Origin of the sequence: Streptomyces sp. NBC_00988, from assembly GCF_045162645.1 — a bacterium.
Lineage (GTDB): Bacteria > Actinomycetota > Actinomycetes > Streptomycetales > Streptomycetaceae > Streptomyces.
The window spans coordinates 10,525,205-10,754,465 of sequence record NZ_CP108730.1; the positions used below are offsets into that span (position 1 = coordinate 10,525,205).

The window sequence follows — 229,261 nt, forward strand, 5'->3', positions numbered from 1 at the left end:
CACCGAGGCGTGCCAGCAGGCTAGTCGGGTCGAAGCGGTCGTTCTCGCCGGGGGCGTCACCGCGCATGTGGAGGGTGCGGGAGCGGATCTCCCGTTCCAGGCGCCGCTGTTCGCGTTCCAGAGTTGGTACCGGGTGACCCTCCATGCGGGCCTCCTCCGCGCGGGCGGCGATCTCGCGGAACGCCGTCAAGTGGCTGAGCAGGGTCGGGTCGGCGGGGGGCCTGGTGGGTGGGGTGGAGAGGGCGGTGGCCCGCCAGCGTTCGCTCCAGACCAGGAGGCGTCGCGGGCCGCCCGAAGCGAGGCTCGCCCGCTGGGCCAGTGCCGCCAGTTCGGCGCCCTGCGCGGTCGCCCGCGCCCTCAACTCCGAGGCGCCCAGGGTCGTACGGTGATCGTCCAAGACGTCGAGCCCACGCCGGCACGCTTCCAGCACACCTCGTCCGGAGCCCGCGGCCTGCGCGCGCAGTGCCTGTGCCGCCCAGCCGGTCATCCGGGCCAGCGGCGGGCCGCCGCGTCTGCTGCGCGCGGCGACCGCCAAGTGCCGTTCCGCGTCCGCCGTCCAGCCGAGGGCGAGTGCGATGCGGCCCGCCAACAATGAGGCTTCCGGCGCGGACGGTGAGCCGAACGCGGCCAGCCGGTCGGCCACCGCGGCGGCGTCCGCCACCAGGCGACCCGACGCGCGCCCGGCCGCCAACCTGGCCTCGATCAGGACCAGTTGGGCGTGCGTCTCCCACCAGGTGCGCCGCTGCGCGGCGAACAGCCGTACCGCCACGGCCGCCCGCGCGATCGCCGTCTGCGGATCCTCGGCCAGCCGCGCGGCCCGGGCCGCCACGAGCAGCAACTCCGCCTTGCGGGTGGACTGTCCGCCGATGCCGTCGAGCAGCCCGACCGCCGTGTCCGCGTGCGCCAGCGCCTCCCCGGCCAGACCCGCGCTCATCAGCACCTCGCAGCGGCGGACGGTGAGCATGAAGCTCGGGGTGGCGAGCTTGGCGTACATCTCCTCTGCGGAGTCCAGGAGTTGGAGCGCCACCGGGATGTCACCCGACCGGAAAGCCGCAAGACCCCGGCTCTCCACCACGTCCGCCTTGTCGTGTTCCTGGCCGGTGGTCTCCCACAGCCGCTCGGCCGCCGTGAAGTCGGCGTCGGCCCGGTCCACCGCGCCCAGCGCGAGATGCACGGTCGCGCGCAGGGTGATCGCCCGCGCGATCCAGATCACGTCATCCGCCTGCCGCAGCACGGCGATTGCCCGCCGTACGTCCTCCAGCGCCTCGCGGTGCCGGCCCAGCACCCACCAGACGTACGCCCGCCGGTACAGCACCCGCGCCCGGGTCTGGCCCGTGCCGCGGGCGATGCCCCGCTCGAAGGCCTCCAGGCCCTGCCGGGTACGGCCCGCGTGCACCAACGCCACGCCGAGCGTGCCGAGTACGTCCGCCTCGCGGTCCGCCGAATCCGCGCGGGCCGCCAGGTCGCGGGCACGCCGCAGATGGTGCAGGGCGAGCCGTAGATCGCCGAAGTCCCGCTGCCACATGCCGATCGCGTGGTGCGCCACGGAGGCCCGGAACGGCGTCGGATCGCCGTCGAGAACCTCCCGCGCACCGGCCAGCGCCTCGTTCGGAGCCGCGAACACCATCGGCAGCAGTTCGAGAACCGAGTCGCTTCCCGCTGTCACTTCTCCCATGCTAGTGGTCCCAGGTGCAGACCACACAGGTTTGGAGCTGTATCAAGGAGCGGGCTGGCGGCTCTGATTGACGACCGCCGCCGCAGTGGGAGGAACACGCCATGGCACCACAGCGATTCCACGAGCAGTTCGACCAGATCCAGCGCTCGATGCCCGACGTCCCCCTGGCGATGGGGCCGGACGACTCCGCCGAGTTCTTCTACGAGAAGGGCGTCGTGCTCGCCCGCGACGGTGAGGAGGCCCGCGTCGTCGAGGACGCCGTACGCGCGCACTTCACCGCGGCCACCGGCCTCACCGAGGACTCCGTGCGCCGGGCGGGCCCCGAGACCAACCGGTCCGGCATCACCCGCATCCAGGTCGGCGACCCGGGCGTGGGCGACCAGCGCGGCGACCACGCCGTCGCGAACGCGTTGCGCGCACTGCGCGAGCCGGAGGGCCGCGCGGGACGCCGACTCGTCAGCCGCAACCACGTGGTGTCGATCGCGGTGAACGCCTGCCCCGGCGACGAACCCGTGCCCGCCCCGATCGCCGAAGGCTCCAACCCGGCGCCTGCGGAAGCCGGTTACGACGCCGACACCGCCGTGGGCGTCCTCGTCATCGACACCGGCCTCATGCACGACTACCGGTCGTACCCGCTGCTCGCCCACGTCCAGGGCGACGCGCAGATCAGGGAGACCGACGACGCCGGAGTGCTCCAACAGTACGTAGGGCACGGCACGTTCATCGCCGGGCTCGTCGCGGCCGTCTCGCCCAACACCGAGGTCACGGTCCGCAACACCCTCAACGACGCGGGCGCCATCCTCGAATCCGACTTCGGCGAGGCCCTGTTCGCCGCCGTCGACCAGAACGGCTGGCCCGACGTCATCAGCCTCTCCGCCGGCACCTCGAACGGGCGCACCGACGGACTCCTCGGCGTCGAGGGCTTCATGCAGGCCCTGCGCGGCCAGCGCACCCTCCTCGTCGCGGCCGCCGGCAACAACGCCAGCGCCACCCCGTTCTGGCCCGCCGCCTACGCCGACCTGCCCGACTACCAGGACGTCGTCCTCTCGGTCGGCGCGCTGCGCAGCGACGGCGAGTTCGGCGCCTGCTTCAGCAACCACGGCGCCTGGGTCAAGGCCTACGCCCCCGGCGAGCGGCTCATCGGCCCCCTCACCGGCTTCGGCGCACCCACGCCGTACGCCTACCAGCACACCACCTACGACGCCTGCCGCTTCGGCTTCACCTACTCCTGCACCTGCCAATCGCCCACCCACAAGGGTGTGTTGAGCCAGGCCGGGGACGCCGAGCCGGGCAGCCCGGACCAGGCGACGTTCGACGGGCTCGCGCGCTGGAGCGGGACCTCGTTCGCCGCGCCCGTCGCCGCCGGCATGGTCGCCGCCTTCATGACGGCCAACAAGGAGACCGACGCACGCGCCGCCCGTACCCAACTCCTCACGGGGAACACCGAGTACGCCGAAGTGCGCGGAGCGCACGTACCGGCGCTGCGCCCGCCCACCTGGCGCCCGGTCCCCGTCGTACCGCTCTCCCCTCCGGCATGAGGGCCGGAACCATCCCCTCCACGGCGTACGATGACATGCCGTACACGAGGGGTGGCACCGTGGAACGTGCAGAAGTCGGCGCGCTCGTCCAATCGGCCGTCGACGGCGACGCGGCGGCCTGGAAGGCGCTCGTGGAGGGGTTGAGCCCACTGGTCTGGTCAGTGGTGCGCGCCCACCGGCTCTCCGACGCCGACGGCCACGAGGTCTACCAGACCGTGTGGTTCCGCTTCGCCCAGCACCTGCGGCGCATCCGCGAACCCGAGAAGGCCGGCTCCTGGCTCGCGAGCACCGCGCGCAACGAGTGCCTGAAGGTGATCAAGTCGCTACGGCGGCTCATGCCGACGGACGATCCCCAACTCCTCGACCGCATCAGCGAGGAGCGCACGCCCGAGCAGTCGCTGATCGACTCGGAGGAGGCGGCCTCCGACGCCGAGCGCATCCGGCGGCTGTGGCAGGAGTTCGAGGAACTGGGCGAGCGCTGCAGGCAGTTGCTGCGGGTGCTGATGGCCTCGCCGCCGCCCAGTTATCAGGAGGTGTCCGCCGGTCTGGGGATCGCCGTCGGCAGCATCGGCCCGATGCGCCAGCGCTGCCTGCGCCGGCTGCGGGCCCGACTCGACGCCCGGGGGGCGGTGTGAACGGCATGCACGACGACGGTCTCGATGCGTTCGGCGCCTTCGGCCAGGAACCCTTCGACGACGAGGAGTTCGACGACCTGGACGTCGAACAGGGCGCCGACGGCGGGGAGTTCGACGACAGCCTCTTGGAGGAGGAGCTGCGGCAGGCCGCCGCCATCCTGGACCCGGTCCCCGCCGAGCTGCTTCAACTCGCCATGGACGCCTACGCGTTGTACGACATGGACGCCCGACTCGCGGAGCTGACCTTCGACTCCCTGGTCGACGCGATCCCGGTCAGAGGGGCCACGGTCGCGCCCCGCATGCTGACCTTCACCGCGGGCGACCTCAGCATCGACGTGGAGGTGACGAGCGAGGGCCTGATGGGCCAGGTGATGCCACCCCAGCCGGCCGGCATCGAGGTCCTGAACGGCCCCCAGGCCCTGCGCCCCACCACCCTCACGGCCGACGCCATGGGCCGCTTCAGCAGCGACGCACCCCCGACCGGCCCCTTCGCGCTACGGCTGCGGGCCGGCGGGGAGGTCGTCGTCACGGAGTGGCTGCGGGCGTGAACGCCGGCGCGCGGGGCGGGTGTTGAGGCTCAGGCACCCGTCCTCGCGCACGGCCGCCGCACGTGCTGCGGTCTACCAGGTGACCGGCAACGTCTGCGGCCCCCGGATCATCGTCTTCCGGCGCCAGACGATCTCCTCGGCGGGGACAGCGAGTCGGAGACCGGGGAGCCGGTCCAGCAGGGTGTCGACGAGGAGTTCGGTCTGGAGACGGGCCAGCACGGCGCCGGTGCAGTAGTGCGAGCCGTTGCCGAACGCCAGGTGCGGGTTGGGATCGCGGTCCACGTCGATGCGGCCCGGGTCCGGGAAGACGGCCGGGTCGTGGTTCGCGGCGAGGTAGGAGACGTAGACCGGGTCGCCCGCGCTGATGCGCAGGCCGTGCAACTCGACGTCCTCCAGGGCGATCCGGGCCAGACCGACCGAGGAGCGGTGCGGGATGTACCGGAGGAGTTCGTCCAACGCGGCCTCCCTGCACTCGGGTTGGGCGCGCAGGCGTTCCAGCAGTTCGGGGCGGGTGAGCATCAGGTACAGCATCTGGCCGCAGTTGTGGGTGACCGCCTCCCCGCCGATCTGCAGCGGGCCCGCCACACCGGACGCCTCCTCCTCGCTGATCTCGCCCCGGGCCACGGCGCCGCCGAGCAGCGAGTACACGTCCGTGCCGTCGCTCTCGGCGCGGGCACGGATCGTGTCCGTGATCCACGCGTACATGCCCTGCTTGGCGCGGTCGGCGGCCTCGGCGCCGCCGGACGTGGAGATGATCTGCCGCGTCCAGGCGTGCACCCGCTCCCGGTCCTCGTCGGGCACGCCCATGACCTCGCTGACCACGGCGATCGGGAAGGGTTCGAGGACCCGCTCGATCAGGTCGGCGGGCGGCCCGTCGGCTACGACCCCGTCGACCAGCGCGTCGAGCAGTGACTGCGCGCGGGGCCGCAGCCGCTTCATCGCGCCGACCGTGAACGCGCCCGCGACCGCCTTGCGCAGCCGGTTGTGGTCCGGCTGGTCGGCGAAGGCGAGGGAACCCGGGCGGGGCTTGAAGTGCGGGGCCATGCGCGTCACTTGACGTGTGGCGACCTCCGCGCGGCCGAACCGCGGATCGTTGGTGATCATCTTCACGTCGTCGTGGCGGGTGGCCAGCCACGCCCAGCCCTCGCCGTGCGGCAGCCGGATCCGGGTCAGCGGGCCCTCGCGCATCAGCTCCGCGAGGACCGGGTCGAACTCCGTCCCGGTCAGGTCGAGCGGGGGCCAGTCCCGGACGGGGGGCGGTGCCTGGCCGGTCAGCGTGGTGGTCTCCTCGGTCATGCGTCCACCCTCGTACGCCCCCGACCGCCTGTCCTGCGGGAGTGCTCCAGCCGGAGGGCCGGACGCTATCCGGATACGGCGTTCACCAGCGTCGTCAGCGCGGAGGCGAGCCGGGCGACCCCCGGGCCGTCGGCCGGACCACCGGGCTCCGTCATGTACGTGTCCCGGCGGATCTCCACCATCAGGGCGCTGACCGCCGGCTCCTTGCCGTAGAACTCCAGCGGCACGTACGTACCGATGAACGGGCTGTCGAGCCCGATCTCCCCGCACTCGGCGAACGCCTCGCGTGCCGCCGACAGCAGTGCGGGCGGGGTGTGGAGGGTGTCCGTGCCCAGGCAGACGGCGGGTCGTGGGTCGGTGCCGTGGAGTTCGTAGGGGAGCGGGTCGGTGGGATAGGAGTGCACGTCGATGACGACGGCCCGGCCGGTGGCGGCGAGGCGGTCGGCGACGGCTTCCGTCATCGCGCGGGCGTACGGGCGGAAGTAGCGGTCGATGAGCGGCTCGGGGTCGTGGTCGGCGGGCCGTAGGTCGGCGTGGTGCGTGGTGCGGGTGTAGACGGCCCCCATGCCGACGGCGAGCATCTCCTCGCGCTCGTCGGGGAAGCGCTCCGGATCGACGACCAGGCGCGACAGCCGGTTCACGAACTGCCACGGGGTGACGGCACACGCGCGTGCCGCCTCCGCGGCGATCCGCGCGGTGTGGCTGTCGGTGATGTGGTCGAGTTCGCGTTCCAACGCGGGGTCGTCCAGCAGGATGTCCGCGCGGACGTCGGCCGGTATCTCCCGCGCGGAGTGCGGCACATGAAGGATCACGGGCGAGCCGGCGGCGCCGGGCAGCAGCTCGAAGGACGGCTCGGAGGTCGGCGCGGTGGGGGACACGGGCGGCTCCCGGGGGCGTTGTCAGTGGCGTGGTGCAGGATCAAGGTATCCGCAACGACGATCACGGACCGGGGGAGCACCACCATGCCCGTCAGCAACCAGCAGATCACCGAGCACGCCTTCCTGCGGGCGCTCTACCGGGACGACTACTACCCCGACCACGTGGTGGACCTCGGCAAGGCGGTCCTCCTGCGCCTGTGCGAGCGCATCGAGACCGAACACCCCGCCGACCTGCCCGCGCTGTACGCCCTCACCGAGGCCGCCACCGAGGAGTTCAACGCCCTGCAGGCCGACTTCGAGGCGGCCGGCAGCGACATCGAGACCGTGGCCCGCGAGGAGATAGCCGAGGACTTCGGATTCGTGGCCGACGCGTACGGCTTCGCGGACGCGGACGTGGAGAAGCTGATCGCCGTACGGGACTGGTGAGCGGCCGGCTCCGCGGGCGAACGCAGCCGCCCCGGCCGGAGATCCCAGCCGGGGCGGAGTGACTCGGAGAGCGTGCGTCAGCTCAGGGAAGCCAGCGCGTCGTTCCACGTCGTCGACGGGCGCATGATCTTCGCGGCCTTGGCCGGGTCGGGCTGGTAGTAGCCGCCGATGTCGGCCGGGCTGCCCTGCACCGCGCCGAGCTCCTCGACGATCTGCTGCTGGGCGCCCGCGAGGGTCTCGGCCAGCGATGCGAACGCCTTCGCGAGGTCCGCGTCCTCGGTCTGCGCGGCCAGCTCCTGCGCCCAGTACAGGGACAGGAAGAAGTGGCTGCCGCGGTTGTCGATGCCGCCGACGCGACGGGTCGGGGACTTGTCCTCGTTGAGGAAGGTCGCCGTGGCGCGGTCGAGGGTGTCGGCGAGGACCTGCGCGCGGGCGTTGCCGGTGAACGTCGCGTACTGCTCCAGGGAGGGGACCAGCGCGAAGAACTCACCGAGCGAGTCCCAGCGCAGGTAGTTCTCCTTGACGAGCTGCTGCACGTGCTTCGGCGCGGAGCCGCCGGCGCCCGTCTCGAAGAGGCCGCCGCCCGCCATCAGCGGGACGACCGACAGCATCTTGGCGCTGGTGCCCAGCTCCAGGATGGGGAAGAGGTCGGTCAGGTAGTCACGCAGCACGTTGCCGGTCACCGAGATGGTGTCCTCGCCGCGGCGGATGCGCTCCACCGACAGCTGGGTCGCCTCGACCGGGGCGAGGATCCGGATGTCCAGGCCCTCGGTGTCGTGCTCCGGCAGGTACGCGTTGATCTTGGCGATCAGCTGCGCGTCGTGGGCGCGGGTCTCGTCGAGCCAGAACACCGCCGGGTTGCCGGTGGCGCGGGCGCGGGTGACGGCGAGCTTCACCCAGTCCTTGATCGGGGCGTCCTTGGTCTGGCAGGCGCGGAAGATGTCGCCCTTGGCGACCGCCTGCTCCAGGACGATGTTGCCGGCCTGGTCGACGAGGCGGACCGTACCGGCCGCCGGGACCTCGAAGGTCTTGTCGTGGGAGCCGTACTCCTCGGCCTTCTGCGCCATGAGGCCGACGTTCGGCACCGAGCCCATGGTGGACGGGTCGTAGGCGCCGTGGGCGCGGCAGTCGTCGAGGACGGCCTGGTAGACGCCGGAGTAGGAGGAGTCCGGGAGCACCGCGAGGGTGTCGGCCTCGGCACCGTCCGGGCCCCACATGTGGCCGGAGGTGCGGATCATGGCCGGCATCGAGGCGTCGACGATGACGTCGGACGGCACGTGCAGGTTGGTGATGCCCTTGTCGGAGTCGACCATCGCGAGCGCGGGGCCCTCGGCGATCTCCGCGTCGAAGGACGCCTTGATCGCGTCGCCCTCGGGCAGCGCGGCCAGGCCCTTGAGGATGCCGCCGAGACCGTCGTTCGGGGAGAGACCGGCCGCGGCGAGCGTGGCGCCGTACTGCTCGAAGGTCTTCGGGAAGAACGCGCGAACCACGTGGCCGAAGATGATCGGGTCGGAGACCTTCATCATCGTGGCCTTGAGGTGCACGGAGAACAGGATGTCCTCGGCCTTGGCGCGGGCGATCTGCGCGGTGAGGAAGGAGCGCAGCTCGGCGACGTGCAGCACGGAGGCGTCGACGACCTCGTCCTTGAGGACGGGTACGGACTCGCGCAGCACGGTGGTGGTGCCGTCCTCTGCGACCAGCTCGATCCTGAGCGAGCCGGCCTCGGCGATCGTCACGGACTTCTCGGTGGAGCGGAAGTCGTTCTCGCCCATCGTCGCGACATTGGTCTTCGAGTCCGCCGACCAGGCGCCCATGCGGTGCGGGTGGGTCTTCGCGTACTTCTTGACCGAGGCGGGGGCACGCCGGTCGGAGTTGCCCTCACGCAGGACCGGGTTGACCGCCGAGCCCTTGATCCTGTCGTAACGGGACTGGATGTCCCGCTCCTCGTCGCTCTTCGGGTCGTCCGGGTAGTTCGGCAGCGCGTAACCCTGCTCCTGCAGCTCGGCCACGGCGGCCTTGAGCTGCGGGATGGACGCCGAGATGTTCGGCAGCTTGATGATGTTGGCCTCGGGCGTCTTCGCCAGTTCGCCCAGCTCGTGCAGGGCGTCCGGGATCCGCTGGTCCTCGGTGAGGTACTCCGGGAACACGGCGATGATGCGCCCGGCCAGCGAGATGTCCCGCGTGGTCACGGCGACACCCGCCTGCGAGGCGTACGCCTGGACCACCGGCAGGAAGGAATACGTCGCCAGGGCCGGGGCCTCGTCAGTGTGCGTATAGATGATGGTCGAGTCAGTCACCGGTGCTCCGCTCCACGTCTGCAACATTGCTCGACATCAAGATATCTCCTCATCCGGTCCCACTCGACAGCGGTCCGTCCGCACCGCGCGAGCACGCGTGCGTGGATCAAGGGCAACCGACGGCGTGGTCCGGCAGTCAGTAAGGGATGGATCGCCATGACTGACCGACGGCCGGAGCTGACCACCCGGCCGCCCGAGCGAAAGCGGATCATGAGATATCGCAGCAGATTGACGGCCCCGGTGGCCGCCCTGATCGGTACGGCCACGGCACTGACCGTGGGTTCCCCGGCCTTCGCGGCCGGACGGGGGAACGGGGACGAGACGACCGGGGGGTACGGCGACGAGGGCGCCGAGACCCTTGGTGACCCGGTGTTCCCGGGCCTCGGCAACGACGGCTACCGCGTCCTGTCCTACGACCTCGACCTCGCCTACGACCCGACGACCAAGCTCGTCGACGGCACGGCGACGATAGAACTCCGCACGACCGAAGCCCTGACCCGATTCTCCCTGGACGCCCTCGGCCTCGACATCCGCACGGTCCGGGTCCAGGGCCGTAGAGCCGATGTCGAGCAGGCCGGCGAGAAGCTGCGGATCACGCCCGCCAGGACGCTTCCGGAGAGGTCCCGGGTCACCGTGTGCGTGGATTACTCCGTCGACCCGGGCCGCGCCGCCGCGCCCACCGGCGGCTGGGTCGTCACCCCCGACGGTTTCGCGGTGTGCGGCCAGCCGAACCTGGCGCACACCGTCTTCCCCTGCAACGACCACCCCAGCGACAAGGCCGACTTCACGTTCCGGATCACCGTCCCGGACGGGCTGCGCGGGGTCGCGAACGGCCAACTGGTGTGCACCGAGCGGCTGGACGGCGACCGGACCGCGTTCAGCTACCGCTCGCGCTCGCCGATGGCGACCGAGCTGGTGCAGATCACCGTCGGCGACTACGTGATCAAGGAACGGCGCGGCCCGCACGGACTGGCGCTGCGGGACGTCGTGCCGACCGCGCGCGCCGCCGCCCTCGAACCGGCGCTCGCGCTGACCCCCGGCCTCGTCGACTGGCTCGAACAGCGCCTGGGGGCCTACCCGTTCGAGACGTACGGACTGCTGCCCTGCAACTCGGACGCCCCGAACGCCTTTGATTTCACGGGACTTGAGACCCAGACCCTCACCTTGTACAAGCCGAACTTCCTGCTCCAGGCGGAGAGCAAGATCGGCTCGCACATGATGCACGAGCTGGTCCACTCCTGGTTCGGCAACAGCGTCAGCCCCGCCACCTGGGCCGACCTGTGGCTGAACGAGGGCCACGCCGACTTCTACGGACTGCTCTACCGCTACGAGCGCGGCTGGCCCGACTCCCTCGGCCTCACCACGATGGACGCCCGCATGAAGGACACCTACGCGCGCGGCGACCAGTGGCGCCACGACTCGGGCCCGGTCGCCGCCCCCAACGCGGTCAACCTCTTCGACGACCAGCGCTACCTGGGCGGCGTCCTGGTCCTGTACGCCCTGCGGGAGTTCATCGGCGAGGACACCTTCCACGCCGTCGAACGCGCCTTCCTCGCCCGGTACCGCGACTCCTTGGCGACGACCGAGGACTACATCGCCGTCGCCTCGAAGGTCTCCCGCCAGGACCTGTCCGGCTTCCTGCGGGACTGGCTCTACGGTACGGCGACGCCGCGCATGCCCGGTCATCCGGACTGGACGGTCACGCCGGTGAACCCGTCCCTCACCGTTCCGCACAGCCGGACCGGCGGGCACTTCCACGACAACTCCGCGACGCTCTGAGGGAGTTGACCGGTCAGGTCAGTCGAGCCGGGTGGAGGGGACTTCGCCCGGCTCGTCCTCCGGGACGCGCTGTTGCGGTATGGCGATCGCCCCCTGCTGGAGCGCTTCCTGCGGGACCGGCCCCTGCTGGAGCGCCACCGTACGGGTCGGTGCCGGGATGCGGATGCCCTCGGCGCGGTACCGCTTGTGCAGGCGCTTGATGAACTCGTGCTTGATGCGGAACTGGTCGCTGAACTCCCCGACCCCCAGGATCACCGTGAAGCCGATCCGGGAGTCGCCGAACGTGTGGAAGCGGATGGCCGGTTCGTGCTCCGGGAGCGCGCCGGTGATGTCGGTCATGACCTCGGCGATGACCTCCATGGTCACCTCCTCGACATGCTCCAGGTCGCTGTCGTAGCCGACGCCCACCTGGACCAGGATCGTCAACTCCTGCTCGGGACGCATGAAGTTGGTCATGTTCGTCTTGGCGAGCTGGCCGTTCGGTATCACGACGAGGTTGTTGGAGAGCGCCCGTACGGTCGTCTGACGCCAGTTGATGTCCTCGACGTACCCCTCCTCGCCGCTGCTCAGCCTGATGTAGTCGCCGGGCTGCACGGTCTTCGAGGCGAGGATGTGGATGCCCGCGAACAGGTTGGCGAGGGTGTCCTGAAGAGCGAGCGCCACGGCGAGACCGCCGACGCCCAGGGCGGTCAGCATCGGTGCTATCGAGATGCCCAGCGTCTGCAGCATCACCAGGAAGCCGATTGCCAGGACCAGTATCCGGGTGATGTTGACGAAGATCGTGGCCGAACCGGCCACCCCGGAGCGGGAGTTGGTGACCGCCCGGACCAGTCCCGCTATCACCCGGGCCGCCGACACCGTCACGGCCAGGATGATCAGCACCTTCAGGGTCTGGTTGACCTGGTGCTGGACCGTGTGCGTCAGCGGCAGCACCGCCCCGGCGACCGCCGCGCTGCCGATGACCGCCGACCACGGCAGGACGCTGCGCAGCGCGTCGACCATCACGTCGTCGCCGCTCCAGCGGGTGCGGTCGGCGTGCTTGCCGAGCCAGCGCAGCAGTATCCGCAGCAGGAACGCCGCCAGCAGGCCCGAGGCCAGCGCTATTCCGGCGAGCATGAAGTCGTCCAGGGTGGGCGTGCGGTTCACCGGTCGCCTCCGGGGAGAGAAACGGAGGCGAAGGGCGCCGCCGACGGCCGGATGTGAAGAGTCGTCACGTTGTCCACCTGCTCGATATCGCGGGCATTGCCGGAACTGCCGTCGCGCCGGCCGGAACGGTTCTCCGACCGGCGCGACCGCTCATCCTGCCGTATCCGGACGGGGAGTTCGTACCTCGTCCGGGGCTGTGAGCACGGCTTTCAGACGATTCCCTCGGCCAGTTCGGCCTGGTCGCGATCGGAGCCGTAGGCCGCGGTGGTCGGGGTGCCGTAGGAACGGCGGGCGACGTACCACCACACACTGGCCAGGATCAGGACGACGGCGAGGGCGATCGACGCGTAGTTCATCGAGTCGACCGTCAGCGGCGAGGACTGCGGCAGGCAGAACAGGACGGTGACGCAGGCCACCCAGATCACCGCGACCCAGCCGACCGGCCTGCTCCACCGGCCCAGGCTCCACGGACCCGGCTGAAAACGGTCGCCCGCGCGCAGGCGCAGGAACACGGGGATGGCGTACGCGGGTGTGATGCCGATGACGTTGATCGCGGTGACCGCGCCGTACGCCGTCGTCGAGTACAGGGACGGCAGCGCGAGCACTCCGGCGGCCACCACCGCCAGCCATACGGCGGCCACCGGGGTCTGCGTGCGGCCACTGACCCGGCGCCACAGGGCCGAGCCGGGCAGCGCCTTGTCCCGGCTGAACGCGAAGACCATGCGGCTGGCGGCGGCGACCTCGGCGTTGCCGCAGAACAGCTGAGCCACGATCACCACGAGGAGCAGGGCGCTCGCGCCGTCCGTGCCGAGGCCGTCGAGGAGGATCTGCGCGGGCGGCACCCCGGTGCCGCTGTTCTGGGTGCCCGCGTAGTCCTGGATCGCGAAGGTGAGGCCCGCGAGCAGCGCGAAGCCCGCTATCCAGGAGACCCAGATCGAGCGGACGATGCCGCGTGCCGCCGACACCGACGCGTTCGACGTCTCCTCGGACAGGTGCGCCGAGGCGTCGTAGCCGGAGAAGGTGTACTGAGCGAGGAGCAGGCCAATTGCCGCCACGTACACGGGGTTTGACCAGCCGGTGTCGTTCACGAACTTCGTGAACACGAAGGACGCCGACTGGTGGTGGTCCGGGACGACCGCGAGCGCGCCGACGATGGCCGCGACTCCGGCCAGGTGCCACCACACGCTGATCGAGTTGAGGACGCTGACCAGCCGGACGCCGAACAGGTTGAGTAACGCGTGCAGCAGCAGAATGCCGAGGAAGATCAGCATCGTCCTGCCGGGCGTAGGCTCGAAGCCCCACTGGATGCTGGCGAAGGCGCCGGTGAACAGGGCCGCGCCGTAGTCGATGCCGGCGATCGCGCCCAGCAGACCGAGCAGATTCAGCCAGCCCGTGTACCAGCCCCAGCGCCGGCCGCCGAGCCGGTCGGCCATGTAGTACAGGGCGCCGGACGTCGGATACGCGCTGGTGACCTCGGCCAGCGAGAGCCCCACGCAGAGCACGAACAGGCCCACGCCCGCCCAGCCCCACAGCATCACGGCGGGTCCGCCCGCGCCCATGCCGAAGCCGTACAGGGTCATGCAGCCGGACAGGATCGAGATCACCGAGAAGCTGATCGCGAAGTTGCCGAAACCGCCCATGCGGCGGGCGAGCACCGGCCGGTAGCCGAGTTCGCGCAGGCGCTGTTCCTCGTCGTGCTGCGGGTCATCATGGGGATCGAGGGTCGACAAGGCGGAGCCTCCAGGGGTAGGGGGAGCGGGGGTCTCAGGGGCGCCCACCGGGATCGCGGGCGGCCCGGCAGCGGGCGCGGGCCTGCACGAACACGTCCGCCGCCTGCGCCGGATCGCCCGGCTGCGGGGTGCGGTAGGCCCACGGCACGCCGGTGTAGTACGGGCCGAGCGCGTCGAACACCCGGGCCGCGTCCGGGAATTGGAGCGCGCCCCACAGCGCGTGCGCGAGATGGTTCAGGTCCAGCAGAGAGCGCTCGGCCATGTGCGTGTGCTCAAACCAGAGGTGCAGGGCCCGGCCCGCCTCACGGCCGGCGTCCTCCGCCACCCAGTGCAGATCCAGTGCGGCATCGTGCCCGCCGCCGCGCCGGTACCGCTCGACCCGCACGTACAACGGCAGGACGTGCAGCGCGGAACCCCGCGGCGCCGACTCCGCCGCCCACTGCGCGTAGCCGACCGCCTCCGCCAGCCGCCCCGTGGACCCACGCGCGTAGAGGAACTGCAGCATCCGGTGGTGGGCCTCGCGGTTGAACGGGTCACGCCGGTCGGCCTCGGCCAGCAGCCCCCACGGGCCCGTCGGCAGCATCGGCCCCGGGGGCTCGGCCCGGTGCTCTTCCCAGCGCTGGTCCCGGTCGATCTGGGCGAGCGCCAGCAGACACACCCACGGCACCGGATCGTGGGGCGCGATCTGCGTGGCGCTGTCGCTCGCGTCCCAGGCCTCGACCCACAGTTCGTGCGTACGGCGGTGCTTCTCCCGGTGCGCCCGCAGCGCGCGCTCCACGGCGACCCGGCCGCGCATCACCGCGGCCGGCACGCTGTCCGGTTCCTCCGTGAGCCAGGCCCGCACCACGTCGGTACCGGCCGCCGCGGCAGCGAGAACCTGGGTGCGCTGCGTCCACTGCCACCACTGAGTGGTGTCGGCGAGCACACCGCGCATCGCCATCCAGCGCCCGGTCCGCAGATCCTGCAGCGCCGCGCGCAGCGCCGCGTCATGACCGGCGGGATCGTAGGCGGGACGCGCCCCTTCCCGCGCCATCAGCCGCCCGCCGTACGACGGTTCAAGGGCATGACGGCAGGGTGGAGTAACAACAGCCCTCCTCCGGGCGGCGATCGAGGAGATCGCCTTGATCCGCGGTCACTATAGAGGCGCGCGTTCCGCTTCGCGGCAGGTTTCGCGGTCGTCCCCAACTCGTCAGATATATCTGGGAGTTGACTACAAATCAGCAATGCTTGACGCGGTGTGCGGACCGGCGGCAGGCTGTCGCGCAGTGATCTACGAGAGGGGTGGTATGACGGGTCCGGTACTCGCCGTCGACCAGGGAACATCCGGCACGAAGGCCCTGGTGATCTGTCCCGAACGCGGCGTGATCGGCACCGGGTTCGTCTCGGTGGGGACCCGCCGGCTGCCGGGCGGCCTGGTCGAGGCCGACCCCGAGGAACTGTACGACTCGGTCATCGTCGCCGGGCGCCGAGCGCTCGCCGAGGCCGACGAACCCGTGACGGCACTGGGCCTCGCCAACCAGGGCGAGACCGTCCTCGCCTGGGACCCCGACACCGGCATGCCGCTCACCGACGCGCTCGTCTGGCAGGACCGCCGCGCCGAGAGCGTCTGCGCCGAACTCGCCGAGCACGCCGACGAGTTGCGCCAGCTGACAGGCCTGCCGCTCGACCCGTACTTCGCCGCGCCCAAGATGGCCTGGATCCGCCGTCACCTCACCCGCGAGGGCATGGTCACCACCACCGACTCCTGGCTGATCCACCGCCTCACCGGCACCCACGTCACCGACGCGGCGACCGCGGGCCGCACCCAGCTCCTCGACCTCGACAAGGCCGCCTGGTCGCCTCGCACCCTCGACCTGTACGGCCTGTCCGGGGAACGCCTCCCGGGTGTCGTCGACTGCGCCGAACTCATCGGTACGACCACGGCGTTCGGCGCGGAGATACCCCTCACCGGCCTCGTCGTGGACCAGCAGGCGGCCCTGCTCGCCCAGCGCATCACCGCGCCCGGCGGCGCCAAGTGCACCTACGGCACAGGGGCGTTCCTCCTCGCGCACACCGGCGACACACCCCGGCGCGGCGACTCGGGACTGGTGAGCTGCGTGGCATGGCGGCTCGGCGGGCGGACCAGTTACTGCCTCGACGGTCAGGTCTACACGGCCGCATCCGCTGTGCGCTGGCTCGCCGACCTCGGCGTCATCACCGGCGCAGCGGACCTGGACCGCGTGGGCGGCGCCGTGTCCGACAGCGGAGGCGTCACCTTCGTACCGGCCCTCGCCGGGCTCGCCGCCCCCTGGTGGCGCGGCGACGTACGCGGCTCGCTCACCGGCCTCGGCCTCGACACCACCTCCGGACACCTGGTGCGCGCCCTGTGCGAGGGCCTCGCCGCGCAGGTCGTCGAACTCGCCGAAGCCGCCGCGACCGACCTCGGTACACCCCTCGATGTCCTGCGCGTCGACGGCGGCCTGACCCGCTCGGCGTTGCTCATGCAGACCCAGGCCGACCTCCTCCAACGCCCCGTCGAGGTGTCCGCGCTGCCCGACGCGACCGCCCTCGGCGTGGGCGCACTGGCCCAACTCGGCGCCGATCCCGGCCTGACGCTCGCCGACGCCCTGCCCGACTGGAAACCCGCCGCCGTCTACGAACCGCGCATCACCCCCGATTGCGCGGCCGAACGCCTCGCCGCCTTCCGCACCGAAGTGACGGCACTGCTCGACCGGACCCCTGTATGACGGTCACCGCCAACGGACCGCTGCCGTCGGTGAGTTACGACGTGGCGGTGGTCGGCGCGGGCGTGGTCGGCTGCGCGATCGCCCGCGAGTTGGCCCGCCACCCGCGCCTGCGCGTGGCCCTGGTCGAGGCCCAGGACGACGTGGGCCAGGGCACCTCGAAGGCGAACACCGCGATCCTGCACACCGGCTTCGACGCGGTACCGGGCTCCCTCGAAGCGCGCCTTGTCCGCGAGGGCGCACGCCAACTCGCCGTGTACGCCGCCGAGTCGGGCATCGCCGTCGAACCGGTGGGCGCGCTGCTCGTGGCATGGGACGAGGAACAGCTCGCCGCGCTACCGCACTTGGCGGAGAAGGCCGCCCGCAACGAATACGCCGACACCCGCCTGATCGCCCCCTCCGAACTCTACGAACGCGAACCGCACCTCGGCCCGGGAGCGCTCGGCGCCCTGCACGTCCCCGGCGAGAGCATCATCTGCCCCTGGACGACGACACTGGCGTACGCGACACAGGCGGTCCGGCACGGGGTCGACCTGCACCTGAACTCGCCCGTGAACGACATCAGTTGGCGAGAGGGAGCCCACCTCCTCACCACCACCCGGGGCACCCTCCGCGCCCGTCACCTCGTCAACGCGGCCGGACTGCACGCCGACACCCTCGACCGCCACCTGGGGCACCACGACTTCACAGTCACCCCGCGCCGGGGCCAACTCATCGTCTTCGACAGACTCGCCCGCGACCTGGTCCACCACATCCTCCTGCCCGTCCCCACGGCCCTCGGCAAGGGAGTCCTCGTCACCCCGACCGTCTACGGCAACCTGCTCCTCGGCCCCACCGCCGAGGACCTGCACGACAAGCGGGCGACCGGCTCCACGGCCGAAGGACTCGCCCTGCTGCGGGAGAAGGGCGCACGCATCCTCCCCGCGCTGCTCGACGAGGAGATCACCGCCGTCTACGCCGGTCTGCGCGCCGCCACCGAGCAGGACGACTACCGCATCACCGCCCACCCCGAGCAGGCCTACATCACGGTCGGCGGCATCCGCTCCACCGGTCTGACGGCGTCCATGGCCATCGCCGCGCACGTCACCGCGCTGCTGGCCGACACGGGGCTGGACCTCGGCCCGGCGCGGGACCTGGACCCGGTCCGCATGCCGAACCTCGGCGAGGCGCACCCGCGCCCGCACCAGAACGCCCAACTCGTCGCCACCGACCCGGAGTACGGCACCCTCGTCTGCCACTGCGAACGCGTCTCACGCGGCGAGATCCGGGACGCGCTCGCGAGTACGGTGCCGCCGCGCAACCTCGACGGACTGCGACGGCGTACGCGGGCACGGGCGGGGCGTTGCCAGGGTTTCTACTGCGGGGCGGCCGTGCGGGAGCTGTTCGAAGGGGCCGGGGCATGAGCCGTCCGACGCGCGAAGGTACCCGGCCATGACCCGCCCGGAACGCGAAGTCGATGTCCTCGTCGTCGGCGCCGGCCCCGCAGGACTCGCCGCCGCCGCGCGCCTCGCCGCCGCCGGAGTCGCCCGTGTCGAAGTCCTGGACCGGGAACAGCGCGCCGGGGGAGTGCCCCGGCACTGCCATCACGGCGGCTTCGGCACCTGGACGCATCCGCTCACCGGACCCGCGTACGCCCGCCTCGTCCTCACCGCCGCCGTACGTGCCGGTGCCGTCGTCCGTGCCGGGATCACGGCTCTCGACTGGGCGGGGCCGTCGGCCCTGAACACCGTTGGCCCGCAAGGCCCGGAGACCATCCACGCGACAGCCGTCGTTCTCGCCACCGGTGCCCGCGAACGGCCCCGCGCGGCCAGGCTGGTGCCGGGGACGCGTCCCAACGGGGTGTACACCACTGGGGAGTTGCAGCAGGCGGTGCATCTCCACGGGCAGCGGATCGGTACCCGGGTCGTCGTGGTCGGCGCTGAGGACGTTTCCTATGCCGCCGCCGACACCGTGCGGGCTGCTGGAGCCCAAGTCGTCGCCATGGTCACCGAATTGCCCATCTCCCAGACGACAGCCACCCGCACCCACAGCGCCCGCCTCCGTCACCGCATCCCCCTCCTCACCGACACCACGGTCACCGAACTCCTCGGCCACGGACGGCTGTCCGGCGTCCGCGTCCGGCACCGGGACGGTCGTAGCGTCCAACTGGCCTGTGACACCGTCGTGTTCACCGGTGACTTCGTGCCCGACCATGAACTCGCCCGGCGGGGGCGCCTGGATCTGGACCCCGGCACCCGGGGCCCCGCCGTCGACGGAGCCCTGCACACCTCCCGGCCCGGTGTGTTCGCGGCCGGTAGTCTCCTGCACCCCGTCGAGAGCGCGGCCACCGCCACCCGCGAGGGGGTCCGGGTCGCCGCCGCGGTTCTGGAGAGCCTCGCCGGTGCCGAATGGCCTTGCCACACCGTGCCGTTGCTCGTCGAGCCGCCCCTGCGCTGGATCGCCCCCCATCGTGTCGCCCCGGGTGACGGGCATCCGTATGTCCTGCGGACCTCGGCCCTGTTGAAGCGGCCGGTGCTGCAAGTCGTCCAGGACGGGCGGCTGTTGCATCAGGAGTGGTTGCGGGCGGCCGTACCGAATCGCACGCTGACCCTGGCGGCGGGGTGGACCCGGCTCGTCGACGTGCGCGGGGGGCCGGTGCGGGTGGTGCTCGGCGGGCGCTGAAGTTCGTACAGCTGGTCGCTCAACTTGCCGTAATAGGGGCCCACTTCGCGCATTCCGTGCTCGCCGCGCCCGCCCGTGTCCCGATACGACGATGACCGACGCAACCGCGACAACGACCGTCCCGGCCGTTCAGGTGCGTGACCGGGCCACCTGGGCGGAGCTCTTCTTCGATCTGGTCCTCGCGTTCGGCGTGGGCCAGGTCGCGCACCTGCTCGCCGGGCACCCCACCTGGCCCGTGCTGGGACAGTGTCTGCTCGTGCTCGTCCCGTTGTGGTGGGCCTGGGTGGACGTCGTCATGGCGATGAACGCCGTGCACGAGACCAGTCTGCAGCGGGTGTTCCTGATGCTGACCGCACTCGCCGTGTACGGCATGGCAGTTGCCGCACCTCAGGCCCTGAACGACCGGGAACAGGCCCTGCTGTACGCGGGCAGCTACCTCGCCCTGCGCCTGCTCATCGGCGAGGCCATCCGCAGGGAGTGCGCCCTCTACACCATCCACCCCTACCGGGCCGGACTCGCCTTCGCCCTGGTGCTGTTCGGCGCCGCCACCCTCCCCGCCCCCTGGCGCGAGGTGTGCTGGGCGGTCGCCGTGGTCGCCGAGCTGGCGGCGCCCGTGCTGCTCAGCGGCCATCTGCGGCGGCTGGCCTTCGGGGTCAACCATCTCCCGGAAAGGTTCGGGCTGTTCATCATCATCGCCCTCGGCGAGAACATCTTCTCCGTGGGCGCCGGAGTCGCCAAAGGACCGCTGGACCCGGTCAGTCTGACCGCGCTCGTCCTCGCCTTCCTCATCGGCTGCGCCCTGTGGTGGCTCTACTTCCACCTCGTCGCCTCGGCCGTCGCCCACGCCCTGCGCACCCACCCCACCCCCGCGATCGTCGTACGGGACGTCCTCAGTTACGGCCATCTCGTCCTGGTCGCCGGGCTGTTGCTGGTCTCCGTCGGCGCCGTGCGGACCGTCCACGACCCGCTGCGGATCCCGCACTCCGGTGCCGCGGGACTGCTGCCCGTCGGCGCGGCCCTGATCCTGCTCACGTTCTGTTACACGCGCCGCCGGATGTTCGGCGCCGCGTCCGCCACCCGTTTCTACTGCGGCCTCGTGCTGCTGGCCGCCGCCGCCGTGGCACCGCTCGTGCCGGCCCTCGCCGTGCTCGCGTTCACCGCCGTGCAGCTCCTGCTGGTCAACGTCGTGGAGCACTGGCTGATCAGCTCCGGCCGCAGCGTGCCGCTGGTGCTGCGCTCACGCGCTTTCGGCACGACCTGACGTAGTGCGGGGACGGACCTCGGGCAGTGCCGGGGCCCGTCTCGCGGCGCGCGCGAGGGTCCGCGGGCCGCTCCTACGGTCACCGTATGCACCTTTCCCGTTCGGAAGAGGAGGTGGCGTGATGCCGTCCCGCACCAGCGCCTTACCGGCCTTGCTGTCGCTGTCACTCGGCTACTTCAGCCTGGGGACGATCTCGCTGGCGGTCGTCGGCCTGAACGGTCCGATCGGGGACGACCTGCACGTCCAGCCCGCCTCGGTGGGCATCCTCGTCACCGTCTTCGCGCTGACCTTCGCGGTCTGCGCGCCCACGGCCCCCATCCTGCTGCGCCGTTGGGACCGCAAGCGGGTCCTCCTCGTCGGCATCGGGCTGCTCACCGTGGGCGCCGCGCTCGGAGCCGTAGCGCCCAACTACGGCTTCCTGACGGTCACTCGGGTCCTCGGCGCGATGGGTGCCGCCGTCTTCGGCCCCGGCGCCTCGGCGGCCGGTGCGCTCATCGTCCCGCCGGAGCGCCGACAGCGGGCACTGGCCACCGTCTTCGGCGGGATGACGGCCGCCGCCGTGCTCGGTGTACCGCTGGCCTCGTTCCTCGGCGGCAGCCTCGGCTGGCGTCCGGCGCTGCTCGGCGTGGCCGCGCTCTCCGCGATCTCCTTCGTGACGGTGTTCGTGTTCGTCCCCGAGATCCCGGCCGGCGAACCGCCCACCGTGCAGGCCTACCGGGGCGCGCTGCGCACCCCAGCCACCGTGGCGACGGTCTCGACGACCCTGCTGTTCATGGCCGCCCAGTTCACCGTCTACGGCATCGCGGGCGCCTACCTGAAGGACCGCTTCGACGCGTCGTCCGGACTGATCTCGGTGACCCTGCTCGCCTTCGGCGTGATCGGTGTCGCGGGCAACGCGTCCGCGCCGAGGATCGCCGAACGGCTGGGCGGCGAACGGACGGTGGGCCTCGCCGTCATCGGACTCGCCCTGGGCTTCGCCCTGTTGCTGGTCGCCCCGCACTCCACTTCAGGGCTCGTGTTCTTCGCCTTCTGGGCCTTCTTCAGCCAGCTCTACCAGGCGCCGCAACAGGCCCGGCTGGTCGAACTCGTGCCCCTGCAACCGGGGTTGATCCTCGCCCTGAACGCCGCCGCGCTCTACCTCGGGATGAGCCTCGGCAGCTTCATCGGCAGTTCCCTGCTGCCGGGCGTGGGTGCCGGTCCCATCCCGGCCGCCGCCCTGGGCGTCCTCGTCCTCGCCGCGCTGGCCCATCTGCTGTCCGTCCGGCAGGCGTCGGCGGCCAGGGTCGCCGAGCAGTCCGCCACACCTGTACACATCAGTTAGCCAAGGAGAACTCATGAGCAGCCACCAGGTGCACTTCGTGCGCGATTACCTGGAGACCGTCTGGAACCAGGGGCAGACCGACCTGGCCGACAAGTACCTGGCCGCGGACCTCATCCAGCACAACCCGAACCTGCCCGACGGTCGCAAGCCGCTGGTCGAGTTCATCGAGGGCTTCCGCAAGCAGCTCCCCGAGGCACGGTTCGAGATCAAGCGCGCGGCGGGCTCCGGTGACCTGGTCTTCGTGCACACCCACTTCCGCGCCACCTCGACGGACCGGGGCTCGGCCGTCGTGGAGATCTTCCGGCTCGAAAACGACCTGATCGCCGAGCACTGGGACGTCCGCGACGAGATCCCGGAGACCACGGTCAGCGGACACGACGTCGTCTGACGCCGGTCCGCCGGGGCTCACCCCCAACTCCTGCCGCCCAGAAGGCTCCCGGCCTCCTGGGCGGCAGTTTTTTCACGGAAGAAGGAGACAGCAGTGACACGACAGCAACCCGACTCGGCCCCGCCGCCGGCCTCACCCGGCGCGGACTCCTCGGCACCGCGACCGCCGTCGGCATCGGCGCGGCCGTCGCCCCCGGCCGCGCCCTGGCCGCCGACAGCACGGTCACGGACACCACCACCCCCGCCGCGGTGACCGTCGGCGCCTCGGACGCCCGCTATCTCGACCTCACGTCCCGCGGCTACAACGCGAGATTCACCGCCGCCCCCGACTCGATACGGCTCGTCCACACCACCGGCCAGGTGGTGTCCGTGGTCCAGGAGGCGGTCGACGCCGGCAAGCGCATCGGCGTACGCGGCGGCGGGCACTGCCTGGACTCGCTCGTCGACGACCCGGACGTACGGATACTCGTCGACATGTCCGAGATGGACGCGGTCCGCCACGACCCCGCCCGCCGCGCCTTCCTCGTCGAGGGCGGCGCCACCCTCGGCCACGTCTACCGCACCCTGTACCTGGAGTGGGGCGTGTCCCTGCCCGGCGGGACCTGCCCGACCGTCGGGGTCGGCGGACACGTCACCGGCGGTGGCTACGGCGCGATGTGCCGCCAGTACGGCGCCGTCGTCGACCACCTCTACGCCGTCGAGGTCGTCGTGGTCGACGCCTCCGGCACCGCCCGCGCCGTCGTCGCCACCCGTGAGGCCGACGACCCGCACCGCGACCTGTGGTGGGCCCACACGGGCGGCGGCGGAGGCACCTTCGGCATCGTCACCCGCTACTGGTTCCGCGCCCCCGACGCGACCGGTACCGACCCCTCCACCCTGCTGCCCAGACCGCCGAAGACGTTGCTGAAGTCGACGGTCGCCATCAAGTGGAGCGACCTCACGGAGGCGGCCTTCACGACTCTGATCGCGAACCACGGGGCCTGGCACGCCCGCAACAGCGTCGCAGGCTCCTCCTACGACAGCCTCCACAGCGTCCTGATCCTCTACAACCGCATCCAGGGCAGCCTCGTCCTCAACACCCAGATAGACGGCACCCGTTCGGACGCCTCGGCCCTCCTCGACGCCTACGTCGCCGCGGTCACCGGCGGCATCGGAGTGCCGTACACGGACGCCCGCTCCTCCTGGCCCTGGCTGAAGACCACCCTCAAAGACCCTTACGACACGGGCCTTTACAACCGCACGAAGTCCAAGGGCGCCTATCTGCGCCAGGGTTGGTCCGCCGCCCAGGCCAAGACGCTCTACGGCTACCTCTCCGACGCCGCCTACGACGGGCACGCCGGCATCCTGCTCTACTCCTACGGCGGCAAGGTCAACACCGTGTCGCCCACGGCCACCGCGCTGGCCCAGCGGGACTCGGTCCTCAAGGCCAACTTCACGACCTACTGGCCGGATCCGGCACAGGACGACCGGCACGTCGCCTGGATGCGCGCCCTGTACCGCGACCTCTACGCGGACACCGGCGGGGTGCCGGTGCCGGACGACACCAACGACGGTTCCTACATCAACTACCCCGACACCGACCTCACCGACCCGGCCTGGAACACCTCCGGCGTGCCCTGGCAGACCCTGTACTTCAAGGGCAACCTCGCCAAGTTGCGGCAGGTGAAGGCCACTTGGGACCCGGGCAACGTGTTCCACCACAAGCTGTCCGTCACCGCGAACTAGGGTCCGTCTTCAAAGACCATTGAGTGGTGGATCATGGTGGGGTGATACGCCGCCATGAACTCACCGACCTGGAGTGGGAGTTACTTGCTCCGCTCATACCGCGTGCCGCGACGGGACGACCGCGCGTGCCAGACCGGCAGGTCATCAACGGGATGGTCTACAAGATCCGGACCGGGGTCTCCTGGCGTGACCTGCCGGAACGTTACGGGCCGTGGCAGACGGTCTACACCCGCTTTCGCCGCTACGCGTTGGACGGCGTGTTCACCCGGGCCCTCCAGCAGATCCAGGCCGGCGCGGACGCTGTCGGCGACATCGACTGGCTCGTCCAGATCGACTCCACCATCGTCCGCGCCCACCAACACTCGGCCGCCACCGGCCGAAAAGGGGGATCAGCCGGCCGGACGAACCGGACGATCACGCCCTCGGCCGATCCCGAGGCGGACTGACCACCAAAATCCACCTTGCCTGCGACGGTCGCGGCAGGCCCCTGGCCGTCCTGCTGACACCCGGACAACGCCACGACAGCACCTGCGCGGGTCCCCTCCTGGAGCGCATTCGCGTCCCGCGTATGGGACTGGGCCGACCCCGTTGCAGACCCGACCAGGTCGTCGCCGACAAGGCTTACAGCTCTCGTGGTTTCCGCGCCTACCTGCGTAAACGCGGAATTGCATGCACCATCCCGGAAAAGACCGACCAGAAGCGTCACCGCCACAATCGCGGCAGTCGCGGCGGCCGGCCACCCGCTTTCGACCGCCAGCTCTACCGTCGGCGCAACGTCGTCGAGCGCTGCTTCAACCAGCTCAAGGGCTTCCGCGGCATCGCCACCAGATACGACAAGACCGCCACCTCCTACGAGGCAGCGGTCAATCTCGCGTCATTCCTACTCTGGGCAAGATCCGTTTGAAGACGAACCCTAGCACCCGCACACCACGAAGCCCCCGCCTCGCGTGCACGAGGCGGGGGCTCGGTGTTACACAGTGCGGGGTCAGACCAGTTCGGCCGGAAAGCTCACCCCGGTCAGCGACTCGCTCAGGGCGCGCAGCCGGGCGCGGTCGCGCTCGTCGTAGGCCTGGGCGCCCGCGCGGGAGCGCTGGGTGCGGTTGAAGTAGGCGCCCGTGACGTCGTCGAGGGAGGGGTCGGTGATCATGCGCAGGGTGCTGTGCACACCCTCCTCGACCGAGCTCTGCGGGGTGAACAGGTTCACCACCATCTTGGTCGGCATGTACGACGCCGGGTGCAGGGCGTTGGCCGTCACCCCGGTGCCGCGCAGCCGCTCGGCCAGGTCGAAAGTGAGGCTGATCTGGGCGAGCTTCGCCTGGCAGTAGGCCTGCACCCCGTCCCAGTGCCGCTCCAGCATCACGTCACGGAAGTCGATCGGCGCCTGGCCCGCGGAGCTGACGTTCACGATGCGGGCCGGGGCCGAGCGCACCAGCAGCGGCGCGAGCCGGCAGCTGAGCATGTAGGCCGCCAAGTAGTCGACCTGGAAGGTGAGTTCCAGGCCGTCCTGGCTCTCCTGGCGGGCCAGCTCGACCCCGATGCCGGCGTTGTTCACCAGCGCGTCGAGCCGGTCGTGGGTGGAGAGGATCCGGTCGGCGAGCTTGCGGATGTCCTCCAGCGAGGAGAAGTCGGCCAGCTCGTAGCTGAGCCTGTCGTTGCCGGTGGACGCGCGCAGTTCGGACAGCAGCTCCTGACCCTTGGTCGCGCTGCGGCCGTGCAGGATCAACGACGCCCCCTGCGCGGCGAGTTCACGGGCCAGCTCATGGCCCATGCCGTCGGTGGCGCCGGTGAGGAGGATGGTCTGGTCGGGGACGGGCCTCATGGTGGGGGACTCTCCTGTCAGGCGTACGTGGCCAGTTCGTCGGTGGACTGATCGGTGTATCCCTGGCTGACCTCCAGCACGATGCCGTCCGGGTCGGACACCCACACCGTCTTCCAGCCGGGGATGAAGTCGTCGAAGGTCAACGGGCCGAGCAGCGGCTCCAGTTCGCCCCCGGCGGCGGCGAGGAACGCGTCCACGTCGTCGACCTGGAACGCGAGATGGCGTGCCGTGCCGGGGTTGGCCGGGCCGTCCTTCGCCGTGGTGAACAGGGCGTCCGCGTCGGTCGCGAACAGCTCCAGATAGACGGGGCCGTTGCGCAGGAACACCACGCGGACCCCGTCGGCCTCCACCACCCGGGCCCGGGCGAACCCGAAGTGCCGGGTGTAGAAGTCCTCCGTGGCCTTCTGGTCACGGCAGTTGAGGCCGACGTGCGACCAGCGCAGGCCGGCCGGGGCAGCGGTCGTCATCGCCGTCACTTCCCGGTGACCGCGGCGAACGGCACACTGTCGTGGAAGTTCGCGAAGTAGGTGATGAGGCCGCCGGTGACGCGGAAGTAGTTGCACACCTTGGCCTCGACGGTGATGCCGTCGTGGGTGCGGCCGGTGATGTCGGAGACCACCGCGGCCTGCTCGCCGTCGACGACCACGTGCCGGGGGACGTTGGCGAAGGAGGCGTACATCTCCGGGAAGCCCTTCATCATCTCCCGGAGGGTCTCGCGGCCCTCGACATGTCCGGCCAGCTGCTCGTCCATGGTCTGGTCGGCGGCGAACAGGTCGCACCAGGCGTCCCACTCGCCGGAGTTGGCCAGCCGGTAGTACGTGTCGACCACTTCTCGGGTGTCCATGCGCCCGTCCTTTCCTGTGGCTGTTCTGGGGTGCGGGAACGATCAGGGGAGCGGGACGCCGACCTGGCGCATCAGGCCCGCGGTGTCGGCCTGCACCCAGCGCTCGACGACCTTGCCGTCCTCAAGGCGGTAGACCTCCAGGCTGGTCCAGGAGACCTCCTTGCCGGTCGGCTCCTGGCCGAAGAACGGCGCGATGTGCTTGCCGTGGAACGTGATGTGCATGATCACCTTGTCGGGCGAGGCCGGGTAGAGCGCGTCGAGGCCCACGGAGAAGTCGAGCCCGTCGTACGCGCCCTGGATGATCCCCTTCAGCTCTTCCAGGCTCTCGCAGCTCCACGCCGGGTTGTTGTCGTGGAACGTCGGCCCGAACAGGTCGTCGAGGTCGTCCAGGCGGCGCTGGTTGACGGCGTCGCTGACCTGCTGGACGACGGCCAGGTTCAGGGCGTCCGAGGAGATCTGCTCGCGCAGGCCGAGCATGTCGTCCTGCGCCCAGCGCTCCACGAACAGGCCGTCCTGGACCCGCCAGATCTCGGTGGTGGACCACTCCACCTTGCGGCCCGTGGCCGGGAGGCCGAGCAGCGGCGCGAGATGCGTGCCGGTCAGCTTGACCCGGGTCAGGACCCGGTCCTCGTCGAGCGCCGACAGCTCGTCCAACTCGCCTTTCAGATCAAGGGAGGTGTACGCCCCGCGCAGCGCCTCCAGGTAGGAGTCGATGCCGGTGATGTCGAACCCGGGGTGGTGGTCGGTGAACCCGGCGGCGATGACCCGGGGGATCTCCGCCAGGTCACCGGAGTTGAACGCGTCGAGGAAGCGCCGGTACAGCGCCAGGTTCTCCTGCTGGGTCTGGTCAAGGTCGGACATGCTGCATCCCCTAGCTCAAGTGGACGTCGGACAGGGACGGTCGGGAGAGAGACGGCACGGACTCCGAAGGAGCGGACCGGGACGGGACGGCGGCCTCGCGGACGAACGCCGCCGCACGCTCGCCGATCATGACGCTGGGCGCGTGCGTGTTGCCCGCGGTGATCGACGGCATCACCGACGCGTCCGCGATCCGCAGCCCCGCGATGCCGTGCACGCGCAGCTCCGGGTCCGTGACGGCGTCCGCGCCCGTGCCCATCCGGCAGGTGCCGGCCGGGTGCCACAGGGTGGTCGCGTTCGCGGCGACGTACCCGCGCAGCTCCTCGGGGCCTGTGATGTCCTTGCCGGGGCCCAGCTCGTCGCCGCGGAACGGGTCGAAGGCCCGGGTGGCGGCCAACTCGCGGGCCAGCCGCACCCCGTGGACCAGGACGTCGACGTCGGCCGTGGAGGTGAGGTAGCCGGCGCTGACGACGGCGTTGGACTCCGGGCTGCTGTCGCGCAGTCGTATCCGGCCCCGGCTCTGCGGGCGCAGCGCGATCGGCGCGAAGGTGAAGCCGGGCCCCTCCCACTGGTCGGCGGGGGCGTCGGCCGGCAGGAACTTGATGGGACCGAACGTGAACTGCAGGTCGGGGGAGTCCTCCGGGCCCGCCTCACGGGTGTGGGTGAACAGCCCCGCCTCGGACAGCAACGCCCCGTCCGGGTGCTCCCGCAGCGACTGGTAGCAGATCGGCACGAACAGGTGGTCCTGCAGTCCCGCGCCGACACCCGCCAGGTCCTGGACACACCGGATGCCGTGCTCCCGCAGATGCGCGGCCGGACCGATCCCGGACAGCATGAGCAGCTTCGGCGTCTCGAACGCCCCGGCGGACACGATGACTTCACCCTCGGCGCGCAACTGGCGCCGGGTGCCGTCCTGGACGTACTCGACGCCCGTGACCCGCGACCCGTCCAGCAGGAGCCGGGTGACCAGGGTGTCGGTGAGCACGGTCAGGTTGGAACGGTCCAGGGCCGGGCGCAGATAGGCGTCGGCGGTGCTGCACCGGTGGCCCGCGTCGTCGCGGAACGTCTGGTACAGGAAGCCGAAGCCCTCCTGCCGGGCGCCGTTGTAGTCGCCGTCGGTGTCCGTGGCGTAGCCGAGTTCACCGGCGCCTTCCACGAACGCCCGGGCGATCGGCGCGGGCCGGTCGAGCCGCCGGACCCGGACGGGACCGCCCGCGCCGTGGAACGCGTCGGCGCCGCCCGAGAAGTCCTCGGCCTGCCGGAAGAACGGCAGGACGTCGTCGTACGACCAGCCGGTGGCGCCCTCGGCGACCCAGCGGGTGTAGTCGTGTCGGCTGCCGCGCACCCACATCAGGGCGTTGACGGAACTGCACCCGCCGACGACCTTGCCACGGGCCACGGGGACACGGCGGCCCTCCATGCCCGCCTCGGACTCGGTGACGTAGCCCCAGTCGATCTCGCTCCGCCACTCGGCGGTGAGCAGCGAGAGGACCGAGGCCGCGTCGGCCCGATGGATCTCGGGGCGCTCGTCCCAGCCGCCCGCCTCCAGCAGGACCACGCTCACGGACGGGTCCTCGCTCAGCCGGGCCGCGACCGCGCAGCCGGCCGAGCCGGCGCCCACCACGATGTAATCGGCCCCTGAGGGCACCGACTTCGACGGCATGACAGCCTCCAAAAGGTGTCGGGGATCAGATGGCGGCCGGCTCGCCGACGCGGTAGTCGACGATCAGCGGACGGGCACCCGGCGTGGAACGTTCCAACTGCCACTTCTGGTTGATCCGGAAGGACGAAACGACGCCGTCCGCCGTCGACTTGGCGGTCCACACCACCGTGACGTCGAGGCCGATACGGGTGCCGTCCTCGTGCTGGGTCAGCTCCTCGACGGTGTGGCTCTGGTCGCTGAACGCGACGCCCACGGCCGCGTACCAGTCCACGAAGTCCGCGTGGCTGTACAGGGTCCGCTCCGGGAAGGCCATCACCAGGCCCTTGTCGGCGACGAAGGGCAGCAGCTCCTCGACCGGCGCGTGCTCGCTCAGCAGGTCGTACCAGCGCTGCACGAACTCGGCGATCTCCCGGTCGGAGCCGGTCTGTTCGCTCGGCATGAAAGTCTCCGCTCATCGGGGTTCCGCTCCCGGGGTCCGGAAGCGACACACGTCCGATGACCCCACAACCGCGCCCGCCCCGGCCGCTCGCGTACGCGGACCGGCCGCACTGTGCGAAGTCGCCGCGAGAGCTGCGGCAACTCCCTGCGGCAGCGCCCGAGTTCGCAGGTCGAAGATCGATGGCCAGGACATGCCGTAGTGCGTTCGGCCACTTGAGGATGTGCCGCGACCCGGGCCCCGCCGACGACCGGCGCGAACTCCGCGGACGTACACAGGAATCCGCCAGTCGGCACCGTCCCGCCGAACGGGAGGAACCCCATGAGCAAGCGCATTCTGGTCGTCCTGTCCGAATACGGTTACTGGGGTGAGGAGTTGATCGGCCCCCTGGAGACCTTCGACCAGGCCGGCTACCACCTCACCTTCGCCACCGCGACCGGCAAGCGCCCGCACGCGCTGCCGCCGAGCATGGACCCCGAGTACGTCGACCCGCCGCTCGGCCGCTCCGTCACCACGCCCGAGACGGCGGACAAGGTGCGGAAGGTCGAGGCCTCGGACCGGCTCGACAACCCCCTCGACCTGTCGTCCTGGCTGCCCGACCGGCCCTACCGGTCCAAGCCGTACTTCCTGCGCGACTGGGAGGCCTACAACACCCGCCTGGAGCAGGTGCGTTCACAGATCGCCGACCGCTACGACGCGCTGCTGATCGTCGGCGGCAGCGGACCGATCGTCGACCTCGCCAACAACTGGCGCGTCCACGACCTGATCCTCGCCTTCCACGCACTGGACCGGCCGATCGCCGCCGAGTGCTACGGCGTCGCCTGCCTCGCCTTCGCCCGCGACCAGGAGACCCGCGTCTCCCTCCTCCGCGGCAAGCACGTCACCGGCCACTGCATCGAGTACGACTACAAGGACGGCACCGGCTTCCTCGGCACCGACTTCGTGATGGGGCCGCCCCCGTACCCGCTGGAGTACATCCTGCGCGACGCCACCGCACCCGGCGGCGCCTACCACGGAAACTTCGGCAAGACGACCTCCGTCATCGTCGACTACCCGTTCATCACGGGCCGTTCGACGCCCGACTCCTATCTGACCGGTCAGAAGACCGTCGAGGTCCTCGAAGAGGGCCTGCGGCAGTGGGGGTTCACGGCGACCGACTGAGGCCGCCCGACACCCTTTGCTCCGACGAGAGGTGAGCACACGATGGACAGCAGGCCCGCGCGGATCGCGCTGCTCGAACAACTGCAGGCCGAAGGGGTCCGGTTCATGTTCGGCAACCCCGGCACGGTCGAGCAGGGGTTCCTCGACGAACTGCGCTCCTTCCCCTCGATCCAGTACATCCTGGCCCTGCAGGAGTGCACGGCCGTCGGCATGGCGGACGGCTACGCACGCGCCACCCGTACCCCGGCGGTCCTGCAACTCCACTCCGGAGTCGGGCTCGGCAACGGCATCGGCATGCTCTACCAGGCGATGCGCGGCCACGCCCCGATCGTCACCCTGGTCGGCGAGTCCGGACTGCGCTACGAGAGCATGGACGCGCAGATGGCCGCCGACCTGGTCGGCATGGCGAAGCCGGTGACCAAGTGGGCCACCCGCGTGGTCGATCCCGACTCCACGCTGCGCGTCCTGCGCCGCGCCTTCAAGGTCGCCGCGACCCCGCCCTACGGTCCGGTTCTGGTCGTGCTGCCCGCCGACGTGATGGACCACGAGACCGCCGAACCGGTGGTGCCGGTGTCCTACCCGGAGACCCGCAGCCTGCCCACCCCGGACACCGTGGCGAAGGCCGCCGCGCTGCTCGCCGACGCCCGCAAGCCGATCGTCGTCGCCGGTGACGGTGTCCACTTCGCGGGCGCCCAGGCCGAGTTGGGGCGGCTGGCCGAGGTGTGGGGCGCCGACGTGTACGGCGCGGACTGGGCCGAGGTCAACCTGTCCGTCGAACACCCCGCCTACGCGGGCCAGTTGGGCCACATGTTCGGCGAGCAGAGCCGGAAGATCACCGGTGCCGCCGACGGTGTCCTCATCGTGGGCACCTACGCACTGCCCGAGGTGTACCCGGCGCTCGACGGCGTCTTCGGGGCGGGCGTCCCGGTCGTGCACATCGACCTCGACTCCGGCGCGATCGCCAAGAACCACCCCGTCGACCTCGGCATCGTCGCCGACCCGAAGGCCACCCTGGGTCTCCTCACCGACGCACTGGGCCGGGAGATGGGCCTCGGGCGGCGGACCGCGGCGGTCGAGCGGCTGCGCCGGCACGCCGCGCAGCGCTCGGCCGCGCTCGCCAAGGCCGACGAGCGGGCCGAGGCCGCCGCCGAGGCCGCGGAACTGCCCACCATCGCCCTCGCCCAGGAGTTCGCCCGCCGGCTGCCGTCGGACGCGATCCTCTTCGACGAGGCCCTGACGGCGTCCCCGGAGATCTTCCGCCGGCTCGCGCCGACCGTGCCGGGCCAGTGGATGCAGACCCGCGGCGGCTCCCTCGGCGTCGGCATCCCCGGCGCGCTGGGTGCCCAACTCGCCCACCCCGACCGCACGGTGGTCGGCTTCACCGGCGACGGCGGCAGCATGTACACCTTCCAGGCACTGTGGACGGCGGCCCGCTACGGCCTCCCCGCCAAGTTCGTCATCTGCAACAACGGCAGCTACCAGCTCCTTGAGGACAACATCGAGGAGTACTGGCGGGAGCAGCACATCCCCGCCCACGAACAGCCCGAGATCTTCGACCTGAGCAGCCCGGCCGTCGACTTCGTCTCCCTCGCCGGCTCGCTCGGCGTGGCCGCCGTCCGGGTCGAGAAGCCCGGGCAGGCGGAGGAGGCGGTCGCGCAGGCGCTCGCGCACCGCGGGCCGTTCCTCATCGACCTGGTCACCGCGAAGGGGAAGGGGTAGCCGCCGTGCGACTGTCCGGTCACAAGATCGCCGTCCTGATGGAGAGCGACTTCTACGAGCCCGAGATCCTCTACTACCGCTACCGCTTCCCCGAGGAGGGAGCCGAGATCCACTTCCTGTCCCGGCTGTGGGGCAACGAGCAGATGACCTTCCAGGGCCATGAGCACCGCATGCCCTTCGAGGTCACCGAGTCCTTCGAGGACCTCGACGAGTTCGCGCTGAAGGAGTACTCGGCGGTGATCGTCCCCTCCGGGATGGTCGCCGACCGGCTGCGCTTCACCGAGGACCCCCAACTGCTGCCGCCCGCCTCGCAGTTCCTGCGCCGTGCGTTCGCCGACCCGGCGATCCTCAAGGGCATCATCTGCCACGGCATGTGGCTGGCCGCGCCCGTGCAGGGACTGATGCAGGGCAGGCGCGCGGTGGTGCACAACAACCTGCTGGGCGATCTGCGGAACATGGGCGGCGAGTACGTCGACCAGGACGTCGTCATCCACGACGACCTGGTCACCGGCCGCACCGGCAACCACTGCCACCTCTTCGCCCGGACCATCATCGACCTGCTCGCAGCCCGGACGCCGGCCCCGACCGGGCTCCGCTGACGGGATCCGAGCGGGGAGGAGTCGACCATGACACCGGTGACCGGGCGCATCCCCGTCCTCGACGTCCAACCACGCGTACGGGACGGGGAGTTGCCCGCCAAGGCCGTGACGGGAGAACACCTCGACATCACGGCCACCGTCTTCCGTGAGGGCCACGGCGCCGTCGCCGCGGACGTCGTCCTGCACGATCCCGCGGGGCGCCCCGCCCACCGGGTCCCGATGACCCTCGTCGACGAGGACGCCGACCGCTGGCGGGCCACCGTGGTGCCCGACACGGAGGGTCTGTGGACCTTCCGTGTCGAGGCCTGGGCCGACCCGCTGGAGAGCTGGCGGCACGACGCCACGCTGAAGGTCGAGGCGGACGTCGACACCGAACTCACCCTGGCCGAGGGCGCGTTGCTGCACGAACGGGCGGCCCTCGGCCTCACCGCATCGGACCGCCGGGAGGCGGTCTCCGCGGCCGTGGCCGCGCTCCGCGACACCCTGGGCCCCCCTCCGGCCCGGCTGTCCGCCGTCACCACCCCCCGGGTGACGGCCGCCCTGGGGCGCTACGCGCTGCGTGACCTCGTCACCGCCTCCCGGCCCCTGCCCCTGCGCGTCGAACGCCGGCGCGCCCTCGTCGGCTCCTGGTACGAGCTGTTCCCGCGCTCGGAGGGAGCGGTGGTCCAGGCGGGCAGCCGCCCGGTCGGCGGCACACTGCGGAGTGCCGCCGAGCGGCTGCCCGCCGTCGCCGCGATGGGCTTCGACGTCGTCTATCTCCCGCCCGTCCACCCGATCGGCACGACCCACCGCAAGGGCGCGAACAACACGCTCCACGCCGGCCCCGACGACGTCGGCTCGCCCTGGGCCATCGGCTCCCGGCACGGCGGCCACGACGCGATCCACCCCGACCTCGGCACCGAGGACGACTTCCGCCACTTCGTCGCCACGGCAAGGGAGTTGGGCCTCGAAGTGGCCCTGGATCTCGCCCTCCAGTGCTCACCGGACCACCCCTGGCTCACCGAGCACCCCGAGTGGTTCCATCACCGCGCCGACGGCTCCATCGCCTACGCCGAGAACCCGCCCAAGACGTACGAGGACATCCACCAACTCGATTTCGACGGCGACCCGGAGGGCCTGTACGCCGAGGCGCTGCGGATCGTGCGGCACTGGATGGACCTGGGTGTGCGGATCTTCCGCGTGGACAACCCGCACACCAAACCCGTGCAGTTCTGGGAGTGGTTGATCGCCGAGGTCGACGCCACCGACCCCGATGTGCTGTTCCTGGCCGAGGCGTTCACCCGGCGGGCGATGGTGCACGCGCTGGCGCAGGCCGGCTTCCAGCAGTCGTACACCTACTTCACCTGGAAGAACACCAAGGAGGAGTTGACCGACTACCTGCCCGAACTCGCCCTGGAAAGCGCCGGGTTCCTGCGGCCCAACCTCTTCGTCAACACCCCCGACATCCTGCACGCCTACCTCCAGCACGGCGGCAGACCCGCCTTCGAGGTCCGGGCCGTGCTCGCCGCGACCGCCGCGCCGAGCTGGGGCGTCTACGCCGGCTACGAACTCTGCGAGAACACCCCGCTGGCCGAGGGCACCGAGGACTACCTCGCCTCGGAGAAGTACCAACTCAGGTCCCGGGACTGGGCGTTGGCGGAGGCCGAGGGCCGCACCATCACCCCGTTGATCACCCTCCTCAACCGGCTCCGCCGACAGCACCCGGCCCTCCAGGAGCTGCGCAACCTGCGACTCCAGAGCACCGACTCCGACCAGATCCTCGCCTACACTAAGAGCGTCGAACTCCCGGACGGTGCCGCCGACTTGGTTCTCGTGATCGTCAACCTCGATCCGCACCACGCCCACGAGGCCACCGTCACCTGCGACCCGGTCGCCCTCGGGCTGCCCGCCGACGGCACGCTCAAGCTGCGCGACGAACTCACCGGGGCGACCTACGCCTGGGGCGAGTCCACCTACGTACGCCTCGATCCGGCCCACCAGGTCGCGCACGTGCTCACACCCGCGGAGGGATCATGAGCGACGGCATCCTCGAACCCCTGCTCCCGGCCCTCGGACCCTGGCTGGAGGGCCGCCGCTGGTTCGACGCCCGCTTCACCGGGGCCCGCCTCGAAGCCCGCGCGGCCTCCGCGCTCGGCGACGAACCACCCCTGCTGCTGCACGCCGTCGTCTCGGCCACCCGCCCCGACGGACAGACCCTGCACTACCAACTCCTCCTCGGCCTGCGGCCCGAGCTCCCCGCCCGCCTCGAACCCGCCGCGATCACCACCGTCCCGGCCGGCCCCTGGCAGGGCTGGCGGGTCTACGACGCGCTCGCCGACGGCGCCCTCCTCGGACTGCTGCTGCGCACACTGGCGGGCGGCGGCACGGGCCCCGGCCCCCGCCTGGAACGCACCGGCCGCTATCCGCTCCCCGTCGGCCTCGTGCCCCACCCGCTCGACGGCGAGATGAGCAACACGGCCGTGGCGTACGGCGGCCAGATCCTCCTCAAGATCTTCCGCCGCCCCGAACCCGGCCCGCACACCGAGGTCGAGGCCCTGCACGCCCTCACCCGGGAACACTGCGCCCGCACCCCCCGTCTCTACGGCGCCCTGCACAGCGACGCCCCCGGCGCCGAGGGCCTGGTGCTCGGCCTCGTCGAGGAGTTCCTGCCCGACGCCCGGGACGGCTGGGAGGAGGCGGTACGGCACGCGAGCGACTGCATGGACGACGCGGGCCGCGGCGTACCGACCGGCGGCGGATTCACCCCGCACGCGCACAGCCTGGGCCGGGCCGTCGCCGAGGTGCACGGCGCGCTGGACAAGGCGTTCGGCCGCAGCCGGCTCACCGCGCAGGACGTGGCCGAGGAGGCGGCGGGGATGAACATGCGGCTCAAGGAGGCCGCCGAGGAGGTCCCGGCACTGGCCCGCTACACCACCCGGATCGGCGCCCTCTTCGACGACTACGCCCGGGTCGCCGGGCGCGGCAACCCCGTCTTCGCCCAGCGCACCCACGGCGACCTGCACCTGGGCCAGGCGCTGCGCACCGCCGACGGCTGGCGCATCGTCGACTTCGAGGGCGAACCGGCCCGCACCGCCGCCGAACGCGCCCTCCCGCAACCGGTGTTGAGGGACGTCGCCGGCATGCTGCGCTCCTTCGACTATGCGGCCCGCACCGGCCTGGCCGACCTGGAGACCGCCGATCCCGAGGACGGCTCACCCGCCCGACGACTGCGCCGGCGACGGCGGGCGTCCGCGTGGGCGCTGCGCAACCGGCGCGCGTTCATCGAGGGCTACGCGGCGGCCGGACGGGAGGACCCGAACTGCCGGCCCGTGGTGCTGCGCGCCTTCGAGGCGGACAAGGCCGTATACGAGGCCGTGTACGAGTCCCGGCTCCGCCCCGACCGGCTGCCGATCCCGCTCGCGGCCGTGCACCGCCTGGCGAACACCTCCCGCTGACGGCCCCCGCCGCCGGGAATTCCCTTGCACCGACCGGGAATTGAGAACCCGGGCCGTATTCGGAATTCCCGTCGGCGGTACGCGGCAGGAATTCCCGCGCCAGGAAATGGGCGCCGTCCGGCGGCCTTGTTCCGGCGAACGGCGCGGTAATTCGGGGGAGTTCACCGGCTCGCCGCCGGCGTCCCGACCGGAAACACGACGAACCCCCCGGCCCGGACACTCTTCCAGGCGAGGGGTTCGGAGGGCTCCGGTCCGGCGGGAAACGGAACCGGGCGACCTGCTCCGCCGGTCTGTTCGATGTCGAATGGTCCATGCCTTTACCAGGCACGACGGCCAATGGTCCATGCCTTTGTGCGGCGCCGCCCGCGAGCCGAACTCCACCTGGACGGTAGGGAACTCGGCCGGATTCGGGAATACGGCCGGGGGCTCAGGAACGGTGGTGCTCGGTGAAGATCTGGCTGGGGTCGCGGTGCGGTGCCATGCCGGCCGCCGACAGGGCCCGGTCGTACGCCCTGAGGGCCTCGGCGGTGTTGCCCTGCCGCTTCCACAGGTCGCCCAGGTAACGCCAGTTGAGAGCCACCTGGTGGGACGGCCGGAACTGGCGCAACTGCCGGGTGGCGGCCTGGAGATACTGCGCGGCCTGGTCGAAGTTGCCGCGCATCAGCTGGATTTCGGCGAGCGTGCCCCGGGCACCGACGGCCTGGATGCGGGACTCGGTGCCGGTCAGCCCGAGCGCGCGCTCGGCGTGTGCCGCGGCCTCGTCCCACTGCCCGAGCATCGCGTCGGCGTCGGCGAGACCGATCTCGCACTGGGCCAGCTCCGGCGCGTTGCCCACCTCGGCGAGCAGTTGCTGTGCCTCCTCCAACAGCTGCTTGCCGCGCGCCGGTTCGGGCTCGTCGACCTGGAGCAGGAGCGAGCCGTAGTTCATCTTGAGCATGGCGAGATGGCGCAGGTTGTCGTCCTCGGACATCAGGGCGAGCGCCCGCTCCACCAGGGCCATGGCCTCGTTGAGCTGGCCGCGGGAGCGGGCCACCAGACCCGCGTTCCAGTACACGGCGCCCCGCGCGGCCCGCGCGCCCTGCTTCTCGGCGGCGTCGAGGAGCTTGCCGCCCATGAGCTGGGCCCGGGTCAGGTCACCGCGCATGTGGTACGACGCCATGAGTGTGGCGCCGAGCTGGACGTGGTCGACCGTCACGTCCAGGCCGAGGGCGTCCAGCCGGGACATGGCCCGCTCGCCGATCTCGATGCTGAGCGTGATGTCGCCGGCGTCGCGGTAGCAGCGGCACAGGGCGACCGCCGTCTGGCACCACTCGGTGGAACCCGGGGCCAGGTCGGGGTCGCGGTAGAGCTCTTCCAGCACCGCGATGGCGGCCTCGGTGCGGTCCAGCTTCTCCAGCGCGGAGGCCTGGCCCATGCGGGCGCGCCGGGTCATGGAGACGTCCAGGAGGCTCGGCCTGGTCAGCAGTTCGCTGAGGGTTTGCAGCGCCTCGCCGTTGCTGCCGTTGCGCAAAGCCATCTCACCGAAGGCCAGCCGCAGACGTGCCTCTTCCAGCTCGTGGTCGTCCCGGCCGCTGCGCAGGTACTCCGCGGAGCAGCCGAGGCGCTCCGCGAGCGCGGCGAGCACGGACTCCGAGGGGGCGCGCTTGCCGGATTCGATCAAGGAGATGTAGCTCGCCGATATCTCGCTGGACGCCAGATCCTGCTGCTTGAGGCCACGTTTGCCGCGCAGCAGCCGGATGCGCTCGCCCAGCCCTGTCGTCGTCGTGTTTTCGAGAGGGTCCATGTGGGCTCCTTGGAGGTGGCTATGACCACCGGGATGACAGATCAACGTTACCAGTAAGTCGCCGACGATCCAATGGAGACGGCATGATCGATTCGCTGACGCGAAGCGGTCTGGACAGGCATTTTCTGAATTGACGCCAATTCAGATTTCATATGGGCAAGGGCATTCCGCTTTTCGAGATCGTCTTTTGCGAGATTAATACTTGACTAATTGAGTAAGTTCTTGTTGACTCTTCTTGTCAACGCGTCATCCGTAAATGCTCGGAGAGGAGATTTTGATGAGCATCAAAGTATTCACGCTCATAGCAATCGTCGTCTTCGTCGGTGGACTTGTGACGAGCGGACTCTGGTTGAACGGTTCGGGTGCCACCACCCATCCCCTGCGCGAAGGCATCGCACAGTCCAGCGGTGCGAGCGGTGCCTGCTGCTGAGGCGACGCCCGTACGGACAACGCACTTCAGGCTCAGTGGACCGGTGGACGGTCCGGCGGTCAGTACGTCGGCCGGCCGGACGTCCCCCGGTCTGTCCGTATGTGCTGCCAGGGCATTCCGCCGTGCGGGAAATGACAGGCCACGGTGTGCGTGCCCGCCACGGTGACCTGAGTGGCCCGCGGAATCTCGTTCTCGCACCGCGTGCGCGGCCCCGGCGCGAGCAGCGCGGCGACCGGGCAGCGGGCCAGGAACCGGCACCCCGCCGTGACCGGCACACCGGACGGCGGATCGCCGGGCAGCACGATCCGGCGCCGGGCGCGCTCCGCGACCGGGTCCGGCAGCGGGACGGCCGACAGGAGGGCCCGCGCGTAGGGGTGCCGGGGCGCGTCGAACACCTCGGCCACGGGCCCCGTCTCCACGGTCCGCCCCGCGTACATCACGGCCACCCGGTCGGCGATCTGCCGCACCACCGCGAGGTCGTGCGACACCAGCAGATAGGCGGGCCCCAACTCCCGCTTGAGCCGCAGCAGCAGATCCAGGATCTGCGCCTGCACGGACACGTCCAGCGCGGACACGGGTTCGTCGAGCAGCAGCAACGCCGGCTCGACGGCGAGGGCCCGGGCGATGGCGACCCGCTGCCGCTGCCCCCCGGAGAACTGATGCGGATACCGCTCCGCGTCCCCCGCGTCCAGCCCCACCTGCCCGAGCAACCGCGGAACCCGCGCGGCTACGACGTCCCGAGGCACCCGGCGCGCGTACAGCGGCTCGGCGACGATGTCCCCCACGGGCATCCGCGGATCGAGACTCGACATGGGATCCTGCGGCACGATCTGCACGGCCCCACGCAGTAGCCGCGCCGTCCGCCGGGTCAGCCGTGAGACGTCCTGCCCGAGGATCTCCACAGTGCCGGACTCGGGTGCCGTGAGCGACACGATCTCCATGAGCGCCGTGGACTTGCCGGCCCCGGACTCGCCTACGAGCGCGAGGGTCTCACCGCGGCGGACCTCCAGGTCGACCTCTTCTACGGCGACGACCGCGCGCTCGCGACGGCGGCGGCCGCCGGTCGGGGTGTAGGACTTGGCCAGACCGGTGACGCGGAGGACGAGTTCGGGTGCAGGTGGGACGGGGGGAGCGGCCGAGGTCGGTCGGGGGAGCGAGGGCGCGGGATGCGGTGGACCTGGGAGGGGCGAAGAGGGGCGTGCCCGTGCCCCAGGGATTCCGGGGACGGGCGCGGACAGCGGGGTGCGTCTGGCCGGCTCCGGGCTTCCGGTGCCGGGCACGGGCCGTGCGGGAGGTCCCTGTGACTCCAGGTCTCCGTGGCCGGGTGCGAAGGGCGTGCCGTGTCCAAGCGGCGCCGGGTTCCCGTGGTCGGGTGTGGACGGTGTGGCCCCAGGGTTCTCGTTGCCGGGGGCAGGAGGCGTGCTCCGTCTCCATGGCCACAGGCTCCCGGTGCCGCGCGTGGACGGTGTGGTGCGTCTGTGCCGACTTGGGCCCCTGCCGCCGGGTGTGGACGGCGTGCCGCCTCCGAATGCCCCCGGGTTCCCGTGGCCGGGTGAGGGCGGAGCGGGGAGTCCCACTGTCCCTGGGTATCCGCCGCCCGCCACCGGAGGAGTGGTGCGTCCCCGCGTCTTCGGGATTCCGCCGCCCGGTGCCGACGGCAAGGCTCGGCTCCACGACTCAGGGTCCCCGTCGCCGGGGCTGAACAACGCCGGGCCCTCCACCCCTCCCTCACCCCGAGCACCCGCTCGCACCTCCCCGCTCGGCGGGAACAGTTCCACCGCCGTCCGCTGCGCCACGAGCCGGACCCGGCGGCAAGCCGCTTCGTGGGCGTCGATTCCCGCGAGGCCGGCTCTGGACGGGCTGTCCACGCCCAGGAGTCGGATGTCCGAGGTGACGCAGTCCGGTTCGGCGAGGGGGCAGCGTGGGGCGAAGGCGCAGCCGGGGCCCGCGGTGCCCGGAGTGGGGGCCGTACCCGGGATCGGGGTGAGGGGGGAGCGGGCGTCGGGGCGGGGCACCGAGCCGACCAGGCCGAGGGTGTACGGCATGCGGGGGCGGGTCAGGACCGCCTCCACCGGGCCCGTTTCCACGATGCGGCCCGCGTACAGTACGGCGACCCGGTCCGCCGTGCCCGCGACCACCCCCAGGTCGTGGGTGACCAGGAGCAGGGCCGCGCCCGTCTCGCGCCGGGCGGCGGCCAGGGCCTCCAACACCTGCGCCTGGACGGTCACATCGAGCGCGCTGGTGGGCTCGTCCGCGACCAGGACGTCGGGGTTGTTGGCCATCGCCATCGCGATCATCGCCCGTTGGCGCATGCCACCGGAGAGCTGATGGGGGTAGGCGCGCGCCGCCCACCCCGGCCTCGGCACCCCTACGAAGTCCAGCAGTTCCACCGCCCTCCGCTGCGCCGACTCCCGGCGCGGGCGCGGGCGTTGGTGGATGCGCAGGGCCTCCGCGATCTGGTCGCCGACCCGCTGCACCGGGGTGAACGCGTGCAGCGGGTCCTGGAAGACCATCGCGATGCGGCGGCCACGGATTCGCGCCAACTCCCGTACCGGCAGGCCCAGTAGCTCCTCGCCCAGCAGTCGTACCGAGCCGCCGACCTGAGCACCCGGCGGGGCCAGCCCCAGCAGAGCCAGCGCCGTGAGTGTCTTGCCGGTGCCCGACTCGCCCACCAGGCCCAGGACTTCACCGCGCCGGAGGGTGAGGTCGACACCGCGTACCACGGGCAGCGGGCCGACGGTGACCGTCAGATCGCGGACCTCCAGGACGGTGTTCACCTCGATGTCCGCAGCGCAGTGGTCCGGGACGGTGCGGCGGGCTCCACCGTCGTCGGATCGAGTGCGTCCCGCAGGGCCCCGCCGACGAGGTTGACCGCCAGTACGAACGCGATCAGCAAGCTCGTGGGGAAGAAGAACATCCACGGATACACCAGCGCCACATCCGTCGCGTCCGCGATCAGCGTGCCGAGGGAGACGTCGGGCGGCTGGACGCCCAGGCCGAAGTACGAAAGACCGGTCTCGCTGATCACCGCCCCGCCCACGGCGATCGTCGCGTCCGTGATCAGGAAGGACGCCGTGTGCGGCAGCACATGCCGCCAGATGATCCGCGTGGAGGAAACGCCCATCAGCCTTGCCACCACCACGAACTGACGCTCTTTCAGGGACAGCGTCATGCCGCGTACCGCCCGCGCCGTGACCATCCAGCCCAGCAGCGCCAGCAGCCCGACCAGTGCGATCCAGCCCCGGTCGCGCAGCTTCGGTGCGACCACGACCAGGACGAGCAGGCTGGGGAGGACGAGCATGAGGTCCACGACGAACATCAGCACCCGGTCCGCCCAGCCGCCGAAGTACCCGGCGCAGGCACCCACCGCTGCCGCCAGCACAGTGGAGAACAGGGCGACCAACAACCCGATCAGCAGCGACTTCTGCAGTCCCCGCACCACCTGGGCGAACACGTCCTGCCCGATGCGGTTCGTGCCCATCCAGTGCCGCGCGTCCGGCGGTTGCCGCAGCGCCGTGTAGTCGACGTCCGTGTGCGTCCACGGGCTGACGAACGGCCCCACGAAGGCCAGCGCGAACAGGATCAGCAGAACCCCGAGCCCGCACAGCGCCCCCGGCCGCCGCACCATCCGTCGCAGCACCGCCCGGCCCCGGCCTCCCCGACCGCCGACGCCCGTCACGGCTGCCGTACCCGGGGATCGAGGAGCGCGTGCACGACGTCGGCCAGCAGGCCGGCGAGCAGCACGACGGCCGCGGCGAACAGGTCGATCGCCACCACCGAGTTGACGTCGCCCTTCTGCACCGAGTCGACGAGCCAACTGCCCATGCCTGGCCAGCCGAAGATCTCCTCGGTGAACACGGCGCCGGTGAACAGGGTCAGCATCCCGAAGGAGAAGAACACCGACACCGGGACGAGCGAGATCCGCAGCCCGTGCCGCAGCAGCGCCCGCCCCGGGGTGAGCCCTTTGGCCTGGGCGGTGCGCAGATGGTCGGCGCCGAGCACGTCGAGGGTCGCGGCGCGCTGGTAGCGGCTGTACGAGGCGATCGCGGGGATGGCCACGCAGATCGCCGGGAGGAGCAAGTGGGCGGCTGTGTCGCGTAGTTGGGCCATCCAGTCGCCCTGCAGCGCCGGGGTGTGCTCTCCCGTGTACAGGATGACCGTGCTGCCCGCGGCCCGGTTGGCCGCCAGTGCCCCGGTCTTGAGCAGCAGCGCCAGCACGAACGTCGGCACGCACAGCACCGCGAACGAGAACACCGTGAGCGCCCGGTCGCCCAGCCCGCCGCGCCGGACCGCCGCCCACACCCCCGCCAGCACCCCGATCGCCGTACCGGCCACCGTCCCCACCAGCAGCAGCCGTACGGACACCCCGACCCGGCGGCCGAACTCGGCGTTCACGGACTCGCCGTCGATGGTCATGCCCAGGTCGCCGTGGACGACCGCCCGGTCCGCCCAGTGTGCGAAGCGCTCGGGCAGCGGGGCGCGGTCGTCCATGCCCAGCCGGGCCAGCTCGTCGTCGACGACCCGGCTGGGCGGGGGCGGCTGCCGGCCCTCGAAGTAGGCGCGCGGATCGAGCGCCGTGGAGGCGAGGGCGTAGGTGAGGACGACGGAGGAGAGGAAGAGGATCGTGCAGTGGACCAGGCGCCTGAGGATCAGGGAGAGCATGGAACTCGTTCCGCTTCATGTGGGTGACACATCGTGATGTTAAGCTCCGGCTCCGCAATTCGCGTGACAGTTCGGGCAGTTGACGGTTCGTCCGCACTGGGAGGGCCGTTAGGTGGAGCGATTACGGGTCTGGTCCGCGTGGGTGGTGGCCTGCGCACTCACCCTCCTCGTGGCCGGCTGTTCCGGCTCCTCGGCCCCCGACCGGCACCCGGCCCTGCCGACGTACGGCACGTACGACATCAACTCCCGGCCCACGGACGCCCTTCGCTCGGGCGGGACGCTGACCCTGCCGATCGCGCAGATGGTCACGCAGTTCAACTTCGACCACGTCGACGGCGCGTTGGACGACGTGTGGACCGTCGACAGCATGACCGAGCCCCGGCTCTTCGCCCGTGACGTCAAGGGCGTCCCGCACGCGGTGCCCGAGTACCTTCTCTCCGTGTCCGTCACCGGCACCTCGCCCCAGGTCGTCACCTACCGGCTCAACCCGAAGGCCCGCTGGTCCGACGGAACGGCCCTGGGCTGGCGGGACTTCGCCGCCCAGTGGCACGCGCTCTCCGGCTCCGACCAGCGTTACCTGGTCGCCGACACCAGCGGCTACGACCGCATCGCGGACGTCCGCCAGGGCGCCGGCCCGCACGAGGTCCGCGTCACCTTCAAGCAGCCGTACGCCGACTGGCGCAGGCTGTTCACCCCGCTCTTCCCGGCCGCCGGCTACGACACCCCGCAGCGCTTCAACTCCGGCTGGCAGGGTCAACTGCCCATCACCGCCGGGCCGTTCAAGCTGGAGGCGATCGACAAGACCGCGCAGACGCTCACCTTCGTGCCCAACCCCCGCTGGTGGGGCACCAAACCCCGGCTCGACCGGATCGTCTTCCGCGTCCTCGACGCCGACGCCGCCCTCCAGGCCTTCCTGAACGGCGAGGTCGACGCGGTCAACGCCGCCACCAGCGAGGCCTACGCCCAGTTGAAGAAGGCGTCCGACAGCGACATCCGTATCGGTTCCGCGTGGGACGAGGTGCACATCACCCTCAATGGCGCCGGCGGCCCCCTCGCCGACCGGACCGTGCGCAACGCGGTCCAACAGGCCGTGGACCGCACGGCGTTGGCCGATGTCGCCGCCGAGGGGCTCCCGGTGAAGGTGCCGCTGCTCGGCAACCACTTCTTCATGACCAACCAGCCCGGATACACCGACAACTCCCGCCCGTACGGGAGTTACGACCCCGAGGCCGCCGCGCGCGCCCTGGACGCGGCGGGCTGGAAGAGCCCGGGCAGCGGGAAGACCCGGGTCAAGAACGGCCGTAGCCTCACCCTCCGCTTCGTGCTGAGCGAGGGCACCAACCGGCTCGGCGAGGACCTCGCCCAGCTCGTCCAGCACATGCTCGCGCAGGTCGGCGTCCAGGTCGTCATCCAGCAGGTGCCCGCCTCCGCCTACGCACCGCAGTACCTGGAGAAGGGCAACTTCGACCTCGCCATCTTCCGCTTCACGGGCCTGACTTATCCGAGTTCCGCCTACGCCATCTACCGCCGCCCCGAGAAGGGGCAGGCCTTCCAGAACTACGGCGGGGTCGGCTCGGCCGAGGTGGACGAGCTCCTCGCCCAGGCCGTCGGCACCCTCGACGAACGGGCCGCCGAGAAGCTCTACGACCGGGCGGACGCCGAGATCTGGAAGCTCGGCCACGACATCGAGCTGTACCAGCGGCCCCAAATCCTCGCCGTGCGCAAGGGGTTGGCGAACTACGGGGTGCCCGGACTCGGCGACGTCGACTTCAGCCGGGTCGGCTGGCAGAAGTGAGCGTGCGTAGGCCCCGTACGGACGGATCCGTACGGGGCCTACGTGCCGCGCGAGTTCAGGCACGTGCGCGGGTCAGCGCTCTCTCGTCGGCCTGCTGGCGCACCATGTCGTAGCCGAACGCGGCCGAGGCCAGCGTCACATGGTGGTGCCAGCCGCGGAAGGACCGGCCTTCGAAGTCGCCGAGCCCGAACTCCTCGTGCATCCGGCCCAGCGCCTGGTCGGCGAACCTGCGCAGCTGCGCCAGCGGCACGATCTCCGCGAGCCGGCGGGCCGGGAGGTTCGTCAGCCAGTAGGCGCGCGGCCGGGGCCGGCCGTAGGGCCAGTCCGCGAGGAGCAGCCGCGGCCGGGGGACCGCACCGGCGGCCGGGTCCGCGCGGAGCAGGACCGGGCCCGTCACGAACTCCGAGTGCCGCATGCGTTCGGTCACCGGGTCGTGCCAGGTCACCGAGGTGCGCTCACCGTGCCGGGCCGCGTGCCCGGCGAGTTCGGCGAGCGTGCCGCGCACCCCGGGGGCGGTGGCCTGCCGCCGGGGCAGCAGCACCGGGGTGTGCGGCGCGGCCTGCACGAGATAGCCCAGGCCCCGCGCTTCCAGACCGCGGAGCAGTGGGTCGGGGTCGCTCTCGCAGCGCCAGTCGGCCAGCACCGGCAGCGGTTCCAGGGACCACTCGTCGAGCATCTCGTCGAGTGCCTCCAGGACATAGCTCCAGCGTGGCCGGCAGCGTTCCTGCACTGGCACGTGGGCCTGGCCGCGCAGCCGTTCGTCGCGGTCCCAGCGGGCCGGCAGCATCAGCCGCCAGTTCACCGGGACCCCGCCGGCCTGCCCCACCAGCGAGGCGGCGAGGGCCAGTTGGCAGTTCACCGTCCGCTCCTGGGAGGGCGCGTACTGCCGGGCCACGCCCACCGACCGGTCGCCGTTCTTGGCGAAGACGACCTCGTCGACGGACCAGGCCTCGGCCCGCGAGGCCCGCACCACCTGCCGGGCGAGCCGCCCCCGTACAGGGGCGGACGCCCACGGACTCTGGTTCACGAACTGCTGGATCTGCTGCACGGCCCGCCTGCCGAGCACCTGCTCGGAGATCCGGGCGGGCGTCTTGCGCCCGGGCACGTCCAGCAGCCCGCGCACATACACCTCGCCCCAGCGCCGCTGGTCGGCACGGGTGAAGTCGCCGAACAGGTCACGGCAGTAGGCGGGGAGACCGGCGGAGGTCCCCGGCGGTGCCCCCGGGGCGCGCATCGGGGGTAATGGGAGGGTGAAGGTCGCGAGTTCAGTCATGGTTGCACTCGTCACCCCCAGCCAGCAGGAAGGCGTCCGTCGCGAGCAACGCGTCCGCCACGTCCGGCAGCGCGCAGCCCACGATGACGAAGTCGACGTCCAGGCCCGCCTTGGTGCGCTGGAACAGCAGCTCGTTGATGGCCGGCCGGCACATGCCCCCGACCTCGCAGAGATGGAACTCCACCCGGCGCGGGGTCGCGGCCATGACCTCGGCCAATATGCGGCGGAACTTGCCCAGTTCGGCCGCGTCGATCACCCCGTGGCAGACGACGTGCGCGGTGCCGCCGTCGAACGTGGTGCGCATCCGCAGCCGCATTGCGGCCGGCTCCAGTTCGACGCGGACCCGGACGGGTTCGTCGCCGCGCGGCAGCCGGACGGTGAGGGCCTTGCCGTCGAAGTCCTGGTGCGGCTGGTCGTCGATCCACACCCGGGTCAGCTCCACGGTGCCCGCGGGCAGCAGGTCGGGCGCGACGCGCAGCACCCGGTCCGGGAGGTCCTCCGGGCGGGGCTTGAAGTGCAGGGTGATCGGGTCGTTGCTGAGCAGCAGCCCGGTGTAGGTGGCCGCGAGGTAGCACAGCTCCAGCGCGTGGTAGCCGGCCATGGCGTGGCTGCCCTTGAGCCGCTCGGTGCCCAGCAGGTACGGGATGCCGCTGGCGAGGACGTTGAAGTAGACGCCGCCGTCCTGGTAGTCGAGGAAGAAGGCGTTGTAGAACGCCGCCGCCTCGCGCCCCAGCCGCAGTTGCTCCGGGTCGCCGGTGGTGCCGGCCAGGATCAGATAGGCGAGGATCGCCTGCTCCTGCTGCCACCAGGCCTTGCGGTCGTGCCAGACCATGCGGTGGATGCCGCTGTCGGGGTCGGGCTGCCGCTCGACCACGTCCAGCCAGCCGCCGCGCAGCCCGTCGCTGCCCACCGCCGGCATGATCTCGGCGATGTGCTCGGCGGTCGTGGCGTACTCGGTCTTGTCGAACAGGGACTTGATGCGGGTCAGGTTCCAGGCGATCTTGAGGTTGTGGCCGACGACCGCCCGGTCCTGCTGCCAGCCCCAGGTCCGGTCCGGACTCCAGTCGGCGTGGAACCGCTCCTGGACGAACGGGCTGTTCGGCTCGTCGGGGAACCGCTCCACGATGGTGTCCGCCGTCTCCTCCAGCAGCGCCGCGAAGTCCGCGCGGCCCGTGGCGAGATAGGCGTTGATCAGGTACGCCGGGGCGTGGTCGCCCACCGAGTTCCAGTTCTTGCGGGCCCGGTTGCGGCCCAGCGAGTCGGCGTTCGGGTCCAGGGTGATCGGGTCGATGTGCGAGAAGAACCCGCCGCGCACGGGGTCGCGGAAGTACTTCTGGAACAGGGCGGACGTCCGGTCGATGTCCTCCAGGATCCGCGGGTCGCCGGTGATGCGGAACGTCTGGGTGGGGCCGGCGAGCGCGTAGATCTGCTCGTACATCGGGATCGCGTCGAAGTCGTCGCCGAACTCCGAGGCGAAGACCGGGCGGTGGCCGGACGAGGTGATGTCGATGCCGTGGTACCAGTAGGTGATGCCGTCGGCCACGTCGTCCACCCGCATGTGCTCGCGCAGGTACAGGGTGCCGGCCTCGGCCGCCTCCAGGAAGCGGTCCTTGCCGGTCAGCAGGTACGCCGTGGACAGGCCGTAGACGAGCCGGGAGATGGTGTCCGTCTCCTGGCGCACGTCCCCGCCGGCGAAGTCCGGCAGATGGGTGCCGCTGAGCGTGAGGTGGGTGCGGAACCCGCGCCAGTCGTACACCCCGTCGGGGAACTGGCCGCGCAGATAGAAGTCGGCGATGGCGGTGGCCTGTTGGACCCACCAGTTCGGGTGCTCGAAGACGTACTGGCCGCGCGTCTCCTCCGGGAAGGTGATCTCCTTCGCGTCGAACCGGGAGCCGCCCTCCCACTCGTAGAGGATGCCGTACGCGAAGACGAACCGGCCCTCGGCCAGCATGTCGACGGTGTCGGCGGTGGTGTCGCGGTAGTCGTCACCGAGGTTGCGGACGATGCGGGAGACGGCGTTGGACGCCAGGTGGACGGTGAACTCCCGTTCGTCGGAGGTGCGCAGGCCGAAACGGCGGCCGGTCGGGCTGTAGTACGTGACGTAGCCCGCGAGGGTGTCGGAGTGGATGCGTCGTTGGGCGGGTGTACTCATCTCAGGTGCCCTTCTCGTCGGGCAGGGCCGCCAGCAGGACGACGCTGCGGCCCTGGGCGTGGTGGGTGGGACCGTCGACCAGCTCCTCTTCTCCGGGCGGCGGGATGTCGTCGGGGCCGGGGCGGGCCGTGTCGAGCACGCGGTGCCAGCGGTGACCGGGGATCTCGGGCAGCTCGAAGTCGAGGCCCAGGTGGTACATGTTGAGGATCAGATGCAGATCCGGGTCTCCGTCGAAACCGCCGTACGTGCAGGCCAGCACCCGGGCGTTGGGGTCCTCCCAGCCGGGTTGGTCGAGCCGGGTGCCGTGCCACGTGATGTCGGGCAGGGAGCGGGAGTTGAGGCGTTCGGAGAAGAACTGCGGTTCGCGCAGGGTGCGATAGCGCTTGCGGAGCTGGATGACCCGCTGAGTGAAGCCGGTGGTCTCCTTCTCCTTCCTGGCCTGGTTCCAGTCGAGCCAGGAGACCGGACTGTCCTGGCAGTAGCCGTTGTTGTTGCCGCCCTGGCTGTTGCGGAACTCGTCGCCCGCCAGCAGCATCGGGACGCCTCGGCTGAGCATCAGCAGGGACAGCAGGTTCTTGATCTGCCGTACCCGCAGGCACTCGACGTCGGCGTCGTCGGTGGGGCCCTCGACACCGCAGTTCCAGCTGTAGTTCTCGTCGGCGCCGTCGGCGTTGGCCTCGCCGTTGGAGTGGTTGTGCTTGGCGTTGAAGCTGACCAGGTCGTTGAGGGTGAAGCCGTCGTGGCAGGTGATGAAGTTGATGCTGTTGGTGGGGAGTTCGCCCTGCGCGGCGAACAGGTCGGCGGAGCCGCCGAGCCGTGAGGCGACCTCGCCGACCATCCCCGCGTCACCGCGCACGAACCGCCGTACGTCGTCCCTGAATGGACCGTTCCACTGCGCCCAGCGCTTCCCCGGGAACCGGCCGACCTGATAGAGGCCGCCGCCGTCCCACGGCTCCGCGATGATCTTCGTCTCGGCCAGCACCTGCGACAGCTCGATCGCCCACAGGGCCGGCGGCACCGCCATCTCGTAGCCGAGCGGGCCGCGCGAGAGTTCGGAGGCGAGGTCGAAGCGGAAGCCGTCGATGTGGTGCTCGGTCACCCAGTACTCAAGGCTCTCCACGATGAACTTGGTGACCATCGGATGGTTGGCGTTGACGGCGTTGCCGCACCCGGTGAAGTCCATGTAGTGCGAGCGGTCCTGCGGCCACAGGTGGTAGTACGCCTCGTTGGCCGCGCCCCGGAAGCTGATCGTCGGCCCGAACTCGTTGCCCTCGCTGGTGTGGTTGAAGACCACGTCGAGGATGACCTCGATGCCCGCCTGGTGGAACGCCTTCACCATGTCGCGGAACTCGGTGATGTGCGTGGCGAGATGGGGGCTGGAGCAGTAGCCGGTGTGCGGGGCGAAGAAGCCGTAGGGGTCGTAGCCCCAGTAGTTGCGGCGCGGGGTGCCGTCGGGTCCGGTGCGCAGGACCTGGGTCTCGTCGAAGTCGAAGACCGGCAGCAACTCCACGGCGGTGACGCCGAGTTCGCGCAGGTGCGGGATCTTGTCGATGACGGCGGAGAAGGTGCCGGGACGCTCGGCGTCCGAGGTCGGCGACGCGGTCAGACCGCGCACGTGCATCTCGTAGACGACGGTCTCCGCCATCGGGGTGCGCAGCGGGGTGTCGCCCTCCCAGTCGTAGTCGTCGAGGTCGACCACCAGACTGCGCATGCAGCTCTCGACGTTGTCGCCGGGGCCGATCGCGTGGGTGCGCTCCCAGCGGCCGTTGATGTTGGCGCGCGCGTACGGGTCGAGCAGCACCTTGCGGTGGTCGAACCGGGTGCCCAACTCGCCGTTGTCACGCGGCCCGTCGATGCGGAACGCGTAGACCTGCCCTGCGCCGATCCCGCTGACGTGGCAGTGCCAGAAGTGGAAGCTGCGGTGGCGGTCGGGGAGCAGGGTGATGGTGCGGTACGGCTGCGGGCTGTCGCAGTGCTCGAAGAGCAACAGGTCGACCCGCGTGGCGTGTTCGGAGAAGAGCGAGAAGTTGACACCGTCGGCGTCGACGGTGGGGCCCAGCGGCTGTGGCCGCCCGGGGGTGACGTCGGAGGGACGGCCGCCGGGGGATCCGGTGGCCTCGTCGGGGCGTAAGGTCATCTGTTCTGTCATGGCATCGGTCGCAGAGTCCGTCGGGGTGTCGTACACATCGGTGGCCACCTCAGGTGAGTGCGGCCCGGGCCGCGGTCGGGGCGTCGGCGCGGAGGCCGCCGAAGAGTTCCTGCCAGGGCACGGGAGTGGCGCCCGGTCCCGTCTCGCTGCGCATCTCGAAGGTCACGCCCTGGGCGGCGGGGGAGTACAGCGCCTGCACACAGGCGTCGGCGACGAGCGGGCGGGCCACCCGGCCGTCCCCCAAGTCGCCCTGTTCCAGGTGCAGATGACCGTGGTCGGGCTCGTCGGTCAGCCAGCCCGGCCGGATCACGGTGTACGGCAGCCCGGAGGAGCGGACCGCGTTCTCGCCGGCCAGCCGCCAGTCCAGCATCCGGCCGTAGGCGTTCATGGGGTGGTCGCGGCGGGTCACATGGCGCTGGCTGACCAGCACGACGTGCGGGGCCGCGGCGGTGGAGCGCAGGGCGTCGAGGACATGGCGGACCCCGGTGTGCAGGGTGGTCTCGGGGCTGTCGGGTCCGGCGTCGTCGGTGCCCGGCTCCACGATGTAGACGACCGCGGAGCAGCCGTGCAGCGGGGTGCGGACGGAGTCGGGGGAGCGCACGTCGGCCGCGAAGAACTGGGCCTGCGGCGGCGTGTGGCGGCGGGCGCGCTGGGTGCTGCGGCCGATGACGCGGACGCTCTCGCTCCGGGCGAGCAGTTGACGGGCGACGAGCCGGCCTGTGCGGCCGGTTCCTCCTATGACGGCGATCGGGCTGTCCATCGAGATCTCCACGGGGGCTGCGGAAGAGCCGGAAAGTGCGGGGGAGTTGGGGGCGCTCAGATCCAGTGCAGGATGTCGTCGGAGCTGGTCAGATGGGTGCCGGTGGGCAGCCCGGTGAGGGCGGGCACCCGCAGCCGCGGATAGACGCTCACCCCGGACAGCCGGGTGCCGGGCCGCAGATCGGCGGCCTCGCCGATCGCGGAGTGGACGAGCCGGACCGGGTTGTCGCGCTCGGAGTGCACACGCGCCATCGGGCCGACGTACGAGTCGGTGATGCGGGCGTACGGCCCGACGACAGCGCTGTCGCCGATCGCCGTCCGGCTGAGCCGGGCGCCCTCGTCCACGTCGACACCGTCACCGATGTCGCTGAACCGCAGCTTCACACCCGGCCCGATCTCGGCGTTGCGCCCGATGCGCACGGCGGGCCCGATGACCACACTGCCCTCGGAGATCTTCTGCGCGAGGGTGGTGCCGGTCACGCTGTCCTTGGTGCGCAGGCTGGACTCGTGGATCCAGTACGGCGGGTCGGTGCTCGTCGGTTCGCCCATGGCCCGGGTCATCCACCGGTAGCGGCCGCCGAGCACGTCGCCGAGGGTGGCGAGGTAGTCGGCGATGCTGCCGAGGTCGCCGAGCCGGTCGATGGGCGCGGCGGCGACCGGCAGCCCGCGCCCGACCAGCCAGGGCAGCAGGTCGCCGCCCCAGTCGAGGCGCTGCTGGGCGAGCCGGATCATCTCGGGGTTGCGCGCGGCCAGCCGCAGCCGGCCGCAGTCCACCAGGTACATCCCGGCGTTGGTCGGCAGGGCGCGGACGGAGGAAGGCAGCGATGTCTCGGGAAAGATCCGGTGGACGCGGTCCAGGGTGGGCTTCTCCACGAACCCCGAGACCAGTCCGTCCGGGGAGGTCTGCATCACGCCGTACTTGCCGGCGATCTCCTCGGGGGTGCGGCCGACCGAGGCGACGGTCACGACGGCGTCGGCGGCGTCGTGCGCGTCGTTCAGCCTGTTCAGGTCGAACTCGAAGACGGAGTCCACCGGCAGCACCAGGGCGCGGCCCGTCAGGTCCCACTGTTCGAGGTTGTGCAGGGTGGCGGCGCCCGATCCGACGTTGTACCGGTCGAGGCGGGCACGGGAGTAGTGGATCTCCACGCCGAACCGTTCGCCGTGGCCGAGCACGAGCTTGATCTGGCTGTGGTTCTCGGCGCCCTGGGCGATCACGTAGAAGCGGCGGATGCCCTGGTCGCGGCAGGCCTCGACGAGCCATTCGACGACGGAGCGGCCGACGAACGGGATGAGGGCCTTGCTGCGGATGTAGTCGGCCGAGGCGAGGGTGAGCGGCTTGGCGCGTTCGCCCCTGCCTCCCGCCAGGATGATTCCTAACGTCTCGTCCCCCATGAAAGTCCTGCCTCCTCGGCTGACAAATCAACGCTCTTCAGTCAACTCGTGCTGTCATGTGGAGTCAAGTAAAAAGTAAAACAAGGTAGTTGGGGCGAACGCGAAGAAGCCCCGGCCGATGTCTCGACCAGGGCTGATGGTTCTTTACAAGAATGTTCGAGCGGACCCGGGAGTCAGATGACTCTCAGCCGGACCAGTGCGCCGAGCGTCAACGCGCCCGGAATGATGGGGATCCAGACGGTGATGATCCGGTACGCCAGCACCACCGCCGTGGCCACCGCGACCGGGCCGCCCGCCGCGACCAGCGCGATGATGAGCGCGGCCTCGACGGAGCCGATGCCGCCGGGCGTCGGTATCAGCGCGACGGCGACCGTCGCCGCGAGGTAGGCGACGACCATGGACGCGGGCGGCACGGGCAGCCCCAACGCCAGCCCCACCGCGACGAGTCCGGCCGCCTGGAGCGAGGGGAAGGCGAGGACACCGCCCCACAGGGCGAGCGCGCGGGAGGGCCGGGTGTGCACCGACCTGGCCTCGCCCAGCGCGGAGCGCACGAAGGCGATGACGGCGGTGCGGAGCCTGCGGGCGAGCAGCAGCACCAGCACCGCCGCGCACACCACCAGGCCGATGCCGAGCAGCAGTGGACCGACCGCCCCGTGCGGGAGCAGCGAGCCGATCTCCAGCGCGTCCGGGAAGGCGACCAGCAGCGCCAGCAACAGGCCCACACGGGCGACCGACTCGGCCAGCAGATAGAGCGCGACGGCGGCCGAGGAGCGTGCCAGCGGCACCCCGCACACGGCCATGAACCGCAGGTTGACCGCGCTCGCGCCGAGCCCCGTCGGCAGCAGGTGGTTGGCCGCGCCCGCCGCGAACTGCGTGGCCAGCAACCGGCGCACGGGCAGTCGCTCGACGAGCGCGCCCTGCCGTCCGGCGGACGCGGCGACCCAGGTGCCGCAGGTCGCGGCGGCCGCGGCCAGCAGCCACGGCCAGTCGGCATCCTTGAGGTGACCGAAGCCCTCGACGAGCACCGGCCAATGGCGCACGGCGATCCACAGCACGAGCGCGAGCGGGACCAGCATCAGGATCTGCCGGACGGGAAGACGCCTGAGGCCTCGGGGAATGCGTACGACCATCACATCCGGAGAGGGTCCCCAGGCCACGACAACTGCGGGTTGCGGCAGCGGGGACAGTTCCTTACGCGCGCCCCTACACGAGCCCCCGCACTCGTCCCCGCACGGCGATCCGGCGAATCCGTTGACCTCAACGACGCTTGAGGTCCTACCGTCTCTCCCATGAGCATGGAGAGCACGGCCTGGACCCAACTGCACACCGTCATGACCGCCGAACAGGAGCGCCGCCCGTTCGCCCGCGCCACGCTGCGCCGCATCGCGGAGTTCGCGCGACCGCACCGCCGCCCGATCGCCCGCTTCGTCCTGCTCGGGGTGGTGACCGCGCTGCTCGCCGTCGCGACCCCCGTCCTGGCCGGACATGTCGTCGACGCGATCGTGTCGGGCGGCGACGACGGGACCGTCGTACGCCTCGCCCTGCTCATCGCCCTGATCGCGGTAGCCGAGGCGGCCCTCGGGATCCTCGGCCGGCGGCTGTCCGCCGCGCTCGGGGAGGGGCTCATCCTCGATCTGCGGACGGCTGTGTTCGATCATGTGCAGCGCATGCCGGTCGCGTTCTTCACACGTACCCGTACGGGAGCACTCGTCTCCCGGCTCAACAACGACGTCATCGGCGCCCAACGCGCCTTCAGCAACACCCTGTCCGGAGTAGTGAGCAACTTCGTCACCCTGCTCCTCACTCTGGTCGTCATGCTCACCCTGTCCTGGCAGATCACCCTGCTCGCGCTCGTGCTGCTCCCGGTGTTCGTGATTCCGGCCCGCCGGATGGGCAGCCGGATGGCCGGCATGCAGCGCGAGGCGGCCACGCTCAACGCCGCGATGAGCACCCGCATGACCGAACGCTTCTCCGCGCCCGGCGCGACCCTCGTCAAACTCTTCGGCCGCCCCGACGAGGAGTCCGTGGAGTTCGCGGACCGTGCGAGCCGGGTCCGCGACATCGGCGTCCGCTCGGCCACCGCCCAGTCGGTGTTCATCACCTCCCTGACCCTCGTCTCCGCCCTGGCCCTCGCCCTCGTCTACGGACTCGGCGGCTGGTTCGCCCTGCACGGCACCCTGGAGCCGGGCGCGGTCGTCTCCCTCGCCCTCCTCCTGACCCGCCTCTACGCCCCGCTCACCGCCCTCGCCGGAGCCCGCGTCGAGGTGATGAGCGCCCTCGTCAGCTTCGAGCGCGTCTTCGAGGTCCTCGACCTCAAGCCCCTCATCGAGGACAAACCCGACGCCCGCGAGATCCCCGAGGGCCCGGTCGCGGTCGAGTTCGACGAGGTCCGCTTCGCCTACCCCTCCGCCGACAAGGTCTCCCTCGCCTCACTCGAAGAGGTCGCCTCCCTCGACACCCGCGGCGGCGCCGAGGTCCTGCACGGCATCTCCTTCCGCGCCGAACCCGGCCAGACCATCGCCCTCGTCGGCTCCTCCGGCGCCGGCAAGTCCACCGTCGCCCAACTCCTGCCCCGGCTCTACGACGTCGACGAAGGCGCCGTCCGCGTCGGAGGCGTCGACGTCCGCGACCTCACCGCCGCCTCCCTGCGGGCCACCCTCGGCATGGTCACCCAGGACGGCCACCTCTTCCACGACTCGGTCCGCGCCAACCTCCTGCTGGCCCAACCCGCCGCCACCGAGGACGAGTTGTGGGACGCGCTGCGCCGCTCGCGCCTCGACGATCTCGTACGGTCGCTGCCCGACGGCCTGGACACGGTCGTCGGCGAACGCGGCTACCGGCTCTCCGGCGGCGAGCGCCAACGCCTCACCATTGCCCGGCTGTTGCTGGCCGGCCAGCGCGTCGTCATCCTCGACGAGGCCACCGCCCACCTGGACAACACCTCGGAAGCGGCCGTCCAGGAGGCGCTCGCCGAGGCGCTGCAGGGCCGCACGGCGGTGGTGATCGCGCACCGGCTGTCCACCGTGCGCTCCGCCGACCAGATCCTCGTCGTCGAGGCGGGCCACATCGTGGAACGCGGCACGCACGACCAACTCCTCGCCACCGGTGGGCGGTACGCCGAGCTGTACCGCACGCAGTTCGAGAAGCAGCCGGAGATCGGACCGGTCCAGGAAGCGGTGGTGTGACGGCGGAGCGGCGTAACGGCCGTCAGGGCTCGCGGTGTTCGTGCGCCGCGTTCTCCAACTCCTCGGCCTCCGCCTCGGCCACCCGGATCTCGGCCTCCACGTCGATCGAGCGGCTCAGCCACCAGTACAGCAACCCGGCGACCGGCAGACCGACGAACAGGGAGAGGTCGGCGCCGTCCATGGCATGCGCGATCGGGCCGACGTAGAGGGTGCCGACGGAGAAGAACGGCACCATGACGCCGAAGCCCACCAGGTAGGAGATGATGCCGTGCCAGCCCCAACGGCCGTAGATGCCATGGGGGTTGAAGATCTCGGCGATCGCGTAGTGGCCGCGGCGCACCACGTAGTAGTCCATCAGGTTGACCGCGGTCCACGGGATGAACAGGTAGAGCACCAGCAGCAGGAAGTTGTTGAAGTTGGTGAGGAAGTTCGCGGTCGCGGCCATCGCGCCGGCCAGGGAGAGCGCGGCGGTCAGCCCGATCGTCAACGCCCTCACGGACACGGTGGGTTGGACCTTCTTGAACGAGTCGATCGCGCTGATCAGGGTCAGTGAGCCGCCGTACATGTTCAGCGCGGTCACGGAGACCAGGCCCAGGGTGGCGAAGAGGAGCACGATCGCGCCGAAGCCGCTGAACACCTTGTCGCCCGCCGCGTTGATCGAGCGGATCGTGTCGAAGTCCTTGCCCGCCCAGGCGGCGAGCAGCGCGCCGAGCGTCATCAGCCAGACCCCGCCGAGCGCCGACCCGAAGTAGGTCCAGTAGAAGGTCTTGCGGACGGTCACGTCCGGCGGGAGGTAGCGCGAGTAGTCCGAGACGTAGATCGCCCAGCTGATCTGGTAGCCCGCGACCACACCGAACTGCGCGAGGAACGGCGTCCAGGAGAAGCCGCCGAGGTCGAAGGAGCCGGCCGGGTAGTGCAGGGTCGCCAGCACGCCCACAGTGAAGATCCCGAAGACGACCAGGAAGGTGTACGTCAGGAACTGCTCCGCCTTGTGGATGACGTCGTAGCCCACCAGCGCGATCACGAAGCCGACCACGGTGACCACGGCCACCCACATCTTGGTGCCGCCGTGCACCGTGGTGTGCAGGGCCTCCCCGGCGAGGATCGTGTTGAAGACGTTGAAGCCCGCGTACTGCACATACGCGAACAGCCACACCAACAGGGCGCCCACATAACCGAATTGAGGCCGCGACTGGATCATCTGCGGCAGCCCCAGCTGCGGGCCCTGGGCCGAGTGGAAGGCCATGAAGAAGGTGCCGAGCAGGGTGCCCGCGACGATCGCGATGAGCGACCAGATGAGGTTGCCGCCCTCGGTGATGCTGATCAGGCCCACGGCGAGGGTGGCGATCTGCGCGTTCGACATGAACCACAGCGGGCCCAGATGCCACAGCTTGCCGTGGCGCTCGTTCAGGGGGACATAGTCGATGGAACGTATCTCCAGCCCCGACACCCGGGGCTCTGATGCGGTGGTCACGGTGCCTCCAGGGTGCCGATCAGGCCTGTGTGGCCACATTCATCCCCCGCACGGGTCCCGGCAACCGCAACTGAATCTGTGAACCACTCTCTTTACCTGGTCCATACATGGCGCCTGGGACTGTGATGGCGCGCGCCCCTCGTTGTAAATTAGGAGACCAGCCCTTGACCTGCATAAACGCAGGCAGGGAGCCTAGATTCGGGAGTGCCTCCATGCTGCGCACCATGTTCAAATCGAAGATCCACCGTGCCACCGTCACCCAGGCCGACCTGCACTACGTCGGCTCCGTCACCATCGACGCCGACCTGCTGGACGCCGCCGATCTGCTGCCCGGCGAGCTGGTCCACATCGTCGACATCACCAACGGCGCCCGCCTGGAGACGTACGTCATCGAGGGCGAACGGGGCACCGGTGTCATCGGGATCAACGGGGCCGCGGCCCACCTCGTGCATCCCGGAGACCTGGTGATCATCATCAGTTACGCTCAGGTGTCCGACGCCGAGGCGCGGGCGCTTCGGCCCCGGGTCGTGCACGTGGACTCCGCCAACCGGATCGTGGGCCTGGGCGCCGATCCGTCCGAGCCGGTGCCGGGTTCGGAGCAGGCGCGCAGCCCGCAGGCCGTCACGGCCTGACCATCGCACCAGGAGGAAGCCCATGAGCGAGACCGAGATCCGCGACGACCGGGCGGCGGGCCGCCTGGAGGCGCTCGGCGACGGCGGTGAAGTCCTGGGCCACATCGAGTACTTCGTCCTCGAATCCCCCGCGCGCGCCCTCGTCCCGGTCCACACGCTCGTGGAACCGGCCCACGAGGGAAAGGGCATCGCGGGTTCACTCGCCCGCGAGCTGTACGGCATCGCGGCCCGCGAGGGCATCGTCGTCGCCCCGCTGTGCCCGTACGTCGTCAAGTGGGCGGAACGGCATCCTGACGAGGCACCGGCCGCGGACCCGGCGTTGCTGCGGGCGGCGATGGAGTGGCTCAGGGCGCATCCGGGCCGGTTCTAGGACCGACGCCGATTTCGTCGTGACCGCCCCGAAGAAAGGCCCCGGCCACGTGCTCGCCCTCCTGCACACCTCACCCGCTCACGTCCCGGTCTTCGACGCCCTGCGCGACGAGGACCACCAGGGCCTGGAACTACGGCACTTCGTCGACGAGGAGCTGTTGGCGCGGGCCCGGTGCGAGGGGCCGCAAGCGGTGGCCGGGGCGGTGCGGGACGTACTGGACGCGGCCGTGGCCGAAGGGGCTCGGGCGGTGCTGTGCACCTGCTCGACCATCGGCGGGGTCGCGGAGACCGCCGGTGCGGGGGTCGGCGTACCGGTGTTGCGCGGCGACCGTCCGATGGCGGCGGCCGCGGTGGCCGCCGGTCCGCGCGTCGTCGTGGCGGCGACGCTGGAGAGCACGCTGGGGCCGACCGTGGCGCTGGTCGAGGAGGAGGGGAGGCGTTCTGGCCGCCCTGTCGGACTTCTCGACATCCGCACCCTGCTCGTCGACGGCGCCTGGGCCCGTTTCGAGGCCGGCGACGCCGAGGGCTGCGCCCGGCTGGTGGCGGACGCCGTGGACGCGGTCATCGACGCCGACGCGATCGTCCTCGCGCAGGGTTCCATGGCACCGGCCCAGCACCTGACGACCACGATGATCCCGGTGCTGTCCAGCCCCCGTCCGGGGCTGGCCGCCGGTGCCCGCGCGGCGCGGGCGGCTGAGCCCAGCCGGGTGAGTGGCGGCGCGGGTGACGGGTAGGCGGGGGAGTAGTCCAGAGCCGACGTAGCCACTGGCTGGAGGACACGATGACCGACCCGTATCCCGACCCCGTACCACCCGGTCCGACGCCGGGCCCGGCCCCCGAGCCCCCGGCACCACTGCCCACACCCCCGCCGAACCCCCGTCCCGTGCCGGGGCCACCGCCGAATCCCCGGCCCACCCCGGGGCCCCCGCCCTCTCCGATCCCGCCGGGCCCGGAGCCCGTGCCGAGCCCGGAGCCGGGACCACCGCTGACCTGAGACCGGCGCCCCGATCGCCGTCCTGGCAGGATGGCCGCATGGAACGTGTGCTGGGAATCGGCGGACACTTCATGCGGGCGGCCGACCCGGCGGCCCTGAGCGCCTGGTACCGCGACAGTCTCGGACTGGACACCGACGAGCACGGGCTGTGGGCTCAGGAGGCCGGGCCGACGGTGTTCGCGGCCTTCCCGGCCGACACCGACTACTTCGGGTCCCGCACCCAGCAGACCATGCTCAACTTCCGGGTCCGCGACCTCGACGCGATGCTCGCGCAGTTGCGGGCCAAGGGCGCGGACGTGGACGCCGAGACGCAGGACATGGACGGCGTCGGCCGCTTCGGCTGGGTCACCGACCCCGAGGGCAATCGCATCGAACTGTGGCAGCCCGCCTGACCGGATCCACGGCAGGCGGGCTCGGCACGGTCGGCGAGGTCAGCCGGAGACCTCCGAGCGGTCACCGCCCCAGAGGGTGTGGAAGGAGCCGTCCCGGTCCACCCGCCGGTAGGTGTGCGCCCCGAAGAAGTCCCGCTGTCCCTGGGTGAGCGCCGCGGGCAACCGCTCGGCGCGCAGCGCGTCGTAGTACGCGAGGGCCGCCGAGAAACCGGGCGTCGGGACGCCCTGGCGGGTCGCGGCGACGACGACCTCGCGCCAGTCGTCCTGCGCCGCCGCGATCTCCTGCGCGAACGTCTCGTCGGACAGCAGGCTCGGCAGGTCCGCGCGGGCGTCGTACGCGGCGCGGATGCGGTCGAGGAAGGCCGCGCGGATGATGCAACCGCCGCGCCAGATCGAGGAGATGGCGCCGAGGTCGACGTTCCAGTCGTACTCCTCGCTGCCCGCCGCGATCTCGTGGAAGCCCTGCGTGTACGACACGATCTTCGACGCGTACAGCGCCTGCTCGACCCGGTCCGCGAAGGCCGCCGCCTCCGCCTCGCCCAGTGGGGAAGCGGTGGGGCCGGCGAGACCCCGCGAGGCCTCGCGCAGCGCCGCGTGGCCGGAGAGGGAGCGGGCGAAGACCGCCTCCGCGATGCCCGAGACCGGGACGCCGAGGTCGAGGGCGATCTGGACCGTCCAGCGGCCCGTGCCCTTCTGTTCCGCCTGGTCGACGACCACGTCCACGAACGGCCTGCCGGTGGCCGCGTCCACGTGGGACAGCACCTCGGCGGTGATCTCGATCAGGTAGGAGTCCAGCCGGCCCGTGTTCCAGGTGCGGAAGATGTCCGCGATCTGCGCGGGGGAGTACCCGGCGACATCGCGCAGCAGCTGGTACGCCTCGCCGATCAGCTGCATGTCGGCGTACTCGATGCCGTTGTGGACCATCTTCACGAAGTGCCCGGCGCCGTCGGGACCCACATGGGTCACACAGGGCGCCCCGTCCTTCGCCTTCGCGGAGATCTTCTCCAGCATCGGACCGAGCGAGTCGTACGACTCCTTCGGGCCACCCGGCATGATGCTCGGTCCGTGCAGCGCGCCCTCCTCGCCGCCGGAGACGCCCATGCCGACGAAGTGGATGCCCTGTTCGCGCAGGTCGCGCTCCCGGCGCCGGGTGTCCGCGAAGTGCGCGTTGCCACCGTCGATGATCATGTCGCCCGGTTCGAGGAGCGGGGCGAACTCCTCGATCACCGCGTCCGTCGGGTCACCGGCCTTCACCATGACGACCAGGCGGCGCGGCCGCTCCAGCGCCGCCACGAAGTCCTTGGCGGTCTCCGCCGCGATGAAGTCGCCCTCGCCGCCGAACTCCGCCACCAGGTCGCGCGTGCGGGACGCGGTCCTGTTGTGCACGGCGACCGTGTAGCCGTTGCGCGCGAAGTTGCGGGCGAGGTTGCGGCCCATGACCGCGAGACCCGTGACGCCGATCTGCGCTGAAGTGCTCATTCGGTTGGCTCCTAAAGATCAGGAAGGTCCTGACATCGGTGGTACCGGTCGTGCTCGCCAGTATTGCCCCACTGACCATCCTGGCCCGCCGGTACCCCGACCGCACGTGCTGGCCGTGCGAAGTTGTCCGCCTTCGGTCGGTGTTCCTCCCGGGCTCCTTCCGCGGAAACGCAAGCCCAACCCCACCAGCCCCACCCGTTTCCCAACAGGCGGGGAATACCGGTCACTTGAGCCACAGGGAGGCCGGTTGCCGTCTTGTCATGGCCTGTTCGGGGCGCATATTTTTGGCCCTCCTGACGCATGTGGAGGGGGATTCCCCATGGCCGTACGCGGCCGGCACCGCCGGTATCAGCCGAGCAGGATCAACCGGGCCTCGCTGCTCACGGTCACGGCGGGCGGCGCGGGCATCGCGATCCCGCTCGCGGCCGTCGGCGCGGGCACCGCCCAGGCGGCCGATGTGAGCACCTGGAACAAGGTCGCCGCCTGCGAGTCCAGCGGCGACTGGAGCATCAACACCGGCAACGGGTACTACGGCGGGCTCCAGTTCACCCAGTCCACCTGGGAGGCCTACGGCGGCACGGCGTACGCGCACCGCGCGGATCTCGCCACCCGGGACCAGCAGATCGCCATAGCGGAGAAGGTGCTCAAGGGCCAGGGACCCGGCGCCTGGCCGGTGTGCTCGGTCCGCGCCGGACTCACCCGGGGCGGCGGCACCCCCGACATCCACGTCGGCGGCACCAAGAGCGAGAGCACCGCGGCGCACAAGGCCAAGGCCAAGGCCAAGGCCTCCAAGACGCAGACCGTCGTCAAGCGGTCCGTGAAGGACGTCCAGCCGCAGACCACACCGCAGTCCCGCGCGGGCACCGCCGAGATGTACACGGTCGTGCGCGGCGACACCCTCTCCGGGATCGCCGACACCGAGCGCGTGGACGGCGGCTGGCACGGGCTCTACGCCGCGAACCGCACCACCGTGGGGGACGATCCCGACCTGATCCTGCCGGGCCAGCGGCTCAGCCTGCACGGCAAGGCGGCCCCTGCGGCCCACACGACGACGAAACCGGCCACCAAGTCGTCGGCCACCAAGTCCCCGAAGAAGAAGGCCTCTTCGGAGACCGCCGAGAAGGTCACCCACAAGAAGACGACGAGCCATTCCCTCGTCGCCCCGGTGAACGCCCCCATCGGCACCGCGTACCACGCGACGGGCTCCTCCTGGTCGAAGGGCTACCACACCGGCGTCGACTTCCTCGTCCCCACCGGCACCTCGGTCAAGGCCATCGAGAACGGCACGGTCGTCAGCGCGGGGTGGGCGGGGTCGTACGGTTACCAAGTGGTGATCCGGCACGCCGACGGGCGGTACTCCCAGTACGCGCACCTGTCCGCGATCTCCGTGCGGGACGGCCAGTCGGTCGGCGAGGGGCAGCGCATCGGACGCTCCGGGTCCACCGGGAACACCACGGGCCCGCATCTGCACTTCGAGGTGCGGACGGGGCCCGGCTTCGGTACCGACATCGACCCGCTCGCCTATCTGCGGGCCGGCGGCGTCAGGATTTGACTCGGGTACGGCGCCGGTCGTGGACCGGCATCATCACGTACAGCCCGGCGTGGAACGGACCGAAGTAGCCGGCCGGTTCAGCGGCTCCGGCCGGCTCCAGGGTCTCGTAACCCTCGCCGGCCGGAATCGCCGCCTGGGCCGGGACGAGGATCCCGCCGCCCGGTGCGCCGGCCGTGATGTCCGCGGCCGGCACGTCGACGTTCGCGCTCACGCCGACGGGCTGTCCAGGGAGGGCGTCCAGCAACTCCTCGACGGGCGAGGGCACCACAGGAGGTGTGGTGGTGTCGGCCGGTACGCTCTCGCTGCCCAGCCGCTCCGTGGTCAGCAGGATCAGGCCGCCCGCGGCGACCACCCCGGCGGACAGGGCGAGGAGGGTGCCCGTCGTGCCGTAGCGGAAGGTCTCACCGAACATCGTGATGCCGACCGCGGCCGCCACCACCGGGTTCACGACCGTCAGCACCGCCAGCGGAGCCGCCAGGCCCGCGCCCCGGTAGGACGCCTGCGAAAGCATCAGACCGGCCACCGCGAACACCGCGATCACGCCGAGGAACGGGATGTCGGTCGCGGAGACCGCGCCGTTGTCCCAGTCGACCGTCACCGTCTTGGTGAACACTGAGGACATGCCGAAGGCTATGCCGGACGCGGTCGCCAGGAGCACGCTGCGCACCGCCGGGTGCCGGTGTGCCGCGCGGCCCGCGATCATCAGGGTCACGACCACCGCGCCGGTGAACACGGCCACGGACACCCGCTGGGCGGTGCTCAGCGACTGGCCCTCGGACGTACCCACCAGGGACAGCAGACCCGCGAGGCCGATCGTCGCCATGATGGCGCCGCGCCAGGCGGTGGAGCCGGCCTTGCGGCCGACGAACAGGGCCGCCATCGGCAGCGCGAACACGATCGTCAGCGCACCGAGCGGCTGCACCAGGCTCAGCGGGCCGTAGGCCAGCGCCACCACGTGCAGCAGACCGCCCGTACCGTTCAACGCGACCGCCGCCCACCAGCTCGGGCGGCGCAGCGGTGCGTACTCCTGGTCGGGGGAGGACACCGCGACGCGCTCCTGCACGATCGCTCCACCGGCGTAGGCCACGGCGGAGACGAGCGACAGCAGGATGGACAACGCGAGGGCGCTCATCGGCAGCTCCTCTGCGTCAGGCGGGCGCCTCTGGCACCACGCGGCGAACGGTCGGCTTTCATACAGAACACGATGCCGCTCGATGTTCTTCCCGTCGTCGTACCTGAGCACCGATTGGGTAGTACTGCCGATGGAGTACGAAAGGCCCCTTGTCCTCCCCAAGGTGGGTGACACCGGACGACACCCCCTGGGTGAAACCCCTAAGAGCCTTGGTACTACTGCTCTTCGTGGACCTCGACCCCGAACTCGCCGCGCTGCGCCCCCTCGGCGGCTTCTTCGTACTACGCACGGGCGGAGCCCCGCACGAGTCGTTGCCGACGCTCGCGCGGACCTACGAAAACCCGGCATCGGAGGTTTACGGAAATTCCCTGACTTTTCGTGTCCGAGTCGTCGCGGAACGTCTCCAGGCCCCTGAGCTGCGCATCGCCGCCTCGATCGCCCAGCAGGCGCTCGCGGCCCGGCTGTGGTCCGTGGCGCTCGGCTGCGCCGCCCTGTACGGCCGGATCCCCGACCTCGACCCCCGCCTGCTGCACTGGGACGCCGACCGCGGCGCACCGGACGACCTGTGGCTGGCCGAGGTCCGCCCGCTGCCCGGCGACGCCGTGACCCTCGCGGACACCGTCCTCCACGCCCACCTCGAACCGCTCGCCGCCGCCCTGGTCGCCCGCCACCGCATGTCCACCGGCCTCCTGTGGGGCAACGCGGCCTCAGCGCTCGCGGGCGCGGCCCGGGAGCTGGACCGCTGGGCACGCACGCGTGGCCGTACGGAGGTCGCCACGCGCGCGCGTGCCCTGACCGCGGAACTCTTCGCCCACCCGCTCCTCGCCGGAACCGGAACGTTCACCGGCAGCTCCTTCCGGCGCCGCAGCTGCTGCCTCTACTATCGGGTCCCTGGTGGCGGGGTGTGCGGGGACTGCTGCTTCACACAGCCGCCTGGCTCTTCCCGAAACGCCGCTTCTGGGTGACCATGAGGGCAATCAGCCGCCGAGAACAAGGGGTTTCGGGTGCGAGTGGGACTGCTGACCCGGGAGTACCCGCCGGATGTGTACGGCGGCGCGGGCGTCCATGTGGAGTTCCTCGCCCGGGAGTTGAGGCCCCTGGTCGACCTGGATGTGCACTGCTGGGGCGAGGGCCGCACCGAAGGCGTCGTACGCCACCGCTCCTGGCCCACCCTCGACGGCGCCAACGACGCCCTGCGCACCTTCTCCGTGGACCTCTCCATGGCCGCCGCCCTCGAAGGCCGTGAACTCGTCCACTCCCACACCTGGTACGCCAACCTCGCCGGCCACTTCGCCAAGCTGCTGTACGGCATCCCGCACGTGATGACCGCGCACTCGCTGGAGCCGCTGCGCCCCTGGAAGGCCGAGCAGCTCGGCGGCGGATACGCGCTCTCCAGCTGGGCCGAGCGCACCGCGATCGAGGCCGCGGACGGCGTGATCGCCGTATCGGGAGCCATGCGCGAGGACATCCTCACCTGCTACCCGACGCTGGACCCGGCCAAGGTGCAGGTCGTCCACAACGGCATCGACACCACGCTCTACCAGCCCGACCACGGCACCGACGTCCTCACCCGGCTCGGCATCGACCCCGACCGCCCCTACGTGCTGTTCGTCGGCCGGATCACCCGCCAGAAGGGCGTGCCCCATCTGCTGCGCGCCGTGCGGGACATCGACCCGGCCGCCCAGGTCGTGCTGTGCGCGGGCGCGCCGGACACCCCCGAGATCGACCGCGAATTCCGCGAGCTCTTCCAGGAGCTGAGCAGTGTCCGCGCGGGCGTCCACTGGATCCCGCAGATGCTGCCGCGCCCGGAAGTGATCCAGCTCCTCACCCACGCCACCGTGTTCGCCTGCCCCTCGGTGTACGAGCCCCTCGGGATCGTGAACCTGGAGGCGATGGCCTGCGGTACGGCCGTGGTCGCCTCGCGCGTCGGGGGCATCCCGGAGGTGGTGGCACATGGGGAGACGGGGCTGCTGGTGTCCGTCGACGACGACTTCGAGGCGAACCTGGCGCTGGCTCTCGACTCCGTGCTCGCCGACCCGGAGACTGCGAAACGGATGGGCGAGGCCGGGCGGGAGCGCGCGGTTGGCGAGTTCGGCTGGGACGCCGTGGCGCTGCGCACCGCGCGGCTCTACGGGGAGATCGCCAAACAGGCTTAGTGTGCGCTGCTCAGGGGCAGGCTGGGGTCAACCAGGGTGAGGGGAGCGGCCATGCGTCGTGGCGGACCTTCGGTGCTCGGGATCGTACTGGCGGGCGGTGAGGGCAAGCGGCTGATGCCCCTGACCGCCGACCGGGCCAAACCCGCGGTCACCTTCGGCGGCACGTACCGCCTCGTGGACTTCGTGCTGTCCAATCTCGTCAACGCCGACATCCTGCGCATCTGCGTCCTCACGCAGTACAAGTCGCACTCGCTGGACCGCCACATCACCACCACCTGGCGCATGTCCAGCCTGCTCGGCAACTACGTCACACCCGTCCCGGCCCAGCAGCGCCTCGGCCCGCGCTGGTACCTCGGCAGCGCGGACGCGATCCTGCAGTCGCTGAACCTGATCTACGACGAACGCCCCGAGTACGTCGCGGTGTTCGGCGCCGACCACGTGTACCGCATGGACCCGCGCCAGATGCTCGCCCAGCACATCGAGAGCGGTGCGGGTGTCACCGTGGCCGGTATCCGCGTCCCGCGCGCCGAGTCCTCGCAGTTCGGCGTGATCACCCCGGGCTCGGACGGCCAGATGGTGGAGAACTTCCTGGAGAAGCCCGCCGACCCGCCCGGTCTGGTGGACGACCCGGAGTGCGTCTACGCCTCGATGGGCAACTACATCTTCACCACCAAGGCGCTGATAGAGGCTCTCCAGCGCGACGCGGAGGACCTCGGCTCCGTGCACGACATGGGCGGTTCGATCCTCCCCGCGCTCACCGAGCGGGGCGAGGCCGCGCTCTACGACTTCAGCGCCAACCACGTCCCCGGCGAGACCACCCGCGACCAGGGCTACTGGCGGGACGTCGGCTCGCTCGACGCGTACTACGACGCCCACATGGACCTCATCGCAGAGCGCCCCGCCTTCAACCTCTACAACCGCAACTGGCCCATCTACACCCACTCCGGCCAGCTCTCCCCGGCCCGCTTCAACGCCGGCGGCATGGCCAGCGAGTCGATCATCAGCTCCGGGTGCCTCATCCGCGGCCAGGTCACGCGCTCGGTGCTCTCCCCGGGCGTGGTGGTCGACCCCGGAGCCGTCGTCCAGGGCTCGATCCTGCACGACAACGTCCACATCGGCCGGGGCGCGGTGGTCCGGGGCGCCGTCCTGGACAAGAACGTCGAGGTACCGCCGGGCGCGACGATCGGCGTCAACCCGGAGCGCGACGCCGACCTGTACACGGTCTCCAAGGGCGGGGTCATCGCACTAGGGAAGGGCCAACTGGTCACGTAACACCTCGTCTTGGCGATCTGAGGCCCCGGTGCTTTTCAGCCGCACCGGGGCTTTGCGCTGCCCGGGTGCCTGCCACGCCCCCGTCCCGTCCCCGCCCCACCCGCGCTTGTCATGTCCCTGGACGGAATCCGGAATCCGTGTTGTCATGCCAACTGCCGCCTATGACAACGTTGTTATGGAGGTTCCGTGCGCATCAGACGACTCAGAGACCGACTCGCGCTACTCCTCGTCCTGGCCCTCGGCATCGCCGGGCTGGCCGCCGTCCCCACCGCGAGCGCCACCGCCGCCGACGACCCCGTCGAGATCCACGGCCTGAAGGGCGAGTACTACACCCAGTCCGCCCCCGGCGCCTTCGACTTCGCCGACCTCAAGGCCACCGGCGTGGACCCGAACCTCGACTTCGACAACCTCGAACCCCGACTCGCCTTCACCACCGGCCGGTCCGACGACGTCAGCGTCCGCTGGACCGGCAAGCTCGTCCCGGCGAAGACCGGCCCCCACACCTTCTCGGTCATCGGCGACAACGGCTTCCGCCTCTGGATCGGCGGACAGCTCGTCATCGACCACTGGGTCGACGACTGGGACACCGAACAGACCTCCGCCCCCGTCGAGTTGACCGCCGGCACGGCCTACGACATCAAGGTCGAGTACTTCGAGCACTACGGCGGCTCCAACCTCCACGTGCGCTGGACCGAGCCCGTCGGCACCAAGGTGGCCATCCCGCAGTCGGCCTTCCGGCTCCCCGACGGCTACGACTACGACGGCGCCCTCGCCGCCACCGTCACCAGCACCGGCCGCACCCTGAAGCTCGACTTCGCCCAGCCCCTCGCCGCACCCCCGGCCGGCCTGACCGACCACCTCGAAGCGGTGATCGGCGGCGCCAAGTGGCCCCTGGGGGATGCCAAGTTGGACCCGGCGGACCCACGGACCCTGCTCATCCCGCTCACGGAACCCGTCGTAGGCAACAAGACGGGCACCGCATCCGGCACCGCGGACATCCGCTACGACGGCGAAGCCGGCCTCGCGTCAGCGGATGGCAACGTTATCAACGGCTTCTGGAGCACCGGCCCGAACCACTCCACCTACGAACTGCGCACCCAGTGGGCCGACCAGGTGGGCCCGCACAACGCCCTGCCCGAGTACCCGCGCCCCCAGCTCACCCGCACCGACTGGCGCAACCTGAACGGGAGTTGGCAGTTCGCCGCAGCCACCGCGGGGGAGCAGCCGCCGGTCGGCAGGAACCTCGCCGAGCGCATCCTCGTCCCGTACCCCGTCGAGTCCCAGCTCTCGGGCCTGGAACGGCACGAGGACCGCATGTGGTACCGCCGCACCTTCACCGTCCCCGCCGACTGGAGGATCGGCTCGGGCAAGCGGCTGATGCTCAACTTCGGCGCCGTCGACTGGCGGGCCGAGGTCTACGTCAACGGCACGAAGGTCACCGAACACCAGGGCGGCTACGACAAGTTCAGCGCCGACGTCACCGACGCACTGAAGCCCGGCCGCACCCAGGAGCTGATCGTCGGCGTCTACGACCCCACCGACGCGGCCAACGGCGAGAACCCGCCCGTCGGCAAGCAGCGCCTCGACCCGAGCGGCATCTGGTACACCCCGACCTCGGGCATCTGGCAGACGGTGTGGATGGAACCGGTCGCCCCCGACCACGTCGACTCCCTCAAGCTCACCCCCGACGTCGCCAAGAGCCAACTCACCGTCGAGGCAAAGGGAGTTCGGGACGGCGTACCGATCACGGCGACGGCGTACGACGGAAAGCGGCAGGTCGCCACCGTGCACGGCCGCACCGGCAGCCCACTCACCCTGACCGTCAAGAACCCCCGTCTCTGGTCACCCGACGACCCGTTCCTCTACGACCTGAAGGTCACCGTCGGCAAGGACCACGTCGGCAGCTACTTCGGGATGCGCTCGATCGCCGTGGAGAAGGTGAACGGCGTCCCGCGCACGGTCCTCAACGGCAAGCCGATCTTCATGATGGCCACCCTCGACCAGGGCTTCTGGCCCGACGGTCTCTACACCGCCCCGACCGACGAGGCGCTCGCCCATGACCTCAGGATCCACAAGGAGTTGGGCTTCAACGCCGTGCGCAAGCACATCAAGGTCGAGCCCGACCGCTGGTTCTACTGGGCCGACAGGCTGGGCCTCATGGTGTGGCAGGACATGCCCGCGATGACCGCCGGGGTGAACCCGTCGGCCGCCGCACGCGCCGAGTACGAGCGCGAGATGAAGCAGATGATCGACGAGCACATCAGCAGCCCGTCGGTCGTCATGTGGGTGACGTTCAACGAGGGTTGGGGCCAGTACGACGAGGCCCGGATCGCCGACCAGGCGAAGGCCTGGGACCCGACCCGGCTCGTCAACAGCATGTCCGGCATCAACCTCGGCGTCGACGGCGGCACCGGCGACATCATCGACGAACACGGCTATCCCAGCCCCGCCCTGCCACCGCATCCGGACGGTCAACGCGCCCTGGTCAGCGGGGAGTACGGCGGTCTCGGGCTCGCGGTGCCGGGCCACGCCTGGTCGGTCCAGCAGTCGTACGTCGACGTCGATCCGGCGGCCTACACCGACGACTACCTCGCCAAGCTCGCCGAGGTGCACGCCCTGACCTGCCAGGGCAGCAACGGGGCGGTCTACACCCAGATATCCGATGTCGAGGGCGAGTTGAACGGCCTGATGACCTACGACCGGCGGGTGCTCAAGCCCGACGTACAGCGGGTGAAGGCCGCTCAGCAGGCCCTGATCCGTGACGCCTCGCAGGCTACGCCCGCGAACTGCCCCACCGCCTGACCCCTTTCGTCAACTGGAGGCCCACCCGCATGAGATGGACCCGGCGCCTGCGCCTGTGCGTGGCGGGGGCGGTGGCAGCGTCCGCGCTGTTCGCCGTCCCCGGCACAGCCGAAGCCTCTGCTCTTGGTCAACTCACCGATCTGGTCAACCCATTCATCGGTACCGAGAACGACGGGAACACCTATCCCGGCGCCGCCGTGCCCTTCGGCATGGTGCAGTTCTCGCCGGACACCGGGCACAACACCGGATACGACTACTCTCAGAACCACATCCGCGGCTTCTCCCTCGTGCACCTCTCCGGCGTCGGCTGCGGCCTGGGCGGGGACCTGCCCGTACTGCCGACGACCGGTGACGTGACGCAGACGGACTACGCCCAGTACGCGGCCGAGTTCAGCCACGACGACGAGCACGCGAGCCCCGGCTACTACCAAGTCGGCCTGAAATCCGGCATCGAGGCCGAACTGACGGCGACCGCGCGCACCGGCGTCCAGCGCTACACCTTCCCGGCCACGGACAAGGCCAACGTCCTGCTGAACGCGGCCCAGTCGCTCCACTCCGGGGTCACCTCGAAGGTGGAGGTCCTCGACAACCGGACGGTTCGCACCTCCATCACCGGCCGCGGCTTCTGCCAGGACACCAAGCCGTACACCGTCTACACGGTCACCCACTTCGACCGGCCCTTCACCACGTACGGCACGTGGAACGGTCCAACGGTGACCGCCGGTTCGAGGACCGGCAGCGGCGGCGCGTACGTCCGCTTCGACACGAGCAAGGACCGTACGGTCGAGGCGACCACGGCCCTCTCGTACGTCGACGCGCACGGCGCGGCCGTCAACCTCCGTGCGGAGGGCGGGAGTTCGTTCGACGCGGTACGCCACCGCGCCCAACGGGCCTGGGAGGACCGGCTCGACGGCGTCCGCGCGCAGGGGGGTTCCGACAGCCTGCGCCGGACCTTCTACTCGTCCCTGTACCGGTCCTTCCTCGCGCCCAACATCGGCAGCGATGCCGACGGTCGCTACACCGGCTGGGACCAACAGGTCCACCGGGCAAGGGACTTTACGTACTACCAGAACTGGTCCCTGTGGGACACCTACCGCACGCAGTCCCAACTCCTCGCCCTGCTCGCACCCCGCGAGGCCCGCGACATGGCGATCTCGGTGATCAAGATCGACGAGGAGAGCGGCTGGCTGCCCAAGTGGGGCTATGGCACGGTCGAGACGAACATCATGACCGGCGACCCGGTCACCCCGTTCCTCACCAACGCCTACCAGCAAGGCCTGTTGAAGGGCTACGAGGAGCGCGCCTACCGGGCGTTGAAGCAGAACGCAGACGGCGTACCGCCCACCGATTCGGCGGCCGTGGGCCGGGAGGCGAACAAGGAGTACCTCGCGAACGGGTTCGCGCCGTACATCAAGGACCGCCCGCACGCGAAGCCCGGCGACTCCGACTACGACCACGGGGCCTCGGCCACCCTGGAGTACGCCCTCTCGGACGCGATGCTCGCGCAGATGGCCCGCGACCTCGGGCACGGCGCCGACGCCGCGCGCTATGCGGCCCGCGCCCAGAGCTACCGCAACATCTTCGACCCCTCGACCGGCTTCTTCCGCGCCCGTGACGCCTCCGGCGCCTTCGTCGGTCCTGCTGATCCTGCGCAGAGCGAGGGCTTCCACGAGGGCACGTCGTGGCAGTACCAGTGGCTGGTGCCACAGGACCTGCCCGGCATGGTCGACCTCATCGGCGGCCGGCAGGCGGCCAACGACCGGCTCGACTCCTTCTTCGCCTACGACCAGCTGCTGGCCGACCCGGCGAAGACCGCCCGCGAGGTGTGGGTCAACGGGCCGTACGACTACTACAACGCCGACAAGTACAACCCCCAGAACGAGCCCGACCTGATCGCCCCGTACACCTACCTCTCGACCGGCCAGCCGTGGAAGACCACCGACGTCGTCCATGCCGCGCTGACCCTCTTCACGGACGGCCCGACCGGCATGACCGGCAACGACGACCTCGGCACGATGTCCGCCTGGAACGTCCTGTCGTCGATCGGGATCTTCCCGGTCCAGCCCGGCTACGACACCTGGGGCCTGTCCACGCCCGTGTTCGACCGGGTCGACCTGACCCTGGACCGCCGCTACTACTCGCACGGAGCCCTGACCATCAAGGCGCCCGGCACCTCCGCCGCCGACCGCTACATCCAGGCGGCCCGGACGGACGGGACGTCGTACGAGCGGACGTACCTGACGACCGGCGATCTCCGCTCCGTACGGTCGCTCGACTTCACGGTCGGCCCGCACCCGTCGGAGTGGGGTACATCACCCCAGGCGGCGCCACCTGCACTGAAGTGATCCCGTGTGCCTCTAGAGTCCCACCCCTCCCAGAGGGGTGGGACCGGGGCTGGATGTAATCTGCTGTTAACTGTGCGTAGCTTGATCGTACTTGACCGTAATCGCTTGTCACCGCTTGACTGCTGGCTCACCCCTAGTCGACGCGAGGCAAGCAATTGACTTCTGACCTGCTCGCTCCTCTCGACCTTGCGTTCTGGAACATCGAGTCCGACCGGAACCCGATGCACCTGGGCGCACTCGGCGTCTTCTCGGCCCACTCGCCGACCGCGGGAGCCCACGCCGCCGACCTCCTCGCCGCCCGTGCCGCCGCCGTCCCCGGGCTGCGGATGCGCATCCGGGACGTGTGGCAGCCGCTGTCCCTGTCCTTCGGCAGCGCGACCCGCGAGACCGACCCCGACTTCGACCCGCTGCACCACGTGCGCCTGCACGCCCCGACCGCCGACTTCCAGGCGGACGCGGGCCGGCTCATGGAACGCCCGCTGGAGCGCGGCCGTCCGCCGTGGGAAGCGCATGTGCTGCCCGGCGAGGACGGCGTCTCGTTCGCGGTGCTGTTCAAGTTCCACCACGCCCTGGCCGACGGACTGCGGGCCCTGGCCCTCGCCGCCGCCATCCTCGACCCGATGGACATGCCCGAGCGCCGCCCGCGCCGCGCGGAACCCGCGCGCGGCCTGATCCCCGACGTGCGCAAGCTGCCCGGACTGGTCCGCGGCGCCCTGTCCGACGTGGGCCGGGCCCTCGACATCGGGGCGTCCGTCGCCCGCTCCACCCTGGACGTCCGCTCGTCGTCGGCGCTGACCTCCGAGCCCTCCGGCACCCGCCGTACCGCCGGAGTCGTCGTCGACCTCGACGACGTGCACCGCATCCGCAAGACGGTCGGCGGCACCGTCAACGACGTGCTCATCGCGGTCGTCGCGGGCGCCCTGCGCAGCTGGCTCGACGAACGCGGCGACGGCAGCGAGGGCGTCTCGCCCCGCGCCCTGATCCCCGTCTCCAAACGCCGCCCGCGCTCCGCACAGCCACAGGGCAACCGGCTCTCCGGCTATCTGATACGGCTGCCCGTCGACGACCCGGACCCCCTCGCCCGGCTCGACTCCGTGCGCGCCGCCATGGACCGCAACAAGGACGCGGGCCCCAACCGGGGCGCGGGCGCCGTCGCCCTGCTCGCCGACCACGTCCCCGCGCTCGGCCACCGCCTCGGCGGACCCCTCGCCGCCCAGGCCGCCCGGCTCTGGTTCGACATCCTCGTCACCAGCGTCCCGCTGCCCGGCATCGGCCTCAAGCTCGGCGGCAACCCGGTCACCGCGGTCTTCCCGTTCGCCCCGCTGGCCCGCGGTCAGTCCCTGGCGGTCGCCGTCTCGACGTACCGCGGGCAGGTCCACTACGGCCTTGTCGCCGACGCGGAAGCCGTACCCGATCTTGATGTGTTCGCCCGTGCGCTCTCCGAGGAGGTGGAGACGCTCATCACCGCCTGCGGGTCGTGACCTGGAGCGGGTTTGGTGCTGCGGCCCGGCGCTCCGTAAAATTCCCGGTTCGACGGTGTGCGCGATCGGAGCGCCGCCGCGGATGACCCAAGGAAACGGCAGCGCGATGACGGTGACAGAGGACGGCTCCACGACCCCGGACGAGGTCGTGTACGGGCCCGGCATCGACCCCGAGCGGCTGGCCGTCTGCCTCAGCGTGCTCGACGAACTGGAGAAGATCGACGTCGACCACCCCGACGCGATCACCGTCCGCCGCGCCACCGCGGGCATCTACCGCAGCGTCAAGCAGCGCCGCCGCAAGGAGCGCCGGGCCGCGAAGACCGCGCACGACAAGGCCGTCACCGAGTCCACCGCGACCGGCTCCGCCCAGCGCATCGACGACGAGACCGAGGGCCTCCTCCCGTCGTCGGTGACGGAGGAGGGCCGGATCGCCGGGATACTGCAGCGCCCGCGCTCCTGCTACACCTGCAAGACCCGGTACGTGGAAGTCGACTACTTCTACCACCAGCTCTGTCCCGACTGTGCCCGCCTGAACCGCGAGAAGCGCGACGACCACGCCGACCTCACCGGCAAGCGCGCCCTGCTCACCGGCGGCCGCGCCAAGATCGGCATGTACATCGCGCTGAGGCTGCTGCGCGACGGCGCCCACACGACGATCACCACGCGCTTCCCGAAGGACGCCATCCGCCGCTTCAAGGCGATGGACGACTCGGCGGACTGGCTGCACCGCCTGGAGGTCGTCGGCACCGACCTGCGCGACCCGGCTCAGGTCGTGGCCCTCGCCGACCAACTCGCCGAGGCCGGCCCCCTCGACATCCTGATCAACAACGCGACCCAGACCGTACGCCGCCTGCCGTCCGCCTACGCCGCACTCGTCGACGGCGAGAGCGCCCCGCTGCCCGCCGGTGAGCTCCCCGCCCACCACGTCATCGGCGCCTTCGGCTCCGGCGCGGTCGACGGCCTCGCCGCGCTGCCCGTCGGCATCAGCGGCCTCGACGCCCAGCAGGTCGCCGACCTCGCCCTGGTCGCGGGCAACGCCAGCGTCGCCCGCCACCTCGACGGCACCGCGATCGACGCCGGCGGCCTCGTCCCCGACGTCGTCGACACCAACACCTGGGTGCAGACCATCGAGCAGATCTCCCCGGTGGAGCTTCTCGAAACCCAACTCTGCAACTACACAGCCCCGTTCATCCTCATCAGCAAGCTCCGCCCGGCCATGGCCGCCGCCGCCAAGGCCGCGAGGAGCGGACGCGCGTACATCGTCAACGTCTCCGCGATGGAAGGCGTCTTCGGCCGCGGCTACAAGGGCGCCGGGCACCCCAACACCAACGCAGCCAAGGCCGCGATGAACATGGTGACCCGCACCAGCGGCCAGGAGATGTTCCAGACCGACGGCATCCTCATGACCTCCGTCGACACCGGCTGGATCACCGACGAACGCCCCCACTACGACAAGCTCCGCCTCGCCGAGGAGGGCTTCCACGCCCCGCTCGACCTGGTCGACGGAGCCGCCCGCGTCTACGACCCGATCGTCCTCGGCGAACAGGGCGAGGACCTGTACGGCGTCTTCCTGAAGGACTACGCGCCGGGCAAGTGGTGACCGGCCTCCGTCGTCACGAGGGCTGAGGCGGCGCGGCCGACCTCAGCCGGTCATGGACGGCGTACCCGCCCGACGAGTACGCCGCCCGCACCCGGGTCCCGCCGTCCACCAGCAGATCCGCCCCGGTGATCCACTCGGCCTGGTCGGAGGCCAGCCACAGCACGGCCCGTGCGATGTCGGCCGGTTCCCCGATCCGGCCGAGCGGCAGCCCGGCGGCGACCTCCGCCTCACCGGGCTCCCACACGAACCGTGCCATGTCGGTGCGGACGAGCCCGGGGGAGACGGAGTTGACCCGCACCCTCGGCGCGAGTTCGCCGGCGAGCTGTGCGGTCAAATGCATCAGGGCCGCCTTGCTGGTGCCGTACGCGCCCACGTTCGGCCCGACGTGCCCGGCGCCCTCCGTGCACACGTTGACCACCGCGCCCCCGTGCTCCCGCATCCACGCCCGCCACGCACACTGCACCAACCGCAGCGGCGCCTCGACGTTCACGGTGAACGCCGTCCGCCACGCGTCCGGATCGGCGTCCATGAGCGGGCCGTACGGCTGGTTCGTCGCCGCGTTGTTGACGACCACGTCGATCCGCCCGAACGCGCGCAGCGCCAACTCGGTCAGCTCGCGCAGGTGTTCCGGGTCGGCGACGTCCCCGGCCAGACCGACACCGCCCAACTCCTCGGCGGTGCGGCGCACTTCGTCGGCGTCACGCGCGCTCACGCACACCCGCGCCCCGGCCCCGGCGAACGCCTCGGCGACCGCGCGCCCGATCCCGCGCGTGCCCCCGGTGATCAGAGCGGCCCGGTCCCGCAGATCGTACGACGACGACGTCATCGCCGTACGATCTCATGACGGATCGTCAGTCGACAGCCCCCAGGCGGGAGTTGGGGATCCGTGAGTTTCGTGCGGCGACGATGCCCAGTACCGTGCGCCAGTCCTCCAGGACCCCGGCGTCGAGGCCGACGACCTTGGCCGCGTCGTCGGCCTGGCGCAGGGTGATCGCGTCGTCGGCGAGCGGGTCGCGCTCGAAGGCGGCGGCCTCGGCGGGGGACATGGGGCCGCCCTGTGTGCGCAGGGTCAGTGCGCTCTGTGCGGACAGGTCGCGGCCGGGGGAGGAGGTCGCCAGATAGCGCTTCGCGGGTACGTGTAGGCGGACTAGATGGGCGACCCGTTCGCCGAGCAGGGCGCGGACGGCGTCCGCAGCGTGGTCCGCGTGCCCTGCGTCGTCGCCGGGCTGCAACAGGTGCCCGATGTCGTGGACCAGGCCGGCGACCTGAAGTTCCTTGTCGGCGGGACGACTTCGGCGCAGCAGCGCGGCCGTCTGCAGTGCGTGGTCGTGCAGATCGACCGGATCGCCGCGCCGGTCGGGGGTGTCCCAGGCGCCCCGACACGCGTACAGCAGATCCATCAGCTCCTCGACGCTGCGCAACTCCATGCGTCAGTCCTCCCGCGAGACAGCCCGTGCGGAACGCCAGGAGATCATGGCGAGCTTTCGACTCAGCCAACGGGACCTGAACTGCGCGACGCCTTGAGTGACGACCCGCTCACGGTGCGCCCCGCCTCCCAACCTGCGGCGGCCCGGCAGGGGTGCGAGCCCGCCAGGGACGATGGTGCATGAAGCTGTGTCTATCCTCACAAATCGCGCTGTTGGTTCCATTTCGTGGCACCGGTCACGTCACGGAACCGTCGCCTCGCCTACGTTCGCAGGTCTGTTCCCCGCCCCCGAACCAGCCGAGGCCTCATGCCGTTCCGCCCGAATCGCCGACCGACCACGCAGAGCGAGACCACGCCCGGCCGGCGCGGCAGGCGTGCCGGCCTCTGCGTGGCGCTGCTCACCGGATCCATGGCCACCCTCCTCGCGGTCGGCGTGGTCGGTCCAGCCTCCGCAGCCGTCACCACGCAGGCACGTGTGACGACCGCCGTGCTGGATCTGGACCACCCGGCCCGGGCGGCGCAGGTGCGCGGGAAGGACGTCCCCTACGACACGGCCAGCATCGTCAAGGTCGACATCCTGTCCGCGTTGCTCGTCCAGGCGCAGGACGCCGGTCGTGGCCTCACCAAGCAGGAGCGCACCCTGGCCGAGGCGATGATCGAGCACAGCGACAACGACGCGGCGAACGCACTCTGGCGGGAGATCGGCCTGGCGCCCGGCCTGGAGGCGGTGAACAAGCGGCTCGGTCTGTCCTCGACCGTGGGCGGGGCCGGCGGCCTGTGGGGGCTCACGCGCACCACGGTGAGTGACCAGATCCGCCTGTTGAGCGCGGTGTTCGCCGACGGCGGGACGTCCTCCGCGAGCGGGTCCGGCCTGACCACGGCGTCCCAGGGCTACATCCGCACGCTGATGACCCGTATCGCCGCCGGACAGTCGTGGGGCGTCTCGGCGGCCTCCGACTCCGGCGCCGGATGGGCGCTCAAGAACGGCTGGCTGCAGCGCAGCACCACCGGTCTGTGGGACATCAACAGCGTCGGACGGGTCACGTCGGGAACGCATCACTACCTCGTCGCGGTGCTCTCCGACGGCAACGCGACGATGGCGGGCGGCATAGCGGCGGTCGAGAGCGCGGCCCGCGCGGCGGTCACCTCGGCGCGGGCGACCGGCTGACGGTACGGACCAACGGCTTCCTGGTGGTCCCTAGTCTCCAGCCCCCAGCCCCCAGCCCCCAGTCGCTGATCGCTGATCGCGGTCACGGATGGAACCGCCACCGGCCTTCAGAGATGACATCCACCTTGCCGTCCCTGACGCGGACGGCCGTGTCGTCGTCGATGAAGTAGATCGGGAAGTCCGCCCGCGCGGTGATGCGATCGGCCCAGGCGTCGTCCCGCTCGGGGAAGTTCGGCGAGTACAGGTGGGGTTTGAGGTACCAGTCGAAGAGGCCGAACGGCGGCTCCACGGTCGTCGCGCCGAGTACGTGGAGGTCCGCGGTGTCCCCGATGACGTCGGCGGAGTGTGCGGTGAGATTGCGGCTGAAGATCATCGATCCGGCGCTGACCCCGACATAGACCCGGTTCGCCAGCGCCTCCAGGAAGCCGTCGGCCAGGCCGTTGCCGGTGATGCTGCGCGCGAGGTGGTAGTGGTTGCCGCCCTCGACGTAGATGACGTCGGCGTGCAGCAGCCGGTCGAGCACCATCTGCCGGGGCAGGCCGTTCAGCTCCAGGACGTCGAACTCCCGCCAGCCGAGGCCGTGCAGCCGGTTCATGTCCGCGACGAACCACCCGTGGTCACCTGGCTCGGCGACCGACGCCGTGGGAACGTACACGACGTTCGCCGATCCGAACGGCTTGCCCAGCATGTCCCGCAGCGCATCCCGCAACGTCTCGTTGCGCAGACCACTCGCCGTCAGCAGAAAGTTCATCGGGCGAGCCAAGCACGGTCGACGGGCGCGCGCAACGAACCCGGGATCCGGTCCTACCGTCGGGGCACGGCCGCGTCAGGAGCAGGTACTTCAGCAGCCATTCCCCGTGAGCCTTCAGCCCCGAAATCCCTTGCGCGTCACACCGGTTCGCCGCCGCTGTCCGCTGCGAGCGCGCACCATCACTTGGGCCTGCCGCCCGTCGATCCCGGCCCGTGTCACTACGGGGCGGGTCTCGTCGTCTGCCCGGTCCGTCTGCCCGGTCTTCGCCATGTGCGTCGGTCGCCCCGGGCTGTAAAATCTGGTCATACCGGACAGGTGTGGGAAGCGTCAGCGCGCGTATCTGACGACCGGAGTCGTGACAGCGAAGGGCACCACCATGGACCGCTCGGATTCCGAAGGCCGTCCCGGCGACGACTTGGGGCGCGGGGCGCCGGGGGGCGCGGCACGCGGCCGGGGGCCCAATCGACCCGGTGACATCTCGCAGGAGGACGACACGGCACCCTCGGCTGGGTGGGGTGCGGCGCGCAGTGTGACGCGGGTCCTCGCCAGGACCCGCGAGCCGGTCAGCGGGCCGCTGGCGATCGTGAAGATGAACCACGAGAACGGCGGGTTCGACTGCCCGGGGTGCGCGTGGCCCGACGACCGCAAGGGCTTGCACCTGGACATCTGCGAGAACGGGATCAAGCACGTCACCTGGGAGATGACCCGGAAGATGGCCGGCCGGGAGTTCTTCGCCGTGCACACGGTCAGCGAACTGGCCGACTGGCCGGACTACGCGCTGGAGGACCAGGGTCGGCTGACCGAGCCGATGGTGTACGACGAGGCCACGGACAAGTACGTCCCGATCTCCTGGCCGGACGCGTTCGCGCTGGTCGGGCGGACGCTGCGCGGCCTGGACAGCCCCGACCAGGCCGCTTTCTACACCTCCGGCCGGCTCAACAACGAGGCGACGTTCCTCTACCAGCTGTGGGTGCGCGAGTTCGGCACCAACAACCTGCCGGACTGCTCCAACATGTGCCACGAGGCCTCTGGCCGTGCCCTGCAGGCCGCGCTGGGTACCGGCAAGGGCACGTGCGACATCGCCGACTGGGACGCGGCCGACCTGCTGTTCGTCATGGGCGTGAACGCGGCGTCCAACGCCCCGCGCATGCTCACCACGCTCGCCAAGGCACACCGGCGCGGCGCTCAGATCGTCCACGTCAACCCGCTCGTCGAGGCCGGGGCGCGACGGACGATCGTGCCGCACGAGTTCGCCGCGATGGCCGCCTTCCACTCCACCGCGACCGGCGACCAGAACGTGCAGGTCGGCATCGGCGGCGACCTTGCCCTGCTGCGGGGGGTCGCCAAAGCCGTGTTCGAGCGGGCCGAGGAGAACCCGGCGGTGCTCGACGTCGACTTCATCGAACGCCACACTGCGGGCTTCGCCTCGTACCGCGACCTGGTGCGCGCCACCGACTGGGCCGAGCTGGTGCGGCAGTCCGGGGTGAGCGAGGGCGAGATCCGCGAGGTCGCCGACCGCTACATGGCCGCCGACCGCACCGTCATCTCCTGGTGCCTCGGCGTCACCCAGCAGGACCACGGGGTGGACACCGTCCGCGAGATCGTGAACCTGCTGATGCTGCGGGGTAACCTCGGCCGCGAAGGAGCCGGACCCTCGCCGGTGCGCGGCCACAGCAACGTCCAGGGCAACCGCACCTGCGGCATCGACCACCGCCCCGCGCCCGCGTTCCTCGACGCGCTCGACGAGGTCTGCGGGATCTCCGCGCCCCGTGAACACGGGCTGGACACCGTCGGCACCATCAAGGCGATGCGGGACGGCCGGGTGAAGGTGTTCGTCGCGATGGGCGGCAACTTCGTCCTCGCCGCCCCCGACACCGACGCGACCACGGCGGCGCTGCGCACCACCGAACTGACCGTGCAGGTGAGCACCAAACTCAACCGCAGCCACCTCGTCCACGGCCGCAGGGCGCTCATCCTCCCGTGCCTGGGACGCACCGAGAAGGACACCCGGGCGACGGGGGAGCAGGGCGTGAGCGTCGAGGACGCGATGAGCGAGGTGCATCTGTCCTTCGGCATGCGCAAGCCACCCGCCGAGACCCTCAGGTCGGAGTGCGCGATCGTGGCCGGGATGGCACGGGCGACGCTGCCGGACTCGAACACGCCGTGGGAGTGGTACGTCGAGGACTACGACCGGATCCGCGACACCATGGCCCAAGTCCTCCCGGGCTTCGAGGACTTCAACCGCCGGGTGCGTGAACCGCTCGGCTTCCGCATCACCCAGCCCGCCCGCGAGCGTGAGTTCCACACCGCCTCCGGCCGCGCCGAGTTCCACCCGAGCGAACTCCCCGACGTGACCCCGCCCCAGGGCATGCTCGTCCTCTCCACGATGCGCTCGCACGACCAGTGGAACACCACCGTGTACTCCGACGACGACCGCTACCGCGGGGTCAAGAACCTGCGCACCCTGCTCTTCATGAACTCCAAGGACATGGCCGAGCGGGGCCTGGCCGAGTTCGACCTGATCGACATCACGAGCCACGCACGCGACGGCAGCACCCGGTCGGTCTACGGCTACCGCGTCATCGCCTACGACATCCCGCCCGCCAGCGTCGCGGGCTACATGCCCGAACTCAACATCCTCTGCGGGCTCGACGACTACAGCAGACAGAGCGACCAGCCCCTGATGAAACACCAACTCGTCACCGTCACCCCGTCGCAGGACGGGCGAACACTATGAACGCAATGATCGACGGGTAGTCCCCACCAGCGGCGGTTCCTAACATCACGGTTCGCAGGGCAACTTCGCACAGCGAATGCATAGGAGCCGCTCCCGTGACGACACTTGACCCGCCCGTACCGCTACGCCGGAGACGCCCGGCCCCTCGCTACCGACGGGCGGTACTGGCCGCCGGCGTGGCCGCGGCACTCCTCGGCACGCTCGGCAACGCCCCCGCGCCCCGGGCACAGGCCGAGCGGCCCGCGGTGGCCGCCTGCCCGCCCAACCTCCTTGGAAAGGCGACGTGTTACACCGGCCGGGACACCAACGGGGCGTACTACGCGATGGCCGTGCCGACCCGCTGGAACGGATCCCTCGTCGTGCACGCACACGGCGGACCCGACCTCGGCGCCTCCTCCGACCCGGCACGCAGCACCGACGATCTGAACCGTTGGGCGGTGATGGTCGAGGAGGGCTACGCCTGGGCCGGCTCGTCGTACCGCCGCGGTGGCTACGGCACCCGGATGGCCGCCGCCGACACCGAGAACGTACGAAAACTGTTCGTCTCGGAGTTCGGCAAGCCGAGGCGGACCTATGTGCACGGCCAGTCCTGGGGCGGCGACGTGGCCGCAAAGGTCGCGGAGACCTACGGCCGACACCCCGGCGCCTACGACGGCGTCCTGCTCACGAGCGGTGTCCTCGGCGGCGGTTCGCGCGGCTACGACTACCGCGTCGACCTCCGGGTCGTCTACCAGTACTACTGCCACAACCACCCCCGCCCGACCGAGCCGCAGTACCCGCTGTGGCAGGGGCTGCGCGCGGACTCCACCATGACGAGCGCCGGGCTCCGCGCCCGCCTGCAGGAGTGCACGGGATTCGCCTCCGCCCCCACCGAGCGGACCGCGCTCCAGCAGCGCAACCTCGACGACATCCTCGCCGTCACCCGCATCCCGGAGCGCGCGCTGGAGTCACATCTGCGGTTCGCCACCTTCACGTTCCGGGACATCGTGTCGACCCGCCTCGGCGGCCGTAATCCCTTCACCAACAAGGGTGTGCGGTACTCGGGTTCACACGACGACAAGGCACTCAACGCGGGCGTCGAGCGGTTCTCGGCCGACCCCACCGCACGCCGCGACCTCTCCTACGACAGCGACCTGACCGGCAAGGTCTCCATCCCTGTCCTCACGATGCACGCGATCGACGACCCGACGGCCTTCGTCGAGCACGAGGCGGCCTACCGCGCCACGCTCCAGGGCGCCGGCCGGGGCGGCAACCTCGTCCAGACCTTCACGAAGGAGACCGAGCACAGCGCGCTGAGCGACTCCGAGTACGCCAACTCCATTGCGGCGCTGGACACTTGGGTCCGCCACGGACGCAAGCCGACCGCGCGCTCGGTCGCGGCATCGTGCGCGGCCTTCGACCGGAAGTACGGCAGCGGGTGCTTCTACGACCCGGCGTTCCACCCCGCGCCGTACGCGTCACGGATCCGCCCCCGGCCGGGCGGGCTCGCCTGGCCCGCCATGACCGCGAAGCAGGAGCGGGCGTGGAGCCGGATCGACGGAGTGGGGATCGCCCCCTGAACGGTTGGGTCCCGGGCTGGTCCGGTCGGACCAGCCCGAGAGGCTCACTGAACGTAGGTGTAGTGCGGGCTGTCGTACTGAGGCCCGTTCTTCTCGTAGGTGAACCAGTAGGTCAGGGTGGAACCGGTGGCGAGCGTGACGTTCTGTGTCCAGGTGCCGCCGCTGTTGGTCATCCGGAAGTTCTGCTGACCGGCACCGTTGACCAGGTAGTGCACATCGACGTACGCCGCGGGTGTGGTCGGAACGAACGTGATCTGCGCCTGACTGGCGCTCACGTGGGTCACCCCGGCGGTGTAGTCCGGCGTCGTCGTGGTCCCGCCGGTGCTGCCGCCCGCCGTACTGCCTGTGGTGCCGCCGGTCGTCGTGCCGCCGGTGGTGCTCCCGCCCGGGCTCTGCTGGTAGACGGCGAACCAGTCGACGCTCATGGCGGCACCGGATGTGATGCTGCCCGCCTGTGCGGCCGAACTGCAGCCGCAGACCTTGTCGGGATAGGAACCGGCGATCGCCAGGTCGAAGATGGCCATGAATCCGTGGTCGACGGCCGCCTGCCACGTGGCGACCGACACCTGGTTCTCATTGACCGTGAAGGTCAGGTTGCCGTCGAGGTAGAAGCGGAGCTGCTCCGCGGCGGTGTTCGTGCGGTCGATGATCGCGGAGTACGTGTGGTAGCCGGTCTGGCAGCCCGCGCACGGCTGAAGATTGCTGGTGATGCCGTCGGGGTCGTGGCACTCGCCCGCCCACACGCCGCAGTGGAAGGTGGTGGAGTGCTGGCTCAGCGCGTTGACGTCCTCCATGATGTCGAACTCGCCGATGCTCGGCCAGTTCGTCGCGCCGACCGGACGGGCCGCGCCGCCCATCGCCCAGAACGCGGGCCAATAGCCCAGTCCGCTGGCCGGGTTGGGCTGCAGGATGGACGCGCTCATCTCCAGCTGTCCGCCGGCCGGGGCGGCGAAGTCGGTGCGCTGGGTCTCGATACGACCCGAGGTCCAGTGGCCGGACCCGTCGCGGAGAGCCTTGATGACCAGGTGTCCCTGTCCGTCCTGGTAGACGTTGTTGGTGGAGTCGGTGGCCGATTCGACTTCGCCCGTTCCCCAGTTGGCGGCACCTCCGGCGTAACTGGTGCCCAGGTCGTACAGCCAGTCGGTCCGGTTCAGCGCGCTGCCGGACGCGCCGTTGAAGTCGTCTGAGAAGAGGGTGGTCCAGCCGGTCGGAGCGCCGGGTACGGCCGCCGAGGCGCTGCCGCCGGTACCGATCAGGCCTGCGAGCGCGCCGATGAGCAGCACCAGAGCGCTGCCCAGAACGAGGGGGACGGTTCGCTGTCTGCCGGCCGGCGCACCGGCGCGCGGTGGGGAGGTTGTCATCGTTGTGGTTCTCCCTGTCAAGCATGCGGGATGGGAGTGCTGCAGGGGCCTGCCTCCTGGCGGGGCTGGGGAGCAGGTCGTCTCCGTCGTCTGGCGACATGGTCTGCTGACATCTTTGAGAGCGCTCTCAAGGTGATCATGAGTCTGCGGTTCTTCGTTGTCCTCCTCTGCGTCGACGCCGCCGCACTGTGGAGCCTGGTGCGCGCGGCTGAACACGGACGATCCGCCATGTCGTGTGGGACAAGCCCGAGTTGGCTGCTCACCGGGCGGCAATCGCCGTTTCAATGCAGGAGTGTCCGGCGCGACTCTTCATGCGTCAATGGCTTCAACGTGATCGGTTGAGGAGCGGGTCTCCTGGCGACGCTCTATGGAGCTCTGGAAATGGTCCGAACCAAGCTCTGCCGGGCTGTGGAGCGCTCTCCGGCGAGCGGCCGAGCGCGGCCTCGGCTCGCTGAGCTGCGGTTCTGTGATGGCGGCGGTAGAAAGGAGGTCCTGTCGTCCAGGCGACGGCCTTCGTCGCCGCCCGTAGACCTCGCACAGCGGCTTCAGGAGTCGAAGGCAACCGCTGCGAGGGATGTGCCTGCCGGCCGTACCCGCTCCACGTTCGTCAGATCACCCCGGCCCGCACCGGCGTGCGCGCGATGCGCACCGACTCCGGGAACCCATCGGGCCCGGACCGGCCAGAGCCGGTGGCTGCATGTCTCTAATCTTTACCCCATGTTTTCAGCCCCATCGAGCGGCGGGTCGCTCATTTGGTTAACCTGAGGCAGACGGACAGCGACAAGGGGTCCCACCCACACCCATGGTCCGTCCCGGGACAAGCCGGTCACAACGGCCTGCTCTCACACGAGTAACCGGCGCCACCGCGTCCGAACTGCCTTCAACCCACGCCCGAGCGGGCCAGGTACCGGACCGGAGACGGCCGGCTGTGCCCCGAGGGTGACCCGACACATAAGGAGTGCGCGGTGACACCGGAGAAGACGAATCGCGAGCAACGCCCCGAGGAACACACGGAGCGTGCGGGCCACCGGTCCGACGAGCTCGGCAGCCTGGCCGTGTGGGCACGGTCCGCCCCCATCCGACTCGCGGGCTACGAGGACGACCTCGCCGAGCCCCACATCCTGCCCAGCGTGGACTGACCCCCGCAGGGACCCTTCGCGATCGCCGACAGCATGGGCGTGCGAAAATCACGCCCATGCTGATCAGAGAAGCCGCGGCCGACGACTGGCCGCGGATCTGGCCTTTCTGGCACCGGATCGTCGCCGCAGGCGACACCTACACCTGGGCCCGGGACACCTCCGAAGAGGCGGCCCGGGCCCTGTGGATGTCCCCGCCGAAGCGCGTGTACGTCGCCGAGGACGAGACCGGGACCGTCGTCGGCTCGGCCTTCGTCACCCCGAACTACGGCGGCCCCGCCGACCGCATCGCCAACGCCGGCTTCATGGTCGACCCCGACCACGGCGGCCGCGGTATCGGCCGCGCCCTCGCCGAACACATCCTCACCACCGCCCGTGACCAGGGCTTCCGAGGCATGGTCTTCAACGCCGTCGTCGAGACCAACCCCGCCGTCAAGCTCTGGCTCTCCCTCGGCTTCACGATCCTGGGCACGGTGCCGGACGCGTTCGAGCATCCCCGGGACGGGCGCGTCGGCCTGCACGTCATGTACCGCGCCCTCTAGAAGCACCTTCTGGAGGCGCGTTCGAGAAGCACCTCCAGGGGCGCCTTTCAGTCGAGCGGCGCCGTCCGCACCCACGGCCGCAGCTTCTCCAGTTCCTCCGCCAGCTCCAGCAGCGCCGCCTCCGACCCCGGCCGCCCCACCAGCTGTACGGCGCAGGGCGCGCCGGAGGGCAGGGTGCCGAACGGGACCGACATGGCCGGCCAGCCGGTGAGGTTCCAAGGGGGCGTCAGCGGCGAGTAGTTGGTGTTCGCCAGCACATTGCGGAGCCAGCCCCGCTCGTGCCACGGTCCGGCCTTGGGGGAGCGGCGGGCCAGCGCCGCCGTCAGCAGGATGTCGTGCTCGGCGAAGAAGGGTGCGAGGCGCTCCCGCAACTGCTCCCGGCCCTTGCCGGTGCGCACGCTCTTCACGAACCGCCGCCCGATCGCCGCGTGCACCCGGGTCCGCCGCGTCAGCTTCCGCGGGTCGAGCCCCGCCGCGTCCACCGAGGTGCCGGCCGTCCAGTGCGCGAGGGACGTGGTGCTCAGGGACAGCGGATACGGCGGATCGGCGCGGTGCACGGTGTGCCCGGCCTTGTTCAGCAGTCCGGCCGCCTCCCGCACGGCGGTCGTATACGGCTTGCTGACGGCGACTCCGGCGAGCGGGCTGCGTACGGAGACGGCGACTTTCCGAGGAGTGGGCTCGTCGGGGCGTACGACCTCGATGTCCGCGATGACCGAAAACATCAGCCGGGCGTCCTCGACGGTCGTCGCGAGGGGTCCGTTCTCGGACATTCCGAACCAGTCGCCGTCGCCGATACCGGCCGGGACCACCCCGAACCCCGGCTTGATGGTGACCAGGCCGCAGTTGGCGGCGGGGATGCGCAGCGAGCCCATGCCGTCGTTGCCGAGCGCGATCGGCACCATGCCGGCGGCTACGGCGGCCGCGCTGCCGCCGGAGGAACCGCCCGCCGTGCGGGTCGTGTCCCACGGGTTGCGGCTGGTGCCGTGGACGCCCTCGGTCGTACCGAAGATGCACAGCTCGGGCACGTTCGTGAGCCCTACGACCACCGCACCCGCCGCCCGTAGCCGGGCCACGGTGATGTGGTCGTGGTCGGCGGGCGTGTCCGGGGTCGCGGCGGAGCCGACCCGGTTGGACTCGCCGGTCACCGGGAGGTTGTCCTTGATGGCCACCGGCACGCCCGCGAGCGGGAGTTCGGCCAGATCGGCCCGCGCGCCCACCTCGTCGGCCTCCGCGAGCGCCGCCTCCGCCCGCACCACCCGGAACGCGCCGATCCGTCCGTCGAGCCGCTCGATCCGGGCGAGGTGCTCGACCACCACCTCGCGGGGCGTGACCCGCTTCTCGCGTACGGCGGTGGCGATCTCGACGGCGGTACGGCCGACCCAGCTGGTCACGGGCGCGCTCCTTCTCACTACTCGCGAGTATGTAGGGAGAACTGTGCCTCGGCCGGGGCGGCGCGTCGAGAGGTGACCGGGTGTGGAAAGCCAAGGGCCGCTGGTGATGGAAGACCAAGGGCCGCCGGTCTTGGACATTCGAGGCCGTCTTGTTGGACTTTTCGCGAGCCGGTACAGGGCGGGCGCCGAATGACCTGCTGGTCATCCGATCAATGGCCCAACTTGACCCCTCCCGGCGCCCATTGACAGTCCCTGGCCACAGTCCAATTATCAGTCCTCCGATCAATCGCGACCGGTGGAGTGGCATGGCTGAGCGCAGGAAGAGACGGTTCCGGTTCATCGGCTTCGCGGCGGTGTTCGCACTGCTCGCGGCACCCGCGCCGGCGGTCGCGGCCCAGCAGGAACGGGCGGTGCCGGTGACCGTGCCCGCGCTGACCAACTGGGCGCCTCAACCCGGGAGTTACGACTTCGGGCCCGGAACCCGACTCGTGGCCGACAGCAGGAGCGAGCGTGAGGTCGCCGACACCCTCGCCGACGACCTCAAGGCGGCCGGTCACGGAAGAGTGCCCGTAGTGCGGGGCGGTGTCACCCGCCCCGGTGACATCGTGATCGAAGTCCGGCCGACCAAGGCCTCGTTGGGCGCGGAGGGCTATGAACTCCAGGCGGGCAAACGCCTGTCGGTGACCGGCGCGACCGAGACCGGCGCCTTCTACGGCACCCGGACCCTCCTCCAACTGCTCGCGCAGGGCGACCGCATTCCCGCCGGACGCACGGTCGACGTACCGCGCTACAAGGAACGCGGAGTCGGCGTCTGCGCCTGCTACATCCACATCTCCCTGCCCTGGCTGGAGAACCTGGTGCGCGAGATGGCGTACCACAAGCTCAACCAACTCCTCCTCGAACTCAAGGTGAAGAGCGCCGCGCACCCCGAGGCGAACACCTGGGGCTACTACACCCCAGACGAGATGCGCCGCCTCGTCGCCCTCGGCGACAAGTACCACGTCGAGATCATCCCCGAGATCAACTCCCCGGGCCACATGGACCCGTGGATAGAGAACCGTCCCGATCTCCAACTCACCGACAGCGACGGCAACAAGCAGCCCGCCCGGCTCGACGTCACGCAACAGGCGGCCTTCGACTACTACACGAGCCTGATGGACGAGTACGCACAGGTCTTCACCGCGACGTCCTGGCACATGGGCGCCGACGAGTACATGCTCGGCTCCGACTACTCCAAGTACCCGCAGATGCTGCGCTACGCCCAGGAGAAGTACGGCGCGACCGCCACCCCGCAGGACGCCTACATCGACTTCATCAACCGCGTCCAGGCCTACGCCGCGAGCAAGGGCAAGAAGCTGCGCATCTGGAACGACGGACTCACCGGCGCCAACACCGTGCCGGTGGCAGCGGGCACGACGGTCGAGCACTGGCTCAACGTCACGGAGAAACCGAGCCAACTCATCGCCGAGGGCTACCCGTTGATGAACGCGGCCTACTCCCTCTACCTCGTCCGCGGCGGCTTCCACAGCGACACCGAGGCGCTGTACGAGCAGAGCTGGGACCCGCGCAGCTTCGAGGGCGAGAAGCTCACCTCCAGCGACGGCATCACCGGCGCGAAGATCAGCCTCTGGCCCGACAACGGCCGCGGCGAGACCGAGAACGAAGTCGCCACCGACACCGAGCCCGCGCTACAGCACCTCGCCCAGGCGACCTGGGGCGATCCGCATCCCGACGCCACGTATGCGGCATTCACCGCCCGGGGAACGGCAGTTGGGCACGCGCCCGGGTGGCGGGACCTGACACGGGTACCGGTGACGGACGGGACGTACACCTTCCGGACGACAGGCGCGACTACCGCTTCCACTTCCGCCTCCTTCGACGCCACGGTGCAGCGCACGCCGGACGGCTACGCGACTCTGCGGACCGCCGACGGCTGCCTGGAGGTGCAGGGCGGCAAGCTCACCCTCAACGTGCCGCTCCAGCCCGGGGTTTCGGCGACCCCGCAGCCCTGCGATGCCGCGAACACCATGCAGCGCTGGGAGTTGGCGCCCACGGCGGGCGGCTACCGGCTCGTGAACGCGATCACGCAGATGGCGCTGAGCGTCGCGGACGACGGCCGGCTCGTGCAGTACCCACCGGACCAACACCAGCCCGCCACCTGGCACTTGACCGCCCACTGAGCAACCAGAGGAGTCCCACCCCATGGCCCTCTCCCGACGTCTCTTCGTCCTCTCGGCCACCGCCCTCGCCGCGACCGGCACCGCCACGGCATCCGCCCTCGCGGCGACTCCGACCCCGTCCGACTCCCGCTCCCGCATCCCCGTCAGTCCCGACGACACCGAGGCCGAGCTGGTCCGCAAGGCCTCCCAAGTCTGGCCCACCGCACGGCAGGTGGCCTGGCAGAAGCTGGAGCGGACGGCGTTCCTGCACTTCGGCGTGAACACCTTCACCGGCCTGGAGTGGGGGACCGGCGACGAGGACCCGAACGTGTTCCAGCCGACCGGCCTCGACACCGACCAGTGGGCCCGTGCCCTGCGCGACGGCGGTTTCAAGCTCGCCATCCTCACCGTCAAGCACCACGACGGCTTCGTCCTCTACCCCTCCCGCTACACCAACCACACGGTCGCGTACAGCAGTTGGCGTGCGGGCCAGGGCGACGTACTGCGCTCCTTCGCCGACTCCATGCGGCGGTACGGCCTCAAGGCCGGCGTCTACCTCTCGCCCGCCGACGAGAACCAGTACCTCCACGGCGTCTACGCCAACGGCAGCGCACGCGTCACACGTACCGTCCCGACACTCGTCGACGGCGACGACCGCACCCCGGACGCCTTCTACACGCTGGACGCCACCGACTACGGCGCCCACATGCTCAACACCCTCTACGAAGTACTGACCGAGTACGGCCCGATCGACGAGGTCTGGTTCGACGGCGCCCAGGGCCGCATCCCGCCGGGCCACGTCGAGGACTACGACTGGGACAGCTGGTACACCCTGGTCAGGTCGCTGGCCCCGGACGCGGCGATCGCCGTGACCGGCCCGGACGTGCGGTGGGTCGGCAACGAGGGCGGTATCGCGCGGGACGACGAGTGGAGCGTCCTCCCGGTCAAGGAGGAGCAATACGGGCGCACGGACTGGGCGTTGTCGTACGACACCCCCGACGAGGGGAGCCGTAGCGCGCTCGTCTCGGCGCAGCCGAACACCGACTATCTGCAGTGGTGGCCCGCCGAGTGCGATGTGTCGATCCACGACGGCTGGTTCTACCACCCGGACCAAGTCCCCAAGAGCGTCGACGAGTTGATCGACATCTACTTCGGCTCGGTCGGCCGCAACTCGGTCCTGCTGCTCAACGTGCCACCGGACACGGACGGCCTGCTGGCGGACCCGGACGTGGCACGCCTGCGCGAGTTCCGCGAGCGCGTGGACCGGGAGCTGCCCGAGGACCTGGCGCGCGGGGCCCGGACGGCGGTCTCGCCGGGCCGGGTCACCGTCGACCTGGGCGTCGAACGGGCCGTCGACCGCGTCCGGTTGGCGGAGGACACAGCGCGCTGCGGCCAGCAGGTCGAGGCCTTCGTGATCGAGGCCTACGTCGACGGGGGCTGGACCGAGGTGACCCGCGCCGGAACGATCGGTGCGAGCCGCATCCTGCTGCTGGCCGCGCCGGTAAGCGCCCGGCGATGGCGGGTCCGTGTGACGGCGGCCCGGGACACCGTACGGATCGCGGAGTTCGGGCTGTACCGGTCGCGGGTCTGAGCGGCCGGAGGCCGCCCGGCCTCACATGTCCTTGAGGAGCTTCTCCAGGAAGGTCACCGACTCGGGGGCCGGTGAGGCCACCATGCTCAGCCGGTCCATGACCGCGAGATAGCGGTCGACCTCGTCGGGCTTGTCCAAGTAGAGGGCGCTGGTGAGCTGTTCGAGGTAGACGATGTCCGGCAGGTCCGGCACCGGGAAGCGCAGCACGGTGATCGGACCGCCGGCGGCGGCGTGGCCGCCCACGTGGAACGGCAACACCTGGAGTGTGACGTTCGGCAGGGCGGCCGTCTCGATGAGGTGCCGCAGCTGCTCACGCATCACGTCCGCGCCGCCGAGCGGACGGCGCAGCGCGGCCTCGTCCACCACGACCCACAGCTTCGGCGCGCCGGGTCTGGTGAGCAACTCCTGCCGGGTCATGCGGAGTTCGACGCGGCGCTGGATCGCGTCCGGGGTGTCGACGGGCCGGCCGAGCCGGATGACGGACTCGGCGTACGCGGCGGTCTGCAACAGGCCCGGGATGAACTGCACTTCGTAGGTGCGGATGAGGGAGGTCGCCTCCTCCAGACCCAGGTGCTGCTCGAACCAGGTCGGGAAGGCGTCACCGTACGCGCGCCACCAGCCGGGTTCGTTGGCGCGGCGGGCCGAGTCGAGGAACTCCTGGCGCGCGTCCGGCTCGTGGAGGCCGTAGAGAGTCAACAGGTCCGCTACGTCGCGCTCCTTGAAGCCGACGCGGCCCAGCTCCATGCGGCAGAGCTTGGCGTCCGAGGCGCGTATCGCCGAAGCGGCCGTGTCCCGGGTGATGTTGAGGGACTCTCGCAGGCGGCGCAGTCGCGTGCCCAGCATGATGCGCTGGACCGTCGGACCGCCGCGCTGAAGGCTCAGCACGTCCGAACCCGAGGGAGCGTATTCCGGTTGAGCTGCAGTCATGTTCATCCCCTCGGCGGTCGCGCCGATACCGTCCGCAAGTTTTCGGGACTTAAAAGAGGATCGTAGCACCGAGGTTCCGGATAACTACAGGGAGTGAAGGAGCCGGAAGGTGCCGGCCTGTGTCCGGCGCCTTCCGGCCAATCCGCGGGTTTGCCTGACCTCAACGGCCGGGGAGTAGGCCGTCGAAGTCGCCGTCCTTCACACCGCGGACGAACGCGGAGATCTCGGCGCTGGTGTAGACGAGCGCCGGACCTTCGGGGTGGCGCGAGTTGCGTACGGCGACCTGACCGTCGGAGAGCGCGGCCAACTCGACGCAGTTGCCCTCGGGGTTGCTGTGGTGGCTCTTGCGCCACTGCGCGTCGCTCAGCAGGGTCGCCGACATGCCGTTCGCGTGCTCTATGTGAGGCCTCATCGCTCCCCCGGAAGATCGAATGCAATTGCAGCTTCAATTGCACCCATTGGTGATGTGGAGGACGATAGCCCTCGGGGAGACCGCCCGCAAGATCGTCTGCAATTGCAGCGGTAATTGCCGATGCACTTGCGTTCGCAGGGGCAGGCGGAGGACGATGCTCCGGACAGGTGTAGTGCGCGCAGTTGTTCTCTCTTCCCAGGGGTCTCAGGGGTCGCGATGTCCGCAGAGCAAGTCGTACGACCGGTCGACACCCTGCGGATCGAGGGGACTTGGGAGTGGCTGTGCCGGGCCGTCGAGCAGGTGGGCCCGCCCGAGCCGGGGCGGACCGTCACCCTGGTCCCCGCCGTCGGTGACGGGCGCGACCCCGCTCTCTGCTCCGTCCTGGTCGTGCCGCCGATGCCTCAGTCGGCCCATGTGGCACGGGAGTTCACCCGCGCGGCGCTCGCCGACCGGGCCGGTGACGAACTCGTCGACGACATGACGGTCACCGTGTCGGAACTGGTGAGCAACGCGCTGCGCTACGGCCGGGCCCCCAACTCCCTTGCGGAGCCGCAGCCTTCACTGTGGCTCGCGGTGTGGGACCGGCTGCCGTACGCGGTGTGCGCGGTGACCGACGACAGCGATCGCATACCCGTGGAGGGGCACCCCGACGAGTTCGCGGAGTCCGGGCGCGGTCTGCAGGTGGTCTCCGCGCTGAGCGAGTCGTGGGGCTGGAACCTGCGGGCGGGCGGCGGGAAGACGGTCTGGGCGTTGTTCCGGATCTGACGCGAGGGATACACGCCTCTGGCGAGAGCGGCATGAGAAAAGAAGGAGGGGCACCGGTAACTCCGGTGCCCCTCTTCCGTGTTGGTGCTCAGACCTTGCGGCCGATGCCGCAGATCGCGTCCACGTCGGACGGGTCGCGGCCCACGTCGACCGGCTCCGGGTGCCACTGCGAGGTGGGTACGATGCCGGGCTCGATGACCTCCAGGCCCGTGAAGAACGCCTCGATCCGCTCAGGGCTGCGCAGGTGGTACGAGCTGGCCGAGTTGGCGTTGTACACCGAAATCGCCTGGTTCAGCGCCGCGTTGGTGTCGGTGCCGTCGCTCAGCGCGAGGTAGCTGCCCGGGGGCAGGGCGTCCAGGAAGCGCCCCACGACGGACTCGGGCTCGTCCGAGTCCGGGATCTGGCCCAGGATGCCCAGCATCGTCAGCGCGATCGGCTTGCTGAAGTCCAGGGTCTGGGCGGCGACTTCGAGAATTCCCTCGGGGTCGCGCACATCGGCGTCGAGGTAGGCGCAGGCGCCCTCCGGGGTGCTGGTGAGCAGCGCCTGCGCGTGCACCAGCACCAGCGGGTCGTTGTCGACGTACACGATGCGGCTCTCGGGCGCGATGCGCTGCGCGACCTCGTGCGTGTTGTCGACGGTGGGCAGGCCGGTCCCGATGTCGAGGAACTGACGGATGCCCGCCTCTTCGGCGAGATAGCGCACCGCCCTTACCAGGAAGCGGCGTTGGAGGCGGGCGAGCAGGGCGATGTCCGGGAACATCTGGACGATCATCTCGCCGGCCTCGCGGTCGGCGGCGTAGTTGTCCTTGCCGCCCAGGAGGAAGTTCCACACACGGGCGGAATGCGGCCGGTCGAGCTGAAGCCGGTCGGCCAGCGGGTCTTCGGAGGTCATGGGCAAAGCCTCACACGAAGTACCCGGCGGTGTCCGGCGATTCGGACTCGAAACGGGGGACACGCCCCCTTTCATGCCCTTGCCGGTCCCGTGCTGTCCCGCTCGATGAGCCGCGGCACCGGCACCCGCACCGTGCGCGCCGGACCGCCGTCCAGCAGAGCGGTCAACTCCCGGGCCGCCGTACGGCCGAACTCCACACTGTCCCGGGACAGGGCCGACAGCCACGGCCGGACCATGCGGCACAGCGCGGAGTCCTCCCAGGCGACCACCGACACGTCCGCCGGTACGGAGAAGCCGAGTTCGGTCGCGGCGGCCACCCCGGCGACGGCCATCACGTCGTTGTCGTAGATCAACGCCGTTGGGGGAGCGGGGACTTCGAGGACCCGGCGGGTGACGGCGGCGCCGGCCGCGTCCGAGTAGTCGGTGGTCACCGAGTGCACCTCGGTCAGCCCGCGGCGCGCGGCCTCGGCGCGCAGGGCGCGGATGCGGCGCTCGGTGTGCGCGAGGCCCGGCAGGCCGGCGATGTGCACGATCCGCCGGTGGCCGCGCGCGGACAACTCGTCGACGACAGAGGTCATCGCACCCGCGTCGTCGGCCCACACCGTCGACAGGCCGGGGTGCCGTTCGTCGGGTGCGCCGCCGATCACCACGGCGGGCAGGCCCAGTTCGTCGAGGAGGTCGGGTCGCGGGTCGGCGGTGCGCGGATCGGCCACCAGGACGCCGTCCACGCGGTGTTCGGCCCACCAGCGCCGGTACACCGCGCACTCGTCGTCGACGTCCTCGGCCATCTGGAAGAGCAGACCGAGATGACGTTCGGCCAGCACCTCCTGGATGCCCGAGACGAGTTGGAGGAAGAAGGAGTCGACGCCGAGGGTGTCCGCGGGCCGGGCGAGGACGAAACCGACCGTCGCCGCCCCTTCCCCCGACAGCGCCCGCGCCGCCGTACTGGGCCGCCAGCCCAGCTGCTCCGCGACCCGGCGCACCCGGTCGCGGGTGATCTCGGAGACGCCGGGCCGGCCGTTGAGCGCGAAGGAGACCGCGCTCTCGGACACGCCGGCGCGCTGCGCGATGTCCTTCATCGTCGGCCGACGCGCGGGCGACCGCTTGCCTGACAAGCCTGCTCTCCATTCCACCGGTGCCGCGCACTAATGCGCTTGAGTCCGCACACCCTAAAGCGCATTAGTGATCCACCGCAAGAATGCGGACGCACCTCGCTGACCTGTGCAGTTGGCCGGATCAGGCCAACTAATGAATTTAGCTGAGCGGAATCCATTGACTCGCCCGCCGCACAGCGTGCAAGGTCTGCCCCGGCACGATTGGCCAACCCCCACTGCAAAGGAGCCACTCGCCGTGCGCATCTCCCGCAGAGCCTTCGCCGCAGCTGCCGCCGCCGTCGTCCTCATGCCGCTGAGCGCCTGCGGTTCCGGGGGAGACGACGGCGGTTCGACCGACGCCTCGGGCAAGGTCGAGGGCGACATCACCTTCCAGACCTGGAACCTCCGCGCCAACTTCAAGTCGTACTTTGAGGGCGTGATCTCCGGCTTCGAGAAGAAGTACCCCGGCACCCATGTGAAGTGGATCGACCAGCCCGCCGAGGGCTACGCCGACAAGATCAGCGCGGACGCCGCCGGCGGCACCCTGCCCGACGTCGTCAACGTCTCCCCGGACCTCGTCGCCCCGCTCGCCAAGGCGGGCCTCGCGCTCGACCTCGACAAGTCGGCCGCGAAGTACAAGAGCGAGTACCTGCCGGGTGCTTGGGCCAGCCACGAGATACCGGGCATGACCGGCACCTACGCCTTCCCCTGGTACCTCAACACCGGCCCGCTCTTCTACAACAAGTCCCTCTTCGAGCAGGCCGGACTCAACGCAGACCAGCCGCCGAAGACGTACGACGAACTCTTCGCCCAGGCGCTCCAGTTGGCCAAGAAGACCGACGGCAAGGTCGCCACCCTCGCCAACGTCCCCACCGTCGAGGACTTCGGCCGCTACGGCGTCGAGCTCATGAACAAGGAGGGCACCGCCTTCGCCTTCAACGACGCGAAGGGCATCGAACTCCTCACCAAGTACAAGGAGTTGTACGACGCGAAGGCCCTCGACTCGCAGGCGCTGACCGCCACCCCCGAGTCGTCCGGCAAGAAGTTCCTCACCGGTGCCGTCGCGATGAACCCGGGCAGCGCCCTGGACCTCGACAACTTCAAGAAGCAGGCGCCCACCCTGTACAAGAACATCGGCATCACCGACCAGATCACCAGCACCGGGCACGTCAACATGTACGTGATGGGCGTGATGGTCAACTCCAAGACCAAGCACACCCCCGCGTCCGTGGCCTTCGCGCACTACGTCACCGACGCCCAGCAACAGATGTCGTTCGCGAAGAAGGTCGCCATCTTCCCGAGCACCGCCGGTTCCCTCGACGACCCGTACTTCACCAAGGAGGACGGCACCGACGAGACACGCGTGCGGATCGCCGCCGCCAAGTCCCTAAAGAACGCGGTCAATTACACGCCGGTGCTGTTCAGCGAGCAGATGAAGACCGCGCTGCGCAACGAGGTCGCCAAGGCGCTCCAAGGCAAGGAGAGCCCCAAGACGGCTCTCGACAACGCTGTCAAGCAGTGCGACACGCTGCTCCAGCAGGAAGGCTGAGGGTCCCCATGGCCGACGTGTCCCGCGTGCGGCGCCAACTGCCCACCAGTCCCTGGCTGTTCGCCGCCCCCGGGCTGCTCGTCGTCGGCGCCTTCGTGCTCTACCCCTTCGCCTCCACCGTGATCAACTCCTTCACGGACCGGCGCACCCTGATCCCGGGCCACTTCGTGGGCTTCGCCAACTTCCGCGAGCTGTGGCACGACGACATGTTCTGGACCGGCCTGCGCAACAGCACCCTGTACATCGTCGGGGTGGTCCCCGCACTCGTCGTACTCCCGCTGCTGCTCGCCCTGTTGGTGCAGAAGAACATCCCCGGCATCACCTTCTTCCGGTCCGCCTTCTACACGCCCGTCGTCGCCTCGATCGTCGTGGTCGGGCTGATCTGGGTGTGGCTGCTGGACGAACGCGGCCTGGTCAACTCGCTGTTGGAGACGATCGGCGTCGGACAGATCGGCTTCCTCAGCGACCAGTGGCTGCTCCTGCTGAGCGCCATGGCCGTCACGGTCTGGAAGGGCCTCGGCTACTACATGATCATTTATCTGGCCGCACTCGCCAGCGTGCCGCGCGAACTGCACGAGGCCGCGTCGGTCGACGGCGCGGGCGCGGTGCGCCGCTTCTTCACGGTGACCGTGCCCGCCGTCCGCTCCACGATGGTGCTGGTGGGGGCGCTGTCCTCGGTCGCCGCCTTCAAGGTGTTCTCCGAGGTCTACCTGATGGCGGGCCCGAGCGGCGGACCGGCCGGCGAGGACACCACCCTCGTGATGCTCGTCCAGCGCACCGGCACCGGCCTGACCGGCCGCGTCGGCTACGCCTCCGCGCTCTCGGTCGTCGTCTTCGTCGTCACCGTCGCCCTGATGCTGCTCGTGCTGCGGGCCGACCGGAAGGAGGACGCTTGAGCGTCATCGAGCGCACAAGGCCCGTCCAGGAAACGGCAGTTCGCGAACCCCGCATCACCGACGAGCACGGCCGCCGCATCCGCGTCTGGGAACTCGCCCTGCGCTACACGCTGTTGCTCGTCGTCCTCGCCATCACCGTCGGGCCCTTCGTATGGCAGCTGTCCACCTCGCTCAAGGGCCCGACCGAGGACATCTACAGCTCACCGCCGACCTTCCTGCCCGAACACCCCACCCTGCACAACTACAAGCGGGTCGCCGACACCATCCCCGTCTGGGACTACGCCTTCAACTCACTGAAGGTCGCCACCGCCAACGTCGTGACGAACTGCGTCGGTTCGGCCCTCGCGGGGTACGCCCTGGCCCGGTTGCGCTACCGGGGCCGCCGCGTGGCCACCCTCGTCTTCATCCTCGCGATGCTCGTGCCGGTGGAGGGCATCATCATCGCCCAGTTCACCACCATGCGGGAGCTGGGCCTCAACAACACCCTGATCGGTGTGGTCCTCCCGGGCTGCATCGGTGCGATGAACGTCCTGCTGATGCGCAACGCCTTCCTCAACCTGCCGTACGAGATAGAGGAAGCTGCCTTCGTCGACGGCGCCAACGTGTGGCAGCGGTTCCTGCGGATCGCGCTGCCGTCCGTGAAGGGGACCATCGCGGTCGTCGCGATCTTCGCGTTCATGGGTGCCTGGGACGACTTCCTGTGGCCGCTCATCGTGCTCAGCGACCCGTCCAAGTTCACGCTCACCATCGGCCTCAACTACCTGCACGGCACCTTCGCCAACGACGAACGCCTGGTGGCCGCCGGCACGGTCATCGCCGTGGCACCGCTGATCGCCCTCTTCGCCTGCCTCCAGCGGTACTTCTTCCGGGGCGTCGGCGAAGGGGCCGTCAAGGGCTGAGACCTACGCGCGCCGACTTCCCCCACGTACGCACTACAGAACCAGGATCCCGATGTCTTCTGCCGTGCGCTTCGGCGTCAACTACACGCCCAGCCAAGGGTGGTTCCACCACTGGCTCGACTTCGACCTCGACTCCGTACGCGCCGACCTCGACTCGATCGCCGAGCTGGGCCTCGACCACATCCGCGTCTTCCCGCTGTGGCCCTACTTCCAGCCCAACCGGACCCTGATCCGAACGAAGGCCGTGGAGCAACTGGTTGAGCTGGTGGACGCGGCCGGTGAGCGCGGGCTGGACGTCAACGTCGATGGTCTGCAAGGGCACTTGAGCAGTTTCGACTACCTGCCCGCCTGGATCCGGACCTGGCATCGGCGCAACCTCTTCACCGACCCGGACGTCCTCGACGGCCAGGCCGCCTACCTGCGCACGCTGGCCGCCGCCCTCGCCGACCGCCCGAACTTCATCGGCATGACCCTCGGCAACGAGGTCAACCAGTTCTCGGCGGGCCCTCATCCGGACCCCGACCGGGCGACGGAGGAGCAGATCGACGCCTGGCTGGGGCGGATGCTCGCGGCCTGTGCGGAGGGTGCGCCCGGCAAGCCGCATCTGCACGCCGAGTACGACGCGACCTGGTACCAGGACGACATGCCGTTCACCCCGGCCCAGGCCGCCCGGCACGGCGCGATGACGGCCGTGCACTCCTGGGTCTTCAACGGCACCGCCCAACGCCACGGCCGTAGTTCGGTCCCCTCGGAGCACCACGCCGCGTACCTGATCGAGCTGAGCAAGGCCTGGGCCGAGGAACCGCACCGGCCCGTCTGGCTCCAGGAGGTCGGCGCGCCCCAGCCCCTCGTACCCGCCGAGCACGCGGCCGACTTCGCCTCCGCGACCATCGCCAACGTCCTTGACTGCCCGGACCTTTGGGGCATCACCTGGTGGTGCTCACATGACGTGTCCCGCGACCTCGCGGACTTCCCCGAACTCGAATACGGGCTGGGCCTGTTGACCAACGACCGCCAACCCAAGGACATCGCGCTGGTGTTGGCGGAGGCGGCCCGCGAGCCCACGTACACGCCCGCCACCCGCACCACGGCGCTCGTCGTGCCCGCCGATCCGTCGGTGCGTTCGGGCTGCGGTCCCGGCGGGCCGGTGTTCGACGCCTACTTCCGACTCGTCGCCGACGGAGTCCGTCCGGCGACCGTCCTCGACGTGCGCGCGGAGGACAAGGAACACCTCGCCGCGCGCGGCATCACCGAAGTCGTCACTCCCGAACAGGTACTCCCCACCCCACAAGGAGGCACCAGCTCGTGAACCCCCAAGGCCCCACCAGACGCACCGTCCTGCTCGCCGGCGCGGCGGCCACCCTGCTGCCCCAACTGCCCACGCCCGCCTTCGCCGCCCCGCAGGCCGTCGCCAACACCGGTCAGCCGTACGCCAGTTACTGGTACCCGGACTCGCTGCCCTCCGGCACCCCGGGCACCGGTATCACCTGGAACAGCCTGAAGACCTGGACCGCCGCCTCGGACGCGGACCTCGCCTTCAACGCGGCCGCCGTCCCCCTGGCCGCGCGCTTCACCCCGACCCCCGCGAACAGCACCGCCCGCTCGGGACAGGCCCGCATCCAGTCCCTGGTCTCCTTCGGACCGACGTCGAGCAACCCCTCGCAGGGCGCGGCAACCGCCGACTACTACGCCCTCACCCACTGGTCCTACCTCGACGAACTCGTCTTCTGGGGCGGCTCCTCCGGCGAGGGCATCATCCTCGCCCCCAACGCGCCCATCGTCGACGCCGCCCACCGGCACGGTGTCCCCGTCCTCGGCAACATCTTCCTGCCGCCCGTCGCCTATGGCGGACAGCTCCAGTGGACCCGCGACCTGGTCCAGAAGGACTCCGCCGGGCACTACCCGCTGGCCGCCCAACTCGTCGCGGTCGCCGCCGCGTACGGCTTCGACGGCTGGTTCGTCAACGCCGAGACCAGCGGCGGGAACACCGCCCTCGGCACGGACATGCAGGGCTTCGTGGGCGAGTTGAAGTCCCTGGCCGCCGCGCAGGGGCAGCGGGTCACCTGGTACGACGCGATGACCGTGAACGGGACGGTCAGCTGGCAGGGCGCGCTGAACACGTCGAACCAGGCGTTCTTCCAGGCCGCGGACGACATGTTCATCGACTTCCGGTGGAGCACGAGCACGCTGGCGGCCTCCGGGACCAAGGCGGACGGACTCGGGCGCAGCCGCTACGAGTTGTGGGCCGGCGTCGACGTCGAGTCCAACGGGTCCAGTACGTCGGTGAGTTGGGACGCGATGGTGCCGACGACCAAGGCGCACGTCACGTCGATCGGCTTCTACCGGCCCGAGTGGACCCGCAACCATCTGCCCGCGAGCCGTACCCCGGGCGACTTCCACGCGGCCGACGACCGGTTCTGGACCGGGCGTTCGCTCGACCCGTCGAGTCCGGACAGCACGGACACCTGGCGGGCGCCGGCCGTGTCGGTCGCGGACCGGTCGACGGTGGGCGGCGCACTGCCGTTCGCGAGCGTCTTCAACACCGGGCACGGGCTGCGGTGGTACGAGGACGGGGTGGTCACCTCGGACACGGCATGGAACCACCTGGGGCTGCAGGACCGGTTGCCGTCGCGACGGTGGGTGGTGCGGACGGCGGGGCAACGGCCCACGGTGACCTTCGACTTCGCGGACGCGTGGCGGGGCGGCAGCAGCGTGCTGGTCTCGGGTGTACTCGATCAACCGGCGACGGTGGATGTGTACGGTTCACAGCTGCCGATCGGTGATGACACGGTGGTCGACCTGACCTTCCGCACCGACAGTGGCAGCGGCAGTGTGGATATCGAGCTGGCCGTCGCCACCGCCGAACCGAGCACAGCGGGGTCGACACCGCCGTACACGTATCTGCCTGTGAACTCGGTTAACGGCGTGCGGGCTGTGACGGACGTCAACGGGTGGAAGACGGTGACCGTGCCGCTCACAGGGCTCTCCGGGACGCTGCACGCGATCGGTGTACGGCTCACCGCGGCCGATGCGAGCGGGAGCACTGTGAACTGGCGGCTCGGCGGTCTCGCTGTTCGCGATGTCAACGACACCCAGCTGCCCGCCGAGCCCTCCGACCTGCGGATCACCGCCGCCACGGGAGGCGACCTGCGCTTCGCCTGGGACGCCGCGCCCGGTGCCGTGCGCCAGTACACCCTTCACCGGCTCCTCCCCGACGGCACCCGGCGCTTCCTCGGCGGCACTTGCCAGCTCGCCTTCTTCGTCGGTGGGCTGCAGGCCGAACAGGGTGAGCAGCAGGCGTGGTTCGAACTGCGCGCGACAGGGGAGCTCTACACAGCGTCGGCCCCCGTGACCGTCGCGCACACCTGGTGACACCCGACTGGCAACACCCGTGACCCAACCCGCAACCGAGCTACGGAGCACCCCGCATGCATGACGACCGCAGCCTGGTCGAAGCCCGCCTCAAGCGCGTCCTCGAAGAGCGCATCCGCCCCGCCGTGTACCCCGAGTCCGTGCCGCTGGAGGTGGCCGTCTGGCACGCGCCCGACGAGCCGGTGCCCGTGTCCGAGGGGCTCGCGGGCACATCCGAACCGATCGAGGTGGGTGCCCGGTGGGGTGCTCCCTGGGGTACGAGCTGGTTCCGCGTCACGGGGACCGTCCCCCAGGAGTGGGCCGGGAAGACCGTCGAGGCGCTGCTCGACCTCGGCTTCGACGAGAACATGCCCGGCTTCCAGTGCGAGGGCCTCGTCTACCGGCCCGACGGCACCCCCGTGAAGGGTCTCAACCCGCGCAACCAGTGGGTCAGGATCGGGGCGCCCGTCGCCGGCGGCGAGGAGGTGCGGCTGCACATCGAGGCCGCCTCGAACCCCGTCGTCCTCGACTACCACCCCTTCCTGCCCACGCAGTTGGGTGACAAGGAGACCGCCGGCAGCGAGCCCCAGTACACGCTCACCCGCATGGACCTCGCCGTCCTCGACGAGAACGTGTGGAACCTCGTCCTCGACCTGGAGGTCGCCGGCGAGCTGATGGCCGAGCTGCCCGTGGACTCGGCCCGCCGCTGGGACCTCCTGCGGGCGATCGAGAAGGCGCTGGACGCCGTCGACCTCCAGGACGTCAACGGCACGGCGGAGCGCGCCCGTTCACAGCTCGCGGCCGTTCTGTCGACGCCCGCTGTCCCGTCCGCGCACCGCATCAGCGCGATCGGGCACGCGCACATCGACTCGGCGTGGCTGTGGCCGTTGCGGGAGACGGTCCGAAAGGTGGCGCGCACAACGTCCAACATGACGGCCCTTCTTGAGGACGAGCCCGACTTCATCTTCGCCATGTCGCAGGCGCAGCAGTGGGCTTGGGTGAAGGAGTACCGGCCCGAGGTGTGGGCGCGGGTCAAGAAGGCGGTGGCGGACGGGCGGTTCGTGCCGGCCGGTGGCATGTGGGTCGAGTCGGACACCAACATGCCCGGCTCGGAGGCGATGGCCCGTCAGTTCGTGCACGGGAAGCGGTTCTTCCTCGACGAGTTCGGCATCGAGAACGAGGAGGCCTGGCTGCCCGACACCTTCGGCTTCGCCGCCGGACTGCCGCAGATCATCAAGGCGGCCGGTTCCAAGTGGCTGCTGACACAGAAGATCTCCTGGTCCCAGACCAACAAGTTCCCGCACCACACGTTCCGTTGGGAGGGCATCGACGGCACCCGGATCTTCACCCACTTCCCGCCCGTCGACACCTACAACTGCTCCATGCAGGGCCGCGAGATCGCCCACGCGGCACGCAACTTCAAGGACAAGGGCGTCGCCCGGCACTCCCTCGCCCCCACCGGCTGGGGCGACGGAGGCGGCGGCACGACGCGCGAGATGGTCGCCAAGGCGGCCCGCCTGCGCGACCTCGAAGGCTCCGCGACCGTGGCCTGGGAGACGCCGAAGGAGTTCTTCGAGAAGGCCGAGGCCGAGTACCCCGAACCCCCGGTCTGGGTGGGCGAGTTGTACCTCGAACTCCACCGCGCCACCCTCACCAGCCAGGCCAAGACCAAGCAGGGCAACCGACGCAGCGAACACCTCCTGCGCGAGGCGGAGTTGTGGGCGGCCACGGCTGCCGTCCGGGCCCGATTCCCGTACCCGTACGAGGACTTGGACCGGATCTGGAAGACGGTGCTGCTCCACCAGTTCCACGACATCCTGCCCGGCTCGTCCATCGCCTGGGTGCACCGCGAGGCCCGCCGGACCTACGAGCGGATCGCCGCGGAACTCAACGGCATCATCGACGCGGCCCAGCGCGCGCTGGCCGGGGAGGGCACGACCCCCCTCCTCTTCAACTCAGCGCCGCACAGCCGCGAAGGCGTCCCCGCGGGCGGCGCCCAGACCCCGGCGGTCCAGGGCGAGACGGCACTCGCGACCCGGGTCGGCGGCGGACACGTACTGGAGAACGGCCTCCTCCGCGTCGAGATCGACGGCCGGGGACTCGTCGTCTCCGCCTACGACATCGAGGCCGACCGCGAGACGATCGCCCCGGGCCGGGCCGCGAACCTGCTCCAACTCCACCCGGATTTCCCGAACATGTGGGACGCCTGGGACGTCGACGAGTTCTACCGCAACACGGTCACCGATCTCACGGACGCCGACGAGGTCGTGGCCGACGGGAACGCCGTCCGGATCGAACGGTCCTTCGGCGCGTCCAAGGTCACCCAACTCCTGTCCCTGGCCCCCGGGGAACGGCGGCTGCTCATCGACACCGAGGTCGACTGGCACGAGACCGAGAAGTTCCTCAAGCTCGCCTTCCCGCTGGACGTGCACGCCGAACGGTACGCGTCCGAGACCCAGTTCGGGCACTTCCACCGGCCCACGCACACCAACACCTCATGGGAGGCGGCCAAGTTCGAGGCTTGCAACCACCGCTTCGTACACATGGAGGAACCGGGCTGGGGCGTCGCCGTCGTCAACGACTCGACGTACGGCCACGACGTGACCCGTACCGTCCGCGGCGACGGCGACAACGGTACGACCACCACGGTCCGCGTCTCCCTCCTCCGCGCCCCGCGCTTCCCGGACCCCGAGACCGACCAGGGCGTCCACCGCTTCCGGCACGCACTGGTGCCCGGGGCGGGCATCGGCGACGCCGTACGCGAAGGGTGGCGGATCAACCTGCCGGAGCGGCGGGTCGAGGGCGGGCAGGAGGTCGCGCCGCTGGTGAGCGTCGACCGGGACGCGGTCGTCGTCACGGCGGTGAAGCTCGCCGACGACGGAAGCGGTGACGTCGTGGTGCGGTTCCACGAGGCGCACGGGGGACGGGCGAGGGCGACACTGACGGTGGGCTTCGAGTTCGACGCGGTGGAGGTCGTAGACCTGCTGGAGCGGCCGTCGGCCGACGCCAAGGAGGTGACCCGCGAGGGCGATCAACTCACCTTGCGACTGCGCCCGTTCGAGCTGGTGACGCTGCGGCTTCGGCGGTCCTGAGCCGGAACGCCTTTCGCCGGCGGCCGTGATCGCCCGATGATGTGGCGATGAGACGAAGAACGGCCGTCGGCCAGGCCTGGGCCTCCCAACCCGATCCTCTCCTGGGGCTTGCCCGGCAGGAGTTGGAGTTCTACGCGGGGGCGTGCGACCGGGCCAGGTGGCTGCACTACACGACGGAACTCGGCGCTCTCGCCGCCACGTCCGCGACGGTCGTGGCGGCGGGACTGCACGCGCCTGCCTGGCTCACCGCCCTGATCGCGGGCAGCGCCGTCTTCTTCACCGGCATGCGCCAGCTGTTCAGCCCCGGCTCGCGCTGGGTCCTGGCCGCACAGGCACGGGAGGGCCTGCGGCGGGCGATCGACCACTACCTGCTGCTCCCGCAGAGCGAGCGCGACGCGAACGCGCGGGCCGCCCTGCACCGGGCGATAGACGAGGTGGGCACCAGCGAACTGCGCGGATGGGCGGAGGTCCAGGGCCAACGCGGCGAACCGCCGCTGCCCACCGGGGGCGCGTGAATGCCGGGACGGGGCGGGTGTCCTGCGCTGCTCGCTGCGGGCGCCCCGAGACCGTGCGGGTGTGTTTCGTTGTCCGCCGCGGGCGTCTGAGTGCCGGCTCAGGGGAGGTACCCTCCGTTGTTCGCCGCAGGCGCCTGAAAGCCAGGACAGCGCGGGTGCCCTCCAACTAGTCGCCCCGGGCTCCGAACCCCCGCTGCTACGCCCCGAGCTGCGCCCGCAGCCACTCCTCCACCTCGCCCACGTGCGAGGCCGCCGCCGCGCGGGCCGCCTCCGGGTCGCGGGCGACCAACGCCCGGTGGATCGCGGCGTGTTCGCGGCGGGTGCGGGCGAAGGCGTCCTCCTCCTGGTAGCCGCGCCAGACCCGGGCCCGGAACGTCCGGGACGACAGGCCCTCCAGGATCGCGGCCATGGTGTCGTTGCCGGCGGCGGCCGCGATCTCGCGGTGGAAGGCGAGGTCGTGGGCGAGGATCTCCTCCGGGTCGTCGGTGGCGTTCATCGCCGTGAGGTGTTTCTCGACCTCGGCCAGCTGGTCCGGCGTGATGCGGGCCGCGGCCAGGGCCGTCGCCGTCGACTCCAGGATGCGGCGGACCTCCAGCAGCTCCACCAGACCCGGGCCCCGCGAGAGATCGGCGACGACACCGAAGGTCTCCAGCAGGTCGCCGGCCTCCAACTGCGTGACGTAGATGCCCGAACCGTGCCGCGCCTCCAGCACGCCCAGCACCGTGAGCGCGCGGATCGCCTCGCGCATCGAGCTGCGGGAGATGCCCAGTTGGGCCGCGAGATCGCGCTCGGTGGGCAGCCGCTGCCCCGGCTCCAGGCGGCCCTCGCCGATCAACGCCTTGATCGAGTCGATGGCGCGCTGCGTCACCGTGCCCTTCGGCGCAGCGGCCCCCGGTTCCGTCTCGCTCGGCAGGGTCTCGTCCACGCCACTCCTCCTGTCGCCGGTCCGCGCAGTCTAGTCACGGATGTGGTCGGACCACTACGGCCAGAAACCGCGAATTTTTGGCTCCTGAGGGTGTTGTAGCCCCGAAGTGGTCTGATAAATATTCCGGCAACTGCTCGAACACGCTCGATGAGGAGCCCGACAGATGGCCGGCAGCACAGTGCGGAACGGACGGCAAGGCAGACGACTGACCGCGTGGGCGGTGCGTGCGACGGCAGCGGCCGCGTGCGGCACCCTCGCGCTCACGGCATGCGGCAGCACCAAGGACACTGGTGCAAGCAGCGCCAGTGGCGGCACCGGCAAGGTGGGGGTGATCCTGCCGCTGCTGACCTCGCCGTTCTGGCAGTCGTACAACGACTATGTGCCGAAGATGGCGAAGTCCGAAGGTGTCCAGGCGCTGAAGACGGTCAACTCCAACAGCGACCCCTCGCAGCAGATCACCGACATCAACAACGAGCTGAACCAGGGCGTCAAGGGCCTGGTCGTCGCCCCGCTGGACAGTGCCGCCATCGAAGCCGGCCTTGACCAGGCCGAGCGCAAGGGCGTGCCGGTCGTCGCCGTCGACGTGGCGCCCGACAAGGGCAAGGTCGCGATGGTCGTGCGCGCCGACAACGTCGCGTACGGCGAGAAGGCCTGCGAGTACCTCGGCGCGCACATCACCAGCGGCAAGGTCGTGCAGATCATGGGCGATCTCGCGTCCGTCAACGGCCGTGACCGGTCGGAGGCGTTCAGGGCTTGCGTCAAGAAGAAGTACCCGAAGCTCAAGGTCCTGGAGATCCCCGCCAAGTGGGAGTCCGACACGGCCGCCTCGAAGCTCGACACGCTCCTCAACGCCAACCCCGACATCAAGGGCATCTACATGCAGGCGGGCGGCGTCTACCTCGCGCCCACCCTCCAAACCCTCAAGTCCAAGGGCCTGTTGAAGAAGGCGGGCCAGGCCGGGCACATCATGATCGTCTCGAACGACGGCATCCCGCAGGAGTTCGACGCGATCCGCAAGGGCGAGATCGACGCCACCGTGTCCCAGCCGGCCGACGCCTACGCCAAGTACGGCATGTACTACATCAAGGCGGCGATGGCGGGGAAGACCTTCAAGCCCGGCCCCACCGACCACGACTCCACGATCGTCAAGCTGCCCAGCGGCATCCTGGAGGACCAACTCCCCGCGCCCCTGGTCACCAAGGACAACGTCGACGACCCCAAGCTCTGGGGCAACACGGTCAAATGAGTACTCCAGTGACCACTCCGCTGGTGGAGGCGACGGGAATCGTCAAGCGGTACGGCCCCACCGTCGCCCTCGCCGACGGCCGACTGACCGTACTGCCCGGCGAGTCCCACGCCCTCGTCGGCCGCAACGGCGCCGGCAAGTCCACCCTCGTCACCGTCCTCACCGGACTCCAGGCCCCCGACGAGGGCACGGTCCGCTTCGACGGCGAGCCCGCGCCCCCGCTCACCGACCGCGACGCCTGGCGCGCCAAGGTGGCCTGCGTCTACCAAAAGCCCACGGTCGTCCCCGAGTTGACGGTCGCCGAGAACCTCTTCATCAACCGTCAGCCGCAGTCCCGGGGCGGAATCATCAGCTGGCGCCGGCTGCGCACCGAGGCCGCCGAACTGCTCGACACCTGGGACGTGCACGTCGACCCCGAGGCGCGCACCGCCGACCTCAAGGTCGAGGACCGCCAAATGGTGGAGATCGCCCGGGCGTTGAGCTTCGGCGCCCGGTTCATCGTCCTCGACGAACCGACCGCGCAGCTCGACAACCGGGAGATCGAGCGGCTCTTCACCCGCATGCGGGCGCTGCAGGAGTCCGGTGTCACCTTCCTGTTCATCTCGCACCACCTCCAGGAGGTGTACGAGGTGTGCCAGACCGTCACCGTGCTGCGCGACGCCCGCTGGATCACGACCGCACCGGTCGCCGACCTCCCGCGCCGGGCGCTGGTGGAGGCGATGGCGGGGGAGTCGATCGCCGAACTGGAGGTCCAGCTCAGGGAGTTGGACACCGAGGCGCCCGTCCTCCTCGACGCACGCGGACTCACCTCCGAGTCGTACGAGAACGTCGACCTCACCGTGCGTCGTGGTGAGGTCGTCGGACTCGCCGGATCGAGCGGCAGCGGCAAGATCGAGCTGGCCGAGTCCTTCACCGGGCTGTACACACCGACCGGCGGAACCGCCCAACTCGACGGCGAGAAGCTGCCGTTCGGGGATGTGCAGGCGGCTCTGAAGGCCGGTGTCGGCTGCGTGCCGCGCGACCGGCACGGGCAGGGACTGGTCTTCGGCATGTCCATCGGGGACAACGCCACGATGACGGTCCTGGACCGGCTCGGCCGCTTCGGGTTCGTCGGCACCGAGCGCAAGCGCGTGTTCGCCACCGAGCTGATCGACCGCCTCGACATCCACACCGAGGGCCCCGAACAGCCCGTCTCCGACCTGTCCGGCGGCAACGCGCAGAAGGTCGTCATGGCCCGCGCGCTCGCCTCCGACCCCAGGCTGCTGGTCCTCATCAACCCCACCGCGGGCGTCGACGTGAAGTCCAAGGAGTCACTGCTCGCCCGCATGGACAGCGCCCGCGACGACGGCACCGCCGTGCTCGTCGTCTCCGACGAACTCGACGACCTGCGGCGCTGCGACCGCGTCCTCGTCCTCTTCCACGGCCGTGTCGTCGCCGAGCACCCGGCGGGCTGGCGCGACCACGAGCTGATCGCCTCCATCGAAGGAGTGGACCATGGCTGACACCAAGGCGGCCCCGCCGCTCGCCGTCCCACGCGCCACCGGGGCGGGCTCGGCCCGCACGGTCCTGCTCCGCCGGGCCCGTGAACTCGCCCTCGTACCAGCCCTGTTGGTGCTCCTGGTGCTCGGCGCGATCGTCAACGACTCGTTCCTCACCGAACGGAACCTGATCTCCATCCTGGGCGCCTCCGCCGCGCTCGCGATGGTGGTCCTCGCCGAGTCGCTGATCCTCATCACCGGCAAGATCGACCTGTCGCTGGAGTCGGTTGTCGGCATCGCGCCCGCCATCGGCGCCCTGCTGGTCCTCCCGACGGCAGAGTCCGGCTGGGGCACGGAATGGTCGGCGCCGCTCGCCCTCGTCGCGATCCTCGTGGTCGGCGGGATCATCGGCGCCTTCAACGGCATCCTCGTGGTGAAGTTCAAGCTCAACGCCTTCATCGTCACCCTCGCCATGCTGATCGTGCTGCGCGGTCTGCTGGTCGGCGCCACCAAGGGCAAGACGCTGTTCGGCATGCCCGACTCCTTCTTCACCCTGGCCACCAGCACCTTCCTGAACGTCCCGATGTCGGTGTGGCTGGCCGCGGTCTGCTTCGCGGTCGCCGGGTTCGTGCTCAAGTACCACCGCGTCGGCCGCGCCCTGTACGCGATCGGCGGCAACCAGGAGGCGGCCCGCGCGGCGGGCATCCGCGTCGACCGGATGCTCCTCGGGGTCTCCGTCGTCGCCGGTGTCCTCGCCTCGGTCGGCGGCATCATGCAGACCGGCTACGTCGGCGCGATCAGCGCCAACCAGGGCAACAACATGATCTTCACCGTGATGGCGGCCGCGGTCATCGGCGGCATCAGCCTCGACGGCGGCAAGGGCACCATGTTCGGCGCTCTGACAGGCGTACTCCTCCTGGGAGTTGTCCAGAACCTCCTCACCCTCGCCCAGGTCCCGTCCTTCTGGATCCAGGCCATCTACGGCGGGATCATCCTGGTCGCCCTCATGATCGCCCGCGTGACGACCGGCCGCGCCCAGGACTGACCCCACCGGCCTCCGGCACCCGCACGGCACCGGATCCCTGTTCCCGACCGAAAGGCCCTCCGTGTCCCCGACCCCCGGCCCCCTCGTCCGCGTAACCGCGGTCGAAACCTACGACATCCGCTTCCCCACCTCGCGCGAGCTCGACGGCTCCGACGCGATGAACCCGGACCCCGACTACTCGGCCGCGTACGTAGTGCTGCGCACCGACGCGGCCGACGGGCACGAGGGGCACGGGTTCTCCTTCACCATCGGGCGGGGCAATGATGTCCAGGTCGCCGCGATCGACGCGCTGCGGGACCATGTGGTCGGCTGGTCCGTGGACGAACTCTGCGCGGATCCGGGGTCGTTGAACCGCGAGCTGATCGGCGACAGTCAACTCCGCTGGCTGGGACCCGAGAAGGGCGTGATGCACATGGCGATCGGCGCCGTGATCAACGCGGCCTGGGACCTCACCGCCAAGCGCGCCGGCAAACCGCTGTGGCAGCTCCTCGCCGACGCCGACCCCGAATGGCTCGTCAGCCAGATCGACTTCAGGTACATCACCGACGCGCTCACCCCGGACGAGGCCCTCGACATCCTGCGCCGCGGGAAAGCGGGCGCGGAAGGCCGTAGGAACATCCTGTTGGAGCGCGGCTTCCCCGCCTACACCACCTCTCCCGGCTGGCTCGGCTACGACGACGAGAAGCTCACCCGGCTCGCTGTGCAGGCCGTGGCCGACGGCTTCCGGCAGATCAAGCTGAAGGTCGGCGCCGACCTCGACGACGACATCCGCCGTTGCCGGGTGGCCCGTTCGGTGGTCGGGCCCGACATCCGGATGGCGATCGACGCCAACCAGCGCTGGGACGTGGCCGAGGCGATCCGCTGGACCAAGGCACTCGCCGAGTTCGACCCGTACTGGATCGAGGAACCCACCAGCCCCGACGACGTGTTGGGCCACGCCACCATCCGCGCGGCCGTGGCCCCGGTGAAGGTCGCCACCGGCGAACACGTCCAGAACCGCATCGTCTTCAAGCAGTTGCTGCAGGCGGGCGCCCTCGACATCCTCCAGATAGACGCGGCGCGCGTCGGCGGGGTGAACGAGAACCTCGCGATCCTGCTGCTGGCCGCCAAGTTCGGCGTCCCCGTCTGCCCGCACGCGGGTGGCGTCGGACTGTGCGAACTCGTGCAGCACCTCTCGATGTTCGACTACCTCGCCGTCTCCGGCACCACCGACGACCGCGTCATCGAGTACGTCGATCATCTGCACGACCACTTCCTCGATCCGGTGGTGATCCGCGAAGGTCACTACATGGCACCCACCGCACCCGGGTTCTCGGCCACCATGCGTCCCGAGTCCATCGCGCGCTACACGTTCCCCGGCGGCACCTTCTGGGCCGCCGACCTCGACCGCCAGAAGGGACACGCGGCATGACCGACTTCGAGGGCCTCAAGGCCCTGGTCACCGGCGGCGCCTCCGGCATCGGCCGGGCCACCGCCGAACTCCTCGCCGAACGCGGCGCGTTGGTCGCGGTGCTCGACCTCGACCCGTCCGGCGTCGAGAAGCCGCTGCTCGGCTACCGCGCCGACGTCACCGACGACGCGTCCGTACGACAGGCCGTGGCCGCCGCCGTCGCGGACCTCGGCGGCCTCGACGTGGTGGTCAACAACGCGGGCATCGGCGCTCAGGGCACCGTCGAGGACAACGACGACGAGGAATGGCACCGCGTCTTCGACGTGAACGTCCTCGGCATGGTCCGCGTCGCCCGGGCCGCCCTCCCGCACCTGCGTGAGTCGTCCCACGCGGCGATCGTCAACACCTGCTCGATCGCGGCCACGGCGGGACTGCCCCAACGCGCCCTGTACAGCGCCACCAAGGGCGCCGTGTACTCCCTCACCCTCGCCATGGCCGCCGACCACCTCCGCGAGGGCGTCCGCGTCAACTGCGTCAACCCCGGTACGGCGGACACCCCTTGGGTCGGCCGCCTCCTCGACTCCGCCTCCGACCCGGCCGCCGAACGCGCCGCCCTGGCCGCCCGCCAGCCCTCCGGCCGCCTCGTCTCGGCGGCCGAAGTCGCGGGCGCCGTCGCCTACTTGGCGAGCCCGCTGTCCGGCGCCACCACCGGCACCTCCCTCGCCGTGGACGGCGGCATGCAGGGCCTGCGGCTGCGGCCGGTGGGCCAGTGAGCGCCCTCGGGGAGAGCGGGGTCGAGATCGGCGGGCTCGGCCTCGGTACCGCCCCCCTCGGCAACCTGTTCACAGAGGTCGACGACGAACAGGCGCACCGGGCCGTCAACACGGCCTGGGAGCAAGGGATTCGCTACTTCGACACCGCGCCCCACTACGGCATCGGCCTCTCCGAGCGCCGTCTCGGAGCCGCGCTGCGCGACCGCCCGCGCGCGGAGTACACGATCTCCACGAAGGTCGGCCGACGCCTGGAACCCGTGGAGACGGCGACCGGCGACGACCTCGCCGACGGCTTCGCCGTGCCCGCCACCCAGCGCCGCGTCTGGGACTTCAGCGCCGACGGGATACGCCGCACCCTGGACGCCAGCCTGGACCGGCTCGGCCTCGACCACGTCGACATCGTCTACCTCCACGACCCCGACGACCACGCCGAACAGGCCTTCCGCGAGGGCTATCCGGCCCTGGAGAAGCTCCGCGCGGAGGGTGTCGTCGGCGCGATCGGCGCGGGCATGAACCAGGCCGAGATGCTCACCCGGTTCGTCCAGGACACCGACGTGGACGTCGTGTTGTGCGCGGGCCGCTACACCCTGCTCGACCAGAGCGCCCTCGCCGAACTGCTCCCGGCGGCGGTCGCACGGGGTAAGTCGGTGGTCATCGGCGGGGCCTTCAACTCCGGTCTGCTGGCGGACCCGAAGCCGGACGCGACGTACAACTACGCGCAGGCGCCAGGGGAGTTGCTGGACCGCGCCCTGCGCATGAAGGACGTGGCCGAGCGTCACGGCATCACTCTGCGCGCCGCCGCTCTGGCCTTCTGCGCGGCCCACCCGGCCGTGGCCAGCGTCCTGGTCGGGGCCCGGTCGGAGGCCGAAGTGCGGGACTGCGCCGAGCAGTTCGCCGTTGCCGTGTCCGCCGGGTTCTGGCAGGAACTGCGGGACACGGGTCTCCTGTCCGCCGACGCTCCAGTTCCCGACCTGGACCTCGCCCTCGCCGAGGAACCGTCCGAGGAGGCGTCATGAGAGTCGCCCTGCACACCAAGGTCCGCCCCGACCGCATCACCGAGTACGAGAACGCCCACCTCGACGTCCCCAAGGAACTCACCGCCGCGATCCGCGCCGCCGGTGCCACCTCCTGGACGATCTGGCGCAGCGGCACCGACCTCTTCCACGTCCTGGAATGCGACGACTACGCCCGCCTGCTAGCCGAGTTGGACCAGCTCCCGGTGAACGTCGCATGGCAGGCCCGCATGGCGCAGCTCCTCACCGTGGTGCACGACTACTCCGGCGAGGGCGCCGACGCCGGCCTGCCCGTCGTATGGGAGCTGCCATGACGGTCGACGCCCACCACCACGTCTGGGAACTCTCGGTCCGCGACCAGGACTGGATCACCGGCCCCGAACTCCAGCCCCTGCGCCGGGACTTCACCGTCACCGACCTCGAACCCGAGGCACGGGCGGCCGGCGTCGACCGAACCGTCCTCGTCCAGACCATCACCGTCGCCGAGGAGACCCCGGAGTTCCTCGCCCTCGCCGACGCGCACGACCTGATCGCCGGAGTCGTCGGCTGGACCGACCTCACCCGCCCGGACATCACCGACGAACTGGCCCGCCTGCGCGAACTCCCCGGCGGCCACTACCTCAAGGGCATCCGCCACCAGGTACAGGGCGAGTCCGACCCGAACTGGCTGCTGCGCCCGGACGTTCGCCGAGGCCTCACCGCGGTCGCCGACGCGGGGCTCGTCTACGACCTGCTGGTCCTGCCCCACCAGTTCCCGGCCGCCGTGGAGGTGGCCGCCTCCCTGCCCCAACTCACCTTCGTCCTCGACCACTTGGGCAAACCGCCCGTCGCCTCGGGTCGACTGGAACCCTGGGCGACCTCCCTCCGCTCCCTCTCCGCGCTCCCCAACACGTACTGCAAACTGTCCGGCCTGGTCACGGAGGCCGACTGGAAGACCTGGAGCACGGAGGACCTGCACCCCTACGCGGACACCGCCCTCGACGCCTTCGGTCCGAGCCGCCTGATGTTCGGCTCGGACTGGCCGGTCTGCACCCTGGCGGCGACGTACGGCCAAGTCGCCGATGCAGCAGGCGAGTTGACGGATGACCTCAGTGCGGCCGAACGCACCGAGGTCTTCGAAGGCACCGCCACCCGCGCCTACGGCCTCTGACTCTCTGCCGCCAACCGCGTCGGCGGCAGATACTCCCGCACGAACGTCCGCTCCCAGCACGCGCCCGTCTCCCGCAACTCCCGCCAGCTCGTGTAGCGGTAGCGGAAGAGACGGGCCCGGACGAAGTGCGGGGGCGCGTCGGGCGGGAACGGGGAGCGGCGCAACAGCCGTAGCGTGTCCCGGTCGTTCTCCAGGAGGCGTTCCACCAGGGCGCCGAACCACGGGTCGGCGTAGCCGGGCGAGAGGGCCGCGAACCACATCATCCAGTCCAGCCGCAGGTGATACGGCGCGAACTGGCGTGGCCAGCGCCGTGGATCGCCCGGCTTGCCCCTGAACTCGTACTCCCGCCAGCCGGAGTCCTCGCGGGGTACGGCGTCCGCCGTGCCCTCGACCACCACCTCGTAGCGGATGCGGCTGACGGTGCCGAACGCGCCGTAGGAATTGACCAGATGGAGCGGGTCGAAGGAGCGGTTCATGATCTGGCGGCGGGAGATCATGTTGCGGACCGGGCGGTGGCTGAGCCAGAGCAGCAGCGCGGCGACCGTGAAGACCACGACCTCGTACCAGACGGGTGGGTCGGGTACGGGCGGTGGTGTGTGCGGGAAGCGGATCGCGGACAGGGCCAGCACGATGGTGATCCAGTTCAGCCAGGAGAAGTTGCCGGACAGGACCAGCCACAGCTGGGTCGCGATCATCAGGGACGCGGCGGCCGTCGCGATGGGCTGAGGGGTGAACAGCAGGACGGGGACGATGAGTTGGGTGACGTGGTTGGCCGCTGCCTCTACCCGGTGCAGGGGGCGGGGGAGGTGGTGGAAGAACCAGCTCAGCGGGCCCGGCATCGGCTGCGTCTCGTGGTGGAAGTCCAGGCAGGTCAGCTTGCGCCAGCAGGCGTCGCCGCGCAGTTTGATCAGCCCCGCGCCGAACTCCACCCGGAACAGGATCCAGCGCAGCAGGAACAGCACCACGACCGGCGGGGCCACCTTGTCGTTGCCGAGGAAGACGGCCAGGAAGCCGACCTCCAGCAGCAGTGACTCCCAGCCGAACGCGTACCAGGTCTGGCCCACGTTGACGATCGACAGGTACAGCACCCACGGCGCGAGCCACAGCAACATCCCGGCCCAGAGCGGGAGTCGGGAGTCGAGCCCGGCGGCCAGTGCGGCGGACACCGCGCAGCCCGTCCACGCGCAGGCCGCGAAGAAGCGGTCCGTGTAGTGGAGTTGGAAGATGCCCGGGGCCTGGCGGAACGGCATCCGGGCGAGGAGGCGGGGGACCGGCAGCATGCCGCGTTCGCCGATCAGCGCGCGGAACTGGCGGGCCGCCGTGAGGAACGCGATCAGGTAGACGCCGGCCAGAGCTCGTTGGAAGACCAGTCGGCTCAGCCAGTAGTCGGGCGCGGTGAACCATGCCATGACCGTGCGTTCCTCCCTCCGTCGTCGCGCCTGAGCAGGCCGTCACTCTCCGCGTTCCATGCCTCCGGTTGCGTAACCCAAGTGAGTGAAGCAGACAATAGTGGCGAATCACCCGGCTTGAGGCGGGAGAACACGGTGCGCACATCCACCGGAACCATCGCCACTGCCTGCGCGCTCTCGGCGACGCTCCTCGTCGCCGGGTGCGGCGGCGACGGCGGCAAGGACACGAAGTCGAGCGGCGAGGTCTTCCTGCAGCCCGTCGCGGCACAGGGCCCCGACCCCTTCACGGACTCCACGGCCACCGCGCCGAGCGTCCCACCACGGGTCACCCGAACGCCGCAATCGACACCTCGGAAGTCGACGCCTCCGCAGGCGACACCCACGGGGACCGTGTCCACGCCCTCCGGCCGTGTGCGTTCCGTCTCCGGCGCCACACCGGGCCTGTACGGCGGGACCGCGCGGACCGGCAGTTGTGACGTCGAGCGGCAGATCTCCTATCTCACCCGCGACCAGGCCAAGGCCCGCGCCTTCGCGCAGGCCGAGGGGATCTCCCCGGGCGGGATCCCCGGCTATCTGCGCGGGCTGACCTCGGTCGTGCTGCGCGCCGACACCCAGGTCACCAACCACGGGTTCCGGGACGCTCAGGTGACCGGGTTCCAGTCGGTCCTCCAGGCCGGTACCGCCGTCCTCGTCGACAACCGGGGCGTGCCCCGCGTTCGCTGCGCCTGCGGCAACCCGCTCAAGGCGGGTTCGGCGAGCCAGGGTGCGATGGCAGACAACGGTCGGCCTTGGTCCGGGTTCCGGCCTGCCGAGGTGGTCGTGGTGACCCCGGCACCTCAGGTGATCACCAACATCACGATCATCAACATCGTCGACAACACGTGGATCGAACGGCCCCTCGGTCATCGCGGGCCCCACCACGACCACGTCGTACCCCGGCCGCCGCATGTGACGCCGACGCCGACACCGTCCCGTACGGGTCCGTCGCCGCGACCGCACGACAGCGGGTCCAGTGCCTCGCCTGGCGACACGAGTCCCTCGCCCAGCAGCAGCGCGAGCACCTCTCCGGGTGTCTCTCCGGGCGACGGGAGCGCGTCCCCGAGCGACGGCCGGAGCGCCGCCCCGGAGAAGTCCGCCACCGACTGCGTCACCCCGACCGTCACGGTCACCCCGGGCGCGACCGGCAACGCACCGGGTGAGGCACCCTCCCCGGGTCCCACGGACTGCCCCGCCGCCACCGTCACGGCCACCCCGACGACCAGCCCGCCCGGCAGCACGTCCACCCCCTCGCCGCGCGGAGCCACCCCGAGCACCGAGACGCCCTCCGCGGCGGAGCCGTCCCAGGGCCAGGACTCCCCGGACGAGATCGGTCCGCCGAGCGTGCCGGAGACCCCCGACCTGCCAGACGGCGGCGGGCTGATCCCCGACGACACCACCACCGGCAGCATCTTCGACAGCCCGACGAACGTGTTCGACGGCTGACCGCACAGGGTGCCGCCGTAGCGCTCGGACAAGTCGAATAATCGGGCAAATCCTGGCAAGGTGGGCCGCATGGTTGATCGGGGAGCGAGCGCCCTGTCACTCCCGGACGACTGGCCCGCCCACCCGGACCCGATCCTGGCGCTCAACCGCATGGGCAGCTTCGACTGGGACCTGGACAACGGCCTGTTCCACATGGACGCCCAGGCCCACGAGGTCTTCGACCTGCGCCCCGACGAATACGACGGGCGACCCGAGTCGCTGGCGATCCGGGTACCGCCGCCTGAGGGCTACCGGCTCGACGGTCTCGTCTCCCAGGCCCTGAAGGACGGCAGCGAGAACTACGGCGCCTACTTCCGGATGCGGCTGCGCGACGGCTCCCTGCGCTGGACCCACACCCAGGGCTACATCCGGCGCGACGAGACGGGCCGCCCGCGCCGGATCATCGGCATCGTGAGGGACGCCACCCAGGAACTCGCCGAGAGCGCGGCCCGCCGTGAGCAGGCGGCCCAGGACGCGGCGCTGCGCCGGCAGACCAACGTCGTGCAGCTCACCACCGCCGCCCTCGCGCACGCCCGTACCGTCCAGGACGTCATCGACGTCCTCAAGGACACCCACGGTCTCGTCCACCTCGGCGCGACCAGCCTGGTCATGGGCCTGGTCGAGGCCGGCCGTATCCGGCTGGTCGCCGAAGGGCCGGAGGACAGCTTCGTGCCCGGCACGGAGGTCACCCGGATCGACGAGCAGTACCCGATGGGCGAGGTCGTTCGGACCCTCGCCCCGGCGTTCATCGAGTCCCCGGAGGAGTTCGCCGAGCGGTACCCGCTCCTGTGGCCGCACATCACCGAGCTGAACATCACCGCGGCCGCCTATCTGCCGCTGATCGCGCAGGCGCGGCCGATCGGTGCGATGGGTCTGCTCTACAACGACCGGCGCGGTTTCTCGGCGGACGAGCGCAACGTGCTCGTCGCGCTGGGCAGCAGCATCGCGCAGAGCCTGCAGCGCGCCATGTTCTACGAGCAGGAGAAGGACCTCGCGCAGGGTCTTCAGCAGGCGATGCTGCCGCGCGCCATCCCCAGCGTCCCTGGCGCCGACGTCGCCGTCCGCTACCGGTCCGCGAAGCTCGGGCGGGACATCGGCGGTGACTGGTACGACCTGATCCCGCTGCCGGGCGGGCGGGTCGGCGCGGTCATCGGCGACGTCCAGGGCCACGACACGCACGCCGCCGCGGTCATGGGGCAGCTGCGTATCGTCCTCAAGGCGTACGCCGCCGAGGGGCACACCCCGGCCACCGTGATGGCCCGGGCCTCCGTCTTCCTGCACGAACTGGACACCGAGCGCTTCGCGACCTGCCTCTACGCCGAGGTCGATCTGTCGACCGGAGTGGTGCAGGTGGTCAGGGCCGGCCATATCGACCCGCTGGTCCGGCAGTTGGACGGAACGTCTCGCCGGATGACCGTCGTGGGCGGGCTGCCGCTCGGGCTCTCCGCCGAGTTCGGGCGGCTCGAATATCCCGTCTCCACCATCGAACTCGACCCCGGCGAGACCCTGTTGCTGTGCACCGACGGCCTCGTCGAACAGCCCGGGGCCGACCTCGACGACGGCATGCAGACCCTCGCCGCGCTCATCGCCTCCGGCCCCGACGACGTACGCGACCTCGCCGATCTGCTCATCGACGTGGCCGAGGAACGCGGCGGCGAGGACGACGTGGCGCTGCTCCTGCTGCGCCGGCGCGGCCTCGACGCCCCGCAGTCCGGCGGGCGGCTCCAGCAGCATGTGGCGCCCGGCGACTCCGAGGCCCTCACCGGGGCGCGGCACATGATCCGGGCCGCGGTCCGCGCGTGGGGCGCGGGCGAGCGTTCCGACGAGGTCGAGCTGGTCGCCGACGAACTGATCACCAACGCGCTGATGCACACCGAGGGCTCCGCGATCGTCACCCTCAGGGTCCTCGACGGCACCGAACGCCGGCTGCGCGTCGAGGTCGAGGACTCCTCCAGCGCCCTCCCGCGCCGACGCGAGGCGGGCGAGAACGGTGTCTCCGGGCGAGGTCTGCTCCTCGTCGACCTGCTCACGGACGTGTGGGGCGTGGAGGCGCGCGGCAGCGGCAAGTGCGTGTGGTGCGAGTTCCTGGTCCCGGACCGCACCTGAGCTGACCCCACGGGTCTCTGATGGCACCCTGGACGTATGCCGGAACTCCCCGAGGTCGAAGCGCTGAAGGACTTCCTGACCGAACACCTCGTCGGCCACGAGATCGTCCGGGTGCTGCCCGTCGCCATCAGCGTCCTGAAGACGTACGACCCTCCGCCCACCGCGCTGGAGGGACACGAGGTGGTGGCCGTGCACCGGTACGGCAAGTTCCTGGACGTCGAGACGGCCGGCGGCCCGCACTTCGTGACCCACCTCGCCCGCGCGGGCTGGCTGCACTGGAAGGACCGCCTCCCGGACGGCCCGCCCCGCCCCGGCAAGGGCCCCCTCGCGCTCCGCGTGGCCCTGGAGACCGGCGAGGGCTTCGACCTCACGGAGGCGGGCACCCAGAAGCGCCTCGCGGTGTACGTCGTCGCCGACCCGCAGGAGGTCCCGGGCGTCGCCCGCCTCGGCCCCGACCCGCTCGCCGACGACTTCGACGAGACACGCTTCGCCGAACTGCTGAAGGACGAACGCCGCCAACTCAAGGGCGCCCTGCGGGACCAGACCCTGATCGCCGGGGTGGGCAACGCGTACAGCGACGAGATCCTGCACGCGGCGAAGATGTCCCCGTTCAAACTGGCGGCATCCCTGACCCCGGCCGAGACGCACACGCTCTACGAGGCCCTGCACTCGACTCTCAAGGAGGCCATCGAACGCTCCCGAGGCGTGGCGGCAGGCCGCCTGAAGGCGGAGAAGAAGAGCGGCCTACGCGTCCACGGCCGCACCGGCGAGCCCTGCCCGGTCTGCGGCGACACCATCCGCGAGGTCTCCTTCAGCGACTCCTCGCTCCAGTACTGCCCGACCTGCCAGACGGGGGGCAAGCCGCTGGCGGACCGGCGGATGTCGAAACTGCTCAAGTAGCTACCAGGGCACCCCCGTCCCGTCCCACGACAGGAACCGCCCCGTAGGCCCGTCGTCCGGGAGCAGCGCCAGGTCGACGGCCCCCCGTGCCGCCTCCGCCGGATCCCCGTCGCTCGCCGCGGCCCGTTCGTTGAGGTCCGTCGCCCGTAGGCCGGGAGCGAGGGCGTTCACCTTGAAGCCCTCCGCCGCGAGGGACTGGGCGTAGAAGAGGGTCAGGGCGTTGAGCGCCGACTTCGACGAGCGGTACGCGGCGCCCGCTCCGGCGTGGGCGGCGAACTCCCGCTCCGGGTCGGCGCTCCAGGTCAGGGAGCCGGTGCCGCTGGACACGTTCACGATGCGGGGGCGCGGCGAGCGGCGCAGGGCCGGGAGGAACGCGTTGGTGACGGCCAGGACGCCGAAGACGTTCGTCTCGTACGTACGGCGGAAGTCGTCGGGGTCCGCCTCCGGTGCCGGGCTTCCGCCGGCCATGATGCCCGCGTTGTTGACCAGGACGTCGAGGGTGGTCACCTGTTGGGCCGCTTTCGCGATGCTGTCGGGGTCCGTGACGTCGAGGATCAACAGCCTTGCGCCGTCGCCCAGTTCCTTGACGGCTCGTTCGCCCCGGCCCGCGTCGCGCGAGCCGACGTACACGGTGAACCCCTCGGCGACGAGCAGACGGGCAATTTCCTTGCCGATGCCCTTGTTGGCTCCGGTGACGAGTGCTGTGAAATCGTTCATGGGGACGACGATTCCGCAGCCGGGGCCGCCGAACCAGGGACAACCGATCCCTGTCAGCCGGACGGCAGGCGGACGGCGGTCGGAGCGCGGCCGGAAGGCTGCCGGAGGGAGGCACGGTGACCGGCAAGCAGGAACTGGCCCGATTTCTGCGCGGGCGGCGGGAGTCGCTGGTGCCCGCCGATGTGGGGTTGGCCGGTGAACCGTCCCGGCGGACCCTCGGGCTGCGGCGGGAAGAGGTCGCCGAGCTGGCCCACATGTCCGTCGACTACTACGCCCGCCTTGAGCAGGGTCGTGGCCCGCGTCCGTCGCCCCGCATCCTCGACGCCCTCACCGGAGTGTTCCGGCTGACCCCGGCCGAGCGGACCCATCTGTTCCGGCTGGCGGGGACACAGGTGACGCCGCTCGCCGCGCCGGTGCGGACCGTCCGCCCGCATGTGGCCGCCCTGCTGAGCCGTATCCCGGACACGGCGGCCATCGTCACCGACGCCACCTACGACGTCATCGCCTGGAACCCGCTGGCGGGTGCCGTCCTCGGCGGCGATCTCGACGCGCGGCCGAACCTGGCGCGTCGGCGGTTCCTGGGGCGGCCCCAAGAGAGCTCCAGCGCCGAGGAGTTCGGCCACATCGTGGTGTCCCGGCTGCGGCGCGCCGCCGACCGCTACCCCTACGACCCGGGACTCGCCCGTCTGCTGGCCGAACTGCGCGCCGGGAGCGAGGAGTTCAGGGCGATCTGGGAGACCGGCCCGGTGCACGCGCCCGGCCACCGCACCAAGACCCTCACCCACCCGGAGGCGGGACCGCTGCGGGTGAACTGCGATGTGCTCACCGTCCCGCACGACGACCAGCAGGTCGTCTTCGTCACCGCGGACCCGGGGACCCCCTCCGCACGGGCCCTGCGGCAACTGGCCGCCGCGGGACGGGACTTCAGTGCGAGGTGAGCCGTACCAACTGCTGTCCGTCGGCCGTCCGCACGTCGTAGTGGTCGATCTCGGTGGGGTGCATCGCCGAGCCCCCCTGCATCGTGATCATCGTCGCGTCGTGCTCGGGCACCATCCAACTCGTCACGGTCTGCTCGGAACCGTCGCGGCCGACGACCACCAGACGACAGGACCGGGGGCCCGCGCCGTCCTTGATCTTCAGGGACACATCACTGCCGTAGTTCTCGTTCGCGGCCGTGACCTGCGCCCACACGCCCGACTTCGCGTCGGTCGCCGTGAGTTGCACGGCACCGTCGCCGTGCCCGACGAGCGTCGCCACCGCGGGACCGCCCACGGCGAACACCACCGAGGCCGCCACGGCGTACAGAAACCGCCGCCGTCCGGCCCGATGGCGCGTGGCCACCTCGCCGAGCAACCGGTCCAGGAGCCGCGGACCGGGTTGTGCCATGGGGTGCACAGAGCGCGGCGTCGCACGCCGGTACAGCATCAACTGCCGTGAGGCGGGACCGAATTCGGTCACATGAGCCGCGCAACTGGTGCACTCCATGAGGTGATCCTCGAAGCGGAAGGCGTCCGCCTCGTCCAGCACGCCGAGCGCGTACGCGCCGACGTCGCGATGCCTTTCCAGGGACCTCATGCCGAATCCTCGTGCCGTTAGGTGCGGGTGGGGTTACTCCTTGCTCCCATCGGTACGCACCAGACAGTCGAATCACTCAAGGCACACAGAATCCCAAGCAACTGATTCGGAGCGGCCGGGCCCGCGGATTGGTCCCATTTCAAAAAAGATGGATGGCGAGATGGCCGAGCGGCAGACCCAGCTGCCAGGCGGGCGTCCAGACCTTCGGCCCGTCGTCCTCACCGGTCACCGGACCGCCTCCCGGCCCCGGCACCGCGTCCAGATCGGGCGCGAGCAGTTCGGTCTCCTCCAGCCAGCGCCAGGCGGCCTCCGCGAGCGCCAGGTCCGGTGCGTCCGCGCCGGATTCGGCGGCCTCGGCCGTCAACCTGGACATACGTGTCGCGACCCAGTCCTGCCACGGCTGGTCGTACGCCGTGAGCGAAAGCCAGGTCTCCAACTGGGTCACCACTCGGATACCGGACAACTCGCCGTCCGTGTCGGACAGGAAGATGGTCAGCGCCAGCGCGTCCCGACCCGCGCGGAACTCGAAGGACGTCGGCGGCATCAGGTCGCCGGTCCGCAGCAACTCGTCGGCGATGTACTCGGCGTACAACCACGCCATGGGGACGGTGAGTTCACCGCCACCGGTGCCGTCCGTGCTCTCTTGACCTCTGTGCAGCATCCCTTCCTGCCTTCCTCCGGTGCGTGCGCGTCGCCCGGCCCAGGGCTCCGTCAGGAACCCCGAGCCCCCCAGTCCGGAACACGGATGAGGACAGCCGATTACTCAACCGGGTTCTGAGCAAGGCGCTTTACGGAGGTTTGACTAATGGATTGGTTTCACCGCAGGTCGGCCGCATAGCCCGGAAGCACCCGGCGAAGGGCGCGCAGCGCGTAGTACGCGCGGGACTTCACGGTACCGGGCGGAATCCCGAGTGCTGCCGCGGCCTCCGCCACACTCGCCCCGTGGAAATACACCAGCACCAGGACTTCACGGTGCTCCGGAGTGAGTGTCTTCACAGCCTCCCGCACATCGAGCGTCGCCGCCGACCGTTCCGCGTGATCGGCACAGACGCGTGCGTTCTCCAGCACCGCGTCCCCGACCTCCGGCGGTCGCGCCTGCCGGGCCCGGCGCGCGTCGATGGCGAGCCGCCGGCCCACCGTCAGCAGCCAGGGCCGTACGGACTCGAAGGCGTCGGCGCGCAGTGCCTCGGGGTGCTGCCAGGCCCGTACGAGGGTCTCCTGGACGAGGTCCTCGGCGCGCTGGCGGTCGCCGTCGCAGAGCCGGAGCAGCAGCGCGAAGAGCGGCCTGCCGTGCTCGCGCTGCAGTGCGGCGAGCTCGTGCTCGGCGGTCGTTCCGTCTCTGAGCGTGGGTCCGGCCGTCATGGCCGTATGGCATCGCAGGGGGACGTTCGGGGACAGGGGGCGCACGAGGGGCTTGCGGCGGACGGTCGATCGCGTCGACGAACGGTGCGACGAACGGTCCGCGTCACCCGGCGATCCGCCGCACGCGCACACCGGACGGGTCATCAGAGGCCGGAAGTCGTTTGCGGGGACGGTGAAGTTCATACCTATTGGTGGGTAAATATGACCACAGTGGGGTGAATTGATGATCGCACGCAGACAGCAGGTGGCCGTCGCCGTCGCCGGCCTTCTCACCGCGGCCGCCGCCTGCCAGGCCCAGCACCACGACCTGAAGGCGTCCGGCCGCCCGGCGCCGCCCGCCGCCCGCGGCTTCACCCTCGTCGCCGCCGGTGACATCCTCCCGCACAGCGCCGTCGTCGACCGCGCCCGCTTCGACGCCGGTGGCACCGGCTACGACTTCCGGCCGATGCTCGCCGCGGTCCAACCCCTCGTCTCCCGCGCCGATCTGGCGCTGTGCCACATCGAGAGCGTCTACGGCGACTCCACCGGCACCGCGGCCCTCACCTCCCCGCCCGAGGCGGCCCAGGGCCTCGCCGCGACCGGCTACGACAGCTGCTCCACCGCGTCCGACCACAGCCTCGACGAGGGCGCCGTCGGCATCCAGCGCACCCTCGACACCCTCGACCGCGCGGGCGTACGGCACGCGGGGACGGCGCGCACCGACGCCGAGGCGCGCACGGTCACCCTGCTGCGCGCCGGTCCGGCGAAGGTCGCCCACCTCGCCTACACCGCCGACACGAACGGCGTCCCGCTCCCGCCCGCCGAGCCCTGGGTCGTCAACCTCCTCGACCCCGCCCGCGTCCTCGCCGACGCCCGGGCCGCCCGCCGCGCGGGCGCCGACGTGGTCGTCGTCTCCCTGCGCTGGGGCACGGCGGGCCAGCAGGCCCCCGACCCGCAACAGCTCGCGCTGGCCAGGGAACTCACCGCCGCCCGCACCGACGGCCGCCCCGACATCGACCTGATCCTCGGCACCCAGGCCCACGCCCCGCAGGCGTACGAGAAGGTCAACGGCACCTGGGTGGTCTACGGGCTCGGCGACCAGATCACCGGCGAGATGTACGACAACGCGGGCACCCAGGACCCCGGCGGCAACCTGAGCACCCTCGGCCGCTTCACCTTCGTACCGCCCGCCCGGCCCGGTGGGCGCTGGGAGGTGACGAAGGCGGAGTTCGTCCCGCAGCTGTTCGACATCGACGCGGGCCGGGTCGTCGACGTCAACCAGGCGATCGGCCAGGGCGCCGACCTGACCGGCGACCGTGACCGCATCCGCGAGACGGTGCTGAGCCGGGGCGCGGCGAAGGACGGGCTGGTGATGGGGAAGTAGGGGCGTCCTAGTCGATGTCGACGTGCGCGAACGTGGCCAGCATCTGCGTGAGCACCCGTGCGCACGCGCGTACGTCGGCCTCCGTCAGCTCGCCGCCGACCTGGCGCATCAGGTAGTGCTCGCGGCCCAGCACATCGGTGATGGTCGAGCGGCCGGAGTCGGTCAGCCGGATCAGGGAGGACCGCTGGTGCGCCGGGTTCGGCACGCTCTCGACCCAGCCGTGCGCCGCCGCGTCGTTGACCATGCGCTGCACGAACTGCCGGCTCAGCGCCTGGTCGCGGCCCATCTGAGGAACTGTCATGGGCCCGTGCAGGCGCAGCAGGTTCAGGACGGCGCGCACGCCCGCGGACACGCCCTCGACCGGTTCGGCCTGTTCCACCTTGCGCGCCGCGCGCCGGTAGAGCGGGCCGACGAGGTCGAACACCTCGGTGAGGCGATGGCCGAGTTCGTCGGGGGCGAGGGGAGCGGGAGCCGGGGGAGGGGAGTCGTTCACGGCCTCATCATGACACCTGGGTTGCCAAATCCATGGCCAAGATGACACCTTGGTTGTCATGACAGCTGCTTCGGAACTGAGCTTCTTCGCATCTGCCGACGGGGACCTGGCCTACCGCGACGTGGGCACCGGCGACCCCGTGGTCCTCCTCCACTCCGGCTTCGCCGACCACCGCGTCTTCGACGACCAACTGCCGCCCCTGGCCGCCGACTTCCGCGTCATCGCACCCGACATCCGAGGCCACGGCTTCTCGGCCAACGCGAGCGGACCGTTCCGCTGGGCCGACGACCTGGCGGGCCTCCTGCGCCACCTGGACCTCGGCCCCGCGGTCCTGGTCGGCCTGTCCATGGGCGCGGGCGTCGCGACCGACACCGCGCTGGAGCATCCCGAGCTGGTCCGCGCGATCGTCGTCAGCGGCGGCGGCACCAGCGCGTTCGAGTACAAGGACCCGGAGCTGCTGGAACACACGGCCCGCGCCGGGCAGTTGCTCACCACCGGCGACATCCCGGGCTGGCTCGACCAGTTCACGCAAGGGGTGGCTGGCCCGCGCCGCACGGTGGCCGAGGTCGACCCGTCGGTCATCCGCCGCCTGCGCGAACTGACCGCCCACACGATCTCCAAGCACACCCCGGGCGAGAAGGACTGGTACGTCCCGCTGACCGACCCGTGGTCCGGCGTCCCCAAGCTGGACGTCCCGGTCCTGGCCATCCACGGCGCCGCCGACTGGCCCGACAGCATCGCCATGGCGGAACGCTTCGCCCGGACGGTCCCGAACGGCCGCTCCACGACCATCGAAGGCGCCGGCCACTACCCGAACATGGAGAAGCCGGAACGCTTCAACGAGATCCTGATGGACTTTCTCGGCGCGCTCTGACGGAGCGAGGCGGAGGGCTGACCATGGCACGACCGCCGACGGCTACGGCATCACGGCCTGGCTACGCACGGCCGCCGGTGGCTACGGCGTTACCGCCCGGCTCCGGCCCATCGCCACCGGCTATGGCACTACCGCCGGCGGGTACGGCGTCCCCGCCGGGCTGCGGCGCGGCCGCCGTCGGCTAGGGCGTCACCGCCCGGCGAGCGCTCCACTTCACCATCTTCGGCACGGCCGTCGGCGGCTTGGGCGTCCCGCCCAGCCACCGCTCCGCCCCCACCGGCTACCGCCCGACCGCCCGGCGGCTACGGCATCACCGCCGGGCCACGGCACCACCGTCACCGGCTACACGGTCACCGCCCAACGATCACCGGCGACCACCCCACCCCCACCGGTGACGCCACCACCGTCACCGGCCACCGCCCGACCGCCGGAGGCTACGGCACCACCGTCACCGGCCACCGCCCCGCCTTCACCAACCGCACCGCCACCGAGCCGATGATCCGGTGCCCCGCCTGCTCCGAGGCGCCCACGATGACCGCGTCGGCCTTGAGTTCGTCGGCCGCCTTGACCAGGCCGCCGTAGGGGTCGCCGCGGAACGTGTGGAATTCCCAGCGGATGTCGAATATCCCCTTCACGCGCTCGGTCTCGTGGCGGATCTGGGCGACGAGGTTCTCGGCGATCTCGTCGGTCGTGTCGGCGACCGGTGCCCCCATGGCCGCGCCCGCCGCCAGCACCGGCTGCACGTACACGAGGGCGAGCAGCGCGCCCTGCCGCCTGGCCAGGCCTGCGGCGTAGGACGCGGCCCGGAGGGAGGAGTCGGAGCCGTCGACTCCGGCCACGATCACCTTGGGCCCGTCCGTGCCCCGCTCGAACTGAGTTGAGTGCTGTTCCGTCACGGCCGTGAGGTTATCGGAACCCGCAGGTCCTGAACCCGCCCGGGAGCGCTCGACGGGCGCGCCGCCCGCCCTGTTCCTACAGTCGGAACCATGACTGCCACGGTGGAGGCCGCCAGGCCCAAGGACACCAAGGGTCCGATACGGCCGCCCGGCAACGGGTTCCTCAGCCGGGTGCCCGAGGGTTTCGCGACCTTCTTCGGCGCCCTCGGCCTGCTCTGCGTCCTGCTCGCCTTCATCGCCCCGCTGCGCCGCGTGCTGCGCCCGGTGGTCCGCTTCCTCGACCTGCTGATCGTCCCCGTCAGCGCCAACCTCGCCTACGCCGTCTTCCTCTTCCTGCTGGCCGCCGCGACCGCCGCCCGCAAGAAGATCGCCTGGTGGCTGGTCGTCGTCTACCTAGGTCTGCTGGTCCTGACCGACGCCCTCGGCGTGGCCCTGGGCCTGTACGCCGAGTCCCTCCCGTCCCTGATCGTGTGCGTCCTGCTGCTGGTCCTGCTGATCGTGGCGCGCAGACAGTTCTACGCCGCCTCCCGCCGCGCGGCCGTCAGGCGGGCCCTCGCCGTCCTCCTCGTCGGACTCGCCGTCGCGGTCCTCGCCGGCTGGGGACTGGTCGCCCTGTTCCCCGGCACCCTGCCCACGAGCCAGCACCTCGGCTGGGCCGCCGACCGGGTCTGCGGCGGACTGGTCTCCGGCCGCTCCTTCGACGGCCGCCCGCCCCGCGCCCTGTACTTCCTCCTCGGCCTCTTCGGCGCGCTCGCCCTCCTCAACGCGGCCACCGTCCTCTTCCGCTCCCAACGCCTCGAAGCGGCCCTGCACGGCGACGAGGAGGACCGCATCCGCGCCCTCCTGAAGGCCTACGGCGGCCACGACTCCCTCGGCTACTTCGCCACCCGGCGCGACAAGGCCGTCGTCTTCTCGCCCAGCGGCAAGGCCGCCGTCACCTACCGCGTCGAGGCCGGTGTCTGTCTCGCCAGCGGTGACCCGGTCGGCGACCGCGAGGCCTGGCCGCACGCCATCGCCGCCTGGCTCGACCTGGCCCGCCGCCACGGCTGGGCCCCCGCGGTGATGGGCGCGTCCGAGGACGGGGCGAGAGCCTTCGCCCGCGCGGGACTTGGTGCCCTCCAACTCGGCGACGAGGCCATCCTGCACGTCGCCGACTTCGACCTCGCCGGCCGCGACATGCGCGTCACCCGCCAGGCCGTGAGCCGGGTCCGCCGCGCCGGTGCCACCTGCCGCATCCGCCGCCACGCCACCCTCACCGACACGGAGATGGAGGAGGTCGTCGACCGCGCCGACGCCTGGCGCGACACCGAGACCGAACGCGGCTTCTCCATGGCCCTGGACCGCCTCGGCGACCCGGCCGACGGCGACTGCCTCCTCGTGGAAGCACTGGGCGAGGACGGCAAGTTGCTCGCCCTGCTCTCCCTCGTCCCCTGGGGCAGCGACGGCGTCTCCCTCGACCTGATGCGCCGCGACCGCACCGCCCCCAACGGGGTCATGGAGTTCATGGTCGCCGAACTCTGCGCAGCAGCACCGAAGTTGGGCGTCCACCGCATCTCCCTCAACTTCGCCGTGTTCCGCTCGGCCTTCGAGGAGGGCGCCCGCATCGGCGCAGGACCGGTCCTCCGCCTGTGGCGCCGCCTCCTGCTGTTCTTCTCCAAGTGGTGGCAACTAGAGGCCCTTTACCGCTCCAACGCCAAGTACCACCCCGAGTGGTACCCCCGCTTCATCTGCTACGGCGAGACCGCCTCCCTGGCCCGGATCAGCCTCGCCTCCGGCATCGCCGAGGGCTTCGTCTCCGTACCGTCGCTGCGCCAACTCTGGGGAAAGGGGCACCAGAAGAGCGGACCGCGGCCCGCGACGACGGCAGGTCTGCCGTCCCTGTCGGCGCTCGGCCTCGACAGCGAGGACGAGGCCGACGGCCCGGAGAGCGGCCTGCCCGAACAGGTCCGTGTCCGGCACCACAAGCTAGACCGCCTCCGCGCCGCCGGCATCGACCCCTACCCGGTCGGCGTCCCGCAGCGCACCCACACCCTCGCCGAGGTCCGCACGGGGGACCAAGTCACCGTCGCCGGGCGGGTGATGCTCGTGCGCGACCTCGGCGGCATCGTCTTCCTCGCCTTGCGCGACTGGTCCGGCGACCACCAACTCGCTCTCACCCGGGCCGAGTCGGGCCCCGACCTCGACCGCTTCACCGCGGACACCGACATCGGCGACCACATCACCGCCACCGGCCGCGCGGGTACCAGCGACAAGGGCGAGCCCACCGTCTTCGTCACCTCCTGGCAGCTCACCGGCAAGTGCCTGCGCCCGCTGCCCGACAAACACCGCGGCCTCACCGACCCCGAGGCCAAGGTCCGTATGCGCTACCTCGACCTCGTCGCGAGCCCGGAGGCCCGTGACGTCGTCCGCGCCCGCTCCACCGCCGTACAGGCCCTGCGCCAGGGCCTGTTGGAGCGCGGCTACCTGGAGGTCGAGACCCCGATGCTCCAGCAGATCCACGGCGGCGCCAACGCCCGCCCCTTCACCACCCACATCAACGCCTACGACCTCGACCTCTATCTGCGCATCGCCCCCGAGCTGTACCTGAAACGGCTCTGCGTCGGCGGCATGGAGAAGGTCTTCGAGATGGGCCGCACCTTCCGCAACGAGGGCGTCTCCTACAAGCACAACCCCGAGTTCACGATGCTGGAGGCGTACCAGGCGTACGCCGACTACGACGTGATGCTCGACCTCGTCCGCGAACTCATCCAGGGTGCCGCGACCGCCGCCTTCGGCTCGCCCGTCGCCCGCAAGGACGGCCAGGAGTACGACATCTCCGGGACCTGGCCCGTCAAGACCGTCCACGGCGCGATCTCCGAGGCGCTCGGCGAGGAGATCGACGCCGACACCGAACTGGCCCGCCTGCACCGGCTCTGCGACCGCGCGGGCGTGCCGTACGGCGCCGACGACGGGCGCGGGGACGTCGTACTGGAGATGTACGAACGGCTGGTGGAGGAGCCGACCCGGCTGCCCACCTTCTACAAGGACTTCCCGACCGACGTCTCCCCGCTCACCCGCCAGCACCGCACCGACCCGCGGCTCGCCGAACGCTGGGACCTGGTCGCGTTCGGCACCGAACTCGGCACCGCCTACTCCGAGCTGACCGACCCCGTCGAGCAGCGCCGCCGCCTCACCGCGCAGTCGCTGCTCGCCGCCGGGGGAGACCCCGAGGCGATGGAACTGGATGAGGACTTCCTCGACGCCCTCGAATACGCGATGCCGCCCACAGGGGGACTCGGCATCGGCGTCGACCGACTCGTCATGTTCCTCACAGGTCTGACGATCCGTGAGACCTTGCCGTTCCCCCTCGTCCGGCGCCGCTGAGCGCGCGAACACTGAGCTTCTTCAGCGTTGCCGCTCCAGGGTGAGGATGGCTTTGGCGATTGACGTCATGCGGTTTGGGCTGCATCGGGATCTGCGGAAGATCTGCCAGGACTTCAGGCGTGCGACGCCGCGTTCGACCGGTGCCCGTGCCGCGGCCAGGGCCCGGTTGAGGGTCTTCTCGGTGAGGGTGAGTTCCTGCAGGGGCCTGCGTTTGATGCCCGTGGTCACCCAGGGGCCGCCGCCCTGGTAGGCGAGGTCGGCCAGGATGGGGACGCCTTGGCGCTCGCAGATGCGGATGATCCGGTGGGTGCGGGCAGCGGTCAGGTCGTGAGCCCGGCCGGGCAATGCGGGCGAGAGCCACAGCAGCCGGCCAGCCGGGTCGGTGACCACCTGCACGTTCACTCCGTGCCGGCGGTGTTTGTGGGAATAGTCGGCCCGTCCGTCGCCGACCCGGTCGCATTCGGCGAGCGTGCCGTCCAGCAGGACGAAGTCCGCATCGGCCTCGCGCAGGACTTTCAGCAGACCCGGCGCACGTTCGGCGAGCAGGCGGATGACCGTGCTGGTGTAGGCGTGGGCGGTGGACTCGCTGATCCCGAACCCGGCAGCGATCTTCGCCAGGGTCGTGTGTTCGCGCAGGTACACCAGTGCCACCATCGCGCGCTGGGACGGGCGGAGCTTGCAGCGCCGGTCACCCTCACGGGTGACGATGAGCATCGTGACCCACTCCACGAGCGCATGGGGCAGGTCGAGTGCGGCAGGATAGATGACCAACGAGGCCCCCGAGCAGCGTGGTTGAGACGTCAGACATCTCGATCAACAGCCCGGGGGCCTCGCTCGTTGCGCTTCATGGACCGTCACCTGATCGGTGGCCAACTCGAAGAAGCTCACTGGGCCGGGCGGGTGTTTTCCTGCCGCCGCACCGGTGTTGCCGTGGGGCGCCGGGGCTCACGCGGGCGACTGATGAGTCATGAAGAAGGATCAGTTGCTCACGCGCCGACGGGCCCTGCTCGCCGGCGCCGCTGCCGTGGGGGCGGCCGGCACCGCCGGTCTGCTGTACTCCGGACTCTCGGACGACGCCCCGGCCCGGGTCACCGCTCCCGCCGCCGGGCCCCCACCGCTCCTCACGCGCAAGCCCTCCTCCTACCGCCTCCAGCCCGTGGCCGGATACGGCGCGCCCCACACCACCCCCGCCCACGTCCCGGTGCGGCACGAACCCTTCCTGCGCATGTCCGGACGCGGCAACACCATGGTCCTGACCTTCGACGACGGACCCGACCCCCGCTACACCCCGCACATCCTCGACACCCTCGCCGAGTACGACGTCCGCGCCACGTTCTTCGTCTGCGGCGAGATGGCCGACTGGAACCGGGATCTGCTCGCCCGCATGTCCGACGAGGGCCACGTCGTCGGCAACCACACCTGGTCCCACCCGCTGCTCACCAAGTTGACCCGCGGTCAGATCCGCTCGGAGATGGAACGCACCAGTGACGTCATCGAGGACGCCTACGGGGAGCGCCCGCAGTGGTTCCGCGCCCCCTATGGCGCCTGGAACCGGGCCACCTTCCAGCTCGGCTCCGAGATGGGCATGGAACCCCTCGCGTGGACCGTCGACACCCTCGACTGGGACACCCCCGGCGTCCCGCACATCGTCAACGCGGTCGAGGACGGCGCCGCCCCCGGCGTCGTGGTGCTCTCGCACGACGCCGGGGGCGACCGGACCCAGAGTGTGAAGGCGCTGCGCGAATACCTGCCGCACCTGCTGGACTCCGGTTACCACATGACGCTGCCGCGCCGCCGCACCACCACCTGACGGGTCTTCGCCCGCCCGGCCGGGGAACGCTCAGCGGACCTCGACCAGGCGGGCGAAGACGACGACGTTCCCGTCGTAGCCGTTCTGCTTGGAGAAACCGCCGCCGCAGGTGATGACGCGGAGTTCCGGAGTTCCCTTGGACGCGTAGACGCGGTCGCCGGGGAAGTCCTTCTTCTCGAAGACCTCGATGCCGTAGATCTCGAATACGGCCGTCTTTCCGTCCTTGCGCTCGACCTCGACGCGATTTCCCTTCTTGAGGGCCCCGAGTCCGTAGAACACGGCGGGGCCCATTTTGTTGTCGACGTGGCCGACGACGACCGCCGTGCCCTTTTCGCCGGGGGAGACGGCGCCGGTGAACCAGCCCGCCAGATTCGGGTCCTCCGGCGGCGGGGCGCCCACCCAGCCGTCCGCGTCCAGGCCCACCGGCATGACCGGGGCGTCGACCCGGATCGCGGGGATCCGCACCCGGTCGGCGACGGAGTACGGCAGCGGGGCCGGGACCTTGCCGAACGTGGTGTGGCCGGTGCGGGCGTCCGCGGCGGCCGCCGTCGCCGGCTGGGGCGGTCCCACGTCGAACTCCCCGGAACCATTCCGAATGAGCGCGAGACCGGTCAGCAGAACAAGCGCTATCACTCCCCACGGGGCGCGCTTCTTCTGCCGCTCCTCCTCTTCGGCAAGCTCGGACAGCTCCGACGCAGACATTCGCCATCCCCTCTCGACGCGGCCGTCGCCCCGTCAATCGCGCATACGAGAACGCTAAGTCCCGAAGCCGGAACCGGCGACGGGGAAAGCGCGAACGGGTGGCCCGGACATCCTTATGTGCGCCATACGAGTTGACGCCCGCAGGAATTTTCTGACGGTCCGTGACCTGCGGCAATATCCGATTGTGCGCTTTTCCTTCGGCGTGTCCTCTCACCAGGACGGACCATTCTCGAAATGCGGGCGCGTGCAAGGCATCTGAGGGTGCGTCTGGGAGGCGTTTTCTCGCCGATCGACCGGGGACGGGTCCCGGGGCGCCTTCCGCGGAGGATGACATGCGTACAACTCGTGCCCTGGCTGCCGCCGGTGCCGCGGTGGCCGTCCTGGGGCTCGCCGCCCCGGTGGCCGTCGCGGACGGCATGGGCGCCAGCCCCAGCAACATCGTCGCCCTGCCCAGCGTGATCGCCCGCGGCGGCCAGCTCACCGTCACGGTCGACGGCTGCTTCAGCGGCGGCAACGCCATGGCGACCTCACCGGGGTTCGAACGCCCCGCCAACCTTTCCCTGCTCGGCAACTCCGGTACGACGTCCAGCGGAACGGCCAGGATCAGCCGGTCGGCCACCCCGGGCTCGTACAGCATCACGGTCCGCTGCTCCAACGGTTCCTCGCTGACCCGTGACGATGCCTACACCGTCATCGGCGGTGTCCGCGGCGGGCTCGGCGGCAGCAGCAGCGCCGGGGCGACCCCGACCGACATGGCGATCGGCGGCGGCCTGGTCGCCGCGGCCGTCGTGGGCGGCGGGGTGTTCTGGATGCGCCGCCGCACCGAGCGCGGGATCTGACCTCCTCCCCTTCGGAGTTCAGGCGCATGTGACAGGCCTTCGCCCCGGACCCTTGCGGGTTCCGGGGCGAAGGCCTGTGCGGGTGGCGGCCGTGGTCAGGCGCCGTCCTCTCCGGTACGGCGGCGCGAGAAGTGGTAGGCCGCGCCCACCGAACCCGCGATGAGGGCCGCGCCGATGCCGAGCTCCTTGAGGTCGAAGCCGGCGATGCTGCCGCCCTCACCGGCGCGGACCCCGCGGGGCATCTGCTGGGCCGGCTGGAGCGGCTGGATGTTGTTGTTCGTACGGCCCGAGGCGATGGTCAGACCCGTGGAACCGCTCACGCCGTCACACGTGAACGTCACCTGGTACACCGCGCCCGGCCTGGCGTCCCAGTCGACCATCGCCGACGCCGAGGACTGCCCCGGCGAGATCCTGACGGTGTCGAAGACCCCGGAGGAGACCGTGGCGGAGCCCTTGCAGCCGCCCTGGTCCCGGTCGAGCTGCAGGGTCACCTGGCCGCCCGCCGCGATCGTCGAGGGAAGGACGCTGAAGCCGAACGGCGTGATGTTGTGGTTGCCGTCGCCCTTCGCGACGGCGACCGGCGCGGACAGGGCGAGGGCGCTGATGCCCAGCAGTGCGGCCGAAGCGACGCGTATCGCGCGCATGGTGATTCCTCCGGGTCCCCGAGGAGCAGCAGCAGACCTTTTCCGCTTGCGCCGTAAATGCACCTCGATGACCGAAACGCTAGGAACATGTGTGCGCTCCCGCGATCGCAGTCGCGCGAATGGGGCAACGGTGTGGGCCGCACAGGGGACACCGTTCGTGCGACCGGGGGACGCCCGCGGCGTGGCGGACGTCCCCCGCTGACCGGCTCCGGTGAGGGGCCGTCAGTCCTTGAGGTGCGGGAAGAGGTTCAGGAACGGCTGCGCCGAGGCCGTGATACCGCGGCTGTACGGCGCGTCGAAGTCCCAGATCAGGAACAGCAGGAAGGCGATCAGCGCCGAGAACAGCCCGGCGAGGATCAGCTCCCGTGTCGTACGCCGGATCTGCAGCGCGAACACCATGCCGATGGTGATCACGGCCCCGGCGAGCAGCCCGAACCACACCACCGACGGCATGGTCGCCCCGGTGGAGTCCGAACGGGCGTTGCGTGCCGAGTCCACGGCGGTCACCTGGTCGACGAGCGGCTGGTAGGCCTGCGCCTGGAAGTCCGTCTTCGGCTGGTAGTCGGTGACGTCCGCGCGGATGCGCTCCAGGAGGTCGGTGCCGCGCTGGGTGAGCTTCTCGTGGTCGGCCATCGTCTTCCACTCGACGTCGACGACCTGTGAGACGTAGGCCTGGACGTCGGCCCGGACGCGGTCGCGTTCGTCCGCCGGGTAGACCCGCACCCGCTCCGAGATCTCGTGCAGCGCCTGTGCCTCCGCCTGTACGTGGTCCTGGGCGGCGCTGCGGGCCTCCCAGACACCGGCGATCGCGAGGCCCAGGACGATGGCGTACACCACGCCGATCCACATCGTCATGTACTCGATGACGTCCGGGGTCTCACTGGGGTCCTCGTCCTCGGACACCGAGCGTTCGCGCAGGAACGTGATGATGACGACGACGACGCAGGCCGCCGCCATCGCGAGGACGAGAACAAGCCATTCCGACAAGAGGTTCCTCCGGGGATCAGCGTGGACGCAGCGCGACGATGGCGACCACCGCGGGCAGGGTGATGAGCAGGACGTAGACGACCGGCGGCGTCCGGTTGGTGGCCGGCCGCGGACGCGGCTGGGCGTGGTACTTCGGATAACTCACCGGGGACGCCGAGGGATGCGGGGTGGGCTTGGGCGATGGCTTCGGCGTCGGAGTGGGAGTCGGCGTCGGTGTGGGCGTGGGGGTCGGGACCACCCGGGGCAGCGGAGCCGCCGGGGCCGGGCGCGGCGCCGGAGCGGGTGGTGGCGGGGTGGGCTTCGGGGTGGGCCGCGGCTTCGGCGTCGGCCTGGGTGTCGGGGTCGGGGTGGGCTTCGGCGGGGGAGGCGGCGCCGGAGCGGGCGGTGGCGGGGTGGGCGTCGGGGACGGGCAGGGCGGCGGCGGGGTCGGCTTCGGGCAGACCGGGGGAGTCGGCCAGTCGCCGCCGGCCACCGCCACCGCCTCCGTGCCGTCGGGCCCCGTCGAGGCGTACGCACACGCGTCGGCCGCTGCCAGGCCCGCCGGTGCGCCCGCCAGCAGCCAGGTCAGCGTCACCAGGGTCAACACCCTTGCGGCGAGGGCGGTTCGGGTCGGTTCGGGTCCATGCACGACGGAGATCATGAGGCCTCGCGGGCGGGGGCGCGCCGGGGCGCGGGAGGATTGCCCCGAAGGAGTGGAAGGCGGCGTACGGCCGTTTGACGAGCCGACCGTCGGACACGGCCGGATGCGCACGGGCGTACGAGACGGAGCCGCCGTGTCACAGGGGTCGGAAAGAAATTTGTGCGGCGGTTGAACACTTCCGTGGTCCCCACCCGTACCTAGGACCGTGCGGCGGCACAGACGGGCGCTGCAACATCCAGGTGATTATGGGGAGTTGACGATGAAGACCTCCTGGCGGAGCGCCTCACTCGCGGCGACGGCCGTGTCCGTCATGGCGTTGACGGCGGCGTGCGGTTCGGAAAACGTGACCACGCCTTCCTCTGCGGCACAGAACGTCGGTGCCACGGCGGCGGCCGGAGGTTACGGAAGCGTCGGCGCCACGGCGAGCGCCAGCACCGGTGCCGGCAACGGCTACGGAGCCGACGGCCAGCAGGCCGCCGCCGCCGAGCCCGCGGGCCAGCTGACCGTTGCCAACAACCCCGACCTCGGCAAGGTGTTGAGCGACGGCGCCGGCCTCACCCTCTACCGATTCGACGCCGACACGGCCAATCCCCCCAAGTCGAACTGCGACGGCGACTGCGCCACCGCCTGGCCGCCGGTTCCCGCGGACGACGCCACGGCCGGCGCCGGTATCGACAAGGCCCTCCTCGGCGAGGTGACCCGCACCGACGGCACCAAGCAGCTGACCGTCGGCGGCTGGCCCGCCTACCGCTACGCCAAGGACGTCAACGCCGGTGACGTCAACGGCCAGGGCGTGGGTGCCAAGTGGTACGCGCTCGCCCCCGACGGCAAGAAGGCGACCCTTGCCAGCCTGCCCGGTCTGTCCGTGAAGAAGGACGCCAAGCTCGGCGACATCGTCGTCGACAAGAACGGCCACACGGTCTACCGCTTCCTCAAGGACAAGGCATGGCCGAAGTCGGTGTCGAACTGCCTCGGCGACTGCGCGAAGAAGTGGCCGGCCGTCGGCATCGTCTCGGCGAACGACACCAAGGGTGTGCAGAAGAAGGGCCTCATGGGCTTCACCCGCCCCGACGGCGTCAAGCAGATGACCGTCAACTGCTGGCCCATCTACACCTTCTCCGGTGACACGGCCGCCGGACAGACCAACGGACAGGGCGTGGGCGGCACTTGGTACGCCGTCTCCCCTGAAGGCAAGCCGGTCGGCGCGCCCGCGGAGTAGCGAGAACCTCCCCAGGGTTGATCGCCCCCCGCCCACTCGGCACCCGAAACGCGGAAGGGAGGGTCGCGGGCAAGCGACAGAAATGCCGAACAACACAGCAGCGCGCGCGACCCCAGGTCCGCCCCCTCCGCACCGCACGGAGGGGGCGGGCCGCTTTGCCGTATTCCATGCAGCAATTCCGGCATTCTCCGCGCTTCTCCGCATGTCCCGCACGTCAATTCGGCACGTGCCACCGGCAATCAACGGGAACGGATGGTCAATTTCCGTTTCCGCTCGACCCTTTGGCGGGCGATCAGTAGCCTCAGCTCGAACACCGGATCGCCTACGCCTTGGAGAGATACATGGAGCGTCCCGCCTGGGCACCACGAAGCATCGACATCTCGGTGCCGAGCGTTTCGCGTATCTACGACTACTACCTGGGCGGTTCGCACAACTTCGAGGTCGACCGGGAAGCGGCCCGCAAGGCCATGGAGTTCCTCCCGGGACTTCCCAAGATCATGCAGGCGAACCGGGCGTTCATGCGTCGCGCCGTACGCTTCGCGGCCGCTGAGGGCATCACCCAGTTCCTCGACATCGGCTCCGGAATTCCCACCTTCGGAAACGTCCACGAGGTGGCCCAGGCGGCCAGCCCCGGCGCCCATGTCATGTACGTCGACCACGACCCGGTGGCGGTCGCGCACAGCCAGGCCGTCCTGGCCGGCAACGAGACCGCGGACGTCGTCGCGGCCGATCTCCGCAAGCCCCAGGAGATCCTGGCGAGCGCCGAGGTGCGGCGGCTGATCGACGTGAATCGGCCAGTGGCCTTACTTCTCGTTGCCATACTGCACTTCGTGGAAGACGCGGACGACCCGTACGGAGCGGTGGCACAGCTGCGCGAGGCACTCGCGCCCGGCAGCCTGCTGATCCTCACCCATGCCTCGTACGAGGGAATCCCGCTGCCACCGGAGCGGGCGGAGGGCGCGGTCGACGTGTACAAGGACATTCGCAATCCGCTGATCATGCGCTCGCGCGAGGAGATCGCGCGGTTCTTCGAGGGGTACGACATGGTGGAACCGGGACTGGTGCCGATGCCGGAGTGGCGGCCGGACACAGTGCTGGAGGACGAGGATCCGTACTCCTTCTCCGGATTCGCCGGCGTAGGACGCGCGGCGTGATCGCCGAGCCGGACGGGCCGGAGGGCAGACTGCGCAGGTTCGCGACCATCTGGAGCCGGGCGGTGTTCCCGGCGACCTCCACGTCGCTGACCCGGCCCGAGTTCGAGGAGCTTCTCCTGCCGCTGGCACGGCGGTTGAGCGAGGCGCTGCGCGCCAGGACCTTCGAGGCCGAGGAGGGCAAGGCGGTCGGCGCCGCCCTCGTCTCCGCGCACTGCACCGACCCCGACGCCCTCACCCGCACCCTGGAGTGCGTCGACGCCTACCTGGTGCTCTACTGCGGCGGCGACGGCTCCCAGGAGGACCTGCGGATCCGCTCGGCCCGCCTCCAGCACGCCATGGCCGCCGGCTTCGCCCAGGCACTGCGCGAGCGCACGCTGGCCGAGCAGGAGGCCATCTCCGTGGCCGCCCTCCAGGCCCAGGGCGTCGTCGCCCAGGCCCTGCACGCGACCGAGGCCCGCTTCCGCGCGGTCTTCGAGGGCGCGGCCATAGGTATCGGCATGGCCGACCTCGACGGCAACATCCTCCAGGTCAACGGCGCGCTGCTGCGCATGTTCGGCATCAACGACCAGACCATGAGCGGCCGCAACGTCCGCGAGTGGACCCACCCGGACGACGCCCCCCAGACCTGGACCCTCTACGACGAACTCGTCCGCGGCGAGCGCGAGCACTACCACGTCGAGAAGGCGTTCTACCGGCCTGACGGAACGGTCCTGTGGACCAACCTCACGGTCTCCCTGCTGCGCGACGCCGACGGCAACCCGCAGTACCAGCTGGCCCTCATGGAGGACACCACCGAGAGGCGGCTGCTCAACCTGCGGCTGCGCTACGAGGCGACCCACGACGCCCTCACCGGCCTCCCGAACCGCACCCTGTTCTTCGAACGCCTGGAGAAGGCGGTCGGCGCCGGCAACAACCAGCGGTTCGGGCTGTGTTACCTCGACCTCGACGGCTTCAAGACCATCAACGACAGCCTCGGCCACGCGGCCGGCGACCGGCTGCTCGTCGAGGTCGCCGACCGGTTGCAGTCGTGTGCGACCGCACCCGGCGAGATGGTCGCCCGGCTCGGCGGCGACGAGTTCGTCGCGCTGACCACCGGCCCCGACACCGAGCGCGAGGTCGACGAACTCGCGGGCCGCATCATGAACGCCCTGATCACCCCCGTCAGCATCGACGGCCGCGATCTCACCGTGCGCGGCTCCATCGGCATCGTCGAGGGCCCTGCCGGCGAGCGCGGCCCCGCGGAGGTGTTGCGCAGCGCCGACATCACCATGTACCGGGCCAAGTCCGCGGGCGGCAACCGCTTCGAACTCGCCGACCCGGAGGCCGACGCCCGCGCGATCACACGCCACGGACTGACCACGGCACTTCCGGCCGCCCTGGACCGCAACGAGTTCTTCATCGAGTACCAGCCGCTGGTCCACCTCGGCGACGGCAGCGTGCGCGGCGCGGAGGCCCTGGTCCGCTGGTTGCACCCGCAGCACGGCGTCCTGAGCCCCGACCGCTTCATCCCGCTCGCCGAACACACCGGCCTGATCGTCCCGTTGGGCCGCTGGGTCCTGGAACAGTCCGTACGCCAGGCCCGCGCCTGGCGCGAGACGTACGGCGACGACGTCCCCCTGCGCATCAACGTCAACCTCTCGCCCTGCCAGCTCACCCACCCCGGCCTGGTCCAGGACACCGTCGACATCCTGGAGCGCACCGGCGTCGCCCCCGACACGCTCTGCCTGGAGGTCACGGAGTCGGCGCTGATCGGCGCCGACGACGACCTCCTGAAGCCGCTGCGGCGCCTCGCCGAGATGGGCGTCGACATCGCCCTCGACGACTTCGGCACCGGCTACTCCAACCTCGCCAACCTCCGCCGCCTGCCCGTCAGCATCCTCAAGCTGGACCGCTCCTTCACCCAGAGCATGCAGCAGTTCCCGGCCGACCCCGTCGACCTCAAGATCGTCGAGGGCATCGTCTCCCTCGCCCACAGCCTGAACCTCGCGGTGACGGTCGAGGGCGTCGAGACCGGCGCGCAGGCCGAGCAGTTGCGGATACTCGGCTGCGACACCGCCCAGGGCTGGTACTACGCCCGTCCGGGCCCGCCGGAGCGACTGCACGACCTGGCGCTGGTGGACGCGACGGGGTGAGGCGGTGACCCCGGGTACCGGTCTCGTGCGGCGCCTTCGCGGCGGCTGCGCGAGGATGGCCCGGGGCGGACGCACGGCGGGCCGGCGGACTGCCGTCCCGAGAAGCAGACCTCATCGCGAAGGAGCCGGACTCCATGAGCACCGAACTGCAGGGCCGGACCGCCGTGGTGACGGGCGCCAGCAAGGGCATCGGACTCGCGGTCGTGGAGGCGCTGGCCGGTGCGGGCGCGAGCGTCGTCGCCGGATCCCGTACGACCACCGAGGGGCTGGACGCGCTGGTCAAGGCGGGCTCCGTCACCTGGGTGCCGGTCGACCTCGGGGAGCGCGGCGCGGCCGAGCGGCTGATCGAAGCGGCGGGCGGGCGCGTCGACGTCCTGGTGAACAACGTCGGCACGGCACCGCCCCGCACCGGCGGCTTCCTGTCCGTGACCGACGAGGACTGGCAGCGCACCCTCGACCTGAACCTCCTCACGGCGGTACGCGTCACCCGCGCCGCCCTCCCGCTGATGCTGGCCGCCGGCCGGGGTTCCGTGATCACGATCGGCTCGGTCAACGCGACGCTGCCCGACCCGCTGGTCATCGACTACAGCGCGGGCAAGGCCGCCCTGGTCGCCTTCTCCAAGGCCCTGTCCAAGGAGGTCGGCCCGAAGGGCATCCGCGTCAACACCGTGAGCCCCGGCCCGGTAGAGACGGAGCTGTGGCTCGGCGGCGGCGGAGTGGCCGAGACCGTGTCGGCCGCCACCGGCCTCACCCCGGCCGAGGTCGCGGCCCAGGCCGCCGGCGCCACCGTCACCGGCCGCTTCTCCAAGCCCGCCGAGATCGCCGACGTCGTCCTCTTCCTCGCCGGCGACCGCGCCGCCAACCTCACCGGCAGCGACCTGGTGATCGACGGCGGACTCATCCCGACCTGGTGAACCTGCCAGGTGCCGACGGTCGATGAACTCCCGTACGGCGCCGCCCGGTTGCCACTGCTTCTACGGCGGCTGCCACAACCGGCATCGGCACTGGCGACCGGGTGGAACCACGTGGCCCACCGCTCCCGCAGCACCGGCCACACCTGGCGCCCGAGCCGACGCCCGGGTGGGCCTGCGAGGCCGACGGCTCCGACCCGCACCTGCCACGATCGGCATCAGCCGTAGCGCCCGGGTGAGGCGCTGCGGCCCACGGCATCCGCGTCAGGGTCCCGCCGAGTTCACGGAGGGCACCGCTCCACAGCAGCCGGCGCATCCGGCGCCCAGGCGGGCCCGCGAGGCCGGCTGCTTCCGTAGCACCAGCTGTGCCGGGCATCAGCGACAGCGCCCGGGCGAGGCGCTGCGGCTCCCCGCTCCCACGGCATCCGAATGAGAGTCCGGCCGAGTTCGCGGAGTTCACCGCTTCCACGGCACCTGCCATACCTGGCGTCCGTGTCGGCGCACGGGTGCGCCCGCGAGGCCAACTACTCCCGGAGCACCTCCTGCGCTGGGCGTCAGCGACAGCGCCCAGGCGGGACGCTGCGGCTCACAGCTCCCGCAGTATTTGCTTCAAGACCCCGCCGAGCTCCCGGGGTTCATAGCTCGCCGCAGCCGCAGCCGCCGCAACTGACATCCACGCCCGCCGCCGCCTCCCGAGTCCGCGCAGCCCACCGCTTCCGCTGCAAACGGCTTCCGCACCAGCCCCCCGCCGAGCCCGCGCAGCTCACCTCACCGCTCCAACAACATCCGCTGCAACTCCCTAGCCGCCCGCGGCGGAGCCACATCGCTGCGGTGTGCGAGGGCGATCGTCCGATGCAGCCCGGGCCGCGCCAGCGGTGTCACCCGCAGCCCGCGGCCGGACTTCGTGGCGACCATGCGCGGTACGACGGCCACGCCGAGCCCCGCCCGGACGAAGCCGAGGACCGCGTCCATCTCGCCGCCCTCCACCGCGAAGTCGGGTTCGAAGCCCTCGGCGCGGCAGGCGGCGACGGTCAGTTCGCGCAGGTCGTAGCCGTGCCGGAACATCACCAGGCGTTCGCCCTCCAGGTCGGAGATCCGCACCGTCCGGCCGCGGCCCGGCGCCGGTGCCTCCGGTGAGGAGACGACCACGAGGTCCTCGCGGAGCAGCTCCACCGTCGTCAACGCCGGTGAGGGGGTGGGCAACGGCAGGACCACCAACGCCAAGTCGAGTGCGCCGCGCGCGAGTTCGCGTACGAGATCGTGCGAACCGCCCTCCTCGATCAGCAGCCGGATGCCCGGATAGCGGTCGTGGAAGGCGCGGAGTACGTCCGGGAGCAGGCCCGTGCACAGGCTCGGGGTTGCGCCCAACCGGACGCGGCCGCTGCGGAGTTGGACCAGTTCGAGCACCTCGTGCCGGGCCGTGTCCGCGTCCGCGAGGATGCGCCGGGCCAGCGGCAGCAGCGCCTCGCCCGCGTCCGTCAGCGTGATGTTGCCGCGGGCCCGCAGGAACAGATCCGCGCCCAGCTCCCGCTCCAGCGCCTTGATCTGCTGGGACAGCGAGGGCTGCGCGACATGGACCAGATCGGCGGCCCGGGTGAAGTGCCGGGTCTCGGCGACGGCCACGAAGTACTGGAGCTGCTGGAACTGCATCCACCGATGATAGTCGTAGGCTATGGAAACCAGGCAGATCATGTCTTGGACCGATCGACTCTCTCGCGTCTAACGTCCGTAGACATGGCTCTGGCAACGCGGACGGACCGACGGCCGTCGATGGCGCGCACGGTGTGGGACAGCTCCGTCGGCAAGAAGACAGTGATGGCCGTCAGCGGCCTGATCATGCTGCTGTACCTGGTCGTCCACATGATCGGGAACCTCAAGATCTTCTTCGGCGCGGGCGAGTTCAACCACTACGCCCACTGGCTGCGCACCGTCGGCGAACCCTTCATGCACTACGAGTGGACGCTCTGGCTGATCCGCATCGTGCTGGTCGTCGCCGTGATCGCCCACGCCGTCTCCGCGTACCAGCTCAGCCGCCGCGACATCAAGGCGCGCCCCAGCAAGTACGTCCACAAGAAACGCCGGGCGACCTACGCCACCCGCACCATGCGCTGGGGCGGCATCATCCTCGCCCTGTTCATCGTCTGGCACATCCTCGACCTGACGACCGGCACCGTGCACTCGGGCGGCTTCCAGGAGGGCCACCCGTACCAGAACGTCGTGGACACCTTCTCCACCTGGTACGGCGACACGATCTACATCGTCGCGATGCTCGCCCTCGGCCTGCACGTCCGGCACGGCTTCTGGAGCGCCGCGCAGACTCTCGGCGCGGGCAGCCGCAGCCGCGACCGCGCCCTGAAGACCGTCGCCAATGTCCTCGCGCTGCTGCTCACGGCCGGCTTCATCGCCGTACCCGTGGGCGTCATGACCGGAGTGGTGAGCTGAAATGGCCCCTGAATACGCCGACTTCACGACCGGGGAACCCGTCACCGACACCAAGTCGCCCACCGGCCCCATCAACGAGCGCTGGGACACCCGCCGTTTCGAGGCCAAACTCGTCAACCCCGCCAACCGACGCAAACACACGGTGATCGTCGTCGGCACCGGCCTCGCGGGCGGCTCCGCCGGCGCCACCCTCGCCGAACAGGGCTACCACGTCGTCCAGTTCTGCTTCCAGGACTCCCCGCGCCGCGCCCACTCGATCGCCGCCCAGGGCGGCATCAACGCCGCGAAGAACTACCGCAACGACGGCGACTCCGTCCACCGCCTCTTCTACGACACCGTCAAGGGCGGCGACTTCAGGGCCCGCGAGTCCAACGTCCATCGCCTGGCGCAGATCTCGGTGGAGATCATCGACCAGTGCGTGGCGCAGGGCGTGCCGTTCGCGCGGGAGTACGGCGGCCTGCTCGACACCCGCTCCTTCGGCGGCGTGCAGGTGTCGCGCACCTTCTACGCCCGCGGCCAGACAGGCCAGCAACTCCTCCTCGGCGCCTACCAGGCGCTCTCCCGGCAGATCGCCGCCGGCAACATCGAGATGCACCCGCGCACCGAGATGCTCGACCTGATCCTCGTGGACGGGAAGGCGCGCGGGATCGTCGCCCGCGACCTCATCACGGGCCGTATCGAGACGTACTTCGCGGACGCCGTCGTCCTTGCCAGCGGCGGCTACGGCAACGTCTTCTACCTGTCGACGAACGCCATGAACTCCAACGCCACCGCCGTCTGGCGGGCGCACCGGCGCGGAGCCTTGTTCGCCAACCCGTGCTTCACGCAGATCCACCCCACCTGCATCCCGCGCACCGGCGACCACCAGTCCAAACTCACGCTGATGAGTGAGTCGTTGCGCAACGACGGCCGGATCTGGGTGCCGAAGGCCAAGGGTGACGAACGCCCGCCGAACCAGATCCCCGAGGACGAGCGCGACTACTACCTGGAGCGCATCTACCCTGCCTTCGGCAACCTCGTGCCCCGCGACATCGCCTCCCGCGCCGCGAAGAACGTGTGCGACGAGGGGCGCGGGGTCGGCCCCGGCGGGCAGGGCGTCTACCTCGACTTCGCCGACGCCATCGGGCGGTTGGGGCGGAAGGCCGTCGAGGAGAAGTACGGCAACCTCTTCGACATGTACGCCCGGATCACCGCCGAGGACCCGTACTCGGTCCCGATGCGGATCTACCCCGCCGTGCACTACACGATGGGCGGCCTCTGGGTCGACTACGACCTCCAGACCACCATCCCGGGCCTGTTCGCGATCGGCGAGGCCAACTTCTCCGACCACGGCGCCAACCGCCTCGGCGCCTCCGCGCTGATGCAGGGCCTCGCCGACGGCTACTTCGTCCTCCCGGCGACGATCAACGACTACCTCGCCCGGAACCCCGGACACGAGGAGATCGGCGTCCAACACCCCGCCGTGCAGGAGGTGTTGGCGGAGACCGAGGACCGCCTCAACCTCCTCCTCGCGGTGGACGGCGACCGCACCCCCGACTCCTTCCACCGTGAACTCGGCGAACTCATGTGGGAGTTCTGCGGCATGGCCCGCACCGACAGCGGACTGCGCAAGGCGCTGGAACGGATCCCGCAGATCCGCGAGGAGTTCTGGCGGCGCATCAAGGTCCCGGGCACCGGCGAGGAGTTCAACCAGTCGCTGGAGAAGGCGAACCGGATCGTCGACTACCTCGAACTCGCCGAGCTGATGTGCCTCGACGCGCTGAACCGCGCCGAGTCCTGCGGCGGCCACTTCCGCGAGGAGTCGCAGACCCCGGACGGCGAAGCGGAGCGCAGGGACGACGAGTTCAGCTACGCGGCCGCCTGGGAGTTCACCGGCACCGGCTCATCTCCCGTACTGCACAAGGAAGACCTGGTCTTCGAGTACGTCCACCCCACCCAGCGGAGCTACGCATGAAGCTCACCCTGCGCGTCTGGCGGCAGAAGAACGCCGACGCCGAAGGCGCCATGTCCACCTACCAAGTGGACGGAATCTCCACGGACATGTCGTTCCTGGAGATGCTCGACACCCTCAACGAGGAACTCATCCTCAAGGGCGAGGACCCGGTCGCCTTCGACCACGACTGCCGCGAGGGCATCTGCGGCGCGTGCTCCCTCGTCATCAACGGCGACGCGCACGGCCCCGAGCGCACCACCACCTGCCAGCTCCACATGCGTTCCTTCGAGGACGGCGACACTATCGACATCGAACCGTGGCGCGCCTCCGCCTTCCCGGTCGTCAAGGACCTCGTGGTGGACCGCACGGCCTTCGACCGGATCATCCAGGCCGGCGGCTACATCACCGCCCCGACCGGCGGCGCCCCCGAGGCCCACGCCACCGCCGTACCCAAACCGGACGCCGACTTCGCCTTCGAGCACGCCGAGTGCATCGGCTGCGGAGCGTGCGTAGCCGCGTGCCCGAACGGGGCCGCGATGCTCTTCACCTCCGCCAAGATCAACCACCTCAACGTCCTCCCGCAGGGCGCCCCCGAGCGCGAGACCCGCGTCCTCGACATGGTCGCGCAGATGGACGACGAGGGCTTCGGCGGCTGCACCCTCGCCGGCGAATGCGCCACCGCCTGCCCGAAGGGCATCCCGCTGGTCTCCATCACCGGCATGAACAAGGAATGGCTGCGGGCCACCCGAAAGGCCGCCAAGCGCTGAACTCCCGCACGAACTCCCTTAGGGGGCAAGAACGTTCGCCGACAAGATGCGGACGGGCGGGACCGGGAGTGGTGCTCATCCCCGGTCCCGCCAGGCATTTTCGAGCGGCTGAGGGGATGCGGGAACTCCCACCGGACCCCCGTCGTTGACGGCTTACGGCCGTCGGCCGCCGTTCCGGGACACCGCCGGACCGCGCCCGGGTGAACGCCAGGTGTTGAGCGCCGGGGTGTGAGGACGCCGTTCAACAACCCCACATCCCGGCTCCGGGCACAGGTCACGCGCAGGACGCCCGGCGTAGGAAGAACTGTTGCGGCTGGACGTACGGAACCGGCCAGCCAGTTCCCCTCGCCGAACCCGGCCCGTGATCAGGGAGAGCCATGACCGGCGTTTCCACCCTCGACCGTCCCTCGCAGCCCGCCGCGCCGACCCGCTACACCGTCACGCTCGCCCGCGACGAGGACGATGTGCGTGCCGCGCAGCGGCTGCGGCACGACGTCTTCGCCGGGGAGATGGGCGCCCACCTCTCCAGCCCGCAGCCCGGCCTGGACGTGGACGCCTTCGACGCCTACTGCGACCACCTCCTCGTCCGCGACACGGTCACCGGGCAGGTGGTCGGCACCTACCGGCTGCTGCCGCCCGAGCGCGCCGCCGTCGCCGGACGGCTCTACTCGGAGAGCGAGTTCGACCTCGCCCCTCTCGACTCGATCCGCCCGGGCCTCGTCGAGGTCGGCCGCTCCTGCGTCCACCCCGACCACCGCGACGGCGCCGTCATCGGCCTCATCTGGGCCGGCATAGCCCGCTACATGGTCGACCGCGGCCACGAGTGGCTCGCCGGCTGCTGCTCCATCCCGCTCGCCGACGGCGGCGCCCTCGCCGCCGGCACCTGGGACCGGGTCAGCGCCAAGCACCTCGCCCCGGAGGAGTTCCGGGTACGACCGCTGCTGCCCTGGAGCGCCGACGGCGTGACCCGCCCCGCCGGACGCGTCGAACTCCCGCCGCTGCTGCGCGGATACGTCCGCCTCGGTGCCTGGGTGTGCGGCGAGCCCGCCCACGACCCGGACTTCGGGGTCGCCGACCTGTACGTGCTGCTGTCGATGCGCCGGGTCAACCCGCGCTATCTGCGGCACTTCCTCTCGCTCGTCCCGGCGTGATGAGCGTCTGGCTGCCCAGCGCGCCCTGCACCCCCAGGGCGTGCATCGAGTCGAAGGGGTCCGTCACGGCCGTACCGCGCGCCGTGCTGCGCTTCGTGACCGTCCTGGTCGTGGTGGCCGCCGGGGCCGCGCTCACCCCGATCGGCGGGCGGATCCCCGCCCGCGCGGTGCGCTGGTGGTGCCGGACCATCGTCCGGGCCGCCGGCATCCGGCTCCGCATCACCGGCACCACCACGCCCACCGGCGGGCTGCTGCTGGTCGCCAACCACATCTCGTGGCTGGACATCCCGCTGCTGGCCGCCGTACGCCCGGCCCGCATGCTGGCCAAGGCCGAGATCCGGCACTGGCCCGTCGCCGGGACTCTCACCGCGGGCAGCGGCGCCCTGTTCATCGACCGCGACCGGCTGCGCGCGCTCCCCGAGACGGTCGCGTCCATCGCGGGCGCCCTGCGCGCCGGCGGGGCGGTCGCCGTCTTCCCCGAGGGCAGCACCTGGTGCGGCCGGGCCCAGGGCCACTTCCGGCGGGCCGTCTTCCAGGCCGCGCTGGACGCCGGAGTCCCCGTCCAGCCGGTCGGCCTGCACTACCTGACCGACGGCACCGCCAGCACCGTGCCCGCCTTCGTCGGCAGCGACTCCCTGCTCACCTCGGTGTGGCGGGTCGTGTCGACGCGCGGGCTCGAAGCCGAGGTGGAGGTGGGCGAGACCATAGCTCCGGGCAGCCACCCCGACCGCCGCTCCCTCGCCTGTGCGGCGCAGGCCGGGGTGACGGCTCAGCACCAGCACCAGGACCACTGCACGTCGGTGGCACAGGCCCCGGTGAAAATCCGCAGGACGGCGCGGAGGCGTCCTGTTAGCGTGGCGTCCATGAGGATCATCAGGCACACCGGCACGACCGCGACCGCGCGAGCGACCAGCTCGCCGGCCGCCGACGCCTGAACCTCACTGACCTCTCCCGGCGGCCGGAAACGGACCGCCGGGACTGTCGTTTCCAGCCCTTTCGCACGCTGCCCCGCGGTCCCTTCCGGTCCCCACCCGACCCGAAGGAACCACCGCCATGAACACCGACGACGTCGTCCGTACGTTCCTCGACTTCTACCGCGAACGCGGGCACGAGTCGATCACCGGAAGCTCGCTCCTGCCGCCGCCCTCGGACCCGGTCCTCTTCACCACGTCCGGCATGCACCCGCTCACGCCGTACCTCCAGGGCCGTCCGCATCCACAGGGGCGGCGGCTCGTCAACGTCCAACGCTGTCTGCGCACCACGGATCTCGACGAGGTCGGCGACCTCACCCATCTGACCGTGTTCGAGATGCTCGGCTCATGGTCGTTGGGCGACTACGGCCATCCGCAGAGCCTGCGTTGGGGGTACGAGCTGCTGCGCGACGGCTTCGGCATCCCGCGCGAGAAGTTGTACGTCACTGTCTTCGGGGGCGATGAGCAGGTGGGCCCCGACCTTGAATCGCTGGACACCTGGCGGGAGTTGGGTGTGCCGGTCGAGTCGACCCGGGACGAGAACTGGTGGTCCAACGGGCCTGTGGGGCCGTGTGGGCCCGACTCGGAGATCTTCTTCTGGACGGGGGACGGGCCGCCGGAGGGCAGCCCGACCGGTGATTCGCGGTGGGTGGAGATCTGGAATCACGTGCACATGCGGTTTGAGCGTGGGGAGGACGGTGGGCTGGTTCCGTTGCGGCAGGTCAACGTCGACACGGGGATGGGGTTGGAGCGGCTGGTGTCCGTCCTTCAAGGGCGGCGGTCGGTCTATGAGACGGATCTGTTCGAGCCGTGGATGAGGGTTCTTCCGACGCTGTGGGTTCTGGACGAGCGTTCCCTGCGGGTCGTCTGTGATCATCTGCGGTCGAGCGTGGTCGTCATCGGGGAAGGGGTGCGGCCGTCCAACACGGGCCGTGGGTATGTGGTGCGGCGGTTGATTCGGCGGCTGCTCACCGTTCTGCGGCGGGACGACGACTCGCGTACGTTGTCCGATCTGCCGGTGGAGCTTGTCGGTACCGGCACCGTGCGGGGGATGTTGCTGGAGGAGGAGCGGCGGTTCACCCAACTTCTTGAGCGGGGGCGGCGGGTGTTGTCTCGGCCGGAGTTCCGGGGGCCGTTGAGTGAGGAGGACTTCCGCCACCTCCATGACACTTATGGGTTGCCCCGGGAGTGGGTTGCCGGTCTTCAGGGGTAGTTGGTCGGTTGCGGGTGTGTAGGGGCTGGTCGCGCCCGCGCGGCGGAGCCGCACATTGACACAGCCCCGCGCCCCTACGAAGTTGCCATCGCCCTTGCTAGAAAGGGTGCCGTAGTGCTTCCGGGCGCCCTTGCCACCTCACCGGGTGGGCCTGCCGCCACGATCCTGCCCCCCTCGTCTCCTCCACCCGGCCCCATGTCGATCACCCAGTCCGCGCCCGCCACCACCGCCATGTCGTGCTCGACCACCACCACGGTGTGGCCCGCGTCGACGAGGCCGTGGAGTTGGCGGAGGAGGACCTCTACGTCGGCCGGGTGGAGGCCGGTTGTCGGTTCGTCGAGGAGGTAGAGGGTGTGGCCGCGCCGGCCGCGTTGCAACTCCGTGGCCAGCTTGATGCGTTGGGCCTCGCCGCCGGACAACTCGGTGGCGGGCTGCCCCAGATGGAGGTAACCGAGGCCCACGTCCAGCAGCGCGGCGAGGCTGCGGGCCACAGACGGGGTGTCCGCGAAGAACTCCGCCGCGCCCTCCACCGTCAGGTCGAGGACCTGCGCGATGTTCCGTCCCCGGTACGTCACTTGGAGTGTCTCGGGGTTGTAGCGTGCCCCGCCGCAGTCCGGGCAGGGCGCGTACGTGCTCGGCAGGAAGAGCAGCTCCACGCTGACGAAGCCCTCGCCCTGGCAGGTCTCGCAGCGGCCGCCCGTCACGTTGAAGGAGAACCGGCCTACGCCGTAACCCCGTTGGCGTGCCTCGTCGGTTGCCGCGAAGACCTTGCGGACGACGTCGAAGAGACCGGTGTAGGTGGCCAGGTTCGAGCGGGGGGTGCGGCCGATCGGTTTCTGGTCGACCGACACCAGGCGTCCCACGCCCGGGAGTTCCTCGGTGATCTCGCCGATCAGCGTGGATTTGCCTGAGCCCGAGACGCCGGTTACCGCTGTGAACACGCCTAGCGGGAATTCGGCCGTCACGTCCCGCAGGTTGTGCCGCGTCACCGGGCCCACCTTCAACTCGCCTCGCGGTGAGCGGACTTCGCGGGCCGGCGTGGGGGAGTCGTCGAAGAGGAAGCGGGCCGTCGCCGATTCCTCCACCGCCGCAAGCTCCGCCACCGGTCCGCTGTGCAGTACCCGTCCGCCGTGCTCGCCGGCCAGCGGGCCCACGTCCACCAGCCAGTCGGCGGCGCGCATGACGTCCAGGTGGTGCTCCACCACGAACACCGAGTTGCCCGCGGCTTTCAGCCGGTCCAGGACCGTGAGCAGGGCCTTCGTGTCCGCGGGGTGCAGCCCGGCGGACGGTTCGTCCAGGACGTAGACGACGCCGAAGAGGCCGGACCTCAACTGGGTTGCCAGGCGCAGCCGTTGGAGTTCGCCCGCCGAGAGGGTGGGGGTCGCGCGGTCCAGGCTGAGGTAGCCGAGGCCGAGTTCGAGGATCGGTGCGATACGGGAGGTGAGGTCCTCGGTCAGGACGCGGGCCGCCTCCGAGGTTCCGTTTAGCGTGCCTGCCAGCTCCGCCAGCGGCAGCGCGGCCAGGTCGGCGATCGTGCGGCCCGAGATCGTCACCGCCAGGGACTCGGCACGCAGTCTGCTGCCTCCGCAGACCGGGCAGGGGGAGCTCGTCAGGAAGCGTTCCGCCTTCACCCGTAGGGTCGGGCTCTTCGTGTCCGAGAAGGTCTTCATGACGTAGCGGTGGGCGCTCATGTACGTGCCCTGGTACGGGCGTTGGATGCGGTCCGCGTCCCGGATGGGGTGGACCGTCACCACCGGTTGCTCGTCCGTGAAGAGGATCCACTTCCGCGCGTCGGCGGGGAGTTCGCGCCACGGTACGTCCACGTCGTAGCCGAGCGTGTCGAGGATGTCGCGCAGGTTCTTGCCCTGCCAGGCGCCCGGCCACGCGGCGATCGCGCCCTCGCGGATCGACAGCGAGGGGTCGGGGACGAGGGATGCCTCGGTGGTGCGGTGGACCCGGCCGAGGCCGTGGCACTCCGGGCATGCGCCCGCCGCCGTGTTGGGGGAGAAGGCGTCGGAGTCGAGGCGTGCGGCGCCGGGCGGGTAGTCGCCTGCTCGGGAGAACAGCATGCGCAGGGAGTTGGAGAGGTTGGTGACCGTGCCCACCGAGGAGCGGGAGGTGGGGGTCGAGCGGCGTTGCTGGAGGGAGACCGCTGGGGGCAGGCCGGTGATCTCGCCGACCTTCGGCGCGCCTACCTGGTGGATCAGGCGGCGGGCGTACGGCGCCACCGACTCGAAGTAGCGGCGCTGGGCCTCCGCGTAGATCGTGCCGAAGGCGAGGGACGACTTTCCGGAGCCGGAGACGCCTGTGAACACGGTCAACACGTCCCGCGGGATGTCGACGTCGACGCCCTGGAGGTTGTGCTCGCGGGCGTCGCGGACACGGACGTAGGAGTCGGGGACCTGGGGGGTGCGGGGGGTGCCGGGGCTGTGCATGACCCGGCGAGTCTATGCGAGCACTCCGTGTGCCGCCCGGTGACCTGCGGGGGTGCGGGGGCGTCCGCGCTGTGCCACGTTGGAAGACACGGATGCCAGTCGCCGCCCAGTCGCCGCACGGAAGGTCCGTGGTCATGAGCACTCCAGGATTCGGTTTCGGACGCAGCCCCTTCGAGGAATTCGACGAGCTGATGTCCCGGTATTTCGGCGGTTCGGGGCCGGCGGCGCCGTCACGCCGGGCCCAGCGCGTCGACATCGGGAGTCTGCTCTCCGAACGGGCCCGTGAGCTGGTGGCCCAGGCGCGGGACATCGCCGCCGTCGAGGGCAGCGAGGAACTCGACGCCCGGCATCTGCTGGCCGCCGCCACCGAGCAGGAGTCGACCCGACGGCTGCTCGCCGAGGCGGGCGCGGACCCCGACCGCATCCGGGAACGGCTGACCGCCGGGGTCGAGGGCGGCCCGAAGACCGAACCCAGCACGCTCACCCCGGCCGCCAAGCGGGCCCTGCTGGACGCGTACCGGATCTCCCGCGCCGAGGACTCCTCGTACATCGGCCCCGAACACCTGCTGCGGGCCCTGGCCGCCAACCCCGAGTCGGCCGCCGGGCAGGCCCTCGCGGGCAGCGGCTGGGAGAGCGTCGGGTCGCCCACCGGTGCCGAGCCCGAGCGGAAGCGGCCCAGCAGCACGCCCACCGTCGACGAGTACGGGCGTGACCTCACCGAGGACGCCCGCGCCGGGCGGCTCGACCCGGTGATCGGGCGGGACGACGAGGTCGAGCAGACCATCGAGGTGCTGTCCCGGCGCAGCAAGAACAACCCCGTCCTCATCGGCGACCCCGGCGTCGGCAAGACCGCCGTCGTCGAGGGCATCGCCCAGCGGATCGTCGCCGGGGACGTACCGAAGACCCTGGCGGGCAAGCGGCTCGTGTCGCTGGACCTGGCCGGGATGGTCGCCGGCACCAAGTACCGGGGCGAGTTCGAGGAACGGCTCAAGAAACTCCTCGACGAGGTCAGCGAGCACAGTGACGAACTGGTGCTGTTCCTCGACGAGTTGCACACCGTCGTCGGCGCGGGTGGTGGCGGTGACGGCGCGCTGGACGCGGGCAACATGCTCAAACCCGCCCTGGCCCGCGGGCAGTTGCACCTCATCGGTGCCACCACCGTCGACGAGTACCGCAAGTACATCGAGAAGGACTCCGCGCTGGAGCGCCGCTTCGCGCCCATCCTGATCGGCGAACCGACCGTCGACGACACCATCGAGATCCTGCGCGGCCTGCGCGACCGCTACGAGGCCCACCACCAGGTCCGTATCACCGACGAGGCCGTCGTCGCGGCGGCCGAGCTGTCCGATCGGTACATCACCGCCCGTTTCCTGCCCGACAAGGCCATCGACCTGATGGACCAGGCCGCGGCACGGGTACGGCTCCGGGCCAAGACGCCGCTCTCCGACACCCGCGACACCGAGGACCGGCTCGCCGCCCTCAACCGGGAGAAGGACCAGGCCGTCGCCGACGAGGAGTACGAGCGGGCCAAGGAGATCCGCGACCGGATCAAGGACACCGAGGCCGAGTTGAAGGCGGGCGGCTCCGCGGAGGAGCAGGCGCCCAAGGTCACCGCCGAGGACATCGCCGAGGTCGTCTCCCGCACCACCGGCATCCCCGTCGCCCAGCTCACCGAGGAGGAGCGCGCCCGGCTGATGAAGCTGGAGGAGCACCTCCACGAGCGGGTCGTCGGCCAGGACGAGGCCATCACCGCCGTCGCCCGTGCCGTACGCCGCGCCCGGGCCGGCATGAGCGACCCGAACCGGCCCATCGGCAGCTTCCTCTTCCTCGGCCCCACCGGCGTCGGCAAGACCGAACTGGCCCGCGCCCTCGCCGCCGCCCTCTTCGGCGACGAGAGCCGCATGATCCGCCTCGACATGAGCGAGTTCCAGGAACGGCACACCGTCTCCCGCCTGGTCGGCGCGCCTCCCGGATACGTCGGCCACGACGAGGCCGGCCAGCTCACCGAGGCCGTCCGGAGGCAGCCGTACGCCGTACTGCTGCTCGACGAGGTCGAGAAGGCGCACCCCGATGTCTTCAACACCCTGCTGCAACTCCTCGACGACGGACGGCTCACCGACTCGCAGGGACGCACGGTCGACTTCAAGAACACCGTCGTGATCATGACGTCGAACATCGGCGCCGACCGGATCCTCGCGGCGGGCGTCGACGACTACGCCAAGGTCCGCGAGACGGTGATGCCGGTCCTGAACCAGCACTTCCGCCCCGAGTTCCTCAACCGCATCGACGAGATCATCGTCTTCCGCGGCCTGGAACGCGCCCAACTGCGCGACATCGTCGACCTGTTGCTGGAACACACCCGGCGCAGGCTGCACGCCCAGGACGTCACCCTGGAGGTCAGCGACGCGGCGGCGGACCTGCTCGCGAACCTCGGTTACCAACCCGACTTCGGCGCCCGCCCGTTGCGCCGCACCATCCAGCGCGAGGTCGACGACCGGCTCGCCGACATGCTCCTCGCCGGCGAACTGAACGCGGGCGACCAGGCCCGGGTCGACGCGAGCGACGGAACGATCGAGATCAGCGCACGGCAGGCGGCCGCGCACTAGCCGGACCGCATTCGCATCCCTCAGGGAGACAGGCATGAGCAGTTATCGAGTCGCGCAAGTGGACGCGGCCGGCGGCGAGTTCACGGTCGTCGAGCGGGACGTGCCGGAGCCGGGACCGGGCCATGTGCGGATCGCCGTGGAGGCCTGCGGGATCTGCCACAGCGACACCTTCTTCGTGAACGCCGGAGTGCCGGGCGTCCGGTTCCCGCTCGTCACCGGGCACGAGATCGCCGGGCGCATCGACGCGCTCGGCGAGGGCGCCTCGGACAGCGGCTGGCGGGTCGGCGACCGGGTGTCCGTCGGCTGGTTCGGCGGCAGCTGCGGCCACTGCACCCCGTGCAGGCAGGGCGACTTCATCGTCTGCGAGAACATGAAGGTGCCCGGCTGGGCCTACGACGGAGGCTTCGCGGAGATGACCGTGGCGCCGGTCGACGCGCTCGCCCGGATCCCCGACAGCCTCTCGGCGAGCGCCGCCGCGCCCATGGGGTGTGCGGGCGTGACCACGTTCAACGGACTGCGGCGCAGCTCCGCGAAGCCGGGCGACCTGGTCGCCGTGCTCGGACTCGGTGGCCTCGGTCACCTGGGCGTGCAGTACGCGGCGGCCATGGGATTCGAGACCGTGGCGATCGCGCGGGGTGCCGAAAAGGCCGACTTCGCCAAGCAGTTGGGAGCGCACCACTATGTGGACAGCACGGCGGACACCGACGTCGCGGACGCGCTGAAGGCGCTCGGCGGCGCCAAGGTCGTCCTGGCCACGGCGGGCAATGCCGACGCCGCGACGGCGACCGTGGAGGGGCTGCGGCCCCGCGGCGAGCTGGTCGTCATCGGAGCGGACACCGCGCCGTTGGGGATCAGCCCGCTCCAACTGCTCATGAGCGCCAAGGTGGTTCGGGGTCATCCGTCCGGCACCGCGCAGGACGTGCAGGACACGCTGGCCTTCAGCGCCCTGCACACCATCCGCCCGATGGTGGAGACCGTCCCCCTGGACCAGGCCGGCGAGGCCTACGAGCGGATGCTGTCCGGTGCCGCTCGCTTCCGGATGGTGCTCACGCCATGAGCGAGGCGAGCCGCCGGTAGGAGTCCAGCAGGGCTTCGCGGTCGTAGGTGCTGGTGGTGACGAGGACCTCGTCGGCCGCCGTCTCCTTCAGCACCGTCTCCAGCTCGTGGGCCACCTGTTCCTCGGTGCCCGCGAGCTGTCCGCCGAGCCCGGCCTCGTAGAAGCCGAACTCCTTGTCGGTCATGGGCAGTTGCTCCACGCGTTCGGCGGGCGGCAGCGGCGGGAAGGTGCCGTGGGTGCGCGAGTACGCCATCGACCAGGCCTCCGGGACGAGCAGGCGCCGGGCGGCCTCGGGGGTGGCGGCCACCGCGATCGTGCCCGAGATGACGACGTACGGCCGCGCGGCCCACGGGGAGGGGCGGAATCGGGCGCGGTAGTGGTCGATGCCGCGCCGCATCTTGTCGCGGTTGCGGAGGTCACCGATCACCATCGGCAGACCGGCCCGGGCCGCGATGTCGGTGCCCTCGCCCATCGCGAGCACGAACGGCGGGACGCTCAGGCCCTCGGAGGGCCGCGCGTGCGCGCCGGTGGGTGACGTACCCCGGAACCAGTCGAGGAGTTCGTCGAGCTGTCCGGCGAAGTCGTCGGCGTCGTCCTTGTCGCGGCCCAGCGCCTTGCGCACACCGTCGGTGAAGCCGACCGAGCGGCCCAGGCCCATGTCGATCCGGCCCGGGAACAGCGACTCCAGCACCCCGAACTGCTCGGCCACGACGAGGGGTTGGTGATTGGGCAGCATCACCCCGCCCGTCCCGACCCGGATGCTCCGGGTGGCCGAGGCGACGGCGGCGGCCAGCACGGTCGGCGCGGAACCGGCGACCCCGGGCACGCCATGGTGCTCCGACACCCAGAACCGGTGATAACCCAGCTCCTCGACCTCCCGCGCCAGCCGCACGGTGTCGCGCAGCGCCTCGGCGGGCGGACGCCCCTCGCGGGTGCGGGACCGGTCGAGGACGGAGAAGGGGGTCGAGGCGATCACTGAACTCACATCAGTGTCAACGCCCGGGAGACCTCGGCATTCCCGCGGCAGGTCAGTCCCCGGGGCGCAGCAGCCCGCGCTCGTACGCCTTCGCCAGCCGCTGCGGGACGAGGTGGCGTACGCCGTCGACGGTGACCGGCACGAACGTGGGCGTCGTGGCCTTCCACTGGGCGCGGCGGTGGCGGGTGTTGCTGCGGGACATCTTCCGCTTGGGGACGGCCATGGGGATTCCTCCTCGGTGGGCGGGCGGGCACCGAGGACGCTATATGAAAATGGATCCCATTAGTAATCGGGGGTCGCGTGCGCAGTTCTCAGCGCCGGGACCGGACGCGGGCGTCCCGGGGCGGGTCGATGAACTGCAGCTCAAGCGTGACCGGCGGCGCGGCTATGCCCGGCCCGCCCGCCGCCGCCCACTCCAGCACTTCCTCCGTGCAGTCGTCGTCCATCGCGAACCCGACCCAGGTCGGCCGCCCACCGGCCCGCCGCCCCGCGGCCGACGGCTGGACGACGATCACGTTGGCCTGGTCGCAGGGGCCAAGGCAGTCCGTCGTACGGACGGCGAAACCGTGCTCGGCGGCACCCGCGCGCAGCCGTTCCAGCTGCCAGGCGTGGTCCGTGCCGGGGTGCTTGCGCGGGTCGCCGCAGCAGCAGCCCCGGCAGACGACCAGGGTGCAGGGCCGCTCGCGGGCGGCGCCGATCAGGAACGTACGGGGGGCGGGAGTGGCGGCAGACATGCAAGAAGCATGAGGCCAGGGCCTCGGGCGGTCGTTGCCGGGGTGCGGGCTCTGTCTAGGGTGGGCGGGTGACCGCCGACAACAAGCGCCCGCCGCTCGCCGTGTTCGACCTCGACAACACCCTCGCCGACACGGCGCACCGGCAACCGTTCCTGGAGCGGAAGCCGCGCGACTGGGACGGCTTCTTCGGTGCCGCGCCGCATGACCCGCCGTTGGCGGAGGGCGTCGCGCTCGCGCTGGAGTACGCCGAGGAGTGCGAGGTCGTCTATCTGACCGGGCGGCCCGAACGCTGCCGGCGCGACACGCTCGCCTGGCTAGCCGCGCAGGGTCTGCCCGAGGGGCGGGCCTTCATGCGGCGCAACGACGACCGCAGGCCCGCCCGGCGCACCAAGCTGGAGAAACTCAAGCAGCTCGCCCGCGACCGCGACATCCGGGTCCTCGTGGACGACGACGAGCTGGTCTGCGACGACGCCGAACGGGCCGGTTTCAGGGTCGTACGGGCCCGCTGGACCTCCCCCTCCGCCGCGCTGGAGGCGGCGCAGGAGGGGGAGGGGCGGACCTGAGGGCTCTCGTCCTTACGGAGGTCAGTCCTCGTCCTCGATGCGGAAGCCGACCTTCAGGCCGACCTGGAAGTGCTCGATCTGCCCGTTCTCGATCTGGCCCCTGACCTGGGTCACCTCGAACCAGTCCAGGCTGCGCAGGGTCTGCGCGGCGCGGGCGACGCCGTTGCGGATGGCCTGGTCGATGCCCTCGTGAGAGGTGCCGACGATCTCGGTGACCCGGTACGTGTGCTCGGACATGCGGGTACTCCTCTCGGCCGTGACGGGCGCGTCACGCGTTACTCCACCGTGCCCCAAGGCGCGGCAGTGCGCGAGACGGCCCGTCACCGGTCGTCAGCGGACCACGCTCAGTGACAGCGCGAAACGCCCTTCCCGGTCGGTCCACCAGTAGGCCAACTCCAGCCCGGTCGCCGCCAGTTCGCTGCGCACGCCCTCCTTGCGGAACTTCGCCGAGATCTCGGTGCGGAGTTCCTCGCCGGCCGTGAAGTCGACGGCGAGATCGAGCGCGGGGATCTTCACGGTCTGGTCCGTGCGGGAGCGCAGCCGCATCTCGATCCACTCGTTGTCCGTGTCCCAGAGGGCTACGTGGTCGAAGGCGTCGGCGTCGAAATCGGCGCCGAGTTCGCGGTCGACCACGGTCAGGACGTTCTTGTTGAACGCGGCCGTCACCCCGGCCGCGTCGTCGTACGCCCTGACCAGGACCTGCTCGTCCTTCACCAGGTCCGTGCCGAGCAGCAGCGCGTCGCCGGGGGAGAGGAGTGAGCGCAGGCCGGCGAAGAACGTGGCGCGTTCCGCCGGGAGCAGGTTGCCGATCGTGCCGCCGAGGAACGCCAGCAGGCGCGGGCCCGGTGTCTCCGGCAGGGTGAGGTCGCCGGTGAAGTCGGCGATCAGGGCGTGCACGTCGAGACCCGGGCGCTCCTCGATGAGGGCGTGCCCGGCCTGCGTGAGCGCGCTCTCACTGACGTCGACGGGGACGTACACGGCCAGGCCGGTGAGCGCGTCCAGCAGGTGACGTGTCTTGTCCGAGGACCCGGAGCCCAGCTCGACGAGGGTGCGGGCGCCGGTCGCGGCGGCGATCTCGCCGGCCCGGTCGACGAGGATCTCCCGCTCGGCGCGCGTGGGGTAGTACTCGGGCAACTCGGTGATCTGCTCGAAGAGTTCGCTGCCGTGGGCGTCGTAGAACCACTTCGGCGGGAGGGTCTTCGGGGTGCTGGTGAGGCCCTCCAGGACGTCGGCGCGCAGGGCCGCGTCGGTGGCGTCCTCGGGGAGGGTGCGGGTGAGAAGGAACGGGCTCACGTGCGGGGCTCCTTCGACGGTGCGGGTGCTAGGTCCTTCAGGGGGGTGAGGAGGACCTCGGTGCGGGTTGCGGTGAGCAAGGTGCGGTCGGGGGCCTCCTGCCAGTGCGGGTCGTCGTCGTAGGGCTCGGAGGCCACGACCGTGCGGCGGCCGGGCTCCGAGAGGTACCAGAGGGTGTCGCCCCAGGCGGTGGCGGCGATCGTCTCGCCGTCGGTGAGAAGGAGGTTGAGGCGGGAACCGGGGGCCGCATGAGCGACCTCTGTCACCGTGTCGGCCAGCGCCTGGCCCTCCTCGTCGCCCGCCCGGAGCCGGTTCAGGACCAGCGCCCACACGAACGCCGAGTCGCAGCGGGCATCGAGCGACAACAGGTCCACCGGCGGCAGGCGTTGGGCCAGGGCCGCCAGTGTCCGCGGCCAGCCGGTGACGGCACCGTTGTGGCTGAACAGCCAGGGTCCCGCGGCGAACGGCGCCGCCGCGGCCTCCCCGTCCGCACCCGCGAACGTCGCGTCCCGTACGGCGGCCAGCAGCGCCCCGGAGCGGACCACGCGGGCCAGGTCGGCGAAGGACTGGTCGCCCCAGATGGGCACGGCGCGCCGGTAGCGGCCCGGCACCGGGTCGCCCTCCGCGTACCAACCCACCCCGAAACCATCGGCGTTGACCGTCCCGTGCCGCTGCCGCCGAGGCTCCCAGGACTGGCGGTACAGGCTGTGCGCAGGGTCCACGAGGAGCCGGCCGAGCGGCTCCTCGGGTCCCAGGTACGCCAGGTGACGGCACATCAGACGGCCCCCGAGCGGGCGGTGCGGAAGCCGGAGAAGATCTGCCGCCGGATCGGGTAGTCCCAGTTGCGGAAGGTACCCCGGCAGGCCACCTCGTCCACCGCGAACGAACCGCCCCGCAGCACCTTGTACTCGGGGCCGAAGAACACCTCCGAGTACTCCTTGTACGGGAACGCCTTGAAGCCCGGGTACGGCAGGAAGTCGCTCGACGTCCACTCCCACACGTCACCGATCAACTGGCGTACGCCCAGCGGTGATTCGCCCGCCGGATAGCTGCCGGCGGGGGCCGGGCGCAGGTGCCGTTGGCCGAGGTTGGCGTGCTCGGGTGCCGGGTCGGCGTCGCCCCACGGGTAGCGCATCGAGCGGTCGGCCGTCGGGTCGTGGCGGGCCGCCTTCTCCCATTCGGCCTCGGTGGGCAGCCGGCGTCCGGCCCAGCGGGCGTAGGCATCGGCCTCGTACCAACAGACGTGCACCACCGGCTCGTTCGGCGGCACGGCCTCGGTGACGCCGAACCGGCGCCGCAGCCACTGGCCCGCCTCCCGGCGCCAGAACTCCGGCGCCGTAAGGGAGTTGCGGCGGACGTGCGCCCAGCCCTCCTTCGTCCACCAGCGCGGGTCGTCGTAGCCGCCGTCCTCGATGAACGCCAGATAAGCGCCGTTCGTCACCGGTGTCGTGTCGATGTGGAACGGGGCCACCTCCCGCCGGTGCGCGGGCCGTTCGTTGTCCAGCGCCCATGGTTCGGTGGAGGTGCCCATCGTGAACGGGCCACCGGGGACGAGGACTTCGGACGGGCCGGTGAACAGCGGGACGGGCTCCGGGTCCGGGGCGGTCAGCGCCTGCGGGCCCGTGCGGAGCTGATGGGTGATCAGCATCGTCTCGTCGTGCTGCTGTTCGTGCTGGGCGACCATCCCGAAGGCGAAGCCCATGTCGGTGAGCCGGGTCCCGCGGAAGGCGTGGCTCTCCAGTACGTCCGTCACCCGGCCGCGCACCTCGGCCGCGTACTGCCGGGCCTCCGCGGGCGGCAGCAGTGGCAGCGAGGGGCGTTCGGAGCGCGGGTGCTCGAACGCGTCGTAGAGGCCGTCGATGTCGGGCCGCATCGCGTCCCGGCCGCCGACGGCGCGCAGCAGCCACAGTTCTTCCTGGTTGCCGATGTGCGCGAGGTCCCAGACCAGCGGGGACATCAACGGCGAGACCTGGGCGGTGAGTTCGGGCTCGTCCACACAGCTCGTGAGGAGCGTGGTGCGGTCCCGGGCCGTGGTGAGGGTGGTCAACGCCCGTTGCCTGAGCGCCTCGATATCGATGTCAGCGGAGGTGTCGGCGCCGGTGTCAGCGGCGATGTCGGCGTCGGTCATGTGCGGATGTCCTTCCCGTGCGGGCGGCTGTCCGTGCCACGCACGCGGTCGAGCAGATCGTCGGCGGGGCAGCGGCCCCGGACGACATAGCGGTCGAAGTACGCGCGGACGGCGTCCGTGACCCCGGCGGTCGCGCCCAGCCGGGGCAGGGCCTCCAGGGCTGCCGCGAAGCAGACGAGGGCGACCTCCTGCAGCTCCGGGTCGGACAGTCCGTAGCGGGCCGCGTCGATCCACAGCGGATTGTGCGGCGCGGGCAGCCCCTGGGTCCGTTCGGCCAGCGGCTTCACGGCCCGGTAGGCGGTCTCGGCGGCCTCGGGGTCGTCGAACAGCGCCGTCGTCACGGCCAGCGGCACGATCCAGCCGTCGTCCCCGGGCTGCGCGTCGATCATGCGCAGTTCGAGATGGCCACGCGGTCTGACCGGCGGGAACAGCGTCGAGACGTGGTAGTCGAGATCCTCACGGGTCGGCGGCCTGGGCGCCCCCGACCTGATCCACTCCCGGAACGTCAGCTCCTCCGGGACCTCCCACGGGCCGCTGTCCTGCCGTATGCACATCACCGGCGAGTCCAGGACGTGATCGGTCCAGGCGTCGCGCGGCTGCGCGTCCAGGGTCGGACCGCCCGCGCGGCCGGGGCCGATCTCCATCCAGATCAGCTGCCGGGTCGAGCGCCAGCCGGTGGGGCTGCGGCCGACCAGCGGGGAGTTGGCGAACGCGGCCACCAGGACCGCGCCCAGCTGGTGCGCCAGCCACCAGCGCCGCCCGAGGCCGAGCGGCCCGGGCTCCTCGTGGCCGGCGTCCAGGCACACCTGCACGGACGCCGAGGTGCACATCATGCGGCGGCCCGCTGGGCCGGTGCGGTCGAGGCAGCGCTCCATGGCGTCGTAGCGCGGCTCGTGCAGGAACCGGCGCGGCGGGTGCCAGGGATCGTGGCCGACACCGACCAGTCCCAGGCCGTCGCGGCGCAGCACCGCGCGGACGGCGTCGAGGTCTTCGGAGACGGAACCGATGCACTCCATCAGGGAGGCGGCGGGCGACGAGCTGAGTTCCAGCTGGCCGCCGGGCTCGACGGTGAGCGCCGACCTCAGAGGCACGGTCTTCAAAGCGGCGTAGGCCGCTTCGAGTCGTTCGGGTGTCACGGGGAGCTGCGGCAGGCGCAGCTCGTGGACGAGCCATTCCACTTCGACCCCGAGCGTTCGGGGCGGACCGGTCTTGAAGCAGATGCCCCTGACCAGGGCCTCCACCTCGGGTTCGGTGACCGCGGTACGGGGCTCCGTACAGTCGCTACAGTCACTTGCCGTATCGGACATGTCGGGATCCTCCTGAGATTCCACCATGCCACCGGCCCGGTTTCGGTTGGGCCCGGGTCGGCACACTCGTACCACCCAAGACCCTCGTGCCGCGTCGCACAAGGGTGCGTATCGGCACGTTCGGGATCGGTAATCTCCGGTTCTCCGGCCGTTCGCGGAGCCCGGAAACTCCGTTGCACCGCACGACCAGCATCGCTCAGGATGCAGGTATGAGCACGACGGGGGAGAACACGGGGGAGATCGCGGGGCGCGCGCCCATGGCGTACACGGGGGTTATGCCATGAGCGCGCGCCTGCGCGGTATCGCGCAGCAGACCGAGCAGATCGTCGCGGCCGGGGGATACCGCACGGCGGACGGACGCGAGGTGTCCATCGCCGCCGAGACCGAGGCGGCCCGCGCGGGCACGCGCCTGTACGGACCGGAACCGGTGCGGATACCGCCGTTCTCGCCCACGGAGACGCTCTTCGAGGTCACCGGCGAGAGCAGCCTGGAGGCCGCCCGCCGGCTCACCGGCCCGGTCGCCGTCCTGAACTTCGCCTCCGCCCGCAACCCGGGCGGCGGTTTCCTCAAGGGCGCGCAGGCCCAGGAAGAGGCCCTGTGCCGCGCCTCCGCGCTGTACACGTGCCTGCTCGAAGCCCGCGGTTTCTACGACCACCACCGCGCCCACCGCGACCCGTTCTACACGGACCGGGTCATCCACTCACCAGCCGTCCCCGTCTTCCGCGACGACAAGGGCCGCCTCCTGGACGAGCCGTACACCGCCGGATTCCTGACCGCCGCCGCACCGAACGCGGGGGTCGTCCTGCGCACGGCACCCGAGCGCGCGGCCGACCTGCCGGACGCCATCGCCGTGCGGGCGGAGCGGGTGCTGGAGACGGCCGCCCTGCACGGTTACCGGCGGCTGGTCCTGGGCGCCTGGGGCTGCGGGGTGTTCCAGAACGACCCGGCGCAGGTCGCGGGCGCCTTCCACGCCCTGCTCGGGCCGGGCGGACGGTTCGCCTCGGCCTTCGAGCACGTGGTGTTCGGCGTCCTGGACCGCACACCGGGTGCGACGGTCCGGGACGCGTTCGTACGGGCCTTTCCGGAGCGCCAGCTCCAGAGCTAGCCCCTCAGATCAGGCCGTACGGGCCGCTCAGGTCCAGCCGTAGCGCTCGTGCAGGCGGTGCCGGACGAGGTTGAAGCGCATCTGGTCGATCGCGCACGCCTCGCGGCGCATGCCGTCCTCGTGGAGGCGCAGGACGCGGTCCACGTCGACCCACGAGTCGCGGCCGGACTTGTCCCACGGGCCGCTGCCGATCGCCACCCACTCGCGGTCGCCGTCGTGGCGCTTGCTGGACAGCTGGACGGCGAGCAGGGTCCCGCCGGGCTCACGGGCCACGACGAGGACCGGGCGGTCCTTGCCCCGGCCGTCGTTCTCTTCGAAGGGCACCCAGGTCCAGACGATCTCGCCGGGGTCGGGGTCGCCGTCGTGCGCGGGGGAGTACTCGGTACGGACCTTGCCGACCTCACGCGGGTCGGCCTCGGTCGTGGCGGAGGGGCCGAAGCGGCCCGGAACGTTCTCATCGGTAAAGGCGGTCACGGAGGCACCTTAGAACGTGCCTCCGTGACCTCGGACGCCGGGCGTCCGTCAGACGATCACTTCTCGTCCTTCTCCACCGGCACCTTCTGCGACGGCGGTGCCGTGACTCCGTTCAGGGCCGAAGTCCCGTTCGGGGTCGGTCCGTTCTGGTTCATCGAGGAGAGCAGCTGGCGGGCCAGACCGAGGCCCGTGCCGCCCATCGTGAGTGCCTTGGCGAGCATCTCCGCCATGCCGTCGGCCCCGTTGAGGACCACCATGTTGTCGATGCTGCCGAACGCGGACGCGCCGGCCTTCACGATCTCCGGCCAGTTCTCGGCGAGTTGCTGCGCGACCACGGCCTCCTGGTTCTCGGCGAGGGCGGCGGCCCGCGCCTTGATGGCCTCCGCCTCGGCGAGACCCTGGGCCCGGGTCGCCTCGGCGGCGGCCAGACCCTTCGCCTGGGCGGCGGCGGCCTCGGCCTCACCGGTGGCCCTGGTGGCCGTCGCGGCGGCCGCACCCCGTGCCTGGGTCGCCTCGGCCTCGGCGATCGCGGCCGTCTTGATCCGGCTCGCCTCGGCCGTGGCCGCCAACTCGGTCTCCTTGGCCTTGGCTTGGGCCGCGGAGATCCGTGCGTCGCGCTCGGCCTCGGCGCGGGCCCGGGTCTCGTACGCCTGGGCGTCCGCGGGCTTGCGGACGTCCGCCTGGAGCTGCTGTTCCCGGCGCAGGGCGTCGAGTTCGGCGATCCGGGTCTCCTGGACGACGACGTCCTGCCGGGCGGCGGCATCTGCGAGGGGTCCGGCCTGTCGGGCCTTCGCCGCCGCCTTGTCGCGCTCGGCCTGGTAGCCGGCCTGGAGGATCTCGCTGTCCCGGGTGGCCTCCGACATCCGTGCCGCGGCCTTCTGTTCGGCCTCGGTGGCCAGCCGGTTCGCCTCGGCCTGCGCGATGCGCGCGTCCCGCTGTACGGCGGCGGCGTGCGGCATCGCGAGGTTCTTGATGTACCCGGTCGGGTCCTCGATCTCGTGGATCTGCAGCGAGTCCACGATCAGACCCAGTTTCTCCATCTCCGTACCGCACGCGGCACGGGTCTGCCCCGTCAGCTTCTCCCGGTCGCGGATCATGTCCTCGACCGTCAACCCGCCCACGATGGACCGGAGATGACCGGCGAACACGTTGTGCACCCGCTCCGACATCATCTTCTGCTGGTCGAGGAAACGACGTCCCGCGTTGGCGATCGACACGAAGTCGTCGCCGACCTTGAAGATGACCACGCCCCGCACCTTGAGCGGAATGCCCTGCGTGGTCACACAATCCACGTGCAGCTCGGTCTCGTTGAGGTCCAGCGAGATCTTGCGCACCGCCTGCACACCCGGCACTACCAGCGTGCCGCGCCCCGTGACGATGCGGAACCCCATGCCCTCTTCAAGGCCTTCGGTGCGGTGCTTGGAACCCGAGATGATGAGTGCCTCGTTGGGCTCCGCGACCCGCCACATCGACTTGAACAGACCGATCAGTACGAGAACGGCGAGAACCGCCACCCCCGCTACGACGCCGATGACCATCGGCATACGCCCCCTTTTGATGGTGCCCTTTCGGCACCGAACGAAGGGAGTGTGCGCCTGCGCGACACCGGGGTACAGACGCTGACGGATCCTTGTTGCAATCTTGACGCATACGCCCCTGGACAGCTCTCACCTGCGAAGGAGGCAGCTCAACTGTCGTATGCCTGCGTGACGTAGACCGTCCTCGGCGGCAGGTACTCCACCACCATCACCACGGTCCCCCGCTCGATCCGGTCCGTGCCGGTGGCGGCGTACGCGAGGAAGTGCTCGGCGCCCCCGCGCACCCGGACGATCACCTCGCCGACGAGCCCGGGCCCGACCGTCCCGGTGACCCGCCCCATCAGCCCGACCATCGACGCATCCTGCATGGTCACAGGGTACGGGCCCAACCCGCCTATGCCGCCGGGGAATCCACGATGACCGGCTCCGGCCACCTCTCGTGCCAGCGCAGGTCCGCCTCCAACTGCGCGGCCAGGGACAGCAGAAGAGGCTCGCTGTTCGACGGGCCCAACAGCTGGGCGCCGACCGGGAGTCCGCCCGCCACGAAACCCGCGGGGACGTTGACGCCGGGCCAGCCGAGGATGTTCCACGGCCAGGCGTACGGGCAGGCGGCGACCATCGCGCGGTCGGTGGCCAGGCCGCCCAGGTCGAGCATCGCGCCGACGAGGGGCGGGGGAGCGGCAGTTGTCGGCGCGAGGACCAGGTCGTACCTCCCGAAGAACGCCCCGAACCGGTCGTGCAGGGTCGCCTCCGCGCGTCGCGCCGCCCGCAGCGCGGCCCCGCCGAGCCGTCGGCCCAGGCGCGCGGCCTCCAGGGTGCGGGGATCGAGGAGTTCGGGGTGCGGAGCCTCGCGGACCCGCTCGGCGATCCCGGCCGTGGCGCGAGGGAGGAAGGTCAGCCCGATCTGCCCGTACGGCGGATCGTCCTCCACGACCGTGTGGCCCAACTGGGCCAGCCGCTCGGCGAGTTCGAGGATCCGAGCCCGCACTTCCGGTCGCAGCCGGGCGGGCAGTGCGGTGAACGGCGGCTTCAGGGAGAGGGCGATGCGCAGTCGGCCGGGGTCGCGGCCGACCGCCTCCGACAGGGTGAGCGCAGGCGGGCGGTGCAGGTCCCCCGCGTGGTTGCCGCTCGCCGCGTCCAGGAGCAGGGCCGCGTCCGCGACCGTACGGGCGAGGGTGCCGTTGACCGTGATGCCCTGGAAGGACTCGCCGCGCGGCCAGGTCGAGATGCGGCCGCGCTGCGGCTTGACGCCGATGAGGTGGGTCCAGGAGGCGGGGATGCGCACCGAACCGGCGCCGTCCGAGCCGAGCGCGGCCGGGACCAGCCCCGCGGCGACCGCCGCCGCCGATCCACCGGACGAACCCCCGGGCGTATGAAGGGAGTTCCACGGGTTGCGGGTCGCGCCGAACGCGGGCCCCTCGGTGAACGGCCACTGCCCGAACTCGCAGGTGTTCGTCTTCCCGACGATGACGGCACCGGCCGCCCGCAGCCGTCGTACCGCCTCCCCGTCCTCGGTCGCCGGAGGGAACTCGCCCCGGCAGCCGAACGCGGTCGGTTCGCCCGCCACGTCCATGTCGTCCTTGACGGCGACCGGCACGCCGAGGAGCGGTCTGCGCACTCCGGCGGCCAGTTCCCTGTCCGCCGCCTCGGCCTCGGCGAGTGCCGCTTCCCGCCGTACGATCCGAAAGGCGTTCAGGGAGGCCTGAGTCGACTCGATCCGGGCCAGGGCCTCCTCGGTCAGGGCGCGCGCGGTCACCTCCCCGGCGGCCAGCGCACGGGCGGACTCGGCCAGGCCTGCGGAACGGTCGGGCGTCATACGGCACCTCCGGAAGCGCGTGGTCTACCGAACGGTAACGTTCGGGCGGGCGGTGTGCTGCGGATGCGGCAACTTCCCGCGTGGCGTGGACGATTGGCCGCGCACCGGCCGTACGCCACAGACGTCCCACAGAGATCATCCAGCATTGCGCAAACCATTGACGTGTTCCTGCCCCACCCCTACCTTCTGACCGAATTCACGAACCGCGTTCGACATGGCGAACGTCCGAGTCTCCGGGAGAGCCGCCCGTGACCACACGTCCCCCCGCGCCGTCCCGCCGTACCCTGCTGCGCGCGCTGGCCGTCCTGCCGGCCTCGGCGCTCGTCCTGGGCGAGGCCCCCGGGCTGCTGGGCACGGCCCTGGCCGCCGCACCGTCGAGCGGCTACGCCACCCGGTACACGATCGTCCCGTTCCTCAACAGCGACGACGGCACCGTCAACGTCTACCAGTCCGACGACGCCACCGACTTCCGCCTCGTCCAGGCCTCCGCCTACACCCCGCCGAGCAACCGCATCCGCGACGCGAGCGTGTTCAAGCACACCGACGGCTACTACTACCTGACGTACACCACCCACACCTGGGAGGACGTCAGCACCACCATCGGCTTCGCCCGCAGCGCCGACCGGGTCGACTGGACGTTCCTGTACGACTACACGGTCCCGATCACCAACCTGTCGCGCGCGTGGGCGCCCGAGTGGTTCGTGGACAGCGACGGCAGTGTCAACGTCATCGTGTCCTGCTCGACCACCGACGACGAGTGGATCTTCACGCCGTACCGGCTGAAGGCGTCCAACTCCGCGCTGACGGCGTGGAGTTCACCGGTCGCCCTGTCCGGCATCGGCTCCAACCACATCGACACGTACATCGTGCGGATCGGCTCGACCTACCACGCGTTCACCAAGAACGAGACGGCGAAGTACATCGAGTACGGCACCGCCACCAGCCTCACCGGCCCCTACACGATCTCGAAGACCGGCGACTGGGCCGGCTGGGGCAGCTACCGCGAAGGCCCCTCAGTGGTGCAGCTCGACAACGGCGGCTGGCGGATCTTCTTCGACGGCTACGGCGACGGCACCTACTACTACAGCGACAGCTACGACACCTTCGCCACCTGGTCCGCGCCGACCGCGCTGACCACGCTCTCCGGTACGGCGCGCCACTTCACGGTCATCAAGGAGACGGTGTCCGGCGGCCCGAGCCTCGCGACCGGCGTCACCCGCTCCTTCCAGTCCGCCAACTACACCACCCGCTACTGGCAGGAGGTGTCCTCGCTGCTCAACCTGCCGGTGGTGACCAGCTCCAGCACCACCGCCCTGAAGCAGGCGTCCACGTTCACCGTCGTCGCCGGCCTCGCCGACGCGACCGGCTTCTCCTTCCGGGACTCGGCCGGCAACTACCTGCGCCACTACGACTTCCGGGGCCGGTTCGACGCGAACGACGGCACGGCGACCTTCGCCGGGGACGCCACGTTCTACGCCCGGACGGGCGCCACCACGGGTGCGCTGCGCTTCGAGTCGTACAACTACCCCGGCTACTACCTCCGCCACTACAACTACCAACTGCGGGTGGACCCGACGGACGGCACGGACCTCTTCCGGACGGACAGTTCGTTCGTGCCCGTGACGGCCTGGGCCTGAGACACATGACTGTGATCCGCCGGAACGGGGCAGGATGCGAACGACATTGATCAGCCATGGCCTGGAGGCGCTGGGCGCATGAGCAGTACGGCAGCGACACGGATACGCGAGCTGATCGTCACCCCGATCGCCTTCCGCGACCCGCCCCTCCTCAACTCGAACGGCGTCCACGAGCCGCTGGCCCTGCGGTCCGTCCTCCAACTCGTGCTGGAGGACGGCACGGTGGGCCTCGGCGAGTCCACGGGCGGCACGGTCCGGCTGGAGCGACTTGAGGCGGCGGCGAAGGTCGTCGTAGGGATGGACGTCTTCGACACGACGGCCCTCGTCGCCGCGATCGACGCCGCCCTGCTGCCGGCCGTCCCCAGCTCCCACGAACGCGGCTGGACCAGTTCGGCGGTGGAGGTGGCCTGTCTCGACGCACAGGGCAAGCTGCTCGGACGCCCGGTCAGCGACCTGCTCGGCGGCAAGGTCCGCGACGCCGTGCCCTTCGCCGCATATCTCTTCTACAAGTGGGCCGAACACCCCGCCCTCGACGGCAGGCCCGCGGTGGGCGACGACTGGGACGAGGCGCTGGACCCGGCCGGGATCGTCGAGCAGGCCCGGCTGATGCAACAGCGGTACGGCTTCCGGTCGTTCAAGCTGAAGGGCGGTGTCTTCCCGCCCGACGAGGAGATCGCCGCGATCAGGGCACTGGCCGAGGCCTTCCCGGGGCAGCCGCTGCGGCTGGACCCCAACACGGCCTGGACGGTGGAGACATCCACGTACGTGGCCGGCCAACTGGACGGTGTGCTGGAGTACTTGGAGGACCCGACCGCCACCATCCCCGGCATGGCGCGGGTCGCGAAGGAGTCACCGCTCCCGCTGGCCACCAACATGTGCGTGATCGCCTGGGAGCATCTGCGGCCCGCGATCGAGCAGCGTGCGATCCAGGTCCTCCTCACCGACCACCACTACTGGGGCGGGCTGCGCCGGACCCGCGAACTGGCCGTCGTCTGCGAGGTGTTCGGGCTCGGACTGTCCATGCACTCCAACTCGCACCTGGGCATCAGCCTCGCCGCCATGACCCATGTCGCGGCGGCCATCCCCAACCTCGACCACTCCTGCGACACGCACTACCCGTGGAACTCGGCCGACGACGTCATCGTCCCCGGGGTGCTGGAGCTGCGTGACGGCGCGGTCGAGGTCCCCACCGGTCCCGGCCTCGGCGTGGAGCTCGACCACGACGCCCTCGACCGGCTGCACCGGCTCTACGTCGACTCGGGGGTGCGCGGCCGGGACGACACCGCGTACATGCGGCGGGTCCGGCCCGAGTACGAGCTGAGACTGCCGCGTTGGTGAGCTCGCCCGTCGTCTAGGCGCCGGGCGAGGCTGCACGGCGGCGGGTCTCCGTGAGGTGGGTGTCGACGTACCGGGCCATGATCACCCCGCTCTGCGGGTCGTCGGCCGGCAGGCTGAAGTGGCGGATCAGGGCGACCCCGTCCAGGGCGACGCCCTCACGGGCGAGGACGAAGACAAGGGCCAGGAAGGCGGACCGGGCGTTGCCGTCGTCGAAGGGGTGGAAGAAGCAGACGTCGAGATGGGCGCGGGCCGCGCGGGCGGTCAACGGAAGGGGCCGGGCACCATCCGCCGCGCTCCCGGCCAGACAGGCGTCCAAGCGTTCGCGGGTGTCAGGGCCGATGCCGTAGCGCTCCCGGCCGCCCTTCGCGAAGGCCGGCAGGGTACGGAACGACGGTGGTCGCGGTGTGCCCAGCACGTGCCGCTGCCAGCCGCGCAGCAGCTCGAAGTCGAGCCGGGCGTCGCGCGCCGCGTCGGCCCGCACCAGCTCCAGGGCGGCGAGCAGACCCTCCCCGCGCGCCGTGTCCACGGCGCTGTCGAAGGTACGTATGGACTCCGCCGCGCCATCACGGGCCGGGATCACCGGCCCGTCCCCGCCGCCGTCCGGCACCTCCTCCCACCTCACGTCCTCGCGCAGCGCGAGCCAGCTCCGCAGCTGGTCCGGCGGCGGTCCGGCGGCGGGGCGCACCGCGTCGTCGGGCCGCAGCGATCGCACGAGCCGCTCCGCGATGTCGTCGACGAGCACCCGGTCGGGGCCGGTCCAGCTGTGGAACCGCCCGCCGATCGCCTCGTCGACCAACTCGTCCGCGACCTGGGGGTCGACGTTCCATCGGTGGAGGAACCAGCCGAGCACCTGACGGCAGTGCCCGTACCAGCCGCTGCCGGAGCCGGTGCGGTCGATGACCTGGAAGATCAGGTTCCTGGCCGCGCACTCCCACAGGATCCGCTGGTCCGCCACGGCGGCAAGGTCCAGCGGATACGCCTCGAACAGGTCGGCGAGCCGCTCCAGCCAGTCGCGCCACTCGCACAGCCCGGCGACCACCCGGTCCAGGGTCTCCTCCGGTGTGTCGACCGAGTGCGAGGGACAGCACCAGCTCCCGACCGGTCCGCCGTCGAAGTCTCCCTCGTCGTGGGCCCATCGCCAGCCCACGGCCCAGCCGCCGTAGCGCTCGGCGAGGGCGTACGACATGGCGTCGGTCCAGGGCCTCGCCACGTCCCAGTTCCAGTCGCGGGTCGTGGGACGGCCGGCGGAAGCGTCGGGGCGGGTCGGTGTCCGCAGGGCCGGTCCGAGCAGGCGGATCGTCTGTGCCGCGGACCCGCTGTCGAAGGGATGACGGGCGGGATCCACCTCGTCCCAGCTCAGAGTCCTCGGGTTCAGGTCTTTCAACACCGCGCAAGCCTGCACACCCGCCCGGCGTGCGTTCAACCGGATTTCCGCAGGCCGCCGAACGTCAACGTGCTGTCGTCGACGGCTCGTTGGGGAGCATGGAGTGGGGTGGCACGTGGGCGGACGCGCGTAGTGTCGGCTCGTTGCGCAGCCGTACGAAGGTGATGGCCAGGGCGGCCGCCTGGACGAGGGCGCAGCACAGGACGACCGTGTCGAGGTGGGTCGGCGGGGTGACGGCGACGAGGATGCCGGCCACCGGGAAGGGCAGCAGCAGGAGCAGCATGGTCAGGGAGAGCGTGGTGCCGAAGGCCGTGGCGGGGATGACCAGCGAGCGCAGGGTGCGCAGGACGACGGTGAGGCCGCCGTCGCCCGCCATGAACAGCGCGATGAGGACCATGTAGGCGGCGTAGGACGGGGCTTGGGGCAGGGCGAGACAGGCCGCGGAGGCGAACGTCGCGCAGACGACTCCCACGCCCCACAGGTCCACGCGGCTCAGGGCGAGCCGGCAGCAGGTGACCGCGAGGAGGGTCGCGGCGGCCGCGGCGGACCACAGGGTGCCGACGTCGGCGGAGGAGCGGCCGAAGTTCTCGACCACGATGATCGGGCTCGCGGACTGGAGCAGACCGAGGGCGAGGTTGGAGCAGGCCAGGCCCGCCACCAGCCAGCGCAGGGCGGGCAGTTTGCGCAGCATGCGCAGCCCGGTCCGCAGACTGCCCGGGGTGCGTTCGCCGACCGGCCGTCCGGCGCGCAGCGGGGTGGGCGGGGTCTGGAGCCCGAGCACAGCAGCCAGCAGGGACAGGCCGGTCAGACAGCCGAGCATCCAGCCCGGGCCGACCAGCAGCAGGAAACCCGCGAGCAGGGGGCCGACGAGCATCGCGGTCTGGTCGATGCCGATGAGCACCGACTGCACTCCGTGCGGCCGGTTCTCCGCCCGCCGGGTGACGATCGCCCCCACGGCCTCGTTCGCGACGAAGCTGAACTGGGTGAGGGTGCCGGTCACCGCGGCCAGCACCAGCACGGTCACCGTCTCCGCGGTGCCGCGCGGCAGCATCACCAGCGCCACGGCCGCCCCCGCGAGCACCAGGGCCCGCAGCAGCGAGGCGAGGAAACACACGATCGCCGCGCCGCGCCGGTCCACCACATTGCCCGCCAGCACGAACGCGGCGATCCGCGGCGTCCACTCCAGGGCGAACGCCAGGCCCGTCAGCGACGAGGACCGGGTGATCGCCAGGACCAGCAGCGGCATGGCGTACGTCGACATGGAGAACGCCAGGGCGTCGCTGGTGCGCGGTGCGTAGATCCGTCGGAACAGGCTGCCGGACGGAACGGCTGCATGGCGACCGGCGGGCGGCCGGTCCTCGTGCAGGGTGATGGCCACGGAATGGAAAGCTTTCGGTGAGGCGTATCACGGAGGGGGAAACGGTTGGTACCGACCAGGGGCGAAAAGAATTCGCAGGAGGCGGGGAGAGGAGGAAAACGCCTATGGGCGAAGGGAGTTGAGGCGTGAAATATAGCGCAGTCAATTGAGATTTGGCATATCCGGTGCGGACATCTCCTCAAGGCGTACGCCGCACCTCCCCGTACCCGGAAGACAGAAGGCGAAAAGAAAGCCACTTTGTCGCAATTAGGGCACGGGGAGGCGAGGCATTCACGGCGTTTCCCGTCACGTCTTCGGGTCCCGCCTTCGGGTCACATCTTCGTGGCGCCCGCGGCCAGGTCGCGCAGGAAGTGCCGGGCGCCGACGAGGAACACCACGATCAGCGGGATCACACTCATCAGGGCGCCTGCCATCACCACGGCGTAGTCGGTGTTGTAGGCCACGTTGAGGTTGGCCAGGGCGACCTGGAGGGTGAGCCGGTCGGGGTTGACCAGCACGACCAGGGGCCAGATGTAGTCGTTCCAGAGCTGGATGAACGTGAAGATGCCGAGGAAGGCGAGCGCCGGCCGGAACAGCGGCAGGGCCACCTGCCAGTAGAGGCGGAAGAAACCGGCCCCGTCGATCCGCCCGGCGTCGAGGAGTTCGTCGGGCAGTGAGTTCTGGGCATACTGCCGCATCCAGAAGATTCCGAACGCGTTGGCCGCCCCGGGTATCACGAGGGCCTTGAGCGAACCGGCCCAGCCGAAGTCGGCCATGGTGACGAACTGGGGCACGAGCGAGAGCTGGCCGGGAATCATGTAGGTCGCCAACAGGATGCCGAACAGCAGCTTCCGTGCCGGGAACTCGTACTTGGCGAAGGCGAACGCGGCAAGGGAGTCGAAGAACAGCACCAGTACCGTGCCCGCCACCGAGACGACGACGGTGTTGAACAGCGAACCGAAGAAATCGATCCGGTGGATCACCTGCCGCATGTTCTCCAGGAGATGGGTGCCCGGCACCAGCCGGGGCGGGAACCGGAGGATCTCCTGGGTGGTGATCGAGGCCATCACCACGAGCCAGTAGAAGGGGAACAGGGACACCAGCACACCGAGCAGCAGCAACACCCGCACAGCGACACGGGAGCGCCTGCTGCCGGAGCCGATGGCGAGTCCCGCACCGACGGCGGTCGTCCGGTCAGCGGCCATTGCGGGCTCCCTTGCGCCAGGAGATACGGGGACGGTCGTCGCGCCCGGAGCCGGACACCAGCCGCCAGTTGATGATCGCGAACAGCGCGATGATCGCGAACAGGGACCAGCCGATCGCCGCGCCGTAGCCGAACTGGTGGTCGTTGAAGGCCCTCTGCCAGAGATAGAGCACGATGGTCAGACCCTCCTGGCCCGGTCCGCCGGTGGTGCCGGGGTCGTCCGAGTAGAAGAGCACCTGCGACTCGGTGAAGATCTGCAGGCCGTTGATGGTGGACGTGATGACCGCGAAGAGGATCACCGGCCTCAACTGCGGTACCAGCACCCGGAAAAGGGTCTGCCGGCTGCTCGCCCCGTCGACCCGCGCGGCCTCGAACAGCTCGGTGGGGATGGCCTGGAGGCCCGCCAGGAAGATCAGCGCGTTGTAGCCGACCCACCGCCAGATGATCATGAGGGAGATCGCCGACTTGATGCCGAGGGAGGACGTCAGCCAGTTGACGCCGTCCACCCCGATCGCCTTCAACAGCGAGTTGGCCAGGCCCGCTTGGGCGAAGACCGAGCCGAAGACGATGGTCATGGCGACCATCGAGGTCACGTTCGGAATGAAGTACGCGACCCGGTAGGCGGTGGCGTGGCGCACCTGCGCGTTCAGCAGGAACGCGATGACCAGGGCCAGGAACAGCATCGGCACCGTCGACATGAACCAGATCTCGAAGGTGTTGAGGATCGAGTGCCAGAACACCGAGTCGTGCAGCAGCCAGCGGTACTGCTGGAGCCCCACGTACCGCATGTCACCGATGCCGTCCCAGTCCTGGAAGGACAGGTACAGCGAGAACCCCACCGGGAACGCGCCGAACACCGCGAAGAGCACGTAGTACGGCGAGATCGCGAGATACGGCGGCACGTGCCGCCGCCAACGCCCGCGTGGGGCACCGGTGTTGGCGCCCCGGGCCGCCTTGGCCCCGGTTCCGGCCGCGGGCGCCTGCGCCGCTCCCGTCACGGTCGCCATCTCAGCTCACCCCCTGCTGCGACAGCGTCCGCTCACAGGCGTTCATGGCGTCCCGCCATGCCTTGTCGGGGTTCTTGCCGAGGGTCTCCACGTTGGTCAGCTCCTGGAAGACGGGGGTGTTGCAGATGTCCTCGTAGGGGCTGAAGAAGATGACCGGGGCCTTCTCCGCGGCCGGGCCGAAGACGTCGACAGGTATCTGGCCGCCGAAGAAGGGGTCGGGCCTGCGCATCGCCGGCCTGCTGTACGCGGCCGGGGTGGTGGGGAACAGGGCCATCTCCTGATAGCTCTTCAGCTGGTTCTCCGGCCCGAGCAGCCACTTCAGATAGGCGAACGCGCCCTCGGGGTCACGGCAGTAGCGGGTGATGGTCACGTACGACCCGCCGTAGTTCGTCGGACCGCCGGGCAGTGCCGTCAGCCGCCAGGCCCCGGAGGTCTTCGGCGCCACGTCCTTGAGTCCGCCGATGGCCCACACCGCCGTGATCATCGAGGCGACTTTGCCGCGGCCCATGGCCGCGTTGTAGTCGGGCGTGCTGTCCAACACCCGGGCGCTGAGCCCCTGTCGGTAGGTCTCCACCGCCAAGTCCCAGGCCCGCTTGACGTGTTGCTGGTCGCCGATGAAGCGGTTGTCGGCGTCCACGAACTGCTTCGGGCTCTGGTAGAGGGCCATCCGGAAGACGTAGCTGATCTGGGAGACCAGGAACGGCCTGCCGGGCGCCCTGGACTTGAGCGTCCGGCCGAGCGCGAGGTACTTGTCCCAGGTCGCGGTCGCCTCCGCGACGTCCGCCGGTTCGGTGGGCAGGCCCGCCTTCTCGAACAGGTCCCGGCGGTAGTAGAGCGCGGTCGGACCGGCATCGAGCGGGAAGCCGATCATCCGCCCGCTCGGACTGATCCCGCTCCTCCACTTCCAGTTGAGGTACTGGTCCTCCAGGGCCCCGGCGCCGAGTTTCTTCAGGTCGAGGAACTCCTCCTCGTCCGGGAAGAACACCGAGACGTCGGAGTTCGCGCAGGCCAGGTCCGGCACGTACGCCCGGGCCGCCATGCTGGTGCGCAGCTTCGACTTGTAGTCGCCGGCGATCGGCGAACCCTTCACCTTCAGCCCCGGTACGCCGGGCACACCGCGGGCGGAGACGGCGAGGAGCTTGTCGCTCAGGGCGCCGTTCCAGTACCAGATGCTCAGGTGGTCGGTGCCCGCGGAGACGGAGCCGTCGGAGCTCCCGCACCCCGACAGGCCCAACAGGGCGGCACCCGCACCGCCGAGGGAGGCCCCCAGCAGTCGTCTGCGGGACATCGTTCGGAATTCCATGGGCGCGCACTCACTTTCCGGACATGCCACGGCCGGGGGAGGAGGGGGGGAGAGGCGAGGACGTCGACGACGGTCGATGAGAGGGGGGTGGTCCGACATCGGGCGGCGCGAAACCAGGCGGTTACGTGGGGGTCGTGAACGTTCACGTGAACGTTGCCGTCGAGTATCGAGGCGGCCGAAAACCAGTGTCAAGGGACGTGCACGGTAGTTGTGTTGGCGCTTTCTACGGATCGCCGGAGAGGGCGGCCGGAGCGGCTGGGAGTGCGCCGTGCCGGGACTACGCCGAGGCCCGCACCACCAGTTGGGGAATCACCCATGCGTCGGCGCCGGTCAACGGCTCCTGCCCCGCGCTGAGTCGGGCGACCTGCTCGACCGCGAGCCGGCCCAAGCGCCGTTTGTCGATGTGCAGGGTGCTGAGCGCCGGCTCCACCAACTCGCCCAGCGACAGCCCGTCGAAGCCCAGCACGGCCAGGTCGTCGGGCACCCGCAACCCACGGTGCCGGGCCGCGCGCATAGCCCCGACGGCGATCAGGTCGTTGAACCCGAAGACGGCGGTCAACTCGGGCCGCGCGTCGAGCAGTTGACCCATGGCCACCTCGCCGCCGACCACGCTGTGCTCGGGACTGGGCACGACCCACTTCCCGTCGACGGGCAGTTGGTGCTGCCGTACGGCGGCCAGAAAGGCCTCTCTGCGCGGCCCGGGGGCGTCGATCCGATCGCCGTCGAGCATGCCGATCCGGCGGTGCCCCGCACGCACCAGATGGGCCATGCCCTGCGCGACACCGGCGGCGGCGTCGATGCCGACGGCCCCGAACCGGGTCTGGTGCGGCCCGCGTTCGAGCACCACGGTCGGTACACCGCCGAGGTGCCGGGCGAGTAGGTCGTCCGGGTTCTTGAAGTAGCCGACGACCGCGTCCGCCTGATGGGAGAACTTGTCCAGCGCCTGGAGCTCCCGGTTCTCGTCGGTGCGCGAGTCCCACACCACGACCTGCCAGCCGCGCTCCTCGGCCGCCTCCAGCACACCGGCGGCCACCTCGGGGAAGAACGGGTTCATCAGATCCGGGAGCACCAGCCCCGCCGTCACCGCGCCCTTGCGGACGAGCCCCCGCGCGAACCGGCTCGGCCGGTAGTCCAGCAGGCGCGCGACCTCCAGGACGCGCTCCTTGGTGGCGGGGTCGATCTCACCCTTGTCGTTGACCGCACGGGACACCGTCTGCCGGGACACCCCGGCCAGCTGCGCGACGTCATGGATCGTGGCCCGCCGCCGGGGTCCGTCGGCGCGCGGCTCGCGCTCCTGGTTGTCCGCCCACACGGTGTGCACTGTAGCCGGGGTGGGCGGATGCCTGGCAGGGGACGGTACGAGGGCGTTCCGGGCCGGAGTCGGGAATCACTCGGCCCTCGCACCTCATGCCGAGTCCGGCCGGCACCCGGGCCGAGCCGAGGTTCCGCGGGTCGCGGGTGCCGTAGATGCGATGGAGCCCCAACTCCCCAACTCCCCAAGCGAGGCTTTGACGGCGCCGTCCACCATGACGTGTCGGCGGCAGGCGGTCACCGGCACCACGTCGGTGACCGCCGCCGCTTGTCCACCTAGTAGGCGTGCCCGGCCTTCCTGACCTTGCGGGACACCGTGAACCGGTCGACCTCGGCACCGGTCGCCGCCAGCGCCCGTACCGTGAGGGTCGTCGTGCGGCCGGGCGTGGCCGGTTCGACGTCGACGCGGATGAACGAGTAGCCGGTGTAGCGGACCCGGGACCAGTCGACGTTCTCGGTGACCTGGCCGTCCTTGCCCGTCCAGTACGTCGGCACCGAGTCGATCGCGTCCTCGTGCCCCTCGTAGCTGTCGGCGACGGGGAAGCTGTACACGCTCTCGCCGCCCGCGCCCGCCGTCACGTAGACGACGCCGCCGCGGGTCGGCTCGTGGGTGCCGCCGATGGGCAGGGTGCGGACGGCCTTGTCCTGGACGACCGGGTCGGTGCGCTCGTAGACGTGGTTGTGGCCGTTGACCACCAGGTCCACCTGGTGCTTCTCGTACAGCGGCACCCACTGCTCGCGCACCCCGCCCTCGGAGGCGTGCGAGCTGGTGGTCGAGAACGCGCAGTGGTGGTGGAAGACGACGATGAAGTCGACGTCCGTGCGGGCGCGGAGTTCGGTGAGCCGCTTGTCCAGCCAGGCGGTCTGCTTCCCGCCGGTGTAGCCCTTGTTGGCGGGGATCTCGTACGACACGTCGTTCGCGTCGACCGACACCACACCCACGTTGCCGTGGACGAAGGAGTAGACGCCGGGAGCTGACGTGGCGTCAAAACCGTTGGTGGGGAGGGTGAATCGGGCCTCGTTGCCGCCGTAGCCGTTGGGGGAGTACCAGGACTCCATGTCGTGGTTGCCGAACGCCACCATCCACGGCACCCGGCTCGACAGCGGCTCGATCTGCGCGAGGAACGAATCCCACTGGCGGGCATCGTAGTTGCTCGCGTCACCGGGCAGCCCGTGGCCGGTCTCCTCCGCGTAGCAGATGTCGCCCGCGTGCAGATGGAACGCCGGATTCTGTGCCTGGACAAGGGCGTTGAGGCCGATCGCGGTGTAACTCGGGTTCTGGTCACCGAAGGCGGTGAACGTGAACGGCCGGGTGCTGTGCGTGCGGGGCGCGGTCCTGAAGGAGTACACGGTGTGCGCGGCACCCGCGTCGGCCGGGTCGAAGCCGTCGTGGCCGACGCCGTAGTAGTACGTGGTGTCGGGGCTCAGGTTGTCGAGGGCCGCGTGCACGTAGTACTGGTCGATGTCGGCGCTCTTGCCGATCCCGGCCGGTGTGAACAGGTCGCGCACCTCCGCCGGTATGCGGTGGCTCAGGTCGAGGGGGCTGCGGCCGATGCGGAGGAAGGGTTTCTTCACCGGGAGCGGCACCTGCCACGACACCCGCATCTGCGTCCGCGGATCGGCGCCGTAGGCGATGTGTCTGCCGAACGGCGCGACCAGCGAACCGTGCACAGCGGAGGTGGCGGAACCCGGCACGAGCGTGGGCGTCGCCGCCATTGCGGCACCGGCGGTGCCGCCCGCGAGGGCGACCCCGGTCGCGGCGACCGCGCCACCGCGGAGCAGACCGCGGCGGGAGAAGGCGCGGCGGAGGTATTCGTGTTGCTCGGGCATGCTCAGGGTGTCGGCGAGCCGGTCGGGAAGACCCATGCGAGGAGTGTTCATGGGCGCGACGCTGGCAGCGCCGGTTGAACGACCGATTGCCGCCTGCCCATGAGCTGGCCATATCCCGCCCATTGCCTGGCTCGTTTCCTATGTCTCGGATGTCCCCGGCGGCTGCGTGAAGTGGCGGGCACCGGTCAGGACGAGCACCGCGAGCGCGGCCGGTGCCGCGTACGCGAGCCGGAACTCCCCGGTGGAGCCGAGGAGTCCACTCACCGCGCCGCCGGTGACGACGCCCGCGTAGTTGAAGAGGTTCAGTCGGGCCAGCACCGTCTCCGAGGCGGCGGGCCGCAACCGTGCGGCGGAGGCCAGACACAGTGGCGCCAGCACCGACGCACCGAGCCCCACGACTCCCGCCGCGAGCACGGCGAACGGCCAGCTCGGAGCCGTGGCCACACCCACCAGGCCACCCGCCACCACCAGGGCGGCCGTGCGGACGACGGCGCCGGTACCGACCCGCTGCACCAGCCGGTCCACGGTCGCGCGGCCGACGACCGTGCCCGCCTGGTACGCCGCGTACGCCATCGGCGCCACCGCGAGGGACGCGCCGAGGGTCTGCCGCAGATACACCGCCGACCAGGCGGACACGGTCGAGTCCACGACGTAGACGACGAGCAGGACCAGCCCGAAGGGGAGGAGCCGCAGCCACAGCCGGCGCCCCAACGGTGGCTGCGAGGACGGCACTTGGGAGGAGGGGAGGGTGTGCGTGCGCAGACAGACAGCGACGACCAGCAGCAAGCCCGCCTGTACGGCCAGGCCGTCGCCCACCGGCCGGTCCAGCCGGGCCGCGCCGGCAGTCAGCAGCGCGGCGAGCACGCCGCCCACGCTCCACGCCGTGTAGAACGACCCGAAGACGCTACGGCCGTAGGCGCGTTCGATCGCGGCGGCCCGGGTGTTGATGCCGACGTCGAGGCCGCCGACCGCGAGGCCGAAGAGGACGTACGCGCAGATGACGGTCTGCGGGCCGGGAGCCCAGCCGATCAGGGTGAGTGCGACGGCGGCCGTGAGCAGCGCCCCGCGCATCGTGGCGACGGGCCCGGCGACGCGGACCGCGGCCAGCCCCAGGAAGCTGCCGACCCCCGCCGTCAGGGCCACCCCGACCAGCGTGGCGGTGGTCAGGAGCGGGGACAGCTTCAGATGCTCGGTGACGGCGGGGACGGTCGTGTACACGGCGGCGACGGACATGCCCTGCGCGGCGAACGCGAGGGTCGTCGCCCTTCGGGCACCGGCGCGGTCGGCGGGGCGCCCGGTACGGGCCCGGCCCGGAGTACTGACTGACATGCACAGACCGTATTCAGCCGGGGCAGGGCGAACGCAGGACGCCGGGGGCCGTTGAGGGGACTCCGGCGGCCAGCCCGTACGACCGCTGCCGTCCGGATGCTTACGGTGGTCGCCCACGAGGAGGTGAGTGCGATGTTCCCTGCCCCCGCCCCGGCGGACCCGCCCGGGACCAGCCGCAGCACGTCGGCGACCATCCAGCCGAACATCCTGCGCTATCTCGTCATCGTCGCCGACGCACGCGGAGTCGATCTACGGCCCCTGCTGAGCGAGGTCGGCCTGGACGAGACGCTCATGCGCTCGGCCGCGCTGAGGGTGTCGTACCGGCAGGGCAGCGCGGTGATCCGGCGTGCGGTGGAACTCACCGGGGACGAGCGGCTGGGCCTGCGGGTCGGCGCGGCCCAACACCTCACCGCCTGGGGCCTGCTCGGCTTCGCGCTGCTGGCCGACGACACACTCCGGCACGCCATCGAGACCGGCGTGCGCTACCAGAACCTCTCCGGCGCGATGACCGTGTGGTCGACCGGAGTCGGCGAGGACGGTGCCTTCGTCCTGCGCGCCGACCTCCCCGACCCCGCCGTCGACCCGAGCGTGGCGTCCTTCCTGATCGAGGAGGGGTTCGCCTCCGTCGTCACCCTCTCGCGGCTCGCCGTCGGCCCGGACTTCGCCCCGCGCGTGGTCGAGTTCTCCGTGCCGCCACCCCGCCAACACGAGCTCTACGGCGCCCTGTTCGGCTGTCCGGTCCGGTTCCGCGCCCCGACCGACCGCATCGTCATCGACCCCGCCTGGGCCGCTGCCCGGATGCCCGGCCGCGACCCGGTGACCTACGCCTCGACCCTGGAGACACTCGACGCCCAACTCGCCTCCCGCACCGACCAGCAGGACCTCCTCGAAGTCCTGGAGGTGTCCGTCGCGCAGAGCCTCCCGGTGATCCCGTCCTTCGGCGAACAGGCACGACGGCACGCGACGAGCGAACGGACACTGCGCCGCAGACTCGCCGACTGCGGCACGACGTACGAGGCCCTGGCCGAGGGCGTACGCCGGGAACGTGTCGAACAGCTGCTGCTCCGACCGGAGTTGACACTGCGCGAGATCGCCCGCCGCGCCGGATTCTCCGACGAACGGGCCCTGCGCCGCGCGGTACGCCGCTGGCACGGCAGCTCTCCGGGCCAGCTGCGGGAACAGCTGCTCCGGGCGACGGCGCACCGCGAGTGACCCGGTCAGCGGGTGGTCAACGGGTGTGGATCCAGACCGTCTTCTCCCGCGTCCACTGGTCGAAGGCGTTCGTCGACTTCTCCACACCCCCGAACCCGGACTGCTTCCAGCCGCCGAAGGGGGTGGTGATGTCGCCCTCGCTGTACGCGTTCACGGAGACCACGCCCGCCGCGATGCCCCGGGCCAGCCGCAGCGCGGTGTCGAGGTCGCGGGTCCAGACCGAGGCGGCGAGCCCGTACTCGGTGGCGTTGGCCATCCGCACCGCTTCTTCCTCCGAGCCGAAGGTCTCGACGGTGACCACGGGACCGAACAACTCCCTTGTGAGTACGGCGCTTTCGGCGGGGGCGCGAGTGATCACGGTGGGCGGGTAGTAGGCACCGCGCGCGGGCAGCCCGTGGGGGAGTCCCGCGGTGTGGATCTGGGCCCCGGCCGCCCGGGCGGCATCCACGGCACCGGCGACCCGGTCGAAGGCGGCGCGGTTGATCAGCGGTCCCTGTTGAGTGCGCGGGTCGGCCGGATCGCCGATGGCGAGATCCCTCGCCGCGGCGGTGAACCTCTCCACGACCTCCTCGGCGATGCTGTGGTGCACCAACACCCTTGAACCGGCGGTGCAGTTCTGCCCCATCGTCAGGAACGCGGCCTCGATCATGTCGCCGATCAGCGCGTCGCCGTAGGAGAGCGCGTCGGCCATCAACACCTGGGGGCTCTTGCCGCCCATCTCCAGGGAGACACGCTTGAAGTTGCTGTCGGCGGCGGCCTTGAGGATGTGCCGGCCGGTGGCGGTGGAGCCGGTGAAGGAGAGGGCCTGGACGAGGGGGTCGCGGGCGAGGGCAGCGCCGGCCTCGTCGCCGTAGCCGGGGAGGACCGTGAGTACCCCGTCCGGTAGGCCGGCCTCGGTGGCGAGAGTGGCCAGGTGGAGGGCCGAACGGGGGGTCGCCTCGGCGGGTTTGAGCAGGAGGCAGTTGCCCGCTGCGAGGGCGGGGCCGATCTTCCAACTGGCCATCGCCAGCGGGTAGTTCCAGGGGAGGATCGCCGCACCTACGCCGACCGGTTCGCGGGTGATGAGGCCCAGGCCGTCGGGTCCGCTCGGTGCGATCCGGCCGAAGACCTTGTCCGCCGCCTCGGCGAACCAGCGGATCGACTCGATCGCGCCCGGCACGTCCCCCGTACGGCACTCCGTGATGGGCTTGCCCGCGTCCTCGCTGTCCAGCCGGGCGAGGAGTTCGGCGTCGCGTTGCATGAGGTCGGAGAGGCGGAGCAGTACGGCGGCACGTTCACGGACGGGCCGGCGTGACCAAGTCCCGGTGTCGTAGGCGAGTTGGGCCTGTTCGGCGGCCTTGGTGACGTCGTCGGCGCTCGCGGCGGGCAGGGTGGTGATCGGTTCCCCGGTGGCGGGGTTGACGATGGTCAGGGTCTCGTTCGTGGTCATGCCTCCTCCACCAACTCCCAGCGTCCGTCGGTCTGTCGGGCCAGGCCGCGGCGGCGGAGTTCCTCCAGGTAGCGGGCCATGCCGCGGTCGCCGCGCCTGCGGAACAGGGGGAAGATCCTGGGCAGCAGGTTCGGTACGAGCATCGCGAACCGCACCAGACGGGACTCGCCGGAGCGGGGGTAGGCCTCCAGGCGGGGCCTGTCGAGGAGGCTCACGACGGCCGTGACGACGTTCGCGGGCTGCTGCGGCTGGTCCTGGAACTGCATGGAGTTGCCGCCGTCCACGGCCTCCTGGCGCAGCATGCGGGTGTCGGTCGCCGAGGGCAGCACCGACCCGGCCAGGATGCCCTTGCTCCGCAGATCGAGGCCGATGGCGAGCATCGCGCCGCGCAGCCCGAACTTGGACGCCGTGTAGATCGGCGTCTCGCCCAGCGGGAAGATCCCGCCGAGGGAGACCGTGGTCACCACGCGGGCATCGCGCGAGGCCTTCAGCAGGGGGATCGCGATCCGGGTCGTGACCAGCGGGGAGGTCAGGTTGAGGGTGATCTCCCGCTCGATGCTCTCGACGCTGCGGACGTCGAAGCGCTCCGAGCTGGTCATGCCCACGTTGTTCACCAGCACGTCGATGCGGCCGTAGACATCGGCGACCTGCTCGAACAGCCGCTCCAGGTCGGCGCGTTGCATCAGATCGCAGCCGATGCCGGTGTGGCCGAGACCGGGTAGCTCAGCGGCCACCTTCTCCGCACGGACCCCGTCGATGTCCACGACGACACAACGCGCGCCGCCCGAGGCGAAGCGGTTGCACAGCGCGCTGCCGATGCCGCCCGCGCCGCCGGTGACCAGCATGACCTTGTCGGTGAAGTCGAACCTCCCGCTCATGCCGTCGCCTCCACGCGTCGGGCGGCGGACCGCACCGGCGGAGCCTGGCCCTCGGTGCGCCAGCCCATCTGGCGGGCGACCTTGCCGAGGTACTTCACGAACGCCCCGCTGTCGACGTAACCGGTGTGACGCGGCGAGGCGACGAACTTCAGCCCGCCGGAGAGGTCGGGTCGGTCGGCGCGGATCATCTGGGCGAACCGCTCGGCGTTGGGCAGACCGTGACGCGCGTCGTTCAGATAACCGGCGATCAACTGCGCCTGGCTGTCGAAGAGTTGGTACGCGCCCGAGTTGGTCTCGACGAACCCGATCCCGAACAGGCCCTGGTGCTCGCGCGAGAACGACGACAGATACAGGTCGGGATGCTGCTCGTCCCCGAAGTACCGCTGGGCGACCGGGACTTTGTGGACGTAGCCCGTCGCCAACAGGACGAGATCGAAGTCGTCGCTCGTGCCGTCCGTGAAGTGCACGGTGCTGCCCTCGGCGCGGGCTATGCCGGGCCTGGCGGTGATGTCGCCGTGCTGGAGGTGGTGGATCAGCATCGAGTTGATGGCCGGGTGCGTCTCGAAGAGCCTGTGGTCCGGCTTCTGCAGGCCCAGGCGCGTCGGATCGCCGTTGACGATCCGCAGGAGTCCGCCGAAGACGCGCTGCGCCAGCCACATCGGCAGATGCGGACCGCTGTTGGCGATGGTGTCCACCGGGCGCCCGAACAGGTGCTTCGGGATGAACCAGTACCCGCGCCGCATGCTGATCACCGCGTGGTCCGCCGTCCGGGCCGCGTCGCACGCGATGTCGCAGCCGGAGTTCCCCGCACCCACGACCAGCACCCGCTTGCCCCGCAGCTCCTCCGCGCTGCGATAACCGGCGGTGTGCCGGACCTCGCCGCTGAACTGCCCAGGAATCTCAGGGATGTTGGGGTGCCACTGCGAGCCCGTGCACACCACGACCTGCCCGTGCAGGCTCTCCTGCCCGTCGGCCCGGACGACCGTCCAGGTGCCGTCCGCGTTCTTCTCGACGCTCTCCACCCCGACGCCGAACTCGATCCGGTCCGTGAGCCCGTAGGCGTCGGCGAAGGACCGCAGATACGACAGGATCTGCCGGTGCGGCGGATAGTCCGCGAAGTGGTCGGGCATCGGGAAACCACCGAAGCCCGAGAGGGTCCTGCTGGAGATGAAGTGGGCCGACTCGTACATCGGGCCGCCCGGGTTCTCGATGTCCCAGATACCGCCGAGCCCGGTGTGCCGCTCCAGATGCGTGTACGGCAGCTTCCGCTCGGCCAGGGCCCGGGCGACGGCCAGTCCGGCAGGCCCCGCCCCGATCACACACGTGTCCAACTGGCTGTCTTCCTTCACGAGCCTGCCTCCTCGTTCGTCCCGTTCGACGGGTGGTGGAGGAAAACGTATGCACTCCCTGAGCTGCGGGAACTGACCCGCGCGGCCAGGGACCGGACCTCAGCGGCCGTGGCGCTGTCCCGGGCGCCAGGCTGCGCGAATCCCGACTTGTTCGGACGACTTGTTCGGGAGACTCAGTCGATATGATGGGGTCATGGCTCACGTTTCCGCGGCCGAGCGCCGCCCCCAGCTCATCAAAGCGGCCATCGACTTCATGACGAGGGAGGGGGTCGCGGCCGGCAGTACGCGTGCCATCGCCGCCGAGCTGGGGGTCGCCCAGGCCACGGTGCACTACACCTTCGGTACGAAGGAAGGGCTGTACCTCGCGGTCATGGAGCAGCTCACGCAGGATCTGGTGGCCCAGGTCGAGCAGGCGGCGCCGGCCGACGGAGGGTTCGAGGAGACGGCGAGCGCGTTGGTGGCCGCGCTGTGGCGGACGGTGCGTGAGCAGCCCGAAAGCCATCAACTCCTCACGGAACTGACCCTGTTCGCACTCCGCTCGCCCGCTCTGAGCGAGGCCCTCGAAGCCCACTACCGGGGGGTGACCCAGGTGACCGCGAAGCTGATCACCGAGGCGGCCGAGCGCGCCGGCCAACCCCTAGCCCAGCCCGTCGACGCGATCGCGCGGTTCTTCCTCGCCGCCTTCGACGGGCTGATGCTGCAACACCTCGCGCTGCCCGACGAGGAGGCCGAGCGCACCTGCCTCCAGGCCTTCGCGTCCGCCGTGGTGGCGATGGCCGGGGGACGGCTGGAGCTGGTGGCGGTACCGGTGAGCTGACGCGACACGCCAGGGGCGCCGCCCAACCCATATGCGACCTTGTCATACGACAAGGTCGCTTGTTTTTGTCGCCTGAACATCGCCTCTGAGCTGGTCTTATGGCGGGGGAGACGTGCGTCACGGTTGAATGACTGGGTCGGTCGACTTGAGCGAGTGATAAAGTCCGGCTCATCGATCGGGACGCCCCTCGGCGCGAGCCCCTCACGCGGCCGGCGTCCGGCTGCCGTCCGGTCGGTGTTCCCTCCCCTTCCTCCGCCCCCTTCCAGGGAGTTAGTCATGGCTGTCCTGCTTCACCGGCTGGGCCTCGGCGCCTACCGGCACCGCAAACTCGTCCTGGGCATATGGCTGTTCGTGCTGGCCGCGCTCATCACGTGCGTCGGCGTCTTCGGCGGCAAGCTCGACGACCGCTTCTCGGTGCCGGGCACCGAGTCGCAGCGGGCCTTGGACAGCCTGAGCAAGACCTTCCCGGAGGCCTCGGGCGCGAGCGCCCAGATCGTCTTCACGGCACCCGAGGGGCACCGGATCACCGAAGCCCCGTACCGCGCGGTCATCGCCAAGGCGGTGGCGGAGACCCGGCAGGCGCCCCAGGTCAGCGGGGTGGTCGACCCCGGTGCCTCTGGCGCCGTCTCCGCCGACCGGACGACGGCGATCGTCCAGGTCCAGTACCGCGTGCAGACCGCGGAGGTCCGGACCTCGTCCGTGGACGCCATCAAGAGCGCGGCCCACGCGGCGGAGCGGGACGGGCTGCGGACCTCGGTGGGCGGTTCCGTCTTCAACAGCAACGGAGTTCACATCGGACCGTCGGAGATCATCGGCGTGGCCGTGGCGCTCCTCGTGCTCGTCGTCACGTTCGGTTCGCTGCTCGCCGCCGGCATGGCGCTGCTGCCCGCGCTGATCGGGGTGGCGGCCGGACTCACCGGACTGCTCGCCCTCGCGCCCGCGGTCAGCATCTCCTCCACGGCCGTCACGCTCGCCCTGATGCTGGGCCTGGCCGTCGGCATCGACTACGTCCTGTTCATCCTCTCCCGCCACCGACAGCAACTCGCCCGCGGAACCGACCCGAAGGAGTCCGTCGCGCTGGCCGTCGGCACGGCCGGCAGTGCCGTGGTCTTCGCCGGCGCCACCGTGATCATCGCGCTCGCCGCGCTGAGCGTCATCGGGATCCCGTTCCTGACCACGATGGGCCTCGGGGCAGCTGGAGCCGTGCTCATCGCGGTGCTGGCCGCGATCACTCTCGTCCCCGCCGTCGCGGGATTCGCCGGTACGCGGCTCGCCCCCAAGCCCGGCAGCCGCGCCGCCCGGCGGGCCGCCGACGTCGAGGGAACCACCGGTGCCGAGGGAACCACCGGTCGCACCAGCCTGGGCGCCCGCTGGACGAAGTGGGTCATCGCCAAACCACTGCTGACCGTGCTGGCCGTCACCGGCATCCTGGTCACCCTCATGCTGCCCGCCGCCGACCTGCGCCTGGCCCTCCCCGACAACGGCTCCGCCCCGCACGCGTCCACCCAGCGCACCGCCTACGACACGATCAGCGCGAAGTTCGGCCCCGGTTTCAACGGCCCGCTGCTCGTCCTGGCCGAGACCAACGACCGTACGGCCGCAGCGAGTTCACGGGCCGGAGCCCAAGTGGCCGCGAAACTGCGCACCTTGAAGAACGTCAAGGCCGTCCTGCCGCCCGAGCCCACCAGCGACCCGGCACAGAGCGTCGTCACGGTGCTGCCCAACTCCGGTCCCGACAGCGTCCGTACCGACCGACTCGTCCGCGACATCCGCGCGGTCGCGTCCGACCTCCGTGCCACCACCGGCGCGTCGATCGCGGTCACCGGCACCACCGCCGTCAACATTGACGTCTCCAACCGCCTCAGTGACTCCCTGCTGCCCTTCGTCGCCATCGTCGTGGGCCTGAGCCTGCTCCTGCTGATGATGGTCTTCCGGTCGCTGGTCATCCCCGTCAAGGCCGCCGTCGGCTTCCTGCTCTCGGTGGGTGCCTCGCTCGGCCTGGTCGTGGCGGTCTTCCAGTGGGGCTGGCTGGCCGACGTCCTCGGCGTGCCGCACAGCGGTCCTGTCGTCAGCTTCCTGCCGATCATCCTGATCGGCGTGCTGTTCGGACTGGCCATGGACTACGAGGTGTTCCTCGTGTCCGGGATGCGCGAGGAGTGGGCGCACACCGGCCGGGCCCGCCAGTCGGTCGTCGACGGCGCGCGGCACGGCGTGCGGGTCGTCACCGCCGCCGCCCTGATCATGTTCACCGTCTTCGCCGGGTTCTTCCCGCTCGACGACTCCCTCATCAAACCCATCGCGTTCGCCCTGGCCGTCGGCGTGGCCATCGACGCCTTCGCCGTCCGCATGACGCTCGTACCGGCGGTGCTCGCCCTCGCGGGGCGGGGCGCCTGGTGGCTGCCGGCCTGGCTGGACCGCCTGCTGCCCGACCTGGACGTCGAGGGAAGCAGCCTTCAGAAGGTCGTACCGGCGGACAGTGAGGAACCCGAACCCGTAGGTGCGGGTGGTGTGCGTGGGAACTCCGGGGAGTGATGGGCCGTTACCCAAATACCGTGCCTTGGGGCGGAGTTGAAGAAGATTTCACCCGACCCCTGAGTCCGGAGCCCCCTTCAGTCCCGAATCCGGAGGCCCGAGCGATGACCCGGATCCACCCCCACGCACACCCCCAGCCGCAACTCCACCCCACCCGGCGCGCCCTCCTCGGCGGCGCCGCCCTGACCGCCCTCGCCGCGACGACCGGTACCGCCACGGCAAGCGCCAACTCATCGACAGCCCCGGCCAGTTGGCCCACGGAATTCTCGCTGCCCAACGGTTTCCTCCCCGAGGGCATAGCCATCGGCAGCAGGCCGTACGCCTACATGGGCTCCCGTGCGAACGGCGCCATCCACCGCACCGACCTGCGCACCGGCGAGGGCGAGATCTTGTCGGAGGGTGCCACCGGCCTGGTGTCGGTCGGCCTGAAGCTGGATCACGACGGCCTGTTGTACGTCGCCGGCAGCACCGGAGTCGCGAGAGTCGTCGACTCCCGCACCGGTGACGTCCTGACGACCTATCAACTCACAACCGCCACAGGCCACTTCATCAACGACGTCACGCTCCTCGGCGACCGCGCCTGGTTCACCGACTCGCTCGATGCCGTGCTCTACGGTGTCCCCCGCGGCCGTGCGGGCGAGGTCACCGCTCTTCCACTCACCGGCGACTGGGTGCAGACGCCCGGGGTGAACAACGCGAACGGAATCGTCGGCACCCCGGACGGGCACGGGCTCATCGTGGTCAGCAGCAACCCCGGCAAGCTCTACAACGTGTCCCTCAAGACCGGCCGCGCCACCGAGATCGCCCTGAGCGGCGCGACCGACGTGGCCAACGGGGACGGGCTGTTCCGGATCGGCCGGACGCTGTACGTCGTCCAGAACCGGCTGAACCGGATCAGCGTGTTCGACCTCGACGCCAAGGTCGGCACCGCGACCCTGCGCCGTACGATCACCGACCCGCGCTTCGACGTCCCGACGACCGCCGCCCGTTTCGGCAACCGGCTCTATCTCGTCAACGCCCGCTTCACCAGCCCGCAGACGCCGGACACGACGTTCACCGCTGTCTCCGTATCGATCTGAGGCGACAGTGGGCGGGGCCCCGAAGTCGCGCAACGGGGCCCCGCCCATGGGTAGTTCGTGCTTCAGCGGTTCGGTGCCGGGTCAACTGCCGTCACGACGACTGCCGTTGGCGTCCCTGCGGTGGTGCCGGAGGCGGTGCTGCCTCCGGTCACCGGAGCCGCCGTAGACGAAGAAGCCTGTCGTGGGCGGCGCAGCAACAGCACGCACACCAGGGCCGCGAGGAGAGTCAGCGACCCGGCGACCACCAGGCACAGCCGCATGCCGTCCAGGAAGGAGTCACTCAGTGCGGCCAGGGCCCGGCCGGTGTTCGGGCCGAGGTTCATGTGGGCGACGGCGCCGAGGCCGCCCGCGTCGGCGGTCGAGACGATGTTCTGCCGCGTCGTACCCGTCACCCCGGCGTCGGTGAGGTGGCCGGGCAGGGTGTCCAGGGCCTTGGTGGTGAGCAGGGCGCCCAGGACGGCAGGGCCGAGCGCGCCGCCGACCTGGCGGAACGCGTTGTTGCCGGCCGCGGCCATCCCCGCCTGGTGATACGGCACGGAGGCCACGGCGGTCGCGGTCATCGGTGTCATGACGGTTCCGATGCCCAGGCCGAGCAGCACCAGCCGCCAGGCGATGGACGCGAACGAGGTGTCGGCGTCGACGCCGGTCAGTGAGAACAGCGCGCCGGAGATGAGCAGCAGACCGCCGGTGATCAGGACGCGCGGGGTGACCCGGTGCATCAGCCGACCGACCGGCTGGCCGACCACGATCGCCGCCGCGGTGACCATGAGCAGCCGCAACGCCGCCTGGATCGTGTCGAGTTGCTGCACCAGGCCGAAGTAGAGGCTGAGCAGGAAGAAGAAGCCGATCAGCGCCAGAAAGGTGATCATCGCGACCAGTGTGGTGGCGGTGAACGCCGGACTGCGGAACAGCGTCAGGTCCAGCATCGGACTGTCGCTGCGCCGCTCGGCGAGCACGAACGCGACCCCGCCGACCACCGCGGTGAACAGCGCCACCATGACCTTGACGTCCGTGAAGGAACCGGCGCCGCCCTCGATCACGCCGTAGACCAGCGCGGTGATGGAGAGGGCGGCGGTGAGCTGGCCGGGCCAGTCCAGCTTGCGGCCGTGCGGGGCCCGGGAGTCGGGCAGCAGACGGGCGGCGACGCCCAGCGCGATCAGCGGGACGGGCACGGAGATGAGGTAGATCCAGCGCCAGGCGGCGTGGTCGAGGATGACTCCGGCGATCAGCGGGCCGACGGCCAGCGCCGCCATCAACGCGGTCGCCCACAGGCCGATGAACTTGCCGCGCTCCCGGTGGTCGGGCACCGCGTCGCTGATCAGCGCCAGGGTGGTCGGCAGCAGGGTCGCCGCGCCGAGACCGGCCAACGCCTGGCCGAGCCACAGGACTTGGACCGACTGCGCGGACAGGGCCACGGCCGCACCGGCGGCGGCGAACAACAGGCCCGCCTGGAACACCTTCTTGCGCCCGTGCACATCGCCGAAGACACCGGCGGTGAGAATGAACGCGGCCATGGGCAGCACGAACGCGTCCTGGACCCAGGACAGTTGGGCGGTCGACGCGTTCAGCGCCGTCTGGATGGCGGGCAGGCTCACGGCGACCGTGGTCACCGGCAAGTAGGCGACGAAGACGCCGAGGCAGGCCATGACGAGGGTGGCCGCCCGCCGGTCGGGCCGCCCGCTCGCCGGGGTCGTGACGTTCACGGGGAACTCTCCTTCTCGAATGCGGTGCCCTCGAACTCGAACAGGCACGCGTCCAAGGATCAGCTCCGGCATGGACAATCACCAACGTACGACCGGGAAGCGGCGAGAAACCTCTACCGCGGGCCTCTTGGGTGCGACACTTTCCTCATGATTGACGAAGTCGACGGGAAAATCCTCCGCGCGCTCCAGTGCGCGCCACGCGCCTCGTTCCGGCTGATCGGCGAGGTGGCCGGGGTCTCGGAGCAGACCGCCGCCCGTCGCTTCCACGCGCTGCGCCGCTCCGGGGTGATGCGGGTGGTCGGCCTGGTCGACCCCGCCGTTCACGGTGACGCGCGCTGGGTCGCCCGGATCCGCTGCCGCCCCGACCGGGTCGGCCCGCTCGCCGACGCGCTGGCCCGGCGGCCCGACATCGCCTACGCGGGCCTCGCGTCCGGCGGTTCGGAGATCATCTGTGTCATCAGCGCGCCGGTGCACGTGACGCGCGACGACGTCCTGCTGCGTCAACTGCCCCAGTCCGCATCGGTACTTGACGTGACCATCGACCTGCTCATCCACCCCTTCGGCACATCCGGACCGAGCGACTGGACGGGCTACGGCGGTCACCTCACGCCCGAGCAGATCCGTCAACTCATGCGCGACCGGCCCGACTTCCCCACCGGACCGCCCGTACGCCTCACCGACGAGGACACCCCGCTGCTCGACGCCCTCGCGGAGGACGGCCGCGCCACCCACACCCAACTCGCCGACGTCACCGGCTGGTCCACGGCCCGCGTGGCCCGCCGACTGGACGCCCTGGAGAACTCGGGGGCGCTCGCCTACGACGTCGAACTGCTCTCCGCGCGCCTCGGGTTCGCGCTCAACGCCACCCTGTGGCTGCGCGTCGCCCCGGCCCGCCTCGAACGCGTCGGCGAGGAACTCGCGGACCACGACGAGGTCGCCTTCGCCGCCGCCGTCAGCGGCGACTCCAATGTCATGGCCGTCGTCATCTGCCGCGACACGGAGCACCTGTACCGATACCTGACCACCAAGGTCGCCGCCGTCGCGGGCATCGACGGCTACGGCGTGAGCATCCACGTCCACCGCCTCAAGCAGGCCACGTCGCTCATCTCGCGCGGGCGACTGGTGCCCCCGGCGTTCGCGTAGGGCGGCCGGAACGCACCGAGCCGGACCACCCGCGGTGGCGGATGATCCGGCTCACAACTGCCGTACGGTGCTTGGTACTTCGTAGCTACGGCGGCGGGTCGGTGCTTCGGGTCAGCGCTTCGTGTAGATGAAGCCGACCTTGTCCAGCTCGTCGCCGGAGCGCCCGTGGAAGCCGGCGATCTGCCAGCCGGACGGCGCGGTGCGGGTCACGCAGTCCGAGGTGGTGGTGCCACCGGCCAGGGTGTTGCCCAGGTTGGTGGTGAACTTGGCGTAGAAGATCCGCGTGGTGTCGTTGTACTTGCTCTCGCACAGGTACGCCGACGTCACGTACTCGCCGCTGCCCAGCGTCAGCGAGGACGCGGTGCCGCCCGTGCCGCCGTGGGTGAGGGTGGTGCCGTTGGCGAGGGTGATGCCGACCTGGTCGACGCGGGAGCCGGCCCGCAGCGAGATCGTGGTGGCGCGGGCGGCGGCCGGGACACTGTTGATGTCCTGGTAGTAGTCGCCGTGGGGGCCGCCGAACTGGTCGCTGAGCTGGTAGTCCGCGCTCTGCGACCAGGTGAAGCCGACCGTGATCGGGTCGTGGTCGGAGAGCATCAGGCCGTCCGACGTCAGGAACTTGGCGTGCTCGTTGTTGTACGACGTCGCGTTCAGCGTGACCAGCTTGCTGCTGCGGTAGAGGACCTTGTCCACGACCTCGCAGGTGTTCGGGACGGTGGCCCCGGTCTGGTCGCACACCAGCGCGTCGCTGCCCTTGACCGGCGCGACGCCGCCGCGGATCAACTTGACCCAGGCGTCGGTGAGTCCGTTGGCCGCGCCGAACTCCGCGATGGTGTCGGCGGAGCGGGTGTAGCGGGTGTTGGTGTCACCCATGACGACGACCGCGTTGCCCGCGGAGTGCGACTGGATGAACGTGCTGAGCTGGCTGAGGTTGTCCGCGCGGGAGGCCTCGTCGCCGTCGTTCGTACCCGCGTTGGTGTGCAGGTTGTAGAAGTCGACGTACACGCCCTCGGAGAGGCGCTCACGCATGAACGTGAAGCCCTTGGGTGTCAGGCAGTCGCCCGAGTCGATCTGGCAGGAGTTCCAGTGGACGCGCTCGAAGTCGTCGCCGTCCCAGGCGTAGTTGGAGACGGTGTTGAGCCCGCTGCCGATACCGGCCCCGCCGCTGGTCGCGGTGCGGTACGGGTGGGTGTCGGTGGAGTACAGGTAGGCGTGGTAGTTGAAGTCCTCCTGCACGTTCACGATGTCGTACGGGGCGATGCGCGTGCCAATCGCGGTGGTGCTCGTGTCCCGCGGCGTCGAAGCGCTGGACAACGACTCCGGGAGCCCGGCGACGTTGTAGCTGAGCACGCTGAAGCTGCCCGACGTTGCGGCGGCGGCCGGTGTCGCGGCGGCCACCGTGATCCCGCCCAGGGCCGCGGCTGCGGCCGCCAGACAGGCGAGAAGTCTGCGCATGGGGAAGTGCCTCCTGCGGAGTGACAGAGGGGGAGGGTGATGCGGCGAGCATGTCAAAATGTAGCGACAAGCGCTTGCTATGACTCCCCTTCGACCGCACCGAATCAGGAATTCCGCGTGGCGCCCAGATGGCCAACTCCCGTTGCGTGCCCGTTTGTTGTCGGTGCGGGGGGATACGGTCCACATGTAGGGGGCAGGGCGTCCACATCACTGGAGACAGCTGTCGGAGAATGGGGCGAGGGTGAGGCGGGAACCCGCTCTCTTCCGACCGCCGCCCCGGACCGCCACCGCTACCGCTACGGCCGCGCCAAGTGCCGCATCGTCAGCGCCAGTTGCAGCCGCAGTCGCCCCTGAGGCGTGCGCACCGGCCAGCCCAGCAGGGACTCCGCGTGGGACAACCGGTCCTGGAGCGTGGAGTGGTGGACGTTGATCTCGGTGGCTGCCGCGCGCAGGCTCGTGGTGGTGGCGACGGCGTTCAAAGTGGCCAGCAACCAGGGCGCGTTGGCCGCCGCGGCTTCCACGTCATGGACGTCGGGCGGCGGTTCGGCACCCGGTGCGACCAGTTCGGCGAGGAGGGCGATGCCGCCGAGCTCGTCGGCGTGCACGATGCGCTGGCCGGGGTCCTGTGCGGTGCCGTCGGCGGTGAAGCGGAGGGCGGTGCGGGCGGCGGCCCAGGAGCGGGGCAGGTCCAGTACGGGGACGGCGGGACCGATGCCCAGGCGGCCGGCGGGCAACTCGGCGTCGGTGTGCGGTGGTTGAGCGCCGGAGCTGTCTGTCGCCGCCTGCGGATCACCGTCCGACACGGGGCGCGGGCCGGACGTACCCGTCGTCTCCCGCGGCGCGGCGACGACCCGGGGCCGTCCGTCGAGCGGGGCGAGAACCCGGGCCCGGGTCGCGGGGTCGGCCGGGTCGAGGCCGAGCCGCCGGGCCGCGTGCAGCCGGGCCGCCTCGGGAGCCGTCACGTCGAGCAGGGTCTCGATCAACTCCGGGTCGTCGGCGGGCACCCGGCCCCGGGTGCGGTCGAGCACCAGCCGTACGACACCGGCCGCCCGCTCCAGGATCACCGCGTCGACGACACTGGGCGCGGCATCCGCTGCACGCTCCAACCAGAGCGCGGAGGCACCGCCCGGCGTCAGCGCGGCGGACGGCCAGGCGGGATCCGGCGGCGACACGCTGTCCCTGCGCGTACCGTCCGCCTCCACCCGCACCCGCACCCGCCGCTCGGCGTCGACCAGCCGCGCGGCACACCCGGCCAGCACCGCCGCCCCGCGCACCAGCGCCTCAAGCCCGGCCCGCGACTCGGCAAGCCGATCGAAGTACCCGATGACCCGCACGGCGGCGCCGGCGTCCGGATCCAGCGCGGTCAGGCGCCCGGCCAGCTCTTTCATATGCCCATGGTGCGGCATGCCTCCGGCGGAGAGGAGGGAAAGGACCTGGGTATCCCGCACGGGCCGTCCCTGGAAGGCGGCGACCGAGGAGTTTCCCTGGTGTGCCGCTCGTGCGCGGCGCGCCGGTGTTGCCGCGGTCGTGGGTTCAAGCCGCTGGCGGCCTCCGCATCGGGTGTGCCATGCCTCCGGCGGAGAGGAGGGACAGGGCGCGGGTATCCCGTACGGTCCGTCGCTGGAGGGCGGCGACTGAGGAGTTTCCCTGGTGTGCCGCTCGTGCGCGGCGCGCCGGTGTTGCCGCGGTCGTGGGTTCAAGCCGCTGGCGGCCTCCGCATCGGGTGTGCCATGCCTCCGGCGGAGGGACGCCCGGCCGAGCGGCGGCGACGCAACACACCGACCGCACCGCGGCCGCGCTCCCACGCCCCTCAAGCCGCTGCCAACAGCCTTCGCGGCACGCCGCTGTCACCGCAGCCGCATTCCCGCGCCCCTCGACCCACCGCGAGCAGCTTCCGCAGCCGGCTCACGTGCGTCGCCCGTTCCTCCTGCGGAATCGGCGCCTGCAGCGCGAGGCCGACGAAGGTGCCCAGCCAACCCGGAACTGTCGCGGCACGCCTCTGTCACCGGCAGCCGTACTCCCCCTCAACTCGCCCCTGTCACCGCAGCCGTACCTCCGCCCCCCTCAACCCGCCCCCAACAACCTCCGCAGCCAGCTGACATGCGCCGCCCGGGCCGCCTGCGACACCGCCGCCTGCGGGGCGAACCCGTCGAAGCCGTGGAAGCCGCCCGGCCAGACGTGGAGTTCGGCGATGCCGCCCGACTGCCAGAGGCGGGAGGCGTAGGTGACCACCTCGTCGCGGAAGGTCTCCGCGGAGCCGACGTCCAGGAAGGCCGGGGGCAGCCCGGTGAGGTTCTCCGCTCGGGCCGGGGCCGCGTACGGCGAGACGTCGGGGGTGCCGCGGCGGTCGCCGAGGAGGGCGGTCCAGCCGGTTTCGTTGGCCGTGCGGTCCCAGATGCCGATGCCGGCCATCTGGTGGGCGGACGGGGTGTCGTTGCGGTCGTCGAGCATCGGGCAGAGCAGGAGCTGGCCGATGGGACGCGGGCCGCCGCGGTCGCGGGTGAGGAGGGCCAGCGCGGCGGACAGCCCGCCGCCGGCGCTCGCGCCCATGATGACGATCCGTTCCGGATCGCCGCCGATCTCCTTCGCGTGCTCCGCCGTCCACAGCAGACCGGCGTACACGTCCTCGACCGGCGCGGGGTGAGGGTGTTCGGGCGCCAGCCGGTACTCCACCGACACCACCACCGCGTCCAGTTCGCGTGCGTAGTCCAGCGCCCCGGTCACCCCGACCCGGTTGTTGCCGAGCACCATCCCGCCGCCGTGCACGTGATAGATGACGGGTAGTGCCCCTTCCGTCGCCGGTGCGGTCGGGCGGCAGATCAGCAGGGAGATCGCGGGTTCGCCGACCGGTCCCGGCACCTCCCGGTCCTCGATGGCGAAGGCGCCGTCCAGGGTCAGGTCCAGTTGCATCGACTCCATGATCGCCGGGCCCCGGCGGATCTCGTCGATGTCCTCCATCGTCAGCCCGGGCGAGATGAACTCCTTGATCAACTCCAGCGCCGCGGCGAGTTCGGGGTCGAACGGAGGCGGGGGCGGGGTGGACGTCATGTGCTTCTCCTGACGCTGGGCGCGGCGGCTCGTACGGCCATACTCCGCGCGTCCACCCGCGATCCACCCTCCGCCGTCCGGCGGAACCTCTCCGCCGGACGGCGGGTGCCTTGCCAGGACGTGATCTGTTGTTCACCTGCGGGACGTGGAAGGGATGCCTCACGCAGACAACGATGTCGAAACCCCTGTGGCCCCCTGTATCACCTCATCTGCCGATTCCTGTACCAGGAGCACCACCCGTGAACATCTCCCTGACCGTCTGGCTGCTGACGATCGCCGCCCTGTGCGCCCTCGTCGGAGTCGACTTCCTGATCGGCCGCAAACCCCACGACGTCTCCGTCAAGGAAGCCGGCGTCTGGACCGTGGTCTGGGTCGTGCTGGCCTGTCTGTTCGGGCTCGGGCTGCTCATCTACGGCGGGAGCAGGCCGACCGGGGAGTTCTTCGCCGGGTACATCACCGAGAAGTCGCTGAGCGTCGACAACCTCTTCGTCTTCGTGCTGATCATGGGCAAGTTCGCGGTGCCGTCCCAGTACCAGCAACGGGTGCTCATGGTCGGCGTCCTGGTCGCCCTGGTGCTGCGCGCCGGCTTCATCGCGGCCGGTGCCGCGATCATCTCCACGTTCTCCTGGGTGTTCTACATCTTCGGCGCGTTCCTGATCTGGACCGCCTGGAAGCTCGTCCAGGACGCCCGCAAGGGCCACGGGAACGACGAGTACGAGGAGAACAAGCTCCTCAAGATCGCCGAACGCCGCTTCGGCGTGGCCGACCGCTACCACGGCACCAAGCTGTTCATCACGGAGAACGGCAAGCGCATCATGACCCCGATGCTGGTCGTGATGCTCGCCATCGGATCCACCGACGTGCTCTTCGCGCTCGACTCCATCCCCGCGATCTACGGCCTCACCCAGGACCCGTACATCGTCTTCACCGCCAACGCCTTCGCCCTGATGGGCCTGCGCCAGCTGTACTTCCTCATCGGCGGTCTGCTGAAGAAACTCGTCCACCTCAGCTACGGCCTGTCGATCATCCTCGGCTTCATCGGCGTCAAGCTCGTGCTGCACGCCCTGCACGAGTCCGGTGTGCACGTCCCGCAGATCTCCATCCCCTTCTCCCTCGGCTTCATCGTGCTGGTCCTGGCGGTGACGACGTTCACCAGCCTGCGCGCCACGAGGACGCAAAGCGCTTGACTTCGAGAGCGCTCGAAGACCTACCGTCACGAGGGACGGTCAAGGTCCGGGTGGACCGCGAAGTGGACTGTGAGAGGGAGTCGGGCATGCGGGTCGGCGTACACATCAACCGGTTCAACCATCCCGGAGGGCCGGCGGCGGTCGGGCCCGAGCTGGCCGCGACGGGCGCCGCGGCCGAGGCGGCGGGCGTCAGCTGGCTCTCGGTGATGGACCACTACTTCCAGATGGAGTTCAACGGCGGCGCCGAGGACGCCATGCTGGAGGCCTACACCACGCTCGGCTTCCTGGCCGGCAACACCTCCACGGTCCAGCTCGGCGCGCTGGTGACCGGAGTGACGTACCGCAATCCCGGACTGCTCGCGAAGATCGCCACCACGCTCGACGTCCTGTCCGGCGGCCGGGCCACGCTCGGCATCGGGGCGGCCTGGTACGACCGTGAGCACCACGGTCTCGGCGTGCACTACCCGCCGGTCGCGGAGCGGTTCGAGCGGCTGAAGGAGACCCTGCGGATCTGTCTGCAGATGTGGGACCCGGAGACGAACGGCCCCTTCGAGGGCAGGCACTACCAGCTCGCCGAGACCCTGTGTGTGCCCGCGCCGATCAGCAGCCCGCACCCCGAGATCATGATCGGCGGCGGCGGGGAGAAGAAGACCCTCCGGCTGGTCGCCCAGTACGCCGACGCCTGCAACCTGATCGTGTCGACGCCGGACGAGCTGCGCCACAAGCTCGACGTGCTGCGCGGTCACTGCGACAACCTGGGGCGCGACTACGACCGTATCCGCAAGACGATCGTCCACACCGGGGAGTCGGTCACCACGGGCGACCTCGACGCGTTCCTGCGGGAGATCGACGGCTTCACGAAGTTCGGTGTCGACACGGTGATCCTGGGCCCGCGCACGGGCGAACCGGTCGAGTGGATCGAGCGGTTCGTGGCACCCGCGGTGCCGCGCCTGGCCGAACTGGACTGACCGGAGCGACAGTTGGGACACGAAGGGGCCGGAGTCCGTGTGGACTCCGGCCCCTTCGGCTGTGCGGCGGGGTGCCTGGATCAGGCGGCGACGACCTCGCCCGCGTGGCCCTTCAGCTGGGCGAGGACCTCGGTCAGCTGGGCCACGACCTCGGCGTCCTCGGACGGGTGGGTCTCGGCGAAGCGGACCACGGAGCTGGGGATCGAGAGCTTGATCTCCTCGATCACCTTGCCGCCGGCGATGCCCACGGCCTTGCGGGCCTCGTCCTGCGCCCACACGCCGCCGAACTGGCCGTAGGCGGTGCCCACCACGACGACCGGCTTTCCGCCGAAGCCGCTGGCGCCGTAGGGGCGGGACAGCCAGTCGATGGCGTTCTTCAGGACGGCGGGGATGGTGCCGTTGTACTCGGGGGAGAAGAAGAGGAACGCGTCGGCGTTGCCGGCGGCCTCGCGGAGCTTGGCGGCGGCGGCCGGAACGTTGCCCTCGACGTCGATGTCCTCGTTGTAGAACGGGATCTCGGCGAGACCCTCGAAGATCTCGATGTCGGAGCCCTCGGGCGCGAACTTCACGGCGGCCTCGGCGAGCTGGCGGTTGTGCGAGCCGGCACGCAGGCTGCCGACGAGCGCGAGGATACGAACAGACATGGGGGACTCCAAGGGGGGCTGAAACACTGCTGTAACGATCCGGACCGAGGTCCGTTTAAAAGTTGTACCAGGCTAAGCGGACCGCGGTCCAGTTTTGTTCCCAGTGCTTTACGCTGTCTTCATGTCCAGCGCCCTGCCGCCCTTTCCGAAGCCCGAGGAGTCGATAAGCGAACCCCAGTTGCTGGAGGTCCGCTCCTACGCCGACGAGCCCTGCCTGCGTGCCGACGCGGCCCGCAACCGAGCCAAGCTGCTGGAGGCCGCCGCCCGGCTGATCGCCGAGCACGGGGTGGCCGGCGTCACCATGGAGGCGGTCGCCGCCGCCGCCCAGGTCGGCAAAGGGACCGTCTTCCGCCGCTTCGGCGACCGCACCGGCCTGCTGATGGCGCTGCTCGACCACTCCGCGCAGACGCTCCAGGCCGACTTCCTCGGCGGCCCGCCCCCGCTGGGCCCCGGAGCCCCGCCGGTCGAGCGGCTGCGGGCGTTCGGTGTGGCTGTCCTGTACCGCTCGGCGGAGCAACTGGACCTGCAGCTGGCCGCCCAGCCGGAGCCCACCCGCCGGTTCGCCCACTCCGCGCTCCGGGCGCTGCGCACCCACGTCACGATGCTGCTGCGGCAGATCCTCCCGGACGCCGACTGCGAGCTGCTGTCCCAGACGCTGATGGCGTATCTCGACCCGGCCCTGATCAACCATCTGACCAGGCAGTGCGGGATGCCCATGGAGCGGCTGGAGGCGGGCTGGATCGACCTCGTCGCCCGCATCACCCGTACGCAGCCGCCCAGTTGAGCCCGTCCCGGTGAACAGCCCGGCTCAGCCCATGCTCGCGAAGAAGTCGAGCATGCCCTGCGGTGCGTCCTCGCCGAACATCAGGACCCCGTTCGCCGCGGACTCCGCCGCCGACTCCTCACTGCGCGGGAACAACTTCGCCTCGTAGGCGGCCAGCGCGGCCTCGGTGTCGCCGGGGTGCGCGGCCAGCGCCTCGCCCAGCTCGGCCCCGTCGAGCATGGCCAGGTTGGCGCCCACGCCCGCGAACGGCGACATCACATGGGCCGCGTCGCCCAGCAGCGTGACCCCGGGCACCCGCTCCCAGCGGTGCCCGATCGGCAGGGCGTGGATGTGGCGCGGGGTCAGCGGCCCGTCCGCGTCGGCGAGCAGCGCCCGCAGGCTCTTGTCCCAGTCCGCGAAGTGCTCCAGGGTGTACGCCTTCCCCGCCTCGGTGTCCGTGAAGTCGACGCCGTCGAACGCGTCCTCGGGGACGGCCAGCGCCACGTAGATGTGCAGGCTGCCGTCGGTCTCGCGGTGGGCCAGGAAGCCCTTGCCCGCGCCGAGCGCCATCATCATGCCGCCGCCGACGACCTCGGCGCTCACGGGATGCCGTACGTCGGCGTCCGGCAGGTCCACCTCGACGAACGAGATGCCGACGTACGCGGGCTTCGCGTCCGAGAGCAGGGGCCGCAACCTGGACCAGGCGCCGTCCGCGCCGATCAGGAGGTCGGTGGTGAAGGAGGTGCCGTCCGCGAGGGTCACCTCGTGCCGGCCGCCGTCGAGCGGGCGGGCGCCGATGACCTTCGCGCCCCAGCGGACGGTGCCCTCGGGCAGCGAGCCGAGCAGCAGGTCGCGCAGCTGGCCGCGGTCGACCTCGGGGCGCCCTCCGGTGCCGTCGTCGGGGTCGTCCACGAGGACCGCGCCGGACTTGTCGAGGACGCGGGTGCTCTCGCCGCCCGGGTGGACCAGCGCGCGGAACTCCTCGTACAGGCCCGCCGCGCGCAGCGCCGGCTGACCCGAGTCGTCGTGGATGTCGAGCATGCCGCCCTGGGTGCGCGCGGCGGGGGAGGCGTCCAGGTCGAAGACGGCGGCCTCGACGCCGTTGACGTGCAGGACCCGGGCGAGCGTGAGCCCGCCGAGTCCGCCGCCGACGATCGCGATGGGGTGATGGGGGGTGGTCATGGTGGCCTCCTTGAAGTGGGCGGGAAACAGCGTCAGTTGGGAACGGCGGTCCGCTCGATCCCGTTGATCAGTGCCTGGAACCGCCAGGACAAGCGGGCCGAAGGCGCCCCGGCGAGCAGGTCGCCGGAGCGTGCCGCGATGTGCGGGTGGGTCCGGTCGGACACCGTGCGCACGGCGTCGGTCAGGGCGTCCCAGTCATCGCGGCCGGTGTCGTCGCCCGAGTGCTCGGCCGCCGTCGCGGTGGCCTGCTGGAGCAGCAGGTCCACGCCCCACGCGGCCTGCGCCGGTGGAACACCGCCCTCGTCGAGCAGGGTCAGCAGAGTCTCGATCAGGTTCAGGTAGTGCGGGCCGCTGGGCCAGGCCGTCAGCGCCGAACGGGCGAGGCTCGGGTGCTCGAAGAGCATCGCGGTGTACGCGGTGAGCACCTGCTCGATCCGCTCCCGCCAGGAACCCTCGGCGGGTGCCGGCCCGATCGTGCCGAGCAGCTCGTCCAGCACCGCCGCGTGCAGCTCCGCGGTGTTGCGGACGTACACGTACAACGAGGCCGGACCGGTGTCGAGCTCCTCGGCCAGACGTCGCATGGTGACCTTCTTCAGACCCTCCGCGCGGAGGACCGTCACCGCGGCGGCGACGATGCCCTCCCTGCTCAGGGCGGGTTTCGCCGGTCGGTCACGGCGGCTGCGCGGGGTGTCGGGGCGAGCTGTCATGCCTCTACGGTAACGAACATGTTCGCTCCGAACAAGTTCGTGACGAACGTGTTCGTAAAATACCGGACCATGCTGCCCTCGTGACGGCCGTTCCCCCGCCGCACTCTCCGGCCCCGGCTTCTGCCAAGATGCCGTACGTCATGGTGCAGATACCGAAAACGCCCGCAGCTCCGTCGCCCGCACCGCGCTCCGTGCCCACGAGCGCCGATGTGGCCCGCCTGGCCGGCGTCTCACGCGCGACCGTCTCCTACGTCCTGAACAACACCAGCGCCGTACGGATCAGCGAACCCACCCGCCGTCGCGTCCACGAGGCCGCCAAGGAACTCGGGTACGTCCCGCACGCGGCGGCCCGCAGTCTGCGCGCCGGGCACAGCCGCATGGTGCTGATGCCGGCGCCGACCATGCCGGTGGGCCTCCTCTACAGCCAGTTCATCAACGAACTCCAGTGGGCGCTCAGCCGCCTCGACTACACGGTCGTGCAGCACGGGTCCGTCGGTCTGCGCGGCGACGAGGCCGCCCGCGCCTGGGCCGAACTGCGCCCGGTCGCCGTCCTGGTGCCCGGCGCCGGGCTCGGCCCGCAGGGTGTCGAGGTGCTCAAACGCTCCGGTGCGCGGGCCGTCCTCACGCTCGGCCCCGAGAAGGTCGAGGGCGCTCACGCCCTGCTGCTGGACCACGAAGGTGTCGGCCACTGCGCCGGCGCGCATCTGTACGGCCGCGGCCGGCGCCGGATCGGCGTGGTCGTGCCCGAGGAACCCGGCATGGGGGTCTTCTCCCGGCCCCGCCTCGACGGTGTGCGCCGCGCCCTGCTCGGCACGGACGCCACGGCGACCGAACTCCCGCTCGCCTACAGCGAGGAGAGCGCCGCCCGGACCGCCGCCCGCTGGCGCGCCCTCGGCCTCGACGCGGTGTTCACGTACAACGACGAGTACGCGATGCTGCTGATGCGCGCCCTCCAGGACGAGGGCATCCGCATCCCCGAGGACACGGCCGTGATCGGCGCCGACGACCTCATGATCGGCCGCCTGTTGCGCCCGCGCCTGAGCACCGTCCACATCCAGCTGCCGTCCGGCCACGAGCTGGCCGAACTGGTCGACAGCGCGGTCCGCGAACCGGGTGGGGTACCGGGTACACACGAACTGCTCGGCGCGTCGGTGGTACACCGCGACTCCAGCTGACCGGGGTGCGGTGCGTGCGGCTGCGAGGCGGGGGAGTCGGCGACCGCACCGCGGGCGATCCGGCCGTACGCGACTAGGATGTTGCACGGTCAACCAGACAGGGATGCGTACGGACACCGGACGCGGCTCGCACGTCTGTGCCGGGTCACCGCATCCCGCCGCGCGGCCGCCCAACCGGCCGCGCGCACAAGGGACTTGCGCTGCCGGCGTGGGTCCCGCCGGTGACGGATCGGAGAACCGCCATGACTCTGCTCGACCCCAAGACCTGGCAGCCCCGCCCCCTCTCGGGCCCCGAGTACCCGGTCACCGAGCCCGCCACCGGCGACACGCTCGGCACCGTCACGCTCGCCGCCGCCGGGGACATACGGCCGGCCGTCCAGGCGGCCCGGACCGCGCAGGCCGAGTGGGCGCGCGTCCCGCACTTCGTCCGCGCCGGTGTGCTGCGCAAGGCCGGTGACCTGTTCGCCGCGCACGCCGAGGAGCTGCGCGAGTGGATCGTGCGGGAGTCCGGCTCGATCCCCGGCAAGGCGGACTTCGAACTGCACGTCGCCGCCCAGGAGTGCTACGAGGCCGCGGCCCTCGCCTCCCGCCCCGCCGGGCAGGTCCTGCCCACGGAGGCGCCCCGGCTGTCGTACACCCGGCGCATCCCGGTCGGGGTCGTCGGCGTGATCGCGCCCTTCAACGCCCCGCTGATCCTCTCCATCCGCTCGGTCGCCCCGGCGCTCGCGCTCGGCAACGCGGTCGTCCTCAAGCCGGACCCGCGCACGGCGGTCTGCGGGGGGCTGTCGCTCGCGGCGGTCTTCGCGGAGGCGGGCCTGCCCGAGGAGCTGTTGCAAGTACTGCCCGGTGGCGCCGACGTGGGAGCCGCGCTGGTCGCCGACCCGCAGGTGCCCGTGATCTCCTTCACCGGCTCAACTGCCGCCGGTCGCGCGGTCGGTGAGGCGGCGGGGCGTCATCTCAAGCGCGCACACCTGGAGTTGGGCGGGAACTCTGCCCTGATCGTGCTGGCGGACGCCGACCTGGACGCGGTGATCTCCACGGCGGCCTGGGGTTCGTTCTTCCACCAGGGCCAGATCTGCATGACGACCGGCAGGCATCTCGTGCACGAGTCGCTCTACGAGGAGTACGTCGAACGCCTCGCCGCCAAGGCCGACTTGCTCGCCGTGGGCGACCCGCACCGCGCGCAGGTCCACCTCGGCCCGATCATCGACGGCACCCAACTGGCCAAGATCCACGGCCTGGTCGAGGCGAGCACGGCAACTGGCGCCAGGCTGGCGGCCGGTGGGACCCACGAGGACCTCTTCTACCGGCCGACCGTCCTCGCCGACGTGGACGACGCCACCCCCGCCTACGCGGAGGAGGTCTTCGGCCCGGTCGCGCCGGTACGGTCCTTCGCCACCGCCGACGAGGCGGCGGCGCTGGCCGCGACGGGACCGTACGGCCTGTCGCTCGGCATCGTCACGCGCGACAGCGCCCGCGGCCTGGACCTGGCGGAACGCATCCCCACCGGGATCGTCCACATCAACGACCAGACCGTGAACGACGAGGCCGTGGCCCCCTTCGGCGGGGTCGCCGCGTCCGGCACCGGCGCCCGCTTCGGCGGCGAGGCCAACCTGGAGGCCTTCACCGACGTGCGCTGGACGACGGTGCGCGGGGACGTGGCGTCGTACCCCTTCTAGTACTGGCGAAGAGGCTTAGATCCAGTACTGACGAAGAGGCTTACTGGCCGTTCTGCTCGGCCTGCTCCTGCTGCTCGGCGACGGACTTGCGGACCTCGTCCATGTCGAGCTTGCGGGCCTGGCCGATGACGTCCGTCAGGGCGGCCTCCGGCAGGGCGCCGGGCTGGGCGAACACGGCGACGCGGTCGCGGACGATCATCAGCGTGGGGATCGACTGGATGCCGAAGGCCTGCGCCAGCTCGGGCTGGGCCTCGGTGTCGATCTTGCCGAAGACGAGGTCCGGGTTCTCGTCGGCCGCCTTCTCGTAGACCGGGGCGAACTGACGGCACGGCCCGCACCAGGACGCCCAGAAGTCGATCAGGACGAAGTCGTTGTCCGTGACCGTCTGGTCGAAGTTCTCCTTGGTGAGCTCCACGGTGCTGCTCATGACGTGATTCCCTCTTCCTCGATGTGGGGGCGAAGCCGTCCCGGACAACACGGTCGTCCGGTCCCGTATTCCGCGCCCCTACCCGTGTGGCCACAGCGCACACCACCCAGCAGACTGACCCCATGACGGAAACGGAATCCATCGCGTACGACGTCGTGGTGCTCGGGGCCGGGCCCGTGGGGGAGAACGTCGCCGACCGCACCCGTGCGGCCGGTCTCTCCACCGCGATCGTGGAGAGCGAACTGGTCGGCGGCGAGTGCTCGTACTGGGCGTGCATGCCCAGCAAGGCCCTGCTGCGCCCGGTCATCGCCCGCGCCGACGCCCGCCGCGTGCCCGGCCTCGGCCACCTCGTCCAAGGCCCCCTCGACACCGCCGCGGTGCTCGCCCACCGCGACTACGAGGCCTCGGGTTGGAAGGACGACGGCCAGGTCCAGTGGCTCGACGGCATCGCCGCCGACCTCTACCGGGGCCACGGCCGCCTCGACGGCCCCCGCAAGGTGACGGTGACGGGCCCCGACGGCGTCCGGCACGTCCTCACGGCCCGGCATGCCGTGGCGGTCTGCACCGGCACCCGCGCCCTTCTGCCGGACATGCCCGGACTCGACGAGATCAAGCCGTGGACCAGCCGCGAGGCCACCAGCGCCAAGGCCGCGCCCGGCCGGCTCATCGTGGTCGGCGGCGGGGTCGTCGCCGTCGAGATGGCCACCGCCTGGCAGGCCCTCGGCTCCCGCGTCACCCTCCTCGTCCGCGGCAAGGGCCTGCTGCCCCGCATGGAGCCCTTCGCCGGCGAACTGGTCGCCGACGCGCTCACCGAGGCCGGCGTCGACGTGCGCACGGGCACGTCCGTCGCGTTCGTGACCCGCGAGAACGGCACCGTCATGGCCTCCGTCGAAGGCGGCGACCGCATCGAGGCCGACGAGATCCTCTTCGCCACCGGACGCGCCCCGCAGACCGACGACATCGGCCTCGACACGATCGGCCTGGCACCGGGCTCCTGGCTGACGGTGGACGACACCCTGCGCGTCCAGGACAGCGACTGGCTGTACGCGGTCGGCGACGTCAACCACCGCGCCCTCCTGACCCACCAGGGCAAGTACCAGGCCCGGATCGCGGGCGCCGCGATCGCCGCCCGCGCCGAGGGCGTCCCGCTGCTGGAGACCGACCCGTGGGGCGCCCACGCGGCCACCGCCGACCACGACGCGGTGCCCCAGGTCGTCTTCACCGACCCGGAGGCCGCGTCCGTCGGCCTCTCCCTCGCCGAGGCGGAACAGGCCGGCCACCGCGTCCGCGCGGTCGACGTCGAGTTCTCCTCGGTCGCCGGCGCCGGCCTCTACGCCGACGGCTACCGGGGCCGCGCCCGCATGATCGTCGACCTGGACGAGGAGATCCTGCGCGGCGTGACGTTCGTGGGCCCCGGCGTGGGCGAACTGATCCACTCGGCCACGATCGCCGTCGCCGGCCAGGTCCCGATCAACCGCCTGTGGCACGCGGTCCCGTCCTACCCGACGATCAGCGAGGTATGGCTACGCCTGCTGGAGGCGTACCGAGGCTGAACACACCCGATACCTATGGGTAGTTGAGCCGATTCCCTACGGCAGCTCGAAGCCGAGCGCAGCCGACGCCGCATCCGGTGTCGGCTGCGCCCAGCGCTCCGCCATCGCCTCGTTCGAGGACAGCGAGCGCAGCTCGGCCCGGTCCAGGTAGAGCAGGCCGTCGAGGTGGTCCGTCTCGTGCTGGACGATCCGCGCGGGCCACCCGGTGAACACCTCGTCCACCGCCCGCCCGTGCTCGTCCTGCCCGGTCAGCCGCACCGAGGCGTGCCGCGCGACCACGGCCTGCCAGCCCGGCACGCTCAGACACCCCTCGAAGAACGCGGCCCGGCCGTCACCGACGGGCTCGTACGACGGATTGACCAGCACCCGGAACGGCTGCGGCACCCGCCCGCGCGCCACCCGCACCTCGTCCGGCACCGGCGCCGGATCCTCGATCACCGCGATCCGCAGCCCCACCCCGACCTGCGGGGCCGCGACGCCCACGCCCGGCGCCGCGTGCATGGTCACACGCAACGCCTCGATGAACCGGGCCAGCAACGAGGGCTCCAACTGCCCCTCGAACGGCTCGATTCCGCGCCTGAGCACCGGGTCACCGGCCGAGACGATGGGCAACGGGCCGTCGGCGGCGAGGAGTTCCTCGACCTGCTCGGCCAGGGGTACGCGATCACTGGGAAGTGCCATCGCGCCAGGATGCCACGGCTCCCGGCGCCACCCGATGTGACCCACGCCATACACATCCACGGGAACTCGCGGCCTTCACGCCCCGACTACTGGACCACTACGGCCACGACACATCACCCGCTCGACTCCTCGCCCCCGTCCCCCTCCTCCTCGCCCCCGGAGAAACCTGCCCATGTCCACCGCTCCCTCGACCACCACGGCCGAGGCCCCGCAAGAGCCGACCCCGGCACCGTCCCCCAGCCGCTGGGCCCCGCTGCGCCCCCTGGTCCTGCGTCTGCACTTCTACGCCGGAGTGCTCGTCGCCCCGTTCCTGCTCGTCGCCGCCACCACCGGCTTCCTGTACGCCGGTGCCTTCCAGGCCGAACGGATCGTGTACGCCCATGAGTTGACGGTCCCCGTCGGCGACCGCGAACTGCCGATCTCGCAGCAGGTGACCGCCGCCCGCACGGCACACCCCGAGGGCACGGTCTCCGCGGTCCGACCCTCCCCGGAGGCCGGAGTCACCACCCGCGTCATGCTCTCCGGCGTCAAGGGCATAGCCGCCGACCACACCCTCGCGGTGTTCGTCGACCCGTACACCGGAAAGGTCCGCGGCGCGCTCGAACAGTACGGCTCGACCGGCGCGCTCCCGCTGCGCACCTGGATCGACGAACTCCACCGCGATCTCCAACTGGGCGAAACCGGCCGCCTGTACAGCGAGTTCGCCGCGAGCTGGCTGTGGGTCATCGCGGGCGGCGGTCTGGTGCTGTGGTTCTCCCGGCGCCGCGCCCTGCGCAAGGTGCGCGGCACGAGCGGCCGGCGCCGCACCCTCGGCCTGCACGGCACGGTGGGTGTCTGGACCGCCGTGGGCTTCATCTTCCTGTCGGCGACCGGACTGACCTGGTCGACCTACGCCGGCGCCAACATCGACCAACTCCGCACCTCCCTGGGCCAGTCGACTCCCTCGGTGTCGGCCGCGGCGAGCGGTGAGCACGCGGGCCACGGCGGCTCCGCCGCGACCGGCGACGCCCAACACGGCGTAGGACTCGACAAGATCCTCGCCGCCGCACGCGCCGAAGGGCTCGGCAACCCGGTCGAGATCGTCCCGCCCGCCGATGCCAAGTCCGCGTACGTCGTCCGACAGGTCCAACGCAGCTGGCCCGAGAAGCAGGACGCGGTCGCCGTCGACCCGGCCACGGGCAAGGTGACCGACGAACTCCGCTTCGCCGACTACCCGTTGCTCGCCAAACTCACCCGCTGGGGCATCGACCTGCACACCGGCGTCCTCTTCGGCCTCGTCAACCAGATAGCCCTGATGCTGCTCGCCGGCTCCCTGATCCTGCTGATCGTGTGGGGCTACCGCATGTGGTGGCAGCGCGGCCGGGGTTCGTCCTTCGGCCGCCCGATCCCGCGCGGCGCCTGGGCCCAGCTGTCCCCGCTGGTTCTCGTCCCGTGTCTGGCGGTGATCGCCGTACTCGGCTATTTCGTACCGCTGTTGGGGATTCCGTTGGCCGCGTTCATCGCGGTGGACGTGGTGCTGGGCGAGATCGCGCACCGGCGCGGGCAGCGGACGTACGCGAAGTAGCGACGCACGCGAAGGGGCCCGGTTCCGCGTCGGAACCGGGCCCCTTCTCTGCTTGAACTCTGCCGCGTCTCAGACCTGCTCGAAGTCACCCGCGAGCGCCGAGGCGATCCGCAGGTGCGAGCCGGCCTCCTCGTGCCGCCCCTGGCGCTCCAGCGTGCGGCCCAGCATCAGCCGCGCGTAGTGCTCCACCGGGTCACGCTCCACGAGGACCCGCAACTCGGCCTCGGCGCGCCGCAGTTGGGCCGAGTGGTAGTAGGAGCGCGCCAGCAGCAGGCGCGGCCCGGTCTGCTCGGGCACCTCCTCGACCAGCCCGCCCAACACCCGCGCCGCCGCGGCGTAGTCCTTGGCGTCGAAGAACATCTGCGCGCGCTCCCAGCGCTCCGCCGGTGTCCCGTGGTCGTAGTACGTCATGTCCACTTGACCTCCTTCGATCTGCCACAACGGCCGGTGTTGGTTGAATATTCCACTACCTTCCGGAGGTGGCGGCCAGCTCCGCGTTCGCCCGCTCGGTGACCAGGGTCAGCACGCGGCCGGTGGCCAGCAGGTCCTCCTCGGGGATGTCGCCCCAGATGCGGGCGCTCGCCGCGCTCGTCTCCTGCACGATCCGTTCGTACAGGGCCCGGCCCGCGTCCGTGATCCGCACCTCGGACGCGTCCGTCGCGACGAGTCCGGCGGTGATCAGTTCGTCGATGGTGCGCGTTATGGAGTCCTCGCCGGTCTTCAGGGCCGCGACGGTGTCCGCGGTGAGCCGTGCGCGGTCGACGGGTTCGGCGGCGAGCGCGACCGGCCGCAGGACGATCTGCTGCTGGAAGTCGAGGTCGTGCCGGGTGAGGACGCTCTCCAGAACGGCGCGGGCGGCGTAGTGGGCCAGGCCGAGCGTGCGGGCGTCCGCGGGGGATGTGGTGGTGGTCATGGCTGCTCCTTCTCGTGCTCACTCTCAGGGACAGGTGCAAGGGGTGTGTCGAGCAGGATCGTCAGGTCCCGGCTGAGCTCCCGGGCCCGTGCGCTGTCGAGGCCGCCGAGCGGCTCCAGCAACTGCTCCAGAAGTCCGTGGACGACCTTGATCGCCCGCCGGGTCACCTCGCGGCCCTGTTCGGTGAGGGCCAGTTGGACCGCTCGGGGGTCCCGGGGGTCCCGGGTGCGCTCGACGAGGCCGGCGGACTCCAGGGCGCGGGCCAGCTTCGAGACGTAGAGGGCTTCCAGGCCGGTGTGGTCGGCGAGGTGACGCTGACTGGGGCGCAGCCCGGAACGCTGCATGCCGTACAGCGACGCCACCAGGGAGTACTGCGCATGGGTCAGTCCCAGGGGTGCCACCGCGCGGTCGACCGCCACGCGCCACTTCATCGACAGTCGCCAGACCAGGAAACCGGGCGTCGCGCCCTCGGATGCCGTACTCATGGTCGATACAGTACATGGCTACTATGTCCATGGCTACTATTTTTCGGACGGAAGGACGACTGGGTGGGGCGGGGGTGGCCGCCGGTGAGGGGCTGACGGGCTGGGTCGGTGAGGAGTCCGCGGACTGACGGAAAGGCCTCGGCGGGACTAGGTTGTCGCCATGAGCAATCTTGATCGCGAAGCGGTTCCGGCCCTGTGCGGCGGCCGCGGTTTCGTGGTGGCGGAGCCCGTCCGTGAACTCCTCAGCCCGCGCCGGGTACAGCTCGGCGAGTCCACCGAAGTCCGCCGACTGCTGCCCAACCTGGGCCGCCGTATGGTCGGCGCGTGGTGCTTCGTAGATCACTACGGTCCCGACGACATCGCCGACGAGCCCGGGATGCAGGTGCCCCCGCACCCCCACATGGGCCTGCAGACGGTGAGCTGGCTGCACGAGGGCGAGGTGCTGCACCGCGACTCGACCGGCAGCGTCGCGACGATCCGCCCGCGCGAACTGGGCCTCATGACCTCCGGCCGCGCGATCAGCCACGCCGAGCAGAGCCCCAAGACACACGCCCGCTTCCTGCACGGCGCACAGCTCTGGGTCGCCCTCCCCGACAGCGACCGCCACGTCGACCCGCACTTCGAGCACCACGCCGAACTACCGGTCGTCACGGCGCCGGGCCTGCGCGCCACGATCGTCCTCGGCGACGTCGACGGCGCGGCCTCGCCCGGCACGACGTACACCCCGATCGTCGGCGCGGACCTCGCCCTCGCCGCCGGCGCGGACGTACGCCTGCCCCTGGAACCGGACTTCGAGTACGCCGTCCTCGCCATGTCCGGCGAGGCCCACGTGGACGGCGTCCCGGTCCTCCCGGGCTCGATGCTCTACCTCGGCTGCGGCCGCACCGAACTCCCGCTGCGCGCCGCGTCGGACGCGGGGCTGATGCTGCTGGGGGGTGAGCCGTTCGACGAGGAGCTGATCATGTTCTGGAACTGGATCGGCCGCACGCAGGAGGAGATCCAGCAGGCCCGCATGGACTGGATGACCGGCACCCGCTTCGGCGAGGTGAAGGGGTACGACGGGGCGCCGCTGCCGGCCCCTGAACTGCCTCCGCTGGCGTTGAAGCCGCGGGGGAGGGTGCGCTGACCTGCTGGGACGTGCCACAGGGTTGCCTGGCGCGGGCGTGCGTGGACTTCCGTCCACGGCACCTGGGCGGGCTTCGGTGGTGCCAGGTGCCGTGAGTCGGACACAGGGGCGGCGAGCATCGGTTGCGGCAGTGTCCACGGCACAGCCAGTGCCTTCCATCCAGCCCGCCCGTCGGCAAACCGAGTGCGCGTGTGCACCCGGCTACCGGCCCGACCACGGCAGGTCGGCGCGCTACAACACTTCGCCACCGGGAATCAGGCCGCGACGAGCTCCTGTTCGCGGTCCGGTGTCTTGACCTTGGGCTTCTTGTTCGGCAGGGAGAGCCGGAAGACCTTGTGCCACGCGGAGAACACCTGCTTGGGCAGCGGTCCGGTGACGTACTCCAGCTCGTACTTCTCGAACAGCGCGCGCACCTTCACCGCGACCTCGGCGTAACGGTTGCTCGGCAGGTCCGGGAAGAGGTGGTGCTCGATCTGGTGGGAGAGGTTGCCGGTCATGAAGTGCATGGCCCTGCTGCCGCTGATGTTCGCCGAGCCCATCATCTGGCGCAGGTACCACTGGCCGCGGGTCTCGCCCTTGATCGACCGGCGCTCGAAGACCTGCACGCCCTCGGGGAAGTGCCCGCACATGATCACCGAGTGGGTCCAGATGTTGCGGACCAGGTTCGCGGTGAACGTGGCGCCGAGCGTGGGGAGGAACGACGGGCCCGACAGCAGCGGGTGGATCACGTAGTCCTTGAGCACCTGCTTGCGGATCTTGCGGCCCACGGCCTTGGCCCGTGCGCGGAACTCCGGGTTCTTGCGGCGGCGCTTGTTGAGGTTCTTGCCGAGTTCCAGGTCGTACGCCGCGATGCCGTACTCGAAGAAGCAGGCGTTGATGAAGTTCCACAGCGGCTGGCCGAGGTGGAACGGGTGCCACCTCTGGTCCTCGTCGACGCGCATGATGCCGTAGCCGAGGTCGTTGTCCTTGCCGATCACGTTCGTGTAGGTGTGGTGCAGCTCGTTGTGCGAGTGCTTCCACTGCTCGGACGGCGAGACGTGGTCCCACTCCCAGGTGGTGGAGTGGATCTTCGGGTCCCGCATCCAGTCCCACTGGCCGTGCAGGATGTTGTGGCCGATCTCCATGTTGTCCATGATCTTCGCCACGGACAGACCGGCGGTGCCGACCAGCCACGCGGGTGGGAAGAGCGAGAACAGCAGCACGCCCCTGCTGACCAGTTCGAGCTTGCGCTGCGCCGAGATGACCTTACGGATGTAGGCGGCGTCCTTCTCGCCGCGGCCGGCGATCACCTCGTCGCGGATCGCGTCCAGCTCGCGGCCGAGTTCCTCGATCTGCTCCGCGGTCAGGTGGGCGGTGGGGTCGGTGGCGGTCAAGGTGCTCCTACCGTTCGATGTCGCAGGGGCCCGCCGCGGCGGACACGCAGGTCTGGATGAGGACGCCCGGTTCGGCCTCGGTGATCTCGCCGGTGCGCAGGTCGCGGACGGCGCCCGCCTTGAGCGGCGTGACACAGCCGAAGCAGATGCCCATGCGGCACCCGGAGGGCATGAGCACGCCGGCCTCCTCGCCGATGTCCAGCAACGGTGTGGCGCCGTCCGCGTCGACGGTCTTGCCGGTGGCGCTGAACGTGACCTCGCCGCCGTCGCCGGTGACGACGATGCCGGGGCGGAAGCGTTCGGTGTGCAGGCGCTCTTGCACGCCGTGCTCGGTCCAGTGCTCTTCGGCGGCGTCGAGCAGGCCCGCGGGCCCGCAGGCCCAGGTCTCGCGCTCGGCCCAGTCGGGCACGAGTTCGTCGAGACGGGCGATGTCGAGCTGGCCGCCCGTGTCGGTGTGTACCTCGGTGAGCCGCAGCTTCTTGTCCGCGACCAGGTCGTGCAGTTCGTCGCGGAAGATCACGTCTTGCGGCTGTGGCGCGCAGTGGACCATGACGACGTCGTCGAACTCGGTGTCGCGCAGCATGCCCATCACGGGCGTGATGCCGCTGCCGGCCGTCAGGTAGAGCACCTTGGCGGGCTTGGCCTGCGGCAGCACGAAGTCACCGGTCGCCTGGTCGAGCTGGATCAGCGTGCCCGGTTTCGTTCTGCGGACCAGGTGGTTGCTGACCTTGCCGTCCGGGATCGCCTTCACGGTGATCGTGACGCGGCCGTCCTGGCGGTCTGTCGGCGAGGTGACCGAGTAGGCACGCCACAGGCGCACTCCGTCGACGTCGACCCCGATCCGCACGTACTGACCGGCCGTGTGACCGCGCCAGCCCCGTCCCGGCCTGATCACGATGGTCGCGGCGTCACCCGTCTCGGGGTGCACGGCCTCGATGCGCCCACGCAGGTCAGCGCCCGCACGCAGCGGGCTGACCAGGTCGAGGTAGTCCGACGGCAGCAGCGGCGTCGTGACCATCTCCAGCAGTTTCCACGCTCTGCTGCGGAGGGCTGTACTCGTCATGACTCCAGCCTGCTGCGCCGCAAGGCGTAAAGTCCTGACCGCAGGACGTAAATCTGGTCGGCTGAATTGTTCGCAGGGAACAAAACATGGGGCATGCAGTTCGGAGGGCCAGCGAACTGGCCCTGGATGAGACGACGGTCACCGCACTTCGGGCCGCCCTGAAGACAACCGCGGACGAGGTCGTCGAGGCGATCATCGACGAGGTCCCTCCCTACGCCAACGCCCTTTCGGGCCGCATGGGCGCCACCATCCGCCGAGCTGTCCGCACCGCCCTGGGGCACTACCTGGACCTCGCGAGCGGGAACGCCACAGGCGGCGACGCCGGTGACGCGGCCTACGAGCTGGGTCGCGGTGAGGTGCGCGACGGCCGTTCGATGGACGCCCTGCTCAGCGCCTACCGCGTCGGCGCCCGCGTGGCCTGGCGATGCCTGGCAGCGGGTGCCGTACCCGCGGGTCTGCCCGCCGCCGAGGTCGCCAAGTTCGCCGAGCTGACCTTCGCCTACATCGACGAGCTCTCCGCCGCGAGCGCCGCGGGCCACGCCGACGAACTGACCGCCCGGGGCAGGGACCACGAGCGCCACCTGGAACACCTGGCCCGCGACCTCCTCGCCGGCGCGAGCCCGGACGTGCTGCTGGCCTCTGCTCAACGGGCCGGGTGGCAGCCTCCGGTTTCGCTGACCGCGGTCCTGCTGCCCGCCGCCCAGACCCGGCCCGCCTACCGCGCGCTCGACCCGAGCACCCTCGTCCTCGACGATCTGCCGGACGCCAGCGGTGTGCTGCTCGTCCCCGATGCCGACCGGTCACATCTCTTGCGGCAGCTGACCGACCGCACCGCCGTGGTCGGCCCGGCCCGGCCATGGATTCGTGCGTCCGCCTCGTACGCACGAGCCGTACGCGCGCGCTCCCTCTCCTCCGATATCCGCGACACCGAGGACCACCTGCCCGAGCTGGTGCTGAGCGCCGACGTGGACGCGTTCGCGGACCTGCGTGCCCGAGCCCTCGCACCGTTGCGGACCTTGCCTGTCGCGACCGCACGGCGGCTGGAGGAGACCTTGCGGGAGTGGCTGCTGCACCAGGGCAGGCGGGACGAGGTGGCGGCGGCGTTGTTCGTCCATCCCCAGACGGTCCGGTACCGGATGTCGCAGCTGCGGGAGCTGTTTCCGGATCTCGCATCGCCACACCGGGTCCTTGAACTGACGCTGGCGGTCGGTCTTCGGGTCGGCTGACGCGTACGTCGACCGTCCACGACCGCGTCCGCGAGCGGTCCAGGAATCGTGCCTCGTTCTCGGTGCCGTCAGCCGGCTCGCGCGGCCCGGGGACGAGCGGTGTCAGCCGGCTGAGACCGGGGGTTGATGTGAAGACCGGACACGGCCTCGGGAAGCCCGCCGGGGGCGCTGTCCTGACACGAGCTGACCCACGGGCGCGCGGCGGGCTGGAGCTGGGTGACCGGCGGGGCAGCCGGGCCAGGTCACCAGGAACGGGGGGCCGGGCCGCTCGCGCCGGGGACCACCGTGGTTCTGCGACGGCCCCGCGCCTCCCTTCCCCCAGGCCGACGGGACAACCGACCGGGCCGGCCCGGCACACCGCGCGAGGGATGATGGGGGATGAAATGACGGAACGTGAGGTCAGGAGCTTGCATGGCGCAGCGGGTTCACCGACCCCGTGAGGACGCGGAGTTCAATTTCATCCTCGGGATGAGCCGAGTCCCGGTCCTCGCATACTTCACCGGGACATGGCCCAAGGCGATCGAGCCCTGCCGGGTGATGGACCTCGTCGTGGGTGGCATCGCCGACGACTACACGGGCCGCCTGACGGCCGTCCGCGCCGACATCACGCGTTGTCCGGCCGCAACCGAGCGATACGGGATCACCGGAGCCCCGTCCTACGTCCTGCTGAAGGAGGGAGAGGCGGTGGCGCACGGCGCGGGGCCCATGACCACCGCCGAGATGCTGAAGTTCCTGGACGGCCACCTCTGAGCGGCCGCCAACGCAGATGCAATGGTTCTGGAACTGGATCGGCCGCACGCAGGAGGAGATCCAGCAGGCCCGCATGGACTGGATGACCGGCACCCGCTTCGGCGAGGTGAAGGGGTACGACGGCGATCCGTTGCCCGCGCTGACCTACTGGCGGGGCGAACAGCCGTCCCGCCGGAGTGTCTGGCCGATGTGGTGGGCCAGGGCACGAGGGTCCTGCGCGTGTGCGAGATGGCCCTGGCCGGGCATGGTGACGACGCGGGAGCGGACGGTGCCGGTGTGCCGCGCCGCCGTCTCCAGTGCGACAAGCCCGCCGAAGCTCCAGCCGAACAGGTCCGCCCCCTGCTCCGCGCCCTCGACGGTGACGATCTCGGTGAGGACGTGGTCCAGGTCGTCGATCTCGGTGTGCATCGAGTTGAACGTCCAGTGCGGACTCCCCTTCTGGGCCTGGAGACCGGTGGCGAGTCATGGGGGTGACGGTGGTAGCCGAGCCGGACGAGGGTTTGGACTGTAGGTATAGTGATTGGACAGACAGTCTGAAGCGAGGGGCGGGAATGATGGACGGCAAGTCGGCCCCGGACGCCGAACGCGACGCGATCATCGCGGCGTTGGTGCCCGTGGTCGACGGGATCGCGGTGACGTTCGGGCCGGTGTGTGAGGTGGTGTTGCACGACTACCGGCAGCCGGAGAAGTCGGTGGTCGCCGTATCCGGAGCACTGACCGGGCGGTCGGTGGGCGGGGCGATGAGTGAGATCGGGCTGCGGATGCTGGCGCGCGGGGACGAGGCCGTCGACGAGCTGAACTACCTCACCCGGACCAGGGGCGGGCAACAGCTGAAGTCGTCCACGATGGTGCTGCGGGACTCCGCGGGCGCGGTGTTCGGCGCGCTCTGCGTCAACGTCGACGTGACCGCCGTACAGCAGGCGCAGGCGCTGCTCGCCGGGATCGGCGGGGGCGCTGCGGCCCAGGCGCCGGCCACCACCACCTTCGGCAACGACATCGACTCCGTCGTGGAGGCCATCGTCGACGCCCATCAGCTGCGGCGGGGTCGGACCTGGGTCCAACTCGACCGTGCGCAGCGGCTGGAGCTGTTCGGCAGTCTCGACGAGCACGGGGTGTTCGCCGTGCGCCGGGCCATCGAGCAGGTCGCCGCCCGGCTCGGCATTTCCCGGGCCTCCGCCTACAGCTACCTCGCCCAGGCGCGTGCCGCGACCGGCACCCCCGTCACTTCCGATCCCGCTTCCGATGGAGGAGCCGCGTGACCACCACCCCGCCCATCACCCTCGACGACGTCCTCGGCGCCGCCGCCCAGATCAAGGGCGTCGCGCACCGCACACCGGTGCTGCGTTCGCGCACCCTCGATCAACTCGTCGGCGCCGAGGTGCACTTGAAGTGCGAGAACTTCCAGCGGATCGGCGCCTTCAAGTTCCGCGGCGCCTACAACGCGGCCTCCCGGCTGACCCCCGAGCAACTCGCGCGCGGCATCGCCGCCTACTCCTCCGGCAACCACGCCCAGGCCGTCGCCCTCGCAGCCCGCGAACTCGGCACCACCGCGGTGATCCTCATGCCCGAGGACGTCCCGGCCTCGAAGCGGGCCGCCACCGAGGGATACGGCGCCGAGGTCGTCACGTACGACCGTTACAGCGGCGACCGGGTCGCCATCGGCGAGGCCCTGGCCGCCGAGCGTGGACTCTCCCTCATCCCGCCCTACGAGCATCCGCACGTCATGGCGGGACAGGGCACGGCGGCACTCGAACTCGTCGAGGAGGTGGGGGAGTTGGACGCCGTGCTGGTGCCCGTGGGCGGCGGCGGGCTGATCGCCGGGACGGCCACCGCCGTCAAGGGGCTGCACCCGCGCACCCGCGTGATCGGCGTCGAACCGGAGGCCGGCGACGACACCAAGCGGTCCCTGGAGGCGGGCCGGCGCGTCTCCATCCCGGTGCCGCGCACCATCGCCGACGGGCAAGCGGCCGATACGCCCGGCGAGTTGACGTTCTCCGTGAACCAACGGCTGGTCGACGGGATCGCGTTGGTCAGCGATGAGGAGATCAAGGACGCGATGCGCTTCGCCTTCGAGCGGCTGAAGATCGTCGTCGAACCCAGCGGTGCCACCCCGCTGGCCGCGCTCCTCGCCGGGCGCGCGGGCCAACTCCCGAGCCGGGTGGGGATGATCGTCTCGGGCGGGAACATCGACAGCGAGCGGTTCGCCGCGCTGTGCGCGAGCGGTCCGTCCTGAACGTGCCCAAGTCGGCCTGTGCGTCCCGGCGTTGGCGTGCTTCCGGTGCGCGAACGCAGGGGACGGCCCGCACCTGACGGTTCCCCCGAATGGCGCTCCCGGGTGGACAGGCAGAGGATGGGGTGGTGGGGCACGGCCCCCGCCGGAGCATCGGTGCCGTCGTGGCCGCCGGGAGACGGAGACCGGCCCCGGCCGCGCTGTGCGTGGCCGGAACGGAGGCAGCCGTCATGCTGGAAGTGAAGACGGTCGACAAGCCGGACGAGCGACGGGACTTTCCCCGCGGCCACCTCGAAGCCGTCCACCTGAGCGGACTCGACTTCGCCGTGGGCACCTTCGAACCGGGCTGGCGCTGGTCCGAGTCCGTGGCACCGATCGCGGGAACCGAGAGTTGCCAGGTCCACCACAACGGTTACGTGGTCCAAGGGCGCATGCATCTCCGCATGGACGACGGAGGCGAGGGCGAAGTCGGCCCCGGCGACGTCTTCGTCTGCCCGCCCGGACACGACGCATGGGTCGTCGGCGATGAACAGGTGATCGTGTACGACTTCGCCGGTGGCATGGCCACGGACTACGCGAAGGCCAAGTGACCGATCCGTACGCGCCCGGCGGCACCGCACCCGCCGGGCGCGTACGTCATGCCCCGTACGGGACGACCCGCCCCTCGGCGTACGCGACCGCCTCGGCGTGCCCGAACAGCCCGGGCAGCCCGCCCGTGTGCACGAACACGGTCCGTTCGCCCGGCCTGATGTCGCCGTCCCGGACGGCCGCGATCAGGCCGGCCATCGCGCGTCCCGTGTACGTCGGGTCGAGGACGAGCCCGGCGGTACGGGCGGCGAGGGTGAGGGCCTCGGCGGTGGGTGCGGTCAGCGTGGCGTAGCCGCCGCCGATCTGGTCCCGTCGTACCCGTAGTCCCTCGGGTGAGGGCAGTCCCGCGAACTCGCTTACAGCGGGGGCCGGTTCGGGCAGTGCGCCCACGTCGACCCCGAGGACCGCCTCCGCCCCGAGCGAGACCACCAGCCCCGCCATCGTGCCGCCCGAGCCGAGCGCGACGACGGCGGTACGGAGATCGGGGAGCTGTCGGCGCAACTCCTCGCCGCAGCGCACGTAGCCGCGCGCGCCGAGCGCGCTGGACCCGCCGAACGGGATCAGCGCCGGCCTGGCGCCCGACTTGCGCAGTTGCTCGCAGACCTCGGCCGCAGCCTGGTCAAGTCCCGCCTGGTCCACGTCGCCCGCCCAGGCGATCCGGGCACCGAAGAGGCCGTCGAGGGCGAGGTTCCCCGAGCGCGACACACCCGGCGATCCGCGCAGCGCCAGCACCACGTCCAGGCCCAGCCGCGCTCCGGCGGCCGCGGTCAGACGGGCGTGGTTGCTCTGCGGGGCGCCGGTCGTGACCAGGGTGTCCGCTCCCTCGGCGAGCGCGGCGCCCACGGTCCACTCCAGCTTGCGGATCTTGTTGCCGCCGCCTCCGAGGCCGGTCAGGTCGTCGCGCTTGATCCACAGGTCGTCCGGGCCGAGCCCGATCGCGGTGGCGAGTCTCGGGGCCGGTTCGACGGGGGTGGGGAAGGTGGCCAGTTCCACGTGCGGGGCGCTGTGCGGGTCGCTCATGGTGTCCATCATCGCGCGTTTCAGTGGTCGATCCGCTGGTGGGCTTGCCCCTGGAAACCGATCGGTTTACTGTGGCCTGCGCGAGGAAATCGATCGGTTTCCCGCTCTCTTCGTCTCAGCTCAGGAGATCCCATGACGAACATCGAAGGTTCCGTCGTCCTCGTCACCGGCGGCAGCCGTGGCATCGGCCGGGCGCTGGTCGAGGCGCTGTACGAGCGCGGCGCCAAGAAGGTCTACGCCACCGCCCGCGACCCGAAGACCGTCACGCACCCGGACGCCGTGCCGCTGGCACTGGAGGTCAGCGACCCCGCCTCCGTCGCGGCGGCGGCCGAACAGGCGCAGGACGTCACGATCCTGATCAACAACGCGGGCGCGTCCGTGAATGCGAACTTCCTGGACTCGCCCGTCGAGGACATCCGCCGCGAGTTCGAGACCAACTTCTACGGCCCGCTCCTCGTTACGCGTGCCTTCGTGCCGATCATCGAGCGCAACGGCGGCGGCCACATCCTCAACTTCCACTCCGTGCTGTCCTGGATCGGTGTCGCCGGCTCGTACAGCGCGTCCAAGGCCGCCTTCTGGTCGCAGACCAACTCCCTGCGCCTGGACCTGAAGCCGCGCGGCATCGAGGTCACCGGACTGCACGTCGGCTACGTCGACACCGACATGGCCGCACACGTCGACGCGCCCAAGTCCACTCCCGAGAGCGTGGCCGCGCAGGCCCTCGACGGCATCGAGGCCGGCGCCTTCGAGGTATTGGCCGACGACCTGACCCGCCAGGTCAAGGCCGGGCTCTCCGCCGAAGGCGGCGCCCTGTACCCGCAGTTGGCCGCCTGACCGGACCGCCAGGAATCAGATCGGCAGCAACCGGCCGACCAGCGCGCTGAGTTGCTGCGCGTTCCGGCACTCGTGCATCTCGACCAGCTCCGCGTAATCGGGGGCGGCCGAGTCGCCGGTGCCCCACTGCGCGCGCTGCTCGGGGTTCAACCAGTAGACGCGGCGGGCCCGTTGGGTGATCTGCCGGACGGCCGGGAGGTTCGGGTCGCTCATGTTGGTGCGGGCGTCACCGAGCACGAACACGGTCGTACGCGGGCCGACCGCGTCGCCGTACCGCTCCGCGAACTCGCCCAGGGCGACGCCGTAGTCGCTGCTTCCGTGCCAGCCGGTGAGGGTGGCCTCGTCGCGGATGCGGGTGCCGAGGCCCTCTGGGTCGGCCGTGCCGTGCACGAGCAGCGGGGTCACCTCGTCGAGGCGGTTGACGAAGGCGAACACGCGCACCTTGCTGAACTGGTCGTGCAGCGCCTGCACCAGCAGCATCGTGAAGTCGGAGAAGCCCGACACCGAGCCCGACACATCGCACAGCAGCACCAGTTCGGGCCGGACCGGCCGGCGCCGGCGCAGCACCGGCCGCATCGGCACCCCGCCCGTGGACAGTGAGCCGCGCAGGGTGCGGCGGAGGTCGATCGTGCCCCGGGAGGCGCGGCGGCGGCGCGCGGCGAGACGGGTGGCCAGCTTGCGGGCCAGCGGCTGAACCGCCCTGCGCAGTTCGGCCAGTTGGGCCCGTCCGGCGAACAGGAAGTCGACGCGGTCGGCCGTCGGCGCGATCGCGCGCCGGGCGATCTCGTCCCGGCCGCGCCGCTCGGCGACCCGGCGCCGCGCCTCCACGGCGACCTGCCGCCGGAAGCCCTCGATGCGCTGCCGGATCTCGTCGTCGAGCAGCCGGTCGGTGAACCCGGACCGGCCGCCGCCCTCCGCCCGGATGCTCGTACGCACCCGGGCCAGCAGCGTCTGCGGACGCAGCCGGTCCAGGGTCTGGTACGACGACCAGCCGTCCGACGAGGGAGAGTTGCCGTAGCCGCCGAATCCGTCGACGGCCTCCGCCGCCAACTGCCCCATCAGGGCCTGGTCGTTGGCGGCGAGCGCTGCCGCGAGCCGGTCGCGGAGGTCCTCGCGGTCGGCGGCGGGCTCACCCTGGGGTGCCCCGACGCCGTGCGGGAAGTAGAGGTCGAAGACCGGGTCGAACACCGGGCGTTGGCCCGTGCCGTGCAGCAGTGTCGCGGCCAGTCCCTCGCGGAGCAGCTCGCGGTCCGCGAACCCGAGCGCTTCCATCGCCTGCGCCGCGTCCACGGTCTCACCCGTGCCGATGCGCAGACCGTGCGCGCGCAGCGCCCCGACGAGGCCCGTCAGCCGCTCGGTGACACCGGCGGCGGTCACACGGCATCCAGGTCGAGCTTCGCGGCCGCTCTGAGGATGTCGTCCTGGTGCTTGAGGAGTACGCCGAGGGTGTCCCGTACGACCGTCTCGTCGAGGGTTTCGGCGCCGAGCGCCAGGAGGGTGCGGGCCCAGTCGATGGTCTCGGCCACCGACGGCACCTTCCGCAGCTCCATCTCCCGCAGCGCCCCGACCACCCGGACCACCGACTCGGCCAGCGCCGCACCGAGGCCCGGGACCTTCAGCCGTACGATGCGGCGCTCCAACTCCTCGTCGGGGAAGCCGATATGGAGGAACAGGCAGCGGCGGCGGAGGGCCTCGGAGAGTTCGCGGCTCGCGTTCGAGGTGAGGACCACGAAGGGGCGGCGGGTCGCGGTGATCGTGCCCAGCTCCGGGACGGTGACCTGGAAGTCGCTGAGTATCTCCAGCAGCAGACCCTCCACCTCGACGTCCGCCTTGTCGGTCTCGTCGATCAGCAGGACCTTCGGGTCGTCGCCGCGGATCGCCGTGAGCAGCGGGCGGGGGAGCAGGAACTCCTCGCTGAAGATGTCGGTGCGGGTCTCGTCCCAGCTCTCGTCGCGGCCCGCGCTGATGCGCAGCAGCTGCTTGGCGTGGTTCCACTCGTACAGCGCCCGGGACTCGTCGACACCCTCGTAGCACTGGAGCCGGATCAGCCGCGCGCCGGCGACCTCGGCGACGGCCTTGGCCAGCTCCGTCTTGCCGACACCGGCCGGGCCCTCGACGAGGAGCGGCTTGCCGAGGCGGTCGGCGAGGAAGACGGTCGTGGCGACCGCGGGTGACGCCAGATAGCCGGTCTCGGCGAGGCGTGCGGCGACTTCGTCGACGGAACGGAACACGGGGCCTCCGGCGGATCGCGGGTGGTACGTCGGTGCGCGGCAACATATCTAAGCGCTTGTTCACCTTCACTGTCACCCGGGATCAGGTGCCTGCGCAAGCTCGTACACCGATCGGTTTCCTCTTGGCTCCCGGCGCGGTAACCTCGGAGTATGGCCACGACAGACAAGGCGTCACCCCGGGACCGGTTGCTCGATGCGGCGGCCGAGCTGTTCTATCGCGATGGCGTTTCCATCGGCGTGGAGGCGCTGTGCAAGTCCGCCGGGGTCTCGAAGCGGTCGATGTACCAGCTCTTCGACAGCAAGGACGAGGTGCTCGCCGCGAGCCTGGAGCGGCGTGCGCCTGGGTACGCGGCGCGGCTCGCGCCCGGTCCGGACGACGCCGGCACGCCGCGCGAGCGCATCCTGTACGTCTTCGGACAGGCGGAGAGGTCGTCGACGGAGGCCGGCTATCTGGGCTGTCCCTTCCTCGCCACGATGGTCGAGCTGAAGGACCCCGAGCATCCGGCGAGCATCGTGGCCCGTGCGGCCAAGGAGAAGCTGCAGGATGCCTTCCGGGACCAGGCCGAGCTGGGGGGCGCGCGTGATCCGGTGCTGCTGGCACGCCAGTTGATGCTGATCTTCGATGGGGCGAGTGCCCGCGCCGGTGCGAAGCTGGAGTCCCTGGACGGGTTGACCGTGGAGACCGTGCGGACGTTGCTGGATGCGGCGGGGGTTGCCTGAGCGTCGGGAGGCGTCGTCGCCCTTCGGGGCGCTGCCGAAGCGCGCAAAAGAAGGGGCAGACGCCGTAGCGCCTGCCCCCGACCGCAATGCCTGTCGTACTCACGCGGCCAGCGTCACCGCCTCCACCGCCGGTGTGCGCAGCACCCGGCGTGCCGTCAGCAGGCTCGTGCCCAGCGTCACCGTCGCCGCCACCGCTACGACCGTCAGCCAGATTCCCAGCCCCTGGTGCGGGAGGACCGCGTCCGTGCGGACCATGGTGAACGGGATGATGCCCGCCAGTGCGGCCGCCGTGCCGGACAGGATGCCGGTGATCGTGAGGATCGCCGTCTCCGTGGCGACCGTGCGCAGCACCTGACCCGGAGTCGCACCCGCCAGGCGCTGTCCGCCGAACTCGCGGGAGCGGTAAGTCGTCGCCGCGTAGAGCGAGTTGACCAGCATCACGCAGACGAAGACCACGATGATGCCGACGACCGTGAAGTTGAGGGTCTCCAGGTTCTTCGCGTCCACCGACTTCTTCAGGCCCGAAGCGTTCACCGCGTCGCTCTCCACGGCCTGCATGTACAGCGTCGCCGTGGACACCGCGGTGAACAGGATCAGCGACATCAGGATCCCGGCGAGCTGGTCGGTCCGCTCGCGCAGATTGCGCACGGCCAACCACCCGCTCGCGCCCGTCAGTTGGAGCCGGTCGAGCAGGCCCTTCAGCAGGCGTGGTGCCAGCAGGGCGAGGCCGACCGAGAGCAGGATCGCGCCGTACGCCGGGGCTGCCATCAGTGCGGCGTCCGTAGCCGAGAAGGCGAAGGTCGCCGTCACCGACACCACACCCGCGACCATCGCACCGTAGGCGAGGAACGTCCGCGCCCGGCCCTGCCGCCGCTGCCCGCGCGTCGCCCGTCGTACGGCCAGGAACGCGGCGCCCGCCGACGCCAACAGCGTGATGCCCAGGCCCGATTGGAGGGCGAAGGGGCCGAAGGAGTAGTCGACGGACCGGGCGACCTGACCGCTGTCCTTGAACGCCCCGAGCAGGGCCCGGCCGCCGAGCATCGCGGGACCGACGGCGAGGATCGCACCCAGCAGGGCGACGGCCACCGCCTCACCCACGACCATCCGCTTCAGCTGCGCCGGGGTCGCCCCCGAGCAGCGCAGGGTCTCCAACTCCCCTGACCGTTGGCGGACGTTGACGGTCAGCGTCGACGCCACGGCGAAGAACACCAGCAGGGTGCCGTAACCCCCGACGACACTCGCCGACGTGGACAGCGTGTCGGCGCTGACCGAGTCGACGCCGTGCCGATTCGCCGTGTCCTGAAGGGAGTTGAACGTCATGATGATCGCCGCGCCCAGGAACGCGGCCAGCAGGGTCGCCAGGAACCGTCCCGGCCGCTGCCGGATCGAACGCATCGCCAGTACGAACATCGCTCACACCCCCGCCGTCACGTCGTCGCCCAGGTGCGCGAGCCGCTCGGCGACCGCGTCGACGGTCGGCGCGTGCATCCGCCCGGCGAGCCGGCCGTCCGCGAGGAACACCACCGAGTCGGCGTACGAGGCCGCGACCGGGTCGTGCGTCACCATCACCACGGTCCGGCCGTGCACCCGCACCGCCTCCCGCAACAGCAGCAGCACACCCCGCGCGCTGCGCGTGTCCAGGGCACCGGTCGGCTCGTCCGCGAAGATCACCCGGGGCTCGGTGACCAGCGCGCGGGCGATGGCGACCCGCTGCCGCTGACCGCCGGAGAGCTGGTCGGGACGGTGGCCGAGCCGGTCGCCGAGACCGACCGAGGTCAGCACCTCCTGGGCCCGCCGCCGGTCGACGCGCCGCCCCGCGAGCTTCAGCGGCAGCACGGTGTTCTGCGCGACGGTGAGCGTGTCGAGGAGGTTGTACTGCTGGAACACGAACCCGATCCGACTGCGCCGGAACCGCGTCAGCTCCGCCTCGCTCCCGCCCGTCATCTCCGCGCCGTCGACCATCACGATCCCGCTGTCCGGCCGGTCGAGCCCCGCCGCGCACTGCAACAGCGTCGACTTTCCGGAACCCGACGGCCCCATCACCGCCGTGAACGTGCCGCGCTCCAGGCTCAGCGTGACCCCGTCCAGAGCGGTCACGGCGCTGTCGTCACGGCCGTAGGTCCTGCTCACCTTGACCAGCCGCAGCGCCTCGGCGGCGGGTCCCTTGTCGTGCGTCCGTCGTGCGGTGCGAAACATCGCCGTCACCCTCCGTGCGGCACGCCCTGTGCCTCACCAACGACGCTACGGAGAACGCCGGTTGCGCACATTGGGCGCAGAACCCGTATCGCGGGGTGTACTCAGCGACACCCCCACGCTCCTCGTCGGGGCCGTCGTCCTCGGGAGCCCGCGCGGACTCGGCGTCGGCCCGCGACGCACCACCGGCGGCGACGGAGGCACCCTGATGACGGACCAGCAGTCTTCATCGCCTCCTTCTCCACCCGCTGGAGCCCCTGACCGAAACCCCTGACCGACGCCCGTACGGGTCACCAGAACGCGCCACCCAAGGCCCCGCCCGATGCAATGGACCTGTGACCGCGCCCCCGGACGACTGCCTCGCCCGCAACGAGTGGATCTGCGGCGAGTACCTGAGCACCCGCCGCCACATCCTCGTCGACGCGGTCGTCCAGCACCTCCAGCTCACCTCGATCTCGG

At 70.7% G+C, this 229,261-nt stretch carries 195 protein-coding genes and 1 pseudogene (2 of these 196 cut by a window edge); 103 read left to right on the forward strand and 93 right to left on the reverse strand.

Features of this window, described 5'->3' with window-relative positions:
- Positions 1 to 1,666: the 5' portion of a CHAT domain-containing protein gene (locus tag OG496_RS47530; RefSeq protein ID WP_405975322.1), read on the reverse strand. It extends 938 nt beyond the left edge of the window; the window shows 1,666 of its 2,604 coding nt (coding positions 1-1,666); it begins with the start codon at positions 1,664 to 1,666; its stop codon lies beyond the left edge, outside the window.
- Between the two features lie 110 nt (positions 1,667 to 1,776).
- Between OG496_RS47530 and OG496_RS47535 the strand changes: the two genes are divergently transcribed.
- Genes OG496_RS47535 through OG496_RS47545 form a run of 3 tightly spaced genes read left to right on the forward strand, consistent with a single transcriptional unit; the run spans position 1,777 to position 4,396 of the window.
- Positions 1,777 to 3,213: a S8/S53 family peptidase gene (locus OG496_RS47535; protein WP_366491841.1), complete on the forward strand. Its 1,437-nt coding sequence runs from the start codon at positions 1,777 to 1,779 to the stop codon at positions 3,211 to 3,213.
- Complete coding sequence (locus tag OG496_RS47540; RefSeq protein WP_327399616.1) at positions 3,210 to 3,848, forward strand: sigma-70 family RNA polymerase sigma factor; 639 nt, start codon at positions 3,210 to 3,212, stop codon at positions 3,846 to 3,848. The genes OG496_RS47535 and OG496_RS47540 overlap by 4 nt, the downstream gene beginning before the upstream one ends.
- 5 nt (positions 3,849 to 3,853) lie before the next feature.
- Positions 3,854 to 4,396 (forward strand): hypothetical protein, encoded by a 543-nt coding sequence (locus OG496_RS47545; protein ID WP_399390481.1) that lies wholly within the window; start codon positions 3,854 to 3,856, stop codon positions 4,394 to 4,396.
- 72 nt (positions 4,397 to 4,468) lie between these two features.
- On the opposite strand, the gene OG496_RS47550 is transcribed toward OG496_RS47545, so the two are convergent.
- Both OG496_RS47550 and OG496_RS47555 read right to left on the reverse strand, forming a co-directional pair.
- Positions 4,469 to 5,692: a cytochrome P450 gene (locus OG496_RS47550; protein ID WP_405975323.1), complete on the reverse strand. Its 1,224-nt coding sequence runs from the start codon at positions 5,690 to 5,692 to the stop codon at positions 4,469 to 4,471.
- 65 nt (positions 5,693 to 5,757) lie between these two features.
- Entirely contained in the window at positions 5,758 to 6,570 is an 813-nt protein-coding gene (locus OG496_RS47555; RefSeq protein WP_405975324.1) for an N-formylglutamate amidohydrolase, read from the reverse strand.
- Between the two features lie 84 nt (positions 6,571 to 6,654).
- Here OG496_RS47555 and OG496_RS47560 point away from each other — a divergent pair, with 84 nt between their 5' ends.
- Positions 6,655 to 6,996: a DUF5713 family protein gene (locus OG496_RS47560; protein WP_366491837.1), complete on the forward strand. Its 342-nt coding sequence runs from the start codon at positions 6,655 to 6,657 to the stop codon at positions 6,994 to 6,996.
- Between the two features lie 77 nt (positions 6,997 to 7,073).
- Here OG496_RS47560 and OG496_RS47565 read toward each other — a convergent pair whose 3' ends face one another.
- Positions 7,074 to 9,293 carry an NADP-dependent isocitrate dehydrogenase gene (locus OG496_RS47565; protein WP_405975325.1) on the reverse strand — a complete coding sequence of 740 codons (2,220 nt, stop codon included), beginning with the start codon at positions 9,291 to 9,293 and terminating at the stop codon, positions 7,074 to 7,076.
- 210 nt (positions 9,294 to 9,503) lie between these two features.
- Here OG496_RS47565 and OG496_RS47570 point away from each other — a divergent pair, with 210 nt between their 5' ends.
- On the forward strand, positions 9,504 to 11,072 hold the full coding sequence (locus tag OG496_RS47570) for a M1 family metallopeptidase (RefSeq protein ID WP_405976845.1): 1,569 nt from the start codon (positions 9,504 to 9,506) through the stop codon (positions 11,070 to 11,072).
- A gap of 18 nt (positions 11,073 to 11,090) precedes the next feature.
- Here OG496_RS47570 and OG496_RS47575 read toward each other — a convergent pair whose 3' ends face one another.
- The 3 genes from OG496_RS47575 to OG496_RS47585 form a co-directional block, all read right to left on the reverse strand.
- Positions 11,091 to 12,218, reverse strand: coding sequence for a mechanosensitive ion channel family protein (locus OG496_RS47575; protein ID WP_405975326.1), 1,128 nt, complete (start codon positions 12,216 to 12,218; stop codon positions 11,091 to 11,093).
- 209 nt (positions 12,219 to 12,427) lie between these two features.
- Positions 12,428 to 13,948 carry an amino acid permease gene (locus OG496_RS47580; protein ID WP_405975327.1) on the reverse strand — a complete coding sequence of 507 codons (1,521 nt, stop codon included), beginning with the start codon at positions 13,946 to 13,948 and terminating at the stop codon, positions 12,428 to 12,430.
- A 34-nt stretch (positions 13,949 to 13,982) separates the two neighbouring features.
- A complete protein-coding gene (locus tag OG496_RS47585) occupies positions 13,983 to 14,981 on the reverse strand; it encodes a hypothetical protein (RefSeq protein ID WP_405975328.1) in 999 nt (332 codons plus the stop codon).
- Between the two features lie 253 nt (positions 14,982 to 15,234).
- On the opposite strand from OG496_RS47585, the gene OG496_RS47590 reads away from it, so the two are divergent.
- The 8 genes from OG496_RS47590 (at position 15,235) to OG496_RS47625 (ending at position 24,930) form a co-directional block, all read left to right on the forward strand.
- Positions 15,235 to 16,674 (forward strand): FGGY family carbohydrate kinase, encoded by a 1,440-nt coding sequence (locus OG496_RS47590; RefSeq protein ID WP_405975329.1) that lies wholly within the window; start codon positions 15,235 to 15,237, stop codon positions 16,672 to 16,674.
- The gene (locus tag OG496_RS47595) at positions 16,671 to 18,074 is read left to right on the forward strand and encodes an FAD-dependent oxidoreductase (RefSeq protein ID WP_405975330.1); all 1,404 of its coding nucleotides are present in this window, start codon (positions 16,671 to 16,673) and stop codon (positions 18,072 to 18,074) included. Before OG496_RS47590 ends, OG496_RS47595 begins: the two co-directional genes overlap by 4 nt.
- A gap of 28 nt (positions 18,075 to 18,102) precedes the next feature.
- A complete protein-coding gene (locus OG496_RS47600; RefSeq protein ID WP_405975331.1) occupies positions 18,103 to 19,332 on the forward strand; it encodes an NAD(P)/FAD-dependent oxidoreductase in 1,230 nt (409 codons plus the stop codon).
- A 91-nt stretch (positions 19,333 to 19,423) separates the two neighbouring features.
- On the forward strand, positions 19,424 to 20,593 hold the full coding sequence (locus OG496_RS47605) for a low temperature requirement protein A (RefSeq protein ID WP_405975332.1): 1,170 nt from the start codon (positions 19,424 to 19,426) through the stop codon (positions 20,591 to 20,593).
- A 121-nt stretch (positions 20,594 to 20,714) separates the two neighbouring features.
- Positions 20,715 to 21,914 carry an MFS transporter gene (locus tag OG496_RS47610; protein WP_405975333.1) on the forward strand — a complete coding sequence of 400 codons (1,200 nt, stop codon included), beginning with the start codon at positions 20,715 to 20,717 and terminating at the stop codon, positions 21,912 to 21,914.
- Positions 21,915 to 21,927: 13 nt separating this feature from the next.
- Entirely contained in the window at positions 21,928 to 22,302 is a 375-nt protein-coding gene (locus OG496_RS47615; RefSeq protein WP_019060084.1) for an ester cyclase, read from the forward strand.
- Positions 22,303 to 22,550: 248 nt separating this feature from the next.
- Positions 22,551 to 24,026, forward strand: coding sequence for an FAD-binding oxidoreductase (locus OG496_RS47620; protein WP_405975334.1), 1,476 nt, complete (start codon positions 22,551 to 22,553; stop codon positions 24,024 to 24,026).
- A gap of 44 nt (positions 24,027 to 24,070) precedes the next feature.
- A protein-coding gene (locus OG496_RS47625) for an IS5 family transposase (RefSeq protein ID WP_405976846.1) occupies positions 24,071 to 24,930 on the forward strand; the annotation gives its coding sequence in 2 pieces (ribosomal slippage) (positions 24,071 to 24,419 and positions 24,419 to 24,930; 861 coding nt in all).
- An 81-nt stretch (positions 24,931 to 25,011) separates the two neighbouring features.
- Here OG496_RS47625 and OG496_RS47630 read toward each other — a convergent pair.
- The 6 genes from OG496_RS47630 to OG496_RS47655 are packed head-to-tail and all read right to left on the reverse strand — an operon-like array spanning position 25,012 to position 29,649.
- A complete protein-coding gene (locus OG496_RS47630) occupies positions 25,012 to 25,845 on the reverse strand; it encodes an SDR family NAD(P)-dependent oxidoreductase (protein WP_405975335.1) in 834 nt (277 codons plus the stop codon).
- 17 nt (positions 25,846 to 25,862) lie between these two features.
- Complete coding sequence (locus tag OG496_RS47635; RefSeq protein WP_405975336.1) at positions 25,863 to 26,312, reverse strand: VOC family protein; 450 nt, start codon at positions 26,310 to 26,312, stop codon at positions 25,863 to 25,865.
- 5 nt (positions 26,313 to 26,317) lie between these two features.
- The gene (locus OG496_RS47640; protein ID WP_365612622.1) at positions 26,318 to 26,689 is read right to left on the reverse strand and encodes a nuclear transport factor 2 family protein; all 372 of its coding nucleotides are present in this window, start codon (positions 26,687 to 26,689) and stop codon (positions 26,318 to 26,320) included.
- Between the two features lie 42 nt (positions 26,690 to 26,731).
- Positions 26,732 to 27,550 (reverse strand): ester cyclase, encoded by an 819-nt coding sequence (locus tag OG496_RS47645; RefSeq protein ID WP_405975337.1) that lies wholly within the window; start codon positions 27,548 to 27,550, stop codon positions 26,732 to 26,734.
- A gap of 10 nt (positions 27,551 to 27,560) precedes the next feature.
- Positions 27,561 to 29,210, reverse strand: coding sequence for a GMC family oxidoreductase (locus OG496_RS47650; protein ID WP_405975338.1), 1,650 nt, complete (start codon positions 29,208 to 29,210; stop codon positions 27,561 to 27,563).
- Positions 29,211 to 29,235: 25 nt separating this feature from the next.
- Positions 29,236 to 29,649: a hypothetical protein gene (locus tag OG496_RS47655; protein ID WP_366491821.1), complete on the reverse strand. Its 414-nt coding sequence runs from the start codon at positions 29,647 to 29,649 to the stop codon at positions 29,236 to 29,238.
- A gap of 318 nt (positions 29,650 to 29,967) precedes the next feature.
- Here OG496_RS47655 and OG496_RS47660 point away from each other — a divergent pair, with 318 nt between their 5' ends.
- Genes OG496_RS47660 through OG496_RS47680 form a run of 5 tightly spaced genes read left to right on the forward strand, consistent with a single transcriptional unit; the run spans position 29,968 to position 36,559 of the window.
- Complete coding sequence (locus tag OG496_RS47660) at positions 29,968 to 30,807, forward strand: type 1 glutamine amidotransferase domain-containing protein (RefSeq protein WP_405975339.1); 840 nt, start codon at positions 29,968 to 29,970, stop codon at positions 30,805 to 30,807.
- 42 nt (positions 30,808 to 30,849) lie between these two features.
- Positions 30,850 to 32,526 carry a thiamine pyrophosphate-binding protein gene (locus OG496_RS47665; protein ID WP_405975340.1) on the forward strand — a complete coding sequence of 559 codons (1,677 nt, stop codon included), beginning with the start codon at positions 30,850 to 30,852 and terminating at the stop codon, positions 32,524 to 32,526.
- A gap of 5 nt (positions 32,527 to 32,531) precedes the next feature.
- Complete coding sequence (locus OG496_RS47670; RefSeq protein WP_019060074.1) at positions 32,532 to 33,125, forward strand: DJ-1/PfpI family protein; 594 nt, start codon at positions 32,532 to 32,534, stop codon at positions 33,123 to 33,125.
- 27 nt (positions 33,126 to 33,152) lie between these two features.
- Positions 33,153 to 35,141, forward strand: a complete 1,989-nt coding sequence (locus OG496_RS47675) for an alpha-1,4-glucan--maltose-1-phosphate maltosyltransferase (RefSeq protein WP_405975341.1) — start codon at positions 33,153 to 33,155, stop codon at positions 35,139 to 35,141.
- Positions 35,138 to 36,559 (forward strand): maltokinase N-terminal cap-like domain-containing protein, encoded by a 1,422-nt coding sequence (locus OG496_RS47680; protein WP_405975342.1) that lies wholly within the window; start codon positions 35,138 to 35,140, stop codon positions 36,557 to 36,559. The genes OG496_RS47675 and OG496_RS47680 overlap by 4 nt, the downstream gene beginning before the upstream one ends.
- Positions 36,560 to 36,986: 427 nt before the next feature.
- Here the strand turns inward: OG496_RS47680 and OG496_RS47685 are convergent, their stop codons facing one another.
- Positions 36,987 to 38,342 carry a helix-turn-helix domain-containing protein gene (locus OG496_RS47685; protein WP_366491817.1) on the reverse strand — a complete coding sequence of 452 codons (1,356 nt, stop codon included), beginning with the start codon at positions 38,340 to 38,342 and terminating at the stop codon, positions 36,987 to 36,989.
- 277 nt (positions 38,343 to 38,619) lie between these two features.
- Between OG496_RS47685 and OG496_RS47690 the strand changes: the two genes are divergently transcribed.
- On the forward strand, positions 38,620 to 38,772 hold the full coding sequence (locus OG496_RS47690) for a hypothetical protein (RefSeq protein WP_158697264.1): 153 nt from the start codon (positions 38,620 to 38,622) through the stop codon (positions 38,770 to 38,772).
- A 59-nt stretch (positions 38,773 to 38,831) separates the two neighbouring features.
- Here OG496_RS47690 and OG496_RS47695 read toward each other — a convergent pair whose 3' ends face one another.
- From OG496_RS47695 to OG496_RS47705, 3 genes are read right to left on the reverse strand one after another with little or no spacing between them, the layout of a single operon-like run.
- Positions 38,832 to 41,549 carry a dipeptide ABC transporter ATP-binding protein gene (locus tag OG496_RS47695; protein ID WP_405975343.1) on the reverse strand — a complete coding sequence of 906 codons (2,718 nt, stop codon included), beginning with the start codon at positions 41,547 to 41,549 and terminating at the stop codon, positions 38,832 to 38,834.
- Complete coding sequence (locus OG496_RS47700) at positions 41,546 to 42,412, reverse strand: ABC transporter permease (protein WP_405975344.1); 867 nt, start codon at positions 42,410 to 42,412, stop codon at positions 41,546 to 41,548. The genes OG496_RS47695 and OG496_RS47700 overlap by 4 nt, the downstream gene beginning before the upstream one ends.
- Before the next feature lie 35 nt (positions 42,413 to 42,447).
- A complete protein-coding gene (locus tag OG496_RS47705) occupies positions 42,448 to 43,434 on the reverse strand; it encodes an ABC transporter permease (RefSeq protein WP_405975345.1) in 987 nt (328 codons plus the stop codon).
- Positions 43,435 to 43,546: 112 nt separating this feature from the next.
- Between OG496_RS47705 and OG496_RS47710 the strand changes: the two genes are divergently transcribed.
- On the forward strand, positions 43,547 to 45,229 hold the full coding sequence (locus OG496_RS47710) for an ABC transporter family substrate-binding protein (protein ID WP_405975346.1): 1,683 nt from the start codon (positions 43,547 to 43,549) through the stop codon (positions 45,227 to 45,229).
- Between the two features lie 55 nt (positions 45,230 to 45,284).
- Here OG496_RS47710 and OG496_RS47715 read toward each other — a convergent pair whose 3' ends face one another.
- The 6 genes from OG496_RS47715 to OG496_RS47740 form a co-directional block, all read right to left on the reverse strand.
- Positions 45,285 to 46,463 (reverse strand): IS701 family transposase, encoded by a 1,179-nt coding sequence (locus tag OG496_RS47715; protein ID WP_405975347.1) that lies wholly within the window; start codon positions 46,461 to 46,463, stop codon positions 45,285 to 45,287.
- Positions 46,464 to 46,494: 31 nt separating this feature from the next.
- Complete coding sequence (locus OG496_RS47720) at positions 46,495 to 48,654, reverse strand: AGE family epimerase/isomerase (RefSeq protein WP_366491811.1); 2,160 nt, start codon at positions 48,652 to 48,654, stop codon at positions 46,495 to 46,497.
- 1 nt (position 48,655) lies between these two features.
- Positions 48,656 to 50,791, reverse strand: coding sequence for a glycogen debranching protein GlgX (gene glgX / locus OG496_RS47725; RefSeq protein ID WP_405975348.1), 2,136 nt, complete (start codon positions 50,789 to 50,791; stop codon positions 48,656 to 48,658).
- A gap of 61 nt (positions 50,792 to 50,852) precedes the next feature.
- Positions 50,853 to 51,563 (reverse strand): NAD(P)H-binding protein, encoded by a 711-nt coding sequence (locus tag OG496_RS47730; RefSeq protein ID WP_405975349.1) that lies wholly within the window; start codon positions 51,561 to 51,563, stop codon positions 50,853 to 50,855.
- Positions 51,564 to 51,619: 56 nt separating this feature from the next.
- On the reverse strand, positions 51,620 to 52,954 hold the full coding sequence (locus tag OG496_RS47735) for an NDP-sugar synthase (protein WP_366491808.1): 1,335 nt from the start codon (positions 52,952 to 52,954) through the stop codon (positions 51,620 to 51,622).
- A 173-nt stretch (positions 52,955 to 53,127) separates the two neighbouring features.
- On the reverse strand, positions 53,128 to 54,030 hold the full coding sequence (locus tag OG496_RS47740; RefSeq protein WP_405975350.1) for a YbhN family protein: 903 nt from the start codon (positions 54,028 to 54,030) through the stop codon (positions 53,128 to 53,130).
- A 219-nt stretch (positions 54,031 to 54,249) separates the two neighbouring features.
- Between OG496_RS47740 and OG496_RS47745 the strand changes: the two genes are divergently transcribed.
- Complete coding sequence (locus OG496_RS47745; protein ID WP_399390643.1) at positions 54,250 to 56,139, forward strand: ABC transporter ATP-binding protein; 1,890 nt, start codon at positions 54,250 to 54,252, stop codon at positions 56,137 to 56,139.
- Between the two features lie 22 nt (positions 56,140 to 56,161).
- On the opposite strand, the gene OG496_RS47750 is transcribed toward OG496_RS47745, so the two are convergent.
- Complete coding sequence (locus OG496_RS47750) at positions 56,162 to 57,613, reverse strand: purine-cytosine permease family protein (protein ID WP_405866061.1); 1,452 nt, start codon at positions 57,611 to 57,613, stop codon at positions 56,162 to 56,164.
- A 212-nt stretch (positions 57,614 to 57,825) separates the two neighbouring features.
- Here OG496_RS47750 and panD point away from each other — a divergent pair, with 212 nt between their 5' ends.
- From panD to OG496_RS47770, 4 genes are all read left to right on the forward strand, one after another.
- Positions 57,826 to 58,245 (forward strand): aspartate 1-decarboxylase, encoded by a 420-nt coding sequence (gene panD / locus OG496_RS47755; protein ID WP_043670938.1) that lies wholly within the window; start codon positions 57,826 to 57,828, stop codon positions 58,243 to 58,245.
- Positions 58,246 to 58,267: 22 nt separating this feature from the next.
- A complete protein-coding gene (locus tag OG496_RS47760) occupies positions 58,268 to 58,615 on the forward strand; it encodes a GNAT family N-acetyltransferase (RefSeq protein ID WP_366491805.1) in 348 nt (115 codons plus the stop codon).
- A gap of 49 nt (positions 58,616 to 58,664) precedes the next feature.
- Positions 58,665 to 59,348, forward strand: a complete 684-nt coding sequence (locus OG496_RS47765) for an aspartate/glutamate racemase family protein (protein ID WP_405976847.1) — start codon at positions 58,665 to 58,667, stop codon at positions 59,346 to 59,348.
- Positions 59,349 to 59,646: 298 nt separating this feature from the next.
- Complete coding sequence (locus OG496_RS47770) at positions 59,647 to 60,000, forward strand: VOC family protein (protein ID WP_366491804.1); 354 nt, start codon at positions 59,647 to 59,649, stop codon at positions 59,998 to 60,000.
- 39 nt (positions 60,001 to 60,039) lie between these two features.
- Here the strand turns inward: OG496_RS47770 and gndA are convergent, their stop codons facing one another.
- Positions 60,040 to 61,479, reverse strand: coding sequence for an NADP-dependent phosphogluconate dehydrogenase (gene gndA, locus OG496_RS47775; protein WP_366491803.1), 1,440 nt, complete (start codon positions 61,477 to 61,479; stop codon positions 60,040 to 60,042).
- A gap of 319 nt (positions 61,480 to 61,798) precedes the next feature.
- Here gndA and OG496_RS47780 point away from each other — a divergent pair, with 319 nt between their 5' ends.
- Entirely contained in the window at positions 61,799 to 63,031 is a 1,233-nt protein-coding gene (locus OG496_RS47780) for a transglycosylase family protein (protein WP_405975351.1), read from the forward strand.
- Here the strand turns inward: OG496_RS47780 and OG496_RS47785 are convergent.
- Complete coding sequence (locus OG496_RS47785; RefSeq protein ID WP_366491801.1) at positions 63,021 to 64,163, reverse strand: DMT family transporter; 1,143 nt, start codon at positions 64,161 to 64,163, stop codon at positions 63,021 to 63,023. The two genes, OG496_RS47780 and OG496_RS47785, sit on opposite strands and share 11 nt — an antisense overlap.
- 209 nt (positions 64,164 to 64,372) lie before the next feature.
- Here OG496_RS47785 and OG496_RS47790 point away from each other — a divergent pair, with 209 nt between their 5' ends.
- The 7 genes from OG496_RS47790 (at position 64,373) to OG496_RS47820 (ending at position 75,819) form a co-directional block, all read left to right on the forward strand.
- The gene (locus OG496_RS47790) at positions 64,373 to 65,128 is read left to right on the forward strand and encodes a (2Fe-2S)-binding protein (RefSeq protein WP_405975352.1); all 756 of its coding nucleotides are present in this window, start codon (positions 64,373 to 64,375) and stop codon (positions 65,126 to 65,128) included.
- Between the two features lie 39 nt (positions 65,129 to 65,167).
- Positions 65,168 to 66,319: a glycogen synthase gene (glgA, locus tag OG496_RS47795; protein ID WP_327399599.1), complete on the forward strand. Its 1,152-nt coding sequence runs from the start codon at positions 65,168 to 65,170 to the stop codon at positions 66,317 to 66,319.
- A 51-nt stretch (positions 66,320 to 66,370) separates the two neighbouring features.
- Entirely contained in the window at positions 66,371 to 67,591 is a 1,221-nt protein-coding gene (glgC, locus tag OG496_RS47800) for a glucose-1-phosphate adenylyltransferase (protein WP_366491799.1), read from the forward strand.
- 186 nt (positions 67,592 to 67,777) lie between these two features.
- The gene (locus tag OG496_RS47805) at positions 67,778 to 70,393 is read left to right on the forward strand and encodes a PA14 domain-containing protein (RefSeq protein WP_405975353.1); all 2,616 of its coding nucleotides are present in this window, start codon (positions 67,778 to 67,780) and stop codon (positions 70,391 to 70,393) included.
- A 29-nt stretch (positions 70,394 to 70,422) separates the two neighbouring features.
- Positions 70,423 to 72,738, forward strand: coding sequence for a GH92 family glycosyl hydrolase (locus tag OG496_RS47810; RefSeq protein ID WP_405975354.1), 2,316 nt, complete (start codon positions 70,423 to 70,425; stop codon positions 72,736 to 72,738).
- Between the two features lie 155 nt (positions 72,739 to 72,893).
- Positions 72,894 to 74,219: a wax ester/triacylglycerol synthase family O-acyltransferase gene (locus tag OG496_RS47815; protein ID WP_405975355.1), complete on the forward strand. Its 1,326-nt coding sequence runs from the start codon at positions 72,894 to 72,896 to the stop codon at positions 74,217 to 74,219.
- 106 nt (positions 74,220 to 74,325) lie between these two features.
- Positions 74,326 to 75,819: an SDR family NAD(P)-dependent oxidoreductase gene (locus tag OG496_RS47820; RefSeq protein ID WP_405975356.1), complete on the forward strand. Its 1,494-nt coding sequence runs from the start codon at positions 74,326 to 74,328 to the stop codon at positions 75,817 to 75,819.
- A 13-nt stretch (positions 75,820 to 75,832) separates the two neighbouring features.
- Here OG496_RS47820 and OG496_RS47825 read toward each other — a convergent pair whose 3' ends face one another.
- Positions 75,833 to 76,645, reverse strand: a complete 813-nt coding sequence (locus OG496_RS47825; RefSeq protein ID WP_405975357.1) for an SDR family oxidoreductase — start codon at positions 76,643 to 76,645, stop codon at positions 75,833 to 75,835.
- A gap of 25 nt (positions 76,646 to 76,670) precedes the next feature.
- The gene (locus tag OG496_RS47830; RefSeq protein WP_405975358.1) at positions 76,671 to 77,246 is read right to left on the reverse strand and encodes an HD domain-containing protein; all 576 of its coding nucleotides are present in this window, start codon (positions 77,244 to 77,246) and stop codon (positions 76,671 to 76,673) included.
- A gap of 306 nt (positions 77,247 to 77,552) precedes the next feature.
- Here OG496_RS47830 and OG496_RS47835 point away from each other — a divergent pair, with 306 nt between their 5' ends.
- The gene (locus OG496_RS47835; RefSeq protein ID WP_405975359.1) at positions 77,553 to 78,413 is read left to right on the forward strand and encodes a serine hydrolase; all 861 of its coding nucleotides are present in this window, start codon (positions 77,553 to 77,555) and stop codon (positions 78,411 to 78,413) included.
- 82 nt (positions 78,414 to 78,495) lie between these two features.
- On the opposite strand, the gene OG496_RS47840 is transcribed toward OG496_RS47835, so the two are convergent.
- Positions 78,496 to 79,164 carry a peptidase E gene (locus OG496_RS47840; RefSeq protein ID WP_405975360.1) on the reverse strand — a complete coding sequence of 223 codons (669 nt, stop codon included), beginning with the start codon at positions 79,162 to 79,164 and terminating at the stop codon, positions 78,496 to 78,498.
- Positions 79,165 to 79,540: 376 nt separating this feature from the next.
- Here OG496_RS47840 and OG496_RS47845 point away from each other — a divergent pair, with 376 nt between their 5' ends.
- A complete protein-coding gene (locus OG496_RS47845) occupies positions 79,541 to 81,901 on the forward strand; it encodes an FdhF/YdeP family oxidoreductase (protein WP_405976848.1) in 2,361 nt (786 codons plus the stop codon).
- Positions 81,902 to 81,996: 95 nt separating this feature from the next.
- Entirely contained in the window at positions 81,997 to 83,460 is a 1,464-nt protein-coding gene (locus OG496_RS47850; RefSeq protein WP_405975361.1) for a DUF6351 family protein, read from the forward strand.
- A 44-nt stretch (positions 83,461 to 83,504) separates the two neighbouring features.
- Here OG496_RS47850 and OG496_RS47855 read toward each other — a convergent pair whose 3' ends face one another.
- Positions 83,505 to 84,821 carry a glycoside hydrolase family 16 protein gene (locus tag OG496_RS47855; RefSeq protein WP_405975362.1) on the reverse strand — a complete coding sequence of 439 codons (1,317 nt, stop codon included), beginning with the start codon at positions 84,819 to 84,821 and terminating at the stop codon, positions 83,505 to 83,507.
- A gap of 965 nt (positions 84,822 to 85,786) precedes the next feature.
- Between OG496_RS47855 and OG496_RS47860 the strand changes: the two genes are divergently transcribed.
- Together OG496_RS47860 and OG496_RS47865 are read left to right on the forward strand one after the other, a co-directional pair.
- Entirely contained in the window at positions 85,787 to 85,960 is a 174-nt protein-coding gene (locus OG496_RS47860) for a hypothetical protein (protein WP_266865392.1), read from the forward strand.
- Between the two features lie 56 nt (positions 85,961 to 86,016).
- A complete protein-coding gene (locus tag OG496_RS47865) occupies positions 86,017 to 86,499 on the forward strand; it encodes a GNAT family N-acetyltransferase (protein ID WP_366491788.1) in 483 nt (160 codons plus the stop codon).
- A 47-nt stretch (positions 86,500 to 86,546) separates the two neighbouring features.
- Here the strand turns inward: OG496_RS47865 and OG496_RS47870 are convergent, their stop codons facing one another.
- Complete coding sequence (locus OG496_RS47870) at positions 86,547 to 87,890, reverse strand: amidase (RefSeq protein ID WP_405975363.1); 1,344 nt, start codon at positions 87,888 to 87,890, stop codon at positions 86,547 to 86,549.
- A gap of 305 nt (positions 87,891 to 88,195) precedes the next feature.
- On the opposite strand from OG496_RS47870, the gene OG496_RS47875 reads away from it, so the two are divergent.
- A complete protein-coding gene (locus tag OG496_RS47875) occupies positions 88,196 to 90,070 on the forward strand; it encodes a family 20 glycosylhydrolase (RefSeq protein WP_405975364.1) in 1,875 nt (624 codons plus the stop codon).
- A gap of 22 nt (positions 90,071 to 90,092) precedes the next feature.
- Complete coding sequence (locus tag OG496_RS47880; protein WP_405975365.1) at positions 90,093 to 91,640, forward strand: alpha-L-fucosidase; 1,548 nt, start codon at positions 90,093 to 90,095, stop codon at positions 91,638 to 91,640.
- A 21-nt stretch (positions 91,641 to 91,661) separates the two neighbouring features.
- On the opposite strand, the gene OG496_RS47885 is transcribed toward OG496_RS47880, so the two are convergent.
- Complete coding sequence (locus OG496_RS47885; RefSeq protein WP_405975366.1) at positions 91,662 to 92,567, reverse strand: helix-turn-helix domain-containing protein; 906 nt, start codon at positions 92,565 to 92,567, stop codon at positions 91,662 to 91,664.
- A gap of 160 nt (positions 92,568 to 92,727) precedes the next feature.
- Positions 92,728 to 92,979 (reverse strand): DUF397 domain-containing protein, encoded by a 252-nt coding sequence (locus tag OG496_RS47890; RefSeq protein WP_033279071.1) that lies wholly within the window; start codon positions 92,977 to 92,979, stop codon positions 92,728 to 92,730.
- Positions 92,980 to 93,195: 216 nt separating this feature from the next.
- Here OG496_RS47890 and OG496_RS47895 point away from each other — a divergent pair, with 216 nt between their 5' ends.
- On the forward strand, positions 93,196 to 93,744 hold the full coding sequence (locus OG496_RS47895; RefSeq protein WP_399390148.1) for an ATP-binding protein: 549 nt from the start codon (positions 93,196 to 93,198) through the stop codon (positions 93,742 to 93,744).
- A gap of 88 nt (positions 93,745 to 93,832) precedes the next feature.
- On the opposite strand, the gene OG496_RS47900 is transcribed toward OG496_RS47895, so the two are convergent.
- Both OG496_RS47900 and OG496_RS47905 read right to left on the reverse strand, forming a co-directional pair.
- Positions 93,833 to 94,636, reverse strand: coding sequence for an SAM-dependent methyltransferase (locus tag OG496_RS47900; RefSeq protein ID WP_405975367.1), 804 nt, complete (start codon positions 94,634 to 94,636; stop codon positions 93,833 to 93,835).
- 71 nt (positions 94,637 to 94,707) lie between these two features.
- Positions 94,708 to 95,715, reverse strand: a complete 1,008-nt coding sequence (locus tag OG496_RS47905; RefSeq protein WP_405976849.1) for a LacI family DNA-binding transcriptional regulator — start codon at positions 95,713 to 95,715, stop codon at positions 94,708 to 94,710.
- 271 nt (positions 95,716 to 95,986) lie between these two features.
- On the opposite strand from OG496_RS47905, the gene OG496_RS47910 reads away from it, so the two are divergent.
- The 7 genes from OG496_RS47910 to OG496_RS47940 all read left to right on the forward strand — a co-directional run bounded on the left by OG496_RS47910 (position 95,987) and on the right by OG496_RS47940 (position 106,032).
- Positions 95,987 to 97,279 (forward strand): ABC transporter substrate-binding protein, encoded by a 1,293-nt coding sequence (locus tag OG496_RS47910; protein ID WP_405975368.1) that lies wholly within the window; start codon positions 95,987 to 95,989, stop codon positions 97,277 to 97,279.
- An 8-nt stretch (positions 97,280 to 97,287) separates the two neighbouring features.
- Positions 97,288 to 98,175 (forward strand): carbohydrate ABC transporter permease, encoded by an 888-nt coding sequence (locus OG496_RS47915; RefSeq protein WP_405866112.1) that lies wholly within the window; start codon positions 97,288 to 97,290, stop codon positions 98,173 to 98,175.
- Positions 98,172 to 99,074 (forward strand): carbohydrate ABC transporter permease, encoded by a 903-nt coding sequence (locus OG496_RS47920; RefSeq protein ID WP_405975369.1) that lies wholly within the window; start codon positions 98,172 to 98,174, stop codon positions 99,072 to 99,074. Before OG496_RS47915 ends, OG496_RS47920 begins: the two co-directional genes overlap by 4 nt.
- Positions 99,075 to 99,138: 64 nt before the next feature.
- Positions 99,139 to 100,383 carry a glycosyl hydrolase gene (locus OG496_RS47925; RefSeq protein WP_405976850.1) on the forward strand — a complete coding sequence of 415 codons (1,245 nt, stop codon included), beginning with the start codon at positions 99,139 to 99,141 and terminating at the stop codon, positions 100,381 to 100,383.
- Positions 100,380 to 102,446, forward strand: a complete 2,067-nt coding sequence (locus OG496_RS47930; RefSeq protein WP_405975370.1) for an endo-beta-N-acetylglucosaminidase — start codon at positions 100,380 to 100,382, stop codon at positions 102,444 to 102,446. The genes OG496_RS47925 and OG496_RS47930 overlap by 4 nt, the downstream gene beginning before the upstream one ends.
- A 56-nt stretch (positions 102,447 to 102,502) precedes the next feature.
- A complete protein-coding gene (locus tag OG496_RS47935; protein ID WP_405975371.1) occupies positions 102,503 to 105,517 on the forward strand; it encodes an alpha-mannosidase in 3,015 nt (1,004 codons plus the stop codon).
- A 47-nt stretch (positions 105,518 to 105,564) separates the two neighbouring features.
- The gene (locus OG496_RS47940; protein ID WP_405975372.1) at positions 105,565 to 106,032 is read left to right on the forward strand and encodes a DUF4231 domain-containing protein; all 468 of its coding nucleotides are present in this window, start codon (positions 105,565 to 105,567) and stop codon (positions 106,030 to 106,032) included.
- 196 nt (positions 106,033 to 106,228) lie between these two features.
- Here OG496_RS47940 and OG496_RS47945 read toward each other — a convergent pair whose 3' ends face one another.
- Entirely contained in the window at positions 106,229 to 106,957 is a 729-nt protein-coding gene (locus tag OG496_RS47945) for a FadR/GntR family transcriptional regulator (protein WP_405975373.1), read from the reverse strand.
- A 163-nt stretch (positions 106,958 to 107,120) separates the two neighbouring features.
- Between OG496_RS47945 and OG496_RS47950 the strand changes: the two genes are divergently transcribed.
- The 8 genes from OG496_RS47950 to OG496_RS47985 all read left to right on the forward strand — a co-directional run bounded on the left by OG496_RS47950 (position 107,121) and on the right by OG496_RS47985 (position 115,052).
- On the forward strand, positions 107,121 to 108,203 hold the full coding sequence (locus tag OG496_RS47950) for a sugar ABC transporter substrate-binding protein (protein ID WP_405975374.1): 1,083 nt from the start codon (positions 107,121 to 107,123) through the stop codon (positions 108,201 to 108,203).
- Positions 108,200 to 109,705: a sugar ABC transporter ATP-binding protein gene (locus OG496_RS47955; protein ID WP_366491773.1), complete on the forward strand. Its 1,506-nt coding sequence runs from the start codon at positions 108,200 to 108,202 to the stop codon at positions 109,703 to 109,705. The genes OG496_RS47950 and OG496_RS47955 overlap by 4 nt, the downstream gene beginning before the upstream one ends.
- Entirely contained in the window at positions 109,698 to 110,726 is a 1,029-nt protein-coding gene (locus tag OG496_RS47960; RefSeq protein ID WP_405975375.1) for an ABC transporter permease, read from the forward strand. Before OG496_RS47955 ends, OG496_RS47960 begins: the two co-directional genes overlap by 8 nt.
- A gap of 61 nt (positions 110,727 to 110,787) precedes the next feature.
- Complete coding sequence (locus tag OG496_RS47965) at positions 110,788 to 112,137, forward strand: L-fuconate dehydratase (protein ID WP_399390133.1); 1,350 nt, start codon at positions 110,788 to 110,790, stop codon at positions 112,135 to 112,137.
- On the forward strand, positions 112,134 to 112,889 hold the full coding sequence (locus tag OG496_RS47970) for an SDR family NAD(P)-dependent oxidoreductase (protein ID WP_405975376.1): 756 nt from the start codon (positions 112,134 to 112,136) through the stop codon (positions 112,887 to 112,889). The genes OG496_RS47965 and OG496_RS47970 overlap by 4 nt, the downstream gene beginning before the upstream one ends.
- Entirely contained in the window at positions 112,886 to 113,905 is a 1,020-nt protein-coding gene (locus OG496_RS47975) for an aldo/keto reductase (protein WP_405975377.1), read from the forward strand. The genes OG496_RS47970 and OG496_RS47975 overlap by 4 nt, the downstream gene beginning before the upstream one ends.
- Complete coding sequence (locus tag OG496_RS47980; protein WP_405975378.1) at positions 113,902 to 114,216, forward strand: L-rhamnose mutarotase; 315 nt, start codon at positions 113,902 to 113,904, stop codon at positions 114,214 to 114,216. The genes OG496_RS47975 and OG496_RS47980 overlap by 4 nt, the downstream gene beginning before the upstream one ends.
- Positions 114,213 to 115,052, forward strand: coding sequence for an amidohydrolase family protein (locus OG496_RS47985; protein ID WP_405975379.1), 840 nt, complete (start codon positions 114,213 to 114,215; stop codon positions 115,050 to 115,052). The genes OG496_RS47980 and OG496_RS47985 overlap by 4 nt, the downstream gene beginning before the upstream one ends.
- On the opposite strand, the gene OG496_RS47990 is transcribed toward OG496_RS47985, so the two are convergent.
- Entirely contained in the window at positions 115,040 to 116,461 is a 1,422-nt protein-coding gene (locus OG496_RS47990; RefSeq protein ID WP_405975380.1) for a lipase maturation factor family protein, read from the reverse strand. The two genes, OG496_RS47985 and OG496_RS47990, sit on opposite strands and share 13 nt — an antisense overlap.
- Before the next feature lie 135 nt (positions 116,462 to 116,596).
- Here OG496_RS47990 and OG496_RS47995 point away from each other — a divergent pair, with 135 nt between their 5' ends.
- From OG496_RS47995 to OG496_RS48005, 3 genes are all read left to right on the forward strand, one after another.
- Entirely contained in the window at positions 116,597 to 117,943 is a 1,347-nt protein-coding gene (locus OG496_RS47995) for a DUF6777 domain-containing protein (protein ID WP_405975381.1), read from the forward strand.
- A 69-nt stretch (positions 117,944 to 118,012) separates the two neighbouring features.
- The gene (locus OG496_RS48000) at positions 118,013 to 120,088 is read left to right on the forward strand and encodes a SpoIIE family protein phosphatase (protein ID WP_366491765.1); all 2,076 of its coding nucleotides are present in this window, start codon (positions 118,013 to 118,015) and stop codon (positions 120,086 to 120,088) included.
- 36 nt (positions 120,089 to 120,124) lie between these two features.
- Entirely contained in the window at positions 120,125 to 120,988 is an 864-nt protein-coding gene (locus OG496_RS48005; RefSeq protein ID WP_405975382.1) for an Fpg/Nei family DNA glycosylase, read from the forward strand.
- Here the strand turns inward: OG496_RS48005 and OG496_RS48010 are convergent, their stop codons facing one another.
- The gene (locus OG496_RS48010; RefSeq protein WP_405975383.1) at positions 120,989 to 121,705 is read right to left on the reverse strand and encodes an SDR family oxidoreductase; all 717 of its coding nucleotides are present in this window, start codon (positions 121,703 to 121,705) and stop codon (positions 120,989 to 120,991) included. It lies immediately after the preceding gene.
- 116 nt (positions 121,706 to 121,821) lie between these two features.
- On the opposite strand from OG496_RS48010, the gene OG496_RS48015 reads away from it, so the two are divergent.
- Positions 121,822 to 122,643, forward strand: coding sequence for a helix-turn-helix transcriptional regulator (locus tag OG496_RS48015; RefSeq protein ID WP_405975384.1), 822 nt, complete (start codon positions 121,822 to 121,824; stop codon positions 122,641 to 122,643).
- Here OG496_RS48015 and OG496_RS48020 read toward each other — a convergent pair.
- From OG496_RS48020 to OG496_RS48030, 3 genes are all read right to left on the reverse strand, one after another.
- Positions 122,630 to 123,280 (reverse strand): zf-HC2 domain-containing protein, encoded by a 651-nt coding sequence (locus tag OG496_RS48020; protein WP_366491761.1) that lies wholly within the window; start codon positions 123,278 to 123,280, stop codon positions 122,630 to 122,632. The genes OG496_RS48015 and OG496_RS48020 overlap by 14 nt on opposite strands.
- 139 nt (positions 123,281 to 123,419) lie before the next feature.
- The gene (locus tag OG496_RS48025; RefSeq protein WP_033279047.1) at positions 123,420 to 123,941 is read right to left on the reverse strand and encodes a hypothetical protein; all 522 of its coding nucleotides are present in this window, start codon (positions 123,939 to 123,941) and stop codon (positions 123,420 to 123,422) included.
- A gap of 155 nt (positions 123,942 to 124,096) precedes the next feature.
- A complete protein-coding gene (locus OG496_RS48030; protein WP_033279046.1) occupies positions 124,097 to 124,642 on the reverse strand; it encodes a sigma-70 family RNA polymerase sigma factor in 546 nt (181 codons plus the stop codon).
- Positions 124,643 to 124,865: 223 nt separating this feature from the next.
- On the opposite strand from OG496_RS48030, the gene OG496_RS48035 reads away from it, so the two are divergent.
- Positions 124,866 to 126,005, forward strand: coding sequence for a CapA family protein (locus tag OG496_RS48035; RefSeq protein ID WP_405975385.1), 1,140 nt, complete (start codon positions 124,866 to 124,868; stop codon positions 126,003 to 126,005).
- Between the two features lie 7 nt (positions 126,006 to 126,012).
- Here OG496_RS48035 and OG496_RS48040 read toward each other — a convergent pair whose 3' ends face one another.
- A complete protein-coding gene (locus OG496_RS48040; RefSeq protein ID WP_405975386.1) occupies positions 126,013 to 126,498 on the reverse strand; it encodes a MarR family winged helix-turn-helix transcriptional regulator in 486 nt (161 codons plus the stop codon).
- Positions 126,499 to 126,556: 58 nt separating this feature from the next.
- Between OG496_RS48040 and OG496_RS48045 the strand changes: the two genes are divergently transcribed.
- Positions 126,557 to 127,372, forward strand: a complete 816-nt coding sequence (locus OG496_RS48045; RefSeq protein ID WP_405975387.1) for an alpha/beta fold hydrolase — start codon at positions 126,557 to 126,559, stop codon at positions 127,370 to 127,372.
- Positions 127,373 to 127,806: 434 nt separating this feature from the next.
- Here OG496_RS48045 and OG496_RS48050 read toward each other — a convergent pair whose 3' ends face one another.
- Positions 127,807 to 128,268, reverse strand: a complete 462-nt coding sequence (locus OG496_RS48050) for a universal stress protein (protein WP_033279042.1) — start codon at positions 128,266 to 128,268, stop codon at positions 127,807 to 127,809.
- Positions 128,269 to 128,358: 90 nt separating this feature from the next.
- Between OG496_RS48050 and lysX the strand changes: the two genes are divergently transcribed.
- Positions 128,359 to 131,631, forward strand: coding sequence for a bifunctional lysylphosphatidylglycerol synthetase/lysine--tRNA ligase LysX (gene lysX / locus OG496_RS48055; RefSeq protein WP_405975388.1), 3,273 nt, complete (start codon positions 128,359 to 128,361; stop codon positions 131,629 to 131,631).
- Between the two features lie 21 nt (positions 131,632 to 131,652).
- Here lysX and OG496_RS48060 read toward each other — a convergent pair whose 3' ends face one another.
- The gene (locus tag OG496_RS48060; protein WP_405973125.1) at positions 131,653 to 132,402 is read right to left on the reverse strand and encodes a transposase family protein; all 750 of its coding nucleotides are present in this window, start codon (positions 132,400 to 132,402) and stop codon (positions 131,653 to 131,655) included.
- A gap of 196 nt (positions 132,403 to 132,598) precedes the next feature.
- Between OG496_RS48060 and OG496_RS48065 the strand changes: the two genes are divergently transcribed.
- Positions 132,599 to 133,441, forward strand: coding sequence for a polysaccharide deacetylase family protein (locus OG496_RS48065; protein WP_405975389.1), 843 nt, complete (start codon positions 132,599 to 132,601; stop codon positions 133,439 to 133,441).
- A 30-nt stretch (positions 133,442 to 133,471) separates the two neighbouring features.
- Here OG496_RS48065 and OG496_RS48070 read toward each other — a convergent pair whose 3' ends face one another.
- Positions 133,472 to 134,143 (reverse strand): class F sortase, encoded by a 672-nt coding sequence (locus OG496_RS48070; protein WP_366491755.1) that lies wholly within the window; start codon positions 134,141 to 134,143, stop codon positions 133,472 to 133,474.
- A 332-nt stretch (positions 134,144 to 134,475) separates the two neighbouring features.
- On the opposite strand from OG496_RS48070, the gene OG496_RS48075 reads away from it, so the two are divergent.
- Complete coding sequence (locus OG496_RS48075; protein WP_366491754.1) at positions 134,476 to 134,982, forward strand: hypothetical protein; 507 nt, start codon at positions 134,476 to 134,478, stop codon at positions 134,980 to 134,982.
- A 95-nt stretch (positions 134,983 to 135,077) separates the two neighbouring features.
- Here OG496_RS48075 and OG496_RS48080 read toward each other — a convergent pair whose 3' ends face one another.
- The 3 genes from OG496_RS48080 to OG496_RS48090 form a co-directional block, all read right to left on the reverse strand.
- Positions 135,078 to 135,626, reverse strand: coding sequence for a hypothetical protein (locus OG496_RS48080; RefSeq protein ID WP_405975390.1), 549 nt, complete (start codon positions 135,624 to 135,626; stop codon positions 135,078 to 135,080).
- Between the two features lie 222 nt (positions 135,627 to 135,848).
- Positions 135,849 to 136,613, reverse strand: coding sequence for a DUF4239 domain-containing protein (locus tag OG496_RS48085; RefSeq protein ID WP_405975391.1), 765 nt, complete (start codon positions 136,611 to 136,613; stop codon positions 135,849 to 135,851).
- A gap of 16 nt (positions 136,614 to 136,629) precedes the next feature.
- Positions 136,630 to 137,241 carry a hypothetical protein gene (locus OG496_RS48090; protein WP_366491751.1) on the reverse strand — a complete coding sequence of 204 codons (612 nt, stop codon included), beginning with the start codon at positions 137,239 to 137,241 and terminating at the stop codon, positions 136,630 to 136,632.
- A gap of 271 nt (positions 137,242 to 137,512) precedes the next feature.
- Between OG496_RS48090 and OG496_RS48095 the strand changes: the two genes are divergently transcribed.
- The 4 genes from OG496_RS48095 (at position 137,513) to OG496_RS48110 (ending at position 142,672) form a co-directional block, all read left to right on the forward strand.
- Positions 137,513 to 138,472: an SCO0930 family lipoprotein gene (locus tag OG496_RS48095; RefSeq protein ID WP_366491750.1), complete on the forward strand. Its 960-nt coding sequence runs from the start codon at positions 137,513 to 137,515 to the stop codon at positions 138,470 to 138,472.
- Positions 138,473 to 138,813: 341 nt separating this feature from the next.
- Positions 138,814 to 139,626 (forward strand): SAM-dependent methyltransferase, encoded by an 813-nt coding sequence (locus OG496_RS48100; RefSeq protein WP_366491749.1) that lies wholly within the window; start codon positions 138,814 to 138,816, stop codon positions 139,624 to 139,626.
- Positions 139,623 to 141,758 carry a putative bifunctional diguanylate cyclase/phosphodiesterase gene (locus OG496_RS48105; protein WP_405975392.1) on the forward strand — a complete coding sequence of 712 codons (2,136 nt, stop codon included), beginning with the start codon at positions 139,623 to 139,625 and terminating at the stop codon, positions 141,756 to 141,758. The genes OG496_RS48100 and OG496_RS48105 overlap by 4 nt, the downstream gene beginning before the upstream one ends.
- Before the next feature lie 134 nt (positions 141,759 to 141,892).
- The gene (locus OG496_RS48110) at positions 141,893 to 142,672 is read left to right on the forward strand and encodes an oxidoreductase (protein WP_366491747.1); all 780 of its coding nucleotides are present in this window, start codon (positions 141,893 to 141,895) and stop codon (positions 142,670 to 142,672) included.
- A gap of 765 nt (positions 142,673 to 143,437) precedes the next feature.
- On the opposite strand, the gene OG496_RS48115 is transcribed toward OG496_RS48110, so the two are convergent.
- Complete coding sequence (locus tag OG496_RS48115) at positions 143,438 to 144,319, reverse strand: LysR substrate-binding domain-containing protein (protein WP_359614372.1); 882 nt, start codon at positions 144,317 to 144,319, stop codon at positions 143,438 to 143,440.
- A gap of 120 nt (positions 144,320 to 144,439) precedes the next feature.
- On the opposite strand from OG496_RS48115, the gene OG496_RS48120 reads away from it, so the two are divergent.
- From OG496_RS48120 to OG496_RS48145, 6 genes are all read left to right on the forward strand, one after another.
- Positions 144,440 to 145,111: a succinate dehydrogenase gene (locus OG496_RS48120; protein WP_365299548.1), complete on the forward strand. Its 672-nt coding sequence runs from the start codon at positions 144,440 to 144,442 to the stop codon at positions 145,109 to 145,111.
- Position 145,112: 1 nt separating this feature from the next.
- Positions 145,113 to 147,065, forward strand: a complete 1,953-nt coding sequence (locus OG496_RS48125; protein ID WP_405975393.1) for a fumarate reductase/succinate dehydrogenase flavoprotein subunit — start codon at positions 145,113 to 145,115, stop codon at positions 147,063 to 147,065.
- Entirely contained in the window at positions 147,062 to 147,811 is a 750-nt protein-coding gene (locus OG496_RS48130; RefSeq protein WP_405975394.1) for a succinate dehydrogenase/fumarate reductase iron-sulfur subunit, read from the forward strand. Before OG496_RS48125 ends, OG496_RS48130 begins: the two co-directional genes overlap by 4 nt.
- Before the next feature lie 377 nt (positions 147,812 to 148,188).
- Positions 148,189 to 148,962, forward strand: coding sequence for a GNAT family N-acyltransferase (locus OG496_RS48135; RefSeq protein ID WP_318020471.1), 774 nt, complete (start codon positions 148,189 to 148,191; stop codon positions 148,960 to 148,962).
- On the forward strand, positions 148,962 to 149,897 hold the full coding sequence (locus OG496_RS48140; RefSeq protein ID WP_405975395.1) for a lysophospholipid acyltransferase family protein: 936 nt from the start codon (positions 148,962 to 148,964) through the stop codon (positions 149,895 to 149,897). Before OG496_RS48135 ends, OG496_RS48140 begins: the two co-directional genes overlap by 1 nt.
- A 118-nt stretch (positions 149,898 to 150,015) precedes the next feature.
- On the forward strand, positions 150,016 to 151,146 hold the full coding sequence (locus OG496_RS48145) for an alanine--tRNA ligase-related protein (RefSeq protein ID WP_405975396.1): 1,131 nt from the start codon (positions 150,016 to 150,018) through the stop codon (positions 151,144 to 151,146).
- Between the two features lie 74 nt (positions 151,147 to 151,220).
- On the opposite strand, the gene OG496_RS48150 is transcribed toward OG496_RS48145, so the two are convergent.
- On the reverse strand, positions 151,221 to 153,581 hold the full coding sequence (locus tag OG496_RS48150) for an ATP-binding cassette domain-containing protein (RefSeq protein ID WP_405975397.1): 2,361 nt from the start codon (positions 153,579 to 153,581) through the stop codon (positions 151,221 to 151,223).
- 134 nt (positions 153,582 to 153,715) lie between these two features.
- Between OG496_RS48150 and OG496_RS48155 the strand changes: the two genes are divergently transcribed.
- The gene (locus tag OG496_RS48155; RefSeq protein WP_405975398.1) at positions 153,716 to 156,187 is read left to right on the forward strand and encodes an ATP-dependent Clp protease ATP-binding subunit; all 2,472 of its coding nucleotides are present in this window, start codon (positions 153,716 to 153,718) and stop codon (positions 156,185 to 156,187) included.
- Between the two features lie 34 nt (positions 156,188 to 156,221).
- Entirely contained in the window at positions 156,222 to 157,244 is a 1,023-nt protein-coding gene (locus tag OG496_RS48160; RefSeq protein ID WP_405975399.1) for an alcohol dehydrogenase, read from the forward strand.
- Here OG496_RS48160 and OG496_RS48165 read toward each other — a convergent pair.
- The 3 genes from OG496_RS48165 to OG496_RS48175 all read right to left on the reverse strand — a co-directional run bounded on the left by OG496_RS48165 (position 157,234) and on the right by OG496_RS48175 (position 158,954).
- The gene (locus tag OG496_RS48165; RefSeq protein ID WP_405975400.1) at positions 157,234 to 158,229 is read right to left on the reverse strand and encodes an LLM class flavin-dependent oxidoreductase; all 996 of its coding nucleotides are present in this window, start codon (positions 158,227 to 158,229) and stop codon (positions 157,234 to 157,236) included. The two genes, OG496_RS48160 and OG496_RS48165, sit on opposite strands and share 11 nt — an antisense overlap.
- Before the next feature lie 43 nt (positions 158,230 to 158,272).
- The gene (gene rpmF / locus OG496_RS48170; protein WP_405975401.1) at positions 158,273 to 158,443 is read right to left on the reverse strand and encodes a 50S ribosomal protein L32; all 171 of its coding nucleotides are present in this window, start codon (positions 158,441 to 158,443) and stop codon (positions 158,273 to 158,275) included.
- Positions 158,444 to 158,531: 88 nt separating this feature from the next.
- Positions 158,532 to 158,954 (reverse strand): (2Fe-2S) ferredoxin domain-containing protein, encoded by a 423-nt coding sequence (locus OG496_RS48175; RefSeq protein ID WP_318020478.1) that lies wholly within the window; start codon positions 158,952 to 158,954, stop codon positions 158,532 to 158,534.
- 68 nt (positions 158,955 to 159,022) lie between these two features.
- On the opposite strand from OG496_RS48175, the gene OG496_RS48180 reads away from it, so the two are divergent.
- Positions 159,023 to 159,517, forward strand: a complete 495-nt coding sequence (locus OG496_RS48180; protein ID WP_405975402.1) for a hypothetical protein — start codon at positions 159,023 to 159,025, stop codon at positions 159,515 to 159,517.
- A gap of 21 nt (positions 159,518 to 159,538) precedes the next feature.
- Here OG496_RS48180 and OG496_RS48185 read toward each other — a convergent pair whose 3' ends face one another.
- From OG496_RS48185 to egtA, 5 genes are all read right to left on the reverse strand, one after another.
- Complete coding sequence (locus tag OG496_RS48185; RefSeq protein WP_019057614.1) at positions 159,539 to 159,754, reverse strand: dodecin; 216 nt, start codon at positions 159,752 to 159,754, stop codon at positions 159,539 to 159,541.
- Positions 159,755 to 159,847: 93 nt separating this feature from the next.
- Positions 159,848 to 160,810 (reverse strand): L-histidine N(alpha)-methyltransferase, encoded by a 963-nt coding sequence (gene egtD / locus OG496_RS48190; RefSeq protein ID WP_405975403.1) that lies wholly within the window; start codon positions 160,808 to 160,810, stop codon positions 159,848 to 159,850.
- Positions 160,807 to 161,586, reverse strand: coding sequence for an ergothioneine biosynthesis protein EgtC (gene egtC / locus OG496_RS48195; protein WP_405975404.1), 780 nt, complete (start codon positions 161,584 to 161,586; stop codon positions 160,807 to 160,809). Before egtC ends, egtD begins: the two co-directional genes overlap by 4 nt.
- Positions 161,586 to 162,938, reverse strand: coding sequence for an ergothioneine biosynthesis protein EgtB (egtB, locus tag OG496_RS48200; RefSeq protein ID WP_405975405.1), 1,353 nt, complete (start codon positions 162,936 to 162,938; stop codon positions 161,586 to 161,588). The genes egtC and egtB overlap by 1 nt, the downstream gene beginning before the upstream one ends.
- Positions 162,935 to 164,245: an ergothioneine biosynthesis glutamate--cysteine ligase EgtA gene (egtA, locus tag OG496_RS48205; protein WP_366491732.1), complete on the reverse strand. Its 1,311-nt coding sequence runs from the start codon at positions 164,243 to 164,245 to the stop codon at positions 162,935 to 162,937. The genes egtB and egtA overlap by 4 nt, the downstream gene beginning before the upstream one ends.
- A gap of 280 nt (positions 164,246 to 164,525) precedes the next feature.
- Between egtA and OG496_RS48210 the strand changes: the two genes are divergently transcribed.
- Positions 164,526 to 165,350 carry a TIGR02452 family protein gene (locus tag OG496_RS48210; protein WP_405975406.1) on the forward strand — a complete coding sequence of 275 codons (825 nt, stop codon included), beginning with the start codon at positions 164,526 to 164,528 and terminating at the stop codon, positions 165,348 to 165,350.
- A 27-nt stretch (positions 165,351 to 165,377) separates the two neighbouring features.
- Here OG496_RS48210 and OG496_RS48215 read toward each other — a convergent pair whose 3' ends face one another.
- The 4 genes from OG496_RS48215 to OG496_RS48230 form a co-directional block, all read right to left on the reverse strand.
- Positions 165,378 to 165,824 (reverse strand): type II toxin-antitoxin system PemK/MazF family toxin, encoded by a 447-nt coding sequence (locus OG496_RS48215; protein ID WP_019057621.1) that lies wholly within the window; start codon positions 165,822 to 165,824, stop codon positions 165,378 to 165,380.
- A gap of 56 nt (positions 165,825 to 165,880) precedes the next feature.
- Positions 165,881 to 167,368, reverse strand: a complete 1,488-nt coding sequence (locus OG496_RS48220) for an SPFH domain-containing protein (RefSeq protein WP_366491730.1) — start codon at positions 167,366 to 167,368, stop codon at positions 165,881 to 165,883.
- A 143-nt stretch (positions 167,369 to 167,511) separates the two neighbouring features.
- Positions 167,512 to 167,730, reverse strand: a complete 219-nt coding sequence (locus OG496_RS48225; protein ID WP_234444330.1) for a hypothetical protein — start codon at positions 167,728 to 167,730, stop codon at positions 167,512 to 167,514.
- A gap of 26 nt (positions 167,731 to 167,756) precedes the next feature.
- Positions 167,757 to 169,178 (reverse strand): amidase, encoded by a 1,422-nt coding sequence (locus tag OG496_RS48230; protein WP_405975407.1) that lies wholly within the window; start codon positions 169,176 to 169,178, stop codon positions 167,757 to 167,759.
- 248 nt (positions 169,179 to 169,426) lie between these two features.
- Between OG496_RS48230 and OG496_RS48235 the strand changes: the two genes are divergently transcribed.
- Both OG496_RS48235 and OG496_RS48240 read left to right on the forward strand, forming a co-directional pair.
- A complete protein-coding gene (locus tag OG496_RS48235; protein WP_405975408.1) occupies positions 169,427 to 170,815 on the forward strand; it encodes a glycoside hydrolase family 43 protein in 1,389 nt (462 codons plus the stop codon).
- Positions 170,816 to 170,893: 78 nt separating this feature from the next.
- Positions 170,894 to 172,153 (forward strand): glucarate dehydratase family protein, encoded by a 1,260-nt coding sequence (locus tag OG496_RS48240; RefSeq protein WP_405975409.1) that lies wholly within the window; start codon positions 170,894 to 170,896, stop codon positions 172,151 to 172,153.
- 13 nt (positions 172,154 to 172,166) lie between these two features.
- Here OG496_RS48240 and OG496_RS48245 read toward each other — a convergent pair whose 3' ends face one another.
- The 8 genes from OG496_RS48245 to OG496_RS48280 form a co-directional block, all read right to left on the reverse strand.
- The gene (locus tag OG496_RS48245) at positions 172,167 to 173,540 is read right to left on the reverse strand and encodes a Fic family protein (protein ID WP_405975410.1); all 1,374 of its coding nucleotides are present in this window, start codon (positions 173,538 to 173,540) and stop codon (positions 172,167 to 172,169) included.
- 61 nt (positions 173,541 to 173,601) lie between these two features.
- A complete protein-coding gene (locus tag OG496_RS48250) occupies positions 173,602 to 174,915 on the reverse strand; it encodes an MFS transporter (RefSeq protein WP_366491725.1) in 1,314 nt (437 codons plus the stop codon).
- A 311-nt stretch (positions 174,916 to 175,226) separates the two neighbouring features.
- A complete protein-coding gene (locus OG496_RS48255; RefSeq protein ID WP_327399511.1) occupies positions 175,227 to 176,099 on the reverse strand; it encodes a carbohydrate ABC transporter permease in 873 nt (290 codons plus the stop codon).
- On the reverse strand, positions 176,089 to 177,105 hold the full coding sequence (locus OG496_RS48260) for a carbohydrate ABC transporter permease (protein ID WP_405975411.1): 1,017 nt from the start codon (positions 177,103 to 177,105) through the stop codon (positions 176,089 to 176,091). The genes OG496_RS48255 and OG496_RS48260 overlap by 11 nt, the downstream gene beginning before the upstream one ends.
- Before the next feature lies 1 nt (position 177,106).
- Positions 177,107 to 178,393, reverse strand: a complete 1,287-nt coding sequence (locus OG496_RS48265; protein ID WP_405975412.1) for an ABC transporter substrate-binding protein — start codon at positions 178,391 to 178,393, stop codon at positions 177,107 to 177,109.
- A gap of 292 nt (positions 178,394 to 178,685) precedes the next feature.
- The gene (locus OG496_RS48270) at positions 178,686 to 179,720 is read right to left on the reverse strand and encodes a LacI family DNA-binding transcriptional regulator (RefSeq protein WP_405975413.1); all 1,035 of its coding nucleotides are present in this window, start codon (positions 179,718 to 179,720) and stop codon (positions 178,686 to 178,688) included.
- A 275-nt stretch (positions 179,721 to 179,995) separates the two neighbouring features.
- A complete protein-coding gene (locus OG496_RS48275; RefSeq protein WP_405975414.1) occupies positions 179,996 to 181,585 on the reverse strand; it encodes a purple acid phosphatase family protein in 1,590 nt (529 codons plus the stop codon).
- Between the two features lie 102 nt (positions 181,586 to 181,687).
- On the reverse strand, positions 181,688 to 182,878 hold the full coding sequence (locus tag OG496_RS48280) for an MFS transporter (RefSeq protein ID WP_366491720.1): 1,191 nt from the start codon (positions 182,876 to 182,878) through the stop codon (positions 181,688 to 181,690).
- Between the two features lie 132 nt (positions 182,879 to 183,010).
- On the opposite strand from OG496_RS48280, the gene OG496_RS48285 reads away from it, so the two are divergent.
- Entirely contained in the window at positions 183,011 to 184,090 is a 1,080-nt protein-coding gene (locus OG496_RS48285; RefSeq protein ID WP_405975415.1) for an AraC family transcriptional regulator, read from the forward strand.
- 16 nt (positions 184,091 to 184,106) lie between these two features.
- On the opposite strand, the gene OG496_RS48290 is transcribed toward OG496_RS48285, so the two are convergent.
- From OG496_RS48290 to OG496_RS48300, 3 genes are read right to left on the reverse strand one after another with little or no spacing between them, the layout of a single operon-like run.
- Entirely contained in the window at positions 184,107 to 185,519 is a 1,413-nt protein-coding gene (locus OG496_RS48290; RefSeq protein ID WP_405975416.1) for an aldehyde dehydrogenase family protein, read from the reverse strand.
- Positions 185,516 to 186,397 (reverse strand): SDR family NAD(P)-dependent oxidoreductase, encoded by an 882-nt coding sequence (locus tag OG496_RS48295; RefSeq protein ID WP_405975417.1) that lies wholly within the window; start codon positions 186,395 to 186,397, stop codon positions 185,516 to 185,518. Before OG496_RS48295 ends, OG496_RS48290 begins: the two co-directional genes overlap by 4 nt.
- Positions 186,394 to 187,746: a flavin-containing monooxygenase gene (locus tag OG496_RS48300; RefSeq protein ID WP_405975418.1), complete on the reverse strand. Its 1,353-nt coding sequence runs from the start codon at positions 187,744 to 187,746 to the stop codon at positions 186,394 to 186,396. The genes OG496_RS48295 and OG496_RS48300 overlap by 4 nt, the downstream gene beginning before the upstream one ends.
- Positions 187,747 to 187,939: 193 nt before the next feature.
- Here OG496_RS48300 and OG496_RS48305 point away from each other — a divergent pair, with 193 nt between their 5' ends.
- From OG496_RS48305 to OG496_RS48315, 3 genes are all read left to right on the forward strand, one after another.
- Positions 187,940 to 188,563, forward strand: coding sequence for a TetR/AcrR family transcriptional regulator (locus OG496_RS48305; RefSeq protein ID WP_405975419.1), 624 nt, complete (start codon positions 187,940 to 187,942; stop codon positions 188,561 to 188,563).
- Positions 188,564 to 188,839: 276 nt separating this feature from the next.
- The gene (locus OG496_RS48310; RefSeq protein WP_405975420.1) at positions 188,840 to 191,095 is read left to right on the forward strand and encodes an MMPL family transporter; all 2,256 of its coding nucleotides are present in this window, start codon (positions 188,840 to 188,842) and stop codon (positions 191,093 to 191,095) included.
- A gap of 104 nt (positions 191,096 to 191,199) precedes the next feature.
- On the forward strand, positions 191,200 to 192,174 hold the full coding sequence (locus tag OG496_RS48315; protein WP_405975421.1) for an SMP-30/gluconolactonase/LRE family protein: 975 nt from the start codon (positions 191,200 to 191,202) through the stop codon (positions 192,172 to 192,174).
- A gap of 62 nt (positions 192,175 to 192,236) precedes the next feature.
- Here the strand turns inward: OG496_RS48315 and OG496_RS48320 are convergent, their stop codons facing one another.
- The gene (locus OG496_RS48320; protein ID WP_405975422.1) at positions 192,237 to 193,877 is read right to left on the reverse strand and encodes an MFS transporter; all 1,641 of its coding nucleotides are present in this window, start codon (positions 193,875 to 193,877) and stop codon (positions 192,237 to 192,239) included.
- 147 nt (positions 193,878 to 194,024) lie between these two features.
- Here OG496_RS48320 and OG496_RS48325 point away from each other — a divergent pair, with 147 nt between their 5' ends.
- Positions 194,025 to 195,020 (forward strand): Lrp/AsnC family transcriptional regulator, encoded by a 996-nt coding sequence (locus tag OG496_RS48325; RefSeq protein WP_405975423.1) that lies wholly within the window; start codon positions 194,025 to 194,027, stop codon positions 195,018 to 195,020.
- Positions 195,021 to 195,131: 111 nt separating this feature from the next.
- On the opposite strand, the gene OG496_RS48330 is transcribed toward OG496_RS48325, so the two are convergent.
- The 3 genes from OG496_RS48330 to OG496_RS48340 form a co-directional block, all read right to left on the reverse strand.
- Positions 195,132 to 196,472: a jacalin-like lectin gene (locus OG496_RS48330; protein WP_405975424.1), complete on the reverse strand. Its 1,341-nt coding sequence runs from the start codon at positions 196,470 to 196,472 to the stop codon at positions 195,132 to 195,134.
- A gap of 296 nt (positions 196,473 to 196,768) precedes the next feature.
- Positions 196,769 to 197,860 (reverse strand): helix-turn-helix domain-containing protein, encoded by a 1,092-nt coding sequence (locus tag OG496_RS48335; RefSeq protein ID WP_405975425.1) that lies wholly within the window; start codon positions 197,858 to 197,860, stop codon positions 196,769 to 196,771.
- Between the two features lie 676 nt (positions 197,861 to 198,536).
- Positions 198,537 to 199,520, reverse strand: coding sequence for an alpha/beta hydrolase (locus OG496_RS48340; RefSeq protein WP_405975426.1), 984 nt, complete (start codon positions 199,518 to 199,520; stop codon positions 198,537 to 198,539).
- Positions 199,521 to 199,759: 239 nt separating this feature from the next.
- Here OG496_RS48340 and OG496_RS48345 point away from each other — a divergent pair, with 239 nt between their 5' ends.
- Together OG496_RS48345 and OG496_RS48350 are read left to right on the forward strand one after the other, a co-directional pair.
- On the forward strand, positions 199,760 to 200,707 hold the full coding sequence (locus tag OG496_RS48345; protein ID WP_405975427.1) for a TerC family protein: 948 nt from the start codon (positions 199,760 to 199,762) through the stop codon (positions 200,705 to 200,707).
- Between the two features lie 86 nt (positions 200,708 to 200,793).
- Positions 200,794 to 201,675 carry an LLM class F420-dependent oxidoreductase gene (locus tag OG496_RS48350; RefSeq protein ID WP_405975428.1) on the forward strand — a complete coding sequence of 294 codons (882 nt, stop codon included), beginning with the start codon at positions 200,794 to 200,796 and terminating at the stop codon, positions 201,673 to 201,675.
- A gap of 80 nt (positions 201,676 to 201,755) precedes the next feature.
- On the opposite strand, the gene OG496_RS48355 is transcribed toward OG496_RS48350, so the two are convergent.
- Positions 201,756 to 202,319 carry an NADPH-dependent FMN reductase gene (locus OG496_RS48355; RefSeq protein ID WP_366491706.1) on the reverse strand — a complete coding sequence of 188 codons (564 nt, stop codon included), beginning with the start codon at positions 202,317 to 202,319 and terminating at the stop codon, positions 201,756 to 201,758.
- A 103-nt stretch (positions 202,320 to 202,422) separates the two neighbouring features.
- Between OG496_RS48355 and OG496_RS48360 the strand changes: the two genes are divergently transcribed.
- Positions 202,423 to 203,103: a TetR/AcrR family transcriptional regulator gene (locus OG496_RS48360; protein ID WP_405975429.1), complete on the forward strand. Its 681-nt coding sequence runs from the start codon at positions 202,423 to 202,425 to the stop codon at positions 203,101 to 203,103.
- A 24-nt stretch (positions 203,104 to 203,127) separates the two neighbouring features.
- On the opposite strand, the gene OG496_RS48365 is transcribed toward OG496_RS48360, so the two are convergent.
- Both OG496_RS48365 and OG496_RS48370 read right to left on the reverse strand, forming a co-directional pair.
- Positions 203,128 to 204,264: an FAD-dependent oxidoreductase gene (locus OG496_RS48365; RefSeq protein ID WP_405975430.1), complete on the reverse strand. Its 1,137-nt coding sequence runs from the start codon at positions 204,262 to 204,264 to the stop codon at positions 203,128 to 203,130.
- Positions 204,265 to 204,296: 32 nt separating this feature from the next.
- The gene (locus OG496_RS48370; protein WP_405975431.1) at positions 204,297 to 204,971 is read right to left on the reverse strand and encodes a TetR/AcrR family transcriptional regulator; all 675 of its coding nucleotides are present in this window, start codon (positions 204,969 to 204,971) and stop codon (positions 204,297 to 204,299) included.
- Between the two features lie 140 nt (positions 204,972 to 205,111).
- Between OG496_RS48370 and OG496_RS48375 the strand changes: the two genes are divergently transcribed.
- On the forward strand, positions 205,112 to 206,146 hold the full coding sequence (locus OG496_RS48375) for a LacI family DNA-binding transcriptional regulator (protein WP_366492136.1): 1,035 nt from the start codon (positions 205,112 to 205,114) through the stop codon (positions 206,144 to 206,146).
- Between the two features lie 242 nt (positions 206,147 to 206,388).
- On the forward strand, positions 206,389 to 207,825 hold the full coding sequence (locus OG496_RS48380) for a benzaldehyde dehydrogenase (RefSeq protein ID WP_399390034.1): 1,437 nt from the start codon (positions 206,389 to 206,391) through the stop codon (positions 207,823 to 207,825).
- Positions 207,826 to 207,865: 40 nt separating this feature from the next.
- On the opposite strand, the gene trxA is transcribed toward OG496_RS48380, so the two are convergent.
- Positions 207,866 to 208,252 carry a thioredoxin gene (trxA, locus tag OG496_RS48385; RefSeq protein ID WP_033278987.1) on the reverse strand — a complete coding sequence of 129 codons (387 nt, stop codon included), beginning with the start codon at positions 208,250 to 208,252 and terminating at the stop codon, positions 207,866 to 207,868.
- Between the two features lie 122 nt (positions 208,253 to 208,374).
- Here trxA and OG496_RS48390 point away from each other — a divergent pair, with 122 nt between their 5' ends.
- Positions 208,375 to 209,805, forward strand: coding sequence for a dihydrolipoyl dehydrogenase family protein (locus OG496_RS48390; protein WP_405975432.1), 1,431 nt, complete (start codon positions 208,375 to 208,377; stop codon positions 209,803 to 209,805).
- Positions 209,806 to 209,841: 36 nt separating this feature from the next.
- Here OG496_RS48390 and OG496_RS48395 read toward each other — a convergent pair whose 3' ends face one another.
- Positions 209,842 to 210,486, reverse strand: a complete 645-nt coding sequence (locus tag OG496_RS48395; RefSeq protein WP_405975433.1) for a peptide deformylase — start codon at positions 210,484 to 210,486, stop codon at positions 209,842 to 209,844.
- 172 nt (positions 210,487 to 210,658) lie between these two features.
- Between OG496_RS48395 and OG496_RS48400 the strand changes: the two genes are divergently transcribed.
- Positions 210,659 to 212,050, forward strand: coding sequence for a PepSY-associated TM helix domain-containing protein (locus OG496_RS48400; RefSeq protein WP_405975434.1), 1,392 nt, complete (start codon positions 210,659 to 210,661; stop codon positions 212,048 to 212,050).
- A gap of 69 nt (positions 212,051 to 212,119) precedes the next feature.
- Here the strand turns inward: OG496_RS48400 and OG496_RS48405 are convergent, their stop codons facing one another.
- The 3 genes from OG496_RS48405 to OG496_RS48415 are packed head-to-tail and all read right to left on the reverse strand — an operon-like array spanning position 212,120 to position 213,448.
- Positions 212,120 to 212,467: a tetratricopeptide repeat protein gene (locus OG496_RS48405; RefSeq protein WP_033278983.1), complete on the reverse strand. Its 348-nt coding sequence runs from the start codon at positions 212,465 to 212,467 to the stop codon at positions 212,120 to 212,122.
- 49 nt (positions 212,468 to 212,516) lie between these two features.
- Positions 212,517 to 212,963, reverse strand: a complete 447-nt coding sequence (locus tag OG496_RS48410; RefSeq protein ID WP_405975435.1) for a MarR family transcriptional regulator — start codon at positions 212,961 to 212,963, stop codon at positions 212,517 to 212,519.
- Positions 212,960 to 213,448 carry a MarR family winged helix-turn-helix transcriptional regulator gene (locus OG496_RS48415; protein ID WP_405975436.1) on the reverse strand — a complete coding sequence of 163 codons (489 nt, stop codon included), beginning with the start codon at positions 213,446 to 213,448 and terminating at the stop codon, positions 212,960 to 212,962. The genes OG496_RS48410 and OG496_RS48415 overlap by 4 nt, the downstream gene beginning before the upstream one ends.
- A 160-nt stretch (positions 213,449 to 213,608) precedes the next feature.
- Here OG496_RS48415 and OG496_RS48420 point away from each other — a divergent pair, with 160 nt between their 5' ends.
- Positions 213,609 to 214,574, forward strand: a complete 966-nt coding sequence (locus OG496_RS48420) for a pirin family protein (RefSeq protein ID WP_405975437.1) — start codon at positions 213,609 to 213,611, stop codon at positions 214,572 to 214,574.
- A 254-nt stretch (positions 214,575 to 214,828) separates the two neighbouring features.
- Here the strand turns inward: OG496_RS48420 and OG496_RS48425 are convergent, their stop codons facing one another.
- Both OG496_RS48425 and OG496_RS48430 read right to left on the reverse strand, forming a co-directional pair.
- Complete coding sequence (locus tag OG496_RS48425; RefSeq protein ID WP_405975438.1) at positions 214,829 to 215,947, reverse strand: fatty acid desaturase family protein; 1,119 nt, start codon at positions 215,945 to 215,947, stop codon at positions 214,829 to 214,831.
- A gap of 7 nt (positions 215,948 to 215,954) precedes the next feature.
- Positions 215,955 to 217,010, reverse strand: a complete 1,056-nt coding sequence (locus tag OG496_RS48430) for a ferredoxin reductase (RefSeq protein ID WP_405975439.1) — start codon at positions 217,008 to 217,010, stop codon at positions 215,955 to 215,957.
- 86 nt (positions 217,011 to 217,096) lie between these two features.
- On the opposite strand from OG496_RS48430, the gene OG496_RS48435 reads away from it, so the two are divergent.
- From OG496_RS48435 to OG496_RS48445, 3 genes and pseudogenes are all read left to right on the forward strand, one after another.
- Positions 217,097 to 218,236: a PucR family transcriptional regulator gene (locus tag OG496_RS48435; protein WP_405975440.1), complete on the forward strand. Its 1,140-nt coding sequence runs from the start codon at positions 217,097 to 217,099 to the stop codon at positions 218,234 to 218,236.
- Positions 218,237 to 218,647: 411 nt separating this feature from the next.
- Positions 218,648 to 218,986: a thioredoxin family protein gene (locus OG496_RS48440; RefSeq protein WP_405975441.1), complete on the forward strand. Its 339-nt coding sequence runs from the start codon at positions 218,648 to 218,650 to the stop codon at positions 218,984 to 218,986.
- Between the two features lie 25 nt (positions 218,987 to 219,011).
- A pseudogene (locus OG496_RS48445) lies at positions 219,012 to 219,125 on the forward strand (pirin family protein); the annotation flags it as partial.
- A 5-nt stretch (positions 219,126 to 219,130) separates the two neighbouring features.
- Here the strand turns inward: OG496_RS48445 and OG496_RS48450 are convergent.
- Positions 219,131 to 219,394, reverse strand: a complete 264-nt coding sequence (locus OG496_RS48450) for a hypothetical protein (protein WP_405976898.1) — start codon at positions 219,392 to 219,394, stop codon at positions 219,131 to 219,133.
- 146 nt (positions 219,395 to 219,540) lie between these two features.
- Between OG496_RS48450 and OG496_RS48455 the strand changes: the two genes are divergently transcribed.
- The 3 genes from OG496_RS48455 (at position 219,541) to OG496_RS48465 (ending at position 221,806) form a co-directional block, all read left to right on the forward strand.
- Entirely contained in the window at positions 219,541 to 220,245 is a 705-nt protein-coding gene (locus OG496_RS48455; protein WP_405976851.1) for a transcriptional regulator, read from the forward strand.
- The gene (locus tag OG496_RS48460) at positions 220,242 to 221,219 is read left to right on the forward strand and encodes a pyridoxal-phosphate dependent enzyme (protein WP_405975442.1); all 978 of its coding nucleotides are present in this window, start codon (positions 220,242 to 220,244) and stop codon (positions 221,217 to 221,219) included. The genes OG496_RS48455 and OG496_RS48460 overlap by 4 nt, the downstream gene beginning before the upstream one ends.
- A gap of 227 nt (positions 221,220 to 221,446) precedes the next feature.
- Positions 221,447 to 221,806, forward strand: coding sequence for a cupin domain-containing protein (locus OG496_RS48465; RefSeq protein WP_366491688.1), 360 nt, complete (start codon positions 221,447 to 221,449; stop codon positions 221,804 to 221,806).
- 46 nt (positions 221,807 to 221,852) lie between these two features.
- Here OG496_RS48465 and OG496_RS48470 read toward each other — a convergent pair whose 3' ends face one another.
- Positions 221,853 to 222,836, reverse strand: coding sequence for a D-cysteine desulfhydrase family protein (locus tag OG496_RS48470; protein ID WP_405975443.1), 984 nt, complete (start codon positions 222,834 to 222,836; stop codon positions 221,853 to 221,855).
- Between the two features lie 120 nt (positions 222,837 to 222,956).
- Here OG496_RS48470 and OG496_RS48475 point away from each other — a divergent pair, with 120 nt between their 5' ends.
- Entirely contained in the window at positions 222,957 to 223,658 is a 702-nt protein-coding gene (locus tag OG496_RS48475) for an SDR family oxidoreductase (protein WP_405975444.1), read from the forward strand.
- A 15-nt stretch (positions 223,659 to 223,673) separates the two neighbouring features.
- On the opposite strand, the gene OG496_RS48480 is transcribed toward OG496_RS48475, so the two are convergent.
- Positions 223,674 to 225,035, reverse strand: a complete 1,362-nt coding sequence (locus OG496_RS48480) for a vWA domain-containing protein (protein WP_405975445.1) — start codon at positions 225,033 to 225,035, stop codon at positions 223,674 to 223,676.
- Entirely contained in the window at positions 225,032 to 225,889 is an 858-nt protein-coding gene (locus OG496_RS48485) for an AAA family ATPase (protein ID WP_405975446.1), read from the reverse strand. The genes OG496_RS48480 and OG496_RS48485 overlap by 4 nt, the downstream gene beginning before the upstream one ends.
- Before the next feature lie 150 nt (positions 225,890 to 226,039).
- On the opposite strand from OG496_RS48485, the gene OG496_RS48490 reads away from it, so the two are divergent.
- Positions 226,040 to 226,609 (forward strand): TetR/AcrR family transcriptional regulator, encoded by a 570-nt coding sequence (locus tag OG496_RS48490; RefSeq protein ID WP_405975447.1) that lies wholly within the window; start codon positions 226,040 to 226,042, stop codon positions 226,607 to 226,609.
- Positions 226,610 to 226,708: 99 nt separating this feature from the next.
- On the opposite strand, the gene OG496_RS48495 is transcribed toward OG496_RS48490, so the two are convergent.
- Positions 226,709 to 228,019: an FtsX-like permease family protein gene (locus tag OG496_RS48495; protein WP_405975448.1), complete on the reverse strand. Its 1,311-nt coding sequence runs from the start codon at positions 228,017 to 228,019 to the stop codon at positions 226,709 to 226,711.
- 3 nt (positions 228,020 to 228,022) lie between these two features.
- Positions 228,023 to 228,805 carry an ABC transporter ATP-binding protein gene (locus OG496_RS48500; protein WP_405975449.1) on the reverse strand — a complete coding sequence of 261 codons (783 nt, stop codon included), beginning with the start codon at positions 228,803 to 228,805 and terminating at the stop codon, positions 228,023 to 228,025.
- A 332-nt stretch (positions 228,806 to 229,137) separates the two neighbouring features.
- Between OG496_RS48500 and OG496_RS48505 the strand changes: the two genes are divergently transcribed.
- Positions 229,138 to 229,261: the beginning of an ABC transporter permease gene (locus OG496_RS48505; protein WP_327399454.1), read on the forward strand. The gene runs 557 nt beyond the window's last position; the window shows 124 of its 681 coding nt (coding positions 1-124); the start codon lies at positions 229,138 to 229,140; the stop codon falls past the right edge of the window.

Excerpts from the sequence above, each read along its gene's own strand:
- OG496_RS47960 (WP_405975375.1), top strand. The coding sequence starts at position 109,698 with ATGGCTGACACCAAGGCGGCCCCGCCGCTCGCCGTCCCACGCGCCACC.
- OG496_RS47970 (WP_405975376.1), top strand. The coding sequence starts at position 112,134 with ATGACCGACTTCGAGGGCCTCAAGGCCCTGGTCACCGGCGGCGCCTCC.
- OG496_RS48100 (WP_366491749.1), top strand. The coding sequence starts at position 138,814 with ATGGAGCGTCCCGCCTGGGCACCACGAAGCATCGACATCTCGGTGCCG.
- OG496_RS47940 (WP_405975372.1), top strand. The coding sequence starts at position 105,565 with ATGAGACGAAGAACGGCCGTCGGCCAGGCCTGGGCCTCCCAACCCGAT.
- OG496_RS48230 (WP_405975407.1), bottom strand. The coding sequence starts at position 169,178 with ATGACGCCCGACCGTTCCGCAGGCCTGGCCGAGTCCGCCCGTGCGCTG.
- OG496_RS47610 (WP_405975333.1), top strand. The coding sequence starts at position 20,715 with ATGCCGTCCCGCACCAGCGCCTTACCGGCCTTGCTGTCGCTGTCACTC.
- OG496_RS48475 (WP_405975444.1), top strand. The coding sequence starts at position 222,957 with ATGACGAACATCGAAGGTTCCGTCGTCCTCGTCACCGGCGGCAGCCGT.
- OG496_RS48265 (WP_405975412.1), bottom strand. The coding sequence starts at position 178,393 with ATGTCCCGCAGACGACTGCTGGGGGCCTCCCTCGGCGGTGCGGGTGCC.
- OG496_RS47685 (WP_366491817.1), bottom strand. The coding sequence starts at position 38,342 with ATGGACCCTCTCGAAAACACGACGACGACAGGGCTGGGCGAGCGCATC.
- OG496_RS48325 (WP_405975423.1), top strand. The coding sequence starts at position 194,025 with ATGATTGACGAAGTCGACGGGAAAATCCTCCGCGCGCTCCAGTGCGCG.
- OG496_RS48175 (WP_318020478.1), bottom strand. The coding sequence starts at position 158,954 with ATGTCTGCCGCCACTCCCGCCCCCCGTACGTTCCTGATCGGCGCCGCC.
- panD (WP_043670938.1), top strand. The coding sequence starts at position 57,826 with ATGCTGCGCACCATGTTCAAATCGAAGATCCACCGTGCCACCGTCACC.
- OG496_RS47955 (WP_366491773.1), top strand. The coding sequence starts at position 108,200 with ATGAGTACTCCAGTGACCACTCCGCTGGTGGAGGCGACGGGAATCGTC.
- OG496_RS48430 (WP_405975439.1), bottom strand. The coding sequence starts at position 217,010 with ATGACGAGTACAGCCCTCCGCAGCAGAGCGTGGAAACTGCTGGAGATG.
- OG496_RS47835 (WP_405975359.1), top strand. The coding sequence starts at position 77,553 with ATGCCGTTCCGCCCGAATCGCCGACCGACCACGCAGAGCGAGACCACG.
- OG496_RS48025 (WP_033279047.1), bottom strand. The coding sequence starts at position 123,941 with ATGCTGCACAGAGGTCAAGAGAGCACGGACGGCACCGGTGGCGGTGAA.
- OG496_RS48210 (WP_405975406.1), top strand. The coding sequence starts at position 164,526 with ATGAGCGCGCGCCTGCGCGGTATCGCGCAGCAGACCGAGCAGATCGTC.
- OG496_RS48140 (WP_405975395.1), top strand. The coding sequence starts at position 148,962 with ATGAGCGTCTGGCTGCCCAGCGCGCCCTGCACCCCCAGGGCGTGCATC.
- OG496_RS48120 (WP_365299548.1), top strand. The coding sequence starts at position 144,440 with ATGGCGCGCACGGTGTGGGACAGCTCCGTCGGCAAGAAGACAGTGATG.
- OG496_RS47820 (WP_405975356.1), top strand. The coding sequence starts at position 74,326 with ATGACGGTGACAGAGGACGGCTCCACGACCCCGGACGAGGTCGTGTAC.
- OG496_RS48035 (WP_405975385.1), top strand. The coding sequence starts at position 124,866 with ATGATCGCACGCAGACAGCAGGTGGCCGTCGCCGTCGCCGGCCTTCTC.
- OG496_RS48095 (WP_366491750.1), top strand. The coding sequence starts at position 137,513 with ATGAAGACCTCCTGGCGGAGCGCCTCACTCGCGGCGACGGCCGTGTCC.
- OG496_RS47735 (WP_366491808.1), bottom strand. The coding sequence starts at position 52,954 with ATGGGGGACGAGACGTTAGGAATCATCCTGGCGGGAGGCAGGGGCGAA.
- OG496_RS47980 (WP_405975378.1), top strand. The coding sequence starts at position 113,902 with ATGAGAGTCGCCCTGCACACCAAGGTCCGCCCCGACCGCATCACCGAG.
- OG496_RS48135 (WP_318020471.1), top strand. The coding sequence starts at position 148,189 with ATGACCGGCGTTTCCACCCTCGACCGTCCCTCGCAGCCCGCCGCGCCG.
- OG496_RS48435 (WP_405975440.1), top strand. The coding sequence starts at position 217,097 with ATGGGGCATGCAGTTCGGAGGGCCAGCGAACTGGCCCTGGATGAGACG.
- OG496_RS48365 (WP_405975430.1), bottom strand. The coding sequence starts at position 204,264 with ATGACCACCCCCCATCACCCCATCGCGATCGTCGGCGGCGGACTCGGC.
- OG496_RS47890 (WP_033279071.1), bottom strand. The coding sequence starts at position 92,979 with ATGAGGCCTCACATAGAGCACGCGAACGGCATGTCGGCGACCCTGCTG.
- OG496_RS47915 (WP_405866112.1), top strand. The coding sequence starts at position 97,288 with ATGGCCGACGTGTCCCGCGTGCGGCGCCAACTGCCCACCAGTCCCTGG.
- OG496_RS47680 (WP_405975342.1), top strand. The coding sequence starts at position 35,138 with ATGAGCGACGGCATCCTCGAACCCCTGCTCCCGGCCCTCGGACCCTGG.
- lysX (WP_405975388.1), top strand. The coding sequence starts at position 128,359 with ATGACTGCCACGGTGGAGGCCGCCAGGCCCAAGGACACCAAGGGTCCG.
- OG496_RS47630 (WP_405975335.1), bottom strand. The coding sequence starts at position 25,845 with ATGAGGCCCGTCCCCGACCAGACCATCCTCCTCACCGGCGCCACCGAC.
- OG496_RS48240 (WP_405975409.1), top strand. The coding sequence starts at position 170,894 with ATGAGCAGTACGGCAGCGACACGGATACGCGAGCTGATCGTCACCCCG.
- OG496_RS48260 (WP_405975411.1), bottom strand. The coding sequence starts at position 177,105 with ATGGCGACCGTGACGGGAGCGGCGCAGGCGCCCGCGGCCGGAACCGGG.
- OG496_RS48030 (WP_033279046.1), bottom strand. The coding sequence starts at position 124,642 with ATGACGGCCGGACCCACGCTCAGAGACGGAACGACCGCCGAGCACGAG.
- OG496_RS47885 (WP_405975366.1), bottom strand. The coding sequence starts at position 92,567 with ATGACTGCAGCTCAACCGGAATACGCTCCCTCGGGTTCGGACGTGCTG.
- OG496_RS47895 (WP_399390148.1), top strand. The coding sequence starts at position 93,196 with ATGTCCGCAGAGCAAGTCGTACGACCGGTCGACACCCTGCGGATCGAG.
- OG496_RS48115 (WP_359614372.1), bottom strand. The coding sequence starts at position 144,319 with ATGCAGTTCCAGCAGCTCCAGTACTTCGTGGCCGTCGCCGAGACCCGG.
- OG496_RS48285 (WP_405975415.1), top strand. The coding sequence starts at position 183,011 with ATGTTCCCTGCCCCCGCCCCGGCGGACCCGCCCGGGACCAGCCGCAGC.
- OG496_RS48020 (WP_366491761.1), bottom strand. The coding sequence starts at position 123,280 with ATGAGGTCCCTGGAAAGGCATCGCGACGTCGGCGCGTACGCGCTCGGC.
- OG496_RS48185 (WP_019057614.1), bottom strand. The coding sequence starts at position 159,754 with ATGTCCGAGCACACGTACCGGGTCACCGAGATCGTCGGCACCTCTCAC.
- OG496_RS47635 (WP_405975336.1), bottom strand. The coding sequence starts at position 26,312 with ATGACGACCGCTGCCCCGGCCGGCCTGCGCTGGTCGCACGTCGGCCTC.
- OG496_RS47585 (WP_405975328.1), bottom strand. The coding sequence starts at position 14,981 with ATGGCGCGGGAAGGGGCGCGTCCCGCCTACGATCCCGCCGGTCATGAC.
- OG496_RS47645 (WP_405975337.1), bottom strand. The coding sequence starts at position 27,550 with ATGTCCGACCTTGACCAGACCCAGCAGGAGAACCTGGCGCTGTACCGG.
- OG496_RS48495 (WP_405975448.1), bottom strand. The coding sequence starts at position 228,019 with ATGTTCGTACTGGCGATGCGTTCGATCCGGCAGCGGCCGGGACGGTTC.
- OG496_RS47760 (WP_366491805.1), top strand. The coding sequence starts at position 58,268 with ATGAGCGAGACCGAGATCCGCGACGACCGGGCGGCGGGCCGCCTGGAG.
- OG496_RS48395 (WP_405975433.1), bottom strand. The coding sequence starts at position 210,486 with ATGGCACTTCCCAGTGATCGCGTACCCCTGGCCGAGCAGGTCGAGGAA.
- OG496_RS47825 (WP_405975357.1), bottom strand. The coding sequence starts at position 76,645 with ATGACGTCGTCGTCGTACGATCTGCGGGACCGGGCCGCTCTGATCACC.
- OG496_RS47655 (WP_366491821.1), bottom strand. The coding sequence starts at position 29,649 with ATGCCGAGCGAACAGACCGGCTCCGACCGGGAGATCGCCGAGTTCGTG.
- OG496_RS47705 (WP_405975345.1), bottom strand. The coding sequence starts at position 43,434 with ATGCTCTCCCTGATCCTCAGGCGCCTGGTCCACTGCACGATCCTCTTC.
- OG496_RS48130 (WP_405975394.1), top strand. The coding sequence starts at position 147,062 with ATGAAGCTCACCCTGCGCGTCTGGCGGCAGAAGAACGCCGACGCCGAA.
- OG496_RS48000 (WP_366491765.1), top strand. The coding sequence starts at position 118,013 with ATGGTTGATCGGGGAGCGAGCGCCCTGTCACTCCCGGACGACTGGCCC.
- OG496_RS47560 (WP_366491837.1), top strand. The coding sequence starts at position 6,655 with ATGCCCGTCAGCAACCAGCAGATCACCGAGCACGCCTTCCTGCGGGCG.
- OG496_RS48310 (WP_405975420.1), top strand. The coding sequence starts at position 188,840 with ATGGCTGTCCTGCTTCACCGGCTGGGCCTCGGCGCCTACCGGCACCGC.
- OG496_RS48375 (WP_366492136.1), top strand. The coding sequence starts at position 205,112 with ATGGTGCAGATACCGAAAACGCCCGCAGCTCCGTCGCCCGCACCGCGC.
- OG496_RS48355 (WP_366491706.1), bottom strand. The coding sequence starts at position 202,319 with ATGTCTGTTCGTATCCTCGCGCTCGTCGGCAGCCTGCGTGCCGGCTCG.
- OG496_RS48450 (WP_405976898.1), bottom strand. The coding sequence starts at position 219,394 with ATGCACACCGAGATCGACGACCTGGACCACGTCCTCACCGAGATCGTC.
- OG496_RS48075 (WP_366491754.1), top strand. The coding sequence starts at position 134,476 with ATGCGTACAACTCGTGCCCTGGCTGCCGCCGGTGCCGCGGTGGCCGTC.
- OG496_RS48500 (WP_405975449.1), bottom strand. The coding sequence starts at position 228,805 with ATGTTTCGCACCGCACGACGGACGCACGACAAGGGACCCGCCGCCGAG.
- OG496_RS47720 (WP_366491811.1), bottom strand. The coding sequence starts at position 48,654 with ATGAGTACACCCGCCCAACGACGCATCCACTCCGACACCCTCGCGGGC.
- OG496_RS48340 (WP_405975426.1), bottom strand. The coding sequence starts at position 199,520 with ATGACGTCCACCCCGCCCCCGCCTCCGTTCGACCCCGAACTCGCCGCG.
- OG496_RS48290 (WP_405975416.1), bottom strand. The coding sequence starts at position 185,519 with ATGACCACGAACGAGACCCTGACCATCGTCAACCCCGCCACCGGGGAA.
- OG496_RS47615 (WP_019060084.1), top strand. The coding sequence starts at position 21,928 with ATGAGCAGCCACCAGGTGCACTTCGTGCGCGATTACCTGGAGACCGTC.
- OG496_RS48390 (WP_405975432.1), top strand. The coding sequence starts at position 208,375 with ATGACGGAAACGGAATCCATCGCGTACGACGTCGTGGTGCTCGGGGCC.
- OG496_RS47595 (WP_405975330.1), top strand. The coding sequence starts at position 16,671 with ATGACGGTCACCGCCAACGGACCGCTGCCGTCGGTGAGTTACGACGTG.
- OG496_RS47605 (WP_405975332.1), top strand. The coding sequence starts at position 19,424 with ATGACCGACGCAACCGCGACAACGACCGTCCCGGCCGTTCAGGTGCGT.
- OG496_RS48410 (WP_405975435.1), bottom strand. The coding sequence starts at position 212,963 with ATGACCACCACCACATCCCCCGCGGACGCCCGCACGCTCGGCCTGGCC.
- OG496_RS48125 (WP_405975393.1), top strand. The coding sequence starts at position 145,113 with ATGGCCCCTGAATACGCCGACTTCACGACCGGGGAACCCGTCACCGAC.
- OG496_RS47985 (WP_405975379.1), top strand. The coding sequence starts at position 114,213 with ATGACGGTCGACGCCCACCACCACGTCTGGGAACTCTCGGTCCGCGAC.
- OG496_RS47785 (WP_366491801.1), bottom strand. The coding sequence starts at position 64,163 with ATGAGCGCCCTCGCGTTGTCCATCCTGCTGTCGCTCGTCTCCGCCGTG.
- OG496_RS48470 (WP_405975443.1), bottom strand. The coding sequence starts at position 222,836 with ATGATGGACACCATGAGCGACCCGCACAGCGCCCCGCACGTGGAACTG.
- egtB (WP_405975405.1), bottom strand. The coding sequence starts at position 162,938 with ATGACCGACGCCGACATCGCCGCTGACACCGGCGCCGACACCTCCGCT.
- OG496_RS47900 (WP_405975367.1), bottom strand. The coding sequence starts at position 94,636 with ATGACCTCCGAAGACCCGCTGGCCGACCGGCTTCAGCTCGACCGGCCG.
- OG496_RS48440 (WP_405975441.1), top strand. The coding sequence starts at position 218,648 with ATGGCGCAGCGGGTTCACCGACCCCGTGAGGACGCGGAGTTCAATTTC.
- OG496_RS48160 (WP_405975399.1), top strand. The coding sequence starts at position 156,222 with ATGAGCAGTTATCGAGTCGCGCAAGTGGACGCGGCCGGCGGCGAGTTC.
- OG496_RS47745 (WP_399390643.1), top strand. The coding sequence starts at position 54,250 with ATGGAGAGCACGGCCTGGACCCAACTGCACACCGTCATGACCGCCGAA.
- OG496_RS47935 (WP_405975371.1), top strand. The coding sequence starts at position 102,503 with ATGCATGACGACCGCAGCCTGGTCGAAGCCCGCCTCAAGCGCGTCCTC.
- OG496_RS48350 (WP_405975428.1), top strand. The coding sequence starts at position 200,794 with ATGCGGGTCGGCGTACACATCAACCGGTTCAACCATCCCGGAGGGCCG.
- OG496_RS48070 (WP_366491755.1), bottom strand. The coding sequence starts at position 134,143 with ATGTCTGCGTCGGAGCTGTCCGAGCTTGCCGAAGAGGAGGAGCGGCAG.
- OG496_RS48315 (WP_405975421.1), top strand. The coding sequence starts at position 191,200 with ATGACCCGGATCCACCCCCACGCACACCCCCAGCCGCAACTCCACCCC.
- OG496_RS47665 (WP_405975340.1), top strand. The coding sequence starts at position 30,850 with ATGGACAGCAGGCCCGCGCGGATCGCGCTGCTCGAACAACTGCAGGCC.
- OG496_RS48280 (WP_366491720.1), bottom strand. The coding sequence starts at position 182,878 with ATGTCAGTCAGTACTCCGGGCCGGGCCCGTACCGGGCGCCCCGCCGAC.
- OG496_RS48145 (WP_405975396.1), top strand. The coding sequence starts at position 150,016 with ATGAACACCGACGACGTCGTCCGTACGTTCCTCGACTTCTACCGCGAA.
- OG496_RS48490 (WP_405975447.1), top strand. The coding sequence starts at position 226,040 with ATGGCCACGACAGACAAGGCGTCACCCCGGGACCGGTTGCTCGATGCG.
- trxA (WP_033278987.1), bottom strand. The coding sequence starts at position 208,252 with ATGAGCAGCACCGTGGAGCTCACCAAGGAGAACTTCGACCAGACGGTC.
- OG496_RS47810 (WP_405975354.1), top strand. The coding sequence starts at position 70,423 with ATGAGATGGACCCGGCGCCTGCGCCTGTGCGTGGCGGGGGCGGTGGCA.
- OG496_RS48295 (WP_405975417.1), bottom strand. The coding sequence starts at position 186,397 with ATGAGCGGGAGGTTCGACTTCACCGACAAGGTCATGCTGGTCACCGGC.
- OG496_RS47550 (WP_405975323.1), bottom strand. The coding sequence starts at position 5,692 with ATGACCGAGGAGACCACCACGCTGACCGGCCAGGCACCGCCCCCCGTC.
- egtC (WP_405975404.1), bottom strand. The coding sequence starts at position 161,586 with ATGTGCCGTCACCTGGCGTACCTGGGACCCGAGGAGCCGCTCGGCCGG.
- OG496_RS48155 (WP_405975398.1), top strand. The coding sequence starts at position 153,716 with ATGAGCACTCCAGGATTCGGTTTCGGACGCAGCCCCTTCGAGGAATTC.
- OG496_RS48335 (WP_405975425.1), bottom strand. The coding sequence starts at position 197,860 with ATGAAAGAGCTGGCCGGGCGCCTGACCGCGCTGGATCCGGACGCCGGC.
- OG496_RS47545 (WP_399390481.1), top strand. The coding sequence starts at position 3,854 with ATGCACGACGACGGTCTCGATGCGTTCGGCGCCTTCGGCCAGGAACCC.
- OG496_RS48330 (WP_405975424.1), bottom strand. The coding sequence starts at position 196,472 with ATGCGCAGACTTCTCGCCTGTCTGGCGGCCGCAGCCGCGGCCCTGGGC.
- OG496_RS47675 (WP_405975341.1), top strand. The coding sequence starts at position 33,153 with ATGACACCGGTGACCGGGCGCATCCCCGTCCTCGACGTCCAACCACGC.
- OG496_RS47770 (WP_366491804.1), top strand. The coding sequence starts at position 59,647 with ATGGAACGTGTGCTGGGAATCGGCGGACACTTCATGCGGGCGGCCGAC.
- OG496_RS47905 (WP_405976849.1), bottom strand. The coding sequence starts at position 95,715 with ATGAAGGACATCGCGCAGCGCGCCGGCGTGTCCGAGAGCGCGGTCTCC.
- OG496_RS47650 (WP_405975338.1), bottom strand. The coding sequence starts at position 29,210 with ATGCCGTCGAAGTCGGTGCCCTCAGGGGCCGATTACATCGTGGTGGGC.
- OG496_RS48400 (WP_405975434.1), top strand. The coding sequence starts at position 210,659 with ATGTCCACCGCTCCCTCGACCACCACGGCCGAGGCCCCGCAAGAGCCG.
- OG496_RS48080 (WP_405975390.1), bottom strand. The coding sequence starts at position 135,626 with ATGCGCGCGATACGCGTCGCTTCGGCCGCACTGCTGGGCATCAGCGCC.
- OG496_RS48010 (WP_405975383.1), bottom strand. The coding sequence starts at position 121,705 with ATGAACGATTTCACAGCACTCGTCACCGGAGCCAACAAGGGCATCGGC.
- OG496_RS48275 (WP_405975414.1), bottom strand. The coding sequence starts at position 181,585 with ATGGGTCTTCCCGACCGGCTCGCCGACACCCTGAGCATGCCCGAGCAA.
- OG496_RS48220 (WP_366491730.1), bottom strand. The coding sequence starts at position 167,368 with ATGCCGATGGTCATCGGCGTCGTAGCGGGGGTGGCGGTTCTCGCCGTT.
- glgX (WP_405975348.1), bottom strand. The coding sequence starts at position 50,791 with ATGACCTTACGCCCCGACGAGGCCACCGGATCCCCCGGCGGCCGTCCC.
- OG496_RS48455 (WP_405976851.1), top strand. The coding sequence starts at position 219,541 with ATGGACGGCAAGTCGGCCCCGGACGCCGAACGCGACGCGATCATCGCG.
- OG496_RS47690 (WP_158697264.1), top strand. The coding sequence starts at position 38,620 with ATGAGCATCAAAGTATTCACGCTCATAGCAATCGTCGTCTTCGTCGGT.
- glgC (WP_366491799.1), top strand. The coding sequence starts at position 66,371 with ATGCGTCGTGGCGGACCTTCGGTGCTCGGGATCGTACTGGCGGGCGGT.
- OG496_RS47540 (WP_327399616.1), top strand. The coding sequence starts at position 3,210 with ATGAGGGCCGGAACCATCCCCTCCACGGCGTACGATGACATGCCGTAC.
- OG496_RS47845 (WP_405976848.1), top strand. The coding sequence starts at position 79,541 with ATGGACCGCTCGGATTCCGAAGGCCGTCCCGGCGACGACTTGGGGCGC.
- OG496_RS48005 (WP_405975382.1), top strand. The coding sequence starts at position 120,125 with ATGCCGGAACTCCCCGAGGTCGAAGCGCTGAAGGACTTCCTGACCGAA.
- OG496_RS47570 (WP_405976845.1), top strand. The coding sequence starts at position 9,504 with ATGAGATATCGCAGCAGATTGACGGCCCCGGTGGCCGCCCTGATCGGT.
- OG496_RS48110 (WP_366491747.1), top strand. The coding sequence starts at position 141,893 with ATGAGCACCGAACTGCAGGGCCGGACCGCCGTGGTGACGGGCGCCAGC.
- OG496_RS48305 (WP_405975419.1), top strand. The coding sequence starts at position 187,940 with ATGGCTCACGTTTCCGCGGCCGAGCGCCGCCCCCAGCTCATCAAAGCG.
- OG496_RS47880 (WP_405975365.1), top strand. The coding sequence starts at position 90,093 with ATGGCCCTCTCCCGACGTCTCTTCGTCCTCTCGGCCACCGCCCTCGCC.
- OG496_RS47730 (WP_405975349.1), bottom strand. The coding sequence starts at position 51,563 with ATGGACAGCCCGATCGCCGTCATAGGAGGAACCGGCCGCACAGGCCGG.
- OG496_RS47715 (WP_405975347.1), bottom strand. The coding sequence starts at position 46,463 with ATGCGCGCCCCGGGGGCACCGCCGGGGACCTCCGCCGGTCTCCCCGCC.
- OG496_RS47780 (WP_405975351.1), top strand. The coding sequence starts at position 61,799 with ATGGCCGTACGCGGCCGGCACCGCCGGTATCAGCCGAGCAGGATCAAC.
- OG496_RS47875 (WP_405975364.1), top strand. The coding sequence starts at position 88,196 with ATGGCTGAGCGCAGGAAGAGACGGTTCCGGTTCATCGGCTTCGCGGCG.
- OG496_RS47535 (WP_366491841.1), top strand. The coding sequence starts at position 1,777 with ATGGCACCACAGCGATTCCACGAGCAGTTCGACCAGATCCAGCGCTCG.
- rpmF (WP_405975401.1), bottom strand. The coding sequence starts at position 158,443 with ATGGCCGTCCCCAAGCGGAAGATGTCCCGCAGCAACACCCGCCACCGC.
- OG496_RS48255 (WP_327399511.1), bottom strand. The coding sequence starts at position 176,099 with ATGGCCGCTGACCGGACGACCGCCGTCGGTGCGGGACTCGCCATCGGC.
- OG496_RS47950 (WP_405975374.1), top strand. The coding sequence starts at position 107,121 with ATGGCCGGCAGCACAGTGCGGAACGGACGGCAAGGCAGACGACTGACC.
- OG496_RS47740 (WP_405975350.1), bottom strand. The coding sequence starts at position 54,030 with ATGCTGGTCCCGCTCGCGCTCGTGCTGTGGATCGCCGTGCGCCATTGG.
- OG496_RS48150 (WP_405975397.1), bottom strand. The coding sequence starts at position 153,581 with ATGCACAGCCCCGGCACCCCCCGCACCCCCCAGGTCCCCGACTCCTAC.
- OG496_RS48065 (WP_405975389.1), top strand. The coding sequence starts at position 132,599 with ATGAAGAAGGATCAGTTGCTCACGCGCCGACGGGCCCTGCTCGCCGGC.
- OG496_RS47660 (WP_405975339.1), top strand. The coding sequence starts at position 29,968 with ATGAGCAAGCGCATTCTGGTCGTCCTGTCCGAATACGGTTACTGGGGT.
- OG496_RS47855 (WP_405975362.1), bottom strand. The coding sequence starts at position 84,821 with ATGACAACCTCCCCACCGCGCGCCGGTGCGCCGGCCGGCAGACAGCGA.
- OG496_RS48225 (WP_234444330.1), bottom strand. The coding sequence starts at position 167,730 with ATGCAGGATGCGTCGATGGTCGGGCTGATGGGGCGGGTCACCGGGACG.
- OG496_RS48415 (WP_405975436.1), bottom strand. The coding sequence starts at position 213,448 with ATGAGTACGGCATCCGAGGGCGCGACGCCCGGTTTCCTGGTCTGGCGA.
- OG496_RS48380 (WP_399390034.1), top strand. The coding sequence starts at position 206,389 with ATGACTCTGCTCGACCCCAAGACCTGGCAGCCCCGCCCCCTCTCGGGC.
- egtA (WP_366491732.1), bottom strand. The coding sequence starts at position 164,245 with ATGTCCGATACGGCAAGTGACTGTAGCGACTGTACGGAGCCCCGTACC.
- OG496_RS48465 (WP_366491688.1), top strand. The coding sequence starts at position 221,447 with ATGCTGGAAGTGAAGACGGTCGACAAGCCGGACGAGCGACGGGACTTT.
- OG496_RS47990 (WP_405975380.1), bottom strand. The coding sequence starts at position 116,461 with ATGGCATGGTTCACCGCGCCCGACTACTGGCTGAGCCGACTGGTCTTC.
- OG496_RS47640 (WP_365612622.1), bottom strand. The coding sequence starts at position 26,689 with ATGGACACCCGAGAAGTGGTCGACACGTACTACCGGCTGGCCAACTCC.
- OG496_RS47830 (WP_405975358.1), bottom strand. The coding sequence starts at position 77,246 with ATGGAGTTGCGCAGCGTCGAGGAGCTGATGGATCTGCTGTACGCGTGT.
- OG496_RS48370 (WP_405975431.1), bottom strand. The coding sequence starts at position 204,971 with ATGACAGCTCGCCCCGACACCCCGCGCAGCCGCCGTGACCGACCGGCG.
- OG496_RS48045 (WP_405975387.1), top strand. The coding sequence starts at position 126,557 with ATGACAGCTGCTTCGGAACTGAGCTTCTTCGCATCTGCCGACGGGGAC.
- OG496_RS47600 (WP_405975331.1), top strand. The coding sequence starts at position 18,103 with ATGACCCGCCCGGAACGCGAAGTCGATGTCCTCGTCGTCGGCGCCGGC.
- OG496_RS47840 (WP_405975360.1), bottom strand. The coding sequence starts at position 79,164 with ATGAACTTTCTGCTGACGGCGAGTGGTCTGCGCAACGAGACGTTGCGG.
- OG496_RS47865 (WP_366491788.1), top strand. The coding sequence starts at position 86,017 with ATGCTGATCAGAGAAGCCGCGGCCGACGACTGGCCGCGGATCTGGCCT.
- OG496_RS47590 (WP_405975329.1), top strand. The coding sequence starts at position 15,235 with ATGACGGGTCCGGTACTCGCCGTCGACCAGGGAACATCCGGCACGAAG.
- gndA (WP_366491803.1), bottom strand. The coding sequence starts at position 61,479 with ATGAGCACTTCAGCGCAGATCGGCGTCACGGGTCTCGCGGTCATGGGC.
- OG496_RS48420 (WP_405975437.1), top strand. The coding sequence starts at position 213,609 with ATGAGCAATCTTGATCGCGAAGCGGTTCCGGCCCTGTGCGGCGGCCGC.